Origin of the sequence: Arachidicoccus ginsenosidivorans (assembly GCF_007971385.1) — a bacterium.
GTDB classification, from domain to species: Bacteria; Bacteroidota; Bacteroidia; order Chitinophagales; family Chitinophagaceae; genus Arachidicoccus; species Arachidicoccus ginsenosidivorans.
Genome location: NZ_CP042434.1, coordinates 865,070 through 1,095,755, shown reverse-complemented (window position 1 = coordinate 1,095,755; position 230,686 = coordinate 865,070). Strand labels below are relative to the sequence as shown.

Genomic DNA, 230,686 nt, shown 5'->3' with positions numbered 1-230,686 from the left:
ACGGCGCTGGTGCAGGAAATTAAGCGTACTGAACTGGCCGGTACGACTTGCGTGCTTACTAAGACCAATGATGAGGCACTTCAGATCACAGGTCAGTTACTAATGGCCGGCCTGCCGGCAAAACTCATACAGACCAATAGCTGGTTTAAACTTGAAATGATGGCTGAGGTGCACTACTTTTTGGATGCCCTCAATCTAAATGTGGATACGGTAATCATTGATGAGGATCAGTGGCAGGAGGCAAAAAGACGATTAAAAACTAAATTTCAAAGAAGTACAAAACTAGATTTATGTCAGCAGCTAATCCATGATTTTGAGCAGATTAATCCGAAGAAAAAATATAAAACCGATTTTAAAGTTTTTCTTGAAGAGTCCAGACTCGAAGATTTTTATTCGGCAAGCGGTCAGACCATTTATGTATCAACTATTCATAAAGCGAAAGGTAAAGAGTTTGATCATGTTTTTCTGTTACTCCAGGATCTTCAAATAAGAACAGATGATGACAGGCGGGATTTATATGTAGGAATGACCCGTGCAAAAACAAGTCTTAGTATCCATCTCAATAGTGATTATTTGGATGATATATCTGTAACAGATTTGGAAAGGATTGAAGACAGCCGTGATTACTTGCCAACCAAAGATATTCTTGTCCCCTTGAATATGAAGCAAATCTACCTGAACCACTTTAAGGGAGTGCAGTGGCAGATAGAACAACTAGTCAGTGGTGATCCCCTAAAAGTAGTGGCGGGTGGTTGTTTGAACGCTAAAGGTATAAGAGTGTTGCAATTTTCCAGGGAATTTGCCCAGTTTGTTCAACAACAAGAAATCAAGGGTTATATATTAAAAAAGGCCGAGGTGAATTTTACTCTGTACTGGCAGGATATGGAAAATGGCAAGGATTATAAGATCATCTTGCCTAATTTATATTTTGAAAGGAAACCAGATACGAATCCTTTTGATCAGTTTTTACCGTCGAGTATAAATAATACCTAAAAAAAGCCAGGACAGATGGACAAACTTCAGGCCTAATTTGAAAGTACCATCAAATAAACGTGCAACATAAAGATCTCAGTGCAATTTAGAAGTTGCAAATGTCTATACCTTTAGCGCTAAAGCTCGACGGGCGAGGTGGTATACAGATACAATCTAAGGATTTATGTTATATTGATATTAGATTGTTTGTTCTCAATTTAGCTGTTAACTGGTCTTCACTGTCTTTATGCACGAGTAAAAAGTCGCCCGGATATTGCACTATATCTATATTTTTGGTTAACTTATTATCAATAAGCCCAAAGGGAATATACCCCAACTGCGTTAGTAGCTGTAAGACGGAAGCTCTATGTTCGCCCCATGTCTCCAACTGAATGATGGGTTTTTGCTTTTCAATAATACCTTTAAGGTCCGGTAAAACAAACTGTTCATAGCCTTCAATATCGCATTTTATATAATTCAAATGAGGAAGGTTTTGTAATAGTTCGCTGCCTTTGACCATTTCAACATTAAATTCATATTGATTTTGGTTTTCCAGGTCTTCTTTGGTTGGGACATGCGCAAGTCCCGTTCTTAAATAACCATCCATTTTAGGAACCACCATTTTGATCATTTTATTTTCCGTTCCCAATGCATAATTGTATAGGACTACATTTCTTCTGTTGCCAATACATTTTTTTAACACCCGAAAAAATGGCCGGACCGGCTCTATACAAATGACTTCCCCTTCGGAACCCACTATTTTTGAAAATATTTTTGAAAAATAGCCCAGATTGGCCCCTAAATCCAATACACAATCTCCCTTATTAATTAAATGTTTGACAAAATAATTATATTGGTAGGCCTTATCATTTTTCAACAGGCCTAATGAATAAGCAAAATAAAATCCCTTATTTAAAAATTGCAGGTAGTTTTCCTGACCTAAGGTGCGAAAAAGGGTTCTTTTAATTAATTTTTTCAAGGTTATTAATTTATGCTAAGACAATGATTTTTGAATTATATTAAGTTATAAAATATGTATCATTGTTTTAATCGTTTGATTATCATATAAATACCTATTTGTTTTCCTGATATGATCAAGAGCCAATTTTCAAATGTAAAACAATTTTAATCAGATAGGCAAAGTTCCGGCCATTTAAAAGGCAAAAAATTGAAACGGCCCTTAAATTCCCGAAAGGGCATTCCTGTTTATATTTTAATCTTCCTTAATACAACCTTTATTAAAAAGATCTGAAAGATTGAAAATTAATAGATTACCGCTCCCAGATGCTAAGTGCATAACCTAAGGCTACCGTAGCAGCACCAATGCGGTTTTTGCCATGTTCAGCGCCCTTTTGCATATCGATAAAGCCATAATTGCCGCCACCTTCGATAAACAGTTTGCCTGGTCCAAAATTATAGGAAAGACCAATTGCACCCTGAACACCGACATTGGTTTTGTGTAGTTCGCCTTTGGCGTTGATCGCCGTATCGAGTTTTGTACCAAAAAAAGCAGCGACGGCTTCTGGTGGAATCTGTTGCTGTCCCGCTTTATCCAAATAGACCTTTAGATCAGCTGTTTTAACCAGTTGCTTCGCACCCACCAGGAAGCTGATAAAGGGCCCTGCTTGAACAAAAAACTTTAACCGTTGATTTTGGTTCAATGGAAAATTAAATTTGGCCATAACGGGTATCTGTAGATAATTGATACTGGATACATTGTTGTAGTCTGCAAAACTTTGGATTCATTCGAGCATGTTTAATGTCTAAAATTATGAAGTTCAGTTAGTTATTATGGTATAGGCACTTATCGAAATTAGCGCAATACAGTTAGACTTCATAAAACAAACGAAAAAAAATAATAAATCTACATTAAAATCAAGTAAGTGTTTGAGATTTTGTTAGAACAAAGTCCTAATTTTGGTAGGTACTGCCTACGCTAAATTTATCAATGTACTATGGCCAAACTAAGATCAGAACAGCAGATAAAAAAGAAAGTCCGTAAAGTTGTAGATGGCCCCATTAAGAGCGCGGAAAAAACGAAAAAGAAAATATTACTATCAGTTGGCAAACTGTTTTCAAAAGAAGGATATACTGGTTTAAATGTAACAAGAATTGCTGGAGAAGCAGGCATTAACCCGAGAATGATTTATCATTATTTTGGATCATTTGATAATTTATTGAGAACATACTTTGGCGAAAAAGACTTTTGGGACCCATTTTATAATAAGCTTATTGCCAATCTGCTAAATAATAATAGGCCGTTGGATGCAGACGATATTTTTGCAATTTTACATGGTCAGTTCGATGCCATTTTATATAATAAAGAATTTCAACGGGCTATTCATTGGGATATAAGTGAAAAGAGCGATGTTATTCGTAAAATATCGGATGAACGCGAGCATGTTGGTAAAAGGTTGTTTGAACAGACAGAAGATCGTTTTAAAAATACAGACATAGATCTTCCCGCTTCGTTAGCTTTACAAATCGCCGGAATATATTATTTAGGACTACATGCAAAAATCAATGGAAGCACGTTTTGTGGAATAGATATAAATACGGGTGAAGGTAGATCACGAGTAGAAAATGCACTTAAGAAAATTATTGAAGATTTATACAAAGGAAAGAGCATATAATGGTTTCACCCATTTTCTAATATAATGAGGTTAAAGGGGGAATTAGTGGTGCCGTTTCTGGTTTTGTAGGCGCTGAAATTGATCACCGTGATATTGCAGAAGGGGTCGTATCTGGTATAAAAACAGGGTTGATTGGGGGAGGGGTTCGGACTTTCGGCAATATTGCTATTTTAGGTCCTACAATTCGACCAAATAAAACAATCTCAACACAGCTGAAAAAAATGGAAACTGATTTGGGTATAAAATTAATTGATGATCCTTATGGTCCTGTTTATAGAACAGGAGGTTTGTGGCAAAGAGGATTGAGTGTAGGGATATCTCACTCAATTGCTCATGGTAATGGATCAATTATTACAGGAGTGGGTAAAATCAATGACGTACAAACCTGGATCCACGAATCTTACCACTACTTCCAGCTTTTGAATCAAGGGTGGTATGGACAGCTATCTAAAGGCTTTATAGATCAATTTTTTACTCCAGATCCATATAATAATTCTAATACAAACGAATTTCCTGCAACGCAGTATCAATCCAAATATTCAAATTAATAGTATATGAAATGGAATTTAACGATCGCAATAATTGTTTTATTAAGTTCATGTTTATATTATCCTAGTCGTCCATATCAATTAACTTCTAGCTCAAATAATCAGCAGCCTATAAAACCAATAGTAATTAAATATTCTGATCATTTATATGTAAAAGATGGATATTTAGGAGCTATTTTAAGTAGAAGGAAAAACCCGATAATAGGTCTTTTTTGTACAATTAAAAATGAGGGAAATGATTCTATACTTTTAATAGGGAATCATTTCAACTTATTTCTAAAAAAATCATATATAAATTGCGTCCATTATTGACTTTAAAACATAAATATGGTGGATTACAAATGCTGCCAAATCAATTTTACATAAAAGGTGGAGATAGTATCAAATATAGTATTAGCTTTGAAAGTGATTCCAAACTTTCAAAAAAAGACTACGATAACCTTGTTGTAATGGATACGGTATCATTAGTTTTAGTGCAAAACGATTCGATGAAACTAATTGGGACGTTTCATGCAAATGACTCAAGGTTGCATGCTCGAAAATAATTCAGCTCCTATACTTACCTGAAGCGATGTGAAGGACGTAATTGCAGATGGTACTAGCAAATATAAGCATGGATCTGTTACGTTAAATCCCATAAGTACGCTACGTTGTACATTTACTAATTATCGGTTTTGGAAAAGGATGTTGGCCATCCAAAGTTCGAGACAGGAAATTGAACTTGATCCGACAAGATTATATGTAGTTCGGCCAAAGCAATGGTCAAACAGGAAGGGAAAGGAAGCCTTATCTTGAATTATAATCCTGCACCGTCAACATTGAAAGCTTACCCAGATGCTGGTAAAGGGAGATTTTACAAGCCAAGTGGAAGAAAGCGGTGGAGAATGCTAGACGGATCAATTTTTGAATGGGATTATCAACACGGCAGGGTAGAGAAATACAATAAAACGGGGAAATATCATCTAGGTGTAATAAGTCCAGTATAGCAACTAAATATAAAAAGATCTTTGACCATATTTAGGTGTTCATCATCGAATGTTCGGGATTCGAGCTCATCGAGTTCGTTTTGTGTCAAAAAGGAACGGTCAATTTGTCAAACTTTAATTTATATAACTTGAGTTTCGCACCTAAAAAGGTGGAAAATAAAATATCATAATAGTACGATAAAAGTAGCATGATTGGTTGATTAAATAACTGAATGTCAGTAATTTAGTGTCGATAAACAAAAAATAATCATGCTACACTCTAAAGTGTATAGAAAGTATTCAAGAGTTAAAAAAGTTCTTTGCAATTCCAAAAAAAAGTCGACTACTTACTTGATAGTCTTAGGTTCTTTGATCTAAAATGTGTAAATAAAGGGCTGGGCTACCTTAAGCGACAGGGGGCTAGCATTAGCTCAATCCTTGCAGTACTTTTAATTCTGCCATTCTTAAACCATGCCACTGTGCATGCTTTTCTCCGGGCTGGCAGTAAAATCATGGCAAATGGCGGTAAAGACGTTTATTATAGAACTAGTAAGCGCCAGGATATTGACTGGCGAGGTGTATTGACTGGTTTCGTTAAGCGTTTTTTGACGATTATTCGGAAAAATGCAATTGTCTTAGGCTGTGTCCCAAAATGCTTGGTGGTTAATGATTCATTGCTTTAAAAGGTTGGTGGATAATCTACGCCTGTACGGACCACCCAATATCATTTTTAATGGTCCACCTCAGACTAGGCTGGTTATTTTTTTTAGTCGTTCAATATGTTTCATTAATCCGTTGTTATGTAACGGATCGCTTTCTTTAAGTGGATGTAATCGGATGAAATTCTCAAATTCTACTACGAATTGGTAATTTAATTCTGATAGATAGACGGGTGCAGACCTTTTATGCTCCCTGATAAATTTTTCGACATACCGGCGGGTTGATTTGTAATTTTTTAAGGTTCCCCTACTTAGGGTGTGCTGCATATTTTCATTGTGGTAGTCGATCAATTCAAGCAGCGTCTTTGAGTTCTCATCAAGACCTAAAAATTTCCGTTTCAGGACTTCTGAAGTGATTCTGTGGTTATTTAGAAGAAGTTCCTTTGAATCATTCAATACTTTTCCCCTGGCCCGTTCCAAAAAAAGGTTTAAGTCATTAGCAGTCTTACTGTTTCCTTTTGCCAATCCCTTTTGGAAGTTCCATTGGTCCTTGGTGCCCCATTGCTTCATGGAAATTTCCTTTCGGCTGCCATCCACTGTGATCCTCATATACACGGAAAGAAGGTTGTTTTTTTCTTTGTCATTTTTTGTAATGAAGATGACGCTGAATGTTTTGTTTTCGTTGCTCATGATAATTGATTTTAATTTAAAATAAATAGCATAAATTCCTAAATTCGGTTCCCATCTTAAAAGGTCACCCGAATAGTTCAAAATCACACAGAATGATTTGAAATGTGATTTAATAATCTTCTGATATTCAAATTATTATAAGCAAAAATAGGGGGCAAGGGCAGGGAACCGAATAGGGGACGAATTGATTGATTTTATTTGGGTTTTATTGACTTCTTAAAATTTAAAAGCCCGTAAAACCGAGTGTTTACGGGCTTTTAAGCCATTTTGATTTCTCATTTAGTCGGGGCGGCAAGATTCGAACTTGCGACCTCCTGGTCCCAAACCAGGCGCGATGACCGGGCTACGCTACGCCCCGATTGCTGCTTTACTTTGTCAGCGGGATGCAAAAGTAAACTAATAATTTTTATATCCAAAAAAATATCAGAAAAAAAATTGGTAGCAAACCAAATAACCTGTTTATGCTCCATCCATCCAAAAAAATCCAGATTTTAAACAGAACAGGCATTTTTGCTGTAGGTTTGGGGTGAAAATTATGCGAAAATTATTAAGAATCTTATGGAATAGCTTTCTGATGGCCCTTCAGGAGCTAAAAGTGAACAAGCTGAGAACCTTTCTATCTCTGTTTGGGATCACCATTGGTATATTTTGCATAATCGGCGTTTTGGCATTAGTTAATAGCCTTAAACAGAAGGTCCAGTCGGATATGAATGAACTTGGATCCAATACTGTTCAGGTCGGCAAATGGGAATTTCTCAATACCAGCGATTACCCCTGGTGGAAATTCATCAACCGACCGGAAGTCAAATACAGTGAGTTTGAATTCCTTAAAAAGAACACAGGCTATGCTGAACATATGTATTATCTGAATAATACAAGCAGCAACCTCACCTATAAAGACAATACTTATAGCGGGAACGTCTATGGTACCTCTGAAGAATTTAATTTAGTACAGACCGTAGAAATTGAATATGGCCGTTACATAAACCCCAGTGAATTTAAAAGAGGGGTTGCTGTGGCTGTCATCGGACAGGAAGTGGCCACCCAGTTATTTAAACGCCCTGATTTAGCAATTGGTAAAAAGATTAGTGTAGATGGCAAAAAGGTCAATGTGATCGGGGTGATTAAAAAACAAGGCCAGATGATTAATATCTTTCAGTTTGATGAAAGCATTCTGGTGCCTTATAATTATTTTGCCAGCATCTATAATGCGGAAAATCTCAGTCCCCAGATTTTTGTAAAAGGCAAGGAAGGGGTACCAAATTCAGCGCTGATTGATGAACTCAGAGGACTTATGCGCCAGGTCAGAAGACTCAGCCCAAAACAGGAAGATAATTTTGCCCTAAATGACATCAACCTATTTAGAGAACAAATTGATAAAGTATTCGCCTCTCTTAATATTGGGGGTTGGGTCATTGCCGGTCTTTCCCTCTTAGTCGGTGGATTCGGTATTGCCAATATTATGTTTGTAACCGTCAGGGAAAGACGTTCCCAGATTGGCCTTAAAAAGGCCATCGGTGCCAAAAGCCGGACAATACTAACGGAGTTTCTCATTGAAAGTGCCTTTTTGTGCATTATCGGGGGGCTTTTAGGGCTGTTTATGGTCTGGTTATTATCCCTGGCCTTAAGTGCGATTTTGCCGTTCCCGATTGTGATAGCGGGAAGCATTATCGTGTTGGCCTTTTCCATTTGTATTATTTTAGGTGTGCTGTCCGGGATTATTCCGGCCACCATTGCTGCCCGGTTAAATCCGGTAGTCGCCATCCGGAGCAATTAAATCCTCCGCAAATTCTATAGACAGTTGTAATTATTTTGGTAAATGGAGCTTCTTTGAGCTAATTTTGCTCTTCTAAGGAGTTTATTAATCATATGTCTACGTCCATAACCATACTTGGAATTGAAAGTTCCTGCGATGAAACCAGTGCTTCCATCTGCCGGGATGGGCAGATTCTGTCCAATATTATCGCCACACAGAAAGTGCATGAAAAATACGGTGGTGTTGTGCCTGAACTGGCCAGCAGGGCTCATATACAAAATATTGTTCCGGTCGTTGATACTGCCATCAAGGAATCAGGTATTGCTTTGGAGCAGGTTGACGCCGTTGCCTTTACCCAGGCACCTGGATTAATTGGCAGCCTTTTAGTGGGAACCCAGTTTGCCAAGTCAACAGCGCTTGCCCTAAACAAGCCGCTCATCAGTGTGCATCATATGCAGGCGCATGTACTGGCAAATCTCATAGGTGACCCAAGACCGGATTTTCCTTTTTTGTGCCTGACAGTAAGTGGGGGCATACCCAGATTGTCAAAGCCACTAGTCCATTGCAGATGGAAGTTTTAGGGGAGACCATCGATGATGCTGCTGGAGAAGCCTTTGATAAAACAGCCAAGATCCTGGGACTGCCATATCCCGGAGGGCCTCTTATAGATAAATATGCCGCCCAGGGTAATCCACTGGCTTTTACTTTTGCTAAACCGCAAGTGCCGGATCTTAATTTTAGTTTTAGCGGCGTAAAGACCTCGGTGCTTTATTTTCTGCAAAAACAAATTCAGCAAGATCCTGATTTTGTACAAAAGAACCTCCAGGACCTGGCAGCCTCCATTCAGCACACTATTATTGAGGTATTAATAAAAAAATTAAAAAAAGCCATCCAGCAAACCGGCATTAAGCATGTTTGTATTGCAGGCGGAGTCAGTGCCAATAAAGGCCTTAGGGCAGCGCTGGATCAGTTAGGAGAACAATTAAATATTTCGACTTACCGTCCTGATTTTCAGTATTGTGTAGATAATGCAGGCATGATCGCCATGACCGGTTATTATAAGTATCTGGCAGGAGAATTTGCAGACATGTCCATAAGCCCATCGGCCAGGGCCAGTTGGTAGGCACCATCCATAGCTGTCAGCAATTGATTTTGGCACTTCAATTGCATTATAAAAAATGTTTATCTCATGGATTAAACGCCGGCGGCTTTAAACAATCTATTGATTATAAAACCTTTATTAATAAATTACATATTAAAACTAAAAGCATGAAAAAACATTTTGGAATCTTACTAATGTCCTTTGCCGTACTGTTTTTTGTTTCTTGTTCAACCACCTCTCATACAATCGATAAAGTAAACCTGAACGGAAGTTATACCGTTACAGATGTGCGCGTGGAAGGGGTGAATACAGCCTCATCAACGCATAAAGAAACATTTAATGACGCCGGCAATACCTCCGCTACTATACTCACTAAAGTCAAACTGGAAACGACTGTTTTTGATGATGTAACCCCCAATTGCTTTACAGGCAGCCAATGGGTTTTGCCACATAACGGTTATGGTACCTACACCATTCAGGACAATGGTGATTGTTATGCAGGTAAACGTAATATTGTTTGGTCCGTCAGAACTGACCAGAGTGGACAGAAGAAGTTTCAGTTAAAGATCATCGACGGTCAGAAAGCAAAAAAAGTAACACAAGGCTATTTGTTGGATATTACAGATGTATCTCAGCAAGGCTTTACCCTGGTGTCACCCGTTGAAGTAGACGGGCAAACGGCATATGTGTATTACGAGTTTTCCCGCAACTAAACTAAATCCCCTTCGGGGTGATATAAGCTAAGGCATTGCTAACGCAGAGGTGTTTAAAGGTGTACTGGAAAAATAAATCTTTTATTTTTCCAGTACACCTTTCTTATTACCCTTAAGCCTTGTTTAAAAAATAAGCAAAGCGAAAGCGCCCAATCAAATCGCTGCATAGTAGCATTTGATTGGGCGCCAATTATTAGGGATTGCATATAAAATCCCGATATATGTATAAACTTTCTAAGCTGTATTTATAACCCGAAGCACTCTTATTGGTCTATCCGGGATTACTTTCCTTTTAAAAACAAAACAAAAAACAAAAGCAAAAAATAAAAGCGAAAATAAAAACCAAGACAAAAGTAAATCCCGGTAACTTAGACGCACGCCCGGGCCATATCATTAATACTTAGCTCAAAAAGGAATAGTCAATATAACCTTGTTCACCAGCCGCATAAAAGGTGGTAAAATCCGGCTGCTGTAATGCCGCCTTTTGCTGTAACCTGGTGACCAGATCCGGATTGGCGATAAAGTGTCTGCCAAAACCGACTAAATCCGCACTGCCACCCTCCAGAATTTTTTCTGCACTTTGCATATCCAGCCCGTTACAATAAAGCAAATTACCGGTAAACTTTTCTCTGACCGCTTCGTAAGTTGCTTTATCCGCATCTGGGTTCAGGGCCAGATGAATATAACAGATGCCAATCTCATTTAATTTGTCTGCCAGATATTGATAGGTTTCGTGTACCTGCTGAGGTTCATAGGCTGGCAGGTCATTAAAGGTAGAGTAGGGGGAGAAACGTACACCCACATTACTTCTACCAATGGCTGCACTAATTTTAGCCGCTACCGTTAGTAAGAAACGAGCCCTGTTTTCTATACTGCCACCGAAGCGGTCTGTACGGTTGTTGATATGCGGGTTTAAGAACTGCTCCATCAAATATCCATTGGCACTATGGAGTTCAACCCCGTCAAAACCTGCCTGAATCGCATTACGGGCAGCGGTTACACAATCTTCAATGACCGTTTCTACTTCAGCAGTGGAAAGTGCCTTTGGCTGAGAAAAATCCTGCATTTGCCGGGTATCCGTATAAATCTGTCCACTGGCCCTGATATCAGACACGCCTACCAGTTTTGCACCTACCGGTAGGTTGTCCACATGGCCGATTCTACCAGAATGCACCAGTTGTAAAAAGATCTTTGAACCACTGGCATGTACGGCGTCCGTTGATAATTTCCAGCCGGCAATCTGTTGCTGGTTAAAAATACCCGGAATTCTGGTATAGCCGAGCGCATCAGGGTTAATGGCGGTGGCCTCCGTGATAATAAGCCCGGCTTCTGAACGCTGCCCGTAATAAGTAGCCATCAGCTGATTAGGGATATTGTCCAAGGCTCGAGAGCGGGTCATAGGCGCCATTACAATATGATTTTTGAGTTTGAGCCCATTTTTATCAAATGGGGTAAATAATTTTTCCATTGCGAATAATTTTTAATGTTTTAAATTTTAAAAAATAAGAGGGGAGTCCTTGAGAAAACCTCCCACTTCAGAAGGAAAGGTGCCGCTTGCTGTAATCATTGCAATAAACATTATTCTGCAGCCCTGGCGGCACCTTTTTATATATACTAAACCATGCTAAAAAAACCGTTTTAATAATGTCCAATTAAGCCTTTGTCGCCTTTGTTAATCCCAGGTTCGACTAAGTCCAACCATGCATTAGCATATGGAAAGCACAGCATCAAAGACGGCCTGAATAGTGAGGTAAAAGTGCGCGATGGGCGGTATTGGCTTTAAAAGCCGGATGATAGAAGCATAATTATAATTGTAATTATAATTATGCTGACAGAACATATTACTGTCCTCTACCACCTCCCAGACTTCTATAAATATCTACTGCAGCAATCAACTCCCGGCCATGAATAGAAGCCAGGTTGAGCTGCGCCTGTAAGGCATTGTTTTGAGCACTGATGACCTCCAGATAATTGGCCAGGCCGCTTTTATACAACAAGGAAGCGTTCTCAGCACCTTGTTGTAACGTGTCTACCTGACGGCTGGCCATTACCGCCTGAATATTTAATTTCTGGTAATGTGTCAACGCATCGCTTACTTCACCTACAGCATTTAATACAGAAGTTCTGAAGGCCAGTACAGCGTCCACTTTTTCCAGCTCCGCCACTTTATAATCCCTTCTTAAGGCTCCTTGTTGGAATACCGGTTGTAATACACTTCCGGCAACCATCCCAAATAAAGAAGCCGGCAGGTTAAACCAGTTGCTGGCCTTTAAGGATTCTACACCGCCCGCTGCGGTGATCCTGAGCGTAGGATAAAGACTAGCCTTTGCTACGCCAATTTTACTGATAGCCATTTTAAGGGCCGTTTCTGCACTTCTGACGTCAGGCCGGTTATTTAACAGATCCGCCGGAGCGCCGGTTCTGATTTCACTGGGTAAGGCTACCTGATCCAGTGCACCGTGATCGCCGATGGTGCCGGGCATTTGCCCCGTTAAGGCCAGTAGCGCATTTTGCTGAGCCGAGATCTGGTCTTCCAGATCTGGTAGTAAAAGCGCTACTGTTTCGCGTTGCGCCGCTGTTTGCTGCACGGAGAGCTGGTTGGTCTTGCCCGCTGTTTTAAGTAGCCGGGTAAGCTCCAGGGTGCTGTCGGCCAGTATAAGACTGGAAGTGGCAACCTGGTATTGCTTTTCCAGGATGAGCAGGTTGTAATAACCGGTGGCAATTTCAGCGATCAGCCTAGTGCGGACAGCTTTAGCCGCCTCAGCGGTTCTAAGGTAGTCCTGCAGCGCATATTTTTGCTGGTTTCTAATTTTACCCCAAATATCCGCTTCCCAGGATAGTTGTCCTTGCAGGGTATAATCCTGATAGTGATGTACAGAGCCGGCTCCTGCCATACTTTGTCCGGTCAGTCCATTATCAGAAAAACGGGTTGAATTGGCATCTGCTGAAATGCCGAGTGTAGGAAGCTGTAGTAGCTTCGCCTGCCTTAAATTAACCCTTGCTATATCCAATCGATTAATGGCTCTTTGCAAGTCATAGTTATAACGCAGTCCCTGACGAATCAGCGTTTTTAGGCTAGTATCCTGAAAAAAGCTGTCCCAGGTAGTACTTCCCAGATTTGCGCTGTCATAACCTTTTAGACTATCAGAGAGTTCAATTGCTGAGCCATGTATCTGAACCGCTAATGCAGATTTATACTGAGCTGGTATCACCTGTGGCCTTTGTGTTATACTGCTTTCAACCGAGGCTGGTGTTTTACAGCCTGCCCAAAAAGCAATTACAACCAGTAGCAAAAGCAGTCGGATGATCGTGCCCAGTGAATGAGCAGCCGTCTTTTGCCACTGCCCAAGGTGATAATTTCTATATATGTCCATGGAATAAATCATTTAAATTTTAAAGTGTTTACCAGTATATCTTAAACCCAGATGTTTCGCTTACTTGTTTTTTCCATCATGATCGGGGTTTTGCTCCTCAGCATTAGCAGCAGCTGCCGCCAACTGTCTTTTCCTTGTCGCAGGACCGGTAACTTTTTCCTGCAGATATTGGAAAATAACATAGAGTACAGGAATAATAAAGATGCCGAGTAACACGCCTGACAGCATACCACCTACGGCGCCTGTGCCGATTGAACGATTACCCAGCGCAGAGGCGCCCGTTGCCCGCATCAGCGGTAACAAGCCTGCGATAAAGGCAAAGGAAGTCATAAGGATCGGACGAAGCCGCAATTTGGCAGCTTCCAGGGCAGATTGTACCAGCGGCATACCTGCCTTTCTTCTTTGAACTGCATATTCCACAATCAAAATGGCATTTTTCGCCAGCAGCCCGATCAGCATAATCAGACAGACCTGTACGTAGATATTATTATCTATGCCAAACAGATTAATAAAGCCCATGACACCAAATACACCAAGCGGTATGGTCAGAATAATGGCCAGTGGCAGGATATAACTCTCGTATTGCGCCGAGAGCAGGAAGTAGACAAAGACCAGGCTCATAATAAAGATCAAAATAATCTGTGACCCAGAATTTATCTCCTCTCTGGTCATCCCCGTCCATTCATAATGGAAATTATTCGGCAGGAACTTGGCCGCCGTTTCTTTAATTGCCTCAATGGCATCCCCTGTGCTATAACCTGGTGTAGGCACTCCGTTAATCGTCACCGCATTAAAAAGGTTGTTACGCGTAACTGTTTCCGGACCATAAGTCCTTTTAAAATGTACCAAAAGGTTAGCAGGGACCATTTTACCTTCCTTACTTTTTACATAAATGCCGTTGAGCGAAGACTCATCCATCCGGTAGGGGATATCTGCCTGGGCGATGACCCGGTAGTATTTACCAAACCGGTTAAAATCATCCACAAAGCTGCTACCATAGTAGACCTGTAATGTCCTAAGTAAGTCCCCTACGGAAACACCTAACTGCAACGCTTTATCATCATCAATCTGTAACTCATATTGTGGGTTACCGGCTGCATAAGTGGTAAATGCATAGGCGATTTCTTTTCGCTGCATGAGCTCGCCTATGAATGCATGTGCCACTGTGTCCAGATTGCCCAGGCTGCCGTAACCTCTGTCCTGCAGCATAAATTCAAAACCGCTGACATTCCCGAATCCCTGGATAGTAGGAAAGGTGAAGAAAAAGGCGCTGGCGCCTTTGACCTCAGTGGCCACCTTTTGCGTCATCATGGCAGCGATCTGATCATAGCTTTTGATCGGACCACGATCTTCAGGCTTTTTCATCCGGATAAAACCGGCGCCATAGGGTGCCGCATTGGCATTAGAGATAAAGTTCAGCCCTTCCACCGTGTAGTGATTGGCCGTAAAAGGCTGTTTCATGACAATACTGTCAATTTGCTCCATGGCCTTATGGGTTGTCGCAAGCGAGCTACCCGGAGGTGTATTAACGGCGTAGAGTAAGAACCCCTGATCTTCTGTTGGAATAAATCCACTGGGGGTACGCTGAGCCATCCACCAGGTGGCACCAGTAATGGCGACTAAAAACCCAATGGCCAGCCATTTTCTTTTGATGAGCAGTCTGATGGCTGAAAGATACCTTTCAGTGAGCGCCGTAAATCCTGCATTAAAGGCATCAAAAAAGCGCTTACCTAAGCCTCGTTTTTGCTGCTTTTGCCCCGGATGGCTACCACCCGGTAGTGCACCCTCACCGCTAAGCTCACCTTCTGGGTGTTTATCCGCATGCCCTTTTAAAATCAGGGCACTCAGTGCCGGGCTCAGTGTTAAGGCGTTCAGCGCAGAAATCAAAATGGCTATAGCCAGTGTAAAGGCAAACTGCCGGTAGAAAACACCCGCCGGACCTTCCATAAAACCAACTGGTATAAATACGGCCGCCATTACCAGGGTAATAGAGATAATGGCCCCTGAGATTTCCCGCATGGATTGAATGGTGGCGTTTCTGGCCGTAAGACTGGTGGTCTCCATTTTAGCATGGACGGCTTCCACTACCACAATGGCATCATCCACCACAATCCCAATGGCCAGTACCAAAGCAAAGAGCGTTAACAGATTGATGCTGAACCCAAATAATTTCATGAAGAAAAAGGTGCCGATAATCGCTACTGGTACAGCGATGGCCGGGATCAGTGTGGAACGCAAATCCTGAAGAAATAGGAATACCACAATAAATACCAGGATAAAAGCTTCTATCAGGGTTTCTACCACCAGATGGATAGAACTATCTAAAAACTCTTTAGAGTTATACATGGTCGTAATAGAAAGCCCTTCTGGCAGATCCTTAGAAAACTGCTTGGTCTGACGCTCTATTTCGGTAAGGATATCGTTGGCATTGGAGCCGGCAGTCTGATAAATAGCAATACCGGAAGTTGGTTTACCATTTAAAGCACTATTAGAAGAATAGGTAAATGAACCCAGTTCCACTCTGGCGACATCTTTTAACCGGATCAGTGCACCGTCAGCGCCGGTTTTGACTACGATATTTTCATAGTCAGCCACTTTGCTAAGCTTGCCACGGTATTTTAAAACATATTCAAATACCTCACCTGAACTCTGGCCCAGCCTGCCGGGAGCAGCTTCCTGACTCTGATTCTGGATGGCTGTTGTGACATCCTGAGGAGAGAGCCCGTAGGCATTCAGCCGGTCGGGCTTCAGCCAGATTCGCATGGAGTAATCCCTGCTACCAAAAGGCTGCGCCTGGGCAACACCTGGGATACGCTGCAACTGCGGAATCAGATTGATCTTAATGTAATTTTGCAAAAAAGCCTCATCATAGCTGCTGTCCTTACTGGAAAGCGCTAAAAACATGATAATACTGTTTTGCTGTTTTTGGGTGGAAATGCCCGCTTGTATAACTTCCTGAGGGACCTGGCTGGTCGCCTTAGATACCCTGTTTTGGACGTTCACGGCGGCAATGTCCGGATCTGTGCCCTGTTTGAAATATACATTCAGGGTCATAGTACCGTCATTGGAAGAGTTGGAGGTCATATATGTCATATTCTCTACGCCATTGACGGCCTCTTCGATAGGTGTAGCAACAGAACGCGCGACGACTTCCGCATTGGCCCCTGGATAGGAGGCCGTTACCTGAACGGTAGGCGGCGCAATATCCGGGAACTGCGTGATGGGAAGTGTGAATAGGGCGATCAGGCCCACTAGAACCAGTAATATGGATATAACTGTCGATAAAACCGGTCTTTCAATAAATTTTTTAAACATGGTTTAATGCGGAGTTGTGACCGCCTGATTTGAAGTTTTTTTTTCAATTATGCGCTTTGCTGAGCAGAACTCACATTTCAATTAAGCGCTATTAAAACCAATTAAACAACCGGTACATATTGACTTGGCAATAGTTTCCCAGTCCACTAAAAAACGTTGATTTTTAGTAGGGAATAATAAAGCCGGTCTGTTTTTCTCTGCTTGCTTTTAATTGAAATGTAGGAGAATAGTATTGCTTAAATCACCGGTTAAATACCCAATCGTAGTGACCGGTGATTTAAGAAATATTAGCCGATCCTTTCATTATTTTAAAACTTCAATAATTGTCAGACGTCTTTTTTGTTTTTAGAAATGAGCACGATGAATTGCGTTTACATATTTACGCACTTAATATGGATTGGCTTTTGTCAGGCTGTCCATGGATACAGCTTCTGGTGCGATCTGCATACCATTTTTCAGTCTGTCAAGGCCCTGTAAAACGATCTTGTCGCCTGGCTTAAGTCCTTCACTTAATACGTAATAATTACCTTTTTTAACCGCGATCTGAACAGGGACACTCTTCACCTTATTGCTATCCGTTAGTAAAAAGGCAAAGGTCTTATCCTGAATTTCAAAGGTGGCACCCTGAGGGATCAAAATGCCATGCACTGCCTGCCCGAATAAGCGGATCTTTCCAGTATTGCCAGAGCGCAGCAGTCCATGTTCATTAGGGAAGGAAGCTCTGAAGCTGATAGCACCGGCATCCTTATTAAAGGAACCTTCCACCAGTTCAACCTTACCCTTTTGCCCATAGATTGTTCCATCGGCTAGTATCAGTTCCACAGGTGGTACTTTGGCTAGTTTTTCTTCCAATGAGGCGCCTGTATAAGAAGCCTTAAAATCCATAAAGTCCTTTTCACTCATGGAGAAGTAGACGTGCATCTGCTTTGTTTCAGATAGAACAGTGAGCGCCTGATCATCATTGTCTCCCACCAGGCTCCCCATTTTATAGGGAATGGAACTGATATAACCAGCAACCGGTGCAGTGATCCTGGTATAATTCAGGTTGATATTGGCGCTGGCCTCAGCAGCTTTGGCGCCTGCTACGGCTGCCTTAGCCTGTTCATAGCTGGCCCGGGCTGTTTGCAGTTCCACATCGGATACCACTTTTCTTTGAACAAGAGGTTCCAGCCTGTCGGCATTGATACGGGCAACTTTTAAAGACGCTTCAGCTGAAGCCAGACTGGCGGAAGCCTGTTGATAGGCCTGTTTGTAGGGACTAGGATCAATCTGGAATAAAAGTTGGCCTTTTTCCACATATGCCCCTTCGTCCACATAAATATGGCTTAAAATGCCTTTGACCTGTGGCCGGATTTCTATGTCTTTCGACCCTTCAACATTTGCGGTATAATCCCGGTAAGTTGTAACAGGTTCCTGACTTACCTGAATTACTGGCAGGGTTGGGGCCGGAGGGGTAGCAACTGCTGCCTGCGTAGGTTCTGTGCATCTGGATAGTAAGGTGGCTGCCAGTAATGAAAGGCCAGCGATTACAACGAGATGCCATTTTTTGTTGGATAAATTTGATTTTTTGGTCATGATTTTCAAGATTATAACAGTGTTATTAAAAGTAACGGTGTTAGTTGAATGATAAAAAAAATTAATCGATTTATAGATTTTTGATATATGCCTCCAGGGATTCTGTCAGGACCTGTTTGTTTAAGGTGTCATCGATATCAGAGACGCGCATTTGCATAATGGAGATTAGTCCATGAATAATCGACCATAATGCATAAGATTTAAAGCAAAGCTGACTGGTGTCAGAACCTCGCTGGCGCATAATCTCCTCGATGACTTCCAGAACATAATCACGGAAAATATTGACCTGAGAATTCATTTTGCCGGCACCACAGCAAGGCATCCCAAGCCCATACATCAGTTGATAATATTCCTTATTCCTGAATGCGAAATTCCAGTAACTGTCCACATGCGCTCTTAACAAGGCTTCCGGGTTTTCGGCGTTTTTCCGGTTTTTATCCAGATCTTGTTTGAGCAGATCAAATCCATGAAGAGACAGTTCATATAAAATCGCTTCCTTGTTTGCAAAATGATCATAGATAACAGGCACGCTGTATTCTATACCATCCGCAATTTTGCGGATGGAAAGCGCCTGCCAGCCCTCTTCCTTGACAATTTGCCAAGCCATTTCCAGGATCTGAGCGCGGACGTTTTCTTTTTGACGTGCTTTTCTTTCTGTTATTCCCATGATCTTTTAAGTTAACACCGTTAGCAAAATTAATACTGTTTTAATTACTGGCAAATTTTTTTTGCAGACTTCCAGCTTAAAAATAGGAAATTAATTGATTTTAAGGCGGATAGATACATAAAAATAAAAAAAATAATATAGCTTTGCAAGCAATATTCGATGAATTGCCATGTTGATACAAATTAAAGTGGCCGGTTTTCGGTCCATTGGAAAAGAAGTGATATTGAGCTTTATGCCTGTCACCACTGACAAACAATATCAAGAAAATATTTTTAGGATAGGAAGCTACACTGCCCTGAATACATTAGCCATTTATGGCAAAAATGGCAGTGGTAAATCCAGTCTGTTTAATGCCATAAGTTGTATGCAGAAGATGGTCTTGTCTTCAGATGGTTACAAAACGAGACAGTGTTTGCCTTTTGCCCCCTTTTTTTGGAGTGATCCTGATTTAGCTCTCACGGAATTTGAAATCATTTTTATTGGTGGAAATCAAGTTAAGTATAGATATGGTTTCTGTTACAATGCAGTAGCAGTGCAGCGTGAATGGCTATATCGTCAGGAGGTAAACCAGCTAGATGAAATTAATCTATTTGAGAGAGAATGTGATATTATAGATGCCAATCATAATAGCTTTAAGGATCAGGAAAAGCAGATAAACAAAGCTATTGTGGCGACAGGAAGCAATAATTTGTTTTTAACTACTTGTACCAATATGAAAATTGAAGAGGCTGTAGTAGTACTTGATTGGTTTGGAAAACAATGCAAAGTTGTTGGAGAAGGTGAACTGAGTACCGATGTGATAAAAAGTCTTATGCATTTATAAACATGTATAAGACTTTAGCTATAAAGCTTTTCGATGCTTTTAATCTGGATATGACGCCGTTGTCATTTAGTGAGGAGGCGCAAAATAGTGGCATTGGCTATGGATCTTCTGGTACTCGTCAAATAATTCAAATGCTGGAACCTTTGATTAACGCTCTTATGGAGGGCGGTTTACTAGCTATAGATGATATAGATAGAGGGCTACACCCTGCCTTGAAATTAAAACTTATAGAAATATTTTTAGATCCTGCCACAAACCCCAACCGGTCGCAACTTTTTTTTAGCACAAACGATACTTGTCTTATGACGCATACCAAAACCAGGGAAGATCAGATTTACTTTGCAGAAAAAAATAAAGAGGCTACCGAGTTATTCTGTTTATCAGATTTTGTTTATTTTGAGGATTGGCAGGCTCAAAATAATCCAGATTCTTCCTTTTTGGAAAGTAAACGGGTTGAAAATCATAGCCCAGCTGTTAGAGGGGAAAGGTATCTTACCGGGCGATATGGTGCGGTGCCTAAGATAGGGGACCTGAAACAAATATTACAGAATTATTTATTTAGTTAAATTTAGACGATATTCTGATAATATATAATATGATTCCAATTCAAGGAAATTCAATCTTTAAAATTATCTTTGCACCATGCAATTATTAGATGGAAAGGTCGCCTCAAAGGCGGTCAAAGAACAACTGAAAGCAAAAGTTGATAAAATTATCGCATCAGGTGCCCGTGCACCACACCTGGCAGTTATCCTGGTAGGCAATAACGGCGCGTCTGAAACTTACGTGGCCAGCAAAGTAAAAACCTGTGCAGAAATCGGTTATCAGTCTACTGAAATCAGACGGGAAGTGGATATCACTGAGGCAGATCTGCTCTCAGAGATCCAAAAACTCAATGAGGACCCGTCAGTAGATGGTATCCTGGTACAGTTACCGCTGCCAAAACATATTGATGAACAAAAAGTGATCGCAGCCATAGATCCCACAAAAGACGTGGACGGGTTTCATCCGGTCAGTGCCGGTAATCTGACATTGGGCATGCCCACTTTTATCCCGGCTACGCCCTATGGCATTATGTTGATGCTGGAGCATTATCATATTTCCACCAAAGGCAAACATGCGGTGGTGATTGGTAGAAGCAATATCGTGGGTAGACCCATGAGTATCCTGCTGAGTACCAATAATCCCTATGGCAATTGCACCGTTACGCTTTGTCATTCTCATACACCTAATCTTGAAGAGCTCTGCCTGCAGGCAGATATTATTGTTGCAGCCCTGGGGCGTCCTGGCTTTGTTAAACCAGAAATGGTCAATGAAGGCGCGATTATAATCGACGTGGGTATTACCAGAGTAGAAGATGCTACAGCCAAAAGAGGCTACCGCATTAAAGGGACGTTGATTTTGAGGCTGTTGCCTCTAAAGCATCTTATATTACCCCAGTACCAGGTGGCGTGGGTCTGATGACGATTGCAGGATTATTGCAAAATACCCTGGTCGCCTATGAAAGCGTACTGCAGCCGCCGCTAAACAATAAATAACCGTAAAATCCAAGATAATCCAGGATAGTCCAAGATAATCCAAGATAAGCTAAGCGCATAACGGTTTTAAAGGGAATATAGGAGATAATTGAAACAATGGATGTACAAGATAAGATGACTGAAATCGCCTTGCAAGCTCAAAGGTCTGAGCTAGGCATTAACGAGGGGACATCCCTGCCGATAATGGAGGCTTTTTATACCCTTCAGGGAGAAGGTGCTTATCAAGGGCAGGCGGCTTATTTTATTCGTCTAGGTGGTTGTGACGTAGGCTGCGTTTGGTGTGATGTAAAAGATAGCTGGGATGCGCTGGCGCATCCCGTAAAATCCATAGACCAGATTCTTGAGGAAGCCCTTGCAGAAATAAAGACATTTACTGGACTGGCCAGTGGTAAATCGGCCGCTGAAAAAATATTATTGCAGTGATTACCGGCGGGGAACCGCTGATGTATGAGCTGGGCCCATTATCCAAGGCTTTACATGAAGCTGGATTTAGGGTGCATGTAGAAACCTCCGGTGCTTACCCTCTTTCCGGGGACATTGACTGGGTCTGTGTTTCTCCTAAGAAATTCAAGGCGCCTTTACCGGATGTTTTGGCAAAAGCAAATGAACTCAAGATAGTGGTATTCAATAAATCTGATTTTAGGTGGGCAGAAGAGCATGCGGCTCAGGTTAGCGCAGACTGCCGGTTATTTTTACAACCCGAATGGTCAAAGGAAAAACAAATGTTGCCTCTGATGATTGAGTATGTCAAATCCAATCCCCAATGGAATCTTTGCGTCCAGGTTCATAAATACATAAATGTACCATAGATTTACTAAAGGGATGAACTAAAGGCTTTTTGAAGTAAAGCAATTTTAGAAATAGTGTGTGATTATAAAAAATCGGTTTGTGTTTAATTAGATTTAAACACAAACCGATTTTTTATTTAATTACCGTAGGCTTTCCCTGATAATAAACCTTCTCCGATTTTTAGAAAAGGGCAATGTTACTGCACGCAAAAGTAAAACCCTATTTTGCGCCAGCAGGACAGTGCTGCTGCAGGTAATGCGTATATAAATGCGCTAAAAACTTAGACGTGCCTTCGCCTTCGGAGAGTGCATGTGTTCTATTGGGGAACTCCATAAAGCTGAAAATCTTATCGTGTTTAATCAGTTCGTTTATCAGCATTTCTGCGTTCTGATAATGCACATTATCGTCTCCTGACCCGTGAATTACCAGCAGGTTGCCCTCCAGACCACCTGCATGGCTCAAAGGGGAGGCGGTTTTGTAGGTATTGTCCGGATCGGTGGGCAGCCCCATATAACGTTCTTGATAGACATTGTCATAAGTCAAAAAGTTGGCTACGGCAGCTACAGCGATTCCTGTTTTATATACATCCGGATGCTGGAACATCAGATTCAGCGTTGTAGAACCACCTCCGCTCCAGCCCCATACAGCGACCCGGTTTTTATCAACAAAAGGCCAGGCGACCACTTTTTTAGCGGCTTCATACTGATCATGAATATTTAAAATACCGACTTTTTTATAAATACTATGCCTCCAGGCAGTGCCTTTTGGTGCCGGTGTGCCTCTACTGTCGATGCTGACATAGATATAGCCGTCTTTTTGCATATCCCCTGATAAAGAAAATTACGACCATTGCCCCAGCTGTCCTTGACCGTGCAGCTGGCTGGTTCGGTATAGACATAAAATACAAGGGGATATTTTTTTGTAGAATCAAAATGCTCAGGCAGCGTAACGGATGCGTCCATAACAATTCCTTCATCTGTTTTGATCTGGATATATTTGACCTGTGGAAAGCCGGGAGGCAGCGTTCTTGCAACCGGTTTTGTGCCGATAATCTTATTGGAAGGAAGCGCTACCCAATCGCGGATAGGGAAGGTATTCGCATTGGAAAAAGTGTGTTCCGCATATTTCCCGTTTGGAGAAATATTGTAGGAATGTGTGCCTTGCTCATCTGTGGGAGATACTCTTTCCGCCTTGCCTGAACCATCCAGTTTGGTTCTATAAAGATAATTTTGAGTGGCATTATCCGGGGAAGCCATAAAATAAACGTAGCCTTCTTTTTCGTTGACGGCGAGCAGATCCAGTATATCGTAGTCTCCTTTGGTAATCAACTTTTCATGGCCCTGCATATCTACACGGTAGATATGGCGCCAGCCATCTTTTTCCGTAACCCATAAAAAGGCCTTGCCCTGTTCAATAAAATCCCAGCCAATCGGATTATCCCATGCCACCGGGATTTAATATCAACCCAGGTATCGCTTTTTTCTTTATAAAAAGGATGGGCCACCCCATTTGAGCTGTTTGCCAGATACAGTGTACTGACTTGCTGCTTACGGTCTAGTTGCTGAACGACTACTTCATCCCCTGTCGTCCATTCCATACGGGGCAGGTAATGTTCTCTCGGATCTCCTGGTATCTGCATCCAGGTGATCTTATCATTATCAATATTAACTACGCCAATCTTTACAGCAGAAGGTTCTTCTCCCACTACCGGATATTCTACCGGGATGGTAAAAGGATAGATAGAATCTGTATTATTGATCATCAGAAAATTCTTGATCTTTCTGGCATCTACATGCCAGAAAGCGATTTTCTTACTGTCATTTGACCATCTGAATCCGTCTCTGGCACCAAATTCTTCCTCATATACCCAGTCAAAGGTGCCATTGATAATCCTATCAGTACCATCCTTAGTCAACTGTTTTATCTGATGAGACGTTAAATCTTCCACGTACATATTATGCTGGCTGCTGTAAGCTACTTTTTTGCCATCTGGTGAAAATTTAGCGAACATCAAAGAACTTTCTGGCAAGCCTTTACCAAGCCTAGTAAGGGCTTTAGAGGCCACGTCATAGACCCAGTAATCGCCACGGGTATGGTATCGCCATACTTTTTTAGAGTTGGTATAGATCAGAATTTTGCTGCCATCCTCGCTAATGGTAAAGTCCTCCGGTTTGACTTGCTGCTTGATACTTTGGGTTGTTAGATCCACTTTAGAGAGTACTGTGGTGGAGGTCTGATCCGGCATATGCACCCGGACAATCTCTCCATTACTTATGGTGTAATACTGATCGCCATCCCTGGACCATTTATATTTGGTTACATAAGGTTGCGCAGCTAGCTGTGTTGTCATCCAAACACAGGCAAAAAATAGGGTTAGTAAACATTTAACTTGCTTCATGCATCTAAAATTTTGGCTTTAAAAGTACGGAAGTTTATACAGAAAATTGCTGTAAGGTAAGCCAGGAGGGGAGCTGGTAGAAAATCGGATTTATCTTATAGATATTATCTATATCAGGATAGCTAATAACAATTTTTACCTATAATGTTTTGTCCTAATTTTGCAGCGTAATAATTAATTATCAACCATATAAATAAAAAGGATTAAAAATGAGCAACAGAATTTTATCCATCGGAAGTCAGTTTCCTACATTTACCAAGAAGGCAGCCGTTTCAACTGAAAAGGCAAAGAGTTTATTGATTTAAGCAATGAGGATTTGAAAGGTAAGTGGACTGTACTGTTCTGGTGGCCAAAAGACTTCACATTTGTATGCCCAACTGAAATAGCTGAGTTTAATAGAAATTATGAAGAATTTACAGACCGTGATACTACTTTAATCGGTGCATCCACAGATTCTGAATTTGTACATGTCGCCTGGAGAAAAGATCATAAAGATTTAAAAGACCTTAAATTCCCAATGCTGGCCGATACTTCTAAATCCCTGGCAGAAGAGCTGGGTATTCTGGAAGCAGAAGAAAAGTAGCCTACCGTGCCACTTTTATCATTGACCAGGAAGGGGTTATTCGTTGGGTGAGCGTAAATGATCTCAATGTAGGTCGTAATGTACAAGAAGTACTCCGTGTACTGGACGGGTTGCAAACAGATGAACTTTGCCCTTGTAACTGGAATAAAGGTGAAGAAACCTTAACCGCTCAGTTAAATGCAGAATTAAACTAATTTCCTGCAGCAAGTGAAAAATAGTGACAACTAAGAAAAAAAGAAGGGTGGGCGGGCAAAACTTGCCTGCCCTTTTTTAAAAAAAGGTTGGTTTAAATGAGGAGTATCTTTATTTTAGGATAACAAGAACGATCCTTTCTTTTATCAACCAACATCCTCCAATTAAATTATTTAAATATTATGTCAATTACAGCAATAGAAAACGAAACGTATACGAATTTGTTGAATTTCTTACAGGTAGAAGACTATACGCCCTCTGCAGAAGCAGAGACTTTATTACAGACCAATGCACGCTATATCAAGGATTTGAAAATTAATGTAACAAATTCATTGAAAAATGCCCAGAATCTGTCACAAAAAGAAGCTTATCTAATCGCTTATAGTGTGGCCGTTAATGAAAAATTTGTCCCCCTGAAAAGCGCATTCAGCGCAGCGGCTGTTGAGGCAGGCGCCACAAAAGAAGAATTGGCTGAAGTGGTCTCCCTGACTTCTCTTATGAATGTCAATAATATATTCTACCGTTTCCGACACTTCGCCGGTAAAGAATTTTACAATACACAGCCCGCTGGTATTAAAATGTCTATAATGATGAATCCAGTGATCGGCAAAGAAGCTTTTGAACTGATCAGCCTGGTCATTTCAGCTGTCAATGGTTGTGAACTCTGTGTCAATTCTCATGAGTCCAAACTCGTTAACGAAGGCACTCCAGAAATCAAGATTTTAGAAGCCGTAAAATTAGGCGCTGTCATCAAGAGTCTGATTACAGTTTTGGCTGACTAAGGCAATTGCCTGAAGTAGCCGGTTATACATTTTTCTACAACCACATGAAAAAAGGCCCCGTCTCCAATTAATTTTTGGAACGGGGCCTTTTCTTTAAAATTTTAATAAATTCCCATTTTAGAAAATTACACTTTTATTGAACTGGGCTAAAAACTGTTGTGCCTGTTGTTGCAGGAGCAATTCTCCGGTCTTGGCAGCACGCTCCTGTAATAAATTATCCCAATCTGGGGTGTCTTCCCAGAGCATCTTTTTAAGATTGGTGTTGGCCGCCTGAGAATTTTAGAAAGCGATGTGGTCAGCCTTTCAATAGATTCTTCCAGAGAGGCCTTATTGGGATGTAATTCAGCATATAATCCTTTTCTGCGTGCCCAGTCACTGTTGCGCCACAGATGGGCATCGATCGCTAGTTGACTAAATGAGGATAAGCCCATCTTACGAACCATGGCTGGCGCAATAACATAAGGACCAATGCCAATGGAAAGTTCACTAAGCCTTACATCAGCACCTTCAAGGGCGATGGCGTAATCCGCAGCAGCTACCAGTCCCAGTCCGCCGCCGACAACCTTGCCATGTACCCGGGCCACAATAAGTTTGGCACATTTACGCATGGATTTTATGACTTCTGCAAAGCCCATAAAAAATGTCTGAGCTGCTTTTTGATCCTTGATTTCCAATAACTCATTAAAGTAAGCGCCTGAGCAAAATACATCGTGTTGCACAGAACGCAGTAAAATCACTCTAACATTGTCATCATGGGAGCCATGGTCTATTTCTTCCTTGAGCTTTTTAACAGTTTTGAAGGGAGTGCATTGCCCTTAGGGTGATAAAATAAAATGGTAGATATATGGTTATGTACCTCTGATTTTACAAATCCTTCTTTTGCTTCTTTTTCATCGACTATCATAGATTCTAATTTTTGCTGTATAGATAAACGCTTTCTAATTCATGAGGAAAGTTAAAGTATTCCGGTGTAATTATCTTGAAAAATATTCAAATATTTCAGTGATTTGATTCAATTGGCTAGATTTAGAAAGGCGGCTAAAAATAACGGAATTTTTGAGGGACGGACTGCAAATGATTGGTTAATTTTACTTGAGCAAGCTGTGAAAACCAGGTCTGGATGCAGTAGGCCCCTATCGTTTGATCCTTCAAAATATTACAATGTTAAAATTAAATCAACATTTTTCCTTTATTTTCACTGATTAATCTTTTCTGTTTAAGCATTGGCTTGCTGTCTGCACAACCCAGGCCCGTTAAAAATGGCCATTATAAAAACGGAGTTGTCGTCTGCGCATCGGCCTACGGTGCACGCATTGGTGCGGATATTTTGCGCCAGGGTGGCAATGCCTATGACGCCGCAATTGCTACACAGCTGGCACTCGCCGTTGTTTACCCACAAGCAGGCAATATCGGAGGAGGAGGTTTTATGGTTGCAAGGACAGCTGATGGCAAGCTCCAGGCCTTGGACTTTAGGGAGAGAGCGCCCTTTTTAGCAACAAAAATATGTATTTAGATAGCAATGGGCAGGCAGATCTGCATAAATCTCAGGATGGCCATCTCTCAGTAGGTGTCCCTGGGGCGGTTGCGGGCATTTTTAGTATGTATAAAAATGCCAGGTTGCCTTTTAAAAAGTTGATTGATCCGGCCATTGAACTTGCGGAAAAAGGATTTAAGATTACTGAAAGTGAGGCCAGGTTACTTAACAGGTTTAAAAAAGACTTCCAGAGATATAATGATGCGCCAGTGGCATTTGTCAAAGCTACCCCATGGCAATCAGGAGATCTGCTGGTACAACCAGAACTTGCCGCCACTTTAAACCTTATTCGGGATAAAGGCGCCGCAGGGTTTTATACAGGAAGAACGGCTAAATTAATCGTCGCCGAAATGCAAAGAGGTGGTGGGATTATCAGGCAGCAGGATCTTAACCGTTATCAGGCCATCCCAAGAACACCAGTACAGTTTGCTTATCACGGATACCAGGTTGTCAGTTTTCCGCCTCCCAGCAGCGGCGGCTTATTACTTGCCCAGATGATGGGCATGATTCAACCCTTTAATATTGATACCATGGGCTTTTTATCCGCCAAGGCCGTGCATATCATGACAGAAGCAGAACGGCGCGCCTTTGCGGACAGGGCAGAATATATGGGGGATCCGGATTATTTTCAGGTACCCGACAGTCTTTTGCTAAATAAGACATATCTAAAGAGTAGGATGGCAGGTTTTGATCCCACAAAAGCCACACCTTCAACCATTGTAAAAGCAGGCCAGCTTTATGAACACAAAGAAACCACACATATCTGCGTAGCGGATAAAGAGGGAAATCTTGTGTCCATTACCACGACCTTAAACGGGAATTTTGGCAGTAGGGTAGTGGTAAAAGGTGCCGGTTTTCTGCTCAATGATGAAATGGATGACTTCAGCGCCAAGCCCGGCGTGCCGAATATGTTTGGCGCCGTAGGCGGCATCGCCAATGCTATTGAGCCTGGCAAAAGGATGCTGAGTTCCATGTGTCCAACGCTTGTTTTAAAAAATAATGCACCCTATATGGTGGTAGGCACGCCAGGTGGAACAACGATCCCAACTTCTGTTTTCCAGACCATCGTAGATATTATCGATTATGGGAAAACACCCAAAGAAGCGACAGCAGCGCCTAAGTTTCATCATCAGTGGCTGCCTGATACCACCATGATGGAAGACGGTTTTGCCCCAGGGGTAACAGATAGCCTAAAACAGATGGGCTATGCCATCAAAACAGTAAACGGTATTGGCAGGACAGAAATTATATTATTTGACCAGCAAAAAATGAGTAAAACGGGTGTTAAAGAAAGAGCTGGTATGCAGGCAGCAGCGGACACCAGGGGAGATGACAGTGTTGATGGATATTAAATTGTGCTACCTGGTTAGAATACAAAAACGCCTGGATGCTATAATAGGTTTACCACGCATGGCTAAATGGGCGCAAATTATAATTTTTGCGGTGAAGCACTGAATCTGACAATTTTAGAAAAGGATTTTTAAAGAAATTGCCGATCTTTGTAATATTAATTGCAAACATTTGAATGGCCATATATGAAAACAATACAACATCAAGGTAGCATCATAAAGAGGTTAAGAGAAAATTTTGGCTATAGCCAAGAGGCAATAGCCGCTTTTCTCGGGGTTAAAAAGGAATTGGTCAATTGTTATGAAGCGGCCTCAGAAGTGCTGGCAGAAAAATCTATTGAAGAGCCGCTGGAAATCTCCCTCGATATTTTGGAAAAATTGGCTGATTTGTTTGGCGTTGATGTAGCCATCTTCTACACTGATAACATTGACACTGCATTAAGTGAGTCAGTCTGTCCGGTTAGTGATATTCCCCATAAAGTGGTTGACCTTAAAGCCATTGCAGCATTTAATCGAATTATAAAAAATTATCAAAGGATCGTTCTGTTAGAAAAGAACAACGCTTAAAAATAATAGGGGATTTTGGAAGCATAATTTAAAGGGGAAGACTTGAATAGACTGTTGCTCCATGAACGCATTTGTGTGAAGGAAATAAAGAAGTGTCAACTATTTGAATTGCCTTAATTGATTATCGAAAAAAATGAGTCTTTGTCTGCTATGTACGTTGGCGGTGCATCTGTTTTCTCCTTTTTATTTTATTGCAGATGAGTTGATAAGTCCCCATAAGAATCAGGATACAGCCTACCGTAATATTCACATATTCTGGTCGCTTACCTAGCCAGAGCCCAAAAGCAATACTTACCAACCCCAGAATTATCTGAATAAGTGCCATACGGTCACTGTAAAGAAGTCTGATTAGTTTGACCCCAAATTTGGTAATTTTCTTCATTTTTTTTCTTTTACTAAAACTGGCAAATGTTTCTTCCATGTAATTACGTTTGGGATCAGCCTTACCCCTAGCCAAAAAGCAAAAAAGCAGTTAAAATATTATCCAGGAGCCGCTAAAGCGACTAAAAATTTAAATTGTACTTTTATGGCAACAAAGGCAGCCGTTTCACAGCTGCATTTTTGTAAAGTAAGTATGAGAATAGAACCCCAAAAAGCAGCCCCGCCGTCCAGGAAAAAGCCGATTTATCCGGTCAGTGAAAGGCTGCGCACCTATCTGAAAACCTATGGTAGAGAGCTAATATTACCCGTTCAGTACCAAGACCTGATTCATTTTACCTATGCCCGGCCTCTGGTTAATGACCAGGGAGAGGAAACGGCCTGGGAACAGGTGAGTTATGATATGCGGGAATGGGATTTTTAAAAGACGGCTTATTAAAGTGTTATGCCATCCTCAAAACGGAGGGGGATTATAGCTTTGCGGCCAATCTGAGCGTTGAGAGAATCGATTTTTGCAGTTTTGGCAATAGCCAACCCTTCAGAATACGTATTGTCAATGTAAATAATGGCAATTACGACCATTTTTATATCAAAAAAGCTGATGCCAATCGTATTTATGGATTAGAATGGGAGCATTTACTGGCTACCTCCAGGGTTACTTTTTTTACTTATGGGCAAACTTTAATTGAAGAGCATATTGCTGGTATTCCAGGTGATATTTTTATCAGGGATTACCTAAATAGCCCTGAAACCAATAAAGTCAGGTTGTTGAAAACCTTTGTCAAGTTCAATGAATCCTGCTTTATTCGTCTTTTGGGAGATATGCGGTCTTATAATTTTGTGGTGGATATTACGCCAGACATCGAAGGGACCCAATATAATATCCGTGCCATTGATTTTGATCAACAGTGCTATGAAGGCAGAATGCGGCTTTATATGCCGCAGTTTGCCAAGGAAAACTATCCGATTGTAAAAGAAGTGGTCAAACATTTAGATAGTGAATCTATCAAACAATACCAGGCAGAAGAACGCTCCCGTACCGCTTATAGAATTGCCACGGAGCGCTATAGAGTCAGGGAACTTATGGACACGATGCTGCCAGAGGAACTATCTACCCCTGAAAAATTGAGCAGCTAAAATTTGAACTGGGCAATCATTATCATAATTTTCGCTACATCAAGGCTAAAACGATGGGTAAGATACTTAAAATCCATCTAAAACAACTACTTATGCCATCCATGCGCTCTGTTTTGAAAATGGCCAAAGGCAGAAAACGCAAATTGTAGCTTATACCTAGTTCCTGTCACCATGTTGTTTACCCATACCCTAAGGGCAAGGGAAAACAGTTAACCTTTATCAATTTCCGTATAAGGCACAGGAAGGGTTCGGCCCTTGTATATGCCATATTGGGTCCACGGCTGTCTGGCGGAACGTAGCGGCTTTATAGCCGCAGGCTGTAAGGCTACAGCTACTGCGTTTTGTGCATCTTTTGTGTTTTTATTTAGATGCAGGCAAATAGCATTGAAGCCAACACGAATCCCCTTAATATCATTGTTGCGGAGCCGTTGGTAGAGATCCCTGGCCGCCAGATCTGCGTCATCGATTTGTTCGTCAAAGCCGTTGATGTCCATCAAGTCTTTTTTCCAGCAGGAAACGTTATGAGGATTCCAGAGCGCTTTGCCCGGAATCAAGGCGTTCAAAATATTGGATTTTAACTTGTTTTTGGAGAGCTGCTGGTTTTTAAGGGAAAAACGGAGACCATGGCTTTTTAGCCAGCGGGTTTCAAAACAAGTCTGCGCCTCAATATGCTGTTGCTCCACTTCCTGATGGATTTGAGGTGCTAGTTTAAAGGCGCCACCCGATAGAAAAAAGGTCTCTTCCTTTCGCTCTTGATGGATCTGCAGAAAATCTTGACGGGGAATACAATTTGCCTCGGTGAAAATAAGATAGTCGGCCTGACTTGCCTGAATGGCCATATTGAGTAACGCAGATTTATTTTTTACTGGAGGTTGCTCTATGTATTTAATAGCGCGAAAGCGCTGCTTAAAAGATGCTATCAGTTCCAGCGTAGATTTACTGGGCTGAATACCAGCAATTAAAATTTCAAAATCTTTGAACCGTTGCATAGCAAAACCGGTTAAAGCCTTATTTAAACAGTTGGAGTCATGGTTGCTGCTGCTAATTATAACGGACAGTTCCATACCTGGCGGATTTTAAAGTGTGTGAAAAAATGGTGCGCCCGACCTTTTTGTAATCTAAGCAACCGCCTAAGCGGTTGTTTGTATTACTGCTTTGGCCTATAGGCGGGTTTTCGATAGGTTTTTAATGGATAATATTGTAAAAGTTTGCGGATCTTATATTTTCGGATAATATTCAGTGATTTATTTTTAAGGTGGGACTTGTCCTTATGCAGGGACATTATACAGGCGTCAATTACTCTTTCACTACTTTTGCCATCCCGGTATGGATGGTTAAAATCAGCCGCTTGGCGGATGGCATTTAATTGTTCGGCTGGACGCAAAATCGCCTGGTCAATCGCTGCTTCCAGTTCCCTTGCTTCGGTTACGTCAATGACACAAGGGTTAGGCTTACGGTGTCTGAAAGTCACGATGGGCTTATCCGCCAACATAAACTCCTGGATGGCAGAGGTGGTGTCAGAGAGCATAATATCTGCCCTTTTAAATAAAGGTACCAGATCTGTTGTATCATAAAAGGTAAAATGTGGCCCGTTTAAGGCTTTCCATTTTTGGATGATCTCTTCGTCAAGTTTAGGATGTAGTACCGTAATAAATTGATATTTACCGGTAGTGGCCAGCCTTTTGACCTCCTCAAGCACGTCCTCTCTTAAGGCCAGGCTGAGCCGGTGGCTAAAGGTGGAGGTAATCAGAATAACCGGAAGTGAACAGCTTTTTTCTTCTCCCTTTTCAAATAAAGGATCCATTTTGGACCAACCAGTTTCTACCACTTCAAAATGAGGATCCTCCTTTTGTTTTTCCAGGAACTTGCCTGTGGTTGAAGGTCCCTGCGTACAATACAGGTCATAGAATCCCCTGATATTAAAATGATCATCATCTCCTCTTTTGTCGGGATTAAACCCGTGGAAAACCTGCACTTTTAATCCAGATAGAAAATCCGGTACATAATCCGTGACGGAAAGGATAATATCTGGATCATAGTCCATTACTTCCTGAATGGTAGCGAGCAGCTTGCTGTCTTTTGGTATATGGGCTTTTGTTTCAGGGATATAGGTAAACCAGCACACTTGATACCCTCTGGAGAGGATCTCAAGTTCCAGCGGTCGGCCAATAGGGATGGCGTAACTGTAAGACGTATAAATTAAAAATTTATAATCCATCCGAGCGCTTTCTATGATAATTAGTGGCCTGGACTATTCCCGGACACTTTAATGCAAGAATCCGCAAATGCTGTGCTTGCATCCTGGCTTTTTTTGAGCAGGACGGTAAAATTACGATTTTTTTGGATATCAAAAATAAATATTGATTTTCAGCTTGGCTGACAATTTAATATGGATTATTTTCAACATTCAGTTAGAATACTTGGTACCAATTATCGGCTGGGGCGAAGAGAATTGTTGGCGGGAGACGTAACTGCAGGAGACTCAACAGATCATATGCCCATTTGATGAATTACTTAAACACCTGTCTGTCTTTTTTACTTTTTTATTGGATTAGGTGTCCAAGTTTTTCTCGAAGCTGAAATTAAAACAGCCAGACATAGGAGAAATGTCGGTAAAAGTCGATTTTTTAAATTTTTAGAAATATAATTTGCTATAATTGCCAAAAAATATATATATTATTTTTGAACAAATGAATGAGACAAAATGATTATCCAGTTATGCGGACTATCTGGTGCAGGTAAAACAACGCTTGCACTGGCAGTCAAGGCGTTGGCAGAAAAAAAGAGCTTGCGCGTTGACGTAATCGATGGAGACCAGTATAGAAAAACTTTGTGTAAAGACCTGGGTTTTTCCAGAGAAGATCGAACAGAGAATCTAAAACGACTAACCAAAGTTGCCTTTGAACTTGCCCAAAAAGGCAGGATTGCTATTATCAGCGCCATTCATCCGTACAGAGATGTACGCATGGATTTAAAACAAAAGTATCCGGACCAGATTAAAACCGTATTTGTGGATTGTCCATTGGAATCCCTTATTGAAAGAGATACTAAAGGGTTGTATAAAAGAGCTTTATTGCCAGATAATGATCCTGATAAATTAAGAAATCTGACCGGAATGGGAGATTCATTTGAGCAACCTTTAAGGCCAGATTTACATTTAAGAACTGATATTCATACTGTAGAACAGTCGGCTGAGATGTTATTCAACTATATTTTGGACCAAACAATATTGAATGGGAAATAAGGAAAAACGTCAGATTGTTATAATAGGCATGCACAGGTCTGGTACTTCTTTATTAGCTCAATGGTTGTACAAATGTGGGCTCCATTTAGGAGATGATTTATTGGGCGCTAGCATAGGTAATAAGGAGGGGCATTATGAGGATATGGACTTTTTAAAGTTTCATGAAGGTCTTTTTATTAAAAGAAAACTTCATTTTTCGGGTTTGATTGACAGATTACCTTCTAACCTTACTTCAGATGAGATGCTGGAATTCAGAGGGCTGGTTGAACGGAAAAATGAGAAATATGATCTTTGGGGCTGGAAGGAGCCAAGAACCTGCCTTTTTATAAATGATTATAGAGAAGTATTACCAAATGCAAACTATTTGATCGTTATTCGAGACTATAGGACAGTTGTTAGCTCGTTAATAACGAGAATTTATAAAAGAACAGAACGGAAATATGCCGCTAAAACAGGGTTGAGTAGATTCATTTGGGACAAATTTAAACAAAAGAGAAGAATGGGATATTTGCAGCGTAAGTGGGCTACTCGATTTTTAAAAACATGGCTTTTATATAATCAAGAAATCAAAAAGCTAATAGAAAGTTTGCCTGAGCAAAAATATATAGTAGTGGATCAGAATATCCTGTTACAGGCAAGTAGCCATATTTTTGATCTAATGCAAAATAATTGGAAATTAGAAGATTTGAAATTCATTCCCTATGCTCAACTCTTTAAACCGAACCTACAAAGTTCAATACTTGAACTCGATTCTTTTATAAAGAATAAGGAATTAATTGAAAAGGCAAATGTCTTACAAAAATGGCTTCAAGATTATGTAAAAAATTAGTACTATTAAGATTGATCCAATGTTTTTGGAGCAGTAATAGGCTGAAAAGGCTGTATGTTCAGTGCATACCTAACCCAATTATCAAAACTGTATTTTTCCTTAATGATTGGGTCAATAGTTTTATAAGGCTTATTAATAAATGAAATCAAAGTATTAATATCATCATGCCCATAAATAAATATATTGTCAGGATGGTAGAAATCGTAGTCCTTGACTGAATTGTTATTTGTAATAATTTTCTTTTCAAAACACAGTGCTTCATAAAATCTCAGAGAGAGACCTCTGTGTGCGCATATGGTAATATCTACTAGTATGCTTGAAGATTTTACTTCTTCAATATTTTCCTCGTATGTTTTGATTTTTTGAGTCAGCGTAAAACTCTTGTTACCCTCTTCGGCTTTTCTTGATTTTCTTGAATAAAGAAAGAATTTTGTAGAAATACCGGCGGAGATTAAAATGGGGGATAAGGTTTCTAAAATTTCTTTTCTGTCTCTATTAAAAGAACCCACAAAATAAGCCCCTGTCGCCACAGCTTGGCGAGTCGCTAATAACTCAGGGATTGTAAAATAGAAATTACCAATAAAAGGTAGATTAAGGTTATTAAAGTGAACATCACTGGGATCAAAAATAAAAAACCTATCAAAAATGGGAATATATTTTTCGATCCATGGAAACCTTCCCATCCCATCCCATTGATAACCGATTAAATAGTTGGATTTGTTTTTAATTTGCGCCAAAACTTCAGGTGGATAAGTGTCAGGACGGATAACTATTGCGTAATCAGCCTTTTCTTTCAAAAGGGTTAATTTTTTATCCATTAAATGTTTTTGCGCCGCAAACCTGAGCTTGTCCTTATAAGACTTGTCTTTAAAAATTGTTTTCTGGATAAAATTAATTAGGCGTTGGTTGAAATTTTTATATTTAAATCCTTTGTAATCAAAGCTAAGGTCAATTACTTCGAATCCTAAAATTTGTAGATTGTCCTTGATGAGATTTCCCAAACCATAAACTGCAGGCAATCCTAAGATTATTTTTTTATTCATAAATACTTTTAAATCAGACTAACGATATTATTCTATTATTATGTGTGTGCAATTAAGATGGTCAAATTTAATATTTTGGTTCAAGCACGATCATTCATCCATGTATGCGAGACAAAATTAAGTAATTCAGGTCATCCTTACCATTATTTGAAACAAGAATTGTGCAACAAATTTTGGTAATCTTTTCAAGGACTTTTGCATAACGATCTTTATAAAGTCTATCATAAGACCTTGTATGGATAGTGAGATGTAGTAAATTAATTAAATGGTTATTCAATTGCTTCATTATTAAATTACTATGCATTTCCATTACAGCGTATAAATAGGTGAAATCCTCCTTTGGGAGCGGGAGGTTGGGCTAATTTATATTGGGATTGAATTAAATGCCTGTTCATTTTTTTCCATTGCTGACACTTTTCAATAACGATCGATAGTTTTCAGGTTGTCAAACATCAATTTTTAATTACCTTAGCCGCACAAATTCATGTAATAACCATTTCATATGCTAAAACCAATGATCGCTATGCTGCTCGCGGGTGGCTTAGTAATAAATGGACTGCCAGTTTGGGCCCAGTCTGAAACCTCAAGTGTTGATCCGGGTGCCTTAACCGCACAGGATTATACAAGAGCCGAAAACTTTTTCAGCTACAATCTAAATCAATATGTCGACAGAGCCAGTGTACGGCCAAACTGGATTAATCATGGTGATCAGTTCTGGTATAGAGTATTAACCCCTAAGGGCAGTGAGTATGTACTGGTAAATGCCAGCAAAGGCAGCCGGGAACCGGCTTTTGATCAAAATAAATTAGCCGGTGCACTGGCCGCCAAAACTGGAGACAGTATTCAGGGAGAGCATTTGCCTTTTAATAATATTCAGTTCTCAGAAGACCTGAGAACCGTTTCTTTTGTCTATAAAAGGCAGTGGTGGCATTACGATACCAGAAAAAATCAATTGACAGCATCGGATGCTGGCAAAACTGATATTAAACACGGCCCACTTATAAAAGCAGACAAAGAGCCCGGCGTAATCTCTCCCGATAAAACCAAAGAGGTTTTTGTCAGAGATTATAATCTTTGGGTCAGAAGCCTGGTGGATGGTAAGGAAACCCAGTTGACTACAGATGGCATTAAAGATTTTGGCTATAGTACTGATAATGCCGGTTGGGTACATTCCAACCGCGCTGTAGTGGCCTGGTCCCCCGATTCTAAAAAAGTCGCCACCTATAAACAGGATCAGCGTAATGTCCATGACATGTATCTGGTCTCCACCAATGTAGGTGCCCCAAAACTGGAGTCCTGGAAATACGAACTTCCAGGGGATACGGCTATTTTTAAAATTCACCGTTGCATAGTATATGTGGATCAACCTCGGGTCGTGATGCTTGAGGTGCCGGCAGACCCACGCAGGTCCACCCTAAGCGATAATATTAGTAGTGGTGGCAAAATGAATGATATAGACTGGAGTGAGGATGGCAGCAAAGTAGCCTTTGTTTCGACTTCAAGAGATCATAAGATTGAAAAAGTAAGGATCGCAGATGCGAACACGGGCACTGTCAGGGAAGTTTTCCAGGAAACAGTCCCCACTCAGTTTGAATCCGGCTGGGACGCCATCAACTGGCGGTATTTAAGCAAATCCAATGAGTTTATCTGGTTTTCGGAAAGAGATAATTATGGCCATCTTTATTTATATGATGCAGCCACCGGTAGCCTGAAAAACCAGATTACCAAAGGGAATTATATCGTGACGGATCTTAGGAAAGTAGATCAAAAGTCAAGAACCCTGTATTTTATGGCCGTAGGCCTGGAAAAACAAAATCCCTATTTTGCCCAGCTTTGCAGTGTAAAAATGGATGGAAGCGATTTTAAAATACTGACACCAGAGGTTGGTAATCATTCCATTAGCTTTAGCCCGGATGAAAAGCATTTTGTGGATGCGTATTCTCAACCTAATGTCCCACCCGTGACCTTACTCAGATCTCTGGATGGGAAAAAAACAGTGACCCTTGAAGAAGCCAGCGTAGACAGGCTAAAGGCCATTGGCTGGAAACCAATAACCCCTATTACTGTTAAGGCAGCAGACGGCAAGACAGATCTATATGGCCTGTTATATCTGCCCACCAAGCTGGATCCCAATAAAAAATACCCGATCATTGATTATATCTACCCAGGCCCACAAGGCGGTAGCGTAGGCAGCTGGTCATTTTCCGCTTCTAGAAATGACAATCAATCGCTGGCAGAATTGGGTTTTATTGTCCTGCAACTGGAAGGTTCCAGTAATCCCAACAGAACAAAAAGCTTTCATGATATGAGCTATGGACACATGGCCACCAATACCTTGCCCGATCAGATCGCCGCCATCCGGCAACTGGCTACCCAAAGACCTTATATCGATACCAACAAAGTAGGCATATGGGGGCATTCAGGAGGCGGCTTTGCCACTGCTGCCGCCATGTTTAAATATCCGGATTTCTTTAAAGTAGGTATCGCGGAGTCCGGTAACCATGATAATAGAAATTATGAAGCCGATTGGGGAGAGCGCTATAACGGTCTGGTCCAAAATTCAGATTATGCTCACCAGGCCAATGAGCTTTATGCCGGTCAGTTAAAAGGAAAATTATTACTAGCGCATGGTTTGATGGATGATAATGTACCGCCATCCAATACCATGCTGGTCGTAGAAGCGCTGGAAAAAGCAGGTAAAGACTTTGATCTGATCGTATTTCCAAACAGTCATCATGGATATGGACAGTATAGTACCTATATGATGCGGCGCAGGTGGGATTATTTTGTCAAAAACTTGTTGGGTAAACGACCTCCCAAAGAATTTAAAATTGAATTTAAAAGAGATCCAAGGAATTGATCTATTTAGGAATAAATATAGGCAAATAATTACATCTATTTGTCTGTGAGTGAGTTAAAGCGCATAAAGGCAGCTGATAAAAGGCAACCTTTATGCGCTTGTTTTTTAAGCTTACCAGGCAAGGGTATTTCATTTTTGGGGCGCACAACCCTGATTTTGGGGCAATAAAAAGAAGGTTACTCACCGAAAAATTCACCGAAGCATGGCACCTGGCCACCTCGCCCTATCCATTGATAAACAGGAGTTAATTTAGTTTTCTCAATATATGGAGTCTTGCCTACTTAATGTTAAAATATGTCTTTAAAATTCAAAAATTAAACAGTTGTTTGATTTTTTTGAGGGGAAAGTTTACTTTTGCCACTGCGAAAAACGTTGTTTAAACGTCTATTCGCTAAAAGCATTAAACAAAAGCGCTTTATCGGTACAAAAAAGCAAATCAAAAGATTTAATTTTGGAAAGGGTTTTAGGCTGGTTGGTATAAAATTTAGCTTTTAAGCTGTTTTAGGGAATTTTCCGAGTGAAATAATAACTAAAGTTTGCAATAGAAATTTTTATAATGAGAAAATACATTTGTTTTTTAGGTTTGCTGACGGGACTCACCGCGCAATTAAAAGCACAACAACAACCAGTAATACTGGACAGTGCAACGGTAGAAAATTGCGTACAATATGCCATGGAGCATTACCCGGTGCTCAAACAGTCTTATGTAAATCAGGAGATAACCAATAGCCAGATCAAAGGGAAATTGGCTGACTGGTATCCGCAGATTAATATGGACGCCTCTTATCAGCACTATTTTCAATTGCCAACCACCCTGTTTAATGGTGCGGCCACCAAGTCCGGTGTAAGAAATAGCTCTGGTATACAATTTGGCCTGACGCAAAATATATTTAACCGGGATGCCCTGTTGGCGTCTTCTACCAAAGATATTGTCAAAAAGAGCACCGAGCAGGACATAGAAGCGACAAAAATTGATGTTGCTGTAAATGTAAGCAAGGCATTCTATGACGTTTTACTGACCCAAAAACAAATTCTGGTATTAGATGAGGATATCATTCGTTTAAAGACCAGCCTGAAAGATGCCACCAATCAGTATAAAGGCGGCATCGTGGATAATATTGACTATAAAAGGGCCACCATCTCCTTAAATAATGTTGTGGCACAGCGTCGCAGTAATGCAGAACTTTTAAAAGCAAAATATGCCAATTTAAAGCAATTAATGGGCTATCCGGCAGATCAGCCCTTAAGTCTGCATACGGACAGCACTGCATTGGAAGGCCTGGCGATGATTGATACCACCCAGACAGTCAATGTGATGGATCGTATTGAGTATCAACAATTAAAAACGCAGGAGCAATTGCAGCAGGCGAACCTTAAATATGAAAAATGGAGTTTTATTCCAACACTCTCTGCATTTGCTAATTACAACCTGAGTTATATGAATCAAGATTTTGGTAAGTTATATAATACCAATTATCCCAATTCTTTTGTCGGTCTACAATTGGGTGTACCTATTTTCCAGGGCGGTAAGAGAAAACAAAATATCCGGCAAGCAAGCTTGCAGATAGATCTGGTTAAACTCAATGAGGAAAACTTCCTGAATGCAGCCAATACACAATTTGAGACGGCCATGGCAGTATACAAAAGCGATTTGAATACTTTTTTAGCGCTCAAAGAAAACGTAGAACTGGCCAAAGAAGTTTACAATACCATCACTTTACAATATAAAGCAGGTGTCAAGATTTATCTGGATGTTATCACAGCTGAAACGGATTTACGCAGCGCTCAGGTAAATTACTCCAATGCGCTTTATCAATTATTAAGTGATAAACTGGATGTAGAACAAGCATTAGGTCAGATCCATTATTAATTTCCATTCAAAAACTATTAAACCCATCATAAGATGTCTTTTACAAAACTTTCCATCATTGCCGGTACAGCCCTACTGACACTGGCGGTCTCCTGTAAATCTTCCAAAAAACAAGCCGCTCAGGCAGGGCCAGGTGCAGCGCCGGTCGTATCTGTGGGCGTGGATACCGTTCGTCCAGGAGATGCTGTTTATTATGTTCAGTATCCAGGTACGGTTACTGCACTAAAAGATGTAACCTTATTATCGCAGGTCAGCGGCTATGTAACCGGGATTTATTTTAAAGACGGACAGCATGTCTCTAAAGGACAGAAGCTGTATTCCATTGATGCACAGATTTATGATGCCAATGTGCAGAATGCGAAGGCGCAGCTGGAAGTTCAGAAAGCTGCACTGGTAAAGGCACAAAAAGATGCGGAGCGTTATCATCAACTAGATGAGCAGGACGCTATTGCCAAACAGCAGGTGGATTATGCAGATGCTGCCTTGGCTACTGCAGAAAAACAAGTAGCTGCTGCAAAAGCCAACCTGAATGCGGTAGGGGCTAATGCTAAATTTACAACCATTTATGCACCTTTCAGTGGCACCATCGGTATTTCCAGTGTGCGCGTAGGAACATCTGTTGTAGCTGGCAACACCGTTTTAAATCAGATCTCTACCGACAACCCGATGGCGGTAGATTTTAATGTGCCGCAAGAAGAAATCTATCGATTTGAAAAAATCAAAGGTGCTGGCACAGAAATTAAAAATAAAGTGTTTTCCCTGGCTTTTGGCGCGGATACCTATCCTGATTATGGCTCCATTGATTTAATTGACAGAGCGGTGGATCCACAGACCGGTACGGTAAAAGTGCGGCTGTCTTTCAATAATGATAAAAACATGTTGAAAGCCGGTATGACTACCTCGGTTAAAGTGAAAAGCGACAATGGTTCAAACACCTTAATGATTCCTCACAAGGCGGTTATCGAACAATTAGGAGAATACTATGTATATCGCGTAACAGATAGCAATACGGTAACACAGAATAAAATCGAGCTGGGGCAGCCCATCGGTACAAATATTATCGTAAAAAATGGCCTAAGTGCCGGACAGGTGATTGTAACAGAGGGACAACAAAAACTCGCAGAAGGCGCTAAAGTTCAAATAGGAGCGCCAGCGGCAGCTGGAGCACCAGCCGCTGCGGCCACTAAATAAACGGTCAGCAGTCTTAGAGAAAAGCAGCCAATTTTTAATTAGAGCAGAAAAAAATTAGTAATGATAGCAGATACTTTTATAAAACGGCCGGTCACAGCCATTGTCATTTCCATCGTGATCGTGCTGGTAGGGCTGATTGCGATATTTATCTTACCGGTGGCACAATATCCGAGCATTACGCCGCCAACGGTGTCTATTTCCGGAACATTTACCGGGGCCGATGCACAGACCATTGAACAGACAACGACCACGGCCATTGAAACCCAGGTTAACGGTACGCCTGGGATGACCTATATGACCAGTAACAGTACCAGTAGTGGCCAGGCAAGTATTACCGTTAACTTTGAGATTGGAACCGATATCGATATAGCGACCCTGGACGTACAAAACAGGGTAAGTGTGGCAGAGCCAACATTGCCGGATGCGGTAAAACGTATTGGTCTGACCACCAAAAAACGTAACCCTGATATGATGATGGTACTGGCCTTATATTCACCTAAGGGCTCACATAACTCCGAGTTTTTAGGAAACTATGCCAATATCTACCTGAAAGATGCGATTTTGCGTGTACCAGGTGTAGGGGACGTATTTGCGGTAGGCGATGACTTCAGTATGCGTATCTGGTTGAATCCAGAAAAACTGGCGGCCTTTAAACTGACACCATCTGATGTGACCAGTGCTATTGCCGGGCAAAACCTGCAGGTAGCGGCCGGTACCATTGGCGGTAATCCACAGCCAGTAGACCAGGCTTTTGAATATTCCGTCCTGACCAATAGTCGCCTCAATACAGTCGATGAATTTAAGGATATCATTGTAAGAGCAGATCCCACAACTGGATCACTGGTTCGTTTAAGCGATGTAGCCAAAGTCGAACTGGGACACTTTGATTATGGTAAAAACCCTTATGTCAATGGGCATAAAGCGGCGTTCATGCTGATCTATCAGGCGCCCGGTGCTAATGTACTGGAAACCTATGATGGGGTCATGAAGACCCTGGAAACCATGAAAAAATCCTTCCCTAAGGATGTGGATTATGCTGTTCCTAATGAAACAGCGACAGTGGTAAAAGTGTCCATCAATGAGGTATTGCATACCTTTATTGAAGCGCTGATCCTGGTGGTGCTTGTCGTATTCTTGTTCCTGCAAAATATCAGGGCAACCATTATCCCGCTATTAGCCATCCCGGTTTCTCTGATCGGTACCTTTATATTTTTTATCCCACTAGGCTTTACCATTAATACCCTGACGCTCTTTGCCTTTGTGCTGGCCATTGGGATTGTGGTGGATGATGCCATTGTGGTGGTGGAAGCGGTGCAGCACTATATAGATACGGAGCAAATATCGCCCAAAGAAGCGACCAAAAAGGCGATGAACGATATCTCCGGACCTGTTGTGGCCATCGCCCTTATCCTGGCAGCGGTATTTGTACCCGTAAGCTTTATTCCGGGGATTTCCGGACAGCTGTATCAGCAGTTTGCGATCACCATTGCCGTGTCCGTTATTATCTCAGCCTTTGTGGCGCTTTCTCTGACACCGGCGCTTTGTTCTAAGCTGCTGCGTCCACATAAAGAAAAGAAGCGCATCCGCGTGGGATCAATAAATTCTTTGCAGCATTCAACAGATGGTTTGAAAAACTGAGTCATTCTTATACCAGAGCGGTGGGGAATTGGATCAAAAAGACACCGCTGGTCATTGGCCTGCTGGTTGTGTTGGTCGTAGCGCTCATTTATCTTTTCAAAACCAAGCCTACCGGATTTATCCCGCAGGAAGATGAGGGGCGTTTATATGTAACCTATCAGATGCCGGAAGGGACCTCCACGACCAGAAGTATTGCCATGATTAAACAAATCATGGACTCTGTTCAAAGCGTCCCTGCGGTAGATGTGGTGGGTGGTTTGGCCGGGTTAAATATTGCCAACTTCTCTTTTAAATCCAATTCAGGAACCCTGTTTGTCGGATTAAAACCCTGGGATGAGCGTACCAGCGACAGGGATAAATTAAATGGCGTGCTGGCGGAGATTCAAAAAAAGTGCGCCGGATTTAAAGAAGCCACTGTTATGGCCATCGGGCCCCCGGCCATCCCAGGCCTGGGTGCAACAGCCGGCTTTACCTTTGAATTACAACAACGCGGTAGTACAGATAATATTCAGCAGTTTGAAGGAGTCGCCCAGAAGTTTATTGGTGCACTGTTTCAACGCCCGGAAATCGCGATGGCTTATACCTTCTTTAATACGAAGACACCGGCTTATCAGATAAATGTCAATAGAGATAAAGCGCGTAAATTGGGTGTCCAGGTATCAGATGTGTACAGCACGATGTCCACGCTATTAGGTAGTAGTTATATCAATGACTTCAACCTGTATGGCCGTAACTTTAGGGTCGTGGCACAGGCAGACAGCACTTTCAGGGCAACGCCATCAGATCTGAATGACTATTACGTAAGAAATGCCGTCGGTAATATGATCCCAGTGGGTTCTTTAATCGATTCTGTACAGACCATCGAACAGCCGGCTGTTATTTCTCACTTTAATATTTATCGTTCCATTGAAATCTCAGGGGCGCCCAAGCCCGGATATAGTAGCGGTCAGGCCATTGATGCACTTAAGGAAGTAGCCGCTCAGGTATTGCCTGAAGGCTATGGTTATGAATTCTCTGGTATGTCCAGAGAAGAAATCAAGGCAGGTCAAAGTACAGCACTCGTATTTGCGGCCTCTATTATATTCGTATTCTTGTTTTTGGCAGCCTTGTATGAAAGCTGGAGCGTCCCGTTTGCGGTACTTTTCGCTGTACCGGTCGGATTATTTGGATCCATGCTGACCTTGCACTTCCTGCCAGATCTGACCAATAATATTTATGCCCAGATTGGTATGATTACCCTGATTGGTCTGGCGGCCAAAAACGCCATTCTGATTGTGGAATTTGCAAATGAAGGGGTGCAGCAGGGTCGAGATATTGTCGAGGCGACCCTGCACGCGGTGCAGATTCGTCTTCGACCGATCCTTATGACCTCCCTGGCCTTTATTTTGGGCGTAATGCCACTGGCTTTCGCCTCAGGTGCCGCTTCGGTATCCAGAAGGACCATTGGCTGGACGGTAATGGGCGGAATGGTTGCCGCTACCTCGCTGGCCATCTTTATTGTGCCTGTGTGGTTTGTGCTCATCGCCAAACTTGCCAAACGTAAAAAGATAAAAGTAGAACTGCGCGAATGACGGCTAGGCTAACAGCCAAGTTGCAGCTCACTTAACAAATAAGCATGGTTTTTTAGGTGAAGAAAAATCCCCGGTTTTATTTTGTTGTAAAACAAAATAATGACTGGGGATTTTAAATTTAAGCAGGGCAGAACGGCGCGGAACATGAAGGGCTGCTTCCATTTCTTCTTGCTAGCCGGGACTTATGCCTTCAAAACGTTTTAAATCACACCAATTATTAGCCAACGCTCCAGACCAGATAAATAAAATGGGGAGATTGCCCCACTTTATTTAAGGTGATGAATGGCTTTTGTTATTAAATGCCGATAAAATTTTTATTTTTTATAAATTGCCCCGGCGCGCCTGTTCCTTTTCAATTGCTTCAAACAACGCTTTAAAATTACCCGCACCAAAACTCTGCGCGCCTCTGCGTTGAATGATTTCAAAGAAAAGGGTAGGCCGGTCCTCTACAGGTTTGGTAAAGATTTGCAATAAATAGCCTTCCTCATCACTATCGACCAGTATGCCTAATTCCTGTAGTGGTTGGATATCTTCTTTGATCTCTCCAACACGCACTGTCAGTTCTTCATAATAGGTCGCTGGCGGTGCGCTAAGGAATTCCACACCCCGCGCCTTTAAGGCGCGAACCGTAGCCACAATATCATGCGTAGCGACAGCTATATGCTGTACCCCTTCGCCTTCATAGAACTCCAGATATTCTTCGATCTGAGATTTCTTCTGGCCTTCAGCCGGTTCATTAATAGGGAATTTTGCATAACCATTCCCATTGCTCATGACCTTACTCATCAGGGCTGAATACTCCGTATTGATTTGTTTGTCATCAAATGAAAGAATATTCACAAATCCCATGACATCTTCATACCATTTAACGGTAGGCAACATCCGGTTCCAGCCTACATTACCCACACAGTGGTCAACGTAGAGTAAGCCCACGGGTTCAGGTGCGTAATCAGGTGTCCATTTTGTATATCCAGGCATAAAGGCACCCTGATAGTTTTTGCGCTCGATAAACATATGCACGGTCTCTCCATAGGTATAAATACCGGAGCGCCAGATCTCCCCATCTTTATCTTCCAATCTTTCCGGAGGCAAATAAGCTTTGGCCCCTCTTTTAATAGTTTGTTCAAAAGCACTACGGGCGTCATCCACCCAAAGGGCCAGTATTTTCACGCCATCCCCGTGCTTTTTTACATGTTCAGCGATTTTTGAATCCGAATGCAGGGCAGTTGTAAGTACAAGCCTTATTTTCCCCTGTTGTAATACATAAGAAGCAAAAGCTCTTTCTCCTGTCTCAGGGCCGCAGTAGGCCACTGGCTGGAAGCCAAAGGCACTCTGATAATAATGTGCCGCCTGCTTGGCATTGCCTACATAAAATTCAATGTAATCCGTGCCATTAATAGGCAGAAAGTTTTCGGCCTTGGCTATTTTTTCGGCAAATGTTGCTGGCTGCTTGTGTGCAGTTTCTGGTAGGTTACCTGAAGTCGTATCTGTATTAGTTTGCATAATATTTTTTGTTATGTACATTGTTTAGAATAATGCTGTTGCTCAAATAATAATTGTGGTCGCTACGTCACATCTAGGCGCTGTTCAGTAATGACGACTCAAAGGTTCGCCTGTGCGCAGCAGCGCATTTTTGCTTTTGACCACATGGCCATAATTACCTTTCTGCCTAAACTGCGCATGACATTTTTGACAGGTGGGTGCTTTGGTTTGATTATAGAATGCATTTTGGTTATTATAATATTTTAAATATTTGTCTTTTTGTTTTTATGGGTTTGTTCCTGGTTTGATTCAATTGTTGATCACTTATTGGATCCATTTAATCAGTATGCCTGTCTAAAATGATTACTGCGATTGCCAGCTTTTATAATAATCAGGATCTTCAATACCGATGGCATATTCAGTCAATTTTAAAGGCCTGAATGGGTCAATCATAACGGCCAATTCTTCCGTACTTTCTTTGCCGATGGACTTTTCCACGGTTCCCGGATGGGGGCCATGTGGAATGCCGCCTGGGTGCAGCGTGATTTGTCCCTTTTCCACGCTTTTGCGACTCATAAAATCTCCGTCCACATAATAGAGCACTTCGTCACTGTCAACATTGGAGTGATTATAGGGTGCAGGGATAGAAAGCGGATGATAATCATATTTTCTGGGTACAAAAGAACAAACCACAAAATTTTTCCCTTCAAAGGTCTGATGGACGGGAGGTGGCTGATGGAGCCTGCCGGTAATGGGTTCAAAATCATGGATCGAAAAAGCCCATGGATAATGATAACCGTCCCAGCCGATATAATCAAAGGGATGTGTCCCATAAATATAGGGGTAAATTAACCCTTGTTTTTTGATCAGAATTTTAAAATCGCCCTGCTCATCATTGGTTTGTAGGTTTTGGGGAATCCGGATATCTCTTTCACAGTAAGGGGCATGTTCCATTAATTGCCCTGCCTTATTGAGGTATTTACCTGGAATCCTTAACGGGCTGAAACTTTCCACAATAAACAGCCGGTTATCTGTATCATCAAAGTGCATCTGATAGATGGTACCTCTGGGGATCATCAGGTAATCACCATAACCAAAGGTGATTTCTCCATAGCCGGTTTTTAGTACGCCAGATCCCTTATGAACGAAAATCATTTCATCTGCCTGACTGTTTTTGAAAAAGTAATCCGTCATGGACTGTTTTGGGGCAGCCAGGATAATATGAAGGTCGTCATTGACCAGCACCGGCTTTCTGCTGTCCAGGTAATCATCTACGGGAGTAATATTAAACCCCTTAAGACTGGTATGTTTTAAATGTTTTTCACGGGCGATTACTGGTGACACATCATAAGGATCTCCTAGTATTTTAACCAGTGTAGGTGGATGCGTATGATAAACCAATGAATATACGCTGGAAAATCCCTCGGTAGACACTAATTCTTCCGCGTATAGACTGCCATCCGGCTGGCGGAACTGGGTATGTCTTTTGTGCGGAATACTGCCTGCTTGATGATAAAAAGGCATAACTGTAATGATTTAAGTAAATTGAATTGGAATGGTAATAACGAAGACCTTTTGCGCCCTTACCGGTATTTACCTTTTCTTGACTTAATGTTCCTTCACTTGCTTTGTTTTCGTTTAGCTTCACTGGCCGCTTTTCTCTACTTTTCTGTTATGGGCAGAAAGCCAAGTGAAATTTAAAAGCATGAATGAATAATGAGTGACGAGGAATTAGCGGTTTGGTTAATCCAAATATCACTTTTCTATTATTTATTAGGGACAATTAGGACAAAATAAAAGGGGGGTGCACCGCCTTTGCTATGGCTATGGCTAAGGTCGTGGCCCTCTGGCAAGATCCAGGATCAATATTGGGCAAAAACCAACTTCGCTACCAGTTGGTGCTGGAAACGTGCCCTAAACTCCAGGGAGCTATAGGTCTTGGTGATATATTGAATTGCCAAATGCATCATAAATGGTTGTTATCCTATTTAATTTAAGATAAGTCTAAGTTACGGCTTCTTTAAGGAACAGCCGTCACTGGCCGCGAATTTATAGAACTTTTATAACAATTGTTAGTTTTTGTAGTAATTTTTATTAGCTTCGTCCCGTAAATTGTGTGTAAAAAGGCTTAGATAAGCAAATTGGCAGAAAAAAGCCTTTTTACACTATTGCAAGAACCATAAAAACGATTTATTTATGAAGCTGGTCTCCTACAAAACGGATGGTTACGAACACCTTGGGATATATTATAAAGGACATATCTATAACCTGAATAGCTGTGATAAACAAATCCCGGATAATATGCGGGACTTTTTAGCTGGGGAGGCGCCGCTAATGAAAAGGGCTGCAGATGTGCATCAACAGCTGGAACAAGGTAAACTTTATAAAGAAGAGGTATTCTATGAGCTGATTGCACCAGTACCGCATCCTACATCCTGCAGAGACGGATATGCTTTTAGACAGCATGTGGCCACCGCCAGAAGAAACAGAAAAGTAGACATGATAGCGGAGTTCGACCAGTTTCCTATTTTCTACTTTACCAACCATAATGCAATTGTAGGCCCCGGTGATGTAAAACTGATGCCCGATCATTTTAAGCGATTAGACTTTGAACTGGAAATAGCCGTTGTAATTGGTAAGAAAGGCCGCAATATAACAGCCGCCGAGGCGGATGATTATATTGCCGGATTTACCATTATGAATGATCTAAGCGCACGAACCCTGCAAATGGAGGAAATGAAACTTAATTTAGGTCCGGCAAAAGGCAAAGATTTTGCAACGGTTATTGGACCCTGGCTGGTTACTCCAGATGAACTTGCCCCTTTTCTTTCAACCACCAAACAAGGCCATACCGGTAAAAGCTATGATCTGCAAATGACTTGCAAAGTTAACGGTAAACAGGTATCTGCAGGAAATGCAAAAGACATGGACTGGACCTTTGCCGAGATTATTGAAAGGTGTGCCTATGGTGCAGACATTCTGCCCGGCGATGTGATCGGTTCCGGCACAGTTGGTACGGGTTGTTTTTTAGAACTTAACGGGACCGGACAACTCAATGATCCCGATTATCCGGTTCAGTGGCTGCAACCTATGGATCAGGTAGAACTGGAAATTACCGGTTTGGGCAGCCTGCAAAATGTGATGGTGTTAGACAAAGATGCCGGTGGCTTTTCGCTATTGGCCCTAAAAAAGAATGTTTAAAATGAGCCATTAGTCAATGATTTATTGGCCATTTTATAATTAGAATAATCGTAAATTTTCGTTTCGCAAATTAAAGCAAGTATGCTATGTCATCAATTCGTAGCCTGGACCCAGCCGCTATGTCCATAGCCGATCTGCAGTTCTGTCTGCAACATGGGATTGCACCCAGGCCGATCTGCTTTGTCTCTACCATCAATAAGGAAGGGCAAATAAATTTGAGTCCATTTAGTTTTTTTAATCTTTTTTCTACTAATCCGCCTGTCTGTATATTTTCTCCGGCCAGAAGGGTCAGGGATAATACCACTAAACATTCCCTGGAAAATGTGTTGGAAGTGCCTGAAGCAGTCATTAATATTGTAAGTTACAGTATGGTTCAGCAAACCAGTCTGTCCAGTACGGAGTATCCGAAAGGTGTCAATGAGTTTGAAAAGGCTGGATTTACAATGGAAAGCGCTGATTTAGTGCGCCCGCCAAGGGTGCTGGAGTCGCCTATGCAGCTGGAATGTAAAATTACTGAAATAAAACCACTGGGAACTGGCCCTGGCGCAGGCAACCTGGTCTTTGCAGAAATTATTAGAATTCATTTAAGGGAAGAAGTGCTAAATGATCAGGGGCAGATTGATCAGGCCAAAATCGATTTGGTGGCAAGATTGGGCGCCAATTGGTACCTTAGAGTAACACCTGAGAATTTATTTGAAGTGGAAAAACCACTGCGCACAATGGGGATCGGCGTTGATCAGTTACCTAAAAGTGCACAGTTATCGGAGATTCTTACCGGCAATGATCTGGGCAGACTAGGCAATATGCAGCAGTTGCCTACCCAAAAACAGTTAGCTGAATTAAAGTTCTTGCCAGAGATAATAGCTATCTTTAATGCAGGTTTAAATGACGTGCAGTGCTATAAAGCACTGCACTTATATGCCCAAAAATGTATTCAGGAAAATAAACTCGAAAAAGCATTGGCAGTACTATGGCTACGACCTCCAAAATAAAGGATGGAAATAAAGACCATCCACTTCTTGCCGCTAGAATGAAGGCGCAATTACTTACTTGTCATGAGGTGTCTACTGTACAGACACTGGTTCAAAAAATGGGCGCATTGCAGGCGCAACATCTGGAAATGACACAGTGGGCCATTGGGAAAAGACTTAGTTTATGTTCACGGGGCGAGGCCGTGACAGCAGCAGACGTTCAAAAGGCATTGGAAAAAGGACATATCGTGCGTACCCATGCACTTAGGCCAACATGGCAATTACTTTCTGGAGAGGATTTACTTTGGATATTACAATTGACTGGCCCCGCAATTAAAAAGACGCTTTTTTCAAGAGATAAGCATTTGGGTATTGAGGAAAAAGAATATGTCCGTTCGGACAAGGCTATTTACCGCATTTTGGAAAAACACCCGCATTTAAGTCGGCAGGAATTGATCACAGCGCTCACCCAATTAGGGTTTGCAATGGATGAATACCGCAGCAATCACTATATTATGCATGCTGAACTGCAGGGGATTATTTGTAGTGGCCCTGTAAGTAATGACAAGCATACTTACGCATTACTTGAAAAAGTATTGGGCAAAAATTATAAAAAGGCAGAAAAACTTAAAAATACACTTAAGGACCAGGCTGGCGTTCAGCAGCTAGCCAGCCGTTACTTTTCCACCAGAGGTCCTGCCAGTTTGCAGGATTTTGCCTGGTGGTCTGGCTTAGGTATTACACAGATCAAAAAAGCGATTGCAGCCTTAGGAGATAAGATAATGCTAGCGGAAGATCCATTTTTAAAAGAGCAACAAACAGCAGGCACAGCCTATTATCAGATGGCATCAAATATAAGCGCTGGAAGACCAGGCCTTGCAGCCTTAATTTCTGAAAGGTTAGATGCAAATCTGCAATTTTTGGCCGCCTTTGACGAATACCTGATCAGTTATAAAGATCGGACGGCCATGTTGCCCGCTGCCTATAATAAACAGATTATAACGGTGAACGGATTATTCAGACCGGCTGTTGTTGAAAAGGGGCAGGTTATTGCCGGTTGGCAGGTTGAAAAACAAATCCACAAAGGTGCTAAAACAGGACTCAAAATAAAGCTATTACCCTTTACACCCTTAAATACTGCTGCACAAAAACAAATATTGAAGCTGGCGGAGCCAGAAGCGTTGGCTTATGCCAGGTTTAGAAAATTACCCCTTGAGGCATTGGTGATGGGGTAGGGCGCAAGTTTGTGTTACTTTTTACGAAGGTAAATTGATGTAGACTTGTCAGAAAGTACGCATGCTCACGCAAAATATTAGAGCCAGATGAAACCGTCCCAAAGATACTCTTTGATCGTGGAAAGACTTAAGGCGAATGCGTCAGCGGTATAAGGAAGGTAATAATTTGGATAGCATAAAGTCTGGTGAGTGCATAGGGTATAAAGTGTTAGGTCTGGCTACTGGGCTTATTTGCCATAAAAAAAACTTTATATCTTCGTATCTTCGCTATATGTTACAACAATATCCTATTGGCCTTCAGAGTTTCCAGGAAATCCGGGAAGGAGGTTATGTTTATGTAGATAAAACCCAGGCGATTTACCAATTGGTGAAAACGGGCAAATATTATTTTCTAAGCCGTCCCAGGCGATTTGGCAAAAGTTTACTGGTGGATACGATTGAGGAACTTTTTAAGGGCAGCAAAGAGCTATTTGAAGGCCTGTGGATTTATGACAAATGGGACTGGGCCCAGACCAGTCCGGTGATTCATTTTGATTTTTCGAAGATGGGCGTAAAAACTGCGGGTTTAGAAGGCGCTATTTATGGTGCATTAGAGAAGAATGCAACTCGTTTAGGGATAACGCTTACGAAAAAGGAATATGATCTTAGGTTTGAAGAACTCATTGAAAAAGCATCTGTAAAGGGCCGTGTAGTCATTTTAATTGATGAATACGATAAACCGATCATTGATTTTTTGCAAGAGCCAGAACTAGCGGAATCTAATCGCTCCATTATGAAGAATTTTTATTCGATTGTGAAAGGCAATGATAAGTATATACGTTTTCTACTCATTACAGGTATCAGTCAATTTAGCCAGGTGAGTGTTTTCTCTGATCTGAATAACTTAGATAATATCACTTTAGAACCTCAATATGGTGGACTAATAGGAATAACGCAGCAGGAGCTTGAAGTAAATTTTTCTGAGGAAATTGCAACCTTACAAAAAGACAGGCCCGATATCTTAACACAGATTAAAGATTGGTATGATGGCTACACCTGGGATATGAAAACCTGGGTTTATAACCCATTTTCACTGCTAAAATTTATGAAATACCGTGATTTTGATCCTTACTGGTATGAAACCGGTACACCTACGTTTCTGATTGGGCTACTTAAAAAAGAGTGGAAGTATGATGTGGAAACCTATCAAATGGGCAGACAGTCCTTATCTAATTTTGATACAAAAAACCCAAATATGGGCGCCCTGCTCTTCCAGACAGGGTATCTGACGATTAAAAACATTTCTCCAAACAGAAAGGTTTATGACCTGGGATTTCCCAACCTGGAGGTAAAGTCCAGCTTCCTGGATGGGCTACTGGGTGCTTACAGGGGCATGGAAGGCATAGAATCAGTGGCTGAGATGGACGTCATTAAAAAGGCGTTGAAAGAAGGTGATATACCAGCCATGATTCTTGGGTTAAATGCTATAATCGCCACGACCCCATATGACGTGTGGAAGCCCGATACTGAGTCTATATTTCATGCGCAGACTTCCCTTATTTTCAGGCTGCTAGGCGTGGAAGTCTATAGTGAAGTACACAGTGCCCAGGGCAGATGTGATGTGCTGGTTAAGACCGCCCATTATATTTATGTATTGGAATTAAAGCTGGATGGCAATGCAGGTGAAGCGCTGAAACAGATTAAAGTAGATTTAAATGCAAGGGGTTATCTTACTCCCTACGCTGTAGATCCAAGAAAGAAAATAGCCGTTGGTATTTCTTTTTCATCAAAGACCAGGCAGGTGGAGGAGTACTTGGTGGAAGAGCAGTAAGCTTCCAGAACGGCTGGTCTTTTTAACCAATTTAAGTGGCGCCCTCTTTTTATCATTGAGGGAGGGAGGTACAATAAAACGAACCTTAGGTAGCTGTGACGCCGTCGGTCCAATTATAATATTTCAATGGATCCTTCCAGGTAAGACCGCGTTGCATCCAAATTTGCCATTATCTTTGCCCGGTGAGCAAAATAAAGAAGAGCATTATCTGGCTTTTAAAGACTGTTTTAAAATTATTTATTATATCCGTGTTGTACCTGGTGGTCTGCAAATGGGTAATGCCCCCTATTACACTGACGCAACTAGGCAGTGTAATCAGCGGTAACGGTTTAAAGCGGGATTATGTATCTTATGATCAGATCAGCAGTAATGCAAAACTGGCAGCGATAGCCGGCGAAGATCAATTATTTACAGACCATAGCGGCTTTGACTGGGCGGCGCTCAAACAAAGCCTTGGCAGCGATAAAGGAAAAAGAGCCAGAGGTTCAGCCGCCAGTACCATCAGTCAGCAAACGGCAAAGAATGTATTTTTGTGGCAGGGCAGCGGTGTAACCCGGTATGTTCGTAAAGCAATGGAATTTGTTTATACCAAGCTCATAGAATGGATCTGGGGAAAGAAAAGGATCCTGGAAGTATACCTGAACGTTATAGAAATGGGTAAAGGCATTTACGGTATTCAGGCGGCGGCTAAAAATTATTATCAGAAAGATGCGGCGGATTTAAGTCGAAGTGAGGCGGCTTCTATTATCGCCTGTCTTCCGAATCCCAAGCGCTTTACCGTTAAGCCCAGAAGTAAGTTTGTCAACTTTAAATCGGCCTGGATATTAAGACAAATGCATAATATACAGGGAGATGGTAAAATCAAGGCGCTGATTACGGCCAAATAAAAGAGGTGTAAAAGCCGTCTAAAAAGAGCATAAAAATTGTATATATAAAAGTAGTTGTAAAAGAATATCGAAAAAAAGCAATATTAAAAAATAGGCGTAAGCAGCGGATTACTTACCAACATAATCAATCAATATGAAAGTAGTTGCATTAATACCTGCCAGATATAAGGCCTCCCGTTTTCCAGGAAAACTGATGCAGGACTTGGCCGGAAAAACGGTTATAAGACATACTTATGAAAGGACCCTGGCCACCGGTTTATTTGATCAGGTAATGGTGGCCACGGACAGTGATATTATCTATGAAGAAATTACCCGTCATGGCGGACAGGCCCGGATGACGAAAAGTCATTATGAGAGTGGTAGTGACCGGATCGCAGAAGTGGCTGCTGACATGGAGGTAGAAATAATCCTGAATGTCCAGGGAGATACCCCTTTTATTAATAAGGAAGTATTAAGAAGGCTGATTGCAGCCTTTGAAGATACTACAGTGCAAGTAGCCAGTCTGATGCAGCCATTTGAAGAGGAGCAGCAGATGGAGAATCCGAACTGCGTAAAAGTAGTTGTGGATAAAAACAATAACTCCTTACTGTTTAGCCGCTCCAGAATCCCCTATCCGCGTAATACAGAAATACCGATTCCCTGCTATGAACATAAAGGTGTCTATGCATTTAGAAAAGCTGCACTGATCCAGTTTACCCAGTGGGAAATGACGCCATTAGAACTGGCAGAGAAAATCGAATGCCTAAGGTATTTAGAAAACGGTGTTGCGCTCAGAATGGTTCAGGTGGCTAAAATGGGGGTAGAAATTGATACCCCGGATGATTTGGAAAGAGCCCGCCAACAAATTGAAAATCAATAAAGGAAATCAATTAAACTAATGAGTGGTAGTTAAAATTGCCGCTTTTATTAAACATTGCTTATCCTAGGCCGTCATAGTAATGCAAGTTGGTATTGTACTTGCATGATAACAATTAGTAATTACCTAAAATAATATTATGAAAAAGTATCTTCCATCACTATTAATCCTTTTTACGGGGGCGACTATTGCACTTGGCTGCAATTCAATCGCTTACGCCCAAGGGGATTATGGTAATTATGATAATGGCTATGACAATAACTACGACAATGGAAATAATAACAGTTATGACAATAGTTATGATTATAATAACAACAATTATGACCAAAGTGGTAATGGAGGCGCCGGTGTCCAAATCTCTTTTAACGATTTTTATAGTCAGTTAGCGCCCTATGGCCGTTGGGTCATGGATCCGAACTATGGACGTGTCTGGATTGCCAATGTGCGTAATTTTCAGCCTTATTCCACCAATGGTTATTGGACCTATACCAATTATGGCTGGACCTGGGTGTCCAATTATAACTGGGGCTGGGCGCCGTTTCATTATGGTCGCTGGGGTTTTAGTAATATCAATGGATGGTTCTGGGTTCCAGGCTATGAGTGGGGGCCCGCCTGGGTAGGCTGGAGCTCTAATGCAGATATGTATGGTTGGGCACCACTGGCGCCCGGTACCAGTATCGGTGTTAGTTTCTCCATTGGATCTATTCCGATTAATTTCTGGACATTTATGCCCAGAAGATATTTGGGATATCACAATATCCATAATTACTATATACCCAGAAACCGTTACCGTTCGATTATCAGACGCTCTAACATCATCTCTAACTATCGTAGTGTAGGACGTGGTCATTATGCATTAGGTCCCCAACCCAGAGAGGTTTCACGAAGCACGGGCAGAGCTGTTAGATCCACTAGAATCGTTAATGCAACCAGCACTAGAAATACTGGAGTTAGAAATAATGAGCTCCATATGTATCGCCCGGCAGTAAGGGGTAACAGTTCTAATACAAGAAGTCGTGGCAATGTAAGAAGCAGCGGCACCACACCGACAAGATCAAATAGTAATGTCCAAAGATCAAGTGGTGCTACCAGGTCAACGGCTCCCACTCGTAGTAATACAAATACGAGAAAGACTACGACACCAATAAGAACCCAAAGGGCAACCACTACCCAACAGCGAGCTGCTCAGCAAAGAGCAACGCAGCAAAGAGCGGCCCAAGAGCGTTCAACCCAGCAACGTGCCAGCCAACAAAGAGCCGCCCAGCAGCGTGCTGCTGAGCAAAGAGCTTCCCAGCAGCGGGCAACACAGCAAAGAGCGGCCCAGCAAAAAGCAGCTCAGCAACGTGCTACACAGCAAAGAGCTGCCCAACAGCGTGCCACGCAGCAAAGAGCAGAGCGAGCTACACAGCGGGCTCGGCAGCAACAGACACAACGTGCTGAACGGACCCAGCAAAGGGTAGAGCGGGTGCAGCAAAGAAGCAATACCCGCAGTAATGGTTCCTCTTCTCAAAGTAGAAAAGCCACCAGAAGCAGATAAACTGCAATGGTTTATATTTTAATAAAGGATTTTCTCCTTTCATGCCACACTTACCTAATAAATTAAGTGTGGCATTTTTGTTTTGATTCAGGGTGGATATTAAAAATAGGCATACTTCAAATGTATTACATAATAAGTATGCAATAATTTTAAAGGGTAGAGGAAATTTATTAGTTTTGAATAAGATAGGTTTTATTTCTACGCCTAAATCAAACAATTTTTCAAGATGAAATCCATTAAACTAATCTTAATTTGCTTTTTAGCTTTAGCTGTTTTGAAATCTTTTGCTCAGCAAAGGCCCAATGTGCTTATTTTGTACACAGATGACCTGGGGTATGGTGACTTAAGTTGTTATGGTGCTTCGGCAATTGCTACCCCCAATATTGATTACCTGGCAGCAAATGGAAGACAGTTTACGGATGCACATTGTACAGCATCCACCTGTACACCTTCCAGGTTTTCTATTCTCTCAGGTAGGTATGCCTGGCGCAAAAAAGGGACAAATATTCTTCCTGGTAATGCCAATCTGGTGATTCCTACAGATATTATGACCTTGCCTAAAATCTTCCAACAGGCTGGGTATCTGACAGGGGCTGTTGGCAAATGGCATTTGGGATTAGGAGAAAAGTTTCCCATTGACTGGAATCATGAAGTTAAACCAGGACCCAGAGAAGTAGGTTTTGATTATTCTTTTATTTTTCCTGCCACCGCCGACAGAACACCCACAGTTTTTATGGAGAATCAAAAAGTGGTTGGACTGGATCCTCAGGATCCTATAGAAGTCAGTTATAATAAACAGTTTGCAGGAGAGCTGACCGGAAAACAGCATCCTGAAATGCTGAAAGTTCAAAGTGATCCACATCAGGGACATTCAGGACATATAACAAATGGTATTGGGCGCATCGGTTTTATGACAGGTGGCAAAAGAGCTACCTGGACGGATGAAGAATTAGGGGGACATTCAACACAAAATCAATTGATTTTATAGACCGGAGTCTGGCTGCTAAAAAGCCATTTTTTCTTTATTATGCCATTCAAAATATCCATGTTCCCCGGATGCCGGCTACCATGTTCAAAGGAAAGAGTAAACTAGGATACAGAGGTGATGTGATCCTGGAGATGGATCACAGCGTGGGGGTTATTATCCAGGCGTTAAAGGACAGAGGGATATTAGACAATACCCTGATAATTTTTTCCAGTGATAACGGCCCCGTATTAAATGATGGCTATCTGGATCAGGCGGTAGAAACTGCAAAAACGGAACACTATAAACCGGCAGGGCCGTTCAGAGGGGGCAAGTACAGCGCACTGGAAGGAGGTACCCGGATTCCTTTTGTTGTTTATTGGAAAGGAAAGGTAAAACCCAAGCAAACAAATGCCTTATTTAGCCAGATGGATCTGATGGCCAGTTTTGCCGCACTTTTGGGCCAGAAATTACCGACAGATCAGTTTACTGATAGCAAGGATTATCTGGGGACTTTACTGGGAAAATCTGAAAAGTCACGTTCAGAGATTGTAGAACAGGCCGCAAATATGACGCTGTCCATCGTCAAAGACGGCTGGAAATTTATTGAACCGCATAAAGGCCCCGCTGTTTTATCCGGGGTGGATATAGCATCAGGCTATAGTGAAAAACCGCAATTATACCATCTGGTAAATGACCCTTCAGAATCTGAAAACCTCGCAGAAAAGTATCCAAAAAAAGTTAAAGCGTTGCAGACGCGTCTGGAGGCGATTAAAAAGGAATTGGAATAAATGGCCAACCGAAAAGGGTAACAGCATAAGACCATATTTCATTTTATAAGTATCCTTCTGTGGAGAAATATATTTCTTTACAGAAGGATACTTGTTTTAAGCGGGGTTATTTATTAGGAGATCTGTCATGGGAATTTATAGTCGTTATTGTGCTGAATTATTTTCAGTGTTGGCAGAAGCCATTATAAGATTTCCTGATTGCGACAGTTATTTTCCTTTTTCGGTAAATAAAGAAAGTTAATTAGCACCAACTTCGCAGCCGAAATATTATTTTATGAATCAGGCTGGATCAGGCATGCGATTATTATTAATTGTCTTTCTATATATGATTATAGGGAAGGAGACCCTGTTGGCTAAATCTGTTGTCATAGCTGATTCTTCCGTCGTTCTAACAGGGATTGTATACGATTCTGCCACGCGACCTTTATCTGGTGTGCAGGTGAAATTAACTGCGCCTAATGGGACGCTATTCAATACAACTGACGAAGCTGGGCGCTTTGTATTTAATGGTTTGAAAAAGCAACGTGTTACACTGGCCCTCTCAAAAGCAGGTTATAGGAGCGTTTATCAGCAGATAGATCTAAATAAGGCAACCACGAAGTTGCATATCCAATTAATTTCTTTTGCGTCTAAGTTGCAGCAAGTCGTGGTCACAGGTACGATTGAGCCCGTAGGATTACAAAAATCCATCTACAGGGTTCGGGTAATTGACCATAAGGCTATTGAACGCCGGCATGCTGCAGATGTATTAGATGTACTTAGAACGATAACGGGGGTTCGATTATCTACCGACCAGACTTTAGGCGAAACGGATATTTCGCTGCTAGGTATGAGTGGCGAGAATATTAAAGTGTTACTGGACGGTGTGCCACTATTAGATAGAGGCGCCACCAGAAATAGCTTAAGCCAGATTGATCTGCATAATATAGAACGAATTGAGATTGTAGAAGGCCCATTGTCTGTTATGTATGGTGCTGATGCGTTGGCTGGAGTGATTAATATCATCACCAGGCGGCAGGCAGTTGATACAAGCGCTTTGAAAGTGCCGAAGCTTGGTCGGCTTGGAATAGATTTGAATCTGCTGGAACAAACAGCCGGAAAACAGTATCAGTTATTTGATAAGCAGGGACAACATAATGGAAACTTGTCGATGCACTGGCAAAAAGGAAAGGTGTTTGCAGATGGCTCCCTGACAAGGAATAATTTTGGGCGCTGGCAGAAAAAAGAAAATGCCGGCAAACGGACCAAAGATTGGTTACCCAAAGAGCAATGGCTAGCCAGTGGTCGCGTTGGTTTTCAGGGGAAAAAATGGACGGGTTGGTACCGTTATCAGTACCTGCAGGAAGATATTTGGTCTTATGGAGAAGTGAACCCCAATACGTCCACGGCCACAGATAAGGAATACCTGACAGATCGAACGACCGAACTGGTTAATCTGAGCTGGACACCCAAAACGGACTGGCATTTTAATCTGGATGGATCCTATCAAGGCTATAGCAGGCGGACGCGTACAACGACATTTAATACGGAGACTAGTGTGCGTAATTTGATTCCGGACCCGGCGTTGCAGGAAAAATCAGATTTTAATAGCGGATTTGTGCGGATAACCGGGCATCGCAGGATGAGTGAACGACTGGAAATTTTAACCGGGATAGAACTTGCTCATGAGAAAGGCTCAGGTCCCAGAATAGAAGGAGAACCAAGCATCGATAACTATTCACTGTTCTTATCTGGTGATTATAAGCCAACTAGTTGGATGGCTATTAGACCTGGCCTTCGCTTTAGTAAGAATTCTATTTACGATGCGCCACCGGTGATCCCTGCGCTCAATGCTAAATTTAATTTAAGCCATGATCTATCCGTTCGCTTATCCTATGCAAGAGGATTTAGGGCCCCTGCACTCAGAGAATTATATTTCTGGTTTTTTGACGCCAATCACTCCATTAAAGGCAATGAAAATCTAAAAGCAGAATATGCACATGCTTATGCTGCGTCCCTTAGCTGGCATCGTTTCCCAGCCGAAGGCATACAGTATACAGCCGATTGGAATATTTTTTATAGCGATTATCGCAACCGCATTGAACTAGCGATTGATCCTGCTTTAGGTACCAATGTTTATTCTTATATTAATCTGGCTAAATATAAAACCTTAGGAACATCCCTTCATGGAAGCCTGCAAAAAGAGGGTCTGCATGCCGGACTTGGTTTCTCCTATATCGCCAAATACAATACTTATGTGGATGACGAAGATTATAAAGACGGTCATTTGCCAACGTTTATCTGGTCGCCTGAATTAAGTGCAGATCTTGATTACACTTTTGCCCGTCCCAAACTGGAACTTTCTATGCAATATAAATTTACAGGCACCCTGTCTCAGTATGAGATTGATGAAATCAATGGGAAGCAACAGGCATATTTAGCCAAAACCGCTTCATTTAATTGGCTGGACTTCTCCCTCTCCAAATCTTTAATCAAAAGCCTTAAACTCAGCGTTGGGGTGAAAAATATTTTTGATATAACCGATATAAATAATACCAGTATGGGGGGCGCAGAGGCGCATAGTACGGGTGGCCCATTGCCGCTCAGCTATGGCCGAAGCTATTTTGTAGCGGTCCATTGGCACTGGCCTTAACGGATAATAATCAAAACCTCATCTATTTCTATTTAAAATTTTCACGTAAAATCAATTATAATGCAAAAATTAATACTTAAATCAAGTACATTGAAACAGGCAGTACTGCTATTGGGTGCGATTATCGTAACACTTAGTGCCTGTAAGAAAGATGATCCGCCTGTAGCGGCCAACCAGATTCAGTTTGAGTCCAGTAAGATTGGTTTCAGTGCCGATGAATCCAAAGTAGAAGTACACTTAGAATTATCCAGAGCGGCGGACGCTGCTGGAATAGTAGAATTACAATTGAAAGAAAACGGAGTAGCGTATGGGGATCAATACGAAACCGATCCGGCTGTATCTGCTGGCGTGATTAGAATACCTTTTGAACAAGGAGCGCAGGAAGCAGTATTTACAGTCACTAAGAAGGCCGGAGTGCATTTGGATGGTGATGAGTCATTGGGATTTGCCATTAGCTCAGTTGGGTCATCATTGGTCTTAGGAGCCAATGACTCTTTAAATGTGGTATTCTCAGCCATTGTTTCTGAAGGGAGTACCATGAAATTAAACGGAGGTGAGGGCGGTAGTGCTGCAGAAAATGTGGTATTTGTTGACCTGAGCGCTAATAAGCAGACAGCTGTAAAACGAATGAGCTGGGACCTGGGCTTTTTTAATGGAGATGATTTTAGGGTGGTCCTTAATAATACCTTGCCAGATGCAATGGCAGTGGCTATTGACAAGACGGATCTGAGTCAGGTGACTGCCGCAGATACCGCCGGTATTGTACTTACAAGTACTTTTACTGCTGCAGATTTAGCAAGAGTAGATGATTTTGGTGGAGACTTAACCAAAACAGTGATCAGTGCCATCTCTACTGATCCGGGGGGCAATAAAGTGTATATCCTCAACAGAGGGGAAGCAGCGGCCCATACGGATGGCAAAAGAGACTGGATGAAAATCCGTATTATTCAAAAGGATGAGGGCTATCAGCTGCAATATGCTAAAATTGCTGATGCTACTTTCAAAACGGTAGATATACCCAAAGAAGATACGCATAATTTTTCTTATGTGACCCTGGACGGCGGCAGTCAAGTAAATGTAGAACCTGCTAAAAATAAATGGGATTTTCAGTGGGGAGTAGGTGCTTATTATACGGGCAATGAAGGCAGCACGATTTATTATCCATTCTCTGATCTGGTTTTCATCAATAACCGGGACGGTGTACAGGCAGCTGAGGTGAAAACTGAGGCAGTTAAGTATGACGCTTTTACCGCTTCAAACCTAAGTGGTCTTAGCTTTAGTGGACAAAGAGATGCTATTGGGGAAAACTGGCGTGCAACCACAGGAACCTCTATAGGTGTTTATACCGACCGCTATTTTATCATCAAGGACCCTATCGGTAATTATTATAAACTACGCTTCAATAATTTTACCAGTCAGGACGGCGGCACCAGGGGTTATCCCAATATTGAATACGCCCTTGTGAAAGCAGCTGAATAACATGTACAATTTTGAATATATATAAAGCAATTAAATCATCTAAAAATTTTATTATTATGCATTTTTATAAAAAAATATTTCCCTTATTAATCGCAGTACCGGCAGGACTTATTGCCGGGCATGCACAAACGTCTCAGGATAAAGCTTCAATAGACAAACTATGCGGCTGTTTTGCTGTAACCTTTAACTATGCAGAGACTTTTACCAATGATACCAATAATACGTTCAAGTCCCATCCAAGGGATAATCGGCCGGTAACTGAATATGAGCTGCCCATTATTAAAACACCAAAAAGGGTAGTGATTCAGCATATTTTGGTGGTACCGGGCGGTACGGTTATTAAACACTGGCGCGAAGACTGGAATTATGAACAGACGGTGCGCTGGGAATATATTAAGGATCACACCTGGAAGAAGGTAAAATTGTCACCTAATGAAGTAAAAGGCACCTGGACACAATCGGTATGGGAAGTAACAGATGCGCCCAGGTACATGGGCGCCGGAAAATGGGTTGATTTGAATAACCAGACTTTCTGGCTGAATACGACAGACGCCCCCCTTCCCAGAAGAGAATATACCACCCGTAAGGATTATAATGTCATGAACAGGACCAATCGGTTGGTGGTTACTGAAAAGGGGTATACCCATGAGCAGGATAATAAAAAGGTAATTCGTGTGGATAACCAGCCGGATAGCATTCTTGCTGAAGAAAAAGGCTATAATGATTATGTGCGGTTGCCTGAGGTAGACTGCGCTGCGGCCAAAACATTCTGGACACCTGAAAAGGCTGCCTTTTGGTCAAACGTTCACGGTGGATGGGATGATATATTAGAAAAGGCCAGTTTTGTGCAACTGAAAGGTAAGGTGGACGGTAAAAGGCTTTATGAAGCCTTGGATGAGCTGGAAAATACCCTTTCAACAACAAAAAGCAATGATCAGAAGGCAATGATTCGTCAATTATTGGACAAATACGTAAGTACACCACAAAGCTTGTAGCCAATTCGTTCGGGATTCAATATTTATAGAACAAAAGCGTAGGGAAATGATCTGAATATAAACGGGTTATAATTCTTACGCTTTTTTCAGTAAATATATTTTGCCAGAAAGGCGGTGATTGAAATTATTTAGGGGAATATCAAAATATTAATAAATTTATTTGGGTGTTAAAATAAAAGCAATATCTTTAACAGATGCTTATCAACCCTTTGAACCCAAAATAATGTTGTATGGATTTGGTCAACCAATTGCAGCAAGAAGGCTTACCTGTATTTAGAAAGATATTTGATACCTACCATCATAGGGTATATAATTATATTTATGGCAAAACAAAGTCTGAATATATGGCCGAAGAAGTAGTGCAGCTTACTTTCATTAAAATCTGGGAACGGCGAATGTCATTACCTGGGCATATAGAAATGGTAGCGTTGATATTTCAGATTGCGAATACGACCTTAATAGATATGATTCGCAAGTATGAAAGGAAAAATCATTTAATGGTTTTTGGGGAAGGAACACATGAACTGGAATCTGCACAAGTGCTGCCTTTGTTGTTTTTAAAGGAAACGCAGCAAAAGCTAAATAACTTGATTGAAAGTTTGCCACCAACTAGAAGAGAAGTGTTCAGGATGAGCAGATTTGAGGAAATGAGTCATAAAGAAATAGCCAATAAATTGTCTATTTCCCCAAAGACTGTTGAGAATCATATTAACTTAGCATTGAAGTATATAAGACCTTTCTTTTCTCATTTTTTGTCAGTTTTTTTAATTATTATAGCCAACCTCTTCAAATTTTAATAAGGACATAATGGTGGTGAACGATGAGATAATGAAAAGATTTGTGGAAGGAGGGCTTTCTGAACAAGAGGAGAAGCTTGTCATGGAATACCTGCATGAACATCCAACTTATTTTGAGCAGTATTGCAAGGAGCATCCAATATTAATGGAGGATAAATTTAATGACCCACTTGAAAGGGAAAGGTCAGATCATATCTTAAATAGCGTTTATGCTGGAGTTTATCAAAACAAAAAAGTGCGCTCCAGGCGAGTGTTGTGGATATCTGGGATGGCTGCGGCCTCTATATTGTTATTTTTGTTAGTTTTTAAGAGGGAAAAGGGCCTACCAGATAGTGCGACTGTTCATAATATGGCCATAGCCAAAATTACAAAAACAAACACATCAACAGGAATTGAACACTGGATATTGCCGGACAGTTCTCTGGTAGATGCAAAAAGTGGTGCAAGTATCACTTATCTGCCTGAGTTTAGCAACCGTAAAAGAGAGATTTTTTTGAAAGGAGAGGCCGTTTTTACAGCGCACCATGATTCATCCCGAAGTTTTGTAGTCGTTTGTGGTGAAGTAGCCACTACAGCATTAGGAACTCGTTTTAATGTAAAAGAAGAACTGGATAAGGTGACTGTTGTTTTATATGATGGGAAAGTAATGGTCCGTTCAAATAATAGAGAGGGTGATAAAAATAATTATTGTTATTTAAGCCCTGGGATGTCCACTAGCTATTATAAAAAACAACATAAGTTCATTACCACAAGTAATTTTGTTAATAAACGTCTGACTACTAAGGATAAAAATCTAAATAAAAACCTGTCATTAGGTGTAAGCCAATCTCAGATAGTCACGCTTGATAATGTAACCATGCAAGAAGCGCTGGACAAGTTAGCCTTACAATATAATGTAGAGATTCAATATTCCCCAGCGGATATTCAGCACATGAATATTATTGCAAAAATTCCCAAAACTCAATCAATCAAACACATTTTGCAAAATATTTCAAGAGCTAATGGTCTGGATATGATAGAATTAGATGACAGTACGTATCTGATTGAGAAAATCAAGTAATACATATCGCAAGATAAAGCCTTATTTACCCAAAAATTTTTTATTATTTTTTTGACACGATCTTAAAAAAAAATTAATTTTTTTTAGGGGATAAGTCATTTTTCTACGTATTCCTTTTGAAAGAGATTACCCAATTTTTATAATACGAAAAAATGGTGCAACTAAAATCAAGGCTTTTGAGCAGTATCTGCTTATTGCTTATAACTACATTTTCTTCCATTACTATTTTTGCCCAGCAGCCAACATCGGTGTCAGGAGTCGTCAGTAATGAAAAAGGTGAACCTTTGCCAAATGTGGGTGTCAAGATAGAAAACCTGACTACCCATAAGGGTTCAAATCAAATGACAGATACTGTAGGTGCTTTCAGAATAACCGGGCTGGATCCAAAACAAAGCTATGTCTTCACCTTTACAAGTGTAGGGTATAAATCCAAAAGGGTGTCAGGCTTTAAATTGAAGGCTGGTGAGAATACTTCTTTGTTGGTTACCTTAGCGGAAGATCCGGCTTTTTTAAAGGATATTGTCATTACAGGGTTTCAAAATGTAGATAAAAAGCGATTTTCTGGTTCTGCCGTAAAGCTGAAAATAGAAGATGTGGAAATGCACGGACAGTTGGATGTCAGCCGTATGTTGGAGGGTAAAGCGGCCGGGGTCTCTGTTCAGAATGTTTCTGGGACTTTCGGATCAGCTCCCAAAATCAGAATTCGTGGTGCCACCTCTATTACTGGCGATAATAAACCGCTTTGGGTGGTAGATGGAGTCGTATTGGAGGATGTGATAAACATCTCTAATGATCAACTGTCCAGTGGCGATCCCGCAACCTTGTTGGGATCATCCGTTGCCGGGCTTAATGCCAACGATATTGAGAGTATAGATATACTAAAAGATGCGGCGGCTACAGCCATGTATGGTGCCAGAGCGATGAATGGAGTAATTGTAATTACCACCAAAAAAGGACGCATTGGCAAACCCCGTATAACCTATACCGGGAATTTCAGCAGTCAACTAAAACCGTCCTATAATAGTTTCGATATCATGAATTCTGCAGATCAGATGTCCGTTTATAATGAAATGCAAAATAAAGGTTGGTTGAATTATGCCGATTTGGCCAACGCGGCCGATGCAGGTGTTTATGGAAAGATGGCTGATTTAATTAATACTTATAATGCAACCAATGGGACTTTTGGTTTAGAAAATACGCCAGAGGCCAGAAATGATTTTTTGCGTAGATATGCCGCGGCCAATACTGACTGGTTTGATTTGCTTTTCAGAAATAATTTTATGCAAGAACATAACCTGAGTATATCTTCTGGGACAGAATATGCAAGACATTTTCTTTCACTTAGTTATTATAACGATAATGGATGGACGATTGCCGACAAAGTAAAACGTATAACCCTTAATTTTAGAAATGACTATAAATTAGGTGATAAGTTGACAGCTGGATTTAGCACTGTAGGGTCTTATAGGTCCCAAAGAGCCCCCGGCGCCTTGACAAGAATCAGCAATCCAGTGGAAGGAGCCTATTCCAGAGATTTCGATATTAACCCATTCAGTTATGCCTTAAATACCAGCCGTACATTGACGGCCTATGATGAAAAAGGGGACTTGGAATATTTTAGGCGCAATTATGCACCTTTTAATATTATCCATGAACTGGAAAATAATTACATGAAACTCAATGTGATTGATGCAAAATTGCAAGGAGAATTGGGGTACCAGTTTAATAAACATTTCTCTTATAAATTCCTTGGATCTATCAGGGCGGTAAAGACTTTGACCGAAAGTTTTGTAAAAGAATCTTCCAATATGGCTGAAGCTTACAGAGCGAATCCTAATTCTGTCGTTAATGGAGCCAATAAATATTTATACAACGATCCTGATTTTCCGAATAATCCGGCCGTAGTGGTATTGCCTGAAGGAGGGCTATATAATAGGGACCAAAGTGATTTGATTAGCTTTAATATTAGAAATACCATAAGCTATAACCAAACCTTTAATACCAAACATTATGTTTCTGTTTTTGCAGGTCAAGAAATCAGGTCCGCACATAGAGAGCAGTTTTTCAATAAAGGATACGGTTATCAATATGATCGTGGTGGGGTGCCATTCATTGATTATAGGATTTACAAAAAAACGCTGGAAACAAATGATTACCCATATGGATTGACGCCAACTGATGACCGGTTTGCCGGATTCTTTGGGACGGCCAGTTACAGCTATGATAACAAGTATAATGTAGGTGTTAATGGGCGTTATGATGGATCTAATAAATTAGGAGAATCCAGGACTGCGAGGTGGTTACCCACGTGGTCAGTAGATGGGTCCTGGAATTTAGATCAGGAGAAATTTATAAAGCCATTGAACTTTATAAATAGTCTTAAATTAAGAGCTTCCTATGGTCTTACAGCAAGTATGGGAAATGCGACAAATTCAGCGATAATTATCCGAAGTGGAACGACAATCAGACAATATTCTGTGGATAAAGAAACAGAGCTGGAATTGTCCAGCCTGGAAAATTCAGAGCTGACCTGGGAAAAATTGCACACGCTTAATTTAGGCATAGACGGGACGCTGTTTAACAATCGACTAAATTTTGCCTTTGATTGGTATAAGCGTAAAAGTTTCGATCTGATTAATACGGTTAAGACCTCCGGAATAGGAGGCGAAGCTTTCAAAAATGCAAATTTTGCCGATATGAAATCTGATGGTGTGGAGCTCCAGCTAGGGGGTGATCCGATTAAAACAAAGGATTTTAAATGGCATACCAATTTCACATTTGGTATCAACCATACCTTAATCACTCGAGCCGAGAATATTCCAAGAATCATCGACTTGATTATGCCTGAAGGAGGTTTTATTGATGGCTATCCAGCAAGAGGATTATTTTCAATTGATTTTAAAGAATTAAAAAAGCAAGTCGGTACGCCTTTATTCATTAATGAAGATAGTTTGTTGAGTAATAATGTGTATTTTCAGTCTCAAACCACCAAGTATCTAAAATATAATGGTCCGGTGGATCCGACCTTTACCGGTGGCTGGAATAACTCGTTTACATGGAAAAATTTCACCTTGAATGCTTTCTTTAGCTTTCAGGCCGGAAACAAAATACGGTTGAATCCTTCATTCTTTAGTGCGTATTCCGATCTTGATGCCATGCCCAATGAGTTCGTTGATCGCTGGGTATTGCCAGGCGATGAGTCTATGACACGTGTCCCTGTTATCTCTGATAAAAGAATAGAAACCCTGACAGAAGGCTATCCTTATAATGCCTATAACTACTCTACGGAACGAGTAGCAGATGGAGGGTTTGTTAGGATGAAGACGATCTCGCTTTCCTACAAATTGCCACAAAAGGCCGCCAAATCCGTTGGAATGCAAGGTGCTTCTGTCATGCTTACCGGTTATAATCTTTGGATGCTTTATTCAGACCCTAAGCTGGAAGGACAGGATCCTGAATTTTTTAACGCGGGCGGTGTTGCCCAACCCATTCAAAAGCAGTTTACGTTAACTGTTCAGGCTTCCTTTTAATTAAATTCTAAAACTAAAAGAGATGAAATTTAGATTGATATATATTGGCATACTGGCTACATCCATTGCAGTATTGGGATGTAACAAGTTTTTGGACAAATTGCCTGATAACCGAACTTCTCTGAATTCAGTTGAAAAGGTATCAGAATTGCTGACAACTGCATATCCCCAGGCCTCATATATTCCTTTTTTAGAGGCCATGTCCGATAATGCGGATGATAAAGGGGAGGGACGTGTTACTTTTGATCAAGACAATAGTGATGCGTATCATTTTAAGGATATTATTAAAGATGCACAGGATACACCGGAATATTATTGGATGCAGGCATATGGTGCAATTGCTGCTGCTAATCAAGCCTTGGACGCTATTAGCAAAGCGTCTGATCCTGATGCCTATGCGGCCCAAAAAGGCGAGGCTTTGGTATGTAGAGCATTTGCACATTTTATGCTGGTAACATTATTTGCGAAAGTTTATGATCCGGCTACTGCTGCTAGTGATCCAGGAATCCCATATGTAACAGAGCCTGAAACGGTTGTATTTAAAAATTATGATCGAGGTACGGTTAAGGATGACTATGATAAGATTCAGCAGGATTTAGAAGAAGGGTTGCCTTTACTTGCGGGTCGTGAATATACTGCACCAAAATATCATTTTACTACTCAGTCTGCCAATGCATTTGCTACTCGATTTTATTTATTTAAACAGGATTATCAAAAAGTCGTTGATGCAGCAAATGCAGCGTTTCCTACCGGTAACTTTATTAAAAATATGCGCCCTTGGTTGAGTGTATATTCAAACCTTTCTTATGATGAGATGAAGGCTATTTATACAAAAAGTTCTGAAAATGCGAACTTATTATTAATTCAAGCGTCTTCCTGGTGGGACAGGAATTTTGCAAGTATGCGGTTTGGTATGTCGGATCCATTGTCCAGCAAGATATTTGGCAAGAATGTAACAGGTAATAGTTCCTGGGCTATTCCGATTTATGGACAATCTGATTACCACAATGTTCCAAAATGGTCCTATTTTTTCTATGCGCCTGAAAATCCAAATTTTGGTCAGGATTATTCGATGATTCCTCAATTTACGACCGAGGAGGTTTTGTTGAACAGGGCCGAGGCTTATGCTAGATTGGGACAGACTGATAACGCAGTTAAGGATTTAAATACTTATGCTAGTCAGCGGTTTAAAAATTATAATCCGACTTCTAATGCGGTGACAGTGGATAAGGCAGAAACTTATTATGATTTAACGGACCCTAAACAAGCATTGGTGAATGTTGTTTTAGACTTTAAAAGAGCTGAATTTGTGGAAGAAGGACTCAGATGGCTGGACATTATCCGTAACGGCCTAACGGTTAAACATTATATAAGGAATACCAGACAAGCAGTAGTGGATAGTGTTATTGTAGAACCTAATGACCCAAGAAGAGTATTGCAGATTCCACAATCTGCAGTATTATCTGGATTAGAACTAAATCCAAGGTAATGCCTTAAGCCGATACCTTATTTTGAATAAATAATAAAGAAATGATTTATACAATGAAAAAATCCAATTGGCTACAAATACCCTTGTTTTTTATGTTGGGTTGTGTGCTGTTGTTTTCCTGCCGAAAAGATACTGCTGTAGATATCTCTGATTTACCAAATCTAGGCGGAGATACATGGTCAAAAAACAATATTGATGAGTGGATCCATGATACCTTGACTGTTCCCTTTAATATTGAGGTGAAATATAAGTTTGATGAATTTGAACAAAGCCTTACCAGAGACTTGACGCCGCCCAAAGAGGAAAGGGTGATCCCTGTACTCAGAATCTTAAAAACTGTCTGGATGGATACTTATATGGAAAATGGTGGTGATAAATTTTTTAAGACCTTGGTTCCGAAGCAGATAGTTTTAGTCGGTAGTGCTAGTTATAATTCAAATGGTACGATCACAATCGGAGAAGCGGAAGGGGGAAAGAAAGTGCTTTTATATGAAATCAATGACCTGGATTTTAAAAAAAGAGATCAGATTATCAGAATGATGCATACGGTAGAGCATGAGTTTGGACATATCATGCATCAAAATAAACTTTACGATCCTGCCTTTAAAACCATATGCCCTGGTGGTGATTATACAGCGAACTGGGCAAATGTTTCTGCTGCCCAAGCGCATGCCTTAGGATTTGTGACTCCATATGCGAGTTCTGCCTATGATGAAGATTTTGTAGAAACCATTGCCACACTTTTGGTGGAAGGCCAGGCATATTTTGATCATTTAGTTAGTGAGCAGGCTGCTGATGGGCAGCAAAAACTTAGGGCTAAGGAGGATTTAGTGGTTGAATATTTTAAAACCAAATGGGATATTGATTTTAGGGAGTTACAAAAAAGCGTTTATTTGGCATTGGAAGAGGTAGCTCCTGTACCTGTAGTACCTTTAAGTGATGATTTGTCTGCGATGGGGACTTATCATACACTTTATTTCGGGAATGGAGACTTTGCCGGCAATTTGCACGGGAATTTTGACCAAACATTGGGTAAAGTAGTTTCTGCTATTCACAACAATCTGGGAGATATTGCCGATAGTCTTTATTTTAGATTTAAAAATGCAGATACACTGTTGCTCCACTGGAGAATGCACCCAGATGATGGAAGTAATTCATATTACCTTGCAGATATTTACTTCCATATGAATAAAAGCGAATCTGGTGAGATGAAATTCGGAGCACCAATTATATTTCCAAATAGAGATGGTTATAATGGAAGTAATGCTTCATACTACAAAAATACGATGCAACCATTCTTTGATTACTTATCTAATAACACCTTTATCGCCAAATGGCCAAATGGTAAGCCAGATCCTTTTGCGCAGATACAAATTGGGGCTATTTATCAAACCGATGATGATGCGTCCTATATGCAGGCTAGATTGGGGTATTAAAATCTGAATGGATTATAAATTGTAAAATAATGACAATGAAAAGGATTCTTCAATGTGTTTTAATAGGTTTTCTGTTGATATTTGCGTCTTGCAAAAAAGACGATACGCGTGTATTTTCTGAGTCAGCCGATGTAAGGGTTCAACAGGCTTTAAATAATTTTCAGACAACCCTTGGAAGTGCAACCGACGGCTGGATTGCTACAATTGCGACCAAAGAAGGGGGCGGATATAGCTTTTGGATGCAGTTTGATGATCAAAATCGCGTAAAGATGCTGAGTGATTTTGATTCTGTTACGACAGTGGATGTAAGTGAGGCTAGCTTCAGATTAAAAGCCTTGCAGCAACCCACTTTGATATTTGATACTTATTCTTACATTCATTTGTTGGCTGATCCTAATGGTCGCGTAAACGGTGGTAGTAATGGGACGGGTCTGGTTTCTGATTTTGAGTTTTATTTGACGGATTCAGCTTTGGAGAAAATCAATAAGGATCCTCAATCCATTACTGATTTGAACCTTATTGGTCGCTATAATGAAACGGTATTGAAATTAAAAAAGGCGACTACTGCAGAAAAGACGGCCTATTTAAATAGAGGACTTTATTCGTCTATTGAGCAAATTCTGCTTTACCAGATTGATCATCCTTTTGTTTATTTAAAAGATAAAGCAGGGAAGGTCTATCAAGTTACGGCTGATCCTGCGACTAAAAAATTGACTTTAACTTGGGTGGATGAGGATAAAGCTACGTACAAATCTTGTGATTTTGCATTTTCATTGTATGGTATGGAAGTGTTAGATTCATTGGCCTTTAATGAAGCGTTGATTTCCAGAATTACCTTTGATAAAAAAGAAACAAAATTAGTTGCTCAATTAGACAATGGTGGTATTGCTGATGTCTTGGTATCCGACAGGCCTATTATCCCTGCATATGTGGCATTGGGCGCAACATTTTCCACTATTGATTTACCGGTAGGTAGTAATTATGCTGGTTGGTCAAGTGATTTTAATTCGCGTTTTCAGAAGGTAAAGGCTAATTTTGTAGCAACAGGCAGGACGATTCAGAATGCGGATTTCGTATTTAACGTCGATGCTAAAACGATGGATTTTGTGGTGTTGTATTTATCCGGAACGACACTTTTTAATGCCACCTTCTCTTATAATTATACGATGACCAATGACGGTGTCTTTAAATTTAACCTTAATACAATGAATGGAAATGCAGATTTACATGAGGATAAGTTTGATCCAATTTTAGCTGATAGATTAAATAAAGATACATTTCATTTAGACTATTATGTGGATGACAATAATGGAATATTAGTTTCTTTCACAAGCGTTGAGCATCCTGAATTTGTCTTTACTGGGATTTCTCAGTAAGGGATTATTTTAGAATGAGAAAATATTGAGTATTTTGATTATGTTTAAATTTATTAACATACTTAACTTTTTAAAGGTCGTAATGCATATTTTTGGTGCTTTATCATTATGGTTTTATTATTTATAATGGATACGGTAATCAGGATGACTCGTTTTATAGATTAAATAGAAAAATTAAAATCAGTATGTTGCTTTTTTTAATTTGTGATATCGTCAGCATGATACTGGTCATATTTGTGACCGAATAATTGACTGAGAAAGATAAAATGCTAATCGGTTAGACATAATAAAGCCCCGCATTGCGGGGCTTTATTATGTCTATTAAGAGAATTCTTTTAATCCTGTTTTTCCGGACGCATTTGTGGAAACAGCAGCACATCCTGGATGGATACTTGATTTGTCAGTAGCATTACCAACCGGTCAATGCCTATGCCAATGCCGCTGGTAGGCGGCATGCCATATTCCAGCGCTCTTAAGAAGTCCTGATCGATAAACATGGCCTCATCATCACCTCTTTCCATTAATTTTACCTGCTCTTCAAAACGCTCTCTTTGATCAATAGGATCGTTCAGCTCGCTGTATGCATTGGCAATTTCCTTACCATTTACCATTAATTCAAACCTTTCCACCAGCCCTTGTTTTTCACGGTGCTTTTTGGTAAGTGGTGACATCTCCACAGGATAGTCAATGATAAAAGTAGGCTGCGTGTAGGTATGTTCTGCGGTTTCACCAAAGATCTCGTCAATTAATTTGCCTTTACCAATATTGGGTGCAACCTCAATTTTTAATTGCTGGCACACTTCCCTGAGACCAGCTTCATCCTTTTCACTGATATCTATGCCCGTATTTTCCTTAATGGCATCAAAAATGGAAATTCTTTTAAATGGCGCTTTAAAGCTGATGGTTTTATCCCCCACAGGCACATCAGTAGTGCCGTGGATGGTGATGGCCAGCTTTTCCATCAGTTGCTCTGTAGTTTCCATCATCCAGATATAATCCTTATAGGCGGTATACCATTCCAGTACCGTGAATTCTGGATTATGTGTCCGGTCCATTCCTTCATTTCTGAAGTTTCTACTAAATTCATAAACCCAGTCAAAACCACCAACTATAAGTCTTTTCAGGTAAAGTTCATTGGCGATACGTAAGTAAAATGGGATATCCAGTGCATTATGATGCGTTGCAAAAGGTCTGGCGGCGGCGCCGCCTGGAATTGCTTGCAACACAGGGGTATCCACTTCTAGTGCTCCTTGGGTATTCAGGAACTCACGAATGGTATTGATAATCTTTGTTCGCTTGATAAAGGTATCTTTTACCTCTGGATTGATGACCAGATCCGCATACCGTTGCCGGTAACGAAATTCCGGGTCAGACACCGCATCAAAGACATGCCCGGATTCATCTCTTTTAACCACCGGAAGGGGTTTGAGGGACTTCGCGAGCAGCGTCAGTTCTTTGGCATGGATGGAAGTCTCTCCGGTCCGGGTAACAAATACAAACCCTTTGACACCTAGAAAATCACCCAAATCCAATCCTTTAACAACCAGATTCCAAAATGTTTTATCTTCTTCAGGACAGATTTCGTCCCTTTTTACGTATAGTTGAATAATTCCCTTACTATCCTGGATCTTGATAAAGAATACTTTGCCTTTATCATTGATACTCATGACCCTGCCAGCTAACGTGACCTCAGCAAAATCCTCTTTATTTTCCTCAGTGAAAACAGATTTGATGTCCTGAGAATAATGGGTTACAGGGTAAAGCGCAGCGGGATATGCCTGGATGCCCGCGGCCTCCAGTGCTTTTAATTTTTCTCTGCGGATAATTTCTTGTTCTGAAAGATTCTGACTCATAGTGCGCAAAGATAATAAGGAATTCGGGAAATCACGGAAGGGTTCTTAATTTTAGGGCCTTAAAGGGCTTAGACAATTAAACAAACGATTAAACACACATATAAACAGGCAATAAAACATGGTACTAGGTAACGGGATGATCGCAACAGCCTTAAAAGCAGTAAATAGAAAAGACGTGTTGTATGCGGCTTCCGGACTCTCCAATTTAAAGGGGGCAGATCCGGCAGAAAGACAAAGAGAACGGCAGCTGATTGAAAAGCAGATTGCGCTCCATGCTGACAAGATTTTTGTCTATATCAGCTCCTATAGCATTGATGACCAAAATCCTGAAAAAAATACGCCTTACCTGGAACATAAACTGCATATGGAAAAGCTGGTAGCGCAAATGGCCCCGCGGTATTTGATCATCCGGACATCCAATGTAGTAGGTAACAGTCGGCAGCCTGGGAATCTGATGAATTTTATTTTTGATAACCTGATAAAAGCAACGCCATTTGAGGTGTGGACTGGCACCAGCCGTAACCTGATTGATGTGGATGATTTGGCCAAAATGGCCGCTTCAGCCATAGAAATGGGCTTTATAGGTCAGGTGCTATATCTGATCCATCCAGTCGATATCCCTATTTATAATATAGTTCGCCATTTTGAGGATTTATCAGGACGTAAGGCTAATTGTTCCTTAGTAGATAAAGGAGTGCATTACAGGGCAGATAAAACCCTCTCGATACAATTATTTGAAAAACTACATCTTGAGCCCAATCCAGATCTATATGCAAGAGGATTGATTCATAAATATTTTGGGCAGAAGTTCTGATCCATTTAAATAAGAAAAGCCAATAATGCCACTATCAGGCTTTGTACGGTTGTGCCGATGGCCAATGAACAATGGACAATGAAAGGATTTTATCAATAATCTGGATGGTAGATTCTAATCACCGCTCCATCCAGGCTTTCATCTACCACGATCTGGCAGGAAAGGTGGATGTCAGGATCCATAATCCCCTCTTTAGAAAGCGTGACCCGTTCATTGCGGTTAAATTGAGTCAGTGCTGTTTTTGAGGACTGAATGGAAATGGCGCAGGTGGCACACCTGCCCATTCCCAGGCACTCACCAAAATCTTCCAGATAAATCTGATCGTAAAGCATTATCATCAGGCTTCTGTATTGGCCAGGATAAGCGGCAATGGTATAAGTCTCGTCCATATCCAGGACGGTTATATGAATGGTTGGGGTATCTTTTAGCATGATTTGTAGACAAATTATGGCCTGTAAACGCAGGCAAAAGCCAGACAAAGGTAAAGCATTCAATCTGTAGAAACCCACTTGGACTAATTTTGGCTAGGTTTAGCTGGCATTTATTATGGCTCTAATGCAGGTTCTTTACTAAATTCTATCAATATCTTAACCTTACATAATTGGAAGACCGGCTCACCTGATCTAACTTTATAGGAAGGAAGGAGTCAATGCCTATATTGAAGCAGTTAACCAACATTTAATTTAAACCTTAAAACGAAAGTAGCCCTAACAAAGCCCAGGCGCCATTACTTCTAAATTTCCTTCCCTAATGGGCCAAGGCTGTAAAAGTGGGGCAATTAAAAACAATCATTATGAAAAACGGAAAACTCAAAGCCGCCACCGGCGCAAAACTAAAAAAGACCAAAGTAGCCACTACCGTAGAAATCGGCATCACACCCGCCCATGCACAATCAGTCGCCAATAAGCTACAACAACTCCTGGCTGATGAGCAGGTACTTTATGCGAAGACCCGTAATTATCACTGGAATGTGGAAGGATCCAATTTTATGGAGATGCATCTTTTCTACGAACGTCTTTACAGTGAACTGGCAGAAGTAATTGATCAGATTGCAGAAAGGATCAGAAAAATCGGCCATTATGCTCAGGGGCGTATGGAAGACTTCCTAAAACAAGCGCATTTATTGGAAGGAGAATATACCAACGACCAGAGTGTTCAACTGGAAAACCTGCTTAGTGACCATGAGACCATTATCCGCTATCTAAGAAACGACATCGATGATTTTGATGAGAAATTTAAGGATGCGGGAAGTGCTGATTTTATAACCGGCATATTACAGCGCCATGAAGAATGGGCTTGGTTTATCAGAAGCTATGTCGCCAATCCTAAATAGAAGGGGTAAACCGGTAGCCTGACAGCCAGTAGTCAAACTTTATGGTTTGGTTATAACGTCGAAAGGATACCTGTAAACAAGTATATAAACACAAGGTCATCAGAATGTAATCAAAGATAGGGGGCCACAAAGTGGGCCCTAATTAAAAACAGTCTGAAACTGAGGGATTAAACTCAGTTCAGACTGTTTTTTAGTGCTTTATACGCAGTTAGTGCTGCTAATAACGGCAAAAAACGTTGAAGGTCAGACCTTACAGTACCTTTTCTACCTGAACATAGCTCAGTTCCACTGGTGTAGAACGGCCGAATATCTTTACAGTAACCTTTAATTTCTTCTTTTCGTCATTGATTTCTTCAATAACCCCGTTAAAGTCATTAAATGGCCCTTCAATAATCTTAATAGTTTCTCCGACAATAAATGGTTCATTGATGATTTCACCCTGATCGTTCATTTCGTCTACCTTACCTAACATTTTGTTGACTTCTGAGCGGCGCAGCGAGATAATATTTCCTTTGCTGCCCTTTCCGTCTGTTAAGAAGTGCATGATATTGGTAATGCCGCTTACGTGCTGTACAATATCATCTGTTAATTTACCTTTAGCGACCTCAATCATCACATATCCAGGGTAATAGTTCTTTTCACGCATCACCTTCTTACCCTTCTGTACGTACCAGATCTTTTCCATGGGTAAGAAAACCTGCTTTATGATTTCAGACCAGTCATTACGGATAATGTCTTTGTCCAAATATTCCTTGATTTTCTTTTCTTTTCCGCTCACCACCCGCAAAACGTACCATTTGGTGTTCTCTTCCTGAGACTCCTCGCTGGCGGCGTTATTTTGTGGGTTTACATTTTCTTCGGTTACCATGGCTTTTAATTCCTTAAGGGTGAATATTACTTGAAGAGAGAATAGATGAATTTAAGCACTGAACTGCTGGCAGCATCCATTAACCACACAACTGCTGTGATTAAAACAGTGGATACCAATACGATAGCAGTAGATTGCTGTAACTCGGACCAGGTTGGCCAGGTTACTTTATGCATTAACTCCTCGTAAGATTCCTTTAAATAGGAGGTTACTTTACTCATTTTAATGATAATAATGAAGTGCAATTATATGAAAATAATTTGAACTCGTCGTGAAAACTCACCACTAAGTTCAAATTATTCACCAATTTTGCACGGGCACTAGGATTCGAACCCAGATCAAAGGTTTTGGAGACCCGTATGCTACCGTTGCACCATGCCCGTAGAAACAATTAGCTAATTAGCGAAGAGGCCAATTAGCTAATTGGTTTTATATTGTGTCTAAACTAAAGAACTAGTTAGATACTGCTTATTTGATGATTTCAGTAACCTGACCCGCACCAACTGTACGTCCACCTTCACGGATAGCGAATTTCAATCCTTTTCCATTGCGATAGGCATGATCAGTTTTACAGAAATGCTTACGTTATCACCTGGCATTACCATTTCAGTACCTTCAGGTAAAGTTACTTCACCAGTAACGTCTGTTGTACGGAAGTAGAACTGAGGACGATATTTAGTAAAGAAAGGAGTGTGACGTCCACCTTCTTCTTTGCTCAGTACGTATACTTCACATTTGAATTCAGTGTGTGGAGTGATGGATTTTGGTTTACAAATAACCATACCACGACGGATATCTTTCTTTTCAATACCACGAAGCAGGATACCAGCGTTGTCACCAGCCTGACCTTCGTCCAGAATTTTCTTAAACATTTCAACACCAGTACAAGTTGACTGTAAAGGCGTATCGATCAGACCGACGATTTCAACGGGTTCACCAACTTTGATGATACCACGTTCGATACGGCCTGTAGCAACAGTACCACGACCAGTGATAGTGAATACGTCTTCAACTGACATCAGGAACGGCAGATCTACCGGACGTGGAGGCAGTGGAATATAATCATCAACTGCAGCCATCAGTTCATTGATTGCAGCAACCCATTTTTCTTCACCAGCCAGTGCGCCTGTAGCAGAACCTTTGATGATTGGGGTATTGTCGCCATCAAATCCATAAGAGCTTAATAATTCACGGATTTCCATTTCAACCAGATCTAACAATTCAGGATCGTCAACCAGGTCAACTTTGTTCATGAATACGACGATTCTAGGTACACCTACCTGACGAGCTAACAGGATGTGCTCTTTAGTTTGAGGCATAGGACCGTCTGTAGAAGCCACAACCAGAATAGCGCCATCCATCTGGGCAGCACCAGTAATCATGTTCTTTACATAGTCAGCGTGGCCTGGACAGTCAACGTGTGCGTAGTGACGCGTTTTAGTCTGATACTCAACGTGAGCGGTGTTAATAGTGATACCGCGCTCTTTTTCTTCAGGAGCTCCGTCGATATCGTCATAGTTTCTAATCTGAGCCAGACCCTGTGAAGACAGGATTGTAGTGATGGCTGCTGTTAAAGTGGTTTTACCGTGGTCAACGTGACCAATGGTACCAATGTTTACGTGGGGTTTCTCCCTCTTAAAGGTCTCTTTTGACATTTTAAATCGGTTTTTTGTTGTGGTTTTACAATGCAACGGTCCACAGTCGCATGACCACAGACCAGATTTTATAAAAAAGTTTAAATTTCGTGCAAATGTATATTAATATTTACGATTAAACATACAATAATAGCATAAATTCTTCAATCCTATTATAGTAGAGCTGTTGATGAGAATTGAACTCACGACCTCTTCCTTACCAAGGAAGTGCTCTACCCCTGAGCTACAACAGCTTTTTAATAATTGGAAAGTTATTGAGCCATGGGACCAACCCCTGGCTATTCTATACTGATTGCCTTGAAGGATATGGCTTTTTGAACTCTCTTTGAGCGGAAGACGAGGGTCGAACCCGCAACCTATAGCTTGGAAGGCTATCGCTCTACCAATTGAGCTACTTCCGCTTTTAAAATAATAAGTCTTTAAACTTTTTAGTGGGCAGGAGTGGATTCGAACCACTGAAGTCGAAAGACAGCGGATTTACAGTCCGCCCCATTTGGCCGCTCTGGAACCTGCCCTAATAACTTGCTTGTTTAAAGACTCATTATCTGAAAAATGAGCCGCTTGCCGGAGTCGAACCAGCGACCTACTGATTACAAATCAGTTGCTCTACCAACTGAGCTAAAGCGGCTTGTGAAAGATCTATTCCCTTATTTTGGGATTGCAAAGTTAGGATAATCTTTTACTTTTCAAAATTTTTATATTGTTTTTTTAGGCCCATTTGAAAGAATTTATTGGAAGCCGCGATCTGTCTGCATTTCAGGGTATTAGAATCGCCGTAAAAATGCCGCTCTGAACCAGCTTTCAAACGAAACGAGCTGTTTGGACCAAACGGGAGTGGGGTGCTATTACCCTATTAAAAGAGAAAGGATCGCAACTACGATCCTTTCCGGTTGTATGTTTACTACTATATCTTTTTTCGTGAAACGCGTCACCTGTTAGGCGGCGGCTAATTTTTCCTTATGACGTTTTACCTGATTGGCCATTGAATCCAGGGCGATATCAAAGGATTCTTCAAAAGATTTAGAGCAGGACTTTATAAAGAATTTATGTTTTGGGACATGCACGTTGATTTCGACGATCTTATCCTTAATGTTGTGTACAACATTATCCAGCTTCAAAAAGACATCTACCTTAATGATCTTGTCGTGAAAAGTCGTTAGCTTTTCTACTTTTTTGGCAACATAATCAGTAAGCTTCTGATCTGCGACAAAATGCACGGTCTGAATGTTTACGTTCATAGCATATGCGTTTAACTGTGATTAAATAAACAAGAAATAAATTGGGCAAAACTGTACCAAATTGCCCCTATTTTCCTCGTTTTCATTCTTAGGTTAAGGTACGCCATTAATAGCAATCAAGACCTATTATTGTGCACTATTTATAAAAAATTACAGAATTTTTACCTTTTAATTTGAAAGCAAATTATCAGAGCTGTGTTCCATAAGTTTCTACCCATTTAAGCATGCCACCTTCCAGGTTTAATACCTGCTCAAAACCAGCCTGCCCAAGCATCATGGTGGCAAGTCCACTACGTTTTCCACTTCGGCAATAAACAACGATTTGTTTATCTTTCCACTCTTCCAAGTCCTCTAATTCAAACATTTGGATTCGGCCAAGCGGGATATGTTTCCCGCCTATATTAAATTCAGCTCTTTCGCTGTCTTCCCTGACATCCAGCAGGTGCACATTTTCACCACTATCGAGTCTTTGTTTGAGTTCATTTACGCTTATCTGTTCCATTATAATTTACTTTTTTTATTGATTTTAAGTTGATCCTAAAAATATCCTCCGCCTTCTACTTTATCGAGAAGGACTTTGCCCCTTTATTATTTAAGCGGATGCAAAGCCCTTTATTTTTGAATTATTTATTTAATTTAGATTGAATATTACGCATTCATTGGTTCATACAGCTTATTTGGGGGTTGAGGTGGCTGGTTGAGTACTTCTAACCGGTGCTGCAGCGCCGCTTGCTGGCTCAGGTCCCGTAGCACCGGGTGTGGCTCCGGGAACTGGAGGCTTGCTGCTTACCCAGACATCGATGGTGCCACCGATTTTCATTCTGACATGACCAGTCTGTCCCTGCTCGTTGATAATGGTGGAAGCCGGATCCTGTTTATAAATATAAGCACTGTCTGCATGCTGCACATCTATATCAGGGTTACGGCACCGATAGAACAGTTCATGGAGCTTATATAATCCTTAGCCTCACTAAGTTGCATCCCAATAATATCAGGGACACTCATCATCTGACTACCTGAGCCATCCCCTATAACAAGGTCAATGGTGGTACCCATTGGGATTCTGGTGCCCGCCACAATTTCACTGTCGCCCATCATCTGCTTCACAACGGCATCTTTCACCAAATTAGCCGTATAGCTATGCGTTCCCAGGTGCAGACCGAAGCTTTTAAGAAGTAATGTGGCACTATTGAGGGAATAGCCTACCAGGTTGGGCATCTGAATGGTTGGCGGGACGGCTCTATTGACCGTGAGATAAATAATATGATCTTCTTTTACTTTAGCCGCACTGGCCGGTGTCTGAGAGACGATGCTGAGTGGCGCCAGGGTATCAAAAAATACGGTATCCAATACCACAGGTTGCAACCCCATGGCGGTGATTTTAGCCATGGCCTGACTGGAAGGCATGCCGGTTACATCGGGAACACTAATGGCCTCCCCATGCCTTGTTATGCTCTTTAAGGAGAAAAAGAATATAAAAAGAATCAGCAGCGACAAAGCGATGATGATGACCAGATTCAGTAGAATGGACTTTATATTTTTTGTGTTATCCACGTGTACAATTTTACGGTTTTTAATCTATTTAGCCAATATTAATTCTGTATAGAAATCTTTTAATGACCAACCTTTGGCTGCTACCTGCTTGGGTACGAGACTTTCCTTTGTTTGACCAGGGATCGTATTGACTTCCAATAAGTAAGGCTGGTTTTCTGTTTCATGCCAAATAAAATCTATTCTAACGATACCGCTGCAGCCCAGGGCTTTATATACCATTTTGCCCGCTGCAGCCACCAGGTCCGTCATTTCCTGGGTCGCCTCTGCAGGTGTGATCTCGCCAGTCTCGCCATTATATTTGGCCTCAAAATCAAACATTTCCCGGCCTTTTTTTAAAATAATTTCAGTCATGGGAAGACTAATAACCGTGCCAGTTGCATCCCGCATAACGCCTATGGTAAATTCTCTGCCGGGAATATAAGTCTCAACGAGTACCTGACCACTGACTGAAAATCCTTTGTCCAGTGCCTGCAAAATAGCCGCCTCATCGAGGTTATTTATCTTAGACATAGCGATACTGGACCCCTGGTCATTGGGCTTCACGAAAACTGGAAAGTTTAATTGGCTGATCCGCTCCATGTCCACAGGCGCTCCCTTGATGGCCAGATACGAGGCAGCCGTACGGACACCAGCAGCCCTAGCCACCAGAACCGTATGGTACTTATTCATAGTAAGGGCGGCTACGGCGCTGCTGCAGCCAGTAAAGGGCAGACCAATGAGCTCAAAATAGGCCGGAAGACGACCATCTTCCCCCGGACTACCGTGGATACATAAAAAACTTTATCAAATCTTACCTTACCTGAGCCTTCAAGGATGGAAAAATCAGCTTTATTCACTGATTGAATCTGGCCTTGTTTATCTGTATAGGTCCAATCATCTTGTCTGATATCAATGGTGTAAACATTGAACAGCGTCAGATCCAGATTGTTGCGCACATTTTCGGCGCTCTGATAGCTGATAACGGATTCGCCTGTAAATCCGCCGGTGACCAAGGCAATATTTTTTTTCAACGCGAGGGGTTATTAATATTAAAGTTAAATGGACACCCGGCCACCAGCCGGCGTGTAGCGCCCATTGTCTCAGCAAATTAAATACAAAAACTGAAAGTGACAATGGATAACCACCGCGAAAGTAAAAAACCTTAATTACCTTGCGTCAAAATATTTTTTGTTATGCGCATCATTTCATATAACCTTAACGGAATCAGAGCTGCCATCAAAAAAGGCTTTTTAGACTATCTCGCTACTGATCCGGCTGATATTATCTGTATTCAGGAAACCAAGGCCCAGTCAACAGACATTGACCTGACCCTGATAGAAAAATTAGGATACCATGTCTATTGGTTCTCTGCACAAAAAAAAGGCTATAGTGGGGTAGCGGTCTTTACTAAAGAGCAGCCTCAGGAAGTATTCTATGGCAATGGTATTGAACAAAGTGATTTTGAGGGCCGCTGTATCCGGCTGGATTATAAGGACTTTACCCTGATTAATGCCTATTTCCCCTCCGGTACATCGGGAGATCTGCGGCAAACTTATAAGTATCAGTGGTTGGATGAGTTGCTGGCGTATCTAAGCGAGCTGCGTAAAATCCGGCCAAATCTGATCCTTACCGGGGATTATAATATATGCCACCGGGAGATCGATATCCATGATCCCAAGGGGAACAAAAAGTCTTCAGGCTTCTTGCCAGAGGAGCGTGCCTGGATGGATAAATTCTTTGAAAATGGCTTTGTAGACAGTTTTCGCCATATTCATCCCGACAGAACCGGTGCCTATAGCTGGTGGAGTCAGCGTTTTCCTTCCGTCAGGCTCAATAACAAGGGCTGGCGCATTGATTATATCAGTGTGACCAGCGGCCTGCACGAAAGAATTACCGCCGCAGAAATCTATCCGGACGTGAAACATAGTGACCATTGCCCGATTTATATGGAAATTGCGGATGTAAGTGCTAAATAGGCAAGGGGAGGAGGGAGCAGGACGGTCCTCTCTGCAGCCATTAAGCATCTATCATCATCATCCATCATCATTCAAACAAATCCAAATCCTTTCAAACCATTCAAAACAAGGGCTATTACAACAATAGCCCTTAATATAAACCTAACGAATACTGAAATGTATATTTATAATATTACCATTAAGGTCGCTACAGAAATCCATGATTCATGGCTGGAATGGATGCATGAAGTACATATCCCCGCTATTTTGAAAACCGGTAAGTTTACCAACCATCAGCTGCTGCGGCTAAGAGAAGTGGATGAAAGTGACGGACCAACCTATGCATTGCAGCTTTTTGCAGAGAGTAAGGCCGATTATAACGCCTTTAAAGTCGTACATGAGGCCACTTTTAGCAAGCAGCAAAAGGCCAGTTGGGGCGAGAAAATGCTCAGTTTTTCGACCTTAATGGAGATTGTGCATTAAATGTGAACAATTAAAAAGAAATTTTGTAGATTTTAAAAGAATTGTATATTGCTGAGTACCCTATATTGCGCAGGTTTCAGGGGACTGATCCTCTGAAACATTGATAAATAAAGGGTTTTAGTGTTATGCTACGTATTTTTGCATTGCATCTGATCGGCCCCATTTTTCCAGAACCTTTGTCAATTGGGCAGTTGGGCGGGAAAGATAAAAGCCAAAAAGTAAAAAAAATATTTTGTTATATGCGAAAAGCTAATAAATTTGTTTCTGTTATTAACTCAAAAAATATAAAACTATGAACAAAGCTGAATTAGTAGCTAAAATCGCAGCAGACGCCGATATTACTAAAACACAGGCAAACGCAGCACTGGACTCTTTCACTACTACCGTACAGAAAACATTAAAATCTGGCGACAAAGTAACTTTGGTTGGTTTTGGTACTTTCTCTGTTACCAAGCGTGCAGCACGTACAGGACGTAATCCTCAGACTGGTGCTCCATTAAAAATCAAAGCTAAAAAAGTAGCTCGTTTTAAAGCCGGTAAAGAATTGTCTGCAAAAATCTAATGATTTTTGTCCTGCCCTGCTGCCTGGCAGCGAGGCTGACAGGTCTGAAGCTTAAAAAAGCTTCCAACTTAGCAAGGCTGCGCTTCATTATGTAACAACTGACCTTAAGGTATGGTATGATTACATTTTGTAGCGCAGCCTCTTTGTTTTATAGCAGGGATACCAAATTGAGCATGAATCTGGAAATAACGGCAGTTCTGGTCATGATCCGGCCCTGCTAAAAGGCATTTTTGCAGGTAATAGAGGCCCTCACCAAGCTTTCTGGCCCCTGAATTTCAAGTATTATGACCGAGATCCAGAAATTTTCCCTGTTTTTACTGGATGCTAGCAAAATTTTACGCATTTTTGCAGCAGTAATAAACATTTAAATCAAGAAAAATAATGGGAAGAGGCGATAAAAAATCAAAGAAAGGTAAAATCTTCTTGGGCTCTTACGGTAAGGTACGCCCTGCCAGACCAGCACAGTCTAAAAAAGCAGCCGCAAAAAAAGCGTAAGACCTTATAGGCACGCTACAAACGCATTTAAAGCAACATCTCCTCTTGTGATATGTTGCTTTTTTTATTACTTTCAGTCATCACTGAACAAAAACAAACAATGTTTTCATGAAAAAATTACTAAGTATAGCAGGTGGCCTGTTATTGAGTATCAGCCTGTGTTTTGCCGCTAAAGTGGATACTGTGCTGATCCATAGTGCGGCTATGAATAGAGATATAAAATGTGTCGTTGTCTTACCGGAGGGGTATAACAAAGCCGATCAGTCTTATCCGGTCCTGTACCTGCTTCATGGATACAGTGGTAATTATGCCAACTGGGTTAAGCATGCACCGGATTTTATCAAATGTGTGGATCAGTATCATATTATCGGCATTTGCCCGGATGGTAATTTCAATAGCTGGTATTTTGATAGTCCGATAGATAGCACCGTCAAATTTGAGACCTTTGTGAGTAAAGAAGTTCCTGCTTATGTGGACAGTCATTACAGGACCAAAAAAGACCGTAAGTTCAGAGCACTTGGCGGTTTAAGTATGGGGGGACATGGAGCGTTATATCTGGCAATACTTCACAAGGACTTCTTTGGCGCCGCCGTTTCCATGAGTGGTGGTGTGGATTTTACCCCTTTTCCCAAGAACTGGGATATTGCAAAAGTGTTAGGCCCTTATGACCAGAATAAGGAGCGTTGGCAGCGCCATACGGCCGAGTATCTGGCCGGGACTTTAAATAACGGAGATCTAGCCCTGAGCTTTGAATGCGGAACCGGAGATTTCTTTTTGGGCGTCAACAGGGCACTCCATCTAAAACTAACCAACCTGAAAATAGATCATGACTATGCAGAACGCCCCGGTCAGCACAATTGGGACTACTGGAACAACGCCATTAATTATCAAATGCTCTTTTTGCACCGTTTTTTTGAAAAAAACAGTGCAAAATAGAGACGCTGCCACAATGGCCTAGGCGGGTATAATTATCCTACCATCAAACTTTTTTCTCCCTGGGGGCGGCATTATCTATAAAAAACTGCGTTCCCAGGGCGTAGCCTTCCAGGCCCAGTCCGGCAATGGTTCCCCTACATTTAGCAGAAACGTGGGATATTTGCCTGAAAGCTTCTCTGCTATGAATATTGCTGATATGTACTTCAATCACCGGGGTGGTAATGGAGGCAATACAGTCGCCAAGTGCAACTGAAGTATGGGTGTACCCACCTGGATTGATTAATATACCGTCATAGTCAAATCCTACGCGCTGCAGTTCATTAATTAATTCGCCTTCTACATTGGATTGATAGTAATGAAACTGGACATCTGGAAATCTAGCCTGTAAAGCCTTATAATAGGCCTCAAAACTGGTGTCTCCGTAAATGGTAGGCTCACGGGTACCCAACAGATTTAAATTGGGCCCATTGATTATTGCGATTTGCATCATGGGGGTAATTTCTTTTGATGTTTTATTTTGCTGTGAATTTACCCAAAAATTTATAGGTTGCGCAGGATTTTAAGAAAATTGGATAAAATCTCTGCCAGTGGTAATTAGAAAGCAGCGGTTAAAGGCAAAAGCTAAAACCGACCTACTTAACTTCACTAAATCCCTCAAATCCTACTTCCTGAAAAAACTGTTCTAAGAATCCAAGCATATACTGATGGCGATCTTCCGCCAGCCTTCTTCCGGTATCCGTATGCATCAAATCCTTTAATTTGAGCAGCTTCTCATAAAAATGATTGATCGTAGGTGCTGTACTGGACTTATAAGCTTCCTTTGTCGGGTACTCAACTGGTGGGATTTCCGGATCAAACAGCTTGCGGTTTTTAAAACCGCCATAATTAAATGCCCGGGCGATGCCGATGGCGCCAATGGCGTCCAACCTATCCGCATCCCGGACAATGGCCAGCTCTGGTGAATAAAAACTACTTACCTGGCCTCCCTTATAGGAAATATGAGCGACGATGTTTACGACAGCTTCTGTCAAATCTTCTAAGGCACCCTCTGCTATAAGGAATCCACGGGCAGTTTCAGGGCCGATTGTTTCATCGCCGCCATGAAACTTACTGTCTGCAATATCGTGTAGTAATGCACCCAGCAGAACGATTTCTTTATTGCAAGGTTCCGTAGTAGCAATATTATTGGCATTGACAACAACACGCCTAATATGCTGCCAGTCATGGCCGCCTTCGGCACTTTCAAGAGAAATCCTGGCAAAGTCTGCGGCTTTTTGAACCAGCGCTGTGTGCTGAATAATTTGACTGAACTCCATTGGATCAAAAATTATCAGGTTTTTGAGTAAAAAAGCCGGATCAAAAATTATTTGATCCGGCAGTAGCTTATTGATTGAACAATTTATTTTATAACCAATATCAGGCGGTTGCTTCAGCTGGCTTAAATGATTGCATGGCATTTATAAAATCATCAAACAGATAACGGCTGTCATGAGGGCCAGGCGTCGCCTCAGGATGGTATTGCACACTGAATACTGGTCTGCCAATCATCCTGAACCCTTCAATAGATCCGTCATTTAGATTGATATGGGTAACTTCGAGTGCTTTGTTTTCCTTTATTTTTTCTGCATCCACTGCAAAACCATGATTTTGGGTGCTGATTTCGCTAAGTCCGGTAATGGTATTTCTGACCGGATGATTCAATCCTCTGTGACCAGCGTGCATTTTGTAGGTAGGTACACCATTAGCCAAAGCCAGTAGCTGGTGGCCCATACAGATACCAAAAACAGGCATCTGTTCATTTAGGATGGATTTTACGATCTCAACGCCGTAGGCAGTGGCTGCCGGATCACCAGGGCCATTAGACAGGAAATAACCGGTTGGATTAAATTCTTTTAGTCTTTCCAAAGATGTATGTGCGGGGTGCACTCTGACAAAAGCGCCCCTGTCGGTTAAATTCTTCAGGATATTTCTTTTGATCCCAAAATCAAGTACCGCTACTCTTAATGCTGCATTTGGGTCACCCAATTCATATTCTTCTTTTGTGGTTACTTCAGAAGTTAAATCCAAGCCTTCCATATCCGGGACGGCTGCCAGTTGTTTTTGCAGCTGTTCAATATTATCATTATCAGAGGAGATCAGACAATTCATTGCTCCTTTATTGCGGATATGGGTAACCAGGGCACGTGTATCGATATCTGCGATGGAGACAATGTTATTCAAAACAAGGTATTCCTCCAGTGATTTATCTGCCTGGTAACGGGAATAATTGTTTTCCAGGTTACGGCCGATCAGGCCCTTAATCTTAACGGTATCACTTTCCACATCCTCGGCTTTGGTACCATAATTACCAATGTGGACATTATTCATGATCAGAATCTGACCATAATAACTGGGATCGGTAAATACTTCCTGATAACCAGTCATACCTGTGTTGAAACAGATCTCGCCTGTTGCAGTACCAATTTTACCAAAAGCTTTTCCATGAAAAATCGTTCCGTCAGCTAATAATAATAGAGCGGGTTGAGAAGTTGAAGACATGCTTATAAATTTCGTTTTGCAAAAAAACATCATTTTGAGGACTTATCATGCATTTTCTCTCCAAAATCCATTTAAGGAAGACACAAAAAAATACCGGGCACTGATTATCAGTCCTCCGGTATTTTACAAACGAATTTTCGTTAGTTGTTCAGCCTTACTTTACGGTACCATCAATAACCAGTAATACCGGACGGTCATATCCCGCAAATTTTACCGTTACCATTTTAGTAAATACGCCGTTTGCCTCGGCATTAAATGTCACGGCAATGGTTCCGGTTTTGCCCGGAAGTACTGGTTGTTTAGGGTAGGTAGGTGTTGTACAGCCACAGGAAGCAACAGCCGTTTCAATAATCAAGGGCTTTTTGCCCACATTATCAAAGGTGAATTTAGTTGTAACAGGTTTGCCTTGTGTAATATCTCCAAAATGATGCTTTAACTCATTAAACTTGGCTTCTTTAACCGCTGTCTGTTTTGTTGTGTCTTGGGCCAAACAGAAGGTTACGCCTACCAGTAATAAAAATGCCAGCGACAATAGTTTTTTCATTTTTTTAGTTTTAGATGGGATGTTTTATATTTAAATTAGTATAAATTATTGATTATAAATTAAATGCGAAAACTGGATACCGATTACTTAGATAATATAGCTTAAGTAAGGTTTAATGGCTGATCCAAACTGTTTTGCCACATTGTTAACTATAAAGCCCTGAATATCCACAGCAGTGGTAGTTGATCGCCCAATTTAGAATCGTTTATTGTTTTAAGACGCCTTTGCCCCTGAATCTGAGAATGGTCACAAATTGACCGGCCGGCGCCTGAAATAGTACGCTCAGGGTTTTATTAAAATTGCCATCTGCGTGCCCATTAAAACCCACTTTCATGGCAATAGTATCACCGGGCGCATAGACACCTTTTGTGTAAACAGGTGTGGTGCAGCCACAACTGACAACAATATTTGTGAGTCTAAGCGTATCTTGACTGATATTGACCATTTTAATGGGATATTCTACGGGCGTGCCATAGGTAATATCGCCAAAATTGTGGTCGGGGTCATCGGTTTTGATATATTTATACCCATCTATGGGGGGCGCATGTTTGATTTGCTGGGCGCTGACCGATACAGCCACACCAAGGATCATGATCAGCAAACCTAGAGATCTTTTCATTAATAATCATTTTGTTAAGTGAATCCAAAAGTAGGGTTTGAAACCCAACTGAAAAAATAGCCCTTGAAATTTAAATGGATATTTAACTTTGCACCCATGAAAACCGCACTTGTCTTATTTCACCGGGATACACTAGAGAAATTTCCATATCTGCATTACATATATAATGCCATTATTGAGTTGTATCAACCCAAAGGCAACTGTAAGGTAATAGGTTTTCAGGAGGTTAGTTATCAAAAAATAGCTGCCGAGACCAACCTCTCCCTACTGCTTATTGAACTGCCTCAGGCCTACAGCATCAAAAAAGGCCTGTGGGAAAAGGTGAACTTCCCAGCTTTGGTAAGACAACTACTTCCACAAAGTATTTATTACCTTGGCCAGGATCTGCCCGTTTTAAAAAATCCAAAAGGTGCAACTCAGTGGCGCTTTGTGGCAGCGCTCAATAATTTGCAGCTACCCGCTGATGCTAAAGCAGCCCAGATTAAAAAGCAGCAAAAAAATCTTTCTGAATTGGCTATGGCAGATAAGATTATCAGTTATAGCGACTTGGCTGTTGAGGCAATAAAAACGATATCTGCTAAGCAACCGCTCTTGAGTGTCAGCAGCTGGATTCCCTTTCCTGAAATCAAGTGGCTGGATCCTGATTTGTATACCGACGAACGGATGGAGCAATTTAAACAGCAACATACCGGTGATGCAGCTTATTTTCTGCTTGATGGTCGTGGTCGTGAAGAGCCGACCATTATTGAATATTTGAAGGCTTTCTCCCATTTTAAAAAGTGGCAAAGAAGTTCCATGCAACTGGCATTATTAATATCAGCGTCCTTAAATCAAAGTGCTGATTTTCAAGAAAAGATCGATACCTATTTTTATAAGCAGGATGTGCATTTGCTTACTGATCTGGATACAAAAAACTTATATGGCTGGATCCGGTCGGCTTATGCAGTGGTGACGCCTGATTTTCAGGACAGGTGCCTGGATATTCAGCTGGCTGCTGCTTGTCTGGAGACCTTGATTGTGGCGCCAGATACACCCGCATCAAGAGAATTGTTACCAGGAGCACGTTTTGATCTGGCGGCTACCGATAAGGAGTCTATAGGGCAGGTGCTGATTTCCTGCTATAAATCAGAAATTCTACGTGCCCGCCATATCAGGGCAGGACAGGCGTGTAGAGAAAAATGGCCAGCCATTAAGTCGCCAATAGAAGTATAATGATATTTTTTAAAATAATGGCGCACAATGCAACAGGGCTAATGAAGAGCTGGATTAGTGATCATATTTACCAAAGAAATTCTCTCCTTGAAGCCATTTCCAAATGAATGAGCAATTATTTTAAGATTCTGAAGACGACTTATTACGATTGCAGGATGCGTTTTATATTTTATAGCTATATCCTTAATTGCATTTTCTGTGATTTTTTTAGGCAAGTCTTTTGTAAAATTAGCTGGGAGCAACCATTTTTCAGCAAACAAATTAGCTTGCTGTTCCTTTTCAATATTGAATTTTGATGTATTAATTTCCTCTAAATTTATATATTTTTTCCCATGAAGTAAAATATGGCCTGCTTCATGAAAAAAAGTGAACCAAAACTTATCATTACTCTTATACCGGTCTGTTAATTGAATAAGAGGATTCGAACCTATCCATCTGCTTGCTCCGCTTATAGGAGCTTTGGGTAAATTGGGTGTGTATACAACAGCAACACCAGCTCCAGCTGCTATTTCCTTTAATTTAAGCGCAAAATCTGCAGGGGATTCTTTAACCAATACCCGAATTTTCTCTAGCGCAAATTTAAAATCATTTTTATTGTACTTCGGTAAATCCAATTTTCTGAAGCCTATTTCTCCTAGACGAAGCCATGTTGCTATACTGGCAGTAGAGGTTTTATAGGAACTACTTTTTCTAAAATCCGTAAGTGCAAACTCTTTTACATATATGTTTTGCCATTGTTGTGGAGAGGCTACACTATAAAATTGCAATAATTCTTTTATCATTTTAGCATCTTTATTTCCATTTTTCAAATATCCATATCTTATTAATTCTTTTATGGGATGTTGTTTGACCCATTGGATATTTTCCAACATGGTTGCCTCCTGCTGAATTCTATACAACTTCTCCCTGTAAAGCATTTCTCTATTTAGCCAAAAATGAGCAGGCATCGCTAGTACTAATTCTAATTTAAAGGCAGTGTTAGTGGTAATTGGCTCCTTTCCAGAAATGATATCATTGACTTTTGAGGGCGTTTTACCGATTCTGTCGGCAAGCTCAACTTGACTCATATTTAAACTGTCTAATATTTCGCTTATCGTATCTCCGGGCGGGGAGAGGAATTCAATTTCATTCTGTAGTTTTTGTTTCGTTGTCATATATTTTTTATCTTAATTAGTGATAATCAATGATGTTTATAATTTCAATTTCTGTGATTTGCTCTAAATCAATTGCCCCATTTGGTAAAAGAGGTATTGGGGTATTGTGGATTCTAAAAGTCAAGCGTAAGTTACCTGATATCTGAATGGCCCATTGGCCCTTTTTATTACCTATTAACAAATGGCAATTTGCCCCCTGCAATAAGACTAAAGTTGCTAGATTCCGTGATGCACGAATGTCGTCCAATCTTTTGGAAATTCTTTTTGCATTAGTGCCAAAGGCTTTTTTTAATGTGTTTAAATTTTCAAGTTCTTTTTGTAATTTCTTGGTGGCAAAAAATATTTCCATGGCAAATATATAATATTATTACTGAAAAAGGGTAATTAAAATGCAAAGATAGGTAAAAAAACGCAATTATAAAAATATTAGTAATTTTTGAATAAAATTGTAGTTTTGTTTTATTTTAGTTCGACCCAAATGAAAGCTTTATAATTGTTAAGGTGCTGCTTATCAGATGTGATGGTAAGCGAAAAATTCAAGGGTGGGGAAGGTTGATACGAAGAAAAATAGCTTAATTTTCGTTTCTAAACCATGCCAAGAAAGAGGATTTTGGTCTCATTCATTATCAGAAATGGTTGGATTGTTAGCCATGAGCAAAGGTGGTTGACCGATTTAAAATATAAAGGTAGTAAATACACCTATGGACCGTTTTAGCTTTTAGTAGTCAAAAGTAGGAAGGACCTCCTTTTGAGGAGAGGAGAGGTGAGCACAGATTGACTTCTGTTATTATTAATTAATTTTTGAGATTATTTCCATTTATTTATCCAGAACCAGTCTATTTTTTAAATTTCTTTTGATAGGCCAATAACCAGGCTGTCACCTGATCATAGGTGTCCAGTCCTTGTGGCTGTTGGTTGGCCTTTAGAAAGAGTCCGTAGATTTTCGTGGTAAACCTGCCAATAGGATTTTCGTGGGCCTCAAAAAATGCCTGTAAATGAGTCAGATCTTGCTTGACCAGTGTATCCAACTGTTTGTAATTACTTCTGGCCATATTAGAATCCCGATACCAAAGTTCACTATTGGCATACCGAAAGAGCTCCAGATGAGTCGAATACTGAAATAAAGGGTCCGGACTGGCGGTGGCCGCCAGAAAACCAACAAAATTGGCTTCATCTTCTGAAGCGTACCCTAATTGATGCGCCATTTCATGGCAGGTTACATAAGGCAGTAAAATGCCAGGAAGCGCCGTATTGACCTGGGCTTCTCCTGTAAAAGGATTGTAATAGCCTGTATATTGCAGGTAACCTCCCAGTGCATTGTAGATGGGGACTTTAATGCTGCGATGCCGGTATGCGAGAAATGAATATTTTTTGTCTATTTGCTGATAGGCCTGTACGGCGCCATTAAAAAGGGTTTTGGCATTGGGTAGTTCAATGGGGCTGCCGAGCCTGCGCCGGTCCTGATTGGTCTTTTTGAGTAGATTTTGCGTGAGTGACTGCAGCTCCTCGGTGTTATAATCCTTAGTGACGCTTAGCCCTAGTTGGTTCGCAATGCCCAGCCGGCTGTAATTCAGGCCCCAGAAAAGATAAAAAAGTGCATAAATAATCCCTCCGGTCCAAAGCACTGTATATAGAGATTTAAAACCGTACGGTTTGGACCATCTTCTTTTCACCAGGATCCTGATAAAGCGGATGAGTCGCCAAAGCATAAAAATGCCCAGAAGGGTATATAGTAAGTCCCCCAGGCTAAAAGGCAGCCAGCCAAAGCTGATTCTAAGCCCGCCTGCAATAACAGGATAAAGCCCTAGCGCATAATAATGTTCAATGAACGCAGGAAACCTGGATAACATCGAGAGTAGTATACAAAACAGCAATAACGCAATTAGACATTTACCGGACCTTGTTTTAAGATAAGGGCGCTGATCTTTTCCAGATTTGCGCATTTTCGCCTTTTGTGTACGTTTCTTTGCTTGCATTTGGGCCACAAATTAAGATAAATCAGGCATTTTTTTAGTATGTGGCAGGTGTTCCTATTCAAACAGTTGTTGGCTATTTGTGCAAAATTGGACCACCAAAAGCCAGCAATAGTGGCTATCTTCGCCCCTGAATAAATAGAAGAAAACATTATTACAATGACCGCTGAGCAGCAAAGATTATTATCAAACGCCAAAACAGAGGTGCCGCTAGAAAAATGGGGACCTTATTTGGCAGAGAGACAATGGGGAACAGTTAGAGAGGATTACAGTGAAAACGGGGACGCCTGGAACTATTTTCCCTTTTCACATGCTGATAGCAGGGCATACAGGTGGGGTGAGGATGGCATTGCCGGTATTTCTGATATGTTCCAGAATCTATGCTTTGCTATAGGTCTTTGGAACGGGGTGGATGGTATATTAAAAGAAAGACTATTTGGACTGGGCAATTATGATGGCAATCACGGCGAAGACGTAAAAGAGCTTTATTATTACCTGGATAATATTCCTTCCCATTATTTTATGCGGTATTTATATAAATACCCGCAGGCCGCTTTTCCCTATGATCAGTTACTGGAAGAAAATAAAAAGCGTACTGCGCTGGATGAAGAGTATGAGATCCTGGATACCGGGGTCTTTAATGATAATAATTATTTTGATGTAGATATCTGTTATGCTAAATACGACAAAACAGATATCGGTATTAGAATTACCGTTAAAAATCGCTCAAAGAACACTGCCCCTTTAACCATTTTGCCAACACTTTGGTTTTATAACCGGTGGCAGAGTGAGCCAGGAAGTATAAAGCCTTCTATGTCAATGGAAAAGACAGGTGTTGTAAAGGCTACCCATGAGAGACTGGGAGATTATTATTTATACTATCCAGCGGCTGATGAACAGTATTTTACAGAAAATGAAACCAATTTTGAGAAGCTCTTTGGTAAACCCAATCAAACAGCTTTTACCAAAGATGCCATCCAGGAAGCCGTCATCCATGGCACGGATAAAGCCGAACTCGCAGCGCAGATTTCCGGTACTAAATTTTCCCCGGTTTATCACTGGACACTAGCGCCGGCAGAAGAACGTGTACTGTTTCTTAGGTTGTCCAGTAAAGCCATGGAAGATCCCTTTGAACAAGGCGCCAGTTATATATTTAAGTTAAGAGAACAAGAGGCAGACGCTTTTTACCAGGCCGTACTACCCAAAGACCTGTCTAAGGATGCGATCAATATCCAGCGCCAGGCCTTTGCCGGACTGCTCTGGAATAAACAATATTATCATTATGATATAGAAAAATGGATCCAGTTTGGTGACGGGATTGCGCATAATAACGAAGTCCGCGCTCATGGCAGGAACTGGGACTGGCAACATATTAAAAATCAGGATATCATCCTGATGCCTGATAAATGGGAATATCCCTGGTATGCCGCCTGGGATCTGGCCTTTCAGTGTATTGCACTGGCCAGAATAGACGTCGTATTTGCCAAGCATCAGCTCTCCCTTATCATGCGGGAATGGTATATGAAACCAGACGGGCAGCTTCCGGCCTATGAATGGAGCTTCAGCGATGTGAATCCGCCACTGCAGGCCTGGTCTGCTCTGGAAATCTATCAGATTGAAAAAAAACAAAAGGGTAGTGGTCCGGGGGATATTAATTTTCTGAAAAAAGTCTTCCATAAATTACTGATCAATTTTACCTGGTGGATCAACAGAAAGGATCCCAATGGGAAAAATATATTTGAAGGCGGCTTTTTGGGCCTTGATAATATCGGCGCCTTTAACCGCAATATGCCCCTGCACAGTGAAATGAAACTAGAGCAGGCAGATGGAACCAGCTGGATGGGGATGTATGCCTTAAATATGATGGACATTGCCCTGGAAATATCCTTATATGACCCCTCCTTTGAAGATACGGCTACCAAGTTCTTTGAGCATTTTGTATTAATTGCAGAATCGCTGAATGAACTAGGCTTGTGGAATGAGGAAGACCGGTTCTATTATGACGTCTTAGCCTCCAAAAGTGGTGATCCCTTGCATCTGAGGATTCAGAGCATTGTCGGGCTTACCACGCTATTTGCGGCTTCCGTGATCCGAAAACCGGCACTCAAAAACCTGAAAGATTTTACCAAACGGATCTCCTGGTTTGAAACCTATAGAAAGGAAAATGGTAAATTCTGGCCCAATGAGGAAAAACAAGGTAGTGACAAGATTCTGATCTCACTAATACCCAAAGAAAGGCTGGTGTTTTTACTGGAGCGCATCTTAAGTGAAACGGAGTTTTTAAGTGAGGGCGGAATCAGAGGTCTCTCAAAATACCACAAGGATCACCCTTATGAAGTGACCGTAAATGGTGTTGTTTATAGGATTCAATACGACCCGGGGGATGCGACTTCTGACTTTTTTGGCGGTAACAGCAACTGGCGCGGCCCGATCTGGATACCGATTAACTATTTACTCATTCGCAGCATCCTGCAATATGGCCGGTTCTATCAAGACAGCCTGAAGGTAGAATATCCAACCGGATCCGGCCATCAGTTAAACCTTTTGGAAGTTGCTACAGAGCTTACAAAAAGAGTCATCAGCCTTTTTGTAAGAGACGAAAACGGTCGTAGAAAATTAAATGGCAGTCAATATGACTGGTTTTATGACAGGCCTGAAAATAATGACCTGGTACTCTTCTATGAATATTTTAATGGCGATACCGGCAGGGGGCTTGGCGCCAGTCACCAGACTGGCTGGACAGCCCTTGTAGCGGAACTGATTAGTGAAATCCATAAAAAACTGCCGGCAGAAGAGAAATAATCTTTAAACCGGCAGTCTAAGGGGCTTACCGGATTTACCGGATTTGTTGCTCACGGTTATTCATTTTTCAGGCTCTTGACAGGATTTGTAATGGCACTTTGCCTGGTCTGTAAATAAACCGTTATAAAGGCTAGTAAAATCACCAGGATATCCGGGATAATAAATAGTTCCACAGATAGCGGGATCCGATAAAGCATCGTCTGCAAAAACTTCCGGGCGGCAATAATGGTCAAAGGTGTTGCAATGATAAACGCTATTAATACCAGCTTCAGGTAATCTGTTGTCAGTAGCCTTGTAATACTGCTAACAGTGGCGCCGTAGACCTTACGGATCCCAATTTCTTTTTTGCGCCGCTCAGATGAGAGTACAGAAAGACCATAAAGCCCCATAAATGAAATTAAAATAGTAATCAGACCACCAAAAAATAATATTTGACGCCATTTTTCAATATCACTGTACTGGAGTTTATTGGAGGCCTGAACAAAATTATAACTATAGGGTGACATCGGATAAACCTGCTGATATGCCTTTTTGATAAAGGCCAGGGCCTGCGTGGTATTACCTGGTTTGATTTTAATATAAAAGCCGTTTAAGTCCTGGACATCCTGCCACTTAAATAACTGAGGTTCGATGTTTTCATTCATGGAACCGTAATGATAATTTTTAACAACGCCTATGATCTCTGCTGTCTTATTATTTTCCGTTGTAAAGGTGATTTTTTGCCCAAGCGGATCCGTCCAGCCGGCCTTTTTGACAAAGGCTTCATTGACCAGGACTTTATCCACAGAGTCTGAGGCATTTGTCATGGAAAAATTCCGGCCTTGTACCATGGGGATCTTTAATTCCGTCAGGTAATTGGGCGTAATTAAGTCCTTTCTGAAATTGATGATTTCTCCGCTGGTGATTTTGCCAATGGTAGAGTTATTGCCTGCATTTTTTGCGGCCACTTCCTGGATATTTGGATTTTCAGCTAATAGCTTAGTGAAAAGCTGCCCCTTTGAATGATTATCATATTGCTCGATGAGCACCAGATTACTGTCGTCATAACCCAGATTGGCACTTGTGATGTATTTAAACTGTTGGTATAGTACAAAGGTCAGTGCAACCAAACAAGTGGCTAGCACAAATTGCAGGACAACCAGGCTTTTCTGCAAATAGTTTTTGCCAGCCACCTGAAAGCGGTTATAGAGAATCTTAGTGGGCTCATAGCGGGTGAGCACCATTGCCGGGTAAAACCCGGCAATAAAACTGGTCAATAAAAAAAGTGCAATTAGCTCCGCTGTTAGTTTCCCGTCAAATAGATAACTGAGCGATAAGGACTTGTTAGACAGCGAATTAAATAAAGGAAGTGTCGCCTTTGTCAGGATAAGTGCCAGCGTAAAAGCAATGAGACACAGCAAAATGGATTCCCCCATAAACTGCGCTGTGAGTTGCTTTTTAGTACTGCCAACGACCTTGCGGATACCAATTTCTTTGGCTCTTTTGATGGACCTGGCTACTGTAAGATTAATAAAATTGATACAGGCGATCAGCAGGATAAAAAGTGCAATGGCCCCATGATATAGGCATTTGTGATGTTGCCAGTGGCTACTATGCCATTGCCAGAGTGGACATCTTTGTCCAGATGCATCCGCTCAAGCGGTTGCAGTTGGTAAATAGGTAAGGATATGGAATTTTCCGGTATCCCGAATTTTTGCAGCATCGCATGAAAAGTGCCACTGGCATCTTTTTGAAAATACTTTTGCATCTGGTGCTCTACCTGGGTGGCATTGGCATTTTTATCCAGCAGGACAAATGTATTTAAGTAATGGCTGAACCAATTTTCATCATTTTGTTCATCGGCCTTACTGGCCCTGAAAAGGGCCAGGGCTGGGAAGCGAATGGAAGAATTCTCCGGACAATTTTTTGCAACAGCTGTCACAGTGTACGGTACAAAAGCACTATCCTGCTTTAGCTGAATGGTTTTACCGATAATATCTGTAGAACCAAATTGCCGGATGGCCTCATCTTTAGACAGAACAATGGAATAAGGATCTTTTAGACAAGTGGCTGGGTCCCCTGCAATAAGTGGGAAGCTAAAGACCTGGAAAAAGTTGCTGTCTGTTCTAAAAAGTCTTAAAGGTTCTACGTCTGTGCCCCTTTTGATATTGGTGCCGGCTTGTTGATAGCGAATAAATGCCTTAATACCCGGTACATTCTGCTCAAACCTGGGGCCTTCCAAGGTACCAGTGATACTACTTTGTCCAGTTTCCCCATTTACAGTTGACTTTGAATTGATTCGATAGATTTGCTGCCCCTTTTCATGAAACCTGTCAAAGCTCAACTCATCTTTGACAAATAACAGGATCAGGATACTGCAGGTAAGCCCAAGGCTGAGCCCGATGATATTAATCAAGGAGAAGGTCTTGGCACGTTTTAGATTCCGCCAGGCAACTTTTAGGTAATGCTTCCACATCGCGTTTTGGATTATTTTGTAATCAAAAAAGTAAAAAAAAGAAAATGCGTATTGCATTTTCTTTTAAACGATTTTGATGCCACTTATGTAACTATAAGATAAATAATAAGTTAGAGTTTTTGTTCTGGCTAACTGTTCGTTTTCGGACAATTATTGTAACGAATGTGAACATCATAAATTGTCCTGAGGCCTTGTCTTACCATGACCAATCTGCACCTGTATTTGATTGATTTTTATTCCTGGCAGCGCTGTTACGCATTTTTTCATCTGCTTTTGCCAATAACATGGGACTGATTACAGGCTCATATCTAAACTCCGCAAATACGTACAGTAAGTCAAGCATACGCAATATTTTTATCAGATTAATCAGGCTGAGTGTTGAGCGATTCATGGCTGCCCGCTCAGATAGTTCGGCTTGTGTCAGGTTTTGTTCTGCTCTTTTTTGTTTAATAAAAGTGCCAATATCCTTTATAATGGCCGCGTCACTAATGGCTGGATTGTATGAAAAATCATTCATAGAGGCGAAATTTGTGCAATAATGAATGATTTGTCATTCATTAAATTTTTTTAGGCATGCAAAGTGCTGATCAATCCGAATAAAACAATCCATTATTTCATTTTCAGCAGGTGCTGGATACCCTCCCAGAGAATCTGAAGTCCTACGCACATGACCAAAAAGGCACTAATACGGTTGACTACCTGCTGGCCACGTTTACCAATGCGTTTAAATAAAAATAAGGTATTGATCAGGCAAATGTAGATTAACAGCACCATCATGATAATTCCCACAATCAAAGAGCCGGTATTAAACAGATACTGTTGCCAGTTTTGATTGGCACTGGAGGCGCTTAGTGTCAGTAATACGGAAATTGTACCGGCACCTGACAGCATGGGAAAAGCAATCGGATAGAAAAGAATATTTTCGACTTCCTTGTATTTATCCTCTGGCTGGGTAAAGGTTTCAGGGCCTTTACTGGTTTCTTTTTTAGAAATCAGCAGATTCCAACCCATATTAAAGATAATAATCCCACCGGCAATCTGCACTATGGGTAGTGATAGCCCGAATAATTTCATGATCCAGCTACCAAGGATAACGGATACGACACAAATAGTCAGACTATAAAAAGATATTTTTCTGGCGGCAATCAATCGCTGCTTTTTGGTCAGACCGCTTAACAGCGGATCTATCATAAAGGAGCTACCCACCGGATTCACCGCCGGGAATAAGGTGATAAAAGTAATAAAGGCCAGATGTAAAAACGCGGACATTGATTCCATATTACATTGATGCTTTGTTTGACAGTTAACGTATTTTCTTAGTTATGTATCCTAGTGGGAGAGTACCCGACCGGAATAAATGCCATATAATAAAGCTAAACCAAATATAATAAAAATTGCCCCGGAAATCCTATTCACAATATGAATATTATGGGGCGTTAATCGGTTCCTGATCTTGCCGGCTAAAAATACTTTGGAGATATCCAGAGTAAAAGTGAATATCAGGCAGGTTAAAAATACGACGATCCGATACTGGATCTCATAGGGGAGATAGTTTTTGGCACTGACCATAATACTGGCCGAGGTCGCAATCCAGAATAAAATAACTGCCGGATTTAAGGAATTCATTAAGAATCCGGAAAAAAAGATAGATAGTACGTCCCGATGACTGAGCTTTTTATGCAGGATTTCATTGTCCTCGTTGGTGATAGACTTTTTGAGGAAGAAGTTATAAAAGCCGAGTCCGATTAAAAAGAAACTACCGCCAAAACCAATGATCTTTTCCAGCATTCCGGTAGAGCTGAAGATCTGGGTAAAAAAGTTACATAAGATAACCAGCAGCGTATCCGACATGGATACGCCTAATATAAAGGCCACCCCGCCTTTGTGACCGTTACTAATGCTCTGTTTGATGATCGCAAAAATAACCGGGCCAACAGAAATGCCTAGCATAAGTCCGATAGCCAGACCTTTTATTATTGCTGAAAATAACATTAAATATATTACGGAAGGCTACCTGTTCAATTTTCGACTGGTCGCACCCCATGATTGTTTTTATAATTTAAAACAAATAAAGAAGGATCTGATAGCGTTTTACGCTATCAGATAAGCCTTTATAAGCGTGAAAATATAGAAATATTAGAGGATTTCAAATAATAAACCCTTAAAAAGCAAATTAATAGCCCTGTTCGGTTAAAAATTCTTCCAGGCTTCCAGTAAACCGCCCTTTAAAACCCGGGGGAATTTATGCTGGCCACCCATTTTGCCTCTGATTTCCAGAAATTTAAGAAAAGTCTCTTCCGGAAAAACTTCCACAAAGATTTCTCTGAGTGCACTTTTTCTTTCCACTGCGTAGTCATCATTGAGCGCTTTGAGGTGCTTATCAATGACTGCAGCAAGGACTGGTTTGTCCACCGGCTGATCACAGGCGACAAACCACCTATGGGCGAAAAAACTGCCATGCGGTTCGCCAGATACCGTAAATTCTGTAATGGGAAGGTCCAGCTCTTCTCCAGCCAGCTGAATAGCCTTGTTCATATTATCTACACTCAGATGTTCCCCTACCAGACTTAAGAAATGTTTAGTCCTGCCTGATATAATAATTTCTGAGCGGGAGACATCCGTGAAACGGATCGTGTCTCCCAGTAAATAACGCCAGGCACCTGCCGGTGTGCTTATTAGTAATGCATAGTCTTTTCCTTCACTGACCTGGTGGGCCAGTAAGATCTCAGGATTTTCCACCAGATCGCCATCCGGGGTAAAATTTCGGTCATCAAAAGGAACAAATTCAAAGAAAATATGATCACTGACCACCAGACGCATACCACCGCAGGCGTCCTGACGGTTTTGGTAGGCGATAAACCCTTCGCTGGCCAGATAGGTCTCAATATAAGTCAGGGGTTTTCCCAGTAGTTTATTGAACCCTTTCTTATAAGGTTCAAAACTGACACCGCCGTGGACAAAATAGGAGAGATTGGGCCAGATTTCATGGATATTATTGAGATGATACTTCTCAATAACCATCTCCATACACATTTGTACCCATGCCGGGACACCTACAATAAACCCAATATCCCAATCGCCGGCATTATCAACGATCTCCTCCAATTTCTTATTCCAGTCTTTTTCCCGGGCAATTTCCTTAGTGGGCTTATAAAAAGGCTGGAACCAGAAAGGCGATTTTTTGACCGTAATACCACTCAGGTCACCCAGGTAATGGCCGATTCCTTTTTGCAGATCAGTGCTGCCACTAAGTAGTAGCCAGCCACGTCCAATAGAGCGGACATTGATATCTGTATAATTACGCAGGCTGAGCAGTTGCTTGATCATGACCAGCTTATTGCCTTGGAGCAGGTCATTTGTAATAGGCAGGTATTTACTGGCAGCATCACTGGTGCCACTGGAAAGGGCGTAGTATTTTACTTTGCCAGGCCAGCAGACATCCGGCTTGTTTTCCAAAGAACGGTGCCACCATTGCTTATAGATCGAGCTATAATTATAAATAGGCACGTTTTGCTGAAAGGCTTTCACCGGGTCAGGCTGCATTAATATATTATCAAAATGATACTTTTGTCCGAACTCCGTAAATCTGGCTTTATGCAACAACTTCTTCAGTATCCTTAGCTGTTGCTTACACACATCCCCATTAGCCAGGCGCAAAGCCTTTGCCATCCGGTTGGGAAGTTTAATATCAAAAATGGCCATTCACTAATAAATAAATTAAAAAATGGAAGCAAGTCAGATTCAAGTTTTCCTTAAAAGAGGAATCTGCTCACTATCGTACATTGCATCGTTAGGTGCAAAGATAGCCGAGTTTTTGTATATTCTCCCAGGAAAAAATCTAATGAATGGTAATTGTTAAAGGTGTTTTAAAGCTTCCTCTAATAATAACCCTTTATCGATGGCAACGGTACCAACCTGTTCGCAGACAAGCCCACCGGCTATATTACCCAGCTCAGCGGCAAGTGACATATCGGCTGTCAGCGCAAAAACCAGGCTGATCACTGCAATGACGGTATCGCCTGCACCGCTCACGTCGGCAATATTGCGAATTTTGGCAGGAATCAGTCTTGACTGCTCCCCGCTTTTTTGGTAAAAAACACCCTTTTCTGATAAGGTAAATAAGGAATAAGTGTGTCCCAACTCTTTAAAGAGCGCCTCATGCATTACCCTCAGGCTTTCCATACCGAGTTTACCTGAATCAGTTAGGCCGAGTGCCGTTTTAATTTCACCCAGATTGGGTTTAAAGATGGTCACTTCTTTATATAAAAAGAAATGCTGATGCTTGGGATCAACGGCTGTGATTACCCCATATTTTTTTGCAAGCCCAATGGCGCCTTCAATTACTTTAGGTGTTAAAACCCCTTTATTGTAATCCTCCAGGATTAAAAGTTTGGGCTTTTGGGTTTTAAAGAATGTTTCTAATTGTTCTAATAGTTGGATTTCCAGATGTTTAGGTAAATTATCCGTGATCTCGTTGTCCAGGCGCATCACCTGCTGATTGCGGGCCATTATCCTGGTTTTGCGGGTTGTGGGTCGGTCTGGACTAAGCAGAATGTGCTGCGGGCTGATCTGTTGGGTTTCAAGCAGGTTGAATAAGGCACTGCTATAACTGTCTTCACCTGCAACAGAAAATAAATGAACCTGTGCCCCCAATGAGGCCAGGTTCAGTGCTACGTTAGCTGCACCACCCAATCGGAGCTCTTCTCTTTGGACGTAGACGATTGGGACAGGCGCTTCCGGGGATATTCTGTCAACCTGACCCCATAGATAGCTGTCAAGCATAACATCCCCCAGTACGGCTACGGTTATGTTTTTAAATCCGTCAAATACCCCCTGAATCATGGATTTAGGGGAAGAAGTAGTTTTATTCTTAGAATCTGTTGAAATTGAATTGTCTGCCAATTTAAAAAAGTTGATCGTTTACCAAAGAGCAACAAAGGCAGTAATAATATCTGTTTTGCCTGATAAAACCTGCTGCCCGCTTCGGCGCAAAGTTAATAACTTCCCTGCTATGAACAGTTCTTAGTGGGGAAGGCTTTCATTTTAAGTAGGATGTTTACACCCTACTTCTTTTTACCCATTTTCCCCCTTTTAAAATCCCCTACGGCTAAGAGCACCATTTTTAGTGTCTGCCATTTATTAGGACCATATAACAAATTGTTTTTTATCCGGTGCATAAGCGCGGTAGTTCTTACTTTAAATACATGGCCTAATACGTCCTTGTATTTCTCCCGTACATACAGAAAATTGCGTACCATATAATAGAGCCGGAGCGGGGAATGGAAGCTGGTTGATCTGCTGCTGCCCTGGATGGTTTTGATATTGACGGCTTCTCCTAGTTGGTGCTGGAGAAAAATATGGGTGAACTGGATTACCTGATAGCCCCTGAGACTGGCCCGATAGCAATATTCATGGTCTACTTCATCGATAAATAAGCTTTCATCAAAAGGGCCAATGTCTTTATATAAGGATAGATTCACGAGGCTGCCGGAAGTGATTAACTGATCTGCCTTTTCACTGAGATCTGCAATCAGTTCCGGTTTATTGACAGTTTCTACCCCAAACATGGCTACCTGGTCATGTCCGGGAAATTCCCTTGCATAATCAAAATAGGCCTGGATATGTTCCGGCTCAAAATAAGAATCCTGATCCATGGTCAATAGCCACTGATAACCGTCAGCAATGGCCTTTTCTGCCACCTGGTTTAACCTGGTGGCAATGCCTTCATTGCCACCAGTATTAATTAAGGTGATTTTGCTGTTATCCAGAATACCACTGGAAAAAGATAATTTGGGCTCACTATTGTCGGCGATATAGAGATGATCCACCAAACCCAGGTAAGACTGGATATTGCTAGTAACCTCTGGTCCAGGTTGGTAAGTAATAACAATTGCGGCAATGGATCCCATAGGATATATTAATTTATAAGTGATCGGACAGGAAAATTACCACAAAAATTATACAATAAGTCGAAAAGAAGTGGAAAACGCAATTGTATTGGTATTATTGCTTATGGAAGGGCATTATTCAGTAACAAAATTAAATCGTTTGTATTCAGTTTTTGTAAAATTAGCGAGAGGTAAGACCTTTTGTGAATGACAACTGGACAATGAGTATAAATAATTAAATAATATATACATAATACATTGATTAATATGTAAATGTATTTATTTTTTAATTTATGGATTAAAAATAATTGGCTAATTTTGGTCGTTATTTTAGTATTACAGTTTTGAAGCGTATTATAAAATTATAATTGTGGCAAATAAGAATCAACCATTCATTTCAATTTGCATTCCAGCATATAAAAACACATCCTATTTAAAAAGGCTGCTCGACAGCATTGCTATACAAACCTTTAAAGATTATGATGTCTTTATTTCAGATGATAGCCCAGATGATGCAGTAGAAAAATTAGTTGCAACATACAGCGATCGGATTCCAGAGATTGTTTACAAATCAAATTCAAGACCTAGAGGTATGCCGGATAATTGGAATTATGCAATAAGCCAATCAAAAGGTCAATGGAAAAAGATAATGCATGATGACGATTGGTTTTCCGACAAGGATAGTTTGTCTATTTTTGCTGCGGAGGCGCAAAAAGAAGACATTGATTTTGTTTTTTCTAATTACGTAAATCAGTATTTGAATAAATCCAAGTCGAAGATTGTTGTTTTCCCAAAATATAAGCTAAAGAAGGTTGAAGAAAATCCATTATTATTGATGTCAGGCAACTTAATTGGACCACCTAGTGTTTGCATGATAAGAGCAGAAGTGATGGTGATGTATAATCCAGACCTTCATTGGTTGGTAGATATCGATTATTATATTCAGGTTTTGTTAAAAAAAGTAGGGGTGGCACATATTAGCAAAGCACTTATTTGTATAGGTGTCAATCAGGAACAGGTCACCCAATCTGTTAAAAATAATCCCACGGTGGAGATAGGGGAGGCCAAAAAGATTTTAGATAGGTATCATGAAAATTGGTTAAAGAATATAGTTGTATATGATGGTTGGTGGCGCTTATTAAGGAATATGAAGGTCAAAAGCTACGATCAACTAACAGCATATGGTGGTGGGAATTGGCCAGATTTATTAATTAGGATGTTGGAGCATCAAAGAAAAGTCCCTTATGGCCTTTTGAAAAGGGGCATTTTTTCTAAAATATTCATGTTTGGTTCATATTTGAGTCAATTACCTAAGATGAAAGATTAAAAGACTTTATCTTTATCACGAATGGAATTAAAATTAAGTGGATGGTTATAGGTAATGGAATGATAGCAACTCGGTTTGCACCATATCAGCACGAAGATGGATTTTTGATATACGCCTCAGGTGTATCGAATTCTAATTGCCTTGACCAGAAAGCCTTTAACAGAGAATATGATCTTTTACGGCAATATGCTTTACGGCATCCGGATAAAATATTAGTGTATTTTAGTACCTGTAGTATATTGGATGATGAGCAAAAGGGAATTCCTTATGTTCAGCACAAAATTTCCATGGAAAATTGGATCCAAGGTAATGTAAAAAAGTTTGTAATTTTTAGAATTTCGAATCCTATTGGTAACACAAACAATACGCATACCTTTTTTAATTTTTTTCTAAATCAAATTATCAAAAAACATCCATTTGATATTTGGCGATTCGCTTCCAGAAATATTTTGGATATTGATGATATGTATAAAATTTGTGATTATATTTTAAGACACGAATTTTTTATGAATCAAATCGTAAATGTAGCAAATATTACAAATTATTCTGTATTGGATATTGTTGAAGCAATTGAAAAGCATTACCAGATAAAGGGAATTTACAATATTGTAAATAGGGGGAATGGCCCATTAATCCCTACGATTGAAATTCATCCAATTATTAGCCAATTGCAGATTGATTTTTCACATAATTATATTGAAAGGATTTTAAATAAGTATTTTTGAGCAATGAAATCCTATAAGAAATCCAGATTAAAATTAAAATTCGAGTTGCTTTGTATGTTTCCCTTTGTCTTATTGGGAAGGATATATGGTAAATATCGACAGTTAAGATTTCCAGTCGATATATTCTTTTTTTTTCCGAATGCTGACATTGGTGGTTCCCCAAAAGTGAATCTGGATATTGTGGATTGTATTAAAAAAGACAAAAAATGCCTGATTATATTCTCTAAAAAGCCAAAGAATAATTTATTTGCTGAGAGATTTAAAGCTCTTGGGGTTCCAATCATAGATCTTCATTCCAAAATTGATAATAAGCTCTTTCATTTTGTTAATTTCTTTTACAGAGGGGTTATTGCTAGCTGGATAGAGGCGCAGGGTAGTGCTACTGTAATGGGTGGAGAATGCATTTTTTTGTATAAGATTGTACCTCATTTATCAAAAAGGATTAAAAAGATCGAATTGATTCATTTGTCTACTTGGATTAATTATTCAATAGCCTTTGCCCCTTATTTGGATATTCGTTTATTTAGTACCATGCATCTAATGCGCGAAGTAAAGAACGTTTATTTGAAAGCTGGCGTTCCTGTCGATTATGAAGATCGTTTTCGTTTTATGGATAATAGTATTGAAATTCCGACAAATGAGGTGATCAATAATGAAATATTGCAAGTAATATTTGTAGGTCGTGGCGCTCCACAGAAAAGACCCGAATTGATTGCCAGGATTGCTCGCATTCTTTTTGAGGAAAATGTAGGAGTACATTTTAGTTTTGTCGGCGATGTTGAACTTGTTTTTAATACTGATGATTATCCTTTTTGTACCTTTTATGGCAACATTAACGACGAGCAAAGGTTAAAGCAGATTTATGAAAAAGCAGATGTTTTAATGCTAACATCAGAATTTGAAGGATTACCAATAGTCGTGATGCAAATGATGGCTTATGGCAAAATAGTGGTTTCCACAGCTGTAGGTGGCATACCAGATTATATTAAAGATGGAGAAAACGGGTATTTAATCACGGCTATGGAGGATAACAAAATAATCGAGGAAGGTGTAGCAATTATAAAAAAGGTGATTTCAAACAAGGAAACTACCAGGGCAATGGGTATCTTCAATAAGGAAAAAGCCGTCGAATTATTTGGTAAAAATACTTTTTGTAGGAATATTAAAGGATTATTAATTGGGTCATAACCCTCTAATTGCATGGACTGCCTTTTTTGCAATCTGATCCCAGTCAAAATGAGCTAAAAATGCAGGCGGTACAGGTGTGTAAATAGCCGCTCTGGCCGTAAGGATCGCCTGAGCAAAAGCCTTAATATCCTGATCGGGAACAATTTTTAATTTTCCTTCCAGCAAGCCCGGATCAATACCAATAGCGCCACTCTGAAAAGATACGGCTGCAGCGCCACCCGCCAGCGCTTCTACCAATTTTGTTTTAATACCTCCACCCAGCCAGATCGGATTTAAGAAGATTTCTGCTGCCTGAAAGACCTGCTCAATATCAGGGACAAATCCAAGTACGGTAAGATTTTCCGTTTTTTGGTGTTGATATTTTGCAGGAATATCCCGGCCACAGATCAATAAATGAAAATTAGCATCCAATTTAAGCAGTTCAGGATAGATCTTATCCATTAGGATTTCTAGTGCCTGATCATTGGGTGGATAGCCAAATATGCCATTAAATAATAAAAGCGTTTTATCCTGCGGGATATGATGCGTGCTTTTATAATTGACCACCACCTTTTGTTTGTTCTGGGGCATTAAGGTATTTTGCCCTTCCAATCCGTAAGTGATCACCGAGGTTCGTTCTGTTTTAATACCATAAGTGGTTACTGCATAGTCCGCGTCCTCTTTGGTAATAAAAAAGGAATGACTGGCCTTTCTGTGTGCCCAGCGCTCATAATCGGCCAGTATGCGCCACCACCATTTGCCCAGTGCCTTAAAACGAAGCGCTTCAATATTATGGGAGCGAATAACAAGCGGTAAACCTGTTGCAAGTTTTAGCAACCAACCCAGCCACGCTAAATAAGGGTGTTCAATAACAATTACCTCAATCTGGTTTTCTTTGATGAGTTGCTTTAACTTAATAAAATTGATGGGGTTAATATATCTTTTGATGCCACTACCCAATAAGGGCAATAGTTTAAAATGTAAAGGCACTTTGTCCTCACCTGTATTATTGCCATCTGTAGATACACAAATAAGGTCTACTTGTTTACCTAAATGCTGATCCAGATAATACACGGCCCTTTGCCCACCTGAAGACGCTGGGATAAACGTATAGGGTGCAATGGTTAGGACCTTTTTCCAAGAGTTCGATTCCATAAATGACGTTGAGCGTCGCAAAATTAAAATGCTATTTATGTAGGTTTTGGGTTTCTGACTCTTTTGTTTTATTTTTTTTCTTGTAGCAAAAGAAAATAGAAATTAAAATCGAGATCCAGAAAATGACATTTGATATGTATCCTGCCGTTTGTGACGCAGCAACAACGGTCGGTTCAAACCTAAAGCTAATTGTGTGATCACCTGCCGGAACAGCCAGACCTCGCAATACATAATCCGTCTGGACATAATCAGTTTTTTTGCCGTCAATATATGCGTTCCAACCAGCTGGATAATAGATCTCACTTAAAACGGCGAATTGAGCCGTCTTAGCGGAGGTTTTATATTGGATGGAATCATTGTCATAACTGACTAACTGTATGCTGGCAGTACTATCATAAACCGGCGCTGGGCCGGCATTTTTACTATCCGCCTGCAGTACAAAGGCCGTATCGGTGGGATTGAAGTTGCCAATAGCTTTAAGTGCATCAACTGTGGTTGCTACTGGCTGCACATGTTTTACAAACCAGGCGGCTCCCAGAGCACCTGGATTTTTCTGAACAGCTGTCTGCCCCTGTTTTTGGCCCGGTACAATAATATAACGGGTGTCCAGCATATCCAGGATCGATTGGTTAAGCTGTCCACTCATATGGGCAGCCACCATATTTTGATAGATCAAGAGCTTGGCCGCATGATATCCGCCCAGCGACCGGTGATAATAAGAGGTGGAGGCATCTGTAAATGGATCTCCTGCCGCAAGATTCAGTACCCGGTAATGGGGGCTTTTGTCTTGAAGTATGGCCTGATCGGCGGAAGTCTCCTGAAAAGCAGTGGATTCAGCGACAGCTGGTTCCATATATTGATCCTTATTCAGGTACATGCTATCTACCTTCAATAAATCAATCATCGTGACCACTAAAAGCAGACTGATAATAACCGTAGGCTTCATCAGCTTTTTCGTATAGGCATAAATGGCCGCCAGGAGGATTACACTAAATAAGACAACCCGGCCAATACCAGAAAGGAACATGGATTTTCTGGCACTTTCCAGTGTGTGTAAAATGCCGGATCCTCCTACCTGAGGCTGATTTAAAAACTCCTTTAAGGGTGGATTGTTCAAAGAATAATCTTGGCCGATATAGATCAGCAGTAAAAGGGCGATAAATCCACCTAGGGCATACAGGATTTTTTTATTGTTCTTTGTGATAAAATCAGTCGCCTCTTTATTGAAAAATAATTTTTGAAGTGCGATACCTGCCATTAGTGGCAAAAGTAATTGCGGAATAATCATCGCCATAGAAGGCGCCCTGAACTTATTATAAAGTGGTAAATGATCAAAGAGGAACTGATTGAAACCTTCAAAATAATTACCCCATGCCATAAAAGTCGTCAGCACGGTTGCGATTAATATCCACCATTTATGCTTGGAAGGGCAAACTACCCAGCCTATAATGGCCAGCAGGACAATTAAGGTTCCGGCATAAATAGGGCCCGAGGTAAAAGGGATAACACCGCCCCAATACTTTGATAAAACGCCTTGCATAACCTGATTTAATTGTTGAGGAGGCAGTTTACCGTTTAACTGACCGCCCAGTTGCATGGCCTGATTATACATATCTGACCCCTGGTCAAACATATTGCCGGTATAGCCGCCAAAGGCGTTGGGCATGGCCAGCTCAAAGGTCTCCGCTTTGGCTAATGAATATTGAAAGGCATAGCTTTCATCGAGGCCGGATTTTTTAGCGATTTGCTTTGGCGTGCCTGAACTCAGATCAATGCCACTACCTCCACGAATGGTATATTTGGCATATTGATACGTGGGGAATATGGCCATAGCCTGATTGCCCAGGGCAATGGCTGCAGCCAGGATGGCCAGCGATAAGGCGACTGCCATTCGTTTCCACTCAGCTGATTTTACCCAACGGATTATATAAGCAACCGTCATGATTCCAATACAGACCAAAAGGTAATATGTCACCTGGGGATGATTGGCGCCTATCTCCATGGTGGCAAAAAATGTGGTTACGATCATACCAATGGCATACCTCCCTTCATACAGTAATATTAATCCGGCAATCAGTGCAGGCATATAGGCCATGGCAAATAACTTGGTCTCATGCCCTGCTACCACGATGACGGGGGTATAAGTTGCATAGGCAAATGCCAGACTGGCCAGCACACCAATAATGGGTTTTAAGCGCACCGTCTGCGTCAAAATATAAAAACAAATACAAAACAAAAAGAAAAAGGCAATCGGTTTTGGAAGCCAAAGGGTCAGGATGGCGGTAAAATTGGGTAAAAAACTATGACTGAATAATTCAATCTGATAATTGGGCATCCCGCTAAAGCCATGGGTATTCCACAAAGGAAAGTGACCATGCAGCTCTTTGTAATTGAATGCATCTTGGGCCATGCCTTTCCAATGGAGTATGTCACTTTGTTGCAGCACATCCCCACTCAAGGCGGGATGACAATAGATAACGGCAACAATTAAAAAGACCAGAATAGCGATCAAATGCGGAAAGACCTGTTTCCAATTAATAGACTTCATCTAATAGGGGTTTGTATTGTTCACAAACCTAAAAGGAAAATTCCAATTGTGCAAATATTTGCGTACCTGAAAGCCAGGTTGTGAGGGGATATCACTTAATACAACAAAAAAGGCAGTCTATTAATAGACTGCCTTTTGGTAATTATATTAGGATTTAAACTTATTTATTGACTTGACGAATATCAGAGGCCACAAAGTATTTTTGCTGGCTAATCATGTCTACCATGATTTGCGTCGTTTCCTTTAAGTAGACATCTTAGAGACATCGGTCTTCCATTTTTATAAAAATCCACTTTGGTTTTATCTGGGTTCTCCACAAATTATTTATAATCTACCGCCATAATAGTGATGGACAATGGATCTTTCAATTTTACCCCCCATTGTACCCCCTGATCTCTGTATTTTGGCTGAAATTTTGCTGGTCAGCCTAGTTCGGTATATCTTTGAAGTGCACTTAGCAGGATTTTGAAAATAATACTGGTTGGCTGGTTTATAAATAACAGGATTAATTTTGCATTTACGGCCCACCCGCTGTCAAATATGGGGGTAAAGACCTCATTATTTTGCAGACTTATTCGTTCAGGAGCAGTTCACAAACCGGTCTGGATAATTTGGAGCCATGAGTACAATACGATACCAATAAGATGGCCCACAATTGTAAAAGATCTGAGGATGAACCTTCCACTGAACCCGTTTTTGAAGACAAATCACGGTTAACAGGTGCCCATCGGTACCCCGTAAAACATTTATGCATAAAGACCTCAAACAATGAGCCCGCTACAATTTGCCCACAATCTGGTGTCTGCCGTCAAAAAAAGTTTGAGCCGGTCTTTTTCAATAACAAGCCGTCGCAGCTCTCCTGGGGCCAGGCCAAGTATCATAAACATCTGGATGACGTTACGCCCAAAAACATCAGAATCGATGGTGTCAGCTTCATCTATGAACACCGTCATTCTCTTTTTCATACCTATGAAGAGATCTTTGTCCGGGAAATCTATCGATTCGAAGCTGCCAGCGCCAATCCGTTGATTATTGACTGTGGCGCGAATATTGGCCTTAGTATATTGTATTTCAAGAAAATATACCCTGCTGCTCGTGTCATCGGTTTTGAGCCGGATCCCCATAACTTTCATTTATTGCAGAAAAATCTGCTGCAAAATCCGACGCTAAATGTATCGGTTGACCTGATTAAAAAGGCCTTATGGACAAACAATAACGGAATCTCCTTTCAGGCAGAAGGTTCCGAAGGCAGCAAAGTAAATGAGCAAAACACAGCAGGTAGCACTTGGGTGGAAACCCAGGATCTAAATGAACTATTGGAAGGTTTCGATTATGTTGATTTCCTTAAGGTTGATATCGAAGGGGCCGAAAATCAAGTTATCCCAGCGGCGAAAGACCAGCTGCATAAGGTAAAAAACATGTTTTTGGAATACCATGGCAAAACCGATCAGCTAAATCAACTGAACCGGCTTCTAAACTTGATAGGTGAGATGGGATTCTCAGTCTACATGACTACTGCCGACGACTCAATTCAGCAACCTTTTGTCCAGAAGCATTCTAAAAATAATTTTGACGTCCAGCTAAATATATTCTGTTTCAGACCATAGAGTTCTTTCAGTTATGGTAGCGGTCAACAACATGACATGTAATATTTTTTGAAATCGGCATCAGCAGTTATGGCGGTCGGTATCCCGATGACCAATGTTCCATTTTACCCCCCCCCCAAAAAAAAAAAAAAAAGATAGAAGCTTACGTAACGATATGCTTCATAGCATACTTGGTATATAAGGAGCTGGAAAGGATCTTAATGCTTAAAAAGATAAAATTAAGCGTGGGCCAGGTCTTGAGGATAGTGTCCCATTGTCAAAATCAGCAATATTTGTGCAGCTGAAAGTCAGTTCAGAAGGGGATAAGACATAAGACAACAAAAAAGGCAGTCTTTTAATAGACTGCCTTTTGGTGATTATTTTAGGATTTACACTTATTTATTGACTTGGCCGATATCAGAAGCCGCAAAGTATTTTGCTGGCTAATCATATCTTCCATGATTTGCGTCGTTTCCTTTAAGTAGACATCTTTAGAGACATCGGTCTTCCATTTTTTATAAAAATCCACTTTGGTTTTATCTGGATTCTCCACAAATTGCTTGTAATCTACCGGCATAATGGTGATGGACAAAGGATCTTTCAATTTTACGCCCTTGTCGTCCTTATCAAACATCTTACGGATTTTATCCTGATCTGCCTTATATGTTTTCAGGTTCAGGCTGACGGGTCTGTTTTCATTGGCATCCATCCAGGTATTGGTATGGGTGATGGCCTTAAACACCGGATCCTGGCTGATGCGTTGATTGGCTCTGGCGATGACAGAATCGGTATTATAGGCAGGGTGCCAGATTGTATAGGTAGCTGGGTTGATCTTATCCCAAGGCAGGGCAGAAGGATTATCCTTTTCCCTGGCTTTAACAGATTCCAGTAAATCAGGCAGTACGATATCAGAAGAAACTCCTTTTAGCTGGGTAGAGCCGCCATTGATACGGTAAAACTTCTCAACCGTCAATTTAAGGCCACCGAACTCAGGCATACCATTCGCATTGGGTTTGCCCAGAGGCAACTGCGTCTGTACTGTTCCTTTGCCATAGGTAGAAGTGGAGCCGACAATAATAGCGCGGTGGTAATCCTGCATAGCGGCCGCAAAGATTTCTGAGGCGGATGCACTGAACTCATTGACCATAACAATCATGGGTCCATCATACATTACCCCGTCAGAATCATTGTTATCCATTAACTGCTGGCTCTGATCGCTGCGGTTTTTCACCTGTACGGCAGGACCGGATTTTACAAAATAACCAATCATCTTATTGACGTCTGCCAGTGATCCCCCTGGATTGGTACGCAGATCAATAATCAGCCCTTTGATGCCAGCTGCTTTTAGTTTCTTAAGTTCTTTTGCGACATCTACAGCAGAGCGGGCACCTTTGTCATCCTGGAAGTCCGCATAGAACTGCGGCAGGCTCAGGTAACCAATTTTTTGATTATTGTGGTTGATAATTAAGCTTTTAGCTGCTGCCTGATCTAATTTAACTTCCTCACGGATAAGGCTTAAAGTCTCAATGGTACCGTCAGATGCCTTTTTGATCTGCAACCGGACAGTGGAGCCCTTAGCGCCACGGATCAGTTTTACGGCTTCAGTGATCTCATAACCACTCAAATCTACTAAAGGCGCCTCTCCGGTGGCGACCTTTAGGATGATATCCCCTACATTGATCTTCTTGCTTTTCCAGGCAGCGCCACCGGCAATTACGGATTCGATACTGATCTGGCCGTTTTTTTCCATGAGTTGTGCGCCAATACCATAAAAACGGTTACTCATCTCTTCATTGAACTCCCGTTGATCTAGTGGCGGCATATAATCCGAGTGCGGGTCCATTTCATGGGTAATCGTATTGACAAATAAGCTGAATTGCTGGGTGGCATTAAAAGTGGCCGGATTGAATCTTTTGTCAAAATACCTGTCATAATAAGACTTAACAGTTTCTCTAGCTTCCTTTTCCAGGGTTGCATCTGACTTTTTGGCCAAAGAATCTGTGGGCTTTGCCTTGGCCTTTTGAGAAAGCAAGTCATTATAAGCCACTAGTGTTCTGTATTTTAACCGATCATACCAGGCTTGTTTATCCGCTGTTTGATCTGCAGGATAATCCAGGCTGTCGCTGACCGGTTGGTAAGTCTGGTCCTTATTAAAATCAAAGGGTTTTGAGAGGATATCATGGTAAAGCGGCTTTAAATCCGCAATGCGCTGCTGGAATATACTGATGGCAGTAGGGTAGAACTTCATGGCGGCACGGCCATGGATCTCGTCGTCTATCTTGTCCTTATATACAGATAGGTTTTCTATGTCGGATTTTAAGAAGATGTTCTTTTCCCCGTCCAGTGAACCCAGAAATTTGTCAAAAATCTGCTCAGAGAATTTATCATCAATGGGTTTAGGAGAATAATGACGCTGTTCTATGATCATCCCCAGCCCCACCAGTAGTTGCTGCTGCCTGGTCAGGGTGTCATTTTCGTTACTGCCTCTACAGGAAAGAGCGCCCAGAATACCGCCCATTAATACCAAAGCAAACACGGGCAGCGCTTTTTTACTCATCATAAAGTTGTATATTTTTAATATCATTTTGTTCAAAATAATCGAAGGTAAACATAAACAATTAGAATTAATATTCAGCGTTGCAACATAAAAAAATGTCGCCGTCTAACATATTTGGCAGTTTTTTAATATTCAAGCATCATTTTTGTAAGAAATTGCGCAATATTTTTTTCTTGAATTATTTGGAAGAGATACTGAATTGTATATCTTTGCAACCCGAAACGGAGAGCATAGCTCAGTTGGTTAGAGCGTCGGATTGTGGTTCCGAAGGTCGTGGGTTCGAGACCCATTGTTCTCCCAAAAGTAAAATTTAAAAACCGTAATTGTCCTTTAAGCAATTATGGTTTTTTTGTGCCTTAAAAGTAAAAACTGGGTGCATCATTTGGGGGTAAAGCCTTGGTTTTGCTTAAGGGATTTTGCCGGGTGTTTTGCGGATAGATAAAGGCTGAATGCTTATCTTTACTATATTATAAAAATAATATTACCATAGGGTATAGCTTGCAGGTTTTATCTTCTATACTATAATAATATTTATACGATTACAATTTATGTCCACTATTTTAATTTCTGCACTTATAAATGGTATTGGTTGTTGGTTATGTGTCAGTTTGATGCTTTATCTGGTATTTAAACCCGAACAACCGGTAAATATAGCTGGAATAAAGGTCCAGGGGCCGTTCCGGCCAATTTTAAAAAACTGAGCCAGAAACTGGCTGATATTATTTATCAGTTAATCCTGACCCATAAAGAGAATTTAAAAAAGGAGATTACCGCGCAAGATAAGATGGATAAACTGATGCCGCAAATTGAATCACATATTGACTTTTTTTTAAGAGAAAAACTACCCAAATCAATGCCTATGGTAGCTATGCTCATTGGCGACAAGACCATTGGGCAAATCAAAGAGGTCTTTGTCTCAGAGATCAGTGTACTTTTCCCACAACTGATCGGGCAATATGCGGATGGCTTATTAGAAGATGACCGGTTATATCCCATGTTAACAGAAAAATTGCAATCTGCGGCAGTGTACAGTTATATTTCCGGGACGCAAAGCAAATTAAAAGGCCTGTTTTCTAAGGTAAAATGGGGCGCTTTGGTATTTGGCTTGATATATGGTTTGTTAATTGGGTTGATTGCTGCTTAGTTCACCTAAACATTTGCTGTTTTCACCGATTTTAAGAATCAGTGTCTTAACTATCAGGCCCAAAAAAGGTCTATACACGGGTTATTTGTAATTTGATAACACTGTTAATGTATTTTAAATCACACCTTTGCAGAATTCCAAAGGCTTTAAGATAACGTAATAGCAGGTTCTTTACTTTTATTACGATAAGAAAAACGCTTATTTAATTATTTAGACGCTGAAAATTCTGATTAGTTTAACAATTTATGAAATTTATTACCGCAGCATTATTATTCGCAACGACTTTAGTAAGTACTTCAGCATTTAGTCAGCAGGCTTCCCCAAGTTCCGATATTATTGTATCTACTCAAAAAAATGGTACCATTAAGGGCCTTGTAATGGAACAGGAATCAGGGACTCCGATTGCCAGTGCCTCCGTTCAGATTTATCAGGATATATTGGACACTGCCACCCACAGGGTACGGCAGTTGTTGGTCGGTTCCATGATCTCCAAAAACGACGGTACATTTCAGTTGGGTAACCTCCCTACACCATCCAAGTTGAAAATACTGGTTGCCGTGGTGGGACATGAAACCTTTCAGAAAGTATTCAGTTTATCTGATGATGGCAATATCCAGGATCTGGGAACGATTAAAATGGTCACTTCTACCTCCAAATTGAAAGATGTTACCGTTAATGCTACTTCTGATCAGTTTTTTAAAATGGGTGTAGATAGAAAGATCTTCAGTGTGGCCCAAAGTCTGGTTAGTACCGGACAGACTGCAGAGGAAGTGATGGCGCAGATTCCGTCAGTAGATGTGGATCTGGATGGTAATGTAACCTTAAGAGGTGGATCACCACAATTATTTATCGACGGAAAGCCAACCACCTTGACGCTCGATCAGATTCCTTCAGATATTATTGACAAGGTAGAGTTGATTACCAACCCTTCCGCTAAATTTGATGCCTCCAGTAATGGTGGTAGTATTATTAATATTGTCCTCAAAAAAGATCGCAAAAGTGGCTATCACGGCGGACTGACTGCCGGTGTGGATACGCGCGGTGCTCTGAATTTTGGTGGTGACTTTGCTTTTCGCCAGGGTAAATTCAATTTCTTTGCCAGAGGGATGCACAGGGGTAGAAACTCTGAAACAGACAACTCCACGCGTCGTAATTTTTTCAACAATGATACCTCAATTGTTCAAACAGGGGTATCCCATAGTACCGGCTCCTTCAGCTTCTATAATGCCGGTGTGGACTATTTGCTTGATACGCGCAATACCATTACCCTGGAAGGCCGTTATGTAAAAGGAACTTTTGATCAGGATCAACCGCAATATGTGGACTCATTGGTTGCAGGGCAAGATCCTTATTCCTATAGCCGCCTGGCAACCAATTCAGGTTTTCATTTTAAAGACCTTAATGGAGAGTTGTCCTATAAACACCTGTTTAACGAAGATGGGGATCATAACCTGACCTTTGACGCTCGTTACAGCAATTCTGACAATGGGAATAATTCTAATCTGAATACCGGTATTTATAATGATCCCGAGTTTACAGATCCCCGTATCCCCAATATATTAAGAACAACTTTTGGAGATGGCAAGCGCAAACGCTATACCGTTCAGGCAGATTATGTTAACCCGATTACCGAGAATAGCAAAATTGAGGCAGGTCTGCGTTTTGACAGCCAGAACAGCAATAACTCCAACTATCAATACGAAGACTCCACTGGTACCGCTACTGGACTGGATGGCATGAAACTCAATACCCGTGTTTCCAGCTTGTATTCCTATGATGAGAAGACTTATGCAGCCTATGGTATCTGGTCCTCAAAACTGTCCGAGAAGTTTACCTATCAGTTAGGTCTTCGGGCAGAACGCTATGAATATAACGGAAAGAACTACACCATTGATGGCAACAATTATACACCGTTTTCGGTGAGCTATCCATTAAACCTGTTCCCTAGCGCCTTTTTAACCTACACCGTTAATGACAAGCAGGATCTGCAGGCCAGTTATTCCCGTAAAACCAATCGCCCTAATTTCTGGCAATTGATTCCGGTTTATGATTACTCTGATCCATATAATATCCGGGTCGGTAACTCCAACCTTAAACCAGAGTTCACCAATTTGTTTGAATTGAACTATAATATACGTTATGGCGCAAACAATAATTTTCTGGTCAGCGGTTATATGCGCCAGACCATGGATATGATTACGCGTTATCAATATATTGATTCCAAAGTAGATCCGTCTAATGACTCTACCATAGTAAACAGTTACATCAATGCCAATACCAGTTATACTTATGGATTGGAACTGACCGATAAAATGACGCTGGCTAAAATCTGGGATCTGACCGGAAACGTCAATATCTTTAATTCTATCATTAATACAAAAGATATAGATGGATCCAATATCCGCAATCAGCAGTGGAGTTGGTTTGCAAAACTAAATAACACCTTTAAGCTGCCGGCAGGATTTTCCTTCCAGCTTTCAGGAGACTATCATGCTAAAACAGTATTACCCAATGGTAGCAGCAATCGTCATGGATGGGGCGGCAGTAACCTGGGAACAGCTCAGGGCTATATATCTCCCTACTACCGGATAGATGCGGCTGTTAAAAAGGACTGGAAATGGGGTGAGGGTAATTCTTTATCCCTGACGGCTTCCATCGGTGATATATTTGGCACCAATAAACATGATTCTTATTCCAGAACAGCCATTACAGAGGAATATTCCAGCAGGTTCCGTACCCCAAGGATTGTTCGCTTTACCCTAAGCTGGCGCTTTGGTCAAATCGATAAATCCCTGTTTAAGCGTAAGGCACAACCAGGTCAGGGCGGCGATAATGGCGGTGATATGGGTGGCCAGGGTGGCGACATGGGTCAAGGTGGCATGTAAGCCACAGGACAGTCCAGACACTCTATGCAGCAATATAAAACGAAGTGCAGTAACAATTGTCCAGAAAAGCAGCACAACATAGCTACCTACATACTGTATTCAATAAACTGTACTATTAAATAGTACATATATTAACCAGTACAATAATTAATATATAAAGGGTCTGACAAAGTAACATTAGTGGTTGCATTGTCAGACCCTTTGTCTTTATTGATATTATATTGTAATAGTATATAATATTTTATAAGTGCTACAATTAGCCTTAAGTATTGATAATCATCATTTTCATAGGATTTGCCAAAGCTTGCACCTAAATTCAATGACCACTCGTATATTTGCGCCATGTTTTCAAAATACACCTTAGCCCGTAAGTACCTGCAATACAGGAAAAATGCCTTAAATGGTAAGGGGCATGGTATCCATTCCCCCTTTGTTTATAGTTTTGTCCGGGAAGTGCTAAGGGATAAAAGAACTTATCCCTGTTATCAGCCACTGGCTGCCTTAAGAAGGATCCTGGCTACCGACGAAAGATCCATTGATGTACAGGATTTTGGGGCAGGATCGAGGGTAATTCCCAGCAATACACGGCGCATAGGGGATATTGCAAAATCTTCCCTGAAACCCAAAAAATACAGCCGCCTTTTATTTAGGATGGTGCAACAAATGCAACCTGCTACCATATTGGAGTTAGGGACCTGTTTTGGGGTGACAACGGCCTATCTGGCTAGCGGGCACAAGAATGCGACCGTATATACGATGGAAGGCGCACCCGCAATTGCAGAGGTGGCCAGGCATAATTTCAGTGAACTCGGGTTGCATAATATTAAACTTATCGAGGGCAATTTTGATATGAAACTGCCTGAATTGACCAAAAAGCTGGGACTACAAGGGGTGCCGCTGGATTTTGTCTTTATTGATGGCAACCACAGAAAGGAACCCACGCTTAGATATTTCCAGGAGTTATTACCTTTATTACAGGAAGATTCCGTCATTATATTTGATGATATTCACTGGAGTAGTGAAATGGAGGAGGCCTGGGCGGCTATTAAAGCGTCAGCAGCAGTTACCCTGACCATCGATCTTTTTTTTATTGGTATTGTTTTTTTTAGAAAAGAAAATAAAGTAAAACAGGATTTTACGATCCAATTTTAGGTTCTAAAAGAGATAGATTACCTAATAAAAATAAAGAGAACCCACTTTGGGCAAATTCAAAGTATAGACCATTTTAGAAGTAGTAAATTATTCATGAAAGTATATCCGGAAAATGCATTTATTCAGTTGGAATTTGATAAGGTAAAGACCTTACTAGACCAGCATTGTTCCACCAGCTTTGCCAAGCACCGTGTGGGACGACTGCGCCTGCATACCAAACTGGAGCATTTATTAATGGAATTGCGCCAGGCTTATGAGTACAAATTAATTATTGAACAGGCACTGTATTTTCCCAGCGAGCATGCAGGTGATCTGAGTAAAGAAATAAAATTATTGAGTATTACCGGTAGCATGTTGACTGGTGAACAGTGGCTGGATATCCGCAAATTACTCACGGTAACTGAAAATATTTTTCGTTGGTTTAATAATGAAAGGAGGCTTGCCTTTCCCAATATGGCGCTTGTGATCAAAGACGCCTATTATGAAAAATTGATCGCCCAGATGATCGATGAGGTGCTCGATGAAAACGGTCAGGTGAAAGACAGCGCATCTCAGGACCTTGCCAGAATCCGTCAAAGTTTATACAGAAAACGTCAGGAACTCAGACGCACTTTTGAGAAAGTCGTTGCCAAACTCAGCAAAGCCGGTTATACGGCAGATATCAGCGAAAGCTTTAGCAATGGCCGCAGGGTTATTGCCATTCTTTCTGAGTACAAAAGGCAGATCAAAGGTGTATTCCATGGAGAAAGCGATAGTCGTAGAACCACTTTTATGGAACCTGAGGAGACGACAGAGCTCAATAACCAGGTTTATGAACTGGAAAACGATGAGCTTAAGGAGGTTCAAAAAATACTACGTGCCCTAACGTCTTCTTTATCGGTATATGCGCCGCTGCTGGAATCATATTACAGAATTATCGGTCTTTTTGATTTTATCAGGGCAAAAGCCATGTTGGCCATCGATATGCAGGCCAGCCTGCCAGTCGTGATTGATAAAACACAAATGCGCCTCATTGACGCCTATCATCCGCTGCTCTTGCTGTATAATAAAAAAAGCCAGAAAAGGACGATACCAGTTAACCTAAGCTTTGATGATAAAAACAGGATTCTGATCATCAGTGGCCCCAATGCGGGAGGTAAAACCGTTACTATGAAAACCGTCGGGCTCTTGCAGATCATGTTACAAAGTGGTCTTTTGGTGCCAGTGCATCCGGATTCTCAGATGGGGATTTTCAAGCAGTTATTTATCCATATGGGAGATACCCAATCCATTGAATTTGAGTTGAGTACTTATTCATCTCATCTGTTGCATATGAAGCATTTTATAGAAAATGCCAATGGACGAACCTTATTTTTTATCGATGAACTAGGGGGCGGTTCCGATCCGAACCTTGGAGGCGCTTTTGCAGAGGTGATTTTAGAACAACTGGCAAAAATACATGCAATCGGTATTGTCACCACACACTATCTGAACCTAAAAATTATGGCGGGCAAAACGGTAGGGATATTTAACGGTGCGATGGCCTTTGATGAACGTAGATTACAGCCGCTTTATCAGCTGCTGGTTGGAAAACCTGGCAGTTCCTATACTTTTTCTATTGCCGAGCGCATTGGCCTGCCGCCGGCCTTAATTGAACGGGCCCGTAGTCTGGTAGATGAAAACCAGTTCAAGCTGGATCAACTTTTAAACTCTACGGAACAGGGATTACAGGAACTGGAAAAAGAAAAACGCCAGCTCCATAAACTAATGCGGGAAAATGACAAGCTGAAGGCGGATATGCAGCGGGTGCTTAATAAAGAAACGCACAAACAGCAAGTAGAACTGCTAAAACATCAAAATCAGATTTCTGAGGAAAAGGTCAAATACTTAAAAGATACGGAGCGTAAACTTAGACAACTGATGATTAGCTGGCGCAAGGCGGAACAAAAGGATGCTGTTATCAAAGAGTTTGCTGCCATTTTGTTTCCTAAAAATGAAAAAGTAGTTACCGGGAAAATGGCCAGAAAGATCAAGTCTAATTTTGATGAGCTGGATACGCCTATTGAAGTAGGGATGCAGGTTAAAAGTAAAAAGAATCATCAGGTAGGGGAAGTGATAGAAATCCGAGGAAAAAGAGCCGTTGTAAAAATAGGTGTCTTGCCGATGCAGGTAGATTTATCAGATCTGGTGGCGGTAAAGGCCAAGCCGAAGGAAGATGAAAATAAAAAAGAAAAAGAAAGATAAGCTAATTTGGATTGTTTTGCCAGTCCCCTTAGACCAAGGTCAGTCCAATAGGTGATTGATTTCCTGAACCCATAGGTGATTGACTTGCATTTATCTAAAATGAAAATTCCTCACTGGAATTTTCATCGGTGCGTCAATCTCTTGCTTTTCTGTGCACTTGGTCAGTCTCTAATTTATGCTGTCAATATAATAGAAGCAGCTTCGTTTATAGATTTTCTATCCATTATTTGGAACGCTCTTCTCGCTGATTCAAGTCGTTTATTCATCGCTATAATAGCTGCAATATGTTGCTTGCTATTAAGGGACGTAACTTTACCTTCACTTTTCAATTTAGCTTTAATCGCTTCCGTCCTGCTTACTTTAGTTATCATGATTAGAAATGGTTTAGGCAATGGTCAAATTTACGAAATTCTAACGTACATGGTAGAGCCATTCCATTTTTACACTACCCATTTATCCAAAGCGGTAATTTTGCCTATAATTTTAAAAGGTATTGAACCTACGCACTAATAAGTTCGGCAAGTATTATCTGAATATCCAAGTTGTTGTTTTTATTTATGTTTTTTATTGTATGCTTTTGCAAGTAAATAATGAATAAAGAAAAAGGGCCGCCTTCCGGACAGCCCCTTTAATATTATCAAAGTGGATTAACCGTCTATTTTTCCTTTTTCTGGCCAACTTTACTGGATTTGGGCTTACTTGTGGCCTTTTTCTTTTTAACAGTGGAGGCTCCTTCAATAGACACTGGTAATTCTTCGCTGTTTTTTGCCCGCTTTTGGACAACCTTGACTACCTTTTTGTCTTTCGTTTCTGATTGAGCTGCTTCAGCCTTCCTGCCTCTTTTATTTGTTTTTTGGTGCTGACTGGTGGTGTCTTTAGTATTGCTGTTTGCGCTGTCTGCAGCCTGGGTATTTGCTGACTCCTTTTGTCTTTTGCCTTCTTTTGTTGACTTCCTGGAAGATTTACCTCCTTGTGATTTACCACCTTTGCTCTTTGAAGCGCCTTTTGTTTGGGTATTAGCCTGGAAACTTGGATCGATCAGGTGGTAATCCATTTGGCGTTTGTCTAGATTAGCAGATACGACCTGTATGGTTACCGGATCGCCCATCTGAATTTTCCGCTTAGAAAATTCAGCCTGTAACATATATTCTGAAGGAATATAGTCATAAGGCTCCATTAAGGTATGGACGCTGACAAGACCTTCGCATTTTTCATGGACAGTCTCTACCCAGAAGCCAAATTCAGCTACTCCAGAAACAACACCCGGGAAAGTCTCCCCTACAAACTGTTGCATATATTCAACCTGTTTGTATTTGTTGCCGGCTCTTTCACATTCCATCGCCGCACGCTCCCTTTCACTGCAATGTTTACATTTTTCTTCCAGTTGTTTGTCTATGATAGGATGCCCAGCCAGGCAGCTTTCAATGATGCGATGTACAAGTACATCCGGATAACGTCTGATGGGAGAGGTAAAATGACAATAGTCTTCAAACCCAAGCCCATAGTGTCCAATATTTTCGGTTGTATAAACCGCTTTGGCCATCGTTCTGACGCCTAGTTGCTCCAACAAATGTTGTTCAGGTTTCCCCTTTGCTTGCGCCAGCATTTCATTAAAGCTTTTGGCTATTTTTTCGGGCGTACTGGTGTCAAAGGTGTATCCGTATTTACGGGCAAAGGGGACAAAACTGGCAAATTTTTCTTCATCCGGTTGGTCATGCACCCGGTAAGGGAAAGGAAGCGGCTTATCGCCAATTTTTATGGAGGAGGCATATGTAGCTACCGCCTTATTTGCCAAAAGCATCATTTCTTCTACCAACTGATGGGCGGGTTTGCTTTCTTTAATCTCAATGCCAATAGGCTTGCCGTTTTCGTCCAGTTTAAATTTTACTTCCTGGGACGAAAAGTTAATGGCTCCTTTATTAAACCGCTGTTCTCTGAGTGTTTGAGTCATGTCCTTCATCCATAGAATCTCCTTTTGATAAGGACCTTTGGCGCCTTCAATAATCTCCTGAACGTCTTCATAGGTATAGCGATGATCGGAATGTATGACTGTCTTGCCGATCCAGGTATCTTTAACCTGACCCTTCTTATTTATAATAAACACAGCAGAAAAGCTCAGTTTTTCCTCTCCCGGTCTGAGGGAACAAAGCACATTGGATATTTGCTCAGGCAGCATCGGATTTACACGGTCTGGAAGATACACAGAGGTAGCCCTGAGTGCTGCTTCCTTATCCAGTTCGCTGCCCGGTCTTACGTAATGACTTACATCGGCTATATGTACACCCACTTCATACCAAGTGCGATCTATTTTTTTGAAGGAAATGGCATCATCAAAATCCTTGGCATCTGCCGGATCAATGGTGAAAGTCAGGGTTTCTCTAAAATCCTTCCTTTTACTGATCTCTTCTTCAGAAATCACTGTAGGGAGCGCCGCCGTTTCCTGCTGTACCTGCTCAGAAAAGCCAATAGTAAACCCATTATTGGTGAGTAAGGTTTTCATGGCGAAGTCATTTTCCTTTTCCGGGCTGACACTAGATACCACGACGCCTTCTGGCTTTCTGCTACGTTTATCCCAGTTGGTTAATCGGACAATGACTTTGGTGCCGCTGGGGAGATTCTGGTATTTGCCTCTGGGGATATAAAAATCCGGCATAGGGGCGACAGAATTAGCTATAAAAAAAGCATAGTTTTCAGAAACGCTTAAGGTGCCGATAAATTCTGTCTGATGCCTTTTGATTAATTTGGTAATCTTGCCTTCCCGACGGCCGGTGGTAGCGCTTACCTTTGTAATTTTAACCTCCACGGTATCTCCGTGCAGGGCGGTTGCCTGATCCGGATACCGAACCATGATGTCTTTCAGGTCTGGGTCTTTCAAAATTACATAGCCCATACCGCTACGGGTAATATCCAGTGTACCAACCAAGGTGCCGGCCGCCTTGCTGGCCTGTGGACTCCTGGTCTTTTGTTTATTTTTAATTTTCGTATTTCTTTTGTCTTTTGACATAATTAATGCTTGTAGTTATGAGTGAATGCAAGGATCTGTTCGTTAAAGATCCCTTCCCCCTGGAATAAAAAATCCAGTTTTATGGGTAGTATATAAATCGGCAATGCTGCCGTTAAATGATCAAACTGTCTGAGTTTGACACTGTCTTTCTCGGTCGTCAATACCATCCGCCTACCTTCAGGAAGCTGCCGGAAGGCATTTTTGATGTTTTGAATATCTGCGGTAGTATAGTCATGATGATCTTCATAGGCCATTTCTTTAAAATCAGGATCCAGCTGGCGGACATATTCTCTAAGGGATTTTGGTCTTGCAATTCCATGCAGGAGCAAAATATGCACGGGTCCACTTAAATCTGCTACCGAACCGGATGTTAAAGAAAGCGGTTTTTGATAATGAATATAACTGAAAAGTACAATTTTTGGCCCGTACTTACACAGTTCGTTGGTTAATTTTTCTTTATCTGCCGTAGCTAAGTCGGTCGGACATTTGGTCACAACGATCATTTGGGCCCTTTTAGCTGCTTTACGGATGTCCCTTAACTGCCCGGTGGGCAGTAGATAATCCCTGGAAAACAGCCGACTATAATCGGTCAGGATAATCGAAAACCCAGGGCGAAGCCTGCGGTGCTGAAAGCCATCGTCAAGTATGATCACCTCTGGCGGGTCGGGTAAATGCATAAGTTGATCCACAGCGGCACACCGGTCTTCTCCGACACTTACAATGGCCTCTGGGAACTGCTGATGGAATAAATGAGGCTCATCACCTAGATCAGCTGGCCCCGTATCATTGTTAGCGATCAAAAATCCCTTTGTTTTGCGTTTATACCCCCTGCTTAAGGTCGCCACTTTTTGATCCCCTAACAAATCCAATAGATAGAGAACCGTTGGGGTTTTTCCGGTGCCGCCTGTAGAGAGATTCCCGACACAGATAATGGGGAGGTCAAAATTACGGGTAGGCAATATCCCTTTATTATACAGCAGGTGCCGCAGACGGATCACCCCACCATAGATCAGGGCTAGGGGCCAGGAAAGGGAAGTAGTATATACCCCCAAAAATTTAAACGGCCTTTAGGTAAAGTCATATAACCTTTCTGGAGTTGCACAATAGTCTAAAGGTATATCAAAGGGATCAACATCCTCGATTCTGTTGATGGCTGGCAGGTAGCTCAGCCCGATTTTTAAGATATCCTGGCGGCATTTAGACAGATACCGATCATAAAACCCTTTTCCGTATCCCACCCGGTTGCCTTTTACATCAAATATTAAAAGTGGCATCAAAACCAGGTCAATTTGCCGGGGATCCAGTATCAATCCTTTATCTGGTTCCATGAGTTTTAGCCATTTTTGGGTTAACCTGGCCTCCTGGTCAGGTAACACCGCCTCCATTTTCAGGGTCCTGAAATTTGTCCTGGGAAAGGCCACCTGAATGGACGGCTCAACATAATGGAGCAGATAATGATTAAAAGGCGCCGTGTCAACCTCATTGGTCATGGTAATCGGCAAATAGCTTAACGCATATTTATAGTCCTTGTCTCTGATAGGTAGTTTCAGAAACTGGGTCATTATCTGTTGGTTCATCTTTATCAAATTCTCCCTGTCCAGGCTGGCCCGAAGGTGCTTATAGTAGGGGCGGAGTGCCTTTTTTTTAAAACTGCGAAGAATTTCCATGATAAATTTGTTTGCAGGATAAATCGGAATAATAGATTTAATTTTTGCCTAAGCCAGGCGCTACTGTTCAGTAGGCTCGCTTTTTGGGTTTGTTGCCCTAAAAAAGGAGAATACTGTAGTGCCGTAATTGCGCTGCATCTCAAAACCGGCAAACCCCTCATAATTATTACGTGGCGTATGCTCCAATACAAAATATCCATCCGGTGCTATTAAGCCGCCCATAACGATTTGCCGGGGGAGTTCGTCAATAGTTCCCAGTGCATATGGTGGACCTGCAAAGATAAAATCGTATTGATCTGTACAGCTTTCAATAAACTGAAAAACATCCAGACGCAGAACCCTTGCCCCTTCCACCTGTAACATTTCCATATTTTTCTGGATAAACTGGCTCATAATGGCATCCTTTTCTATAATAGTTAAATCTGTTGCCCCTCTGGAGGCCAGTTCATAACTAATGCAGCCAGTGCCACCAAAAAGATCGAGCGTTTTGATATCCTCAAAAGCCATACGGTTATTGAGGATGTTAAATAGCCCTTCCTTGGCAATATCCGTTGTAGGTCTTGTATGGGGCATTTTAGCAGGGGGCTTAATTCTTCTGCCACCGTATATGCCGGATATAATTCTCATATTATTTATCCAAATTGCTTAAATCCAGACTTTACTGGACATATTTATAAAAAGGTACAAAGAAATGCGAAGGATAATCCGGGTGGTCTGTTAAATACGCCATATTATCCATTCTGTCCACATCAATGACCGGGACAAATTTATAGATTTCCTTAAAAAGTTGAGAGTCGCCATCAATCAGCCCTGATAAATAGACACAACACTGATCTGGACTTACCCCAGCTTCCTTGATAGCACTTAGCAGATGATAGACAATATCTGCTCCATGATTGAAAGGCCGGGAAATTATTAATTGCAAGCGCTCCTGGGCAAAGGTAGTTAAAATAAAATGATCCTGGTAAAATACCAGTAAAGCTTTTAAAGGATAATGATCTGTAAAACTGCTTAATTTACGGGTAATGGCGGCTTGTTTGTGCTGATGCGTAGCACCTGGATAGTCCTCATTAAGGCAGTCAAAGGCGCTTAAAGGTACACTATATACAAATTGATATTCGGCTGTTGGATCTATTAGGTGTTTATAATCAGTGGGTTCGGCCGTGATGCTTTCTTTGTAGTATTGAAAATAGCCCTCTTTGGTCTCCGGTTTGAATAATGCAGTAGGGACAGGTTGTACCAGATCATTTTCCCAGGTGATCAGTACTTTTTCAGAAGGACTATCTGCAGATAAAATGGCAGACTGACTTTTGAGGTCCTTCAAAAGACTTTGCCAGTCCAGCCCATCTTTGCCACCCTGGGGCTTAAAATTAAAGTGCTCCAGCTGAAAGACAGGATTAAAATCCTTATTAAATGTATTTATGGTTACATGCTGATGGCCTAATTCAATTTGTAGAATACGGCTTTTTGGGGCTGCTGCTTGTAATTCAAAGGTTTTCTGTAGCATATAATTTACTGAAAAAATAGGTTTGTTTGCAATAATACGAAAGGTGGCTCTAAATTTTTGATTAATTTTAATGTAACTTTGAGTAGAGCCTGCTCTAAATCACCCAAATTGCATCCTAATTACAATGGAGGGGATTCACTCAGAGTCTGCTCTATCATCCATTCAAAATCATTGTCAGAAGTAAAATCAATATAAGTATGACCAAACTTAGTGTAAATATAAATAAAATTGCCGTTTTGCGTAATAGTCGTGGCGGGGACAACCCAGATGTGCTGGCAGCCGCTATTGACGCTCAACGTTTTGGTGCACAGGGCATTACCGTTCATCCGCGCCCGGATGAAAGGCATATACGTTACAGTGATGTTAGGGCCATCAGAAAAAATATTCAGGTTGAATTCAATGTTGAAGGGAATTGCCAGGAGCAGAAATTTATAGATCTGGTCCTGGAAGTGCAGCCCCATCAAGTCACCCTGGTTCCGGACAGTGCCGGTCAGATTACCAGCAATCACGGTTGGGACACAATTAAACATCAGGACTACCTTAAAGAGATGGTGGCCATATTTAAAAAAGTAGGCATCCGGGTCAGCCTTTTTGTGGATCCTGTGGAGGAAATGGTGGCCGCAGCCGCCACTACAGGCGCAGACCGTGTGGAGTTATATACAGAAAGCTATGCACGGGAATTTATGAAAAACCGGGCAAAGGCAGTTGCTCCTTATATTATTGCAGCTGAGAAAGCAAAATCGCTAAACCTGGGTTTAAATGCCGGTCATGATCTGGATCTAAGTAATTTGAAATTCTTTAAAGACAATATACCTTTTCTGGATGAAGTTTCCATTGGACATGCTTTGATCTGTGACGCACTTTATCTGGGGCTGGAAAATACCATTCAGATGTATAGAAGAAGACTGGCTACTACCACTGCGGCTGCAGTGGTTAGCCCATCCTAAACTTTTCACCTATAAAAACATTCCTATGTATACCGTTTATGGCATTAAAAACTGCAATACCGTTAAAAAAGCGCTGGATTATCTAAATGGCCATCAGGTGCCTTATATTTTCCATGATTATAAGAAAGCGGGTGTGACTAAAAAAATATTGTCTAATTGGGCCAGCCAGATTGGATGGGAACCTTTAATCAATAAAAAAGGAACGACCTGGCGTGCGTTGGATGACCAGACCAAAGAAAGTATCACCAATAAATCGGCAGCTTTTGATCTGGCCATTGCCAAGACCAGCGTGATCAAAAGGCCGCTAATTGAATTAGATGGCAAAGTAATTGCAATCGGTTTTGATGAGGCTACCTATGATGCTGTTGACTGGCAACATTAGCAGGCAAATTGTGAAGTACTTTAAGGTAACCAGGTACTGCGGGTTTTAAATTACCTGATCCTTGATGTACTTTGCAAAACAGTTCTTAGAGCGGCTCAATTAGCATCAACCCGATAACACTGGAAAATAACATGGAAACAGCAACCAAATCTCCACGCAAATTCCCGCCTAAATCCCCAAGGTGGGCAAGAATTGCTGCAATTTCTGTCGGTGGCCTGATATTGCTACTCATCATTGTTTGGCTGCTGGCGGGTTGGTATATCAATAACCATAAACAACAATTGCTGGAGCGATTAACGAGTTCTGTCAGTGAACATATTGATGGGAAATTTACAATCCGGGATATGGATCCGGCATTTTTCAAAGGTTTCCCGGATGTTGCTTTAGAATTACAGGATGTGGCGCTAAGTGATAGCACGGACAAGGGTAACCACAGGCCACTCATGCAATTTAAATCGGTTTATGTAAAGTTTAATCTGTTTTCACTCATTGGGGGCAATCCACAGGTAAGTAAAATAACCTTAAGGGATGGACAAATTAATCTGTTTACAGATTCTACAGGCTTTACCAATGGGTATTTGTTAAAGAAAAAGCCCGGTTCCAAACCTAAAAAAAATAAAAAGGAAGTCCATATTGCCAGTTTTAGCCTGGATAATATACTATTTACATTTGACCATAAAATCAAGAACAAAAAAATACAAGTGCTGATTAAAGAATTTGACGGGGCCAGCACTGAAAGAAACAATGTGATGCATATAGTGGCCAAGACCTGGATGCATATTGGTCAGCTTGGGTTTAACCTGGCAAAGGGTGGTTATCTGACGGATAAGGATTTTAAAGGAAAGATGCGGCTGGTTTTTGACAGAGAAAAAGGACAGTTACAGTTGCCTTTCCAGCAACTGTTAATCGGAGGCACCCCCATGAAATTATCCGCCACCTTCGATTTTAAAAGTCAGAAGCCTGGGTTTAAAATAGAGGTGGATGCAGCAAAGATCAGCTATAAGGAAAGCCTGTCCATTCTAAGTAAAAGTATTGCTGATAAATTAAAACGATTTAATTTATCCAAGGACATTGCGCTGCAGGTTTCCTTAAATGGTAAATTTACTTCTCCTGATACGCCACTGGTACATGCCCGTTGGCAGACCACAAGCAATGATTTTCAGACTAATTTTGGTGTACTTAAAAATGCCAGTTTCGCCGGCTCTTTTAATAATGAAGTGGTGCCAGGTCGTGGCAGAGGGGATGATAATTCAGCTGTTACGGTCAATCACTTGACAGCCAATTATTTAGATATTCCAATTATTGCCGATAGTATTCAGCTTTTGAATTTAAAACATCCTTTGCTTGATTTTCAGCTAAGAAGCGGTTTTCCTGTGGCCAGACTCAACACCGCCCTGAATCAAACCTTTAATTTCACCAAAGGCTCGGCGGATCTAAAGATACATTATCACGGCGGGGTAGCGACCCATGATACCCTTGGGCATCAAATTATAGGGGGACTTAAAATAAAAAATGCAGCGTTTACTTATGTGCCGCATCAGATTCACTTTACGGAAGGCAATATAGATCTGGATTTTAATGGATCGGATCTGGTGATCAATAATAGTACACTTTCAACAGGCAATAGTGACATAGAACTTCATGGGATTGCCCGCCAGTTTTTAAATGTTTATTTTGATGATCCTCAAAAAGCCTCCTTTGAGTGGTATTTACACAGTGATACCCTGAATCTGGCTGAATTTAAGGGATTAACACAGGTAAAAGGCAATAAATCGGCTGCCCAGCAGCGAAGACAATATCATAAGGTCAACGAAAGGTTGGCCTTGCTCATGGAAACCAGTGCTATGAAAATTAACGCTTCTGTCAACCGTTTATATTATAGTTCTTTTACGGCAAAAAATGTGAAGGGTGTCCTGGAGTTGGATCAAAATAAAATAAAACTGGCGCCACTCACCATGCAATTTGCGGACGGGTCATTAGATGCAGCTGTTTCTATGGAACCAGATCTGACGGAAGTGCCCTTTAAACTGATGGCGAATTTAAATGGGATCAACACCTCTAAATTATTTTATGGTCTGGATAATCTGGGGCAGAAAACACTGACCTCAAAAAATATTGCGGGTGATTTTTCAGGAAAAATTAATATTGCGGGCAAATTAAATAATCAATCCGCCATCGTTAAAAAGAGTTTATCGGGAAAGGTCTCTTTTAAACTTAAAACGGTGAACTTATTAATTTTGCGCCTTTTGAAACCATTCAGAAATTTGTGTTTAGAAAACGCAACCTGGATCATATTTATTTTGAACCAGTGAGCAATGTGCTGACCATTAAAAATGGTAAAGTATCTATCCCGGAAATGAATATCGAGTCCAGTGCAATTAATCTAAGCCTGAACGGAACCTATGCATTTGGACCGGGAACGGATATTGGTATTGTTGTACCTCTTAGAAACCCACAAAAAGTGGCAGAGCGAAAAGCGAAGGGACTTAAACCCAAAAAAAATAAAGGCATTGTGCTTTATCTCAGAGCCAGAGATGATAAAAACGGAGATGTGAAAATTGTTTGGGATCCGCTACATAAGGGACCGGATGGAGATAAAGAGGATAAGTAGGCAAACTTCTATCTTAAATTTAACCCTTATTTTATTTTACTTTTTTGTGCCATCTATTAGACCTTTATTCCAGAAAGTAGCAGTTTAAATATTTTATTAATTAACCGGACAGATTTCTCAGATGGGCATATCTACGCAAAAAATACCCGGACTAATGCCCAGGTATTTTTTACTGGATAAGATTATTTTTTTACCAAAAGGATATCCTAGTGGATTAAAAAGAAAAATCTAATTTTCGCTTTACATGTCTTTTTTCTTTTTCAATTAACTCAGTATTGTGCAACAGTAAAGCTTCCCTGTCTTTTTCCAATATCCGAAACCACATCACAGCCGGAAAATTCCTGTTTGAATGTATGTCCAATCTGTAAATAATTTTATCCGTGGGGTTTCTATGCTTGTTAATTATCTGACTTAATTCTGTAGGGTCAATATCTATAGCAGCTGCGAAATCCTTATTTTTTATTCCTAGACTATTGATATACGCCTTCAGAAAAAATCCGAAGAAGTGATCCTTCATAAAATTTGGTGAATTGATGTAGTCTTCAATTGAGTATTTTAATTGAAGCAGACGCGAAATTCTTTTATTCTTTTCCGTCTGATTTTCTGATAAGGTTTTTCTAAAAGTCCGAAATTCGGACATAAAAGCCTCTTTTTCACTTATACTATCCGTGTTTGGAAAAACAAGCGCTTCCGCAATTTCTTCAGGACTATGTTTTTTTTCAATTTCTTTATACGATTTCATAATACGCCTTTTTTGTCTGGTTCTTAACACAAATACGATGCGTGCATACATGCCTCCTTGGCTGTTATAAGTATTTCCTTATTAAATTTCTTGACAGTTCATCATAAACGAATACTCCGAAATCTGTTTTAATCAAAGTTGAAAAGAATATGCTTTTACCCGCTCCGTTAGGACCCGCAACAACATATAGATTAGGTCGCATTGTGGAGTTTAAAGTTGTTCTAGAACGACTTCTTTGGATGTATCTAGGTCTTGTTGAATCAAATGCACCTTTCCATCTGGATATCGGTGAATAAACTGATTTTTCCTTTTGCATCGGCTATCATTAATAATGAAGGGTACATTATGACTCGCCTGCACTTTAAGATTTTACATCATGAAGTGTCCTTTCGAGGCGAGCATTTAAGTCTCGCATTGAAGTACTCATTTTGTCAATATTTTGTCTTATTAATGTCATAGCATCTTGTAATGAAGATACTGAAAAGATACGTTATTAATTGGGAAAATAGATATGCTATGACATATTCTTTTTCTTAAAATATATTAATTGTTACTTATTGTCAATAAGTAACAATTAATGACAGGATATCGGATATCGTGGATTACTCCAAGGGGATTGGGCTCCTCCAAAACTACTTCTAATTCCATTTCAAGGATAAATTGTGGAAACTTATTACTATTCAGATGGGAAGCTATCCTATTTGAAATTGTAAGATCATACTTTATCGTTATGAATTCAGTAAAAAGGAATTAGAAGAAAATTCATTGATTTTTGGAACAGTGGCTTGGTGTTTTTTGAGGTTAAAAAAAAGTGGATAACTATGGAATTTATTGAGATTGCCTATTTTTACCCATATTGATTATATTCAGAAAATCGTAGAAAAAGTAATTACCTTTGGAGGTAATATAGAAAGGACAGGATTTATGAAAGGCTGGATTGCACTACTGGCTGAAAAAATCGAAATTAGAATAGAATTTTCTTTAGCATTCAGTCAGAGGCGATTAATGAAGATTACTGGCCTTGCAGACATTGCATGAAGGCTGCCTATCTTATCTATATAACAAAGTGATAACAATGCAATTAGGCGTAATAATAATGCAGTTAGGATGCTAGAATAGCGCTCTATAGGTTTAGAAGCGAACTAGCAAAAATTAAAGTAAACATGGATTTATTTGATCAAATAGAAACAGTAGACCCCACGAAAAACTGGTTGCCCTATGATGGAACGGTGCATTATTATGGGAAACTTTTAGGGCGGCAAAAAGCGGACATTTTTCTAAAAGAACTACTAGCGCATATTGAATGGCGTAGTGATGAGGCGGTTATTTATGGCAAGAAAATTACCACCAAAAGAAAAGTTGCCTGGTATGGTGATAAGGCTTTTAGTTATACGTATTCCAATACAACTAAATATGCACTCCCCTGGACGGAAGCGCTCATCACCTTAAAGCAACTAATTGAAGAAAATACAGGCCATTCCTTTAATTCCTGTCTTTTAAATCTTTATCATAGCGGTGAGGAAGGTATGGCCTGGCACAGCGACGCAGAAAAGGATCTGAAAAAGAATGGGGCAATTGCCTCTCTTAGCCTGGGGGCAGAAAGGAAATTTGCTTTTAAACACAAAAAGACCGGGGAAAAGGTGGCTTTATTATTAGAACACGGAAGTTTGCTTATGATGGCAGGAACGACGCAGACCCATTGGTTGCATCGGTTGCCCCCTACCAAAAAGGTGCGCTTGCCGAGGGTTAATTTAACTTTCAGAACGATTGTGGAAGGGCAGGTTTAGGGCATTCTTTGGATATTATGAAGGCAGTGCCGGTACTTTTTTTTAATAGGCAGCAAGATGCCTGGTACACAGTTAAAGAAAGGTGACTTTATTCAGTTTTTAGGCTTTCAACGGGATTTACTTTGGCGGCTTTAATGGCCTGCCAGCTGACCGTCAGCAGCGTGACTACTAAGGCAATGATTGCGGGAGCAATTAGAAGCCACCCGGTTATTGGCGTTCTGAAAGTATAGCGTCTGAGCCATAAATGCATCACATACCAACCTACTGGAATCGCAATAATGCTTGAGACCAATACCAAATAGAGGAAACTTTTGGATAGCATAATCCAAAGTTGGGTGACAGAAGCACCCAGGACTTTTCTAATGCCAATTTCTTTGATGCGCTGCTCTGCCATAAAGGAAGCTAATCCAAAAAGACCAATGCTGCAAATAAAGATAGCCATGAAAGAAAATAGCCCGGCTAGTGTCGCCACCCTATTTTCACTGGCAAATTTATCAGCGTACTGCTTGCTGACAAAACTGTAGTCAAAGGGAGCATCTGGGATATATTTTTTGAAGGTGGCCTGGACTTTGGACAGCGCATTGTTAATACCCGCAGCGGCATTTAACCTGATGGTAATCCAATTGGCCTGTTCTGGATCCATAAAATAAATCGTCTGCAGTGACGGGCTATTAGGAGACTGCATGATCATATCCTGAACCACACCTATAACCTCGTAGTTTTTTGCCTCTTTCCCTGCTCCCCACCGGATGCGCTTGTCAATAGGATCTTTTAACCCCATGTATTGTACAGCAGCTTCATTTAAGATAATGCTCGTGCTATCAGCTATCCTGTTTTTAGAAAAATCCCTGCCATTTTTAATATGCCATCCAATGGTATTGCCATAATCAGCAGTTACCCAAATAGTGCCATAGCTCTGCTTTAAAGCAGGATCTTTTCCTTCCCAGAAAAATGCATCGTTGTAGGTCCAGATCTGTGTCATTGGGCTGGAAGACTCTGCCATATCCTTAATGCTTTGATTGCTGATCAATTCATTTCTGATCAAGTCATACTTGCCATAAAAATCCTTGGATTTCATGCGGATATCTATTAATTGATCCTTATCATACCCCAGATTTCTGTTTTCTGCGAATTTGATTTGTTGATAGACAACAGCTGTGGCAATAATTAAAACCAGAGAAAGGGTAAATTGCCCCACAATCAAAACCTTCCTGGAGGTAACTGCATTTGTACCCGCTTTAAATTTTCCTTTTAGGGCTTTTATCGCACCTACGGAGGAAAGATAAAGGGCCGGGTAGCTTCCGGCAATTAAATTTGTTATCAAAATAAATACCACAAGTACGGCCCAAAATAATGGACTACTCCAGGGTATGGTAACATTTGTTTGGTATAGATTATTGAACCAAGGGAGTCCAAGCCAAACAGTGATCATCGCTATTACAAATGCGATCAGACTAACCAGCAGCGATTCAAAATAAAATTGACGCATGAGTTGGCCTCTAAGAGACCCTATTGCCTTTCTGATACCCACTTCTTTGGCTCTTTTTTCACTTCTGGCCGTAGATAGGTTCATAAAGTTGATGCATGCAATGAGCAGCACCATAATACCGATAACACCAAATAAACGTACCTGGGATATTAAGCCGCCTGTCTGTTTACCGTTTTTAAACTGATTGCGTAGGTGCCAATCGCGCATAGGCAGTAGCCGGAACGTGCTTTGATCCTCCTTTAAATTTTGAATATCTTCCCTTTTTAGTCCATTTTGGATGATCTGGTTGACATGATCTACTGTTTGGTTGGGCGCTAACTGAGCAAAAAACTGAAAGGAGTTATTGCCCCACTGATCGTAATCTTTTTTTACCCAAGGATTGGAAGCGACATAAAGACGCCAAGGTGCAATAAAATCCTGCCCGCTAAAACTACTATTACGGTTAAAATCCTTATAGACACCCACCACCTTAACCGGGAATTCGTTATCAATGGTCAGGTTTTGCCCAATGGGGTTATTGTTACCAAAAAAAGCCTTTGAAACTGAATTAGAAATAAGGATGGAATTTGGGTCAGAAAACGCTTGGTAATTACCATAAACCATATGTAGGGAGAGCATATCCCCTGCGCCCTTATCCATATATATACCGTTAAAAGCTAATGGCTTATGATGATTGCTTAAAATGTGGTCTTCAAACCAGGAGGCGATGACAATGTGTTGAAAATATTGGTTGTATTTATTTTTAAAAAAAGAACTGATCGGGATAGGAATGGCGGATTCAACTTCAATTTGCCCCTCGATGGTGTCCTGGCGCATTACCTGCACGATCTTATCATAATTTTTAAAGCTCTTGTCAAATTGAAATTCACTATGCATCCAAAGCCCAATCACAAGCGCCACCGTCATACCAATGGCCAGACCACCGATATTAATCAGGGAAAAACTTTTATTTCGATGAAGATTACGCCAGGCGATTCGAATATAGTGGTAAAACATATGCTTCCAGGAGTTTAAGATTGAATTACGACAGAAATAAAATCTCGGATTTTATTCTAACTGACTAACAATCAAGCTTACGATAAAAGTGCCATAATTGTAATATTTTGTAAATCAATATATTACAAGATGAATGTTATACATAAAACTGTCCGCTTTTGGCACAGTGTACCCAAAGCGGACAGTCATATTAAAATCTATGATAATTAAAATCCAAGGGCAGCTAGCGCTTTGCTTACCGCACTTACAGGAAGCCCTACTACATTGTAATAATCGCCGTGTATCTCATCAATACCAACCATGCCGATCCACTCCTGGATGCCATAGGCTCCAGCTTTGTCCAGGGGGTTATACTGCGCGACATAAAAGTTGATCTGCTCCGCTGTAAGCTTCGTAAAATGCACATCTGTTTTAATGGCAAAACCGTGCGGCGCCCCGTCATAATAAAGACAAACGCCGGTAAAGACCTGATGGGTCTTGCCTGAGAGTAAATTTAAAAAGGATTTTGCCTCATCTGCATCCTTTGGCTTTCCTAGTACACGACCTTCCAGAACCACAATCGTATCGGCAGCAAGGACAATGTTTTGCGCGTTGTCTAATGCTGCAACTGCCTTTGCCTTACTGGTCGCTATATGCACCGGTATGTCCATTACAGCTAAATCCAAGGGATAATCCTCCGGCGTGTTGGCGGTCTGTACAGAAAATTCAATGCCGAGCGCCTCTAGTAGCTCTTTTCTTCTGGGTGAGCCTGAAGCCAGTATTAATTTTTTTTGTGCCATAATGAAGAACTGACGGGCGGAATATTCATCAGTAAAATACAGGGTGTTATTGGGTAACCTTATAAATGGCTTAAATATGCAGCACCAAAAATAGCATGGTTAAAATCCCAGCCAGCATAATCCATTTAACCAGGCTGCTCATTGCATGAAAGTCCTTTCCGTCCCTTGATTTAAATAAATTTTTAAATAGTTTAATAGCAGGCAGAATTAATAGCAGGATGCAATACAGCGCACTCAACCACCAGCCAAATTGTAAAATATAAATGGTCATAATGGCCAGTAGGGCCAGCAGTACTACCAGCCAGACGGCTACAAAGATTCTGGCTGCATTCAGGCCGAATAGGATGGGGAAGGTGCGGCAGCCGTAGCGGCTGTCCCCATTAACATCCTCCATATCTTTAATGACTTCTCTGACCAGTGCCAGGATAAAAGCAAAGCCTGCATAAAGAAAGGTAAGCCGGGTGATTTTAGAAAGAGGCAGAGCCGACCCTTCGGCAAATAGTACATTGCTTTCCGAGAAAGTGACTACAAGTACCGTCCAGGCGGTAAGCAGGGCAATGACAATATTGCCGGAGAGCGGCTTTCGTTTAAGTACGATAGAGTAAATAAATAGCAAAACAACACATGCCAGATTGGTTAGGCCCAATAAATAGGCATGTGTCCTAAATTCAATGAATAGCCCCAGTAAGACGCCCGCAAGACTCAGCAGAATATGCCATAAAATGGCCCAGTGTCGATGAATATATTTACTTATAATGACCTTACCGGGCTTATTGACCAGATCTATATTGATATCAAAATAATCATTGATAATATTGCCGCCTGCGGCAATCAACACAGAGGATAATGCCAGTAGATAGATATAGCCACCCGACAGGTTGGGCATTTTACCTGCTTCATGAAAAGCCGGCACAATGACGGTGAACTCAAAAAGCACCTGTGTTAGAAAGATAAAGACCAGGTTAGGCCAGCGTATCAGTCTGATAAAAGCATTTATCCCTTTTAACATGCCAATTTAGGTTTTCTACTTCGCTTGGATATCGGTGGTTAATGGCCAATTGTTTTGCAGTTTCAGGGTTTTTTCGATTACATCCCTGACACATCCATGGCCTCCTTTAATGGGAGACAGATATGCGGCGAGGGCTTTGATTTCATTACAGGCATCCGCCGGACAGGTTTTGATTCCTGCCACCAGCATTAACTGATAATCCGGAATATCATCTCCCATAAACAGAACACTTGCAGGATCCAGATTATAATCCTTGATAAAGGCTTCAAAACAAGCCACTTTATCTTTAACGTCCATAAAAACATGCTTTACGCCCAGACCATGAAGTCGTTTGCCGGCACCGGTATCTTTACCTCCGGAAATGACAGCCACAGGATAGCCCAGTTTTACAGCCAGCTGGATCGCATAGCCATCCCTTACGCTCATGGTCCTGGCCATTACAATTTTGCCGTCAATATTGAAATCGGGCAGTAATACAACAGAATTATCTGTCATAACGCCATCAATATCAAATACAAATGCCTTTACCTGCTTAAAAAGTTCGAGTGAATTCATCTTCTGGGATTTTTCGTGGTCTGACAAGACAAATGTAAAATTAAAAAGGCAAAAGGGATGTTATGTTTCAATAAATTCTTATTTTTGTACTCAGTCAGCCAGCTGATTTACAATTGATTTCCCAATTTTGTATAGAAATAGCAACGTTTTTAGGACTTTTCCTTAAAAAAGCTGATATTGCAGGGCGTATAAAGACGTCCAAAATCGTTCAGACCAACAGAAGAAAATCAATTATTGGCAAACGCAAAATTGCATAATGGTTATCGCAAAGGCAGTAATCCGTAGCAGCTAAAAACTGAAAAAAGGCCGTTATAAAATGTTACTTGATTAATACTTGATTAAATTGAGCGGCAAGGAAAATAATTTGGCGCAATTTTGGAATATAAATAGCATACTATTGTTTGTTGCAAATAAGCCATTACACATGGAGGTTCGCAAATGATAAATCAGTATGTTGTAATATTGAAAGTTGCCTCCCTTTTATAGGGTATTAAATATAGGAGATTTAACATTCAATGAATTCGCAGTTAGGACAGAAGACTGCATAAAGGAGGGCAGCGCCTAACGGGGATTTGTCAGCATTGTAAAGGATGCACGAAAATGGATAGATGTCAAAGGATGAATGTCAAAGGATGAACATTTAAAAATGTAATAAATTAGAAAATAAATTTAGGTAGCAGGACCAGTCAGATTCTGTGCACAGCGCAGCCAGATTATAAGCTATCCTAATATAACGAAATTCACTTGTTAAATATAGATTAGAATTATGCCTTCATTTGATATTGCCTGCAAGGTCGATTTGCAGACCCTGGATAATGCAGTAAATACCGTTAAAAAGGAAATCATCAATCGTTTTGACTTCAGAGGTTCACCTGTAGAGGTGACTTTAGACAAAAAAGCATTTGTCGTTCACCTGGAAGTTGAATCAGAAATGAAAATGAAACAGTTGATTGATGTGTTGATCAGTCGCTCTATGAAACAGGGCATCGATCCATCTGCCTTTAATTTCGATAAAGATGCTTATCCCAGCGGCAAGGTGATCAAAAAAGAAGTCCCCGTACAAAACGGATTGGAGCAGGCAGATGCTAAGAAAATTGTAAAATTTATCAAAGATGCCGGGCTTAAAGTCCAGGCCCAGATTATGGATGATGTGGTTAGAGTAACAGGAAAGAAAATCGATGACCTACAATCCGTGATCCAGGCACTTAAAACCTCCGATATAAAATTGCCCCTTACATTTATAAATATGAAGTAGCGCCTTCAATCACGAATGGACCATAGACAATACTTAGAATCCAACAGAAATTGAGCGTTTAGCATGTAGCGGCTTTATTTTCTGGTGCTGGTGAAAGCCCGCATCAAGCCTCGATGTTAACTGCATTTTGTCATTAAAATAGTTTATTTTTGCAATTCAATAATTTTATGGAATATAATACTGCACGTACCGGCCTTGTCATGAAAGAATACGGCCGGCACATCCAAAAAATGGTAGATTATCTACTTACCATTGAAAATAAAGAAGAAAGACAGCAACAAGCCGGCATTTTGATAGAGTTGATGGGCTTTTTAAACCCACATCTGAAAAATGTAGAGGATTTTAGGCATAAACTATGGGATCACCTCTATTACATGAGTGATTTTAAACTGGAGGTAGACAGTCCCTATCCGATTCCTACGCGTGAAAATTACAAAGTAAAACCGGATCCATTGCCTTATCCTAAGCGGTATCCAAGGAAAAGACACCTGGGTAAGAATATTGAAGTGGTCGTAGAAAAAGCACTGGCAGAAGAAAATGAAGAAAAAAGACAGGGACTTGCCAATGCGGTCGCTTATTATATGAAACTTTCTTATAATAATTGGCACAAAGAGACTGTTTCTGATCAGGTGTTGCAAACCGAGCTGGATGTCTTAAGCCATGGCCAGCTGACTTTTACCAATGCGCCATATATACGCAAAGAACTGGAAGACTTTAAACCTAGTTTTTCCCAGATTAATACGGGTGCCAGAAGAAATTATACTCCCAGAAATAATAACAACAATAACAATCGGGGCGGTAATATGAACCGTAATAATAACAATCGTAATAATAATAACCGGAATAACAATAATAATAATCGGGGTAACAACGGTTACAAAAAACGTTATTAGGGGTATAAAACATAATAAAAAAGCAGTAGTAATCACTACTGCTTTTTTTAGTTGGCCATTTAAGAAATTGTAAAAACCACAGGCGAAAATAGTAGTGGTAGGGTGGTACAAGTATAAGGGCTTATTGTCTTAGCTAATTTTCTGCCAAAGGCTGCACCAGCTTTTTAAAATCACTGCTGTCTCCATCAAATACATTAAAATCTACCAACCTTTTAATACCATAAACGTGGCCTTTTTCACTGTGTTGCCAAAATAACCAATCCCGGTGGATTCTGGGGCTTTTTAGCTCAAAATAATGGGCTACCCATAGGGGATAATCATCAAAATGCCCCGCTAAATAATCATTATAAAAACTGGCATAGGTATAAATTATAGGCCGCTGCTTGTAATAATGCTCCAGTGTATCTAACATGATTTGCAACTCTTTTCTAAATAGGGCAGGCGCTACACCATATCGTTGTTCTATATCAATGACTGGCGGTAGTGTGCCCTGTTCTTTGGGCACATGACGGATAAAATTGCCAGCCTGCAAAGCCCCGCTTTTGCCGGCAATGAAAAAGTGATAGGCGCCTCTTGGAATGCCTGCAAGCCCCGCCTGAAACCAGTTGTCTGTAAAACTCTTGTCTACCAGACTATACCCTTCAGTAGCTTTAATAAAAACAAAGCCAATTTTGACTTGCTGGGATTCCATGGATTTTACCATGGGCCAGTTAATCTTACCCTGATGATGGCTGACATCGATGCCATGGATCTGAAAGTTCTCAGGCAAATCAATGCCAAATTCCTTGTAATGGGCAAAATAGGCATCTTTATGGTGACGGGCATTATAGATATACAGGGCAATAGAGAATAGGAGCATACCCAAAGTCACCAGGCCCAGGATCTTCCAAAATGTTTACCCATGAGCCGTATAGCTATATTTGATTTTCCTTGTGTCTTGTTGCTTTGTGTCTTGTTGCCTTTTTTGCTTTTCTGCCTTGTTTGTTTTTTCTGTGTGGCCATCAGGAGGCAAAGGTAAGCTTAGGCGTTGTAAATTCAGTAGCTTTTGCCATAAGTGGAAAAGATATTATGACGCGCGCTCAAAGGTAGCATTGGCGATGAATCCCGGTAAATATCGTACATGGTTACTCATCAAAAAGGCAGGCTTTCTTTAGTAGAAAACCTGCCTTTTTTAAAATTATCCTTAATAGAAACGAAAGAAAATTAGATCAATCATCCAGTTTTAATACCGCCAGGAAGGCTTCCTGTGGTACTTCTACATTACCGATCTGGCGCATTCTTTTCTTACCTTCTTTTTGTTTTTCCAGTAGTTTACGTTTTCTGGAGATATCCCCGCCATAACATTTGGCAGTTACATCCTTACGCATCGCACTGATATTTTCTCGGGCGATGATTTTAGCACCGACAGCTGCCTGAATGGCAATCTGGAATTGTTGCCTTGGCAGGAGTTCTTTTAATTTTTCACAAAGTTTACGGCCAAAATCCTGCGATCTGCTGCGGTGGATCAGTGCACTTAAGGCATCTACCTTTTCCTGGTTGAGCAGGATATCCATTTTGACAATATCGCTGGCTCTGTAATCCAGCGGCGTATAGTCAAAAGAAGCGTACCCTCTGGTCTGACTTTTTAGTTTGTCATAAAAATCGAATACGATTTCTGTCAGCGGCATTTCAAAAGTAAGCTCCACCCTGGTTTGTGTCAGATAGGTCTGATTGGTCAAGGTGCCCCGCTTACTCAGACAAAGGGTCATAATATTACCGGTATAGTCAGAATGAGTGATGATCTGTGCCCGAATAAAAGGCTCTTCTATTCTGTCCAGTTTGGTAGTTTCCGGCATCTGGCCCGGATTATTTACGATGATTTTTTGGCCACTGGTGGTATATGCGACAAAGCTTACGTTGGGCACCGTAGTAATCACTGTCTGGTTAAATTCTCTTTCCAGCCGCTCCTGAATAATTTCCATATGCAGTAGCCCCAGGAAGCCGCATCTAAAACCAAAGCCCAAGGCTTGAGAGGTTTCCAGCTCATAAGTCAGGGAGGCGTCATTTAACTGCAGTTTATCCATACAGTCCCGTAACTCTTCAAAGTCTTCGGTTACCACCGGAAATATACCCGCGAAAACCATGGGTTTTACTTCCTCAAAGCCCTTGATAGAAACGCCGGGATTTTCGGTAAGGGTAATCGTATCCCCTACTTTTACCTCCTTGGCATTTTTAATGCCGGTAATAATATAGCCTACATCCCCTGCCTTTACATCTTTTGTTGGGTGGAGGCCAATGCCTAAATTGCCCACTTCATCGGCAAAATAAGTCTGTCCGGTATTGATGAATTTGATCTTATCGCCTTTTTTGATGGTGCCGTTGAATATACGGTAGTAGGCAATAATACCTCTAAAGCTATTAAACACACTGTCAAAGATCAGCGCCTGCAGAGGCGCTTGGATGTCGCCTGTAGGCGCAGGGATCCGCCGCACAATGGCTTCCAGAATCTCTTCAATACCGATGCCTGTTTTACCACTGGCTAATAAAATATCTTCTTCCTTGCAGCCGATCAAATCTACGATCTGATCTTTTACTTCAGGGATCATCGCCCCATCCATATCAATCTTATTAATTACCGGTATGATTTCCAGATCATTATCAATGGCTAAATATAAATTGCTAATGGTCTGTGCCTGGATGCCCTGAGTGGCATCTACCAATAACAGTGCACCTTCGCAGGCCGCGAGTGCCCGGCTGACTTCATAGCTAAAGTCCACATGACCTGGCGTATCAATCAGATTGAAAATATAGGCGTTACCGCTCATGGTATATTCCATCTGAATGGCCTTACTCTTAATGGTAATGCCTTTTTCCCTTTCCAGATCCATATCATCGAGCACCTGATTGGTCATTTCCCGTTCACCAACCGTTTTAGTATGTTCTAATAACCTGTCTGCCAGGGTACTTTTACCATGGTCAATATGTGCAATAATGCAGAAATTTCTTATTTGCTTCATCTGGCGGCAAAGATAACAAGGGTTCTTTGAATTTTCGAGCTTATTTGTTTAAATCAACGGATAAGTTAGGATGCATTTTCTTGTAATCGCTGCTTAATTATGGCGGATAGGCCATGATAATGGGGAAAGTAAAGACAAATCACTACAATTAGCTGACTATAATTGAGCTAAATGTAGTGATTATCAATGTGTAATTAATAAAAGCATTAATCAGCAGCATGAAGAGCGGATCCAGTACCGTTTTTGGTAATGGTTACCGGTTCTGCCAGCGCGCTGTCTGCTTTTTAGTAATTTATACTGCGCGAACCATTCACTGGCAGGATTTTCATCACCATAGGTTTTTTGCGCTTTAACGGCGTTTTAGGGTGAGGAAGTGGATGTGGATAGGGTCTGGGTCTGGGTCTGAAAATGGGCGGACGAGTCCCGGTCGCATTTTCGTTGACTTCATTGCCTTTGAGTGCCTGACTGGTCTGGACCAGGTCCAGAAGCTCACCTACCTGACTGGTTTTATCCGCTGCTAAAGGTTGTTTGAGCAGACCCGCCACCAGATCATAGCTGGCTTTTTGCTTATAAGGACTGTTTTTTAGCAGCATGCCCCAGCTGGCGGCGGCTGCAGCCAGCTGAAAATCTGCAGAAGTATTGTTAAATGCAGTTCTATTATCAGCTACTATGTGACTGAGCAGTTTGCTTTTAATGCTCTTGGGATCTTTATAACGGATACTAACCAGACCAAGTTCCTTATGGAGGCCACCTCCTGTTTTGGGGAGCTGACTAAATACGTAGCGTAGGGTATCTATTTTGGGCGTAAATTCGTCTTTAACACCTTGTGGAATGATTTCATACAAGGCGGTTACGGTACTGCCATTGCCCATTTCTGCTGCGTCCACCGTGTCCCGGTTAAAATCCTCATCGGCCAATGCGCGGTTTTCATAACCCACCAGACGGTATGCTTTGACCAGCGCTGGATTAAACTGAACCTGGACTTTCACATCCCTCGCTGCCGTAAAAAGCGTGCCGCCAAATTCCTTTAATAGAATACGGCGCGCTTCGCTACTGTTGTCAATATAGGCATAATTGCCATTGCCTTTATCGGCCAGCAGCTCCATTTTATCATCCTTATAATTACCCATACCAAAACCCAGGACAGAAAGATAGATACCTGATTTCCTTTTCTCTGTAATCAAATTTTCTAAATCACTTAAGCTACGGGCACCAACATTAAAGTCACCATCCGAGGCCAGTATTATTCGATTGTTGCCATTTTTTCTAAAATGTTTTTCGGCCATGACGTAGGCCTTTTCCAGTCCGCCGGCACCGTTGGTAGATCCTGATGCAACGAGCTGGTCTAAGGCAGCCTTTATGGCCTTTTTGTGGCTGCCATTGGTCGGTTTTAAAACATCTGTTGCCATACCGGCATAGGTGACAATACTGACATAATCCTGATCTCTGAGTTGGTCTGTCAGCATTTTAAAAGACGACACGAGTAAGGGAAGTTTGTTACTGGAGGCCATCGAGCCAGACACGTCAATTAAGAATACCAGGTTGCTGGGGGGCAGATCGTCCGCGGATACTTTTTTAGTTTGCAGTCCGATCTGCAATAAATAATGTGCCGGATTCCAGGGGGCGCTGCTAAGTTCTGTCTTGATATTGATTGGAGCACTATTTTGAGGGTTCCCGTAGTGGTAGTCAAAATAATTGATCAATTCTTCTATGCGAACCGCGTCTGTTGGTGGCAGATGGCCATCACGAATAAAGCGACGCACATTACTATAACTCGCTTTATCTACATCAACAGAAAAAGTGGAAAATGGCGCACTGGCAGTTGCTTTAAATCCATTTTCCTTTTCATGGGCATAGGATTCTGTACTCGGCTCAAAATAACCATTATTTTGAATGATTACACCGCGGCTGGGTCCGGCAAGACCCGTTAATTGCTCCTTCAGGTTATTTAAACGTCTCCCTTTGATGGTCCTCATCTTTGGGGCTGTGGCCATTGCACTACCTATTATTTGTTCACGAGAATGATTGCCATAGCCAACAACAACTACGTCCTCTAAGCCTAGTCCGCTAGCCACCATAGCTGAATCACTGGCACTCAGCGATTTTAATTGAATATGCACCGGAAATTTAAGCGTCTTAATATTTACTGTCCTTGTGACATAACCAGTCTTTAAAAAATTGATTTTTTTAGTTCGGCTGGTTATAGTCAGGCTAAAATTACCTTTTGCATCTGAATAAGTGCTTTGGTCAGAAGGAATCGTGCTGATTTTTACACCCATCACCGGAATCCCATTTTCTTCGGTCACCAAACCACTGATGTTTTTTGCCCTTTTAGTGTCTGAGCGAAGAGATTTGTTGAAAAATAACTCGACACAATCATGAAAGTAATGATACTTGCCAGTATTTTTATCAGGTACTTTTGGTTGCGGCCTTTGCCTGAGCGAAAGGGTATCGTGCCCTGATAAATGGTGGTAGCTGTTTTGATTTGACTTTGATTGGATTTTTTGCGTAAAGCATATTTAAAAGTTGCCATAAGAACAAGATTTAAGTTGTGACTGAATGAGGGCAGAACCCTGTATATCGCATCGCCTTTGATCTAAAAGACTTTTTAAGTCAGTATGCCTACTTTATATAAACTGCAGTTTTATATAACAAAGGTCTGATCAGGGAGCTATGTTGGGATTCTGTTTTAATCCGGGGCTTAATTTTAATTTAATTTACTTTTTAATTAGGATGCCGGAAAAAAGCAGAATACATAAAAGGACTTCAAAAAATTAAATAAGCACAAAAGACGCTGTAAGGTTGTGTATTACTAATTGATTATTAATAGGTAATTGGCTTAAACGCAACTGGCATTGGCAGCGTTCCTTCAGTAAAGTGACGAATGACCGATTGCCAATATATCATTAGCAATTGCCAATCTCCTGTAATTGGATTTATAGAATGTTTTCTAAATTTAATGGGTTGTCACGGGTGTTGTCAATTGATTTAGATTTTGCGCATAGGTAATATAAAAAGAGCCGAGCCAGGCATTTAGCGAGGCAAAAGGATTAAAAAGGTGGGCCACCCGTATAATGCAACCCAGGAGGCCCATATTTGCGGTACCTTTAAATTTGACCAAATTCGTAAAACATAAAGTAGATGTACAATAAAACAAAAAGGATCAGGATGCTTTATTTACCGTCGGTTTTATTAGCTGTTACTATATGTTGTTATGCTGTCCAGGCACAGGTAGTAAAACAATTGCCCGTACAATCTATGACCAATCAGGTTAACTGGCAAACATTTATGAGGTCCAGTGATTTGATTTATGACACCCTGACAAGCAAATGGACAGCGGGCCTTTTTACTGGTAATGGCCTGCTGGGTAATACGATTTATATGAAGGATGCCAATACACTGCGTATAGATATTGGCAGAACGGACGTCAGAGACCATCGCAGGGATACTGTTTTAGGTCCATTATTTAGTAAAGCAAGACTACCTATTGGTTATTTTATTTTAAAGCCACAAGGCAAGCCACTTAAAATAAAGGCAAGGCTGGATATTTGGGACGCAGTCGCTAAAGGAGAAATGCGCACAGAAAAAGGCCAGATTTACTGGCGCAGCTGGACCCAGGCGAATCAAAACATTATTATTTTTCAGGTGGCTACATCAGCCGGCGAAAATAAAATAAGCTGGACTTTCCATCCGGCGGTAGCCCAGAGTCCGAGACTGGCTTTTCATCCCGAGCTAAAAAGTAAATACAAGGCCAACCCAGGGCCGGTTACGCATTTTCAAAAAGATGATCCATATTGCGTGCAACCCTTAAGCGCTGGCGGTGGTTATACCACGGCCTGGAAAGAAGTTCAGACAAAATCAGTTGAAGAAGCGAGGTGGTTGACTGATTTGCAAACGACTGCCCCCTTTTTTGCATTAAAGGAACCGCGGCAAAATAAGCAGCCCCTGACCATCCGCACCTATTATATCAGTATTGGTAATGACCAAAAAGACTGGTCAAATAGTATAAGGGAGGCAAAAGCCAATATCCAGACTGCCATGAAAACAGATATAACCGGATTACGCAGCAAGCACAGTTTTTGGTGGCATCATTATTATACCAAAAGCTTTATTAGTATTCCAGATCCGGTGTTAAATAGTTTTTATTGGATACAGATGTATAAACTAGGGGCTGCTTCCAGAAAAAATAAGCCGCTGATTGACCTTATGGGCCCTTGGATGGCCAGCACCCCCTGGCCCGGTAACTGGTGGAACCTGAATACGGAACTGACATATAGTCCCTTATATACCGCTAATCATCTGGGCATCTCCTCTGTTCTTATGCATACGCTCTCAAAAAACGAAGCAAATCTCTCTTTAAATGTGCCCAGGCAGTTTCAGTATAATTCCGCAGGTCTGGGCAGGGCCGGAGGCCCTGATATGATTGCGCCTTTAAAGCTGACGGGCAGTGATAAGGATACATCCAACCCAGAAAGCGATCTGGAACTGGGAGACCTGACCTGGAATCTCTATTATGGTTGGCTACAGTATCGTTACACCATGGATACCACTGTACTATCAAAACTCTATCCTATTCTTAGAAAAATATCAATTATTACCTGCACCTGGCCAAAAAAGGAACGGACGGTTATTATCACCTGCCTTATAGCTATTCTCCCGAATATCCCAAAGGCATAACCAGGGATGCCAATTATGCACTTTCCTTGTTTAAATGGGGCTGTCAGACGCTTTTAAAGGCTAATAAGATATTAAACAAAAAAGATGTATTAGTACCTAAATGGGAAGAAATCCTACAATCGTTAACGCCTTATCCAACCGATGAAAATGGTCTTAGGATAGGGGGAGACGTCCCTTTTGCAAAATCACACCGGCATTACTCTCATCTATTGATGATCTATCCACTGCATCTGATGACGTGCTCAGATACGGCTAACAGGTCATTAATCGCCAAATCCTTGCAACACTGGCATAGCATGCCTGGTGCGTTGCAAGGCTATTCCTTTACAGGGGGTGCTTCCATTTATGCCTTGATGGGTGAAGGAGACAAGGCTTTAGATTATCTAAAAACCTTGATTCATAAATTTGTCAAGCCTAATACAATGTATACAGAAAGTGGACCGGTCATTGAAACACCGCTGGCAGCCGCTACTTCTGTGCAAGAATTATTACTTCAGAGCTATAACGATATCATTCGGGTTTTTCCTGCAGTTCCCGGTGCGTGGGCTGATGTCAGCTTTGATCATTTAAGAACTGAAGGCGCTTTTTTAATCAGCGCCGTCTATAAAGATCATCAAACGCGTTGGGTGAAAGTAAAGGCAACAGTAGATGGGATATGTACAATTAACCCCGGGTTTGACGCGGCAGCCCACGTGCATTTGCGTTCAGCTAGAGGCAGGCTCCGTCAACAAGATCTGATCAGTCAACAAAATAGTGGCCTGGTAAATTTTTCTAAAGATATGGCAAAAGGTACCTATCAGATAAAAATGCAAAAAGGAGAGGAGATGCTATTATATACCGATAAAACGGATTTGAATATTCCTTTAGGACCTGTCGCCTTCAAAAGCCATTCTGCTTTGAATTTCTTTGGCAAAAAGCATTTTAAATAGCCTCCTTATCCATAGCTATGGATATGCCTGGCATTTATTTAGGCCAATTATGGGATATTTTCTGTGCAGGTTACATCAGCTGTAGAGGGGCGCTCTAATCACAGTACAGCTACCTGTAAGTGGCCGTTTACGGATTACGGATTACGGATTACGGAGTAGGGCGGGAAGCGTTGCGGCTGGGTTTTAATCCATTGCGGTTACTGCCTTTGAAGCCTCAATAATAGCTTTATTTATGAACCTGTTCTCTTTTCTTTATTCAATCCTTAAATAGCTGCTATGCTTCCATAGCGGGCATGGTACTCACCTCATATTTTAGGTTCCACTCCTTGATACTTTCTAAAATCGGTAAAAAGGCCAGGCCTTTTTCAGACAACCTATATTCAACCCTTGGCGGAATTTCTTTATAGGCATAACGCTCTAACAGGCCATCCTCTTCCAATTCCTTTAACTGTTCGGTCAATACCTTCCTTGAAATGTGCGGTATAATCGCATCTAATTGACCAAACCGGATGGACCTTGTACCCATTACATTGATAATGATGGGTTTCCATTTATTGCCAATCGTACCAATAGCCCTGGTAAACGGACAATTAGAATTACAAAACCTTTCGTCTCTCATATTTTTAAATTTTGTGGTTACCTATTGGTAACCGGAATAAACTATTATGGTTACAAAGATAAACTATTGATGGTACCTTTGTGTAACCAATTTGATAAAAATCAAAAAATAAAAAAATGAATAAATTAAAAAACAAAGTAGCGGTCATCACTGGGGAAATAGTGGTATCGGCTTAGGTATTGCACAGGAATTTAAAGAAGAAGGCGTTAAAGGCGTTATTGTCGGTAGAAACCAAAATACGCTTGATAGTGCGCTGGCAATGCTTGGCGAAAATTTTATCGGCATTAATGCCGATGTTACCAAACAGGTAGATCTGGAAAGGATATTTAAAGAAACTGAGGCAAAGTTTGGTAAAATAGACATCGTCGTTGCCAATGCAGGTGGTGCGGTGAGCGGTGTGACTTTTGGATCTGTCGCAGATATTGGTGAAGAAGTTTATGACAAGACAATGGATTTAAACCTGAAAAGCGTCTATTTTACGGTCCATCATGCATTGCCACATATGAATGATGGCGCTTCAATTATTCTAATTGGCTCTAATGCAGCACATAGAGCCTATCCTTCCTTTACCTTATATGGCGCAGCCAAAGCTGCGGTCATCCATTTTGCAAAAGGATTTTCTAACGACCTATTAGCGAGAAAGATCAGGGCCAATGTCATCACCCCAGGTACAACCGATACACCTGTCTTTGACAAGTTTGTGCCAGCCGATCAGCTGGCAGCGGTAAAAAAATACTGGGCAGATGTGATGCCCATTGGGAGAATCGGCCAACCATCTGATATTGGCAAAGCAGCTGTTTTCCTGGCCTCTGAAGACGCTGCCTTTATGTTGGGGGCGGAACTGCTTGTAGATGGTGGTTTGACCTATTTGGCTAAGTAATAAGTAGATGCGTAAAAAAAATGATATAAGCTGGCCGCTATGATTGGAGACCAGCTATCATAAAATTAAAAAATAAAAAAACAATAAAATGAGTAATCTAAGCAATAAGGAAAAAAGTTATGCAATTGTCGGTTTTGGCAATTTTGGCCAGGCACTGGCTAGAGTGTTTGCCCGCAAAAATATAGAGGTGACAGTAGCTTCCAGGCGTGAAGTAGAAGTTTTAGCGCCCATCGCCCGGAAAATTGGACCAAGTATCATTGCCAAAAAACTACAGGAGGCAATTCAGGCGGATATTATCTTTTTGGCGGCTCGCTTTGAAGGATTTGAACAGATCGCCAAATTGCTGCCCAACTGGGAAGGAAAGATCATTGTTGATGTAACCAATGCCTACGGCGTGCCCCCTGAAAAAATAGGGGAACAACCCTCTTCCAGTGCTGTGGCCAAGGCTTTCACTGGCGCTCGACTCGTCAAAGGTTTCAACCATTTAGCTTCAGCGGTCTTTGGTGGCGATCCGGCTGTAAACGGCGGTAAAAGAGCCGTGTTTTTGGCAAGTGATGATCAACATGCTGCGGCCGAGATTGCCGAGATTGCCGTAAAACTTGGCTTTGCACCTATTCAGCTAGGAGGACTTGCTGAAGGTGGACTGCTGGTGAATGCCCGCGGCAATACCTGGGGACCACTGATCTTTCAGGATTTGGTAAAGTTCAGTTAAGTAGTTCAGTAAGTAAGTAAGTAAATAAGTAAGGCGCAAATAGCCATTGCAGTCATTTTTTGGGAAATGACCAGAATAAGCGTGGGGATTGTTTTATTTGAAGATTATTATAAATCTGCGCCAGTATGCCAGCAAGTTGTAATAAGAACAATAAGGCATATTAAAAACAAAAATAATGAGTAAATTAGAAAATAAAGTAGCCATAATAACCGGTTCGTCAAAAGGAATCGGTGCTGCTATCGCCATAGGATTTGCCAGGGAAGGTGCAAAAGTGGTGGTCAATTATGCAAACAGTAAAGAAGCAGCAGAAAAAGTGGTAAAAACCATAAAAGATGAGGGAGGTACTGCTATTGCAGTGCGGGGAGATGTGTCCAAAGAGGCCGATGTAATCGGGTTATTTCAGAAAACCAACGTGGCATTTGGGACGCTGGATATTTTAGTCAATAATGCAGCTTTTCAAAGTTTTGCGCCAATCGAAGAGGCAACGGTAGAAAGCTATCATCAGCATTTTGGTGTGAATGTTTTGGGTTCGATACTGTCCATACAGCAGGCACTAAAGCTGTTTGGGGATAAAGGCGGCAATATAATCAATATCAGCTCAGGAGCCAGCAAAATGCCACTATCTTCCGCCTCCTTGTATTCTGCTACCAAAGCAGCTATTGACGCTATAACTATTGCCTTATCCAAGGAGTTGGGTGTTAAAAACATCCGGATTAATTCTATACAGCCCGGTGCTACAAGGACGGAAGGTGCGCAAAGTGCAGGAGTTACAACGGGTAGTGACTATGAGCAAATGTTTATCAATAATACGCCCCTTGGGCGTCTTGGAAAGCCTGAAGATATTGCAAAGGCGGCGGTATTTTTGGCCTCTGATGAAGCTGCCTGGATTACCGGAGAGCAACTTGCTGTCTCAGGAGGCATGTATGGCTTTTAAATTAATTGAGCCATAGTGGCTTCTTTATGGTGACTTTGTCTAGGGGTAAGCCCCGTCAAAAGGACTTAGATTAAATACCAGCGCATTGTTCTGGATAATGCAAAAGCCACCGATAGGGTCTATCGGTGGCTTTTGCATTAGAGACAGTTGCCGACTAAGGCTAAAGAAAGTACTTAAAGATCCAATGCTTGTTCGCCGGCAAATTTTATTGATTATATTGCAGTAACAAATGCAAACAAGATCCGATATAAAGGTTTCAATGTCCCAAACGGATGAGGAGCTACTAGCCGCCTATAAGGCGTCTGGTGAGTTAGAGATCTTGGCTATTTTGTATAAAAGATATATGGGACTAGTATTTGCCGTTTGTTTAAAGTATCTTAAGACGCAACCAGCAAGTGAAGATGCGGTAATGGATATATTTGAGCAATTGATAGACAAAGTGAAACGCTATGATATTGAGCATTTTAGGCCTTGGTTGGGCACCCTTGCCCGCAATCACTGTTTGATGCAACTGCGCAAAAAAAAGGCTATTGATGGTGAAACCCTGCGTCTTGAAGCGGATTTTATGCATTCAGCAAAGTTGTGGCATCCTAATAGTGGCGACTTCGGGGTGGGAGACTTAGCAAAGACAGAGGCCGAAGAAAAGGAATTTATCCTAACCAGTATGGAAAGTTGCCTGGATACCCTGGTGGCGCAGCAGAAAACCTGCGTGTCCTTGTTTTACCTGGAGCAAAAATGCTATAAGGAAGTAGCAGAAATTACCGGTTTTGCAATAGATAAAGTCCGCAGTTATATTCAAAACGGTCGTAGGAACCTTAAAATTTGTATGGAAAAAAAGTCAGTGACCAGTAGAAATTACGATATAAAAACTTTGCAGGATTATCTGGCTGGAAAGCTGGATCCTAAAGCCATGCATGCCCTGGAAAGCCGAGCACTGGAGGATCCAGTGCTCGCAGATGCATTAGAAGGGCTGATGGCCAATCCTTCACTTACGACAGGGAATATTGACAAAGCTATGGATCGTTTGGCCACCAGACTGGATAAGCGAATCAAAGCTGATTTGGAAAATAACGCCTCTACGGCATCCCTTACAAATGAACCGGTTACAAATGAGTCTGATAATAGCGAAACGATACATACCCCTGAAGCTAGTTTATATCAAAAAGCGGACAAGACAAGGATGGTTACAGGACGCACCTGGTGGCGTGTTGCTGCCATTCTCGTAGTATTACTAGTGGGCGCATGGTTTTATTTTGGCATGCAGGGTAAGCATGGCCCCTCTGGTAACAGTGCTGATGAGCAATTTGTCTTAAATGGGGTAGATACTGCTATAAGCAATCAATCGCTTCCTGGCGCCTCCTCAAATGAGATCGCCAGTGCGATAAATAAAGTATTGGCAGATTCAATTGCGGCAATAAATAACGGGCAATCAGCGCCTGATGCGATCACAAAGGCAAGCAAGATCAAAGAGGAGAAGCGGGCAGATACCCAATCAAAGTCTGGTCAGCATAAAATAGCTATGGGTAAAAACACAGTAAAAGTGCCGAAAGGTTTACATCCAATAACGCCCAATGCTGATGTTTCTGTAATAGCTAAACGGGATACCCGAATGCAAAGAGAGATGCTGACTGCTGCTACAATGGTCGCAGAAAACGACTTACCTGCTGAAGATATAATGGATACGGCGGCTACCACAAAGGGGCAAGCCGCAACCGTAGCGCCCGCAGGGAAGGCCTTAGAAGATTTATTATCCCACCAGCCAATATCAAACCAATGCTTGCTGGTAAGGCTGGGAAAACGGATATAAATATTCATGGTGCAGAAGCACATAAGAAAGGCATTTTTTCAGATAGTACTCGTTCGCTAGGCGAGGTCGTAGTCGTTGGCTTTGGTAAACAACGCAAACAGCGCATAACGGGGGCCGCTGAAAGAAGTGTTAACCGGAAGATGAAAAGGATGACAAACAAGGGGATAATGATCAAAGGCAGACAGTCAGATAGTATAACGCCTGATTATCAAACCCAGCCTTTGTTTGTCGTGGATGGCAAGCTTTTGAAAGAGGGGCAATCGTATTCATTAGATCCAAAGGATATCGATAAAGTGACCATCATAAACGCAAAGGACGGCGTGCCTGTTTATGGAAAAAAAGCTAAAAACGGCGTGATCCTTGTCACAACAAAAAAACAGGCGTTACTGGACTTTTTACCTGACAATCGGATTGCAGGAGGAAAATTGCCTAAAAATAAATTGGATACGATTCAAAATAGAAACTTTACCGGCTCATTAGCCGGTAAAGTGCCAGGCATAGTCGTTTTGGAATCCTCTACAAAACTACCGCTACGTCAAGTGCATATTACACGGCTTAGTGGCGATCTGGCACCTGTCAACGGATTTGATGCCCTTAAGAAATATTTAGAAAAGAAACTTGTAAAAGGGATAATAGAACAGGGCCTTATCCATGTGGATACAGCGCGTATTTATTTTCAAGTTTATTTGGAAAATACCTCACAGGGAAAACGCACTAAAGTTACCCATATTACGAGCACCGATAAAGCGGTGGAAGACTGGTTTAGGTTTGCGGCTCAAAAAACAGCTGGCTGGCCCGATTGGCAGGTGGAAAAAGCAAAGACCAGTAAACGTGTAGATGATGTAAATGGTGTAAAAGATTCGGCGAAGATGGAAATTACCTTATTTAAATAGCATAATAGGCAAATATCTTTTGCGCATAGCTTCTGATTTATTAGCTATGCGGCTATGCGCCTTCTTTATCAGGTTTTTGGTTTTCCAAGCCCCGCTTTTCATTTAAGTCCAGGTGCCAGATCTTTTCCGCTCTTCTGCCAATCAGCCAAAAGGAGACGGCCAGCGCAATAAAAAAGATCGCTTTTGGAACACTATCCCAAAAATACTCGAAACATCTGGTATAGATATTCAAAAATAAAAAGGCAATACCAAAACTACGCAGCTGCAATAAATGCTTTTGGCTTCCCAGATAGGTGGCAACCACAGCGGCACCGGTGGAAAGCAGCGCCCAGGGCCAAAAATGCCACTGCGAAGTGGCCGACCAGCGCTCAAAGCTTGCGGTGTTGCCAAAAACAGAACTAGCCCACAGCGCTGTAAATAACAGCAGTAAACTATAAAAATGACTGATCGGGTAGAAGCCCTTCCACCAGGAAAACTTCCTGGTGCGCCAAAATACAGCCATCAGGATAAGGCCAATCAGTATATATCTTACCGGAAAGTTCATGCCAAGAAAATAGGCTTTCCAATGGGTGAGGACCCCGGTAACAACACCCAACCAAACTGTAAAAGAAATTAAAGTAAAAAGCCAGAGCAAGGCATTTTTAAATTTTAGACTTAAGGCCAGGTAGAGTAGGGAAGCAATGAGAAAAACAGTGATATAGTAAATATCACCTGTGCCTGCCATGGCAGCCAGGTTGGCTGCTGTAAAAGCGGTAAAAGTTGCACCCAGCAGGATAAAACCTTCGTTGGTAAATATACGACTGGGTTGTGCCTGCTTGTTTTTCTCGCCAAAATAGTAGAAAACAGCGCTGATAACAGCGCATAATACTGCCAGAATAAAGTTGGGCGCATTGTAAATCCTGTCCACCAGCGACTGGAAAAAACGGATCAGGCCTCTGTCGGCAAAAGTAGCTACGACGCCCGCAACGCCTAGTAATATGGCAATGATAAAACAATACCGAGCCATCATTTTCCAGTCAAAGCTGCGTACCGTGTAGCTGGATTTTAGTTCCTGGGTCTTTTCAGCAGAAAGCAGGCCACTGCTTTCCCAATGGGAGAGCATTTTATGCAGGATTTCTGCCTGGGGACGGTTTAATTGCATAGCTTTTTATATTGCGTTGAACGGCTGTTATTTGCTGCCAGCCGCAGTAATTAAAAATCAATCAATTAATTAATTAATTTCTTCTTCATCTAGTACGAGTACATTGCGGTTAAAACTCTCTTCCAAAGAGATCAGGGTTTCTGTGCGCTCAATGCCCTTTATATTTTGGAGCTCATCATGCAAAACATGCTTTAATTGCTGTATATCCTTACAGATGATTTCCGCGAACATGCTATAAGTGCCTGTTGTATAATTGAGTCGGACGATTTCAGGGATTTTTTTGAGTTCCTGCGCCACTTCTTCATACATTGAGCTCTTTTGCAGATATATACCCACAAATGTAATCACATCAAAACCCAGGGCCTTGGTATTGATATTAAGGCGCGAGCCGGTTACAATACCATATTCGTAAAGCTTCTTTATCCTTACATGAATAGTGCCACCCGACACAAATAGCTTTTTACCCAGATCCGCATAGGAAATTTCTGCATTTTCCATCATGACCTGGATAATTTGGTAGTCTAATTTGTCTAAATTTAATTTATGGCTCATTTTATTGCTGATTTTGATTAATATTCAAATATACTAATTCAATTTTAAATTATATCTAAACTTTTAAAATTTTTGTTGAATAATTTGAAAGGAATTGCCCCATGCCTTATCTTTGCACTATCAACGACGAAAAAAGGTGAAACAAGTAACCGAAATAGTCGGAAGATCTTAAACATTGTGGGGTGATGAAATTTTTGGCAGACATGCCCTCTCGTCTCGAGGGTGGGGAGTCCAGGATAAACTTAGTATAGAGCCTTTCGAAAGGAAGACCGGGGTTGACCACCGGAATTTGTACTTAAGCCAACTGCCCCGTGTAGGTTCGATCCCTACCCCTACAGCAAGCTTTAAAACTTAAATAAAAAGCAGTGATCGTAATGAATCAATTCATGACAATCGCTGCTTTTTGATTTATACGGCTGTTTTCATCTTCTGCAGATCAATAGGCTGGGCAGTTGCTACCAGTTGAGCGCTAATAATAGCCAGGTGCTCCTTTATTAATTTATTTATTATTCGCTGCGCAGGCTGTCCACCGGGTTTGCATGCGCTGCTTTAAGCGTCTGGTACCCCACTGTTACAATTGCAATGATCACGCAAATACAACCTGCAATTAAAAACACCCACCATTGTATGTTTATTCTGTACGCATAGCCGCCCAGCCACTTTTGCATCAGATAAAAACAAAGCGGCGTTGCAATGACAATGGCAATAATAATCAGCATTGCAAATTCCTTGAGTAAGATATTAAGGATGGAACGCAGCCTGGCCCCCAGGATTTTGCGGATTCCGATTTCCTTGGTCCGCTGGTTAGCCGTGGAAATAACCAATCCAAGTAATCCCAAGCAGGATATAAAAATGGCGATAAAAGAAAAATAACCTGATAATCTGCTTAACAGCTGCTCTTTCTGGTACATCCTATTGAAATCATCATCAGAGAAGGTATAAGTAAATTCAGCGCCCCCCGTCAGATTCTTATATATGCTTTCCAGGCCGGTTAAAACCGCCTTTGTTTTAGAAGGCTCTGCCCGGATCAGGATATTTCCCCAATCCTTGTCTTCACCGTAATAAAAATAATGGGTTTAATGGGGTCGTGCAGGGAAGAAAAGTGAAAATCCTTTAGCACACCAATGATAGTTCCCTGGTGTCCCCAATAATTTATTGGCTGACCAACTGCCTTTTCCAGCCCCATTACTTTTGAGCGGCCTCATTAATTAGGTATCCGACTGTGTCTGAAGGATAGGCCTTTGAAAAGTCCCTGCCTGCCTTTAAATGAAGTTTGAGGGTTTTACAAAATCATAGCCAATGGCTGAATTATTGAACAATATTTTATCATTGGGATTTTTCCCTGGCCAGACAACTCCAAAGGTCATACTTCCCACAGAAGTCGGATTTTCACCCATTTTTGAAATGGACTGGACACCATTGATTTGCAAAGCTTTATTTTTAAATACCTCATATTTATGGGCGATATTGGAAGTTACTGGCAACTCAATAAGGTTATTGCGGTCAAAGCCTAAATCCAGATGATGAATGTAGCGAATTTGTTGAAAGATAATCAGCGTCCCTGCAATCAGAAAATTAGCCAGGACAAACTGAAAAACGACCAAACCTTTTCTAAATAGCAGTGAGCTTTTATTCACTGTTAGTGTTTTCTGCAAAAAGGATATGGGTTTGATGGAAGTTGTCATAATGGCCGGATAGAGGCCTGCCGCCAGTGTCGTAACGAATACCAATACGATTAATTTTATCCAGAAAATGGGATCTTTTACTGGAAGATAACTATGACTACCAGTGAGTTGATTGAATCCCGGAAGGAGTGCCGCAACAGCGATCAATGCAATAATGGCAGCCAGCAGTGAAAGGATAAAGGCCTCTGTCAGATAATTGAGTATCAGAGCACGCCGGCTAGCGCCGATTATTTTTCTCACAGCAGTCGCTTTAAAGCGGTTCATCGCTCTGGCTGTAGATAGATTGACAAAATTTATGCTGGCTATAACCATGATAAAAATGGCAATGAGCCTAAATAGATGTACGTACTGGATTTTGCCCCCTGAAATCTTTCCGTTTTCAAATTTGTCGTGTAAATAACTGTCACCAAACCTTTGCATGCCCAGCGTAATACTATAGTGTTTGTCTGGCTTTACATAGCTGTCTACAAAATGTTTGATCTTTTTGCGGTTAGTTTGGGATCTGCAGTTTTTTTAAGTAACACCAGGGTATTGGTCCCTACATTACCCCAATCTTTTGCCCAGTCATTTTCCTGTAGAAAAGTCGCCCAGTTAATAATACAATCAAACCTTTGGGAGGCTTCTTTAGGCAAGTTTTTGAATACGCCTGTAATTTTTAAATCCTTTTTGCCGTCGTAATTAATTACCTGACCTAAGGCTTTCTTTGCATCACCAAATACTGCCCTGGCCATATCCTCAGAGATACATATACTTTCTGCTGAACTTAATACCGCATTAGGATTGCCAGTGACCAGTGGATAACGTAAGATTTTTAGGTAGTTGCTGTCGGCATAGATGGTCTCAAATTGGTATTGCTTATGGTTGAGCTCAAAAGTTGCTTTATCGGGCTCATCTTTAAGCCAGGCCACGCTCGACGCTTCCTGGATTTCCGGGATCTTGTCTTTTAGTGGCCCGGCCAGTATACCCTGGGTCCGATAGCTGGAATTAATAGCGCCCTCCACGTGCATATTCTCATATACAATAAAGAGATTGTCGCCGTTTTCATGGAAATTGTCGATACTGTTTTGTTCCCGGATCCAAAGCAGGATGGTTATACTGCAGATCAAGGCAAGGGTTAACCCAAACAAATTCAATAAGGAAAATGTCCGATCTTTTTTCAGGTTTCTGAAAGCCGTTTTCAGGTTATTATTTTCCATGGAACATGGTAATTGTATTGAACAAACACCAATAGAAATAATGCCAAAAAACAATGTACTGGTTTATATATAAATATATATACGTTATATTTATTGTGTGTTCGATTCTGGGACAGTACTGTTCGCTTTTGATGCTTGTTTATGGAAGTCTAATCTGAAAAGTGAAGATTGATACGGTTGCATCTATTATGGGACGCTAGCCTTTTTAATTTGCTTAATTTAAAACCTGATCCACTATTTTTAAACTTATATTCCTATTTCCAAAGCTATGTACTTTGCGCTTCGGTTTTTCCCTATCTGGTGGCCAGGCCTCTGACCATTTTACGGTTCAGTGATGAGCAAACTACAAATCCTGCAAAAACAATGACTGTGGTAAAACTAAACATGTATTCAATACCGAAGGATTCAATCAGGCCACCAATAAGTGGCCCTGTGATGCCTAGTGAAATGTCTATAAACAATCCGTAGGCCGCCAGGGCGGATCCACTGCGATCAGCAGCAAATAGTTTTACGGCCTCAACTCCCAAAGAAGGAAACATCAGTGAAAAGCCAAAGCCAGTGACCGCAGCCCTGCCAGTGCAAAATAGGGTTGCTGGAATAGCGCCAGGATTAAAAGACCGATCGTTTCACAGGCCAGGCAGGCCATGGCGACCTTAACACCGCCATAATCATTAATGGCATTGGAAAAGAACATCCTGCCTATTATAAACAGTACACTAAAGACGCTCAAACAAAGCGCGGCATGCTCCCAGTGAAAATGATCATAATATAGCGTGATAAAGTTGGAAATCGTACCAAAACCCAGACCGGCCAGCATCAGACAAATACCATAAGGAGCAACTTTGATCAGTACCGTGATAAAATTAATTTGACCTTCTGCTGTAGCTGCCGACGGTGGTGCAATCACATTGGGTTTTCTACTGGCCAGAAAATAGCCCAGTGCCCCTAAAGCCAGCGTTAGAAAGGCAATCGCATACATACCGATATGTTGGTCTAAAAATACGCCCAGCGTGGCGCCCAGTGCCAGGCCGCCATAAGATGCAATACCATTATAAGAAATCACCGTAGCGGTCTGTTTTTCTCCTGCAACAAGCATCGCCCAGTTAATAGGGAGGCCCCGATAAAGCCTTCGCCGCAACCGGTGACCAGTCGGGCGATAATCAGAATCAGCAGGCTGAAAAAAGCCTGACTGCGCGAAAGATAGGTTAGATATAATAAAACACCGCTTAATGCCAGGCAGCCCATGCTGATATAGACGGAAAGCCGGGGTCCATATTTATCAATCAATGTACCGGACCAGCCTCTGGTTAAAAAGGTGGCAACATATTGCAGACTGATGACGATGCCAGCCATAAGGGTAGAATAGCCCAGGGTTTTGTAATAAAGATGGGTAAAATAGCTAAGGGTAAACCAATACACAGGTAACCAAAAAGGTAAATAGCACATAACTGGCTATCGTGATTTTGGTGGAAATTTTGTTACTGTATGGTATACTTTTTAAGCGAGACATTTTCACTGTGTTTTGCCGCGCAAAGTTAGGCCAATAATTTTCCATCACCGCATAGTGAACATTGTTATGTGAGAATTAGGTAAAACTTTACAGTAAAAGGAGAATTTGTGAAAACGGCAACGAAGCCATTAACGAAAAGGGTAGGATCACGCAGCGGCATTTTAAAAATATTAGATAATCTCTAAAGCGTTTTGGATTAGTGGTGCTTAATTAGTATAAATTCAATAAAAACAATTAAAAATTAAATAGAATCTATTATTTTAAAATATTTATTAGAAAATGATGAAAGATTAGATTGTTTTTCTATCTTTGCACTATCAACGACAAAAAAAGGTGAAACAAGTAACCGAAAATAGTCGGAAGATCTTAAACATTGTGGGGTGATGAAATTTTGGCAGACATGCCCTCTCGTCTCGAGGGTGGGGAGTCCAGGATAAACTTAGTATAGAGCCTTTCGAAAGGAAGACCGGGGTTGACCACCGGAATTTGTACTTAAGCCAACTGCCCGTGTAGGTTCGATCCCTACCCTACAGCCAGTAAACATAAATCCTGTTATTGATTGAAAAGATTGATAGCAGGATTTTTTTGCCCAAAATCAGCAACTGCAAATCCAAAATATTGACATATAGGCCAAAGACATTTAGGCAAAATCAAATAGCCCCTGATCGTTTTATACGATCAGGGGCTATTTGATTTATAACTGCCAAAAAGAATTCAGCTTACTTTTTAGAATAACGGTGTGCCCGTCATTTCTTTAGGAAGCGCAATATCCATGGATTTTAAGATAGACGGCGCAATATCACCCAGTTTGCCTTCTTTTAAAGTTCCTTTAAAGTCATTGGATATTAAAATAAGGGAACCAGATTGACTGAGTGCTGCGTATTGGGGTGCCATCCGGATTTACCATATTATCTGCATTACCATGATCGGCTGTAAGGAAGATATTGTAGCCATGTTCTAAGGCCAGGGGCACAATCTGGGATACACAATGATCTACGGTTTCTGCTGCTTTAATAACAGCAGAGAATACACCGGTATGGCCAACCATATCTGTATTGGCAAAGTTCAGGCAGATAAAATCCGCTGTTTCCTGTTCTATTTCCGGTAGAATCTTGGCAGTGATATCATTTGCAGACATTTCCGGTTGCAAATCATAAGTGGCTACTTTAGGAGAGGCCGCCATCAGGCGTTTTTCTCCTTCAAATTCTTTCTCACGCCCACCACTGAAGAAAAAGGTGACGTGTGGATATTTTCGGTTTCAGCAATACGGATTTGCTTTTTACCATTGGAAGCCAAAACCTCTCCGATGGTATTATTCAGGTCTTCATTTTGGAAGATAATATGAACGCCTTTGAAATCCTTATTATACTGCGTCATGGTCGTATAATCAATATCCAGCTTTTTCATACCAAAATCAGGGAAATCTTCCTGGGTCAGGACTTGAGTGATTTCACGGCAACGATCCGTCCTGAAATTAAAACAGATCGCTACGTCACCGTCACTGATTTTACTATCTGGATTATCCTGAAGCTGCTGATTGATAATAGGCTTGATAAATTCATCGGTCACTTCGTTTTGGTAGGAAGCGTCTATGGCGGCAACCAGATCTGTGGCTAACTCGCCCGTGCCATGAACGATTGCATCATAGGCTAACTTAACTCTTTCCCAACGTTTATCTCTGTCCATGGCATAATACCTGCCGGTAATGGAGGCAATCTGCCCTACGCCAGTACCCGCTAAATGGGCCAGTAAATCCTGGATGAAGCCTTTGCCACTATGGGGATCACAATCCCTGCCATCGGTAAAGGCATGGATAAATACATTTTTAAAATCCTCCTGCTTACAGACATCAATGATGGCTTTAAGGTGGTTGATATGACTATGGACACCGCCATTACTTACCAGACCTAACAAATGCAGCGGTTTCTGTGTTGATTTTGCCTTTTGGATGGCAGCTAAAAGCGTCGGGTTCTTATGAAACTCATTTTCCCGAATCGCGACATTGATCCGTTGTAGTTCTTGGTAGACGATTCTTCCAGCCCCTAGGTTTAGGTGTCCAACCTCACTATTGCCCATCTGACCATCAGGCAATCCGACAGATTCGCCATAGGTAACCAGCGTCGTATGCGGATATTTGTCATATAATGCGTCTACAAAAGGTGTATTTGCCGCCTGAATGGCATCAATTTGTTTGCTTTTTCCCAGTCCCCATCCATCCATGATGAGCAGAATGGCTTTTTTTGCTTGCATGCAATTTTGTTTTAATATTTTCAGCTATATTTGCGTTCCAAAGCAGTAAAATTAAAGAATTTAAACCTTTCCAGCGTTAGTTACTCTAACTGTTACAAGTTTTTAAGGCATGGAAATCCTTAGGTTTGAAAGAGATGCATTTTGGCGCACTCTTTGCACCTAGGATGTTAGTTTACAAAACAAATGAAGATGAAAAGAATTTTAGCGATTTTGACTTGTGTATTATTATTTGCTTCATTTACGGCATTTTCCACCAATTCTTCAGAAATTGTCGATGCATTGAAGGCTAATAATGCCACTCAGGTCAGTAAATATTTTGACAGTGCGGTTGATTTTAAGCTTCCTGGCAAGGATGAAGTGAAAAATGTCAGTAAAAACCAGGCTACCCAGATCTTAAAAAGCTTTTATTCCGAACAGGATATTAAAAGCTTCGAGTTAACCTCTAAAAGGGAAATGGCGGGACTGGTTATCTTACCGGCAAACTTAAGGCCTCATCCAGAAGCTATAATATTACCATTATGCTCAAGACCAGTGGATCAACAACTTCCATTGTCACTGTTCGAATCAATTAATCGCATGTAACATTACCTAATTTTAGTGTAGATAGCGGTAGAAATCAATTCTATCGCTATTTTTGTTGCTATAGGAATAAGAACGAACCGGAATATAAATAATATAACCTAACATAAATCTATTGCTTTTATGTCAATAGCTGAACTTTACGAGATTTATAAAAAATACCCCTCTGTAAAAACGGATAGCCGAAATATACAGCCTGGTGATTTGTTTTTTGCCTTAAAAGGCCCCAATTTTAATGGTAATCTTTATGCAGCCCAGGCAATAAGTGATGGCGCTGTCTATGCGATTATTGATGAACCGCTAAAGCAGGATAATGAACGCTTTATCCAGGTGCCAGATGTACTCAGCTGTTTGCAACAACTAGCGCATTACCACCGCAGGACTTTTGATATACCCTTTATTGCCATTACGGGCAGCAATGGTAAAACGACCACTAAGGAACTAATCCATACTGTTTTAAGCACTTCATATACAACCTATACCACGAAAGGGAACCTTAATAATCATATTGGCATACCGCTAACCATTCTGTCGGTAAAAAGAGATGCAGAGGTGGCAGTTATAGAAATGGGTGCCAATCATTTAAAAGAAATTGCCGGTTATTGTATCTATACGCAGCCCACCATCGGTATTATTACCAATTGTGGTAAAGCCCACCTGGAAGGGTTTGGAAGTGAGGCCGGGGTACGCAAGGGTAAAGGCGAACTCTTTGACTACTTGCGGGCAAATAATGGAACTTGCTTTGCCTTTGCCGATTATCCTTATTTTACAGATATGACCCAAGGTATCGATCGTAAGTATTGGTACAGCGGTAATGTCAATTCCAATAAAACGCCGCTGATTGCGGCTGGAAGTATTGAAAAAAGCGATCCATTTTTGATCATTAAATTACAGGCACATCATAAGGCAGACAGATTGATTAATACACAGCTCGTGGGCGCCTATAACTTACCTAATGTACTCTGTGCGGTGGCCATAGGCCGTTATTTTGATATATCGGATGAAGCTATTGAAAGAGCCATTGCTGCCTATGCGCCTTCAAACAGCCGTTCTCAATTGATCCATCAAGGCAGCAATCAGATCATACTTGACGCTTATAATGCAAATCCTTCCAGTATGCAAGCGGCCATTGAGAACTTTAGTAGGATGCAGGCAGATCATAAAGTGTTGATCCTGGGCGGTATGAAAGAGCTCGGTCAGGATAGTGAAGCCGAACATAGAAAATTGATTAGTCAGATTAAACAAATCGGCGGCTGGCAAGAAGTGCTCCTGATTGGGCCTGAATTTGAAGCGTTGGCATCTAATTATCTTTGGTTTTTGGATCAAAAGGCGGCCGCAGCGGCCATTGAAAAGATGCACATAGAAAAAAGTTATATTCTGGTCAAAGGTTCCAGAAGCAACGGGCTTGAAAAATTGGTGGCGTATTTATAAGAAAAAGAAAATCGCCTGTTGTTTGCACCGGAAAATTTTCCGCAAACGATTTAACAGCAATTTTATGGCCAACTTGACTACCTTTATTTAAAATAAATAAGTATATCGTTATGAATGAAGCATTTGTACAGCGCATTGGTCAGGAGCTGTCTGAGTTAGAAGCTGCCGGACTGTTTAAAAATGAAAGAAGTATTGAAAGCCCTCAAGGACCGGAAATCCAGGTTGGTGGTAAAACCGTACTTAATTTCTGTGCCAATAACTATCTGGGACTTTCTTCTCATCCTGCCGTACTGGAAGCTGCCAAAGCGACCATTGATAAAAGGGGCTATGGTATGAGTAGTGTACGATTTATCTGTGGAACGCAGGATATTCATAAAGAACTGGAAGCCAAGATCTCTAAGTTTTTGGGTACAGAAGATACGATCTTATATGCAGCAGCCTTTGATGCCAATGGTGGTGTATTTGAACCCTTGTTTGGCGCTGAGGATGCCATTATCAGCGATGCGCTCAATCATGCCTCTATTATTGACGGAGTAAGGCTCTGTAAAGCAGCCCGTTACCGTTATAACCACAATGATATGGAAGACCTGGAGGCAAAATTAAAAGAAGCCAGTGGTCACCGTAGCCGCATTATTGTAACAGATGGTTCCTTCTCTATGGATGGCACCATTGCGCAGTTAGATAAAATTGTGGCTCTGGCAGAAAAGTATGACGCTATTGTGATGAGTGATGAGAGTCATTCTACAGGTTTTATCGGTAAAACCGGCAGAGGTACCCATGAATACAGAGATGTGATGGGTAAGGTGGATATTATTACGGGCACCTTAGGCAAGGCCTTAGGTGGTGCTAGTGGTGGATTTACCTCCGGCAGAAAAGAAATTATTGAACTGCTGCGCCAGCGCAGCAGGCCCTATTTGTTTTCCAATACCTTAGCTCCCAGTATTGTAGGTGCATCCATCGCCATATTGGATATGCTCAGCGAAACAACCAACCTACGAGATAAGTTAGAATCCAATACCCGTTATTTTAGAGAAAAAATGACTAGTGCCGGTTTTGATATTAAACCTGGCATTCACCCGATTGTGCCAGTGATGCTTTATGATGCTGTGATCGCCCAAAAATTTGCGGCAGCTTTGCAAGAGGAAGGCATATATGTAACCGGCTTTTTCTTTCCGGTTGTACCAAAGGGACAGGCAAGAATCAGGGTACAGTTAAGTGCCGCCCATGAGACGAAACATTTAGATCAGGCCATCGCTGCCTTTGTCAAGGTGGGCAAGGATTTGGGTGTACTTAAGTCTTAATATTTTTAACATTTTCGGCGGGCAGGAAAAGAAAAAATTAAAGCAGCGAACAATTTTTGGTTTACTGCTTATTTTGGTTAACTTTGCATTCCAAAATATTTTTTTAACCAAATCCTTTAGCCTTTAAATTTCTATTTAATATGGCAGTGAAAATTAGATTACAAAGACACGGGAGCAAGAAACGTCCGTTTTATTTTATCGTAGTAGCAGACGCCCGCTCTCCCAGAGATGGTAAGTTCATTCAGAAGCTGGGAACTTACAATCCGCTAACCGTTCCGGCAACCATTCAATTAGATCGTCAAAAATCTTTAGAATGGTTACACAAAGGTGCTCAGCCTACAGACACAGTACGTCAGATTTTATCTTTCAAAGGTGTTTTATACCTGAAACACTTATTAAGAGGTGTAAAATTGGGTCTGTTTGATGAAGCAGCTGCCATGCAGAAATTCCAGGAATGGTATTCAGATCATGAAGCCAACGTACAGAAACGTACTGAGGAACATAAAAAGCAGCAGCGTGCAAATCGTCAGCGTCCGGTTGTTAAAAAAGCAACTCCAGCTGAAACCAAGGCTCCTGAGGCTCCGGCTGAAGAAGCTAAGGCTGAAGGATCTGAGCCGGCATAAGCTAAAGCTTTAATTCGCATGTAATTAGTGGCAGGCTGTCAGAATGTAAGTTTTGACAGCCTGCTTTTTTTTAATGTATATTGAGGATAAATTAGATAAGTCGACGATTATATGGCAACAGAATATATTCAGATAGGAAAGTTAGTCGCCACGCATGGCATAAAAGGGGAAATGGTACTTGAGCATGCTGTTGGAGAAAAACTTAAAACGGGTGCGCTAGACCAAATAAAGGTGATTTTTATTGAGCCGGTTAAAGGCGCGTATATCCCTTATTTTGTAGAGAAGATAACGACGAAGCATACAGGTGAATGGTTGGTAAAACTAGAAGATACAAATACCAAGGAAGCTGCCAAACTCCTGACACGCAAGAACGTGTGGCTGGAAAGAGCCGTATTTGACCAACTGGTTGATGGATTTCAGCCGGTATCCTTAATTGGTTATATGGTTATAAATAATGGTGAAGCCTTATCTGAAGTCCAGGAAGTTATTGAACAGCCTCATCAGATCTTGCTCAAAATTACATTTAAAGAAAAAGAAGTATTGATTCCTCTGCACAGTGAGACCCTAAAAAAAGTGGATCCTGCAACCCGCAAATTGCATGTTGAGCTGCCTGATGGACTCCTGGAAATTTATCTGGAAGATTGATTATTAATTACTACCGAATGTTTGTAAGAAAATTCTTGGTAGTTTAAGTTGGTTGTCGTAACTTAACCTTGGTTAAAACAAAGGAAAATTGGTATGTAACCTTTGTGTTTTGGTTTAAAAATGACGACTTATGGATACCACGCAACAATTCGATCAAAGTGTTCCTGAGCAGCATGCGGCTCAGGTTGAACAAAAGGCTGCCACTAGCTTAAAAGACCATCCAGGAGTTTATATACCACCACCACTGTTTTATATTGCATTTTTTTATTTCTCCGTTTTGCTGGAACATGATTTTCCACTGGGTGTTGACTTTCTAAGAAGGCACAATCAGCAGTTTATTGGCTGGGTATTGCTTTTTATCGGAGCGGGTATTGGGTTAATCACGTTAATCCAGTTTATTATCAGTCGTAATTCCATTGTTACCATTAAATCTGCACATTCCCTACAAACCAAAGGTGTCTATAAGTATTCACGTAACCCTCTGTATGTAAGTCTGTTCTTTTTATATTTTGGCGCTGTAATTTTCTGGGGTAATTGGTGGAGTATTATTATTGCGCCTTTCCTGGTCATGGTTATGAAACTCTATGTGATTAAAAGAGAGGAGAAGTATTTGAAACGCCGCTTCGGCAAAGCTTATAAAAACTATAAGAAATCGGTCCGCCGATGGTTCTGATAATGATTTTGATTTGGTAGTTTTCTTTTTTTCATTTTTTTAGATTTAAAATTGGAGGTAAGTCCTTTACATAAATGTGAAGGGCTTATCTTTTTTAGTGTGTTTGCCACAAAATGACCCCGTGTTTATAAGCGCCGGTTAACTTCAGTCTTATCTCATTTTTCACGTTGGTGGTGTTTGTCCATTCTTATTTCAAAAGTTATTATTAGCCTGATAAGATGGAATGCATATTTGTTAAATATAATGGAAGCAATCAGTCCAAAAAGTAATTTTTAAAAGAAAGTGAAAATAGAGTCAACTATTTAAAAAAAATAAAACTAACTTTTGAAAAGGTTTTCAAATGAAAAATAGAATTATATTTTAATTAGTTACAATAATTTGATGGTTTATTTTTTTTTATTTATCATAATGATTTCATAAAAAAAGTTGAAATAATCAATGAAATTTAAATTTCTTATACTTACTTTTGGTTTATTATAATAAATAAGTTGGACTTAATAATTTAACGATTAACAATAAATTAAATTAATCCTAAGAGAGTTTAACATTATCCATTAGGTTCGCATTAAACTTCTTCAACCAGAAATTAAATAATAGCATTTATGAAAAAGCAATTTGACCTATTATTCAAGACAGCTTTGTTGGTTATTCTCATTTTGTTTGTACAAAGTTCTATGTACGCGCAGAATGGAACTATTTCAGGAGTTGTCAGTGATTCATCTGGCGCACCGTTACCGGGCGTAACGGTTGGCGCTAAACAAAGTAATACCCATGACATAACCAACAATGATGGTTCATTTTCCTTGAAGGCCCAAGTAGGAGAAATTTTGACATTTTCCTATATAGGCTACACTCCGCAGGAAGTGGCAGCCGCCGCAGGCGTTATGAAGATCGTGCTGGTGCCCAGTCATGCGACGGTCGCTGCGGGGATGTCGTCGTTACCGCATATGGGATAAAAAAGGAAAACAAAAATCTGGGTTATGCCGTTACAACAGTAGCAGGGGATGACATTACCAGAACCAATTCCATCAATCCCATTGCTGCCTTGCAAGGTAAGGTCGCCGGGCTTCAGATTAACGTCATGAATTCAGCTGGCGTTCAGACTTCACCTTATATTCAGCTTAGAGGCGCAAAAGTAGTAGGTGGCAACAATCAGCCCATCTTTGTAGTGGACGGCAATATTTTACAAAATAACATATCAGGTCCGGATGCAGCCGATCAGGGATCCCAATTATTAAACCTGAATCCAGATGATTATGCATCCATAACGGTACTGAAGGGGCTGCTGCTACCGCCATTTATGGATCACGTGGCTTAAACGGAGCAATTGTCATTACCACTAAATCCGGTAAATCAGGAAAAGGTATTGGCGTGGAGTATTCAAGCACTTATCAAACCACTGTAGCTTATGCGCCATTTATGGAATTGCAAAATGAATATGGCCAGGGGTTCTATTATAGGGAAGGTGCCTTTTACCCGGATGGAACCCAGGACAGGACGGTTACCAACTGGGGACCAAAATTTGACGGGACCTTGCATCCTGCTCCATGGAATCCTGATACGCTTGTGCCCTATATCGCAAAGCCTGATAACTGGAAAACTTTCTATAATAATGGACGTTATGTGAATAATAATATAACCTTGAGCGGAGGCTCTGAGAAGGCAAATTATCGGATTTCCTATTCAAATACAGAAGATAAAGGAGTTTTACCTAATAACAAATTAAAAAGAAATGCAGTAGACATGAAATTTTCAGGAGAGATGAATAAGGTCTTTTCTGTTGATATGGGCGTGAATTATGCAAATACGAAGGTTTATAACGTATGGAATCAAAGCCGATATTTTTGGACAGGCGGGCAGAATCTAGGGTTCAATGTTTATTATGTTCCCAGGAATACAGATTTTGAACAGTGGCATAATACCTACCGAAATCCGGATAACTCCACCAAACCACAGCCTTTTACGATCGGATCTGGACAGGGAAATGCCATTGTTGGAGGCTTCTCGGCTATGGACAAGAACAATAGGGTGAACACGCAAAATTCCTTACTTGCATATTTACAGTTAAATGCCAAAGTAACGCCCTGGCTGGATTTAAGTGCCAAAGGCAATATAAATTATTACAATCAACAATTTGAAGAAAAGGATTACGGTAACGGTAAAGATAATTCTGGCGGCTATTATGGGACAGGGGGTAGCTATACGACCAACTATGATGTACTGTTTATGGCACATGCTACTAAAAAAGTCAATGACTTTAATTTTGATCTGAGACTTCTCAATGAATATTACGGAAATCTGAAAGGAGAAACTTATGGTGCACATACCAATGGTGGCTTAAAAGTGCCTAACCAATTCTTTCTTGGCAATTCTGTCCAGGATTTAGGTACGACCAGTTCTATAAATTACGGGATCAGTTACCCTTCTTTAGGTACGGTCAGTATTGCCGGAGATTTTAATATCAATTACAAAGATTATCTGAATCTGGAAATTACCGGAAGAAATGACTGGTTATCTACATTGACCTATCCGGTTAACGTTCCGGGGATGAATAATTATAGTATTTTTTATCCCTCCTTCAACCTTTCCTATGCATTTTCTGATCATTTGCGCAGCAAGCTTCCAGAGTGGCTGACATTTGGGAAACTTAGGGCTTCATTAGCCTATGTCGGCAATGATGGTGTTGCAGGTGCCTATTCTACAGGAGCCGGTTATGGCCCGGGCGTTTTGGTAAATATAAACGGTCAATCTGTTCCTACTGCTTCCATATTAAATGGAAATGTAAAACCGAACTATGATCTGAGACCGCAAAAACAACGTTCTATTGAACTGGGGACCAACCTGGCATTTTTCAAGAATTTATTTGATATTGATTTTGCCTGGTATAAGACCAATACCTTTAATCAGTTATTGCATTTACCGGGAGTTCCAGAAACTGGATACAATACACTTTATATTAATGCCGGAAACATACAAAATACAGGTTATGAACTCCTGTTGAATGTAAATCCGATACGTAGTAAAGACTGGGGACTGACCATGTCGGTCAATATCGGTCATAATGCGGGCAAAGTCGTTAACTTCTATCATTCTAATAGTGGTGATATTACGGACTGGACAATAGCCGGAAACTATGAGGGCGTGGAAACGCATGCATATGAAGGTGGTGCTTTTGGTGTTTTGGTTTCCAGAGGAAGCAATTTTTACTTGATCCTAAAACAGGGTTTCCTATCATTAAAAACAACGGTCGGGTAACAGATACTTCCGCTGCCCACAGAATGGATTTTCAGGACTATGCATATGAATATAAATCAGATGGTCCTGATACACTGGGCAAAATAGAACCTAAATTAACAGGTGGCTTTTCTTTTAATCTCAGGTATAAAAACTTTAGCCTCTTTGCTCAGATGGATGGTCGCTGGGGCGGTTATATCTATTCTGAATCCTGGACCTATGCAATGGGTAATGGCACCCCGCTGGCATCCCTGCAATATAGGGATCAGGCACATGGTGGTTCCCTACGTACAGATGTATATGGCAACCAGGTTTATAACGGGGCCGTACCGGACGCCGTTTTTGCTGCGGGAGAAAAGGGCAATACCCCAACTGGGCAAAATGTAGATATAGGAGGCATGACGTTTAAAGAGGCTTATAACAAAGGATATGTAGCATCTTGGTATGCACCCGCCTACTATGATGGAGGTAATAGTGCAGGTACTTATGATTGGGAGAATGGAATTAACTGGAATGGTGCCATTGCCGAAGAGAGCTGGCTGATGCTTCGGGAAATAACGCTAGGGTATAACGTTCCGGCCAAGATTTTAAGAAAGACCCATGTTTTTCAGGATGCCAAAATCAGCTTTTCAGCAAGAAATATTGGCTATTTATATAATTCCCTTCCTGGAAAACAAAATCCGGGCAGTATACAGAGCAACGATCCATTTAATCCATGGATCACTGGTGGAGCTCCCTTTACAAGAACATTCGCTGTACGTCTAGACCTGAAGTTTTAACTTATTAAATTGATATCAAAATGAAATCGACAAGAAAATATTTGACTGGATGTCTGTTAACTGCGGCTATTGCCTTATTTGCGCAGTCTTGTCAAAAACATCTAACGTCATTAAATACGAACCCGAATTCCTTACCTGATACCAGGCCGGAATATCTATTCACAAACTATACCGCTAATTTTAATTTATCGGGCCGATCTGATCTTATCAATAGATATACTTATTTACAGTATATGCAGTATATCGTACCAGATGGAGGCGCAAATGCCGATACCTATTGGAAGCCTGGTCAGACGACAGGTGGTCCGGTGCCTCCCTTTGCTTATTATAATACCTTTTTTAATACCATCGGGTTTGGTATGCAGCGCACTATAGAAAAAATAGATGCCATGTCAGCTGATCAAAAAGATACTTATGATAACCTAAAGGCTATTTGTGAGATCGTAAAGACCTATGAAGCGTGGCGTGTTTCCGATGCGGTAGGAGCGATTCCATATAATCAGGCTTTCGATGATGTGCAGTACCCGTTGCCAGCTTATGATTTTGAGCAGACACTTTATAAATCTTTTGACTCGACTTTAAAGGTAGCCGCTACCATCTTAAAGGCGGATAAACCAGGTCAAGTTGACCTGGGGCAACAAGACTTTTTCTATGGGGGCAATATTCAGCATTGGCAAAATTTCGCTAATACGTTACGTATAAAAATCGCCCAGCGATACGAAAAGCGGGACGCAGCAAATTTGGCAGCTGTCCTAAATGACATTCATGCTAATTTTGCTGATTCTATTATCTCAAGCAATGACGGCTCATTTGGTTACACACAGCCAAGAGGATGGGATAGTAATGTTGATGATATTAATAATTTGTTTATCAATTATAATGCGTCTTATGCATTTGTTGAATTTTTGAAATCCACAAAGGATCCTCGTTTGCCTTTAATGGTTCGCCAAAACGACTGGGGGGATAATGCCGTTAAATACACCAGGGTCAAACAAAATGGTACTGCAAGCTCCATCGCTACCGTGGATTCAGTCTCGCAGAATGATCCGTCCAGGTATTTTGGTGGGCATGCTTTTCCAGCTGCTAATGCCAATACCGCATTTGGATGGACAGGGCTACCCAGAAGCCACACATTTTCCCTTACAACTGCGGTAAATGGAAGTACCACAACAACGCTGGATTACTTAAGCAGAATTCAGACAAGGATATTTTTGAAAAATGGTGGTTTTGGCGGATTTAATAACCAACCTGGAGATGTCATTCATACTGATGAAACATATAACCAGGCTTCCGATGATATATTTATGAGACCGCTGTTCCTAACGTATGCAGAAACCTGTTTTATGATGGCTGAGATTGCTGCAAAGGGAGGTAATGGACTGGGTTCCACTGCAGCTGAGTGGTATAATAAGGGTGTAAAAGCATCTTTCGATGAGTATAAAACGGTGGGCGTGCAGACCGCAGTGCCTAAAGCAGATACCTGTCAGTTAGGGGATTACCTTAGCAGATATCCATATAATGGTTTAACAAGCATCTATTCCCAGTCATGGGTGGAGTTTTTGGCCAATCCAGAAGAAGCATGGGCCATGTGGAAACGCACAGGTTATCCAGCGTTTTCTACTTTTAATCCCAGTGGTACAAATCAGATTGGTGATGGGAGCGGGGTTGCTTATTTGGAGAAACTGCAAAGCACTTCAAATGATGTCCTGACCATTCCTCGAAGAGCAGGCTTTGTAATAGGAACAACTGGCGCAAATCTGAATGAAAATAATTTTGATCAAGCACTTCAAATGATGATTTCGCAAAATCCCGACTATGGTGTAGATGGGAAAGCTACTTATGGCAGGACTTGGTGGGATAAGAAATAGTGAAATGAATAAGATGTTTATAGAAAGATGTAAGTTGTTTTATTGATTGGATGATTTTGGTAACACTTAGCCGCAACCAACTAGAAAGACCCGCCTTTAGGCGGGTCTTCTCTATTTTGAGCCTTAATAGCCAAAATGAAGAAAGAAGTACTGCGCCCAATTTATTCCAGCTGGCCTTAATAATGACCTGGCGTATAAAATCACATGAATATGCGATTGTATCCGCCCAGGCTTTTTAAGAATTTTATGTTGCGTTTGGACGCAAAAAAGTAAGTTTCCCAGATGCCCAGCGGTTACCTGTTTGACCCACTCATAAAACGTTTATTATGAAAAAGAACCTGATGTTTATTTCTGTGATTAATATACTATTGTTAGCTATGATGATTTTATTTAATCCACAGGTTGGCTACTCCCAGCTAAAAATCGGTAAGCCCAATAAGGCGATCAAAAATGAGCGAAAAGTAAGTTTGAAAACCAAACTGCCGCCTTTTAAAGGCAAAGCCCCGGAAAAGAAGGCAAAAACTAACCTGGTGAGCGGATTGCCTGCTGCTCCAAATCAAGGAGGTATTCATCTTACAAGCCCTCCTAAAAAACACCGAGGGAATTTTAAGCATCCCAAAAAAGACTCTTTACATGGGCCTTTAAATCCCAGAAAGAGAATTTCCTGGTCTACTGTGACCAACGGCACTACCAACGCTTCTACCAATGGGCGCAAACTCCGAAAGACCAAAGTCTCCCAAAAGGGTGCTACCAAAACCATTAATCAACAACCGCTACCGCCCAAAGCCAATAGTAAACAAATAGAAATCAATAAAAATAGTAATACGACTAAAAAGAACTCGAAAAATGCAAAAAAGCAGTAAGTTCAGTTGGTTATCGAGATTGTTGCGTTTAACGAACATTATTCTAACAACTAGCATATATATATTATGCCGATAAAATTATAAAACCATGAAAATTACTTTACCAGATTAGTACTGCTGGCCACTACACCGCTGATCTGCAGTTGCAATAAACACCACAATACACCAGCTCCAGTATATAAGCAACTGACTTTTACTGAGACGGATTATCTTTCTGAACGTAGAGCAGATTTGTGCGGTGCGGCTGCAGATTGAACTTTACTTTTTGCTGGCGGTACAAATGACTCAAAAAGGGTGTGTCTGCAATAGTAGATATTTATACAAGTGGATCTAATTCCTGGTCAACTACATTCCTGCAGGAACCGCGTTTTGGGCTTGGGGCCGCGGGAGCAGGAAATAAAATTGTGGTTGCAGGTGGAGCCTTGTACAATATGACCACCCCGTCCATTGCAGAAATTTACAATACAAAAAGTAGAACATGGACTTCGGAGGCTGTGAAAGTAAAAGGTACCTATCTTGCAGCAGGAGCTGCGGGCAATAAGATAATCTTTGCTGGAGGAATTAATTTTTTTAACAGTCAAATAATTTCTGAAGCTGATATTTATGATGTAAAGACCGATAAATGGACCCAAAGTGCCTTAAGTAAAGGTCGTTGTTTATTGGCTGGGGCTGGCATCGGTAATAAGATTGCTTTTGGGGGTGGATGTTTGTTTTACGTTGGAGGTTATACTGATGAAGTTGATATTTATAATACAAATTTGGGCAAATGGTCTACTGCTCATCTTAGCGAAGCCAGGGGGCTTCTGGCCGCCGCGGCAGCAGGTAGTAAAATCTTGTTTGCCGGAGGTTTTGGCTCTTCGGGGTATAGTTCCACTGTTGATTTGTATGATATAAAAACAGACAAATGGACGGTTATGCATCTAAGTGAAGCGAGAGATCACTTAACTGCCACCGCATGTGGTAACAAGATTATTTTTGCAGGCGGAGAAAATAATTCTGGCTATTCAAGTACAGTAGATATCTATGATGTAAGTCAAAATAGTTGGTCAACTGCCTCTTTAAGCCAATCTAGAACAAGGTTTGCTGCGGCTGCATGGGGGAAGACGGCCATTTTTGCGGGTGGGGTAATTGAGAAAAAGGGAGGCACAGACGTTGCGGTTATTTTTACATTAAACCCATAGATGACAGCTTTTTGTTTCCCAGAAATCCAATCGTAGATATACATATCGGCTTTGATATTATTTATGGTTGGCTGTTAATAGCCTTCAATAAAGATAAATAAGACAGACGCGCAATATTATTATTACGCGCCTGCCTACTATTTAAACATCACTAAACAAAGATTATTATTATCTTTTGAGCCTATCGCTTGCTATCGCTGCCTATATAACAGGACTATTTTTAATTTTTGGGCAGTCGTTATTGACCTCCAAATCCATCTTGCCCGCCAGAAAAGTGACCTCGCCAGAGCTGACATCATAAATGGCAGTGGTGACCAGTAACCTGTTTTCAGTGACAGCAACCTGGATTACCTCGCTTTGCTCTAGCATTTCTTTGAGCACATTTTCCATGTGCAATAAAGTGACTTTACGTACAAAATCAGGATTTTGGCTACTGCGGTTATGCTGCTCCGTTTTTTCGGCTAAAATCGCTGGCTGGATTTTTTCCAGCAGCCCCGTCAGATTGCCCAGACTTACCTGATCACAGGCACCGCCAATGGCACCGCAGCCGGTGTGACCCAGGATCAGGATAACGGGTGTGCCGGTTACCGCTACTGCATATTCCAGTGAGCCCAGCACTTCAGGGGTAATGACATTGCCTGCGATCCGAATATTAAATATGTCACCTATTCCCTGGTCAAAGACCAGTTCTGCAGCGACCCTGGAATCCATGCAGCTAAGTACAGCTGCAATAGGTTGTTGTCCATTTTTGGTGGCATCAATGCCACTGTGATGGTCTCTGTTTAACCGGCTGTTTGCCATAAACCGTTGGTTGCCTGTTTGAAGGATTTGTAGTATTTGACCCGGATTTTTGATTTGTGTGGTCTTATTGATACTGGGTTGACTATTCATGGGTGTTAATTTTACTGTTTACATAATTTAAATTGTACGTCGAATTCAGCCTTGGTTAAACTGAGACGACTTTCAGCTCATCCAGCAATTTGGTGTGCTTGCCTGCCGAACGCCTGGCCTCCTGATCCTGGTCCAGTTCATTCATGAGGTAGTTTACCCGACTGCCTTCCGGGATCCTGTAACTGTTTTTAAATCCGACAAGCGACACGGTAATGCCTTTTTCTCTTGCCTTTACGTCATGGAACTCTCTGATCACTTCTAATACGTCATAATCAATATAAGCGCTATCGGTGGCATCTATAATAATTGTGCTGCCCTGCGAAAAAGCATCTAAAGTTTTTTAATGCTGCCCTTGTTCAGAAAGGAGACCTCCTGCGCCAGTCTAAGCGTAATGGCATCCCCGTTTTTAGACTGGATGCGACGGTAATAATAAGGAATCCGCATATTACCACGCAATAGATAGAAAATATTGATGACAAAGCCCAATGCTACCCCTTTAAGTAAACCCAGGAAAGGAACAGCCACGGCGATGGCGGTCACCACAAAAGGAATAAACTCTGTTGGGCCCACTTTGTACATATGCCTGAAAATAGAGGGTCTTGCCAGTCGATAACCAGTAAAAATTAAAATAGCTGCCAGCGCTGCTTTTGGAATCAGGTTCAAAATGGCCGGTATAGTGGCCACACAGATCAAAAGTAAGGATCCATGTACGATGGTAGAGAGCCTGGTCTTTGCCCCGGAATTCAGATTCGCACTGGAACGTACGATGACTGAAGTAATTGGCAGACCGCCAATCAGGCCACTGAGGATATTGCCAATACCCTGTGCTTTCAGCTCTCTGTTGCCAGAAGTGTTTCTTTTGAGTGGGTCCAGCTTATCCGTGGCTTCAATACAAAGCAGGGTCTCAATGGAGGCAACAATTGCAATCACTGCCCATAGCGCCAGACCTGCGGATTTAAAAAGCCTGAAAAATCAGGTGTGGCGAATTGCTGTGCAAAATCCTTGAAGGACGTTGGGATGCTTAAATGAACCAGGTACTCTTGCTGTAATGCAAGCTTGTCTGCAGAGGTTTGAAAAAGCAGGTGCAGGCCGGTTCCTATTAAAACAACCAACAAGCCAGCCGGAATTAGTTTTGCCTTGCCCGGAAGCTTTGTCTGCCAGAGTATCAGGATGCCCAGACAGACAACAGAAATGATAACAGCTCCAAAGTGGAGGTTATCAGTAATACCCGCAAGTGAAGATAAATTAATACCTCTTTCGGCGTCCTGTAGCCCTAAGAGCTCTCCATGAAACCCTACGGCGTCTGGTAATTGCTTAAAAATAATGGTGAGGCCGATACCTGCCAGCATACCTTCAATGACACTGGAGGGAAAGAAATTGGCAAATGTGCCTGCCTTGGCAAAACCAAGTAGCAATTGAAAAACACCTGCCAGCAGCGTTGCGCATAGCAGGATTTCAAAAGCGCCTAACTCTTCCATGGCGCCTATTATAATGGCTACCAGGCCAGCTGCAGGACCGCTCACACTAAAAGTGCTGCCGCTCATTAGTCCAATGACGATACCACCGATGATCCCTGAAACAATCCCTGCAAATAGCGGGACATTGGAAGCTTGAGCAATACCCAGACAGAGGGGCAAGGCAATTAAAAATACAATCAATCCCGCGATCAGATCTTTTTTCAGAAAGGAAAAGACTGTGGAGGGTGATGTGGAAGATGATGTTGAAGATGATCTATTTTGTTTCATAAAAATTATTAATAAGTTGGTTCAGCGTAATTACTGGCCAGGATATTCTGCCAGCTGCCAGAACGTTATTTACTTCGTGCATTGGTTTGAATATGGACAAAAGATGGCCAGTAGGTTCCAAAAACCTGCATTAATAGCTAAGTTGGCGCTAGCAATTAGGCTTAGCTAGTAGCCTGGCGCACATAGCTGCACAGATAAGTATCCTAATAAAATAAGGGTAATTTGGGTGAACAACGGTGCACCGTCTTCTAACATGTATTGATTGCACTACATGCAATAATAACAGTTCCGGTAGAGGTAGACAGGCTGATACTGGATTTTATTTTCTTCCAGCGAATAGTTTTTACCTTTCCTAAATTAAGGGCCAGGCATGTAACTGGTCAGACGAGTATGGTGAAATTCAAAACAGCCTTCGCCTTTGTATTAAACAGCAAAAAGAGGCCTTACTAATACTACCATTGAAAATAAAATATGTCAGAATGATGTCATTGTTATGCCATTAAGCAATCATTAGATCGGGCGGCTGAATCAAGACTTCCTGTAGCAAATTATTGATCAGGGCTTCATCACTGGGTACATGCAGTGCGTTTGCTTGATGTAGTCCATTATGGTCAGTAGGAAGTAAAGTGGCATAGAAGAAGAGTTTTTTATGAACCTCTTCATTGGGATTTTGTTTTTTAGCTCCCATATCATGGATGTCCTCGGTCATCTGCCCACTGGTCAAAAGCGAGGCAACCTCCTTCATCGGGAGGATCTGGACCATAAAGACCAATAGTAATAATATGGAGACTAATTTTAATTTCACTGATGTAAAAATAGAAAAGGACTAAAGAATGTGGTGGGAAAAACTGTTAATCCTATCTGAAAACACAGTGAAATTATAAAAATCTGATAGTTCTGTGACAAATCCTTGTTGATCATAGGGCCATTAGGCAATAGAATAAAGGTATGGGCTGATAAACATTTAATATGGGTAACTACATTGTTCCAACTAGATAGGTGATGCAAAAAAAAGAGCAACAGTTATTTAATTAACTGTTGCCCTGATTAAATGTATTATAAAGGTTGATATTTAAGATTCAGCCTTAGGCTCCTTTTGACTACCCTCTGCTTTGGGTTTTGTTTTTTTCTTAATCTCAAAGTAGATGGCAGATTTCTCCTTGTCAAAATGTGCGACCAATTGATCTCCTTCTGTGACCTTATGATTTAAAATCTCTTCAGCCAAAGGATCTTCCAGATATTTTTGGATGGACCTTTGTAGTGGTCTTGCTCCAAACTGAATATCATAGCCTTTCTCTGCGATATAGGTCTTGGCCTCTTCTGTGATGTCAAGTTGCAGGCCAAGGTTTTTGAGTCTTGCATATACCTTTTCCATTAAAATATCGATAATAGAGAAGATATTTTCCTTTGTCAGCGAGTTGAAGATCACAACGTCGTCAATACGGTTCAGGAACTCAGGAGAGAAGGTTCTTTTCAGGGCTTTTTCGATCACAGCCTTGTTGTTCTCTGCCTGATTTTCCACTCTGGAGGCCGTTGCAAAACCAACCCCGTCACCGAATTCCTTTAACTGGCGAACCCCAATGTTAGAAGTCATAATGATCAGTGTATTCTTAAAGTCGATCTTTCTACCCAGGCCATCGGTCAGTACACCATCATCCAATACCTGTAATAGGATATTGTAGATATCAGGGTGCGCCTTTTCAATTTCATCGAGCAGGATGACACTATAAGGTTTACGGCGAACTTTTTCGGTTAACTGGCCGCCTTCTTCATAGCCAACATAGCCGGGAGGGGCACCAATTAAACGGCTGACAGAGAATTTTTCCATGTATTCACTCATGTCAATACGGATAAGCGCATCTTCAGAGTCAAACAGGTGTCTGGCCAGCGAGCGGGCCAGCTCAGTCTTACCGACGCCTGTTGGTCCTAAAAAGATAAAGCTACCAATTGGTTTGCGTGGGTCTTTCAGACCGACACGGTTACGCTGAATGGCCTTCACTACTTTTGTTATAGCATCGTCCTGTCCGATAACCATCTGACTCATATCATCGTGCATCTTACGCAGCTTTTCTGTTTCTGCCTGCACCATGCGTTTTACAGGGATGCCAGTCATCATAGAGATTACCTCCGCAATGGCGTCCTCGGTAATGGGATAGCGTTTGTTTTTGCTTTCTTCTTCCCAGTCTGCCTTTGCTTTTTCCAGCTCTTCACCCAGTTTCTTTTCTTTATCTCTTAAAGTAGCCGCTTCCTCAAACCGTTGGTTTTTGACCACTTTGTTTTTCTCCAGCTTGATCTCTTCGATTTTCTTTTCAAGATCCAGCATACTTTCAGGAACATTGATGTTTTTTAAATGCACGCGGGCACCCACTTCATCCAAACATCAATGGCCTTGTCAGGCAAAAGCCTGTCAGTCATATAACGATCACTGAGTTTTACACAGGCAGTGATGGCCTCAGGATCATAAGTGACACTGTGGTAATCTTCGTATTTGCTTTTGATATTATTCAGGATCTGAATGGTCTCTTCCACACTTGGTGGTTCGATGAGCACTTTTTGGAATCTTCTATCCAGTGCACCGTCCTTCTCAATATAATTTCTGTATTCATCCAGAGTACTGGCGCCAATGCATTGCAGATCCCCTCTGGCGAGTGCTGGTTTGAAAATATTGCTGGCATCCAGAGAGCCACTGGCTCCGCCGGCACCCACAATCGTATGGATCTCATCAATAAATAAGATAATATCCTTATTTTTTTCCATCTCATTCATGATGGATTTCATGCGTTCTTCAAATTGCCCCCTGTATTTAGTACCAGCGACCAGAGCAGGTAAATCCAGCGAAATGACTCTTTTGTCAAAAAGGACACGGCTGACTTTTCGTTGTACAATGCGCAGGGCTAATCCTTCTACGATAGCGGTCTTACCCACGCCGGGCTCACCGATTAAAATCGGGTTGTTTTCTTCCTTCTGGAAAGGATCTGCGAGACTCTTTCAATTTCAGTTTCCCGTCCCACGATGGGATCCAGCTGACCCGTTTCTGCCAGTCGGGTTATATCTCTGCCGAAATTATCCAGGGCAGGTGTGCGGCTCTTGGCGTTACCTGCAGCAGGTCGCTGCGGACGCTGCGGACCAAAACTTCGCTTTTCGTCATCAAAATCCTCTTCATGTTCTTCATACTCAGCCCTAGTAGCATCCGGATCGCGGACGATACCGATTTCTGAGCGAAAAAGATCATAGTCTACATCAAATTGATTTAAGATTTGAGTAGCAATATTTTCTCTGTTTTTCAGGATGGAGAGCATTAGGTGTTCTGTCTCAATCTGCGGGCTTTTCAAAGATTTGGCCTCCAAAACAGTAATGCGGATCACTTTTTCTGCCTGTTTTGTCAGGGCAGGGAATTGATGTCGCCTATATTTTTGCCAGTTTTATCCTTAACGGCCAATTCAATCTCTTTGCGGAGTTCAAAAAGGTCTACATTGAGCTGTTTTAGAATACGGATGGCCGCACTGTCGCCTTCTCTGATCAGTCCTAATAACAGATGTTCTGTCCCAATAAAATCATTGCCCAGCCTTAAAGCTTCTTCACGGCTGAAGGTGATTATTTCTTTTACTTGTGGTGAGAAGTTACTGTCCATAATTGTAGGTTGTTGTTGCGTGATATGATTAAATGCCAGAACACTATGGGTTTCTATCGGTAAGGTACGGCGGTTTGTTGAAAATTGCTATATAAATCTTTAAATATTTGATGGCCGGAAAATAAAAATAGAACTCAAGTCTTCTTTAAGATTTTATCTTTGACTCTTAAAATCAAGGAAGGTTACTTAATTTTGCACATAGAATGAAAATCAAAGTTGATACCAAAGAAAAATTTCAGGTTTTACGCCCAAATACCCCTGAATTGTCTGTAATAATGGCAGAAGAGATCATAAGTCTCATTACCCATCAGTTTGGAACCGCAACAAAAAACGCCATAATTGATATGACCGGTGTTGCAAATGCCGATGAACAGGCGCTCGTTGAGCTGGCAACCCTGTTGCAGTTATGTCAAAAAAATCAGGCCTCGCTGGTTTTCTACGGCGTGAACCCGGCGGTTAAATCCGCCATGCAGGGCCTGGATCTGATCGATGTCTTTCAGATTACCCCAACTGAAAGTGAGGCCTGGGACATCGTACAGATGGAAGAAATTGAACGTGAACTCTTTGGAGAGGAAATGGAGCAAGATAATATGGACGAATAATAACAAATAGTTTGTAAAAACTTCTGACAATTGATAAAATATGATTGATAATCAATTAAGTATATTTTTTACCGATTTGTTATTCGCTATTAAATAAAGCGTCAATTGCTCAGTAAAGAGAGCTCCTTTCTAAAGATATACTACATTTTTGTCAGTCTCGTTTTATTCAAACCTGACGTGCTAGCAGGTCAGTATTAACAGGATGCTAACTGCTGATGTAACTTTGCAGGTGTTCTATGGTTGATTTTTGGTCTTCTATGACATGCCGTACCAAATCCCCAATGGAAATAAAACCCACAATTTTACCATTTTCTGCTACAGGTAGATGTCGAATGTGTTTTTCGGTCATAATGGCCATGCAATGTTCAACCTGTTGTGAAGGTGTCACCGTAATGACACTGTCTGTCATTACCTCTGCCATAGAGGTAGTTTTTGAAGCTTTACCTTGTAAAATCACCTTTCTGGCATAATCCCTTTCGGTAAATATTCCCTGCAACTCCTCGCCATCCATAACGAGCAGTGCACTGATGTTTTTGTCCATCATAAGTTCCAGCGCGTTATATACGGAACTGTCCTTGGTTACTGAATAAAGAACATCTGGTTTTTGGTTCAGGATAAACTGGACTGTTTTCATAAAATACAATTTTACAGGTTTAAAGGCCAATTAGAAAGGGTTACATATCTGTGTGCTCAATGTTTATTGTTACGCTAAATTTAGACTTTTTTGTGGAAAAAATCGTGCAATGTTTAAATTTTCTTGGGGGTTTCATGGATATGGTAAGCACTTAAGGTGGCCTGGTAAGCCACCCTGGCAATACTAAAATGTACTGCAGATGAGTAAATAACCTCAAATTAGTTGATTTGAAAGCTTTTCATACCAAATTTGCAGTGTAAATTTACGCTCAGCAAACTGGTAATATATTATGATCAGAATTATACTTCAAAAAAATAGCTGTGGCAGCCATTTTAATCGATATAAGCGCTTGTATTTCAGAGAATTTATGATAGTAATTATGGTTTTTTCGGCCTTATCAGGCTCATTTGCGCAATCCATTGTAATTAATGGCAAAGCCGGGGGGAAGCGTTTTGACGGGATAGGTGCAGTCAGTGGCGGTGGAGGAACCTCTGTATTGTTAAAGGACTATCCCAATAAGCAACGTGACGAGATTCTGGATTTACTATTTAAGCCTAAATTTGGTGCATCTATTTCCGCTTTGCTGGTAGAAGTACCGGGTGACGGTAATTCTACCCAGGGTCCGAACCCAGTCACATGCACAGCAGAACCGATCTGAATTATTACAGAGGATATGAATGGTGGCTCATGCGGGAAGCAAAAAAAGAAATCCTGCACTAAGTTTAGATGCGAATGTTTGGAGTGCGCCCAGGTGGATTGGCAACAATCAATTCTGGAGTCAGGATATGTGTGATTACGTAGTCAAATGGATCCAGGGCCTGAAATCCACTCACGGGCTGACCCTTGATGCGATAGGGCTTAGAAACGAGCGGGGTGTGAATATAGACTATGTAAAGATGCTGCATCGCACACTGAATAATAATGGACTCGCCCAGGTAAAAATCCATGGCTTTGATAACTGGCAAAAGGATAAATTTGACTGGGCTACCAAGATGATAGCAGATACGACCCTTAGATCTGCGGTAGCCATTTTAAGCGCCCATACCCTGTCAGAAATACCCGCACCAGATTCAATACAATTACTAGCAAAAGATCTGCACAAACCCATCTGGAATACGGAAGAGCACGTTTACTTGAACGGTTTTGATTGTGCCCTGGGGATTGTAGATGCTTTCAATAAAAATTATATCATCAGCGGGGCCACTAAAATTGTGAATTGGTATCTATGCGGTTCAACTTATAGCATTGAACCTTTTTCGCAGCAACCACCGATGTTAATTGCCAGGCAACCCTGGAGTGGTCATTATCAAATAAGAGAGGCCTTATGGGGTTACGCGCACTACGGACAATTTACAGCCGCCGACTGGCAATATGTCAATGGCGGCTGTGATACGCTAAAAGAAGGTGGCAGTTATGTGACACTAAAGGTACCAGATAGAGGAGATTACAGTATTATTATAGAGACCAGAGGGGCGAAGTCGACGCAGCAGCTAAATTTTGAGATAAAAGGCGGGCTCTCCAGAGGGGCACTTGCTGTTTGGAAAAGTGACTGGCATGCTCAATTTATCCGGCAGACAGATATTTTGCCGCAAAACGGCCATTTTAGCATAACCCTTGATACAGGTGCCATTTATTCTTTAACGACTACCCGTGGGCAACAAAAAGGAAGTTTTTCCGATACACTGTCAGCGCATTCTTTTCCCTTTCCCTATCAGGATAATTTTGATCAATATAAAAATCCCAAGGCTTATGGTTATCTGCCAAGTTATACCGCAGATATTGCTGGTGTCTTTGAAATCAGTCTGCGTACTGACAAAAGGGGCAACTGCCTAAAACAGGTATTAGCCGAAAAACCGCAGTGCTGGGCGCCCGAATGGGAACCCTATACCATTATTGGAGATCCGAATTGGACAGATTATGAAGTGTCTGTGGATATGATGATAGATAATCAGGGGGCGGCCGGGTCATGGGACGCGTAAATGGTACGGGCTATGGATTTGGCGTGCAGCCAAATGCATATTATTTGACGCTCTCTGACAGTGGCATATGCAGTCTTTATGTAGTTAGTCAGGACGAAAAGGTAAAACCAAAGTTACTGGCCAGCAAAAAATTACCGCGAATCAAACCCAATCAGTGGCACAGGTTGGGCCTTAAATTTAAGACAGCGCAAATTAGCGGTATGATTGACGGGAAAACAGTATTGGCTGTTCTGGACACGACTTATAAAACAGGAATGGCAGGACTAATAACAATGGACGCTCCTGATGGTATCCAAAGAACGATTGCCTCTTTTGATAATCTAAAGATCGGAGGGCCAGATCAGCTGTTGACTGAACCTACTATTGAGAATTCAAAGAAAAGGCCGTCCTTACGCCAGGTAGGATTACAAAGCAAGGGTGGCAAGATGTATTGATTTTATGAACAATTGAACTTTGCATGCCAAGACCAAAAGCCTAGAAGTGATTGCGGTGCCAAATATCTTCAATAATTGAAGGAAAAGAACGGCGTAACGCAAAAAGAACTATAAACAATAGCAAAACACCCACCTTGAAAGAACTTATTTAAGGTGGGTGTTTTGGCAATATGCTAGTATTTTATTTATTGGATTGAACAACCGACACTAAACCTTGATGTAGATTTTTTTCTTGTCCATAAAATAGACAATCACCCACATAAAGACTATAAAACAAATAGCGTACAGGAGTGAACTGTTGTATTCGTTGGCGAACACCGGCTTGCAGACATGGTCATAGAACCAGGCCAGTGGATTGGTATAAACCGGTTGACCGTTTTCAGTGCCGGCAGGGATGCGGATCATCCATAGAAGTCGTGGCAGAAGTCCGCTCAATACAAAAATGAACAATGGATTTTTGCCAAATACATTAAAGAATTTATCCAGCCACGTGCGCTTGGACTTAAGCTCTATAAAATAAATGATTACTGCCAGGATAATAAGTGCCCAGCCAGAACTCAACAAAACAAAAGTGCTGGTCCATATTTTTTTACTGATAATGAAAAATTGCCCCCAAAATGCCCCAACAAATAGTAACAAAGCACCTGCCACAAATAAATGGGTGACCATTTCATAGCTTTTGCCCTTTAGCCGGATGTAACGCCCGGTCAGATAACCAATAATGACCTGCACTACGGGTGCCATTGAGCTGGCGATACCTTCCGGATCAAAAGGAACGCCTTCTCCATGATACATATGGTTGGTGCCTAAAATCGGGATATCCACCATTTTTGTACCAAACCAGCCTTGCAGGCTGTATGGATCGCCAGGGCTTCCTAAAACATAACAAAGCCACCAATAGATGAGTAGTATCGCAACACTCAAAGCAATTGCTGTTTTGGTTTTACAGTAATAAATAATTAGAGAGCCAAATAAATAGGCCACGGCAATGCGTTGAAGTACCCCGAAAATGCGGATGTTTTCCCAACCTTTGGCAACAATATGGTCGCCATCCCATTTGATAAAGGGAAACCAGTTCAAAAACAAGCCGATGCCAAAAATCAGGAGGCTACGACGAATCACTTTACTTAAGAAAGCCTTGTCGCCCGCCTCCCTGAGTCTTGGGATCACAAAAGCCATGGCATTACCCACTACAAAAAGGAAAAAAGGGAATACCAGGTCGGTAGGGGTGCAGCCTGCCCACTGGGCATGATCTAGCGGTGCGTAGACATGCGACCAGGAACCCGGGTTGTTTACGGTTATCATCAGGGCTACCGTCATACCACGGAACACATCCAGGGAGTAATACCGCTCTTTTTTTAGCATACGATCAGGTTTAAAAGTTGCGTTAAGTTACGCTAAATTGTCATGTGAGATGTCTAAAGCAGCGTGATTTTATTTAGCAGGAGCAAATGCGGTCATGGTAGAATACTATAAATGCGGGATATTGGCTGATTAGGAGCCTATATTGTTTTGTAAGAATAAGTTAACGGGCTGTAGTGATAAATTTCAGGTTGCGCATAATGCCCTGGTATTTAGAGCGCTTAAGCGGAGAGTGGCGAAAGATTTTTTTAAAAGCATCTTCTGTCAAATCCAGCCATTGCTCATTGGTAAAATCCAGAATCTCAGCAATGGGCGTGAAAGCGGCGTCATGGTGCGGTTTACTAAACCGGTTCCATGGGCAAACATCCTGACAAATATCGCAGCCAAAGGCCCAGTCCTGGAAAGAGGACTGAAGTTCCCCTGGTAAGAGCAAATCCTTTAATTCTATGGTAAAATAGCTGATACATTTATTTCCCTGTATAACTTTATTGGGCAATATGGCATCTGTTGGACAGGCATCAATACAACGGGTACAGCTGCCACAGAAGTCTTTAGCCAGGGGCTGATCGTAGATCAGCTCCCAGTCTATAATTAAGGAGGCGATAAAATGGAAGGAGCCGGCTCCTTTATTGATCAGCATCCCGTTTTTGCCTACCCAGCCAAGGCCGCTTTTACTGGCCCAGGTGCGTTCCAGCACCGGGGCGCTGTCCACAAAACCCCGGCCATGGACTTCCCCGATTTTCTCTTTGAGTTGACCAATAAAATCATTCAGTCTTGCTCTTATAATTTCGTGATAATCATTGCCGTAAGCATATTTAGAGATCTTAGGACTCCCTTCATTTTGCTGCTGATCTGGATAATAATTCTTCAACAAGGTAATAACTGATTTTGCGCCTGGTACCAGCTTCGTTGGATCCGTTCTCAGCTCAAAATAGTTCTCCATATAATGCATATTGCCATGCATACCTTATTCAGCCATGCTTCCAGACGCCTGGCATCCTGATCTAGCGCAACTGCCTTGGCGATACCGCAATGCTCAAAGCCCAGTTCAGCGGCGATGGTTTTAATAATATGGGTTCGTGTCTCCAGGTCCAAGATTAAAAATTAAGGGTCTTTTAGAGAATATTGCCTGTAAAGTAGGTATTTTTGACACCAGCCAGGTTCGGCAAATTTAATAAAGTCGCTCTGGAATTCCATTTTTCATTCAAATCATCCTTACTGGTCATGAAATACGCCGTTTGTTTCGCACTGTTTTTGGGTCTGACTATTTTAGTTCTTGTGGTTCCGATCAGGATTTTGCCCCGGCAGATAACGCACTGGTGGCCGCACAGCAGTTTCTAGGCGGTTGTCTGAAAGGTGACTTTAAACAAGCGGGCTATTACCTGCAACCAGATTCCACCAATAATGCCCAGCTGGCAAAACTAAAAGAAGCGTACTATCATAATAACAGTGATCAGCGGGTGGAGTACCGCAGTGCTAATATCATTGTTCAAAATGATGAAGCGGTATCTCCCACTGAAGAAATTATCACTTACCAGAACTCTTATGATAAAATCACCCGAAAACTGAAGTCAGTCAAGACGGATCAAGGTTGGAAAGTAGACCTTAAATATACCTTTAGCGGTAACCTCTGACCTTAAAATTAAGGAAGATCAGGCCAAACAAACATTAGTAGTAGGGCCGATTTTGGCTAAATATCTGCCTTAATGTCAAAATTCCACAAATTTTTTGGCAAAAATGTTTGTAGTCCATATATGTAGTGTACCTTTACTGCGCAAAAGCAAATTAACAATTTTGATTCACATTTCATCTTTAAGATAAGTTGAAAAATTATCACAAATACTACAATCTGAATGACACGCATATCGTCTTTATGTGTGCTAAGATTTCTATTGTTAATGCACCCCGCTCATTTTTTCCAGTAAGCCGACGACCGAGGCTTTAATTTCTATATCCCTATATAGAGCCTTACTTTGTAACCCACAAACTTCGCCTTTTAGGGCGGTGGAGTTTAATTGTTATACCATTAGTGTATCTATCAACCGTGAATAATAATAACAACAACAATAATGATATTGTAGTTCGTGTAGCCTGTGAAGGTGATACGCATTACGCCCAGCAAATCGTAGATGAGATGGCCTCATCTGCCAAAGTTCGTGGAACCGGTATTGCTAAACGCTCTCCAGAATATGTTGCTCAAAAATGTTGGAAGGAAAGGCCGTTATTGCCCTTACCACCTCCGGCGTATGGGTAGGCTTCTGTTATATTGAGGAGTGGAGTCATGGCAAATTTGTGGCCAACAGCGGGCTGATTGTTTCTCCTGATTTTCGTAAAAGCGGTGTCGCTAAAAGAATCAAGGAAAATACCTTTGCGCTGTCCAGAAAAAAATACCCTGATTCAAAGATCTTTGGCTTAACCACTGGGTTGGCTGTGATGAAAATTAATTCAGACCTGGGCTATGAACCTGTGACCTATAGTGAGCTGACCGATGATGAAGCCTTTTGGGCAGGCTGCAAAAGTTGCGTCAATTACGACATTCTGATGAGTAAAAACCGTAAGAATTGTATGTGCACAGCCATGCTCTTTGATCCCAAAGATCATTACCAGCCTGAAGAAACACAAGAGCATTTTAAAGAGAAATCTAAAATTTATGAAAGGCTGCTTAGGTTAAAACAGCATAAGTTTTTACAGGCCTTTAGAAAAAAAGATAATAATGCCAAAAAGGTCCAGGCAGCACAGCCGCATAACAAACCTTTTATGGGATTTTTTGAAAAAATAGGATTATAAATTATATTACCACTTTCCGGGTCGTGGACTAATTTGACAAAAATTGAAAATGCGGTCCCTGGAACTGGAAAACAAATATTGAAAATTTAAACAATGGCCAAATCAATCGTACTTGGATTTAGTGGTGGACTGGATACCACCTTTTGTGTGAAGCATTTTCAGGACAAAGGCTACGACATACATTCTATTATTGTCAATACAGGTGGTTTCTCTGAGGATGAACTCAAAAAAATTGAGGCACATGCTTATCAGCTAGGTGTCAAAACCCATACTGCTGTAAACGCCATTGAAAACTATTACGACCGGATCGTTAAATATCTGATTTTCGGAAACGTACTTAAAAACAATACCTATCCATTAAGTGTCAGTGCTGAAAGATTAGTGCAGGCCCTGCATATGGCTGAGCATGCCAAAAAATTGGGTGCGGACGCTGTGGCACATGGTAGCACAGGAGCCGGGAATGATCAGGTACGTTTTGATATGATTCTAAATACAGTAACCCCAGGTATTGAAATCATCACGCCGATTCGCGATTTAAAACTCAGCCGCGAAGCGGAAATCGCCTACCTGAAAGAAAAAGGAGTGGAGATGAATTTTGAAAAGGCAGCCTATTCCATCAACAAAGGGCTTTGGGGAACCAGCGTTGGGGGGAAAGAAACCCTTTCAAGCAACGGGTTTTTACCAGATGAGGCTTGGCCTACCCAGGTAACGAAAACGGAACCTGAATCCTTAAAACTCAGTTTTGTCAAAGGAGAGCTCACCGCTGTGAATGGTCAGCAATTTGACCATCCGACAAAAGCCATTCAGCAGCTGCAACAAATTGCAGGACCTTTTGGCATTGGTCGCGACATCCATGTGGGAGATACTATTATTGGTATTAAAGGCCGTGTAGGATTTGAGGCTGCAGCGCCGGTGATCATCATCAAGGCGCATCACAGTCTGGAAAAACATGTTCTTACCAAATGGCAGTTAAGCTGGAAAGATCAGATTGCTGCCTTCTATGGCAATTGGTTGCATGAAGGGCAGATACTGGATCCGGTGATGCGGGATATGGAAGCCATGATGACCAGTGCGCAAAAGCATGTAACAGGTGATGTGTTTATCCAGTTATATCCCTATCGTTTTCAGGTGCTGGGTATCGAGTCTCCATTTGATCTGATGAGCGCCAAATTTGGTAAGTATGGCGAGATGAACAGTGGCTGGACCGGGGAAGATGTCAGGGGTTTTAGTAAAATCTTTGGCAATCAAGTGGCCATATATGAATCCATTAAGGCCAGCGAAGCGAACGAAGAGGCGCAAGAAAAAACACAATAAGCAAAGTATTACTTATATAAATTAAGAAAGGAGTTATTATGATAAAAGTTGGAATTATCGGTGCGGCCGGTTACACAGGGGGAGAGTTAATCAGATTACTAATTAACCATCCAGGGGTGGAGCTGACTTTTATGCATAGCAAAAGTAATGGCGGGAATCCTGTGTGCAAGGTTCACCAGGATTTGATTGATCACCCGGAGTTGATATTTACCAAAGAACTTTCCGCTGATGTAGACGTACTGTTCCTTTGTTTGGGACACGGGAACTCCAAAAAGTTTTTACAAGAAAACGAGATTGATCCGAAAATTAAAATTATTGATCTGGCCAATGATTTTAGATTGGTGAAAGATAAACAGTTTAAAGGCCGGGATTTTGTTTACGGTTTACCAGAGATCAACAAAGAGGCCATCATAAAAGCTGGTAATGTGGCGAATCCAGGCTGTTTTGCTACATGTGTCCAGATGGGTTTACTTCCATTAGCTAAAGCAGGTCTGCTCAGTGAAGTCTATACGACAGGCATCACCGGTTCCACCGGTGCAGGACAGTCCCTATCTGCTACTTCTCATTTTAGCTGGAGAGCGAATAATATTCAGGCTTATAAAACCCTGACCCATCAGCATTTGGATGAGATTCAACAGTCCTTGCATCAGTTGCAGCCGAGTCTGCCCACCTGGGCGGAGAATAAAGAAGTGATCAATTTTGTGCCATGGCGCGGAGACTTCCCCCGAGGAATATTCGTGAGTTCTACAATCACCTGTGACCTGGAACTTGCTGAACTCAACCAGTTGTACCAGGATTTTTATAAGGATGCGCGCTTTACTTTTGTCAGTGAACAGCCGATCTTTTTAAAACAGGTCGTGAACACCAACCTATGTGTGCTCTATCTGGAAAAAGTCGGGTCTAAACTCGTGGTACATTCCGCAACAGATAATTTACTAAAAGGCGCCTCAGGACAGGCCATTCAGAATATGAATCTGATCTTTGGTCTGGATGAAGCAACAGGCCTTAATTTAAAAGCCAATTATTTTTAAATCCTCGTCATTAACTTTTACAGTTAAGATGCGATTAAAATCAAAAGATTATGTCCTTATTTCCAGTATATCCACTTTATGATATTACGATCACAAAAGCCCTGGGATCCACGGTATGGGATGACAAGGGGCAGGCGTATTTAGATATGTATGGCGGTCATGCCGTCATATCCATCGGCCATACCCATCCACACTGGGTAAAACGCATAGAGGATCAATTACACCAGATTGCTTTTTATTCTAATTCTGTACATATTGCTTTGCAACAGCAATTGGCAGATAAACTGTGTCAAATCAGCGGCAAAAAGGATTATCAATTATTTTTATGTAATAGCGGAGCTGAAGCGAATGAAAACGCACTCAAGCTGGCTTCTTTTCATACGGGCAGAAAAAAGATCGTTGCTTTTACAGGCAGCTTTCATGGCAGAACTTCACTTGCGGTAGCGGCCACAGATAATCCGTCCATTGTAGCTCCTGTAAATGAAACCTCAAATATTGACTTTTTACCTTTTAATGATGAGGCGGCACTCTTGGCCTATTTTGAGAAAAGTGGAGATCAGGTGGCAGCCGTCATTACGGAAGGCATTCAGGGCGTTGGGGGATCAGAGTTGCGACAGATCATTTTCTGCAACTGATCCGCACACTTTGTGATAAATATAAGGCTGTATTTATTGCAGATAGTGTACAGTGTGGCTATGGGAGAAGCGGTAAATTTTTCTCCCACGACCATAGCGGGGTGCAGGCAGATATTTATTCAATGGCCAAAGGGATGGGCAACGGTTTTCCTATAGGGGGTATTTTGATCTCACCTGCTATAAAGGCGTCTTTTGGCATGCTGGGGACCACTTTTGGGGGAATCACCTGGCCTGCGCGGCTGCACTGGCTGTACTAGAGGTAATGGAATCAGATAACCTGATCCAGCAAGCGGCTAACCATGGTCAGTTTCTGATGGAATCACTGGCAAAAATACCTGGTCTTGAAAACATCAGGGGAAAAGGTTTGATGATTGGTTTTGATACTAAGGGGCCATTAAAGGATTTGCGTAAACATCTTTTGTTTGACAAAAAGGTCTTTACCGGAACCGCCAAACCAAATGTGGTTAGGTTGTTGCCCTCTTTAGCAATCAGTAAAGCTGAGTTGGAGCAGTTTTTGGAAATTCTGGGTGAAACAGTGGAAGAACTCAGTCAGCTAACAGTGAAGGCCTGAAAAAATTAATTATCTTTACCGCACTTGTGTGCCTTAGTACAAATGTGCGCTACCATACAAGTCTGTATTTTTTGTTTTTTGTTTTTTGTAATTTGGTCAATAATTAATCGTTTTAATTAATTCGGAAAATGGAAGAATCAATTCCCGCGGGGTCTGTCAAATTAAAAGAAACCGGCTCTCTTTTAACCGGCAAGTTTACCACAGCAACGGATGTATCTGATATAGATGCACTCGTAAGCAAGGCGCTTGAATATAAAGCGGATCCTTATAAGGACAGCCAGCTAGGTGCCAGAAAACGCATCGGGTTACTATTTTTAAATCCCAGCTTAAGAACGCGCTTAAGTACGCAGATCGCGGCCAGAAACTTAGGCATGGAAGCCATTGTTTTTAATGTGGATAAGGAAGGATGGCAGTTGGAATTTGAGGAAGGAGCCATTATGAGTGGCAGCACCTCAGAACATGTAAAAGATGCGGCACCAATCTTAGGGAGTTATTTTGACATTTTGTGTATCCGTACTTTTCCGTCTTTGGTCAACAGAACGGACGATTACAGTGAACTTTATATAAGTGAGTTTATTAAATATTGCGGCAGGCCGGTAATCAGCCTGGAAAGTGCAACATTGCACCCTTTGCAATCGCTCACAGATGTGATTACGATTACCGAGCAGACGCTGCAGCGCCCGGCGGATTTTAAAGGGCGTAAGCCAAAAGTCGTGCTTACCTGGGCGCCCCACGTAAAACCGTTGCCACAGTGTGTGGCCAATAGCTTTTCCCAGTGGATGTGTGCCTGGCAGGGTAAAAGCGAATTTGTAATCTCGCATCCTGGTGAATATGAACTGGCACCTGAGTTTACAAATGGGGCCAGAATTGAATATGATCAAGATAAAGCATTAAAAGATGCTGATTTTGTTTATGTCAAGAACTGGAGTACTTATAATGATTACGGAAAGATTTTTGAAAATGACCCATCCTGGATGTTATCTGTTGAAAAATTGCAATTGACACGCCAGGCGAAAGTCATGCATTGTTTACCTGTTCGTCGAAATGTCGAACTCAGTGATGAGGTACTGGACAGTACCCATAGCATTGTAACTCAACAGGCCGGTAACCGGGTCTGGGCAGCCCAGGCGGTTATCAGCGAATTATTACGACGCTAACATTAGAACACTGTATTGTTCCAGCAAAAGGTCCCTGTGGGACCCGCTTTACTAAGCGGGCTCGACAGCGGGCTCAGGCGATCAAAAAGGTAAATATTGGATGACGGGTCTGACACAGCATTTACTTTTGAATAAAAATATGGAACAATTATTTGTTATTAAGATTGGGGGAAATGTGATCGATGACCCGGAGAAATTACAAGATTTTCTCCACACATTTGCCCGGGTGAAAGGAAAAAAGATCCTGGTACATGGAGGCGGCAAGATTGCCACCAAAATAGGCCACGGGCTGGGTATAGAACCCAACTATCATCAGGGAAGAAGAATTACCGATGATAAAACCATTGATTTGGTCACCATGGTTTATGGTGGCCTGGTTAATAAAAAGATTGTAGCCAGTTTGCAGGCATTAAATGAAAATGCCATCGGCCTTACCGGCGCAGATGGAAATGTACTGCCGGCCGTTAGGCGACCGGTTAAAGAAATTGATTTTGGCTGGGTAGGTGATATCCAGGAAAGCCAGGTAAATACCGCACTATTAAGCGCACTGCTCCAGCAAAATATTACCCCTGTTTTTGCAGCTTTAACGCATGACAGCCAGGGGCATATCCTCAATACCAATGCAGATACCATTGCCTCAGTACTAGCCGTAGCGCTCTCAAAACACTATGATGTTCGTTTAATCTATTGCTTTGAGAAAAAAGGGGTATTACTTGATGTGGAGGATGATCATTCGGTGATTCACCGAATAGATCCACCTTTATATCAGCAACTGCTGGCAGAAAAGAAATTATTTGAAGGGATTATTCCCAAAATAGACAATGCTTTTGCCGCCATTGGTAGTGGCGTCAAAGAAGTGTTGATTGGCGATAGCCAAGATCTGGCTGCCAATACTACGCCAGAGATTACAGGTACGCTCATCATTTATTAAACAAAAATAAAACACAGGTGCATTAAGCGGTAAAAGACAGCTTTGGTTTTATGCCAAAGCCAGTCAGGTACAGCTAAAATACCTGGAAAACAAAGACGCATGGAACATTCATCTGAAAGCATCCAAGGATTATATGAGGATGCAGTAAGTTTGCTCAAAGAGTTAATTGCGACGCCTTCCTACTCCAGACAGGAAGATAAAACGGCCGTGATTATCCGGACTTTTTTACATAATAAAGGCATTGCCGCCAAACAATACCTGAATAACGTCTGGGCAATCAATAAATATTTTGACCCGCTAAAGCCCACTGTTATTCTGAATTCGCATCACGATACGGTAAAACCCAATCCTAAATATACCCGCTCGCCTTTTGTGCCTGATATAGAGGAAGGTAAGTTATATGGATTGGGTTCCAATGATGCCGGGGGGTGCCTGGTATCACTGATTGCCACCTTTGTCCATTTTTATGATAATGCAGCCTTACCCTTTAATGTGGTCCTTGCAGCTACTGCAGAGGAGGAGATCACCGGCAAAGATGGTATCGAGGCCCTGTTAAAACACTATGAGTTTTTAGCCAGTTTGCATCACCCGGATTTTAAAGGGCAGCAGGACAGATTTACAGCTATTGTAGGCGAACCCACTAAAATGGAGCTGGCCATTGCAGAAAAGGGCCTAATGGTCCTGGATGCCAAGGCGCAGGGCAGGGCAGGACATGCCGCCCGCAACGAAGGTGAAAATGCGCTTTATATTGCCCTAAAGGATATCCAGTGGTTTGAGACCTTTAAATATCCCAAAGATTCCAAATGGCTGGGCGAAGTACACCAGACCGTAACGGTTATTGAAACTGAAAACAAGGCACACAACGTCGTACCCGCTGAATGTAGTTTTGTGGTGGATATTCGCCTGCCAGATTGCTATACCCATGAGGAGGTACTGGCAATCATCAGAGAAAATATAAAAAGTGATTTTAAGGAACGAAGTATCCGGCTTAGATCTACAAGAATAGAAGAGGAGCATCCCCTGGTTCAGGCAGGTATAAAACTTGGTGCAAAGCCTTATGGATCACCTACTTGTTCTGACAAGGCACTGATGCCTTTCCCTGCACTTAAATGTGGTCCGGGCGACAGTGCCAGATCACATACAGCAGATGAGTTTATTTTTGTAGAGGAGATTAGAAAAGGCATTGAAAGGTATATTCAAATGCTGGAATCCACAAAGTTCAATTAAGCATGCGTTAAAAAAGGCCATTTAAACGAAACGTTTAAATGGCTTTTTTTAATTGATTTTCTGTTTTCCATTAATAATTATGGAGGTAGCCTTATTAGCCTGTAGCAAATTATCCGGTCAGTTAAATAGGCTAAGTCATTGATTTTGTGTGTGTATTGTTCTTGTTGAATGGTATGTAAACAGCACTGGCAGCGATGGAGACAGTATTTGTGATATTCGTTGATGGCTATTTTTTATAAAATAATGGGCTTATTGGAAGCTGACTTCCAATATTTTGTGTATAGACTATTTTGCTACATGGACGTTAATTAAGTAATTTCTTCCCCTCGTTTTTGCCGGTTATAGGTCCGATGAATTTTTATAAGGGTGTAAGCTGAGGCGATCAGGATGACCCAGAGGGTAAATGATCTTCTGGTAAATACCGATCTGGTGAAAAAGTCGCTCATATAAATAAGGCAACAGATGACAGCGATGACCCAAAGGACGCTGAGCCAGATTACTTTACTTTTATTCAGATGCTTCAGATCGAATAGATTGTGTTTGCCCTTGTTTTTTTCTCCTCCATCACAGGTAAATTTTTAAGGGTTTGTGGGGAATCTGTCCCCAAAATCCGGCGTTTTTGCCTTGACTTCGATTTAAAAGTAGCTAAAAAATGGCAAAATCAATAGAAAAATATGGGGAAATATGCATTGTTTTGCCCCTGCCGCCTTAATTTTAGCATAATAATCAGGAGAAAATAACCTTATTTAGAACCAATTAAGTCTTAGTGTGATGCATGATTTGCTGACAGAAGAAAGAAAAAGATTCCAGGTGGACCGGCTGATTTTATTCAGCGACGCAGTATTTGCAATTGCCATTACCCTACTTATCATTGAAATTCACCCACCCAGTCTGGATGGATTACCCAAGACGGATGCATCTTTTGCCGCCCGAATGTCAGATTTGAGGCCTCAGTTTATTGGATTTTTTATGAGTTTTGCCCTGATTGGTCTTTATTGGTCCAAGCACCATTCCGTATTTGGTTATATTACGGACTACTCACCCAAGCTGATATTTTTAAATTTAGTACTGTTAGTGGCCATTGTTCTAATGCCTTTTTCTACCCAGGTTTACAGTACATATGTCTCACCGGAATATGTACAATTGCTTGGTCCATTTTTGATTTACAGCCTTAATATCACGCTTTGTGGATTAGCGAATTTCTTAATCTGGGTATATATTACGAGGCCGGGCAATCCTGTTTGCAAGCAGGTATTCCCTAAAAGGTTTGTAAGAAATGCCAAACTACGAGCGCTTATTTTGCCGTTTGCTTTTATGAGTTCTTTATTTGTATGTTGGGCATTTAATGCTGTCTGGGGAAGGTATTTGCTATTTTTAATTCCCGCTTATTTCAGACTGATCAAAGACGATCCCAAGGAAAAAAAGCTTTAAAAGCAAAAGCAAAGCATTAGGCTAGCTTTGTATTACAAATACTGCTGGCAGCTAGGTTAGGGCAATCATCTTCCTCATATATAACGCCGGCCGCGAAGTCTGTCAAATACTTGATGAATTTCTTTTTTAAGATTGGGTTGTAAGTGAATGGTAACAATATCTTTTTCGGTAGCATCAGGCTCTTCCAGGGTGTCGAATTGGCTTTTGAGCAGTTTTGCGGGCATAAAATGGCCTTTTCGGGCCACCATCCAGCTGTGAATCAGGGAAAAAGAACCTTTCAGGTAGATAAACAAGATGGGATAGCGTGGATCTCTTAGTCGGTCACGATAGCTTTTCTTTAAGGCAGAACAGGATACGATGACCTCTTTGCCAGCACCCGTTAGTTCAAGGATCTTATCATGGATGGCTGCCAGCCATCCGGCTCTGTCCTGATCATTGAGAGGGTGCCCACTATGCATTTTGGCAATATTTTCCTTAGAGTGAAAGTCATCTCCTTCCAAAAAAACAGCGCCTGTCCTACCCACGATGGCTTTGGCAATGGTAGATTTACCGCAACCCGATACACCCATTACAATTATACATTTTCCCTGCATCTTTTCCAGTTTTTGTCTTTCAAAGATATCATAATCCGCCCTAAAAGCTGTTTCTTTGCATAGAAAATCAAGGCTTCCGACAAATTGGCCGGAAGAAAACACAGATAAGGATATCAATCATTAAAAAGCATTAGCGATGAAACTCTGGGCAAAAAGTACCACTGCATTAAAAGAAGTAGAAGATTTTACGGTCGGGCAGGACCGACAGTTTGATACGCAGCTGGCTCCCTTTGATGTGCTGGGTAATATGGCCCATGCTACCATGCTCTCCACTATTGGCCTATTGACAGACCAGGAAAAAATGACTTATTAGCCGCCTTAAAAGATATTTATATAGAAATACAAAAAGGAGATTTTACTATCCAGAAAGATGTGGAAGATATCCATTCACAAATAGAATTTTTGCTGACGCAAAAACTAGGAGATACGGGTAAGAAGATCCATGCTGCCAGAAGCCGTAATGATCAGGTGTTGGTTGACCTAAAACTTTTTTTACGTTCAGAAATTGAAAAAATCACCCAGGATGTGCGGGCACTCTTTGATCTGCTGATGGAAAAGAGTGAAGCGTATAAGGATGTTTTGCTACCTGGCTATACACATTTACAGATCGCCATGCCTTCTTCTTTTGGTCTTTGGTTGGGCGCCTACGCGGAAGGGCTGGCTGATGATATGCTGAACCTGCAGGCCGCCTACCAGATTGTCAATAAAAACCCACTGGGTTCGGCAGCCGGATATGGCTCTTCTTTTCCGATCAACAGAAAGATGACTACAGAATTGTTGGGATTTGCTGATCTGAACTATAACGTTGTCTACGCGCAGATGGGTAGAGGAAAGGCCGAGCGGGTAACCGCCATGGCCATGGCAGGCATCGCAGAGACCCTGGCCAGACTGGCCATGGACTGCTGCCTTTATCTGTCTCAAAACTTTTCATTTATCTCTTTTCCACCGGAGCTGACCACGGGCAGTAGCATTATGCCCCATAAGAAAAATCCGGATGTTTTGAGCTGATCCGTGGCTACAGCAACCGCATCAAAGCACTCCCTAATGAGATTATGATGATGACCACCAATCTGCCTTCCGGTTATCATAGGGAACTACAGCTTTTAAAAGAACATCTTTTCCCTGCTTTTAAGACTTTCCATAATTGCATTGAAATGACGGGGCTGATGATCAGCCATATGGAAGTTAATAAAGGCATTGTGGAAGATCCTAAATATAAATACATCTTTAGTGTAGAAGAAGTCAATAAGCTAGTACTTGCTGGTGTGCCTTTCAGAGATGCCTATAAGCAAGTGGGTCTTGGTATTGAAGCCGGCAACTTTGAATATTCTACTGAGGTGCATCACACCCATGAGGGCAGTATCGGTAATCTGTGCACGGAGCAAATCAAGGGGAATATGGATAAGGCGATTGCAAGCTTTGATTTTACGACCTATCATCGGGCAATCGAGCAGCTACTGAAAAGCTAATTAGCACCTTAAGGTGTGTGATATCTGGCAATAATATTCTCCACATTAATAAAGGGAAAATATGCGCATATATAGTAAGCATAAAACCTGTTTTATTATAGGTTTTATAATAAGCCTGAGCCTGATAGTCATAAGCTGCAACACGGTGCCTGACACTAGAAAGGCTGGCACCACTAAAGATAACACCGTGAAAGGATTGGCCATTTCCGGGGACAATAAACCAGTTATTACCAAGCTAAACCCAGATGTAATTGCACTAACCAAAAATTTTGAGACCTTTTGGAGCTACTGGTATGATAGCGTTGATCTGACCAGGGAATTTATACCTTTAGCTGCTAACAGCAGACAAATAACTAAATCTGATTTTTAAGGCAGCTCAATACCGGCAATTATATGCCCGTATTGACAAAAGTCGTTCAGCCAGCTCAAAAAAAGAGAACAGATTATGATCAGGGCCAGTATACCTATCAGTTAAGGCCATTGCCTGAAAACATAGCGACTAGTATACCGGATGTTATCCGGCAAATGACCACCATGGCTTTAAAAGACTTTAAGAAGGAAGGAACGGAGTTGCCTGCTTTTAATCTAACTACGATTGAGGGGGGAAATTATACGAGTGCAAATTGCAAAGGAAAGATATTGGTAATTGATACCTGGTTCGTAAAATGCGGTGCCTGTGTGCGGGAAATGCCGGATCTGAACCGTTGGGTCTATCATTATAAGAACAGACCTGACGTGATCTTTTTAAGTCTATGTCTAGATGATAAACAGACAATTCAGCAGTTTTTAACACGTACTGGATTTGCGTTTCTAATTGTGCCGGACGGCCGGTCCTATATAGAGAATGCGCTGGGTGTATCAATGTTTCCGACAAAAATCCTTGTAAATAAAGAAGGCAAAATCGTTAAGACCGGAAATTTCAAATCGATTAAAAGGGAATTGGCCATGCTTGTAGCAACGACAGATCAGGCAAAGCCCTGAACTGATAACTCCGTAAAACCGCTAAGAAAGTAAGAAATTGGGGAGCATGTAAAAAAGAAGTGCCCATTAAAAGCGCCCACCAAAAGTTAAGGCTAGTGGCCGGCTTTTGGTGGGCGCTTTTAATTAAAATATTTGCTACATTTCAATTGCTTTATGTTGGCAACTGACAGCTAACTAACTACCTACCTAACTGAATAGATATTCAATATCTTCTTTGGTCAGGCTCTTCACAAAAGAACTGTCTTCCGCGATCAGCTCATTGGCGAGCGCTTTTTTACGTTCCTGCAATGTCAATATCTTGTCTTCCACCGTGTCTTTACAGATCATCCGGTAGGCAAAAATATTTTTTGTCTGTCCAATACGGTGGGTACGGTCAATGGCTTGTTGCTCAATGGCGGGGTTCCACCAGGGATCCACAATATAGACATAATCTGCGGCCGTAAGGTTAAGACCCACACCGCCAGCCTTCAGTGAAATCAAAAATACCCGACATTCATCGTCATTTTGGAAGTTTTGAATGGCTATTTCTCTGTCCTTGACAGAGGTTCCACCATCAAAATACTGGTATTTGATGCCCATTTCATCGAGTTTCCCCCGGATGAGCCCCAACATACCCAAAAATTGGGAGAAGATCAAGGCTTTATGGTTGCTCAGATTTTCTTCCAGCTCTTTAGTGAGTTCTTTGATTTTAATGGAATGGTTCGGGAAGTTTTCATCCTTAATAATGGCCGGACTGTCGCATATCTGCCTGAGGCGCATCAGTCCCTGCAGAATCGACAGCTGGGAACGTTGCACTCCTTGCTGATCGATCATGCCCAAAATCTTATCCCGGACATCATTGCGATAGGCCTCATAGATTTCTCTTTGGTGTTTGCCCATTTCACAGAAAAGCACCTGTTCCGTCTTTTCTGGCAGGTCTTTGGCCACTTGCTCTTTCGTACGGCGCAGGATAAATGGGAATAGTAATTTCCTTAATTGTTCTTTTTGAGCTTTCTCTCCAAACTTATCAATGGGAATAGCAAATTGCTGTTTGAACCATTCCACACTGCCTAGCAGGCCCGGATTTAAAAAGTTCATCTGAGCATAAATGTCAAAAGTGTTGTTCTGTAACGGTGTACCACTTAGACAGAGCCGGTTGTCTGCGTCCAGTAAATTGACCGCCTTGGCAATTTTACTGACAGGATTTTTAATCGCCTGGCTTTCGTCCAGTACAATATAATTAAAGCGCTTTTCTACAAAGGATTTAATGTCACTGCGCAGTGTGCCATAGGTGGTTATAATAATATCTGCCTCGCCGGAAGTGATTTTATTCAGATTGCGGCCGGCGCCATGATGGATAAAATAGGTAATCCCAGGCGTGAACTTGCGGATTTCATTTTCCCAGTTGTATAGGAGGGAGGTTGGACACACCACCAAGGCAGAGAATGCAGATCCTCTTTCCTGTTTTAAATAATATAAATAGGTCAGGGTTTGGATCGTTTTACCAAGACCCATGTCATCAGCCAAAATGCCGCCCCATTTGACCGTGTCCAGATAGTTCAGCCAGTGATATCCTGCAGACTGGTAAGGGCGTAACACGGTCTTTAAATGCTCAGGTACCTCCAGTTCATGAATCACATGGGCCTTACGGATCTGTTCGTATTTTTCTTCCAGATGGAATATCAACTCTTTTTCATCGCGCTGTGCATAGAGCTCATCGATGATGGTAAAATGATATTTATTGAGTTTTAAGGTATTATCCGAGGTTTCTCCCACCTGGAATAAAAGGCTGTATTTTTTTAGCCATTCCTCAGGCAGCACACCTAAGGTACCATCTTTTAACTGGACAAACTGTTGCTTATTATTCAAGGCTTTTTTAACCTCGGCTACAGAGATTTTCTGTCCGTTAAAATCGATGTCCACTTTAGCATCGAACCAGTCAGTATGGCTGCTCAGGTTGATAACTGTCGTGGGTTTAGCTGTATTGAACCGGTATTTTTTCAAGGTCTCAAAGCCATATACCGGTACATTCAATTCCTTCATCTTATCCACAAAAAGGAAAAACCAGTTATTTTTTAATACCTCTGGACCTTTAAGGGCTAATTGATTTTTATTGACTACGGCAAATCCGGAATGCAGATTGTGAATTTTCTGAAAGAATTCATTTTCTGCCTCTCTGTTGCGGTGGATGATCAGTAATTTATCTTTTTGCGGCAAAATGATCTGGTCATTTTGCTCGTCGGTAATCCGGTGGTTGTGATAGATAAAGATGGGATCAAAGATCAGATAATCGCCCCTTTCTTTCAGGTTAATCCTGGATTCAGGGACCATATCATAAATCTCTTCCTGTTTGATATTGGTAAAATGAACCGTGTAGTCCTTTGAAAGCGGGATGACAAAATCAAATAAAGCGTTTTCCCACTCATCTTCCGTATATACAATACGGCCATCATTTAAGAATTTCTCCACAGTAATAACGTCTTCCGCCTTACTCCAGAGATAAAACTGGTTTTCCACCTGAAAAAGTAAATTAGAATCAAGTTCGTTCTCTGTGATCGACTTTTCGCCTAAAAGCGTATCCACCTTACAGATGACTTCATATTGATCATTATTATGCGCTACCTCAAAATGAGGTTTAACATAATTGATAGAGTAATTGGCCAGTTCGATGTTGGCTGAAGTAAGCACCTTGCCGCCCGGGAGATAAAAGGTCAGATAACTGTCCACAGACAAGTTAAATAAATGCTTGAGTTTCTGGTAGAGATAGTCTACGATCAGTCTTCTGGTGTCCTCTGTCAACGCTTGTCCTTTTTGCTGGACAATATTTTCCCAGATACCACTGAATTCAGAATTACGGTCCAGATACCGGTTAACCTCGCCGGCGGATATCTTTCTTAAGGTATGTAGAATCCCCAGTCTTGTTCAGCAATCCTGTCCTGGTTGATGTTCTTGCCAAAATCGAGCTTTTCGATCTGATTGGTAAAATTAGTCCCTGCTTCATTGGTTTCTCCCTTGACCGGTATAAACTGTACGTAAGGATATTGGTGGTGGCTCTCCGCAATAACAATACCTACCCTGGACTGCGCACTGTCCTGTTCCAGGACTGCCGGTTCGGGCGTAACTTCCGGTTTGACGACTTTAGTCTGCGGATTAAAGCTATTGGGATTGATGACCTTTTTTATGGAAGGATCCAGTACCCTTAAGAAGGGTTTACCGTTTTTATAGGTAAATTCAAACTTTCCATCCAGGTTGTCTTCTAAAGAAAATCCGTAAAGCCCTAATAATTGATTTTTCTCCCGATCCCAATTGCGGATTGAGTCAAAATAATCGGCTCCCCCTATATTAACCAAGTGAAGTAAGAGTATGGTTTTGTGCAGACAAAGTGGATGTTTATGTTCTGAGCCACAATTACAACTGGTGTCGAAGTTCCTTTCTGCATTTTTTTGAATAATAACTGGAAAGGTTTCCCTGTTGACCGTTACTTCAGCGACCACCTTTTCATTGGCATTCTCCAGAAGCACAGGCTTTGACATGCGCAAGGATTCTTCTGCCTCGTCATAGGTCTCTCCAGCTGAAAATGCGCGGATCTGACGCAGATCCAGACGGTTCATGCGCAGCGTGGTGTGTTTTTGATCATAGTTAACCTCCACATTGGTTAGCAGGTGTTGATCAGACATTTGCTGCAACTGAAATAAGACAGCCACTTCGTGCTTGCAGAGTTCCCCCAGATTATAAGTGCAATTGCATTTGAGTGATAAGGTTGACTCGTCTTTATAGCCTCTGACCTGCACCTTATACCAGCTGGCATACATGTCATCCTTTACCCGGAAACTTATCGTGTCCGAGAGCATGTCATGGTGGGCGACTTCAATTCGCCCGCTGTTAAAAATTTTACGGCCCCTGGTGGTGATCTCTTCGGATCCGTTGCTATAAATCTGTTTTATAAAAAAAGGTAACAATGCTCGTCTTTTTCATTTATTTGTTGCCAAAAAGCAATTTGCAAAGGTAACGATTTTCAGGGTATTTTTTGCACATGGCTGTAGTTTGCTGGTTTGAGGAGATAAAAAAGAGGGCTGAATGGAAAATTCAGCCCTCAAATAAATTTTATTTATAATATAATCAATCCATTAATAGAACTGATCTTCTTTTTTATTATCGTCCATAAGACCCATTGCTTTTACAAAATAGGTCAAAACACCAGGTAGTGCTAACCAGAACCATTGTCTGGCCCAGATCATCAGACCGATAATAATTGCCAGCCAAATGACAAACCATACCCAATATTTCCCGCGTGATGTAGTTTCTTCCATATCAGTAAAATTTTTACAAATGTAGGTAAAAAAATAAAAATTAATAGCGCAAGGCCCTTATTTTTCTTCTGTAAACAGATTATTATAAGATTCCATTGCTTTTTGGATAATACCCAGGGCCTGCTGCTTATTGCCGAATTCTTCCACTTTAACACTCTTCTTTTCCAATACTTTATACTGTTCAAAGAAGTGGCGCAATTCACTAAAAAAGTGCTTAGGCAATTCTTCTATGTTCTCATAATAGTTAATGGCAGGGTCATTAGCTGCAACACCAATGATTTTATCATCTCCTTCGCCGCCGTCCAGCATCTGCATTACACCAATCACCTTGGCCTCTACAATACACATAGGCTGAATGCTCATACTGGAGATAATCAGGATATCCAATGGATCTTTATCGTCTCCATAAGTTTGGGGGATGAAGCCATAATTGGCCGGGTAATGAAAGGAGGAATAAATAACGCGGTCCAGTTTCAGCAGGCCGCTGGCTTTGTCGATTTCATATTTAGAACGGGATCCCTGGGGGATTTCTACAATGCAATTCACGAATTCTGGTGCATTTTCGCCAGTCTCAACGCCATGCCAGGGATGCAAAACCTGCGTATTTTTAATCATGCCTTTTTTGTTTAATAGGAAAATTTGGGTGCAAAGGTAACTATAAATACCAATTTAATCCTAGAATAATGCAAATATTACATCCCAAAACTTATGCAGACGAACGCCTGTAAGTGTGAAAATCATGCATTTATGTTAATTACTGTGCTTCAGTAACCTGTTTTCTATACAGCTCGGCATAATAACCTCCTTGTTTCATAAGTGACTCGTGTGTGCCCCTTTCTGTAATTTCCCCGTCTTCAATTATGATAATCTGATCAAAACTGAAAACGGTAAATATTCTATGGGTGATAATAATTGCAGTTTTATCACTTAAAAATTTATTTAAGTGGGTTATAATCTCATTTTCTGTTTTAGCATCAACGGCGCTCAAGCAGTCATCAAAAACCATGAGTTCCGGGTTTTTAATTAAAGCTCTGGCAATGGAGACGCGCTGTTTCTGGCCACCGCTTAGCATGACACCCCGTTCACCTACCATGGTTTCATATCCGTTTTGCAGTTCAAGAATCTCATTATGGATGCTGGCTGAGCGGGCAGCATCTTCAATTCGCTGCTGGGAGGCCTTTTCGCTTAGTCCAAAACTGATATTATTGGCGATACTGTCGCTGAATAGGAATACATCCTGCGGCACATAACTGATATTGTGTCTTAGTTGGTTAAAGGGCATATCCTTGATATTAACCCCTTTGACATAAACATTTCCCTTGTCAGGATCAAAGGAACGTAGCAACAAATGGGCAACAGTGGACTTACCACTGCCGGTTTTGCCAAGAATTAATATTTTTTCGCCTTTTTTTACCCGCAGGTTAAAATCCTTGATGGCCTTGATGCCGGTATTGGGATAGGTAAAGGAAACGTGCTCAAATAAAATATCACCGTCTAAATCGGCTGGTTTAGTCGCTGGTTTATCCTGAATGGCTGGTTCCTGCTGTAGAAATTCGTTGAGCCTTTTCTGTGAGGCAGCGGCACGCTGCGTCATGGAAGCCACCCAACCAATGGCACTGACCGGGAAGATTAAAAGCAGGATATAGATGACGAATTCTACAATGAGTCCCACTTTGGTGGTATCATGCAAAACGATCTGACAACCAATAAGTACGGTGATTAATGTACTTAGCCCAATGATCAAATTCATACTTGGGAAGTAGACAGCTTCCATTTTGGCCAGACCAACAGCATTTTTTCGGTATTCCTCACTGCTTTTTCTAAAAAAGCCTAAAATAGCCTTCTCTTGAACATAAGACTTGATCACACGAATACCGGAGAAAGATTCCTGTGCATTGGTTGTTAAATCTGACAAGAGTGCCTGAACCCTAGTGCTTCTCTTATGTATGTTAATGTTAAGAAAATAAATGGTCAAGGCCAGGATTGGAAGGGGAGAAATAACAATCAGGGTTAATTTGACGTCCTGTTGCAGCATGTTGATCAAACAAAGGGCAATTAAGGTCGTCAGATTGATAAAATACATGATGGCAGGGCCGGTATACATACGCACTCTGCTGACATCTTCAGCCATCCTGTTCATTAAATCACCAGTGGAATGGGTTTATAGAATGCTGCGTCCAATTTTTGATAGTGGTTATACACCTCATTTTTCTGATCATATTCTATATGGCGGCTCATAACAATGATGGTTTGGCGCATAAAGAACATAAAAAGTCCTCGTATTAAGGCCAGGATAATAATGACTATACTACAGACCAACACCATCCTGCCATAAGGGAATTGATCCATCCAGGCGAAAAACTGGGATAGGATAACGTCTTTGACTACCTGGGCACCTGCCTCGGGGTGGGGGCCAGGTAATGTCTCCTGGAGCTTGCCTACGACATAACGGAAAACCTGAGGAGACATGACTGCAAAATAATTGGATGCCGTGATAAACAGGAAGCCAAGTATAAAACGATAACGATATTTCCAGAAGTATTTATTGAGAACTGATAATTCTTTCATAGTAATTTGGGCGATTCCTTAGGTACAATAGATGCAATTTTGCGGAAAACAGGAATCAAATCGCAAAATTACGGGAAGAATATCAAAAAAATTTGGTTATTAAAATTATTAGATATTATTTTGCGCCCGGAGAGCTGGCAGAGTGGTCGAATGCGGCGGTCTTGAAAACCGTTGACTGTTACAGGTCCGGGGGTTCGAATCCCTCGCTCTCCGCAGGTTTTAATAACCATATTGATTTTCAATGCGTTCTCGGAGCATCAGTAAAATAAGTTAACAAACGGGTTAACAGCCCGGCAAATTTTACTGACATGTTGAAAGATCAAAAACACTACACCATCCCCAAGGTTTCCAAGGGGCGATCCAACTTTGTTTTCTTTAGGTATTTTAATGACAATGGTTCGGTAGGAAAATCAGGCGGCCATTGCCCCGATTTCCAGACATTTGTTGTAGATCTTCTTTATTTTTCTGCAACTCATATCGGGTAACTAAGCGCCTTTCGGCGCTTTTGTCCCCAACGAACCGGACATGAGAGTTTCCCCTCATCCGGCTCTGGCTCGTTGTAAGTCGTCTGTTTCATTAACGACCGGCTACAGGATCTTTGTTATGGTTGTTGGTGTATTGTGCCGAACTTCATAACATTTTGTATGGATGATATCCATATTGCCTAATTTGAACTCGCCGCCTAATGACGGTTTGGTTCTAAGGCTAATTGTCCATCGCTGGTTGATGGTCAAACTTTGATGACAGCATGGACAAAGGTCGTATTGATCACGGGAGATTATGTAAGCAACGGTATTCCGTTCGCTATTATTTCGCCATTGATCAGAAGTTCGTTGTTCGTAATATGCATCGTATTTGGAATCGAATGGATGAACTTCTTTTTTGATTTTTATATGGCGTTTTATAGGAATGTCAGCCATTCGTTTGAGGGTTACCTCTATAGTTGCGCCATTATCTAATAGTTCATTTGTACTGAACCTGTGGTTAGCCCCACCGATTTTCTTAAAATATTTATGCATGATCCAACGAGTTCCTTTATTTGGATGCCGCCGTTTTGCCCATCGATATAGATTTCTCCATATGAAGTTGTCGATATCATTGAATATCTTTTTGGAAACAACGCCTCGATGATAATTCGCCCATCCTGTAATTTTGGGATTTAGCAGTTGGATGAGTTGAGCCTGTGTTAGGTGACGTGCTTTGCGGAGGGTCTGTGTAATACCTTGCTTGAAAGAGTGAATACTCTTCTTGGAAGGGGTGATCAGCAGTTTTAGTTTCCCGTTGGCGGGGTATTTGCGCACGTTTTGCCCGAGGAAGTCGAATCCTTCCGTGATTTTTGTGATGACTGTTTTCTCTTGAGAGAGTTCTAGTCCTCGTTCTTTTAGGAAGAATTCGATGGCGGGTTTAACTTGTTGTTCCAAAAGATCTTTAGAGTATGCGGTTACGATGAAATCGTCCGCATACCTAATGAAATTCAATCTGTTACCTAATCGGGATAGCCTATTTATTAGCGCTTCCATTCCGTCTAGTGTCATGTTGCTGAGAACCGGACTAATAATGCCACCTTGTCCCGTACCTTGATCTGTGGTGAACCACTTATCAATTTCTACATATCCTGCCTTTAGCCATTTTTCTAATATAACTGTGTCTGTGCAGATGTTGTTTAACATCCATTCGTGACTTATATTATCAAAACAGCCACGGATATCACCTTCGAGCGTGAACCTGGCAGATGCTTGCCTTCCTAGACAGATGAAGCTTTGGGCTATGGCGTCTGCGCAGCTCCGTTTTGGCCGGAATCCATAGCTGTTATGGTCTGCGGTAACCTCTGACACTGGCAGGAGTGCCAGTGTATGGAGAGATTGAAATGCCCTGTCCCGAATTGTGGGAATGGAAATTGGGCGGAGCTTCTTTTTATTGCCTGCTTTTGGAATGTAGATGCGTCTGAGAGGAAGCGGTTTATAATCCCGACGTCTTAGACTTTTGGCGAGTGCTAACTTTTCCTTCGATGTTTTAATAGTGATACCATCTACCCCTGGAGTTTTACTCCCGGAGTTCTGCAAAATATCCCTAACAGCTATTAATTTAGCTGATAGGGAGTGTGTTAGAATCCATTGAAGTCGTTTAACTTTATTAAACTTCTTCTGTTCTGAAGCCTTCGCAATTCTGAGTTGTAGCTTTCTGACGATCAGTACATGATAGTCCCAGTTAATACTGTTCCAATCATTTACGGAACTGATGGACGCATTCGTGCATAGTTCCGCTGTCGGCATTGTTGCCGAAGGTTTCCTATGTTTGATCATTTGCTTTTCCATCTTAATAAAAGTTCTATTTCTCCATTACGATAACAAACCTGAGGTACGTCTGCCAGCTTTACACTGCGGTGTTATATTTCAACACCTATCTTCTCCATTACAGAGAAGCCTTCGCTTTTTACCTCATCTTACTGCCGCCTCCCATCAGCCTTCCTTGCGGTTGGCCTGCCCTGCCTTCTCAGGCGAGGCGGTAATCGGCGTTCCCCTGTTGCCTGATTTGAACATTGTTGATTTAGGATTGATCTGTACACCGGATACGTTGTTTGTCTGTGTGAGTTGAGCTGTCAACAACTCATCCCGTATCGTTGCCTTTTGGCTGAAGCCTGACAGTTTCTTTGGCTCCTCTTCGGTGACGGTGCGTCAAACGATCATTCAATTAGTTTATCCATGTCAACATTCCTAGCCCTATACCGGATGAAACTTCCAGCACTTGAGTCTGATTACTCTTCTTCAAGAGGCGTTGCCGCCTTCGGTACATTGTCCCACGGGCTTCATACAAAGTCGTTACCGTCGATGCATGCCGTGGTAGGAAACCGGTGACAGAACACCGGGTTTCTCTACACCTTTCGGTGCCGAAACAATTCAAAAACAGACCTTTACAGGTCGCACATCAATACCTAAGTTTGAAAAAATTGTTTCTGTGATATACTTGTTGTAGTACCATGTTTTTATACGTCTCATTGAGAACGGAATCTGGCTTTTATTCTGCTGGGTGGCCCAACAGGTTAATTTCATTAATGAGACTGCCATTAGGGATAGATTAAAATGATTATAGAGCTTTGTTTGACTTCTGGCCTGACACTCTTCCAAACCGGTATACTGTTTCGCGTCCCTCAGCAGAAATTCAATCTGGAATCTTAATCTGTAATATTGCAAAACCTTTTCACCGCCCAGCTCTGTATCCGTACTTAATAAAATAGAATAACTATCCGTCTTCTTATATTTAAGGTAGACAACTTTGACTATTCGTTTTAATGAAACACACCAAACAACTGATTCATAAGCGCAGACGTCTTCATCTTGATAACAAACCTCCCATCTACGCTTATCAATATTTTTAACATCGACCTTCCCATCAAAGATCCGGTTTCTACCTTTGCCACTTTTCTGAGGTCCCTTATGTAGATATTTGAGGTCGGCATCCTGCCGCATTCTGGTTACAACTTGAATGCCCATTTTAAGTAACGGCTCTATGAAGCCAGTTTTCATAAAATAAGCATCCGCCGCTACATACTTGGTATACTTCAAGATCCGATCTTTATTTTGTCCTATAATATTCACGTAATGCTCCATTTGCTTCCCATCTTTTAAGCCAGCAGGGGGCTGAACGGCTTCCAGGCTGTAGGCGGTCTCATCGCTAACGTCCACTAATGCCAGACTACTGATTTCAAGCCCTGGTAAGGTCTGCCCGTCTTTGCCGCTCCAATAATATCCTTTGCCATAAGTTTTTTTGCCGCTCTTTTTAATAAAGCTCGGATCGAAGGCCACAATACATTCTTTTTCTTTCAAAGGGCTAAATACAGAATCAGACAAGGCTGGGAAATCTATTTTTCGTTCAAACTGGTTACGCAGGCTTTTCTCTGAATACTGTCCATTACTGTAACGATATACGTTAAGAAAGTTATGACGTACAGGTAACATCACCCAGATTTCAATGATCCATTTTAAAAACTTCTTCTGCGGTTTGGTAAATTCGCTAACTTGATCTATTCTTGCACTGACAAAGCTCATGGCTTTGTTAAAGGCGGAGTTTATTTTTTTCACACCAAATAATACCGCCTTTTTTTTATGCCCCTACCTCATGTGGATAAAAAATAGCCCAAATCATTAAATTTAAAAGTTATCCACACTTTTTATGCCTCAAAAAAATTACCGAACCATTGTGATGAATCGCCACTAAAATTATGGCCTTCCAAAAATTGGAACTGCATAGTCGGAATAAAATGCTCATCCACCAATAATTGACCTGTCATCAGGTTTAAATCATTTGGTTTTCCCGGCCAGTCCAAGTCTCCTGTCCCATCCATCATATTCGATACATCAGAAGAACTGGCATATCCGACACTTTTGATGGCAGGTTCTTTATTTAAAATTGAGGTTATTGCCTCCTGATGATCGAGAGTTGATCCAGGCAAAGGAACAATAAATACATGCTCTTTATTATACCCTAGATCTCTGGTACGGATAAAGCGCATTTGTTTACTCATAACCAGTGTCGATACGAGAAGTGCAAAAGAAATTCCAAACTGAAAGATAACCAAACCTTTTCTGATGAAATTAGTCTTACCATTCGCTTTACTTTTACCACTAATCGCTTGAATGGGATTAAAGGAGGAGAGCAAAAGGGCTGGGTATATGCTGGAAGCCATTAGGGTTCCAACAAGTACCAATCCCATTAAAAACCAAGTGTGCTGATCGTTTAATCTTGTAAAGATCGACGTATTCGTAAAATAGGCTATTATTGGTTTAGAAATAAAGAGCAACCCTATTGACAATGCCAATGAACAGAGAAAAATGATAAGCGTTTCAAATACAAACTGTATGAAAAGGCTCTTCTTACTTGCACCGATAATTTTCCGGACGCCGACTTCCCTTGACCTGGAAAGAGAACGAGCTGTAGCTAAATTGACATAGTTAATACTGGCTATAACGAGTATTAAGATGCCAATCAGAAGTATAATACGGACCATCTGTAAGTCTGCCTTATTGCCGTCTATAGTTACCAGGTGCATCTGCTGGATATTCTGCAGATTAAAATGGACGCCCTGTTCGGACTTGGTCAATTTATTGAAAGCTTCAGATAACCCGCGCCCTATTACATTCGGAGCTTCATTGTCTTTTAGCAATACATAGGTCTGAAACTGATAATTTCCGAGATCCTGATCGATAGTTTTCCAATCGCCGTTACCACCGCCAGCCGTAAAGTTGGCACCAAAATAAGCCATGGGTAGTAATGCATCGTAGCTAAGGGTTGAATTATCGGGAAAATTCTCCAGTATAGCTGAAACAGTAAATATGTGATGATCAAAGTTAACTGGCTCACCAATTACATCAATAGTGCCGAATAGTTTCAAGGCCGTTTGCCTCGTTAACGCGATGCTGCTACCATTAGGCAGCAATTCTCTTCCTCCTCCCTCTAATCGATTAAAATCAAAAACCTTTAAAAAATTGCTATCAACATATCCAATCTTATTGCCATCAAATATTTTTGGCCATTCTTATCCGACAGTACACAATTATCTTCCTCATGAATACGGATGGTCGACTTTATACCGGGGATATTTTTGGCAATTACAGAAAGGGGACCAGGAACAGCATCAAAAGAATGCAGGTCTCCTGCAACATCGAAGCTCACACTCAAGTGAAAGATGTTCTCTGCTTTTTTATGAAAATCATCAAAATGTGGCTCCTTGTTTGACCATAGGAGTAAAATTGCACCTGCTGTCAACCCTACTGCTAGCCCTAGAATATTCAATATGCTGAAAAGTGGATTGGTTTTGATACTTCTAATTGCTGATTTAATATAGTGTCGACACATTCCTTTTGGTTTATAGTTGAACTCGATTATCGATTGATGATTCGTTTACGTACAATTCATTTATTTCATTTAAAGCTCATTACGAGAGCTGATTTTTGCGTACGACTAATATGCCATTTTTTAAATAGTTGTAAATGAATAAAGCGATTATTAAAAAAAATGAAAATATGTTCGATTTCGTGACAGTTGCTGTTCGATATTGGAACGCGGTGACTCGTTAAATGTTGGCTACCTGAGATGTCATTCTGCTTGAGTCTATATTAGGTTGGGTTTTGCAGAGCTTTTCAGTGTCATGTAGTTAAAACAGCGGTGATGATTACGCCTATGACGGTAACGGTAACATGACCAACGACCAGAACAAAAAGATTACCACCATCAGCTATAATGTCTTAAATTTACCAAGCGGTATCACTGTCGTAGGAAAGAGTCTAGTAAAGTATTATTATGATGCTGCAGGTAACTAACTGCAGAAACGCACCACGGATAATTCGACTGCTTATTAAATTTAATATCTGAGAATGAACCCGCTGTCCGCGGATTTTATTAGATTTGCTCATGGTTAAAAATGATTTGTAGTTACTTCAAATTTAACCGTTTTGGGTGATTTGTAGGAATTACCCTTCATTTTTCTTTAAATTTTACCCGGACAACTGTGGAAAAAAATATTATTTTAAAGAATACACTCAAACGTAATTTATGGATATTAAGAAATATAATATGCTCCAATACATTGGCTTTTGTCATTTGGGTTTACTTTCTTAAGATTTATGGTTTAATAGGGTTGCTAGTAATGTTAGGTTTGCTCGATATTGTTCTTTTGGGGTTGATGGGTGTTTTTATCCATAGACAATATTATTCTTTCGAGAAAAAACGATTAATTAATATTTCTGGAAATACAGCACGTTTTTTTTACGAAGGCAAGCTGATAAAAGAAGTGGATAGGAATGATATAAATAGGATTATTTTAATTGATAAAATTATGAATGATGGAAATTCTTTTCCAACATTTGTCGATTCTTACTTTTTTTTTACAATTATGTTGAATGATGGCACCCATATGATTATTACTTGCTTAATGCATCCTATGTTAAAAAATATAATAAAAGAATGGAGCAAAATTGAAATAGAACACAAGAATGTCTTTTTCCCATTTTTGGGATCAAAATCCTTGGCTTCGCTTCTAAAATAATAATGACAATTTATGTTCTATTGATAGCATTTATAAAAACTGCTTACATTTTGCAGATACTGCAAAGTCTATCGTTTTAGCCTAAATTAAATAGTTGTCTTAATCATTTTGACCAGTCTTGTAAATCCGCATAATCTGGTATCCTTTTCGTCAAAAATGCTCCTTGGGTCACAGCTAAGATCGTAGGCTCTTTTAAGATTCGGGTATATAGAAAATAGCAATGCGACACCATATTGATTACTTGTTAATTTAACTACACTTCCCTCTTAAAATATCCAACTTGTGATCTACTTTCGGTGGCTGGTATATCTTCTTTATATGGTTTTTCTACCATTTAAATAGCAATGCCCAAAACTTTCATCAATTACTTTATTAGGCTGTCCTTTATTTATGGCACTCAGCACCTGTTCTTCACAAATAGTGAGAGGATTCCCGATTTTTGAAGTGTTTAGTCCACATTATAGATGCTCTGTAATGGATTTTTATTATCAACAAACGCCAATAATTATAATGTACAAGGCTGACACTTAATAGAACTTTAAACAGTTATTATCAGTGTAAAAATATTTTCCTCACTTTCAACTATTAGCTCGCCATTCATATTTTTACCCGCCTTTGCATATTTACAATGCCCCTACCGCCAATAATGCCAGTGCTTTTTGCCGCCCGATTAAAGTTATTGGTCATTTTAATTTTGATTTTCGCCTCCGTAGATATAGTGATATCAATATTAATTAAGGCTCCATTCCCATACTTAATGGCGTTATTGATCCCTTCTTTAAACACCAAAAAGATATTTTGACGGACGATCTGACTGACTTTTTTCTCTTTAGAAAGGTTGGTAAATGTCATATTTACCGGAATGTCAAATTCGTTTTGAAGTTGATATATGTATGTCTTCATCCGAATGATAAGCTCTTCTATCGTGTCGAACTGTGCATCAATAGACCATACCATATCACTGAGCATGGCGATGGCTTCCTGGCTGGTATCGGCAATATGTTGCAGCTTTTTATCCTCTGCCTGCTTTTGGTGTGGCGGGGGCGGGGCTATCGCATCAGTTTGCAAGCGCTGTGCCTGGTGCCATATTCTGGTCAGGGAACTTCCTATTTCATCATGCAGGTCCCCTGCGATTTTTGTGCGTAGATTACGCTCTTTGTTTTGTTGATTTTGACGCAGTCGTATAATTAACAGCAGAATCCCGGTAATAAGCAGCAATACCAGTATTTTGAACAATAGGGTCTGATAATAAGCCGGTAGAATGGTAATAGGTATCTGAAAGATGGCAGACTGCTTGAGTTTGCCATTTATGTTATGGCTTAATTGCAGCGTATAATTTCCGGGTGTCATTTTGTTGAACGTGATTTCCCGGTGGGAGCCAATATTGATCCAGCTTTCGGTGGGGCCTAGCCGGTAGTAATAGGGGGTTGTTTTGCTTTGCGTTTCCGGGTTATCAAAAGTGATTGAAAAATAACGTGTACTCGCGGGGATCCTGATCTGGCAGCTGTCTGGTGGAAGATAGGCCAGGCGGTAGGAGGTGGTTAAATGATTGTTTTTATCAGCTATTGTCAGTTTATTGATACGAATGGCCAGGGGTGAGGTTTGCTTTGCGTGACGAGCCGTGTTTTTATTCCAGCAAATAACGCCATTGATCGTCCCCAGATAAATCTGCTGTCCATCCGTAAATGAAGAGGCCTGGTTAAATTCGTCGGAATGCATACCATCAGCGCCTTGATAGCTCGCGACACTGCTATCTTTTAAATCAACGATATTTAATCCTTTATTAGTGCCTATCAGGAGGTGGGTGCCTGATTTTGCCATGGAATAGACAGTAGGGCTGGTAAGTTTGGAATTTAGCCATTCCATGTAGTTGATTTTGCCTGAAAAATCCACAGCCAATACGCCAAGTCCGCTGGTGGCTATCCATATTTGATCACCAATTACGGCAAAGCCATGGACTTTCGATCGTTTAATGTCGGCAGATATGCTGTCCGCAAATAGATAACGGGTCTGTCCGTTTAGTGAATTTGTTACAAAAGCACCCGCATCTGTACCCACCAGAAACTGAGTAAAAGGAGCATTATTCTTAAAAGGATAGGGGGTAAGGGCATTTATTTTTACCGCCTGCATGTTTTGAGCCGAAGCGTTGGAGAATACCGGGTACAATTTTTTATGTAATGGGTCCACCAGGTGTAAACCGCGCGTGGTACCCTCAAGGACTAAAGGAGGATTCACTCGGCTTAAGACTGTAATAAATTTACTTTGATAAACACTGGCTTTCCGGGTTACATTAAGCTGTAGACCGATATGTGTCAGTTTGTTGATAGAAGGCTCATACCAACAAAGGCCAGCACCTTCCGATCCAATCAGCAAAGTGTCTTTGTTCCAGGGAAGAATAGAATAGACATAGAGTGTCTGTAAAGGCTTGACCTCTCCTGTCTGTCTGTTATAACGTAAAAGATATTGTTGATAAGAACCTATATAGACACTGTCACCCGATGCATAAATGGCCCGGATGCTATTGATATTGTCTTCGCTATTTAGTTGCATGTCAAAAGGCAAATATTCTGCATGGATGGCGGTAAGCCCACCACCTGAGCAGATATAGGCGTTCCTGCCTGAAGGTTGGGAGGAGATACCGTGAATGAGTTCCCCCGGGTACTTGGCCATATAAGGCTTTGCGTTGCGCCACCATTTACTGCTTGCAAAGTCATACATAAAAATATACCTCGTCAGGCCTTTACCCATGGTGAGGATACCGGGCTGCCCTCCTGGTACATAAAATAACAGGGAATAATTGTTCTCCTGCACGCTGTCTGGTAAGGGAACTGCCTGGATAAATTTCGAATAGTCACGGGGCTGCACGCTGCCTGGATGGGCTTTTTTATCACGATATAAGGCCTGGATATCAGACCGAAAAATGCCCTTATCCCGAAAGGACAACAGACACTTGCCTGAACGGTCATAACAGGCATTGGTAATACCGTTAATCCCTACAGCTGCGAACTTGTAACAGACCGGATCCTCATAGCCGGCAGGGTTCTTTTGGATGCTTACCAACATTCCGTCACCGGTCGTTAGCCATAATTGGCCCTTTATGGGCTCTTGTATGTTTTCTATAGACGGCTCAGGGGTGGGGGGGCCGGTGGGCATAAATCCGGCTTTCCCGATGCCCAGGTCTGCTATCTGCACCAGGCTATCGCCATGGACCTTAAGTAATTTCCCACTTTTGGTACCGTAATAGATTTCGCCATCCCCAAGGCAGGCAACAGTAGAAAGCCTTCTATCGTGTGGATTTAAGGACTTCAGATAACCAGTATTTAAATATAAAGGAGATATAGACCAACTTTTTAGATCAAATCTGGCAGCCCCGTCACTAAAACCCAGCCAAAGGTTCCCTTGATGGTCGCTGCTTAGGGTCGTGATTGTAAGACTGGGCAGGGCAGGGTGGTGCCTATGCCAAAATGCAGCAATTCGGAACCGTCATAACGGTAAAGGCCATTATCGGTAACAAACCAGATCAGTCCGCTATCATCACGCAGCGCCATCTGGATGTTGTTGTCAGCTATATGTTTAGGTAAATGAATGGCATTGATCGCTAAATGACTTTTTTGTGCGTGGCTACCCATCGGATAGCCCCAGAACCAACATAGCAGTAGGCAATAAATTGCTTTATTCATCAGTTTGGGGTATTTGAAGTATAATATTGTTCAAATATATAATTTTTTACAACATTATTTTGCATTGTTAATCAAAGAAAGGGTGTCGCTGGTCCATGCGTGTATTTCGGACCGGCGTACAAAGTTGAAATAAGCTCTTTGAATGCAATCTGCGCTTATATTTGCTATGGCTCTATTGTTTAGCTTAGCCAGTTACCGTCCTTTTATTTATTCAGGAATATTCTTTGGCCCATCCCTCAACAGGGGGATATTTAATTCACCTAAGGGGCGTAATTTAGCAAAATGATAAAACTGGGTATTATAGAAGATGATGTCATGATCAGGACTTCTTTGGTGGATTACTTTAACAGTGAGGTCGGATTTGAGGTCTTGTTAGCTGCCGGATCAGTGGAGGCTTTTATGCTTGACTGGGAAGACCAGCTTTACTTTGATATTATTTTATCTGATATAGGGTTGCCTGGCGCTTCCGGAATTGAAGGACTAAGCTTCATTAAAAAAAGAGCGCCCAAATGCCAGATAATGATGTTATCCGTATATAATGATACCGGACGCATCTTTCAGGCACTATGCGCGGGCGCCGCTGGTTATGTATCTAAACAGACGGCTTTTGTAAAAATTAAAGAAGCCTTAAACAGTATTTACAACGGTGGAGCTTTTATGTCCCCGGATATTGCAAAAAAGATCACTGATTATTTTAATCCTGCTTACATATCGAAAATAAAGGATCCACTGACACAGCGCGAACAACAGGTGCTGCATGCCATTGAGGAGGGCTCACTAATAAAATGATAGCGGAGCGTCTTTATATCTCCCTTGAAACGGTAAAAACGCACATAAAGAAGATATATCAGAAACTGGAAGTCAATAACCGACTGGATATTGTCAGGCGAAAATACCGATAAACCCCACACTTAAACCGAAATTTATCATAAACACCTTTTTTAAGATCGTCCCATCCCCGTCATGGGGATTTTTATTTTATAAAGGTAGTTGATCTTTGTACTTATGCGGATAAGTACTATCCTCCGAAACAGATGGGGCTGAATGGGGCGCGATCAATTCGAATATGACCCGAATAGCGGGATCTATTACTGCTTTTCGTTTAAATGCCTGCCCAATCCCGCCCATGCGCTCATATATATTGACCCAACACAGGCGCAAAGGTCACGTGATGATCGCGGATCTTTCCGGCAGGCTCGTAAGGCGTAAGCAGATCAGAGAAGCTATGGCGCCAATAGGCATAAAAATAGATCTGTCTGGTTTGTCTGAAGGCGTATATATTGTTCTAGCGAAGTCTTAACATCAGACAACAAAAGCCAGCCGATAACCTCGTTATCACAAACAGCAGCTATTCATGTTTTATCTTTAATAGAATGATAATATCTTTTATTAAAACCAGACTAGTAGAAGCTGGATTTGTTGTTAAAGAAAATCCTTTCTTTCCGGTGTAAAAACACCCAACTTTCCTGCTTCCAGGCAGATACAATCGTTCGGTATATTGGAGGGCCTGAAACAGGCCTCACCGTTGCGGATAGTTTTCTTCTCTTTTCCAATCGTAAATTCAAAGCTGCCTTTTAATACGTAGGTGGCGTGAATGTGGGGATGCTGGTGCATGGCTCCCAAAATTGGGCGGCATATATCAATAATCTTAATTGTAATGCATTACAGCAGTCATCTGATAACAATCCGAAAGGCCAGTTATTGGCTACTGAGCAGTACATTCAGGTGTTCATATTTAAGCCTCAAATATGAGCCTGTATGTTTTGATATCCTAAGTAAAAAACAGGTGCTTCTTTCGCCCTAAATTCCAATTTATGGCTCGAAAGACACTTGCCGTAGCCCGCCAGCATCCCCCGCCAGAGTGATTTTTGGCCAGTTTGGCCTAGAAAACCTGTCGATTGACAATTTATGACAAATGGTCGTCATAAATTGCAGCCATGAGAAAATCCATTGCGTTTTTAATAACACTTATTCTTTGCGCCTGGCAGGCACAAGCTACTGTTATTTATGTGAACTTAAATGCCATCGGAAATAATGACGGTGCCAGCTGGAGTAATGGCTACACTAATTTCCAGGCAGCTGTTGATGCCGCTATTGCGGGAGACAGTATTTTTGTAGCTACTGCTGTCTACCAGCCTGCCAGCGGAGCCAGTTTCATCATGAAAGAAGGGGTAAAGATCTTCGGTGGCTTTACCGGAACAGAAAGTGCTTTCAGTCAGCGCAGCCTTAAAAATAAAGCAACACTCAAAGGAAATGGCAACAGTGTTGTCAGTAATGATGATAACGGGCTCACGTCAGCAGCCGAGCTGGACGGCTTTATTATTACAGGCGGTACAGCGGATCAGGGTGGCGGCATATATAACAATAAGGTATCGCCTGTTATCCGTAATTGTATTTTTGAAAACAATTCGGCCAATATAAATGGGGGCGGTATGTTTAACGCGACATCATCCGCCAATATTATTAATTGTATTTTTACAGGGAATACTACGGCAGGCAATGGTGGTGGACTATTTAATTATACCAACGCTAAAGTACACATCATCAATTGTATTATATGGGGTAACAATTCCGACAATTCTGGTGGCGGGATTTATAACCGTCTGGCAAATCCAGTCATTACTAACACAATTATCTGGAATAATATGGCTACCCTGGGTGATAATGGATTATTCAACAATAACGGAAACCCCGTTTTCTCTTATTGCAACACACAGGATCAGGTATGGTCCGGTGCGGGTAATATCAGTCAGGATCCGCTGTTTACGGATCCGGCTAACGGTGATTTCTCCCTGCAAAACCTGAGTCCCTGCATCAATACGGGTAATAGCGCTGCTAATAACAGCGCCGTCGACCTGGCAGGTAATCCAAGAATCATGGGTACTTCCATCGATATGGGGGCCATAGAAAGATCACCGGTAAAATATGTAAACCTAAATGCCACTGGAAATAATGACGGTTCCAGCTGGAGTAATGCCTACACTGATTTTCAGGCTGCTATTAACGCCGCTATAGCGGGAGACAGTATTTTTGTAACTACAGCTGTCTATCAGCCGGCTGCAGGAGCCAGTTTTGTTATGAAAGAAGGGGTGAAGATCTTCGGTGGCTTTACCGGAACAGAAAGTTCTTTCAGTCAGCGCAGCCTTAAAAATAAAGCCACGCTCAAAGGCAATGGCAACAGTGTTGTCAGTAATGATGAAAACGGGCTTACGTCAGGAGCCGAGCTGGACGGCTTTATTATTACAGGCGGCAATGCGAATCAGGGTGGCGGCATATATAACAAAAATGTATCGCCTATTATCCGTAATTGTATTTTTGAAAACAATTCAGCGACGAGCTATGGCGGCGGTATGTATAATGGTGGTGGTAGTACTCCGACGGTTATCAATTGTATATTTACAAGGAACACCTCGGCCGGCATAGGCGGCGGTATAAACAATAGTGAGTCATCTGTGCACATTATCAATTGTATTATTTGGGGCAATCATTCGGCTAATGGAGGGGGTGGAATTTATACTGTGGGGTCAAATCCGGCCATAACCAATACGATTATCTGGAACAATACAGCCACGAAGAGTGCTAATGGACTATACAACGGCAATGCTGGAAGACCTGTTATCTCCTATTGTAATATTCAGGATCAGGTATTGTCCGGTGCTGGCAATATCAGTCAGGATCCGCTGTTTACGGATCCGGCTAACGGTGATTTCTCCCTGCAAAATTTTAGCCCCTGCATCAATACGGGTAATAGCGCTGCTAATAGCAGCGGAGTCGACCTGGCAGGCAATCCAAGAATCATGGGGCCCTCCATCGACATGGGGCCATAGAAAGATCACCGGTAAAATATGTTAAACTGGACGCCACCGGAAATAATGACGGCTCCAGCTGGGGTAACGCCTATACCGATTTGGAGGCAGCCATTGACGCCGCTATAGCCGGAGACAGTATTTTCGTGGCTACGGCTGTATATCAGCCCGCTGCCGGTACCAGTTTTGGTATGAGAGAAGGGGTAAAGATTTTTGGCGGTTTCGCCGGGACAGAAAGTTCTTTCAGTCAGCGCAACCTTATAAACAAAGCGACGCTTAAAGGCAATGGCGGCAGTGTTATTATAAATAATCATAGCCACCTTACAGCTGCAGCTGTACTGGACGGTTTTATTATTACCGGTGGCAGAAATGCAGCATACGGCGGCGGCATTTTTAACAGTTACGTATCTCCTGTTATCCGTAACTGTATGATCGAAAACAATTCGGCCCAGTTCGATGGTGGCGGCATCTTTAACGGTGGATCAGCTACGCCATCCATCGTTAATTGTATTGTATCAGCAAATACCTCTGGTAGTTATGGCGCCGGTATTGCAAACGAACAATCAAATGCTTACATTATTAACTCTACCATATATGGCAATAATACAGCAGGTTCCGGCGGTGGTATCTTTAATAATCAAGCAAATCCGGTCATTACCAATACTATTGTCTGGAACAACACATCCACGGATGCGGGGGGTGGAATATTCAATGCCAATGGCGGCATGCCAGTTGTCTCCTATAGTAATATTCAGGACCAGGTATTATCCGGTGCGGGTAATATCAGTCAGGATCCTTTGTTTACGGATCCGGCGAGCGGTGTTTTCTCTCTGCAAAGTACAAGTCCCTTGATTGATGCAGGTACTCCGGATACGACCGGTTTACTTATAGGCAATACGGATATCGCAGGTGCTAAGAGAATTGCGGGTGCTGCAATTGATATGGGCGCCTATGAACATTCTGATATACCGCTGCCGGTGACACTCATTACGTTCTCGGGAAAACTTCAGAACCGGACGACTCACCTTCAGTGGCAAACTGGGGTCGAAGAGGACCTTCATTATTTTGAACTCCAGAAAGGCCTGAGCGGAGAAAACTTTACTACTATATCCACTGTGCAGGCCAAAGGCGATAACAGCGATTATAGTGTAAATGCTGCGCAGACAGAGGCGTCGGCAGGTTATCGCCTCAAAATGGTGGATAAAAGTGGTAAGGTGCAGTATAGCAAAGTTATCTGGCTGTCGCAAAACGCTGCTGATAAACTATTTGCCTATCCAAATCCTGCCAAAAGTTATATCAAGATTAATATGCAGCATCCGGAAATGGTCCGCATTTTTAATGCCACCGGAAAATTGGTGAAAGCAGTACAGCTTGAGGCTGGTATAAATCAGATTTATATTTCTGACCTGGCTTCTGGCCTATATTTTATTATTGCAGGCGATAGCAGGGTTTCTTTTTTAAAACAATAAATAAAAATTAAGCACAGCTATTCCGCATAGAATTTCTTACCACGCCTGGAGCGGTTATAGCCGGTGACGAAAGTTATTTTTCGAGTTAAAGAGGTATGTATTATATACTTGCTGCTACTCAGGCAGAGGCAATATCAATGCAACACCACTATTTGTTAATGCGCCAGGGCAAGAAATGCGCCTTTCGCGGGTGGCGACTATAACCTGCAAAATCATTTTGCTGCAATAAATACAGGCAACAGCACAGTTAATATTACTTCAAATGACCTGCCGTGAAAAACGAGAATTTTAGGGGCTGCAATTGATAGGGTGCTTATGAGTCAACTGGAGCGCCAATGCCCGTGGGGCATACCGGTTGCGCTGGCAAATTGCACAGCGGTATGGCTAATTTAAATGGCAAACAGGTGCGGAAACAAGTTTCCGTTATTTTGAATTGCAAAAGGGCCGGACGGCAAAGTATTATCGCCTCAGACCAAAACGATGGTCAGAGGCGATAACAGCCCCTACACGGCAAATGTGCCGCCGATACAGGCCACGACTTTTTACAGGCCAAAGATGGTCTGTAATAATGGAACATATGATTATAGTATGGTTATCCAGCTATCGCAAATTAGCGTGGATCATGCTTTAGTTTACCCGAATCCGACAAAAGACTATATCTATGTGATTGTAATGAATGCAAACGCCATCAATATTTACAACACTTCTGGCATTCTCGTAAAACAACAGCCTTTGCAGGCGGGATCAAACAAAATAGACATCCGCAACTTAAGCGCTGGTATGTATTATGCCGGCATCAACGGGGCTAGAGTAAGGGTTATCAAAAAAATAAGCGGGTTACGTACAGGCGGGCAATTTTCCCTCTGTATTTTATCTGTGACTGTTTTAAATGACATTAAAACCGCTTACAATACAGTTCCAATCTTTTCTCATTATAATGTTTGTAGTTGAACGTGTGCCGGGTTAAGGTGCTGCTTCATTTTATTGCTCTAAAAAAGTATACCTACAGCTGGATATAAATAGCTGTCTGGCTATTGTAAGTGGAAATCAAAAAACTCTTTTTGATGATCAATTATATATTGTTTTTCGGCATCCCCAGAAGGGGGATTTTTTTTGCTTTTATGGTTGCACCTTTGTGCAGGAAATCTGATACTCACTGGATATGCATATTTTATAGCTAAGATCCGTGGGGGGATGTATGGGTAAAGTAAGCTGTTATTTTGAATGCCAGGTGGCAATTATATCCGATATTATTATAACAATGTTGGTAATACACTTAAAAATGTACTTTGCACGGATTTTTGAACCCAGATCGGGAGGGGCGTACCTTATTGTTTGTTGTTTTCCTATTAGCTGTCTGGTGAGGCCCTCTGAAGTCGGTACGGTAAATTGAATTCTTGTGAACGGTGTTGATAATCCTGCATTGCAAGATGTCGCTATTGTATTATTGTCCTTTTTTTTATTCTGTTTTTCCATTTTAAATATTTGTCATGAAAAGAAATTTACTACTCTTGTTTTTTGTGAGCTTTTTTGGGTTAGGGGTGAGGGCTGAGGTGGTTGCAGCCACCGTTATTACAGATGGATTTATTACGACCTGGAAGACGGATGCTGATAATCAGTCCATCGTCATTCCGATAAATACAACCTACTCAGG

212 protein-coding genes, 8 tRNA genes and 7 pseudogenes (2 of these 227 cut by a window edge) are annotated in these 230,686 nt (G+C 41.3%); 121 read left to right on the top strand and 106 right to left on the bottom strand.

What is annotated here, in order from left to right:
* Positions 1-993, top strand: the final stretch of a protein-coding gene (locus FSB73_RS04370) for a UvrD-helicase domain-containing protein (RefSeq protein ID WP_225974475.1). Its footprint begins 2,757 nt before the window's first position; the window shows 993 of its 3,750 coding nt (coding positions 2,758-3,750); its start codon lies off the left edge, out of view; the stop codon is at positions 991-993.
* 166 nt (positions 994-1,159) lie between these two features.
* Here the strand turns inward: FSB73_RS04370 and FSB73_RS04365 are convergent, their stop codons facing one another.
* Positions 1,160-1,951 carry an FkbM family methyltransferase gene (locus FSB73_RS04365; RefSeq protein ID WP_158639410.1) on the bottom strand — a complete coding sequence of 264 codons (792 nt, stop codon included), beginning with the start codon at positions 1,949-1,951 and terminating at the stop codon, positions 1,160-1,162.
* A gap of 292 nt (positions 1,952-2,243) precedes the next feature.
* A complete protein-coding gene (locus FSB73_RS04360; RefSeq protein ID WP_225974771.1) occupies positions 2,244-2,714 on the bottom strand; it encodes an outer membrane beta-barrel protein in 471 nt (156 codons plus the stop codon).
* Between the two features lie 213 nt (positions 2,715-2,927).
* Here FSB73_RS04360 and FSB73_RS04355 point away from each other — a divergent pair, with 213 nt between their 5' ends.
* From FSB73_RS04355 to FSB73_RS04335, 5 genes are all read left to right on the top strand, one after another.
* Entirely contained in the window at positions 2,928-3,605 is a 678-nt protein-coding gene (locus tag FSB73_RS04355) for a TetR/AcrR family transcriptional regulator (RefSeq protein ID WP_146780281.1), read from the top strand.
* Between the two features lie 128 nt (positions 3,606-3,733).
* Positions 3,734-4,153: a hypothetical protein gene (locus FSB73_RS04350; RefSeq protein WP_146780280.1), complete on the top strand. Its 420-nt coding sequence runs from the start codon at positions 3,734-3,736 to the stop codon at positions 4,151-4,153.
* Positions 4,154-4,449: 296 nt separating this feature from the next.
* Complete coding sequence (locus FSB73_RS04345; protein WP_146780279.1) at positions 4,450-4,698, top strand: hypothetical protein; 249 nt, start codon at positions 4,450-4,452, stop codon at positions 4,696-4,698.
* Between the two features lie 213 nt (positions 4,699-4,911).
* A complete protein-coding gene (locus tag FSB73_RS27420) occupies positions 4,912-5,139 on the top strand; it encodes a colicin E3/pyocin S6 family cytotoxin (RefSeq protein ID WP_146780278.1) in 228 nt (75 codons plus the stop codon).
* Between the two features lie 299 nt (positions 5,140-5,438).
* Positions 5,439-5,801, top strand: a complete 363-nt coding sequence (locus tag FSB73_RS04335) for a hypothetical protein (RefSeq protein WP_146780277.1) — start codon at positions 5,439-5,441, stop codon at positions 5,799-5,801.
* A gap of 60 nt (positions 5,802-5,861) precedes the next feature.
* Here the strand turns inward: FSB73_RS04335 and FSB73_RS04330 are convergent, their stop codons facing one another.
* Both FSB73_RS04330 and FSB73_RS04325 read right to left on the bottom strand, forming a co-directional pair.
* The gene (locus tag FSB73_RS04330) at positions 5,862-6,467 is read right to left on the bottom strand and encodes a phage integrase SAM-like domain and Arm DNA-binding domain-containing protein (protein ID WP_146780276.1); all 606 of its coding nucleotides are present in this window, start codon (positions 6,465-6,467) and stop codon (positions 5,862-5,864) included.
* A 283-nt stretch (positions 6,468-6,750) separates the two neighbouring features.
* Positions 6,751-6,825: transfer RNA gene (locus FSB73_RS04325), tRNA-Pro, on the bottom strand.
* 177 nt (positions 6,826-7,002) lie between these two features.
* Between FSB73_RS04325 and FSB73_RS04320 the strand changes: the two genes are divergently transcribed.
* From FSB73_RS04320 to FSB73_RS04310, 3 genes and pseudogenes are all read left to right on the top strand, one after another.
* Positions 7,003-8,244: an ABC transporter permease gene (locus tag FSB73_RS04320; protein ID WP_146780275.1), complete on the top strand. Its 1,242-nt coding sequence runs from the start codon at positions 7,003-7,005 to the stop codon at positions 8,242-8,244.
* A 92-nt stretch (positions 8,245-8,336) separates the two neighbouring features.
* Positions 8,337-9,346 (top strand): annotated as a pseudogene (gene tsaD / locus FSB73_RS27415) (tRNA (adenosine(37)-N6)-threonylcarbamoyltransferase complex transferase subunit TsaD).
* Positions 9,347-9,492: 146 nt separating this feature from the next.
* On the top strand, positions 9,493-10,038 hold the full coding sequence (locus FSB73_RS04310; RefSeq protein ID WP_146780274.1) for a lipocalin family protein: 546 nt from the start codon (positions 9,493-9,495) through the stop codon (positions 10,036-10,038).
* Between the two features lie 400 nt (positions 10,039-10,438).
* On the opposite strand, the gene FSB73_RS04305 is transcribed toward FSB73_RS04310, so the two are convergent.
* The 5 genes from FSB73_RS04305 to FSB73_RS04285 all read right to left on the bottom strand — a co-directional run bounded on the left by FSB73_RS04305 (position 10,439) and on the right by FSB73_RS04285 (position 18,969).
* Positions 10,439-11,506 (bottom strand): alkene reductase, encoded by a 1,068-nt coding sequence (locus FSB73_RS04305; protein ID WP_146780273.1) that lies wholly within the window; start codon positions 11,504-11,506, stop codon positions 10,439-10,441.
* Between the two features lie 373 nt (positions 11,507-11,879).
* On the bottom strand, positions 11,880-13,412 hold the full coding sequence (locus tag FSB73_RS04300) for an efflux transporter outer membrane subunit (RefSeq protein ID WP_158639409.1): 1,533 nt from the start codon (positions 13,410-13,412) through the stop codon (positions 11,880-11,882).
* Positions 13,413-13,472: 60 nt separating this feature from the next.
* Positions 13,473-16,727: an efflux RND transporter permease subunit gene (locus FSB73_RS04295; RefSeq protein ID WP_146780271.1), complete on the bottom strand. Its 3,255-nt coding sequence runs from the start codon at positions 16,725-16,727 to the stop codon at positions 13,473-13,475.
* Between the two features lie 387 nt (positions 16,728-17,114).
* Positions 17,115-18,302 carry an efflux RND transporter periplasmic adaptor subunit gene (locus FSB73_RS04290; protein ID WP_146780270.1) on the bottom strand — a complete coding sequence of 396 codons (1,188 nt, stop codon included), beginning with the start codon at positions 18,300-18,302 and terminating at the stop codon, positions 17,115-17,117.
* 70 nt (positions 18,303-18,372) lie between these two features.
* Complete coding sequence (locus FSB73_RS04285) at positions 18,373-18,969, bottom strand: TetR/AcrR family transcriptional regulator (protein WP_146780269.1); 597 nt, start codon at positions 18,967-18,969, stop codon at positions 18,373-18,375.
* 169 nt (positions 18,970-19,138) lie between these two features.
* On the opposite strand from FSB73_RS04285, the gene FSB73_RS04280 reads away from it, so the two are divergent.
* From FSB73_RS04280 to FSB73_RS24100, 6 genes are all read left to right on the top strand, one after another.
* On the top strand, positions 19,139-19,792 hold the full coding sequence (locus tag FSB73_RS04280) for an AAA family ATPase (RefSeq protein ID WP_146780268.1): 654 nt from the start codon (positions 19,139-19,141) through the stop codon (positions 19,790-19,792).
* Positions 19,793-19,794: 2 nt separating this feature from the next.
* Positions 19,795-20,358: an AAA family ATPase gene (locus tag FSB73_RS04275; RefSeq protein WP_146780267.1), complete on the top strand. Its 564-nt coding sequence runs from the start codon at positions 19,795-19,797 to the stop codon at positions 20,356-20,358.
* Positions 20,359-20,434: 76 nt separating this feature from the next.
* Entirely contained in the window at positions 20,435-21,253 is an 819-nt protein-coding gene (locus tag FSB73_RS04270) for a bifunctional 5,10-methylenetetrahydrofolate dehydrogenase/5,10-methenyltetrahydrofolate cyclohydrolase (protein WP_262712492.1), read from the top strand.
* A complete protein-coding gene (locus FSB73_RS26280) occupies positions 21,223-21,330 on the top strand; it encodes a hypothetical protein (RefSeq protein WP_262712607.1) in 108 nt (35 codons plus the stop codon). The genes FSB73_RS04270 and FSB73_RS26280 overlap by 31 nt, the downstream gene beginning before the upstream one ends.
* A gap of 96 nt (positions 21,331-21,426) precedes the next feature.
* Positions 21,427-21,753 (top strand): 7-carboxy-7-deazaguanine synthase QueE, encoded by a 327-nt coding sequence (locus FSB73_RS24105; RefSeq protein ID WP_225974474.1) that lies wholly within the window; start codon positions 21,427-21,429, stop codon positions 21,751-21,753.
* Positions 21,750-22,139 carry a 7-carboxy-7-deazaguanine synthase QueE gene (locus tag FSB73_RS24100; protein ID WP_225974473.1) on the top strand — a complete coding sequence of 130 codons (390 nt, stop codon included), beginning with the start codon at positions 21,750-21,752 and terminating at the stop codon, positions 22,137-22,139. The genes FSB73_RS24105 and FSB73_RS24100 overlap by 4 nt, the downstream gene beginning before the upstream one ends.
* 199 nt (positions 22,140-22,338) lie before the next feature.
* Here the strand turns inward: FSB73_RS24100 and FSB73_RS24095 are convergent, their stop codons facing one another.
* The 3 genes from FSB73_RS24095 to FSB73_RS26270 are packed head-to-tail and all read right to left on the bottom strand — an operon-like array spanning position 22,339 to position 24,517.
* Positions 22,339-22,941, bottom strand: a complete 603-nt coding sequence (locus tag FSB73_RS24095) for a prolyl oligopeptidase family serine peptidase (RefSeq protein ID WP_225974472.1) — start codon at positions 22,939-22,941, stop codon at positions 22,339-22,341.
* On the bottom strand, positions 22,836-23,567 hold the full coding sequence (locus FSB73_RS26275) for a DPP IV N-terminal domain-containing protein (protein WP_262712491.1): 732 nt from the start codon (positions 23,565-23,567) through the stop codon (positions 22,836-22,838). The genes FSB73_RS24095 and FSB73_RS26275 overlap by 106 nt, the downstream gene beginning before the upstream one ends.
* Entirely contained in the window at positions 23,468-24,517 is a 1,050-nt protein-coding gene (locus FSB73_RS26270) for a DPP IV N-terminal domain-containing protein (protein WP_262712490.1), read from the bottom strand. The genes FSB73_RS26275 and FSB73_RS26270 overlap by 100 nt, the downstream gene beginning before the upstream one ends.
* A 316-nt stretch (positions 24,518-24,833) precedes the next feature.
* On the opposite strand from FSB73_RS26270, the gene FSB73_RS27915 reads away from it, so the two are divergent.
* From FSB73_RS27915 to FSB73_RS04250, 3 genes are all read left to right on the top strand, one after another.
* A complete protein-coding gene (locus tag FSB73_RS27915; RefSeq protein ID WP_262712489.1) occupies positions 24,834-25,100 on the top strand; it encodes a redoxin domain-containing protein in 267 nt (88 codons plus the stop codon).
* 47 nt (positions 25,101-25,147) lie between these two features.
* A complete protein-coding gene (locus FSB73_RS27910) occupies positions 25,148-25,294 on the top strand; it encodes a thioredoxin domain-containing protein (protein WP_225974471.1) in 147 nt (48 codons plus the stop codon).
* 180 nt (positions 25,295-25,474) lie between these two features.
* Positions 25,475-26,074, top strand: coding sequence for a carboxymuconolactone decarboxylase family protein (locus FSB73_RS04250; RefSeq protein WP_146780266.1), 600 nt, complete (start codon positions 25,475-25,477; stop codon positions 26,072-26,074).
* A gap of 146 nt (positions 26,075-26,220) precedes the next feature.
* Here FSB73_RS04250 and FSB73_RS04245 read toward each other — a convergent pair whose 3' ends face one another.
* The gene (locus FSB73_RS04245) at positions 26,221-26,811 is read right to left on the bottom strand and encodes an enoyl-CoA hydratase/isomerase family protein (RefSeq protein WP_262712488.1); all 591 of its coding nucleotides are present in this window, start codon (positions 26,809-26,811) and stop codon (positions 26,221-26,223) included.
* A gap of 491 nt (positions 26,812-27,302) precedes the next feature.
* On the opposite strand from FSB73_RS04245, the pseudogene ggt reads away from it, so the two are divergent.
* Positions 27,303-28,960 (top strand): annotated as a pseudogene (gene ggt / locus FSB73_RS04240) (gamma-glutamyltransferase).
* A 183-nt stretch (positions 28,961-29,143) separates the two neighbouring features.
* Positions 29,144-29,524 carry a helix-turn-helix domain-containing protein gene (locus tag FSB73_RS04235; RefSeq protein WP_146780265.1) on the top strand — a complete coding sequence of 127 codons (381 nt, stop codon included), beginning with the start codon at positions 29,144-29,146 and terminating at the stop codon, positions 29,522-29,524.
* 148 nt (positions 29,525-29,672) lie between these two features.
* Here the strand turns inward: FSB73_RS04235 and FSB73_RS04230 are convergent, their stop codons facing one another.
* A complete protein-coding gene (locus tag FSB73_RS04230) occupies positions 29,673-29,906 on the bottom strand; it encodes a hypothetical protein (RefSeq protein ID WP_158639408.1) in 234 nt (77 codons plus the stop codon).
* A 144-nt stretch (positions 29,907-30,050) separates the two neighbouring features.
* Here FSB73_RS04230 and FSB73_RS24080 point away from each other — a divergent pair, with 144 nt between their 5' ends.
* Positions 30,051-30,326 (top strand): hypothetical protein, encoded by a 276-nt coding sequence (locus FSB73_RS24080; RefSeq protein ID WP_225974470.1) that lies wholly within the window; start codon positions 30,051-30,053, stop codon positions 30,324-30,326.
* Positions 30,314-31,039 (top strand): hypothetical protein, encoded by a 726-nt coding sequence (locus FSB73_RS04225; protein WP_225974469.1) that lies wholly within the window; start codon positions 30,314-30,316, stop codon positions 31,037-31,039. Before FSB73_RS24080 ends, FSB73_RS04225 begins: the two co-directional genes overlap by 13 nt.
* A 209-nt stretch (positions 31,040-31,248) precedes the next feature.
* On the opposite strand, the gene FSB73_RS04220 is transcribed toward FSB73_RS04225, so the two are convergent.
* The gene (locus tag FSB73_RS04220; RefSeq protein ID WP_146780263.1) at positions 31,249-32,103 is read right to left on the bottom strand and encodes a glycosyltransferase; all 855 of its coding nucleotides are present in this window, start codon (positions 32,101-32,103) and stop codon (positions 31,249-31,251) included.
* Positions 32,104-32,186: 83 nt separating this feature from the next.
* Positions 32,187-33,257: a UDP-N-acetylglucosamine 2-epimerase gene (locus FSB73_RS04215; protein ID WP_146780262.1), complete on the bottom strand. Its 1,071-nt coding sequence runs from the start codon at positions 33,255-33,257 to the stop codon at positions 32,187-32,189.
* Between the two features lie 486 nt (positions 33,258-33,743).
* Here FSB73_RS04215 and cysC point away from each other — a divergent pair, with 486 nt between their 5' ends.
* Positions 33,744-34,283, top strand: a complete 540-nt coding sequence (cysC, locus tag FSB73_RS04210; RefSeq protein WP_146780261.1) for an adenylyl-sulfate kinase — start codon at positions 33,744-33,746, stop codon at positions 34,281-34,283.
* Positions 34,273-35,112: a sulfotransferase gene (locus tag FSB73_RS04205; RefSeq protein WP_146780260.1), complete on the top strand. Its 840-nt coding sequence runs from the start codon at positions 34,273-34,275 to the stop codon at positions 35,110-35,112. The genes cysC and FSB73_RS04205 overlap by 11 nt, the downstream gene beginning before the upstream one ends.
* A 5-nt stretch (positions 35,113-35,117) precedes the next feature.
* Here the strand turns inward: FSB73_RS04205 and FSB73_RS04200 are convergent, their stop codons facing one another.
* Positions 35,118-36,155 (bottom strand): hypothetical protein, encoded by a 1,038-nt coding sequence (locus FSB73_RS04200; RefSeq protein ID WP_146780259.1) that lies wholly within the window; start codon positions 36,153-36,155, stop codon positions 35,118-35,120.
* A gap of 502 nt (positions 36,156-36,657) precedes the next feature.
* Here FSB73_RS04200 and FSB73_RS04195 point away from each other — a divergent pair.
* From FSB73_RS04195 to FSB73_RS26255, 5 genes are all read left to right on the top strand, one after another.
* Entirely contained in the window at positions 36,658-39,015 is a 2,358-nt protein-coding gene (locus FSB73_RS04195) for a S9 family peptidase (RefSeq protein ID WP_225974468.1), read from the top strand.
* Positions 39,016-39,571: 556 nt separating this feature from the next.
* Positions 39,572-40,885 carry a TolC family protein gene (locus FSB73_RS04190; RefSeq protein ID WP_146780258.1) on the top strand — a complete coding sequence of 438 codons (1,314 nt, stop codon included), beginning with the start codon at positions 39,572-39,574 and terminating at the stop codon, positions 40,883-40,885.
* A 33-nt stretch (positions 40,886-40,918) separates the two neighbouring features.
* Positions 40,919-42,076: an efflux RND transporter periplasmic adaptor subunit gene (locus FSB73_RS04185; protein WP_146780257.1), complete on the top strand. Its 1,158-nt coding sequence runs from the start codon at positions 40,919-40,921 to the stop codon at positions 42,074-42,076.
* A 60-nt stretch (positions 42,077-42,136) separates the two neighbouring features.
* On the top strand, positions 42,137-43,714 hold the full coding sequence (locus FSB73_RS26260) for an efflux RND transporter permease subunit (RefSeq protein ID WP_262712485.1): 1,578 nt from the start codon (positions 42,137-42,139) through the stop codon (positions 43,712-43,714).
* Positions 43,715-43,734: 20 nt separating this feature from the next.
* Positions 43,735-45,285 (top strand): efflux RND transporter permease subunit, encoded by a 1,551-nt coding sequence (locus FSB73_RS26255; protein WP_394344822.1) that lies wholly within the window; start codon positions 43,735-43,737, stop codon positions 45,283-45,285.
* Positions 45,286-45,606: 321 nt separating this feature from the next.
* Here the strand turns inward: FSB73_RS26255 and hppD are convergent, their stop codons facing one another.
* Positions 45,607-46,788 (bottom strand): 4-hydroxyphenylpyruvate dioxygenase, encoded by a 1,182-nt coding sequence (hppD, locus tag FSB73_RS04175; RefSeq protein ID WP_146780256.1) that lies wholly within the window; start codon positions 46,786-46,788, stop codon positions 45,607-45,609.
* 342 nt (positions 46,789-47,130) lie between these two features.
* Complete coding sequence (locus FSB73_RS04170; protein WP_146780255.1) at positions 47,131-48,291, bottom strand: homogentisate 1,2-dioxygenase; 1,161 nt, start codon at positions 48,289-48,291, stop codon at positions 47,131-47,133.
* Between the two features lie 672 nt (positions 48,292-48,963).
* On the opposite strand from FSB73_RS04170, the gene FSB73_RS04165 reads away from it, so the two are divergent.
* The 18 genes from FSB73_RS04165 (at position 48,964) to FSB73_RS04085 (ending at position 73,813) form a co-directional block, all read left to right on the top strand.
* The gene (locus tag FSB73_RS04165; RefSeq protein WP_146780254.1) at positions 48,964-49,968 is read left to right on the top strand and encodes a fumarylacetoacetate hydrolase family protein; all 1,005 of its coding nucleotides are present in this window, start codon (positions 48,964-48,966) and stop codon (positions 49,966-49,968) included.
* Between the two features lie 86 nt (positions 49,969-50,054).
* Positions 50,055-50,960: a flavin reductase family protein gene (locus tag FSB73_RS04160; protein WP_225974467.1), complete on the top strand. Its 906-nt coding sequence runs from the start codon at positions 50,055-50,057 to the stop codon at positions 50,958-50,960.
* Entirely contained in the window at positions 50,939-52,174 is a 1,236-nt protein-coding gene (locus FSB73_RS04155) for a winged helix DNA-binding domain-containing protein (protein ID WP_146780253.1), read from the top strand. The genes FSB73_RS04160 and FSB73_RS04155 overlap by 22 nt, the downstream gene beginning before the upstream one ends.
* Positions 52,175-52,445: 271 nt before the next feature.
* A complete protein-coding gene (locus FSB73_RS04150) occupies positions 52,446-53,984 on the top strand; it encodes an ATP-binding protein (protein WP_146780252.1) in 1,539 nt (512 codons plus the stop codon).
* A 182-nt stretch (positions 53,985-54,166) separates the two neighbouring features.
* Positions 54,167-54,871, top strand: coding sequence for a monofunctional biosynthetic peptidoglycan transglycosylase (gene mtgA, locus FSB73_RS04145; RefSeq protein ID WP_146780251.1), 705 nt, complete (start codon positions 54,167-54,169; stop codon positions 54,869-54,871).
* A gap of 133 nt (positions 54,872-55,004) precedes the next feature.
* Positions 55,005-55,730: a 3-deoxy-manno-octulosonate cytidylyltransferase gene (gene kdsB, locus FSB73_RS04140; protein ID WP_146780250.1), complete on the top strand. Its 726-nt coding sequence runs from the start codon at positions 55,005-55,007 to the stop codon at positions 55,728-55,730.
* A gap of 136 nt (positions 55,731-55,866) precedes the next feature.
* Positions 55,867-57,264 (top strand): DUF6600 domain-containing protein, encoded by a 1,398-nt coding sequence (locus FSB73_RS04135; RefSeq protein WP_146780249.1) that lies wholly within the window; start codon positions 55,867-55,869, stop codon positions 57,262-57,264.
* Between the two features lie 274 nt (positions 57,265-57,538).
* Positions 57,539-58,252: a sulfatase-like hydrolase/transferase gene (locus FSB73_RS24075; protein ID WP_225974466.1), complete on the top strand. Its 714-nt coding sequence runs from the start codon at positions 57,539-57,541 to the stop codon at positions 58,250-58,252.
* Entirely contained in the window at positions 58,213-59,019 is an 807-nt protein-coding gene (locus FSB73_RS24070) for a sulfatase-like hydrolase/transferase (RefSeq protein WP_225974768.1), read from the top strand. Before FSB73_RS24075 ends, FSB73_RS24070 begins: the two co-directional genes overlap by 40 nt.
* Before the next feature lie 274 nt (positions 59,020-59,293).
* On the top strand, positions 59,294-61,651 hold the full coding sequence (locus tag FSB73_RS26250) for a TonB-dependent receptor (protein WP_146780248.1): 2,358 nt from the start codon (positions 59,294-59,296) through the stop codon (positions 61,649-61,651).
* A gap of 60 nt (positions 61,652-61,711) precedes the next feature.
* Positions 61,712-63,130 carry an HmuY family protein gene (locus FSB73_RS04120; RefSeq protein WP_146780247.1) on the top strand — a complete coding sequence of 473 codons (1,419 nt, stop codon included), beginning with the start codon at positions 61,712-61,714 and terminating at the stop codon, positions 63,128-63,130.
* Between the two features lie 56 nt (positions 63,131-63,186).
* Positions 63,187-64,125 (top strand): DUF6607 family protein, encoded by a 939-nt coding sequence (locus FSB73_RS04115; protein WP_146780246.1) that lies wholly within the window; start codon positions 63,187-63,189, stop codon positions 64,123-64,125.
* Positions 64,126-64,355: 230 nt separating this feature from the next.
* Positions 64,356-64,922, top strand: a complete 567-nt coding sequence (locus tag FSB73_RS04110) for an RNA polymerase sigma-70 factor (protein WP_146780245.1) — start codon at positions 64,356-64,358, stop codon at positions 64,920-64,922.
* 31 nt (positions 64,923-64,953) lie between these two features.
* Positions 64,954-65,982: a FecR family protein gene (locus tag FSB73_RS04105; RefSeq protein ID WP_158639407.1), complete on the top strand. Its 1,029-nt coding sequence runs from the start codon at positions 64,954-64,956 to the stop codon at positions 65,980-65,982.
* Between the two features lie 176 nt (positions 65,983-66,158).
* Positions 66,159-69,512, top strand: a complete 3,354-nt coding sequence (locus tag FSB73_RS04100) for a SusC/RagA family TonB-linked outer membrane protein (protein ID WP_225974465.1) — start codon at positions 66,159-66,161, stop codon at positions 69,510-69,512.
* A gap of 22 nt (positions 69,513-69,534) precedes the next feature.
* On the top strand, positions 69,535-71,001 hold the full coding sequence (locus FSB73_RS04095) for a RagB/SusD family nutrient uptake outer membrane protein (protein WP_146780242.1): 1,467 nt from the start codon (positions 69,535-69,537) through the stop codon (positions 70,999-71,001).
* Positions 71,002-71,054: 53 nt separating this feature from the next.
* Positions 71,055-72,437, top strand: coding sequence for a zinc-binding metallopeptidase (locus FSB73_RS04090; protein ID WP_146780241.1), 1,383 nt, complete (start codon positions 71,055-71,057; stop codon positions 72,435-72,437).
* 35 nt (positions 72,438-72,472) lie between these two features.
* Positions 72,473-73,813 carry a DUF4302 domain-containing protein gene (locus FSB73_RS04085; RefSeq protein ID WP_158639406.1) on the top strand — a complete coding sequence of 447 codons (1,341 nt, stop codon included), beginning with the start codon at positions 72,473-72,475 and terminating at the stop codon, positions 73,811-73,813.
* A gap of 335 nt (positions 73,814-74,148) precedes the next feature.
* Here the strand turns inward: FSB73_RS04085 and lysS are convergent, their stop codons facing one another.
* A complete protein-coding gene (gene lysS, locus FSB73_RS04080; RefSeq protein ID WP_146780239.1) occupies positions 74,149-75,666 on the bottom strand; it encodes a lysine--tRNA ligase in 1,518 nt (505 codons plus the stop codon).
* Positions 75,667-75,784: 118 nt separating this feature from the next.
* On the opposite strand from lysS, the gene FSB73_RS04075 reads away from it, so the two are divergent.
* Positions 75,785-76,480 (top strand): NAD-dependent epimerase/dehydratase family protein, encoded by a 696-nt coding sequence (locus tag FSB73_RS04075; protein ID WP_146780238.1) that lies wholly within the window; start codon positions 75,785-75,787, stop codon positions 76,478-76,480.
* Between the two features lie 92 nt (positions 76,481-76,572).
* Here the strand turns inward: FSB73_RS04075 and FSB73_RS04070 are convergent, their stop codons facing one another.
* Entirely contained in the window at positions 76,573-76,911 is a 339-nt protein-coding gene (locus FSB73_RS04070) for a ferredoxin (RefSeq protein WP_146780237.1), read from the bottom strand.
* A 362-nt stretch (positions 76,912-77,273) separates the two neighbouring features.
* Here FSB73_RS04070 and FSB73_RS04065 point away from each other — a divergent pair, with 362 nt between their 5' ends.
* Positions 77,274-77,813 carry a Dps family protein gene (locus FSB73_RS04065; RefSeq protein ID WP_146780236.1) on the top strand — a complete coding sequence of 180 codons (540 nt, stop codon included), beginning with the start codon at positions 77,274-77,276 and terminating at the stop codon, positions 77,811-77,813.
* 250 nt (positions 77,814-78,063) lie between these two features.
* On the opposite strand, the gene nusG is transcribed toward FSB73_RS04065, so the two are convergent.
* The 14 genes and pseudogenes from nusG to FSB73_RS03995 form a co-directional block, all read right to left on the bottom strand.
* Positions 78,064-78,681: a transcription termination/antitermination protein NusG gene (nusG, locus tag FSB73_RS04060; protein WP_146780235.1), complete on the bottom strand. Its 618-nt coding sequence runs from the start codon at positions 78,679-78,681 to the stop codon at positions 78,064-78,066.
* 26 nt (positions 78,682-78,707) lie between these two features.
* Positions 78,708-78,902, bottom strand: coding sequence for a preprotein translocase subunit SecE (gene secE / locus FSB73_RS04055; protein ID WP_146780234.1), 195 nt, complete (start codon positions 78,900-78,902; stop codon positions 78,708-78,710).
* 91 nt (positions 78,903-78,993) lie between these two features.
* Positions 78,994-79,064 (bottom strand) — tRNA-Trp (locus tag FSB73_RS04050).
* Between the two features lie 85 nt (positions 79,065-79,149).
* Positions 79,150-80,336 (bottom strand): annotated as a pseudogene (gene tuf, locus FSB73_RS04045) (elongation factor Tu).
* A gap of 161 nt (positions 80,337-80,497) precedes the next feature.
* A tRNA-Thr gene (locus FSB73_RS04040) sits at positions 80,498-80,569 on the bottom strand.
* A 95-nt stretch (positions 80,570-80,664) separates the two neighbouring features.
* Positions 80,665-80,737, bottom strand: a tRNA-Gly gene (locus FSB73_RS04035).
* Positions 80,738-80,768: 31 nt separating this feature from the next.
* Positions 80,769-80,851 (bottom strand) — tRNA-Tyr (locus FSB73_RS04030).
* 40 nt (positions 80,852-80,891) lie between these two features.
* Positions 80,892-80,964 (bottom strand) — tRNA-Thr (locus FSB73_RS04025).
* Between the two features lie 307 nt (positions 80,965-81,271).
* Complete coding sequence (gene hpf / locus FSB73_RS04020; RefSeq protein ID WP_146780233.1) at positions 81,272-81,574, bottom strand: ribosome hibernation-promoting factor, HPF/YfiA family; 303 nt, start codon at positions 81,572-81,574, stop codon at positions 81,272-81,274.
* Between the two features lie 187 nt (positions 81,575-81,761).
* Entirely contained in the window at positions 81,762-82,076 is a 315-nt protein-coding gene (locus FSB73_RS04015; protein ID WP_146780232.1) for a rhodanese-like domain-containing protein, read from the bottom strand.
* 171 nt (positions 82,077-82,247) lie between these two features.
* A complete protein-coding gene (locus FSB73_RS04010; protein WP_146780231.1) occupies positions 82,248-82,481 on the bottom strand; it encodes a hypothetical protein in 234 nt (77 codons plus the stop codon).
* Between the two features lie 2 nt (positions 82,482-82,483).
* A complete protein-coding gene (locus FSB73_RS04005) occupies positions 82,484-83,128 on the bottom strand; it encodes a PASTA domain-containing protein (RefSeq protein WP_146780230.1) in 645 nt (214 codons plus the stop codon).
* Positions 83,129-83,152: 24 nt separating this feature from the next.
* A complete protein-coding gene (locus tag FSB73_RS04000) occupies positions 83,153-83,797 on the bottom strand; it encodes a D-alanine--D-alanine ligase family protein (protein WP_146780229.1) in 645 nt (214 codons plus the stop codon).
* A gap of 11 nt (positions 83,798-83,808) precedes the next feature.
* Complete coding sequence (locus FSB73_RS03995) at positions 83,809-84,138, bottom strand: D-alanine--D-alanine ligase (RefSeq protein WP_146780228.1); 330 nt, start codon at positions 84,136-84,138, stop codon at positions 83,809-83,811.
* Between the two features lie 162 nt (positions 84,139-84,300).
* On the opposite strand from FSB73_RS03995, the gene FSB73_RS03990 reads away from it, so the two are divergent.
* The 5 genes from FSB73_RS03990 to FSB73_RS03970 all read left to right on the top strand — a co-directional run bounded on the left by FSB73_RS03990 (position 84,301) and on the right by FSB73_RS03970 (position 87,538).
* Entirely contained in the window at positions 84,301-85,083 is a 783-nt protein-coding gene (locus FSB73_RS03990; protein WP_146780227.1) for an exodeoxyribonuclease III, read from the top strand.
* A 156-nt stretch (positions 85,084-85,239) separates the two neighbouring features.
* A complete protein-coding gene (locus FSB73_RS03985) occupies positions 85,240-85,545 on the top strand; it encodes a DUF4286 family protein (protein WP_146780226.1) in 306 nt (101 codons plus the stop codon).
* A 292-nt stretch (positions 85,546-85,837) separates the two neighbouring features.
* Positions 85,838-86,107 carry an HU family DNA-binding protein gene (locus FSB73_RS03980; protein WP_091401164.1) on the top strand — a complete coding sequence of 90 codons (270 nt, stop codon included), beginning with the start codon at positions 85,838-85,840 and terminating at the stop codon, positions 86,105-86,107.
* A gap of 381 nt (positions 86,108-86,488) precedes the next feature.
* Positions 86,489-86,602 (top strand): 30S ribosomal protein THX, encoded by a 114-nt coding sequence (locus FSB73_RS03975; RefSeq protein WP_146780225.1) that lies wholly within the window; start codon positions 86,489-86,491, stop codon positions 86,600-86,602.
* A gap of 108 nt (positions 86,603-86,710) precedes the next feature.
* Entirely contained in the window at positions 86,711-87,538 is an 828-nt protein-coding gene (locus FSB73_RS03970) for an alpha/beta hydrolase (RefSeq protein ID WP_146780224.1), read from the top strand.
* A gap of 43 nt (positions 87,539-87,581) precedes the next feature.
* Here FSB73_RS03970 and FSB73_RS03965 read toward each other — a convergent pair whose 3' ends face one another.
* The 5 genes from FSB73_RS03965 to FSB73_RS03945 form a co-directional block, all read right to left on the bottom strand.
* Positions 87,582-88,028 (bottom strand): type II 3-dehydroquinate dehydratase, encoded by a 447-nt coding sequence (locus FSB73_RS03965; protein WP_146780223.1) that lies wholly within the window; start codon positions 88,026-88,028, stop codon positions 87,582-87,584.
* Between the two features lie 142 nt (positions 88,029-88,170).
* Entirely contained in the window at positions 88,171-88,854 is a 684-nt protein-coding gene (locus FSB73_RS03960; RefSeq protein WP_146780222.1) for an HD domain-containing protein, read from the bottom strand.
* A 100-nt stretch (positions 88,855-88,954) separates the two neighbouring features.
* Positions 88,955-90,076, bottom strand: coding sequence for a glutamine-hydrolyzing carbamoyl-phosphate synthase small subunit (carA, locus tag FSB73_RS03955; RefSeq protein ID WP_146780221.1), 1,122 nt, complete (start codon positions 90,074-90,076; stop codon positions 88,955-88,957).
* Between the two features lie 154 nt (positions 90,077-90,230).
* Positions 90,231-90,620: a DUF1573 domain-containing protein gene (locus FSB73_RS03950; protein WP_146780220.1), complete on the bottom strand. Its 390-nt coding sequence runs from the start codon at positions 90,618-90,620 to the stop codon at positions 90,231-90,233.
* A gap of 205 nt (positions 90,621-90,825) precedes the next feature.
* Complete coding sequence (locus FSB73_RS03945) at positions 90,826-91,239, bottom strand: DUF1573 domain-containing protein (RefSeq protein WP_146780219.1); 414 nt, start codon at positions 91,237-91,239, stop codon at positions 90,826-90,828.
* A 96-nt stretch (positions 91,240-91,335) separates the two neighbouring features.
* Between FSB73_RS03945 and FSB73_RS03940 the strand changes: the two genes are divergently transcribed.
* The gene (locus tag FSB73_RS03940) at positions 91,336-92,451 is read left to right on the top strand and encodes a hypothetical protein (protein WP_146780218.1); all 1,116 of its coding nucleotides are present in this window, start codon (positions 91,336-91,338) and stop codon (positions 92,449-92,451) included.
* A 38-nt stretch (positions 92,452-92,489) separates the two neighbouring features.
* On the opposite strand, the gene FSB73_RS03935 is transcribed toward FSB73_RS03940, so the two are convergent.
* The 3 genes from FSB73_RS03935 to FSB73_RS03925 all read right to left on the bottom strand — a co-directional run bounded on the left by FSB73_RS03935 (position 92,490) and on the right by FSB73_RS03925 (position 95,581).
* Positions 92,490-93,605, bottom strand: coding sequence for an ImmA/IrrE family metallo-endopeptidase (locus FSB73_RS03935; protein WP_146780217.1), 1,116 nt, complete (start codon positions 93,603-93,605; stop codon positions 92,490-92,492).
* A 16-nt stretch (positions 93,606-93,621) separates the two neighbouring features.
* On the bottom strand, positions 93,622-93,954 hold the full coding sequence (locus FSB73_RS03930) for a type II toxin-antitoxin system RelE/ParE family toxin (protein ID WP_146780216.1): 333 nt from the start codon (positions 93,952-93,954) through the stop codon (positions 93,622-93,624).
* A 487-nt stretch (positions 93,955-94,441) separates the two neighbouring features.
* Complete coding sequence (locus tag FSB73_RS03925) at positions 94,442-95,581, bottom strand: DUF3810 domain-containing protein (protein ID WP_146780215.1); 1,140 nt, start codon at positions 95,579-95,581, stop codon at positions 94,442-94,444.
* Positions 95,582-95,737: 156 nt separating this feature from the next.
* Here FSB73_RS03925 and FSB73_RS03920 point away from each other — a divergent pair, with 156 nt between their 5' ends.
* Positions 95,738-98,380 (top strand): MGH1-like glycoside hydrolase domain-containing protein, encoded by a 2,643-nt coding sequence (locus FSB73_RS03920; RefSeq protein ID WP_146780214.1) that lies wholly within the window; start codon positions 95,738-95,740, stop codon positions 98,378-98,380.
* 56 nt (positions 98,381-98,436) lie between these two features.
* Here FSB73_RS03920 and FSB73_RS03915 read toward each other — a convergent pair whose 3' ends face one another.
* The 7 genes from FSB73_RS03915 to FSB73_RS03885 all read right to left on the bottom strand — a co-directional run bounded on the left by FSB73_RS03915 (position 98,437) and on the right by FSB73_RS03885 (position 105,677).
* Positions 98,437-99,891 carry an FtsX-like permease family protein gene (locus tag FSB73_RS03915; protein ID WP_317132861.1) on the bottom strand — a complete coding sequence of 485 codons (1,455 nt, stop codon included), beginning with the start codon at positions 99,889-99,891 and terminating at the stop codon, positions 98,437-98,439.
* Between the two features lie 17 nt (positions 99,892-99,908).
* Complete coding sequence (locus FSB73_RS03910; RefSeq protein WP_158639405.1) at positions 99,909-100,835, bottom strand: ABC transporter permease; 927 nt, start codon at positions 100,833-100,835, stop codon at positions 99,909-99,911.
* 196 nt (positions 100,836-101,031) lie between these two features.
* Positions 101,032-101,352, bottom strand: a complete 321-nt coding sequence (locus FSB73_RS03905; RefSeq protein ID WP_146780211.1) for a helix-turn-helix domain-containing protein — start codon at positions 101,350-101,352, stop codon at positions 101,032-101,034.
* A 92-nt stretch (positions 101,353-101,444) separates the two neighbouring features.
* On the bottom strand, positions 101,445-102,104 hold the full coding sequence (locus FSB73_RS03900) for a MarC family protein (RefSeq protein ID WP_158639404.1): 660 nt from the start codon (positions 102,102-102,104) through the stop codon (positions 101,445-101,447).
* Between the two features lie 60 nt (positions 102,105-102,164).
* Entirely contained in the window at positions 102,165-102,827 is a 663-nt protein-coding gene (locus tag FSB73_RS03895) for a LysE family translocator (protein ID WP_146780209.1), read from the bottom strand.
* Positions 102,828-103,025: 198 nt separating this feature from the next.
* Positions 103,026-104,537: a GH3 family domain-containing protein gene (locus tag FSB73_RS03890; RefSeq protein WP_146780208.1), complete on the bottom strand. Its 1,512-nt coding sequence runs from the start codon at positions 104,535-104,537 to the stop codon at positions 103,026-103,028.
* A gap of 153 nt (positions 104,538-104,690) precedes the next feature.
* A complete protein-coding gene (locus FSB73_RS03885; RefSeq protein ID WP_146780207.1) occupies positions 104,691-105,677 on the bottom strand; it encodes a bifunctional heptose 7-phosphate kinase/heptose 1-phosphate adenyltransferase in 987 nt (328 codons plus the stop codon).
* On the opposite strand from FSB73_RS03885, the gene FSB73_RS03880 reads away from it, so the two are divergent.
* Entirely contained in the window at positions 105,676-105,861 is a 186-nt protein-coding gene (locus FSB73_RS03880; RefSeq protein ID WP_146780206.1) for a hypothetical protein, read from the top strand. The two genes, FSB73_RS03885 and FSB73_RS03880, sit on opposite strands and share 2 nt — an antisense overlap.
* Positions 105,862-105,898: 37 nt before the next feature.
* Here the strand turns inward: FSB73_RS03880 and FSB73_RS03875 are convergent, their stop codons facing one another.
* Positions 105,899-106,744, bottom strand: a complete 846-nt coding sequence (locus FSB73_RS03875) for a glycosyltransferase (protein WP_146780205.1) — start codon at positions 106,742-106,744, stop codon at positions 105,899-105,901.
* Positions 106,745-107,093: 349 nt separating this feature from the next.
* On the opposite strand from FSB73_RS03875, the gene FSB73_RS03870 reads away from it, so the two are divergent.
* From FSB73_RS03870 to FSB73_RS03860, 3 genes are read left to right on the top strand one after another with little or no spacing between them, the layout of a single operon-like run.
* Entirely contained in the window at positions 107,094-108,050 is a 957-nt protein-coding gene (locus FSB73_RS03870; protein WP_158639403.1) for a glycosyltransferase family 2 protein, read from the top strand.
* Positions 108,051-108,091: 41 nt separating this feature from the next.
* Positions 108,092-108,775 carry an NAD-dependent epimerase/dehydratase family protein gene (locus FSB73_RS03865; protein ID WP_146780203.1) on the top strand — a complete coding sequence of 228 codons (684 nt, stop codon included), beginning with the start codon at positions 108,092-108,094 and terminating at the stop codon, positions 108,773-108,775.
* Between the two features lie 54 nt (positions 108,776-108,829).
* Positions 108,830-109,963: a glycosyltransferase family 4 protein gene (locus FSB73_RS03860; RefSeq protein ID WP_158639402.1), complete on the top strand. Its 1,134-nt coding sequence runs from the start codon at positions 108,830-108,832 to the stop codon at positions 109,961-109,963.
* Here the strand turns inward: FSB73_RS03860 and FSB73_RS03855 are convergent.
* Positions 109,958-111,097, bottom strand: a complete 1,140-nt coding sequence (locus tag FSB73_RS03855; RefSeq protein ID WP_146780201.1) for a glycosyltransferase family 4 protein — start codon at positions 111,095-111,097, stop codon at positions 109,958-109,960. The genes FSB73_RS03860 and FSB73_RS03855 overlap by 6 nt on opposite strands.
* A gap of 31 nt (positions 111,098-111,128) precedes the next feature.
* Positions 111,129-113,645, bottom strand: a complete 2,517-nt coding sequence (locus FSB73_RS03850) for a glycosyltransferase family protein (RefSeq protein WP_146780200.1) — start codon at positions 113,643-113,645, stop codon at positions 111,129-111,131.
* 644 nt (positions 113,646-114,289) lie between these two features.
* Between FSB73_RS03850 and FSB73_RS03845 the strand changes: the two genes are divergently transcribed.
* Positions 114,290-115,252, top strand: a complete 963-nt coding sequence (locus FSB73_RS03845) for an FkbM family methyltransferase (RefSeq protein ID WP_146780199.1) — start codon at positions 114,290-114,292, stop codon at positions 115,250-115,252.
* 361 nt (positions 115,253-115,613) lie between these two features.
* Here the strand turns inward: FSB73_RS03845 and FSB73_RS03840 are convergent, their stop codons facing one another.
* Positions 115,614-117,791, bottom strand: coding sequence for a carboxy terminal-processing peptidase (locus tag FSB73_RS03840; RefSeq protein ID WP_158639401.1), 2,178 nt, complete (start codon positions 117,789-117,791; stop codon positions 115,614-115,616).
* 221 nt (positions 117,792-118,012) lie between these two features.
* Here FSB73_RS03840 and FSB73_RS03835 point away from each other — a divergent pair.
* The 5 genes from FSB73_RS03835 (at position 118,013) to FSB73_RS03810 (ending at position 125,192) form a co-directional block, all read left to right on the top strand.
* Positions 118,013-118,086, top strand: a tRNA-His gene (locus FSB73_RS03835).
* Positions 118,087-118,584: 498 nt separating this feature from the next.
* On the top strand, positions 118,585-118,932 hold the full coding sequence (locus FSB73_RS03830) for a hypothetical protein (RefSeq protein ID WP_158639400.1): 348 nt from the start codon (positions 118,585-118,587) through the stop codon (positions 118,930-118,932).
* Positions 118,933-119,177: 245 nt separating this feature from the next.
* Positions 119,178-121,817 (top strand): TonB-dependent receptor domain-containing protein, encoded by a 2,640-nt coding sequence (locus FSB73_RS03825; protein WP_146780196.1) that lies wholly within the window; start codon positions 119,178-119,180, stop codon positions 121,815-121,817.
* A 342-nt stretch (positions 121,818-122,159) separates the two neighbouring features.
* On the top strand, positions 122,160-122,969 hold the full coding sequence (locus FSB73_RS03815; protein WP_146780194.1) for an O-methyltransferase: 810 nt from the start codon (positions 122,160-122,162) through the stop codon (positions 122,967-122,969).
* Positions 122,970-123,062: 93 nt separating this feature from the next.
* Positions 123,063-125,192 carry an endonuclease MutS2 gene (locus FSB73_RS03810; RefSeq protein ID WP_146780193.1) on the top strand — a complete coding sequence of 710 codons (2,130 nt, stop codon included), beginning with the start codon at positions 123,063-123,065 and terminating at the stop codon, positions 125,190-125,192.
* A 655-nt stretch (positions 125,193-125,847) separates the two neighbouring features.
* On the opposite strand, the gene rnr is transcribed toward FSB73_RS03810, so the two are convergent.
* From rnr to FSB73_RS03780, 5 genes are read right to left on the bottom strand one after another with little or no spacing between them, the layout of a single operon-like run.
* The gene (gene rnr / locus FSB73_RS03800) at positions 125,848-128,196 is read right to left on the bottom strand and encodes a ribonuclease R (RefSeq protein ID WP_146780191.1); all 2,349 of its coding nucleotides are present in this window, start codon (positions 128,194-128,196) and stop codon (positions 125,848-125,850) included.
* Positions 128,197-128,198: 2 nt separating this feature from the next.
* Complete coding sequence (lpxK, locus tag FSB73_RS03795; RefSeq protein WP_146780190.1) at positions 128,199-129,248, bottom strand: tetraacyldisaccharide 4'-kinase; 1,050 nt, start codon at positions 129,246-129,248, stop codon at positions 128,199-128,201.
* Between the two features lie 15 nt (positions 129,249-129,263).
* Complete coding sequence (locus FSB73_RS03790; RefSeq protein ID WP_146780189.1) at positions 129,264-129,863, bottom strand: 5-formyltetrahydrofolate cyclo-ligase; 600 nt, start codon at positions 129,861-129,863, stop codon at positions 129,264-129,266.
* A gap of 60 nt (positions 129,864-129,923) precedes the next feature.
* A complete protein-coding gene (locus tag FSB73_RS03785; protein ID WP_146780188.1) occupies positions 129,924-130,490 on the bottom strand; it encodes an RsmD family RNA methyltransferase in 567 nt (188 codons plus the stop codon).
* 31 nt (positions 130,491-130,521) lie between these two features.
* Positions 130,522-131,370: a DUF3822 family protein gene (locus FSB73_RS03780; RefSeq protein WP_146780187.1), complete on the bottom strand. Its 849-nt coding sequence runs from the start codon at positions 131,368-131,370 to the stop codon at positions 130,522-130,524.
* A 197-nt stretch (positions 131,371-131,567) separates the two neighbouring features.
* Here FSB73_RS03780 and FSB73_RS03775 point away from each other — a divergent pair, with 197 nt between their 5' ends.
* From FSB73_RS03775 to FSB73_RS26240, 4 genes are all read left to right on the top strand, one after another.
* Positions 131,568-132,317, top strand: a complete 750-nt coding sequence (locus tag FSB73_RS03775) for a pyridoxine 5'-phosphate synthase (RefSeq protein ID WP_146780186.1) — start codon at positions 131,568-131,570, stop codon at positions 132,315-132,317.
* 25 nt (positions 132,318-132,342) lie between these two features.
* The gene (locus FSB73_RS03770) at positions 132,343-132,699 is read left to right on the top strand and encodes an ArsC family reductase (protein WP_146780185.1); all 357 of its coding nucleotides are present in this window, start codon (positions 132,343-132,345) and stop codon (positions 132,697-132,699) included.
* Between the two features lie 131 nt (positions 132,700-132,830).
* Entirely contained in the window at positions 132,831-135,011 is a 2,181-nt protein-coding gene (locus FSB73_RS26245) for an AsmA family protein (RefSeq protein ID WP_146780184.1), read from the top strand.
* A complete protein-coding gene (locus tag FSB73_RS26240) occupies positions 134,966-135,310 on the top strand; it encodes a hypothetical protein (protein ID WP_158639399.1) in 345 nt (114 codons plus the stop codon). Before FSB73_RS26245 ends, FSB73_RS26240 begins: the two co-directional genes overlap by 46 nt.
* Positions 135,311-135,524: 214 nt before the next feature.
* On the opposite strand, the gene FSB73_RS03755 is transcribed toward FSB73_RS26240, so the two are convergent.
* Complete coding sequence (locus FSB73_RS03755) at positions 135,525-136,052, bottom strand: helix-turn-helix domain-containing protein (protein ID WP_158639398.1); 528 nt, start codon at positions 136,050-136,052, stop codon at positions 135,525-135,527.
* Positions 136,053-136,889: 837 nt separating this feature from the next.
* Here FSB73_RS03755 and FSB73_RS03750 point away from each other — a divergent pair.
* Both FSB73_RS03750 and FSB73_RS03745 read left to right on the top strand, forming a co-directional pair.
* Positions 136,890-137,090, top strand: a complete 201-nt coding sequence (locus tag FSB73_RS03750; protein WP_225974464.1) for a hypothetical protein — start codon at positions 136,890-136,892, stop codon at positions 137,088-137,090.
* A 125-nt stretch (positions 137,091-137,215) separates the two neighbouring features.
* Positions 137,216-137,839 carry an alpha-ketoglutarate-dependent dioxygenase AlkB family protein gene (locus tag FSB73_RS03745; RefSeq protein WP_146780181.1) on the top strand — a complete coding sequence of 208 codons (624 nt, stop codon included), beginning with the start codon at positions 137,216-137,218 and terminating at the stop codon, positions 137,837-137,839.
* Between the two features lie 88 nt (positions 137,840-137,927).
* Here the strand turns inward: FSB73_RS03745 and FSB73_RS03740 are convergent, their stop codons facing one another.
* From FSB73_RS03740 to FSB73_RS03725, 4 genes are all read right to left on the bottom strand, one after another.
* Complete coding sequence (locus FSB73_RS03740; RefSeq protein ID WP_146780180.1) at positions 137,928-140,324, bottom strand: FtsX-like permease family protein; 2,397 nt, start codon at positions 140,322-140,324, stop codon at positions 137,928-137,930.
* Positions 140,325-140,530: 206 nt separating this feature from the next.
* A complete protein-coding gene (locus FSB73_RS03735; RefSeq protein ID WP_146780179.1) occupies positions 140,531-141,103 on the bottom strand; it encodes a Maf family protein in 573 nt (190 codons plus the stop codon).
* Between the two features lie 70 nt (positions 141,104-141,173).
* On the bottom strand, positions 141,174-142,112 hold the full coding sequence (locus FSB73_RS03730; RefSeq protein WP_146780178.1) for a geranylgeranylglycerol-phosphate geranylgeranyltransferase: 939 nt from the start codon (positions 142,110-142,112) through the stop codon (positions 141,174-141,176).
* A 15-nt stretch (positions 142,113-142,127) separates the two neighbouring features.
* Positions 142,128-142,667, bottom strand: a complete 540-nt coding sequence (locus FSB73_RS03725; RefSeq protein WP_146780177.1) for a KdsC family phosphatase — start codon at positions 142,665-142,667, stop codon at positions 142,128-142,130.
* A 766-nt stretch (positions 142,668-143,433) separates the two neighbouring features.
* Here FSB73_RS03725 and FSB73_RS03720 point away from each other — a divergent pair.
* The gene (locus FSB73_RS03720) at positions 143,434-143,922 is read left to right on the top strand and encodes a YajQ family cyclic di-GMP-binding protein (RefSeq protein WP_146780176.1); all 489 of its coding nucleotides are present in this window, start codon (positions 143,434-143,436) and stop codon (positions 143,920-143,922) included.
* Positions 143,923-144,089: 167 nt separating this feature from the next.
* Complete coding sequence (locus FSB73_RS03715; protein WP_146788051.1) at positions 144,090-144,815, top strand: DUF4290 domain-containing protein; 726 nt, start codon at positions 144,090-144,092, stop codon at positions 144,813-144,815.
* Between the two features lie 133 nt (positions 144,816-144,948).
* On the opposite strand, the gene FSB73_RS03710 is transcribed toward FSB73_RS03715, so the two are convergent.
* The 4 genes from FSB73_RS03710 to FSB73_RS03695 all read right to left on the bottom strand — a co-directional run bounded on the left by FSB73_RS03710 (position 144,949) and on the right by FSB73_RS03695 (position 150,344).
* Entirely contained in the window at positions 144,949-145,674 is a 726-nt protein-coding gene (locus tag FSB73_RS03710) for a glycoside hydrolase family 25 protein (RefSeq protein WP_146780175.1), read from the bottom strand.
* 349 nt (positions 145,675-146,023) lie between these two features.
* Entirely contained in the window at positions 146,024-147,811 is a 1,788-nt protein-coding gene (gene lepA, locus FSB73_RS03705) for a translation elongation factor 4 (RefSeq protein WP_146780174.1), read from the bottom strand.
* Between the two features lie 284 nt (positions 147,812-148,095).
* Positions 148,096-150,117, bottom strand: a complete 2,022-nt coding sequence (locus FSB73_RS03700) for a vWA domain-containing protein (protein ID WP_225974765.1) — start codon at positions 150,115-150,117, stop codon at positions 148,096-148,098.
* Positions 150,114-150,344, bottom strand: a complete 231-nt coding sequence (locus FSB73_RS03695; RefSeq protein ID WP_146780172.1) for a hypothetical protein — start codon at positions 150,342-150,344, stop codon at positions 150,114-150,116. Before FSB73_RS03695 ends, FSB73_RS03700 begins: the two co-directional genes overlap by 4 nt.
* Positions 150,345-150,979: 635 nt before the next feature.
* Here FSB73_RS03695 and FSB73_RS03690 point away from each other — a divergent pair.
* On the top strand, positions 150,980-152,488 hold the full coding sequence (locus FSB73_RS03690; protein ID WP_146780171.1) for a hypothetical protein: 1,509 nt from the start codon (positions 150,980-150,982) through the stop codon (positions 152,486-152,488).
* Positions 152,398-153,417: a glycosyl hydrolase family 95 catalytic domain-containing protein gene (locus FSB73_RS03685; protein ID WP_394344838.1), complete on the top strand. Its 1,020-nt coding sequence runs from the start codon at positions 152,398-152,400 to the stop codon at positions 153,415-153,417. The genes FSB73_RS03690 and FSB73_RS03685 overlap by 91 nt, the downstream gene beginning before the upstream one ends.
* 274 nt (positions 153,418-153,691) lie before the next feature.
* Here FSB73_RS03685 and FSB73_RS03680 read toward each other — a convergent pair whose 3' ends face one another.
* Positions 153,692-154,036, bottom strand: a complete 345-nt coding sequence (locus FSB73_RS03680; RefSeq protein ID WP_146780169.1) for a winged helix-turn-helix transcriptional regulator — start codon at positions 154,034-154,036, stop codon at positions 153,692-153,694.
* A 124-nt stretch (positions 154,037-154,160) separates the two neighbouring features.
* Here FSB73_RS03680 and FSB73_RS03675 point away from each other — a divergent pair, with 124 nt between their 5' ends.
* The 5 genes from FSB73_RS03675 to FSB73_RS03655 all read left to right on the top strand — a co-directional run bounded on the left by FSB73_RS03675 (position 154,161) and on the right by FSB73_RS03655 (position 159,262).
* Positions 154,161-154,916, top strand: coding sequence for an SDR family NAD(P)-dependent oxidoreductase (locus tag FSB73_RS03675; protein WP_225974764.1), 756 nt, complete (start codon positions 154,161-154,163; stop codon positions 154,914-154,916).
* Positions 154,917-155,004: 88 nt separating this feature from the next.
* Positions 155,005-155,628 (top strand): NADPH-dependent F420 reductase, encoded by a 624-nt coding sequence (locus FSB73_RS03670; RefSeq protein ID WP_146780168.1) that lies wholly within the window; start codon positions 155,005-155,007, stop codon positions 155,626-155,628.
* A gap of 175 nt (positions 155,629-155,803) precedes the next feature.
* Complete coding sequence (locus FSB73_RS03665; RefSeq protein WP_146780167.1) at positions 155,804-156,562, top strand: SDR family NAD(P)-dependent oxidoreductase; 759 nt, start codon at positions 155,804-155,806, stop codon at positions 156,560-156,562.
* A 259-nt stretch (positions 156,563-156,821) separates the two neighbouring features.
* Positions 156,822-158,369 carry an RNA polymerase sigma factor gene (locus FSB73_RS03660; RefSeq protein WP_146780166.1) on the top strand — a complete coding sequence of 516 codons (1,548 nt, stop codon included), beginning with the start codon at positions 156,822-156,824 and terminating at the stop codon, positions 158,367-158,369.
* Positions 158,336-159,262, top strand: a complete 927-nt coding sequence (locus tag FSB73_RS03655) for a hypothetical protein (RefSeq protein WP_146780165.1) — start codon at positions 158,336-158,338, stop codon at positions 159,260-159,262. Before FSB73_RS03660 ends, FSB73_RS03655 begins: the two co-directional genes overlap by 34 nt.
* A gap of 52 nt (positions 159,263-159,314) precedes the next feature.
* Here FSB73_RS03655 and FSB73_RS03650 read toward each other — a convergent pair whose 3' ends face one another.
* The 9 genes and pseudogenes from FSB73_RS03650 to gpmI all read right to left on the bottom strand — a co-directional run bounded on the left by FSB73_RS03650 (position 159,315) and on the right by gpmI (position 167,596).
* A complete protein-coding gene (locus FSB73_RS03650; RefSeq protein ID WP_146780164.1) occupies positions 159,315-160,403 on the bottom strand; it encodes a hypothetical protein in 1,089 nt (362 codons plus the stop codon).
* Positions 160,404-160,472: 69 nt separating this feature from the next.
* Positions 160,473-160,955 (bottom strand): Lrp/AsnC ligand binding domain-containing protein, encoded by a 483-nt coding sequence (locus FSB73_RS03645; protein WP_146780163.1) that lies wholly within the window; start codon positions 160,953-160,955, stop codon positions 160,473-160,475.
* Positions 160,956-161,461: 506 nt separating this feature from the next.
* Positions 161,462-161,866, bottom strand: coding sequence for an ABC transporter permease (locus FSB73_RS03640; RefSeq protein WP_146780162.1), 405 nt, complete (start codon positions 161,864-161,866; stop codon positions 161,462-161,464).
* A gap of 351 nt (positions 161,867-162,217) precedes the next feature.
* Complete coding sequence (locus tag FSB73_RS03635) at positions 162,218-163,060, bottom strand: ABC transporter permease (protein WP_146780161.1); 843 nt, start codon at positions 163,058-163,060, stop codon at positions 162,218-162,220.
* A 44-nt stretch (positions 163,061-163,104) separates the two neighbouring features.
* Positions 163,105-163,836: an ABC transporter permease gene (locus FSB73_RS03630; protein ID WP_146780160.1), complete on the bottom strand. Its 732-nt coding sequence runs from the start codon at positions 163,834-163,836 to the stop codon at positions 163,105-163,107.
* 293 nt (positions 163,837-164,129) lie between these two features.
* Positions 164,130-164,375 (bottom strand): hypothetical protein, encoded by a 246-nt coding sequence (locus FSB73_RS24045; protein WP_225974463.1) that lies wholly within the window; start codon positions 164,373-164,375, stop codon positions 164,130-164,132.
* On the bottom strand, positions 164,375-164,932 hold the full coding sequence (locus FSB73_RS24040; RefSeq protein WP_225974462.1) for a hypothetical protein: 558 nt from the start codon (positions 164,930-164,932) through the stop codon (positions 164,375-164,377). Before FSB73_RS24040 ends, FSB73_RS24045 begins: the two co-directional genes overlap by 1 nt.
* Complete coding sequence (locus FSB73_RS24035; protein ID WP_225974461.1) at positions 164,896-165,282, bottom strand: hypothetical protein; 387 nt, start codon at positions 165,280-165,282, stop codon at positions 164,896-164,898. Before FSB73_RS24035 ends, FSB73_RS24040 begins: the two co-directional genes overlap by 37 nt.
* An 899-nt stretch (positions 165,283-166,181) precedes the next feature.
* Positions 166,182-167,596: pseudogene (gpmI, locus tag FSB73_RS03620) on the bottom strand (2,3-bisphosphoglycerate-independent phosphoglycerate mutase).
* A 189-nt stretch (positions 167,597-167,785) separates the two neighbouring features.
* Between gpmI and FSB73_RS03615 the strand changes: the two are divergent.
* The 13 genes from FSB73_RS03615 (at position 167,786) to FSB73_RS03555 (ending at position 180,773) form a co-directional block, all read left to right on the top strand.
* Complete coding sequence (locus FSB73_RS03615) at positions 167,786-168,178, top strand: DUF4783 domain-containing protein (protein ID WP_158639397.1); 393 nt, start codon at positions 167,786-167,788, stop codon at positions 168,176-168,178.
* A gap of 120 nt (positions 168,179-168,298) precedes the next feature.
* The gene (locus tag FSB73_RS03610; protein WP_146780158.1) at positions 168,299-169,606 is read left to right on the top strand and encodes a UDP-N-acetylmuramoyl-tripeptide--D-alanyl-D-alanine ligase; all 1,308 of its coding nucleotides are present in this window, start codon (positions 168,299-168,301) and stop codon (positions 169,604-169,606) included.
* A 110-nt stretch (positions 169,607-169,716) separates the two neighbouring features.
* Positions 169,717-170,907, top strand: a complete 1,191-nt coding sequence (gene kbl / locus FSB73_RS03605) for a glycine C-acetyltransferase (RefSeq protein WP_146780157.1) — start codon at positions 169,717-169,719, stop codon at positions 170,905-170,907.
* Positions 170,908-171,047: 140 nt separating this feature from the next.
* Entirely contained in the window at positions 171,048-171,530 is a 483-nt protein-coding gene (gene rpsP, locus FSB73_RS27205; protein ID WP_146780156.1) for a 30S ribosomal protein S16, read from the top strand.
* A gap of 111 nt (positions 171,531-171,641) precedes the next feature.
* Positions 171,642-172,175 carry a ribosome maturation factor RimM gene (gene rimM / locus FSB73_RS03595; RefSeq protein ID WP_146780155.1) on the top strand — a complete coding sequence of 178 codons (534 nt, stop codon included), beginning with the start codon at positions 171,642-171,644 and terminating at the stop codon, positions 172,173-172,175.
* Positions 172,176-172,305: 130 nt separating this feature from the next.
* Positions 172,306-172,848: a methyltransferase family protein gene (locus FSB73_RS03590; RefSeq protein WP_146780154.1), complete on the top strand. Its 543-nt coding sequence runs from the start codon at positions 172,306-172,308 to the stop codon at positions 172,846-172,848.
* Positions 172,849-173,450: 602 nt separating this feature from the next.
* A complete protein-coding gene (locus tag FSB73_RS03585; RefSeq protein ID WP_146780153.1) occupies positions 173,451-173,804 on the top strand; it encodes a carboxypeptidase-like regulatory domain-containing protein in 354 nt (117 codons plus the stop codon).
* A complete protein-coding gene (locus tag FSB73_RS23465; RefSeq protein ID WP_225974763.1) occupies positions 173,801-174,166 on the top strand; it encodes a TonB-dependent receptor plug domain-containing protein in 366 nt (121 codons plus the stop codon). The genes FSB73_RS03585 and FSB73_RS23465 overlap by 4 nt, the downstream gene beginning before the upstream one ends.
* 53 nt (positions 174,167-174,219) lie before the next feature.
* Positions 174,220-176,103, top strand: coding sequence for a SusC/RagA family TonB-linked outer membrane protein (locus FSB73_RS03575; RefSeq protein ID WP_146780151.1), 1,884 nt, complete (start codon positions 174,220-174,222; stop codon positions 176,101-176,103).
* 23 nt (positions 176,104-176,126) lie between these two features.
* Positions 176,127-176,861 carry a hypothetical protein gene (locus FSB73_RS03570; RefSeq protein WP_146780150.1) on the top strand — a complete coding sequence of 245 codons (735 nt, stop codon included), beginning with the start codon at positions 176,127-176,129 and terminating at the stop codon, positions 176,859-176,861.
* 20 nt (positions 176,862-176,881) lie between these two features.
* Positions 176,882-178,729 (top strand): SusD/RagB family nutrient-binding outer membrane lipoprotein, encoded by a 1,848-nt coding sequence (locus FSB73_RS03565; protein ID WP_146780149.1) that lies wholly within the window; start codon positions 176,882-176,884, stop codon positions 178,727-178,729.
* Between the two features lie 326 nt (positions 178,730-179,055).
* Positions 179,056-179,592, top strand: a complete 537-nt coding sequence (locus tag FSB73_RS03560; RefSeq protein ID WP_146780148.1) for a hypothetical protein — start codon at positions 179,056-179,058, stop codon at positions 179,590-179,592.
* Positions 179,593-179,888: 296 nt separating this feature from the next.
* Entirely contained in the window at positions 179,889-180,773 is an 885-nt protein-coding gene (locus FSB73_RS03555; protein WP_146780147.1) for a Kelch repeat-containing protein, read from the top strand.
* A gap of 201 nt (positions 180,774-180,974) precedes the next feature.
* Here the strand turns inward: FSB73_RS03555 and FSB73_RS03550 are convergent, their stop codons facing one another.
* From FSB73_RS03550 to FSB73_RS24000, 9 genes and pseudogenes are all read right to left on the bottom strand, one after another.
* Positions 180,975-181,664 carry a carbonic anhydrase gene (locus FSB73_RS03550; RefSeq protein ID WP_146780146.1) on the bottom strand — a complete coding sequence of 230 codons (690 nt, stop codon included), beginning with the start codon at positions 181,662-181,664 and terminating at the stop codon, positions 180,975-180,977.
* 55 nt (positions 181,665-181,719) lie between these two features.
* Positions 181,720-181,920 carry a hypothetical protein gene (locus FSB73_RS24020; protein ID WP_225974459.1) on the bottom strand — a complete coding sequence of 67 codons (201 nt, stop codon included), beginning with the start codon at positions 181,918-181,920 and terminating at the stop codon, positions 181,720-181,722.
* 74 nt (positions 181,921-181,994) lie between these two features.
* Positions 181,995-182,594: a SulP family inorganic anion transporter gene (locus FSB73_RS26235; protein WP_262712484.1), complete on the bottom strand. Its 600-nt coding sequence runs from the start codon at positions 182,592-182,594 to the stop codon at positions 181,995-181,997.
* Positions 182,591-183,409: a SulP family inorganic anion transporter gene (locus FSB73_RS26230; protein WP_262712482.1), complete on the bottom strand. Its 819-nt coding sequence runs from the start codon at positions 183,407-183,409 to the stop codon at positions 182,591-182,593. Before FSB73_RS26230 ends, FSB73_RS26235 begins: the two co-directional genes overlap by 4 nt.
* A 499-nt stretch (positions 183,410-183,908) precedes the next feature.
* Positions 183,909-184,214 (bottom strand): hypothetical protein, encoded by a 306-nt coding sequence (locus FSB73_RS03540; RefSeq protein WP_146780145.1) that lies wholly within the window; start codon positions 184,212-184,214, stop codon positions 183,909-183,911.
* Between the two features lie 267 nt (positions 184,215-184,481).
* Positions 184,482-185,681: an AAA family ATPase gene (locus tag FSB73_RS24015; RefSeq protein WP_394344837.1), complete on the bottom strand. Its 1,200-nt coding sequence runs from the start codon at positions 185,679-185,681 to the stop codon at positions 184,482-184,484.
* A gap of 12 nt (positions 185,682-185,693) precedes the next feature.
* Positions 185,694-186,334: pseudogene (locus tag FSB73_RS24010) on the bottom strand (AAA family ATPase); the annotation flags it as partial.
* A gap of 14 nt (positions 186,335-186,348) precedes the next feature.
* A complete protein-coding gene (locus FSB73_RS24005; protein WP_225974457.1) occupies positions 186,349-186,774 on the bottom strand; it encodes a Clp protease N-terminal domain-containing protein in 426 nt (141 codons plus the stop codon).
* 17 nt (positions 186,775-186,791) lie between these two features.
* Entirely contained in the window at positions 186,792-187,040 is a 249-nt protein-coding gene (locus tag FSB73_RS24000; protein WP_225974456.1) for a Clp protease N-terminal domain-containing protein, read from the bottom strand.
* A 203-nt stretch (positions 187,041-187,243) separates the two neighbouring features.
* Here FSB73_RS24000 and FSB73_RS03530 point away from each other — a divergent pair, with 203 nt between their 5' ends.
* Positions 187,244-187,642 carry an STAS domain-containing protein gene (locus tag FSB73_RS03530; RefSeq protein WP_146780144.1) on the top strand — a complete coding sequence of 133 codons (399 nt, stop codon included), beginning with the start codon at positions 187,244-187,246 and terminating at the stop codon, positions 187,640-187,642.
* Between the two features lie 205 nt (positions 187,643-187,847).
* Here FSB73_RS03530 and FSB73_RS03525 read toward each other — a convergent pair whose 3' ends face one another.
* The gene (locus FSB73_RS03525; RefSeq protein ID WP_146780143.1) at positions 187,848-188,276 is read right to left on the bottom strand and encodes a CBS domain-containing protein; all 429 of its coding nucleotides are present in this window, start codon (positions 188,274-188,276) and stop codon (positions 187,848-187,850) included.
* 289 nt (positions 188,277-188,565) lie between these two features.
* Between FSB73_RS03525 and FSB73_RS27405 the strand changes: the two are divergent.
* From FSB73_RS27405 to FSB73_RS03505, 3 genes and pseudogenes are all read left to right on the top strand, one after another.
* Positions 188,566-189,565: pseudogene (locus FSB73_RS27405) on the top strand (hypothetical protein); the annotation flags it as partial.
* Positions 189,548-190,255: a hypothetical protein gene (locus FSB73_RS27400; protein ID WP_394344836.1), complete on the top strand. Its 708-nt coding sequence runs from the start codon at positions 189,548-189,550 to the stop codon at positions 190,253-190,255. The pseudogene FSB73_RS27405 and the gene FSB73_RS27400, both read left to right, overlap by 18 nt.
* Positions 190,243-190,689 (top strand): hypothetical protein, encoded by a 447-nt coding sequence (locus FSB73_RS03505; protein ID WP_146780140.1) that lies wholly within the window; start codon positions 190,243-190,245, stop codon positions 190,687-190,689. The genes FSB73_RS27400 and FSB73_RS03505 overlap by 13 nt, the downstream gene beginning before the upstream one ends.
* Positions 190,690-190,896: 207 nt before the next feature.
* On the opposite strand, the gene FSB73_RS03500 is transcribed toward FSB73_RS03505, so the two are convergent.
* From FSB73_RS03500 to FSB73_RS23995, 3 genes are all read right to left on the bottom strand, one after another.
* Positions 190,897-192,054 carry an acyltransferase family protein gene (locus FSB73_RS03500; RefSeq protein WP_146780139.1) on the bottom strand — a complete coding sequence of 386 codons (1,158 nt, stop codon included), beginning with the start codon at positions 192,052-192,054 and terminating at the stop codon, positions 190,897-190,899.
* 160 nt (positions 192,055-192,214) lie between these two features.
* Positions 192,215-192,994 carry a tRNA epoxyqueuosine(34) reductase QueG gene (gene queG / locus FSB73_RS03495; RefSeq protein WP_262712480.1) on the bottom strand — a complete coding sequence of 260 codons (780 nt, stop codon included), beginning with the start codon at positions 192,992-192,994 and terminating at the stop codon, positions 192,215-192,217.
* Positions 192,973-193,146 carry a hypothetical protein gene (locus FSB73_RS23995; RefSeq protein ID WP_225974455.1) on the bottom strand — a complete coding sequence of 58 codons (174 nt, stop codon included), beginning with the start codon at positions 193,144-193,146 and terminating at the stop codon, positions 192,973-192,975. The genes queG and FSB73_RS23995 overlap by 22 nt, the downstream gene beginning before the upstream one ends.
* Positions 193,147-193,289: 143 nt before the next feature.
* Between FSB73_RS23995 and FSB73_RS03490 the strand changes: the two genes are divergently transcribed.
* The 10 genes and pseudogenes from FSB73_RS03490 (at position 193,290) to FSB73_RS03450 (ending at position 203,135) form a co-directional block, all read left to right on the top strand.
* Positions 193,290-193,685 carry a hypothetical protein gene (locus FSB73_RS03490; RefSeq protein ID WP_146780138.1) on the top strand — a complete coding sequence of 132 codons (396 nt, stop codon included), beginning with the start codon at positions 193,290-193,292 and terminating at the stop codon, positions 193,683-193,685.
* Positions 193,686-194,080: 395 nt separating this feature from the next.
* Entirely contained in the window at positions 194,081-194,305 is a 225-nt protein-coding gene (locus tag FSB73_RS23990) for a hypothetical protein (RefSeq protein ID WP_225974454.1), read from the top strand.
* The gene (locus FSB73_RS03485) at positions 194,254-194,838 is read left to right on the top strand and encodes a GNAT family N-acetyltransferase (RefSeq protein WP_225974453.1); all 585 of its coding nucleotides are present in this window, start codon (positions 194,254-194,256) and stop codon (positions 194,836-194,838) included. Before FSB73_RS23990 ends, FSB73_RS03485 begins: the two co-directional genes overlap by 52 nt.
* Before the next feature lie 93 nt (positions 194,839-194,931).
* Entirely contained in the window at positions 194,932-196,152 is a 1,221-nt protein-coding gene (locus FSB73_RS03480; protein WP_146780137.1) for an argininosuccinate synthase, read from the top strand.
* Positions 196,153-196,190: 38 nt separating this feature from the next.
* On the top strand, positions 196,191-197,183 hold the full coding sequence (gene argC, locus FSB73_RS03475) for an N-acetyl-gamma-glutamyl-phosphate reductase (protein ID WP_146780136.1): 993 nt from the start codon (positions 196,191-196,193) through the stop codon (positions 197,181-197,183).
* Between the two features lie 50 nt (positions 197,184-197,233).
* Positions 197,234-198,389: pseudogene (locus FSB73_RS27395) on the top strand (aspartate aminotransferase family protein).
* A gap of 128 nt (positions 198,390-198,517) precedes the next feature.
* Complete coding sequence (locus FSB73_RS03465; RefSeq protein WP_146780135.1) at positions 198,518-199,546, top strand: Rossmann-fold NAD(P)-binding domain-containing protein; 1,029 nt, start codon at positions 198,518-198,520, stop codon at positions 199,544-199,546.
* Between the two features lie 139 nt (positions 199,547-199,685).
* Positions 199,686-200,477: an acetylglutamate kinase gene (gene argB, locus FSB73_RS03460; RefSeq protein WP_146780134.1), complete on the top strand. Its 792-nt coding sequence runs from the start codon at positions 199,686-199,688 to the stop codon at positions 200,475-200,477.
* Between the two features lie 99 nt (positions 200,478-200,576).
* Positions 200,577-201,704 carry a M20 family metallo-hydrolase gene (locus tag FSB73_RS03455; RefSeq protein ID WP_146780133.1) on the top strand — a complete coding sequence of 376 codons (1,128 nt, stop codon included), beginning with the start codon at positions 200,577-200,579 and terminating at the stop codon, positions 201,702-201,704.
* Positions 201,705-202,475: 771 nt separating this feature from the next.
* On the top strand, positions 202,476-203,135 hold the full coding sequence (locus FSB73_RS03450) for a TMEM175 family protein (protein WP_146780132.1): 660 nt from the start codon (positions 202,476-202,478) through the stop codon (positions 203,133-203,135).
* A gap of 74 nt (positions 203,136-203,209) precedes the next feature.
* On the opposite strand, the gene FSB73_RS03445 is transcribed toward FSB73_RS03450, so the two are convergent.
* Positions 203,210-203,830 (bottom strand): gluconokinase, encoded by a 621-nt coding sequence (locus FSB73_RS03445; protein ID WP_225974452.1) that lies wholly within the window; start codon positions 203,828-203,830, stop codon positions 203,210-203,212.
* A gap of 34 nt (positions 203,831-203,864) precedes the next feature.
* Between FSB73_RS03445 and FSB73_RS23985 the strand changes: the two genes are divergently transcribed.
* From FSB73_RS23985 to FSB73_RS03430, 5 genes are all read left to right on the top strand, one after another.
* Entirely contained in the window at positions 203,865-204,041 is a 177-nt protein-coding gene (locus FSB73_RS23985) for a hypothetical protein (protein WP_225974451.1), read from the top strand.
* Positions 204,011-204,736, top strand: coding sequence for a lyase family protein (locus tag FSB73_RS23980; RefSeq protein WP_225974760.1), 726 nt, complete (start codon positions 204,011-204,013; stop codon positions 204,734-204,736). The genes FSB73_RS23985 and FSB73_RS23980 overlap by 31 nt, the downstream gene beginning before the upstream one ends.
* A gap of 44 nt (positions 204,737-204,780) precedes the next feature.
* On the top strand, positions 204,781-205,197 hold the full coding sequence (locus FSB73_RS23975; protein ID WP_225974450.1) for a hypothetical protein: 417 nt from the start codon (positions 204,781-204,783) through the stop codon (positions 205,195-205,197).
* A 145-nt stretch (positions 205,198-205,342) separates the two neighbouring features.
* On the top strand, positions 205,343-205,567 hold the full coding sequence (locus tag FSB73_RS03435; RefSeq protein WP_146780131.1) for a hypothetical protein: 225 nt from the start codon (positions 205,343-205,345) through the stop codon (positions 205,565-205,567).
* A gap of 23 nt (positions 205,568-205,590) precedes the next feature.
* The gene (locus tag FSB73_RS03430; protein ID WP_146780130.1) at positions 205,591-206,178 is read left to right on the top strand and encodes a TlpA family protein disulfide reductase; all 588 of its coding nucleotides are present in this window, start codon (positions 205,591-205,593) and stop codon (positions 206,176-206,178) included.
* Positions 206,179-206,364: 186 nt separating this feature from the next.
* Here FSB73_RS03430 and FSB73_RS03425 read toward each other — a convergent pair whose 3' ends face one another.
* The 6 genes from FSB73_RS03425 to FSB73_RS23965 all read right to left on the bottom strand — a co-directional run bounded on the left by FSB73_RS03425 (position 206,365) and on the right by FSB73_RS23965 (position 213,035).
* The gene (locus FSB73_RS03425; protein ID WP_225974449.1) at positions 206,365-208,956 is read right to left on the bottom strand and encodes a DEAD/DEAH box helicase; all 2,592 of its coding nucleotides are present in this window, start codon (positions 208,954-208,956) and stop codon (positions 206,365-206,367) included.
* 95 nt (positions 208,957-209,051) lie between these two features.
* Complete coding sequence (locus tag FSB73_RS23970; protein WP_225974448.1) at positions 209,052-210,116, bottom strand: SWIM zinc finger family protein; 1,065 nt, start codon at positions 210,114-210,116, stop codon at positions 209,052-209,054.
* 168 nt (positions 210,117-210,284) lie between these two features.
* Entirely contained in the window at positions 210,285-210,467 is a 183-nt protein-coding gene (locus FSB73_RS03420) for a hypothetical protein (RefSeq protein ID WP_146780129.1), read from the bottom strand.
* A 57-nt stretch (positions 210,468-210,524) separates the two neighbouring features.
* A complete protein-coding gene (locus tag FSB73_RS03415; RefSeq protein WP_146780128.1) occupies positions 210,525-211,082 on the bottom strand; it encodes an inorganic diphosphatase in 558 nt (185 codons plus the stop codon).
* 139 nt (positions 211,083-211,221) lie between these two features.
* Positions 211,222-212,598: an ABC transporter ATP-binding protein gene (locus FSB73_RS03410; protein ID WP_262712477.1), complete on the bottom strand. Its 1,377-nt coding sequence runs from the start codon at positions 212,596-212,598 to the stop codon at positions 211,222-211,224.
* A gap of 8 nt (positions 212,599-212,606) precedes the next feature.
* Positions 212,607-213,035 (bottom strand): 6TM ABC transporter family protein, encoded by a 429-nt coding sequence (locus tag FSB73_RS23965; protein ID WP_225974446.1) that lies wholly within the window; start codon positions 213,033-213,035, stop codon positions 212,607-212,609.
* 128 nt (positions 213,036-213,163) lie between these two features.
* Here FSB73_RS23965 and FSB73_RS03405 point away from each other — a divergent pair.
* Positions 213,164-213,248, top strand: a tRNA-Ser gene (locus tag FSB73_RS03405).
* A gap of 374 nt (positions 213,249-213,622) precedes the next feature.
* Here the strand turns inward: FSB73_RS03405 and ltrA are convergent.
* The 5 genes from ltrA to FSB73_RS03385 form a co-directional block, all read right to left on the bottom strand.
* On the bottom strand, positions 213,623-215,350 hold the full coding sequence (ltrA, locus tag FSB73_RS03400; protein ID WP_225974445.1) for a group II intron reverse transcriptase/maturase: 1,728 nt from the start codon (positions 215,348-215,350) through the stop codon (positions 213,623-213,625).
* Between the two features lie 144 nt (positions 215,351-215,494).
* A complete protein-coding gene (locus FSB73_RS23195) occupies positions 215,495-215,641 on the bottom strand; it encodes a hypothetical protein (protein ID WP_158639396.1) in 147 nt (48 codons plus the stop codon).
* Between the two features lie 291 nt (positions 215,642-215,932).
* The gene (locus FSB73_RS03395) at positions 215,933-217,114 is read right to left on the bottom strand and encodes a transposase (protein WP_146780127.1); all 1,182 of its coding nucleotides are present in this window, start codon (positions 217,112-217,114) and stop codon (positions 215,933-215,935) included.
* An 89-nt stretch (positions 217,115-217,203) separates the two neighbouring features.
* Complete coding sequence (locus FSB73_RS03390) at positions 217,204-218,538, bottom strand: FtsX-like permease family protein (protein WP_394344835.1); 1,335 nt, start codon at positions 218,536-218,538, stop codon at positions 217,204-217,206.
* Positions 218,511-218,888: a hypothetical protein gene (locus FSB73_RS03385; protein WP_146780125.1), complete on the bottom strand. Its 378-nt coding sequence runs from the start codon at positions 218,886-218,888 to the stop codon at positions 218,511-218,513. Before FSB73_RS03385 ends, FSB73_RS03390 begins: the two co-directional genes overlap by 28 nt.
* 652 nt (positions 218,889-219,540) lie before the next feature.
* Here FSB73_RS03385 and FSB73_RS03380 point away from each other — a divergent pair.
* A complete protein-coding gene (locus tag FSB73_RS03380) occupies positions 219,541-220,077 on the top strand; it encodes a hypothetical protein (RefSeq protein WP_146780124.1) in 537 nt (178 codons plus the stop codon).
* A gap of 597 nt (positions 220,078-220,674) precedes the next feature.
* On the opposite strand, the gene FSB73_RS03375 is transcribed toward FSB73_RS03380, so the two are convergent.
* Both FSB73_RS03375 and FSB73_RS03370 read right to left on the bottom strand, forming a co-directional pair.
* Positions 220,675-223,269, bottom strand: coding sequence for a sensor histidine kinase (locus tag FSB73_RS03375; RefSeq protein ID WP_146780123.1), 2,595 nt, complete (start codon positions 223,267-223,269; stop codon positions 220,675-220,677).
* A gap of 221 nt (positions 223,270-223,490) precedes the next feature.
* Positions 223,491-223,757: a hypothetical protein gene (locus FSB73_RS03370; RefSeq protein WP_146780122.1), complete on the bottom strand. Its 267-nt coding sequence runs from the start codon at positions 223,755-223,757 to the stop codon at positions 223,491-223,493.
* Between the two features lie 282 nt (positions 223,758-224,039).
* Here FSB73_RS03370 and FSB73_RS03365 point away from each other — a divergent pair, with 282 nt between their 5' ends.
* Positions 224,040-224,546, top strand: a complete 507-nt coding sequence (locus tag FSB73_RS03365; RefSeq protein WP_146780121.1) for a response regulator — start codon at positions 224,040-224,042, stop codon at positions 224,544-224,546.
* Positions 224,543-224,659, top strand: coding sequence for a helix-turn-helix transcriptional regulator (locus tag FSB73_RS27390; protein ID WP_146780120.1), 117 nt, complete (start codon positions 224,543-224,545; stop codon positions 224,657-224,659). The genes FSB73_RS03365 and FSB73_RS27390 overlap by 4 nt, the downstream gene beginning before the upstream one ends.
* A gap of 520 nt (positions 224,660-225,179) precedes the next feature.
* Here FSB73_RS27390 and FSB73_RS03355 read toward each other — a convergent pair.
* A complete protein-coding gene (locus FSB73_RS03355) occupies positions 225,180-225,371 on the bottom strand; it encodes a cupin domain-containing protein (RefSeq protein WP_146780119.1) in 192 nt (63 codons plus the stop codon).
* Between the two features lie 323 nt (positions 225,372-225,694).
* Here FSB73_RS03355 and FSB73_RS03350 point away from each other — a divergent pair, with 323 nt between their 5' ends.
* From FSB73_RS03350 to FSB73_RS03335, 4 genes are all read left to right on the top strand, one after another.
* On the top strand, positions 225,695-227,584 hold the full coding sequence (locus tag FSB73_RS03350; protein WP_146780118.1) for a choice-of-anchor Q domain-containing protein: 1,890 nt from the start codon (positions 225,695-225,697) through the stop codon (positions 227,582-227,584).
* 80 nt (positions 227,585-227,664) lie between these two features.
* On the top strand, positions 227,665-229,032 hold the full coding sequence (locus tag FSB73_RS03345) for a T9SS type A sorting domain-containing protein (protein ID WP_146780117.1): 1,368 nt from the start codon (positions 227,665-227,667) through the stop codon (positions 229,030-229,032).
* A 480-nt stretch (positions 229,033-229,512) separates the two neighbouring features.
* Entirely contained in the window at positions 229,513-229,983 is a 471-nt protein-coding gene (locus FSB73_RS03340) for a T9SS type A sorting domain-containing protein (RefSeq protein ID WP_146780116.1), read from the top strand.
* A gap of 539 nt (positions 229,984-230,522) precedes the next feature.
* Positions 230,523-230,686: the 5' end (the start) of a BspA family leucine-rich repeat surface protein gene (locus tag FSB73_RS03335; protein WP_146780115.1), read on the top strand. The gene runs 811 nt beyond the window's last position; only the first 164 of its 975 coding nucleotides appear in the window; it begins with the start codon at positions 230,523-230,525; its stop codon lies off the right edge, out of view.

Coding starts and splice junctions, on each gene's coding strand:
- FSB73_RS04225 (WP_225974469.1), top strand. CDS start 30,314: ATGGGATTTTTAAAAGACGGCTTATTAAAGTGTTATGCCATCCTCAAA.
- FSB73_RS03655 (WP_146780165.1), top strand. CDS start 158,336: ATGCTTGCTGGTAAGGCTGGGAAAACGGATATAAATATTCATGGTGCA.
- FSB73_RS03850 (WP_146780200.1), bottom strand. CDS start 113,645: ATGAAGTCTATTAATTGGAAACAGGTCTTTCCGCATTTGATCGCTATT.
- FSB73_RS04170 (WP_146780255.1), bottom strand. CDS start 48,291: ATGCCTTTTTATCATCAAGCAGGCAGTATTCCGCACAAAAGACATACC.
- FSB73_RS03985 (WP_146780226.1), top strand. CDS start 85,240: ATGTATATTTATAATATTACCATTAAGGTCGCTACAGAAATCCATGAT.
- FSB73_RS04205 (WP_146780260.1), top strand. CDS start 34,273: ATGGGAAATAAGGAAAAACGTCAGATTGTTATAATAGGCATGCACAGG.
- FSB73_RS03900 (WP_158639404.1), bottom strand. CDS start 102,104: ATGTCCGCGTTTTTACATCTGGCCTTTATTACTTTTATCACCTTATTC.
- FSB73_RS03690 (WP_146780171.1), top strand. CDS start 150,980: ATGCTTTATTTACCGTCGGTTTTATTAGCTGTTACTATATGTTGTTAT.
- FSB73_RS03660 (WP_146780166.1), top strand. CDS start 156,822: ATGTCCCAAACGGATGAGGAGCTACTAGCCGCCTATAAGGCGTCTGGT.
- FSB73_RS03350 (WP_146780118.1), top strand. CDS start 225,695: ATGAGAAAATCCATTGCGTTTTTAATAACACTTATTCTTTGCGCCTGG.
- FSB73_RS04155 (WP_146780253.1), top strand. CDS start 50,939: ATGGCTACGACCTCCAAAATAAAGGATGGAAATAAAGACCATCCACTT.
- FSB73_RS03370 (WP_146780122.1), bottom strand. CDS start 223,757: ATGAATAAAGCAATTTATTGCCTACTGCTATGTTGGTTCTGGGGCTAT.
- FSB73_RS04165 (WP_146780254.1), top strand. CDS start 48,964: ATGAAGCTGGTCTCCTACAAAACGGATGGTTACGAACACCTTGGGATA.
- argC (WP_146780136.1), top strand. CDS start 196,191: ATGATAAAAGTTGGAATTATCGGTGCGGCCGGTTACACAGGGGGAGAG.
- FSB73_RS03590 (WP_146780154.1), top strand. CDS start 172,306: ATGGATACCACGCAACAATTCGATCAAAGTGTTCCTGAGCAGCATGCG.
- FSB73_RS03740 (WP_146780180.1), bottom strand. CDS start 140,324: ATGTTTTACCACTATATTCGAATCGCCTGGCGTAATCTTCATCGAAAT.
- FSB73_RS03830 (WP_158639400.1), top strand. CDS start 118,585: ATGCCGCAAATTGAATCACATATTGACTTTTTTTTAAGAGAAAAACTA.
- FSB73_RS03645 (WP_146780163.1), bottom strand. CDS start 160,955: ATGAGCCATAAATTAAATTTAGACAAATTAGACTACCAAATTATCCAG.
- FSB73_RS03710 (WP_146780175.1), bottom strand. CDS start 145,674: ATGCTCCTATTCTCTATTGCCCTGTATATCTATAATGCCCGTCACCAT.
- cysC (WP_146780261.1), top strand. CDS start 33,744: ATGATTATCCAGTTATGCGGACTATCTGGTGCAGGTAAAACAACGCTT.
- FSB73_RS03875 (WP_146780205.1), bottom strand. CDS start 106,744: ATGGGATCCATTGCCGCAATTGTTATTACTTACCAACCTGGACCAGAG.
- FSB73_RS03665 (WP_146780167.1), top strand. CDS start 155,804: ATGAGTAAATTAGAAAATAAAGTAGCCATAATAACCGGTTCGTCAAAA.
- FSB73_RS03895 (WP_146780209.1), bottom strand. CDS start 102,827: ATGTTATTTTCAGCAATAATAAAAGGTCTGGCTATCGGACTTATGCTA.
- FSB73_RS03945 (WP_146780219.1), bottom strand. CDS start 91,239: ATGAAAAGATCTCTAGGTTTGCTGATCATGATCCTTGGTGTGGCTGTA.
- FSB73_RS03650 (WP_146780164.1), bottom strand. CDS start 160,403: ATGCAATTAAACCGTCCCCAGGCAGAAATCCTGCATAAAATGCTCTCC.
- FSB73_RS04095 (WP_146780242.1), top strand. CDS start 69,535: ATGAAATTTAGATTGATATATATTGGCATACTGGCTACATCCATTGCA.
- FSB73_RS03770 (WP_146780185.1), top strand. CDS start 132,343: ATGTATACCGTTTATGGCATTAAAAACTGCAATACCGTTAAAAAAGCG.
- FSB73_RS27400 (WP_394344836.1), top strand. CDS start 189,548: ATGTTAATTGCCAGGCAACCCTGGAGTGGTCATTATCAAATAAGAGAG.
- FSB73_RS24035 (WP_225974461.1), bottom strand. CDS start 165,282: ATGTGCTATTTACCTTTTTGGTTACCTGTGTATTGGTTTACCCTTAGC.
- FSB73_RS03785 (WP_146780188.1), bottom strand. CDS start 130,490: ATGAGAATTATATCCGGCATATACGGTGGCAGAAGAATTAAGCCCCCT.
- FSB73_RS03910 (WP_158639405.1), bottom strand. CDS start 100,835: ATGTGGAAGCATTACCTAAAAGTTGCCTGGCGGAATCTAAAACGTGCC.
- hppD (WP_146780256.1), bottom strand. CDS start 46,788: ATGCAAACTAATACAGATACGACTTCAGGTAACCTACCAGAAACTGCA.
- FSB73_RS26250 (WP_146780248.1), top strand. CDS start 59,294: ATGAATCAGGCTGGATCAGGCATGCGATTATTATTAATTGTCTTTCTA.
- FSB73_RS04285 (WP_146780269.1), bottom strand. CDS start 18,969: ATGGGAATAACAGAAAGAAAAGCACGTCAAAAAGAAAACGTCCGCGCT.
- FSB73_RS03975 (WP_146780225.1), top strand. CDS start 86,489: ATGGGAAGAGGCGATAAAAAATCAAAGAAAGGTAAAATCTTCTTGGGC.
- FSB73_RS03980 (WP_091401164.1), top strand. CDS start 85,838: ATGAACAAAGCTGAATTAGTAGCTAAAATCGCAGCAGACGCCGATATT.
- FSB73_RS04310 (WP_146780274.1), top strand. CDS start 9,493: ATGAAAAAACATTTTGGAATCTTACTAATGTCCTTTGCCGTACTGTTT.
- FSB73_RS03550 (WP_146780146.1), bottom strand. CDS start 181,664: ATGAATAGTCAACCCAGTATCAATAAGACCACACAAATCAAAAATCCG.
- carA (WP_146780221.1), bottom strand. CDS start 90,076: ATGTCTTCAACTTCTCAACCCGCTCTATTATTATTAGCTGACGGAACG.
- FSB73_RS24105 (WP_225974474.1), top strand. CDS start 21,427: ATGGATGTACAAGATAAGATGACTGAAATCGCCTTGCAAGCTCAAAGG.
- FSB73_RS03880 (WP_146780206.1), top strand. CDS start 105,676: ATGGATTTAGGGGAAGAAGTAGTTTTATTCTTAGAATCTGTTGAAATT.
- FSB73_RS03560 (WP_146780148.1), top strand. CDS start 179,056: ATGAAAAAGAACCTGATGTTTATTTCTGTGATTAATATACTATTGTTA.
- FSB73_RS26245 (WP_146780184.1), top strand. CDS start 132,831: ATGGAAACAGCAACCAAATCTCCACGCAAATTCCCGCCTAAATCCCCA.
- FSB73_RS04320 (WP_146780275.1), top strand. CDS start 7,003: ATGCGAAAATTATTAAGAATCTTATGGAATAGCTTTCTGATGGCCCTT.
- argB (WP_146780134.1), top strand. CDS start 199,686: ATGGAACAATTATTTGTTATTAAGATTGGGGGAAATGTGATCGATGAC.
- nusG (WP_146780235.1), bottom strand. CDS start 78,681: ATGGTAACCGAAGAAAATGTAAACCCACAAAATAACGCCGCCAGCGAG.
- FSB73_RS23975 (WP_225974450.1), top strand. CDS start 204,781: ATGATGATGACCACCAATCTGCCTTCCGGTTATCATAGGGAACTACAG.
- FSB73_RS24080 (WP_225974470.1), top strand. CDS start 30,051: ATGGCAACAAAGGCAGCCGTTTCACAGCTGCATTTTTGTAAAGTAAGT.
- FSB73_RS04195 (WP_225974468.1), top strand. CDS start 36,658: ATGCTAAAACCAATGATCGCTATGCTGCTCGCGGGTGGCTTAGTAATA.
- FSB73_RS26270 (WP_262712490.1), bottom strand. CDS start 24,517: ATGAAGCAAGTTAAATGTTTACTAACCCTATTTTTTGCCTGTGTTTGG.
- FSB73_RS26230 (WP_262712482.1), bottom strand. CDS start 183,409: ATGAAACAAAATAGATCATCTTCAACATCATCTTCCACATCACCCTCC.
- FSB73_RS03860 (WP_158639402.1), top strand. CDS start 108,830: ATGTTTCCCTTTGTCTTATTGGGAAGGATATATGGTAAATATCGACAG.
- FSB73_RS03745 (WP_146780181.1), top strand. CDS start 137,216: ATGGATTTATTTGATCAAATAGAAACAGTAGACCCCACGAAAAACTGG.
- FSB73_RS03485 (WP_225974453.1), top strand. CDS start 194,254: ATGTTGGAAGGAAAGGCCGTTATTGCCCTTACCACCTCCGGCGTATGG.
- FSB73_RS04235 (WP_146780265.1), top strand. CDS start 29,144: ATGAAAACAATACAACATCAAGGTAGCATCATAAAGAGGTTAAGAGAA.
- kbl (WP_146780157.1), top strand. CDS start 169,717: ATGAATGAAGCATTTGTACAGCGCATTGGTCAGGAGCTGTCTGAGTTA.
- FSB73_RS03355 (WP_146780119.1), bottom strand. CDS start 225,371: ATGCACCAGCATCCCCACATTCACGCCACCTACGTATTAAAAGGCAGC.
- FSB73_RS03780 (WP_146780187.1), bottom strand. CDS start 131,370: ATGCTACAGAAAACCTTTGAATTACAAGCAGCAGCCCCAAAAAGCCGT.
- lysS (WP_146780239.1), bottom strand. CDS start 75,666: ATGAGTCAGAATCTTTCAGAACAAGAAATTATCCGCAGAGAAAAATTA.
- FSB73_RS03950 (WP_146780220.1), bottom strand. CDS start 90,620: ATGAAAAAACTATTGTCGCTGGCATTTTTATTACTGGTAGGCGTAACC.
- FSB73_RS03385 (WP_146780125.1), bottom strand. CDS start 218,888: ATGTGTCGACACTATATTAAATCAGCAATTAGAAGTATCAAAACCAAT.
- hpf (WP_146780233.1), bottom strand. CDS start 81,574: ATGAACGTAAACATTCAGACCGTGCATTTTGTCGCAGATCAGAAGCTT.
- FSB73_RS03670 (WP_146780168.1), top strand. CDS start 155,005: ATGAGTAATCTAAGCAATAAGGAAAAAAGTTATGCAATTGTCGGTTTT.
- FSB73_RS04190 (WP_146780258.1), top strand. CDS start 39,572: ATGAGAAAATACATTTGTTTTTTAGGTTTGCTGACGGGACTCACCGCG.
- FSB73_RS04185 (WP_146780257.1), top strand. CDS start 40,919: ATGTCTTTTACAAAACTTTCCATCATTGCCGGTACAGCCCTACTGACA.
- FSB73_RS03715 (WP_146788051.1), top strand. CDS start 144,090: ATGGAATATAATACTGCACGTACCGGCCTTGTCATGAAAGAATACGGC.
- FSB73_RS27390 (WP_146780120.1), top strand. CDS start 224,543: ATGATAGCGGAGCGTCTTTATATCTCCCTTGAAACGGTAAAAACGCAC.
- FSB73_RS04215 (WP_146780262.1), bottom strand. CDS start 33,257: ATGGATTATAAATTTTTAATTTATACGTCTTACAGTTACGCCATCCCT.
- FSB73_RS04295 (WP_146780271.1), bottom strand. CDS start 16,727: ATGTTTAAAAAATTTATTGAAAGACCGGTTTTATCGACAGTTATATCC.
- FSB73_RS03450 (WP_146780132.1), top strand. CDS start 202,476: ATGCATGATTTGCTGACAGAAGAAAGAAAAAGATTCCAGGTGGACCGG.
- FSB73_RS03920 (WP_146780214.1), top strand. CDS start 95,738: ATGACCGCTGAGCAGCAAAGATTATTATCAAACGCCAAAACAGAGGTG.
- FSB73_RS03630 (WP_146780160.1), bottom strand. CDS start 163,836: ATGGAAAATAATAACCTGAAAACGGCTTTCAGAAACCTGAAAAAAGAT.
- FSB73_RS04305 (WP_146780273.1), bottom strand. CDS start 11,506: ATGGAAAAATTATTTACCCCATTTGATAAAAATGGGCTCAAACTCAAA.
- FSB73_RS03810 (WP_146780193.1), top strand. CDS start 123,063: ATGAAAGTATATCCGGAAAATGCATTTATTCAGTTGGAATTTGATAAG.
- lepA (WP_146780174.1), bottom strand. CDS start 147,811: ATGAAGCAAATAAGAAATTTCTGCATTATTGCACATATTGACCATGGT.
- FSB73_RS04290 (WP_146780270.1), bottom strand. CDS start 18,302: ATGACCAAAAAATCAAATTTATCCAACAAAAAATGGCATCTCGTTGTA.
- secE (WP_146780234.1), bottom strand. CDS start 78,902: ATGAGTAAAGTAACCTCCTATTTAAAGGAATCTTACGAGGAGTTAATG.
- FSB73_RS04160 (WP_225974467.1), top strand. CDS start 50,055: ATGTCATCAATTCGTAGCCTGGACCCAGCCGCTATGTCCATAGCCGAT.
- FSB73_RS03725 (WP_146780177.1), bottom strand. CDS start 142,667: ATGAATTCACTCGAACTTTTTAAGCAGGTAAAGGCATTTGTATTTGAT.
- FSB73_RS03635 (WP_146780161.1), bottom strand. CDS start 163,060: ATGCAAAGGTTTGGTGACAGTTATTTACACGACAAATTTGAAAACGGA.
- FSB73_RS03845 (WP_146780199.1), top strand. CDS start 114,290: ATGGCCCACAATTGTAAAAGATCTGAGGATGAACCTTCCACTGAACCC.
- FSB73_RS03905 (WP_146780211.1), bottom strand. CDS start 101,352: ATGAATGATTTTTCATACAATCCAGCCATTAGTGACGCGGCCATTATA.
- FSB73_RS03755 (WP_158639398.1), bottom strand. CDS start 136,052: ATGAAATCGTATAAAGAAATTGAAAAAAAACATAGTCCTGAAGAAATT.
- FSB73_RS03500 (WP_146780139.1), bottom strand. CDS start 192,054: ATGCTAAAAAAAGAGCGGTATTACTCCCTGGATGTGTTCCGTGGTATG.
- FSB73_RS04070 (WP_146780237.1), bottom strand. CDS start 76,911: ATGCTAAAAGATACCCCAACCATTCATATAACCGTCCTGGATATGGAC.
- FSB73_RS04105 (WP_158639407.1), top strand. CDS start 64,954: ATGAAAAGATTTGTGGAAGGAGGGCTTTCTGAACAAGAGGAGAAGCTT.
- FSB73_RS04015 (WP_146780232.1), bottom strand. CDS start 82,076: ATGGAACAGATAAGCGTAAATGAACTCAAACAAAGACTCGATAGTGGT.
- FSB73_RS03940 (WP_146780218.1), top strand. CDS start 91,336: ATGAAAACCGCACTTGTCTTATTTCACCGGGATACACTAGAGAAATTT.
- FSB73_RS04110 (WP_146780245.1), top strand. CDS start 64,356: ATGGATTTGGTCAACCAATTGCAGCAAGAAGGCTTACCTGTATTTAGA.
- FSB73_RS24045 (WP_225974463.1), bottom strand. CDS start 164,375: ATGTTTCCTTCTTTGGGAGTTGAGGCCGTAAAACTATTTGCTGCTGAT.
- FSB73_RS03570 (WP_146780150.1), top strand. CDS start 176,127: ATGGATTTTCAGGACTATGCATATGAATATAAATCAGATGGTCCTGAT.
- FSB73_RS26260 (WP_262712485.1), top strand. CDS start 42,137: ATGATAGCAGATACTTTTATAAAACGGCCGGTCACAGCCATTGTCATT.
- FSB73_RS04150 (WP_146780252.1), top strand. CDS start 52,446: ATGTTACAACAATATCCTATTGGCCTTCAGAGTTTCCAGGAAATCCGG.
- FSB73_RS03865 (WP_146780203.1), top strand. CDS start 108,092: ATGGTTATAGGTAATGGAATGATAGCAACTCGGTTTGCACCATATCAG.
- FSB73_RS03480 (WP_146780137.1), top strand. CDS start 194,932: ATGGCCAAATCAATCGTACTTGGATTTAGTGGTGGACTGGATACCACC.
- rimM (WP_146780155.1), top strand. CDS start 171,642: ATGGCAACAGAATATATTCAGATAGGAAAGTTAGTCGCCACGCATGGC.
- FSB73_RS03365 (WP_146780121.1), top strand. CDS start 224,040: ATGATAAAACTGGGTATTATAGAAGATGATGTCATGATCAGGACTTCT.
- FSB73_RS04220 (WP_146780263.1), bottom strand. CDS start 32,103: ATGGAACTGTCCGTTATAATTAGCAGCAGCAACCATGACTCCAACTGT.
- FSB73_RS03420 (WP_146780129.1), bottom strand. CDS start 210,467: ATGGAAGAAACTACATCACGCGGGAAATATTGGGTATGGTTTGTCATT.
- FSB73_RS03640 (WP_146780162.1), bottom strand. CDS start 161,866: ATGTACCAGAAAGAGCAGCTGTTAAGCAGATTATCAGGTTATTTTTCT.
- FSB73_RS23965 (WP_225974446.1), bottom strand. CDS start 213,035: ATGAAAGAATTATCAGTTCTCAATAAATACTTCTGGAAATATCGTTAT.
- FSB73_RS04200 (WP_146780259.1), bottom strand. CDS start 36,155: ATGAATAAAAAAATAATCTTAGGATTGCCTGCAGTTTATGGTTTGGGA.
- FSB73_RS04075 (WP_146780238.1), top strand. CDS start 75,785: ATGGTACTAGGTAACGGGATGATCGCAACAGCCTTAAAAGCAGTAAAT.
- FSB73_RS04135 (WP_146780249.1), top strand. CDS start 55,867: ATGAAAAAGTATCTTCCATCACTATTAATCCTTTTTACGGGGGCGACT.
- queG (WP_262712480.1), bottom strand. CDS start 192,994: ATGGAGAACTATTTTGAGCTGAGAACGGATCCAACGAAGCTGGTACCA.
- FSB73_RS03680 (WP_146780169.1), bottom strand. CDS start 154,036: ATGAGAGACGAAAGGTTTTGTAATTCTAATTGTCCGTTTACCAGGGCT.
- FSB73_RS04270 (WP_262712492.1), top strand. CDS start 20,435: ATGCAATTATTAGATGGAAAGGTCGCCTCAAAGGCGGTCAAAGAACAA.
- FSB73_RS03815 (WP_146780194.1), top strand. CDS start 122,160: ATGTTTTCAAAATACACCTTAGCCCGTAAGTACCTGCAATACAGGAAA.
- FSB73_RS03465 (WP_146780135.1), top strand. CDS start 198,518: ATGGAAGAATCAATTCCCGCGGGGTCTGTCAAATTAAAAGAAACCGGC.
- FSB73_RS03525 (WP_146780143.1), bottom strand. CDS start 188,276: ATGAAAACAGTCCAGTTTATCCTGAACCAAAAACCAGATGTTCTTTAT.
- FSB73_RS03855 (WP_146780201.1), bottom strand. CDS start 111,097: ATGGAATCGAACTCTTGGAAAAAGGTCCTAACCATTGCACCCTATACG.
- FSB73_RS03585 (WP_146780153.1), top strand. CDS start 173,451: ATGAAAAAGCAATTTGACCTATTATTCAAGACAGCTTTGTTGGTTATT.
- FSB73_RS04230 (WP_158639408.1), bottom strand. CDS start 29,906: ATGAAGAAAATTACCAAATTTGGGGTCAAACTAATCAGACTTCTTTAC.
- FSB73_RS04330 (WP_146780276.1), bottom strand. CDS start 6,467: ATGAGCAACGAAAACAAAACATTCAGCGTCATCTTCATTACAAAAAAT.
- FSB73_RS03825 (WP_146780196.1), top strand. CDS start 119,178: ATGAAATTTATTACCGCAGCATTATTATTCGCAACGACTTTAGTAAGT.
- FSB73_RS24095 (WP_225974472.1), bottom strand. CDS start 22,941: ATGCAAAAAGACGGCTATATCTATGTCAGCATCGACAGTAGAGGCACA.
- FSB73_RS24000 (WP_225974456.1), bottom strand. CDS start 187,040: ATGGACAGTAACTTCTCACCACAAGTAAAAGAAATAATCACCTTCAGC.
- FSB73_RS04085 (WP_158639406.1), top strand. CDS start 72,473: ATGAAAAGGATTCTTCAATGTGTTTTAATAGGTTTTCTGTTGATATTT.
- FSB73_RS03410 (WP_262712477.1), bottom strand. CDS start 212,598: ATGGCTGAAGATGTCAGCAGAGTGCGTATGTATACCGGCCCTGCCATC.
- FSB73_RS03965 (WP_146780223.1), bottom strand. CDS start 88,028: ATGATGCAAATCGCAATAATCAATGGGCCCAATTTAAATCTGTTGGGT.
- FSB73_RS03840 (WP_158639401.1), bottom strand. CDS start 117,791: ATGATGAGTAAAAAAGCGCTGCCCGTGTTTGCTTTGGTATTAATGGGC.
- FSB73_RS03505 (WP_146780140.1), top strand. CDS start 190,243: ATGGGACGCGTAAATGGTACGGGCTATGGATTTGGCGTGCAGCCAAAT.
- FSB73_RS04120 (WP_146780247.1), top strand. CDS start 61,712: ATGCAAAAATTAATACTTAAATCAAGTACATTGAAACAGGCAGTACTG.
- FSB73_RS04300 (WP_158639409.1), bottom strand. CDS start 13,412: ATGGACATATATAGAAATTATCACCTTGGGCAGTGGCAAAAGACGGCT.
- FSB73_RS03720 (WP_146780176.1), top strand. CDS start 143,434: ATGCCTTCATTTGATATTGCCTGCAAGGTCGATTTGCAGACCCTGGAT.
- FSB73_RS03890 (WP_146780208.1), bottom strand. CDS start 104,537: ATGGCCATTTTTGATATTAAACTTCCCAACCGGATGGCAAAGGCTTTG.
- FSB73_RS03610 (WP_146780158.1), top strand. CDS start 168,299: ATGTCAATAGCTGAACTTTACGAGATTTATAAAAAATACCCCTCTGTA.
- FSB73_RS27420 (WP_146780278.1), top strand. CDS start 4,912: ATGGTCAAACAGGAAGGGAAAGGAAGCCTTATCTTGAATTATAATCCT.
- FSB73_RS03615 (WP_158639397.1), top strand. CDS start 167,786: ATGAAAAGAATTTTAGCGATTTTGACTTGTGTATTATTATTTGCTTCA.
- FSB73_RS03730 (WP_146780178.1), bottom strand. CDS start 142,112: ATGTTAAAAGGGATAAATGCTTTTATCAGACTGATACGCTGGCCTAAC.
- FSB73_RS04115 (WP_146780246.1), top strand. CDS start 63,187: ATGCATTTTTATAAAAAAATATTTCCCTTATTAATCGCAGTACCGGCA.
- rnr (WP_146780191.1), bottom strand. CDS start 128,196: ATGTCAAAAGACAAAAGAAATACGAAAATTAAAAATAAACAAAAGACC.
- FSB73_RS03340 (WP_146780116.1), top strand. CDS start 229,513: ATGGTCAGAGGCGATAACAGCCCCTACACGGCAAATGTGCCGCCGATA.
- FSB73_RS03885 (WP_146780207.1), bottom strand. CDS start 105,677: ATGATTCAGGGGGTATTTGACGGATTTAAAAACATAACCGTAGCCGTA.
- FSB73_RS03455 (WP_146780133.1), top strand. CDS start 200,577: ATGGAACATTCATCTGAAAGCATCCAAGGATTATATGAGGATGCAGTA.
- FSB73_RS03925 (WP_146780215.1), bottom strand. CDS start 95,581: ATGCAAGCAAAGAAACGTACACAAAAGGCGAAAATGCGCAAATCTGGA.
- FSB73_RS03735 (WP_146780179.1), bottom strand. CDS start 141,103: ATGGCACAAAAAAAATTAATACTGGCTTCAGGCTCACCCAGAAGAAAA.
- FSB73_RS03430 (WP_146780130.1), top strand. CDS start 205,591: ATGCCCGTATTGACAAAAGTCGTTCAGCCAGCTCAAAAAAAGAGAACA.
- FSB73_RS03930 (WP_146780216.1), bottom strand. CDS start 93,954: ATGGAAATATTTTTTGCCACCAAGAAATTACAAAAAGAACTTGAAAAT.
- FSB73_RS03695 (WP_146780172.1), bottom strand. CDS start 150,344: ATGGCAACTTTTAAATATGCTTTACGCAAAAAATCCAATCAAAGTCAA.
- FSB73_RS24040 (WP_225974462.1), bottom strand. CDS start 164,932: ATGCTTGTTGCAGGAGAAAAACAGACCGCTACGGTGATTTCTTATAAT.
- FSB73_RS03775 (WP_146780186.1), top strand. CDS start 131,568: ATGACCAAACTTAGTGTAAATATAAATAAAATTGCCGTTTTGCGTAAT.
- FSB73_RS03790 (WP_146780189.1), bottom strand. CDS start 129,863: ATGGAAATTCTTCGCAGTTTTAAAAAAAAGGCACTCCGCCCCTACTAT.
- kdsB (WP_146780250.1), top strand. CDS start 55,005: ATGAAAGTAGTTGCATTAATACCTGCCAGATATAAGGCCTCCCGTTTT.
- ltrA (WP_225974445.1), bottom strand. CDS start 215,350: ATGGAAAAGCAAATGATCAAACATAGGAAACCTTCGGCAACAATGCCG.
- FSB73_RS03935 (WP_146780217.1), bottom strand. CDS start 93,605: ATGACAACGAAACAAAAACTACAGAATGAAATTGAATTCCTCTCCCCG.
- FSB73_RS04250 (WP_146780266.1), top strand. CDS start 25,475: ATGTCAATTACAGCAATAGAAAACGAAACGTATACGAATTTGTTGAAT.
- FSB73_RS04090 (WP_146780241.1), top strand. CDS start 71,055: ATGAAAAAATCCAATTGGCTACAAATACCCTTGTTTTTTATGTTGGGT.
- rpsP (WP_146780156.1), top strand. CDS start 171,048: ATGGCAGTGAAAATTAGATTACAAAGACACGGGAGCAAGAAACGTCCG.
- FSB73_RS04065 (WP_146780236.1), top strand. CDS start 77,274: ATGAAAAACGGAAAACTCAAAGCCGCCACCGGCGCAAAACTAAAAAAG.
- FSB73_RS03990 (WP_146780227.1), top strand. CDS start 84,301: ATGCGCATCATTTCATATAACCTTAACGGAATCAGAGCTGCCATCAAA.
- FSB73_RS03530 (WP_146780144.1), top strand. CDS start 187,244: ATGAAAATCAAAGTTGATACCAAAGAAAAATTTCAGGTTTTACGCCCA.
- FSB73_RS04280 (WP_146780268.1), top strand. CDS start 19,139: ATGTTGATACAAATTAAAGTGGCCGGTTTTCGGTCCATTGGAAAAGAA.
- FSB73_RS03970 (WP_146780224.1), top strand. CDS start 86,711: ATGAAAAAATTACTAAGTATAGCAGGTGGCCTGTTATTGAGTATCAGC.
- FSB73_RS04000 (WP_146780229.1), bottom strand. CDS start 83,797: ATGAATAAGTACCATACGGTTCTGGTGGCTAGGGCTGCTGGTGTCCGT.
- FSB73_RS04355 (WP_146780281.1), top strand. CDS start 2,928: ATGGCCAAACTAAGATCAGAACAGCAGATAAAAAAGAAAGTCCGTAAA.
- FSB73_RS23985 (WP_225974451.1), top strand. CDS start 203,865: ATGAAACTCTGGGCAAAAAGTACCACTGCATTAAAAGAAGTAGAAGAT.
- FSB73_RS03565 (WP_146780149.1), top strand. CDS start 176,882: ATGAAATCGACAAGAAAATATTTGACTGGATGTCTGTTAACTGCGGCT.
- FSB73_RS03415 (WP_146780128.1), bottom strand. CDS start 211,082: ATGATTAAAAATACGCAGGTTTTGCATCCCTGGCATGGCGTTGAGACT.
- FSB73_RS03960 (WP_146780222.1), bottom strand. CDS start 88,854: ATGGAGTTCAGTCAAATTATTCAGCACACAGCGCTGGTTCAAAAAGCC.
- FSB73_RS04275 (WP_146780267.1), top strand. CDS start 19,795: ATGTATAAGACTTTAGCTATAAAGCTTTTCGATGCTTTTAATCTGGAT.